Annotated in this window: 224 protein-coding genes, 2 tRNA genes and 2 riboswitches (2 of these 228 only partly in view); of the genes, 105 read left to right on the top strand and 121 right to left on the bottom strand. The window is 68.8% G+C overall.

Annotation, left to right across the window (positions count from 1 at the left end; genetic code table 11):
* Window positions 1–661: the 5' portion of an ABC transporter permease gene (locus tag EOJ32_RS04000; RefSeq protein ID WP_127897776.1), read on the bottom strand. It extends 365 nt beyond the left edge of the window; the window shows 661 of its 1,026 coding nt (coding positions 1–661); the start codon lies at window positions 659–661; the stop codon falls past the left edge of the window.
* A 117-nt stretch (window positions 662–778) separates the two neighbouring features.
* Between EOJ32_RS04000 and EOJ32_RS03995 the strand changes: the two genes are divergently transcribed.
* Window positions 779–1,681, top strand: coding sequence for a GntR family transcriptional regulator (locus EOJ32_RS03995; RefSeq protein WP_127897775.1), 903 nt, complete (start codon window positions 779–781; stop codon window positions 1,679–1,681).
* On the opposite strand, the gene EOJ32_RS03990 is transcribed toward EOJ32_RS03995, so the two are convergent.
* A complete protein-coding gene (locus EOJ32_RS03990) occupies window positions 1,678–2,604 on the bottom strand; it encodes an aldo/keto reductase (RefSeq protein ID WP_127897774.1) in 927 nt (308 codons plus the stop codon). The two genes, EOJ32_RS03995 and EOJ32_RS03990, sit on opposite strands and share 4 nt — an antisense overlap.
* Before the next feature lie 96 nt (window positions 2,605–2,700).
* On the opposite strand from EOJ32_RS03990, the gene EOJ32_RS03985 reads away from it, so the two are divergent.
* Together EOJ32_RS03985 and EOJ32_RS03980 are read left to right on the top strand one after the other, a co-directional pair.
* Window positions 2,701–3,543 carry an amidohydrolase gene (locus tag EOJ32_RS03985; protein ID WP_127897773.1) on the top strand — a complete coding sequence of 281 codons (843 nt, stop codon included), beginning with the start codon at window positions 2,701–2,703 and terminating at the stop codon, window positions 3,541–3,543.
* A complete protein-coding gene (locus EOJ32_RS03980) occupies window positions 3,540–3,869 on the top strand; it encodes an L-rhamnose mutarotase (protein ID WP_127897772.1) in 330 nt (109 codons plus the stop codon). Before EOJ32_RS03985 ends, EOJ32_RS03980 begins: the two co-directional genes overlap by 4 nt.
* Before the next feature lie 15 nt (window positions 3,870–3,884).
* On the opposite strand, the gene EOJ32_RS03975 is transcribed toward EOJ32_RS03980, so the two are convergent.
* Genes EOJ32_RS03975 through EOJ32_RS03965 form a run of 3 tightly spaced genes read right to left on the bottom strand, consistent with a single transcriptional unit; the run spans window position 3,885 to window position 7,040 of the window.
* Complete coding sequence (locus tag EOJ32_RS03975) at window positions 3,885–4,271, bottom strand: hypothetical protein (protein ID WP_127897771.1); 387 nt, start codon at window positions 4,269–4,271, stop codon at window positions 3,885–3,887.
* A 10-nt stretch (window positions 4,272–4,281) separates the two neighbouring features.
* Window positions 4,282–6,585 (bottom strand): molybdopterin cofactor-binding domain-containing protein, encoded by a 2,304-nt coding sequence (locus tag EOJ32_RS03970; RefSeq protein ID WP_127897770.1) that lies wholly within the window; start codon window positions 6,583–6,585, stop codon window positions 4,282–4,284.
* Window positions 6,582–7,040, bottom strand: a complete 459-nt coding sequence (locus EOJ32_RS03965) for a (2Fe-2S)-binding protein (RefSeq protein ID WP_045983882.1) — start codon at window positions 7,038–7,040, stop codon at window positions 6,582–6,584. The genes EOJ32_RS03970 and EOJ32_RS03965 overlap by 4 nt, the downstream gene beginning before the upstream one ends.
* Window positions 7,041–7,363: 323 nt before the next feature.
* On the opposite strand from EOJ32_RS03965, the gene EOJ32_RS03960 reads away from it, so the two are divergent.
* Genes EOJ32_RS03960 through EOJ32_RS03950 form a run of 3 tightly spaced genes read left to right on the top strand, consistent with a single transcriptional unit; the run spans window position 7,364 to window position 10,730 of the window.
* Window positions 7,364–8,881 carry an ATPase domain-containing protein gene (locus EOJ32_RS03960; protein ID WP_205963176.1) on the top strand — a complete coding sequence of 506 codons (1,518 nt, stop codon included), beginning with the start codon at window positions 7,364–7,366 and terminating at the stop codon, window positions 8,879–8,881.
* A complete protein-coding gene (locus EOJ32_RS03955) occupies window positions 8,878–10,323 on the top strand; it encodes a sensor histidine kinase (RefSeq protein WP_127897769.1) in 1,446 nt (481 codons plus the stop codon). The genes EOJ32_RS03960 and EOJ32_RS03955 overlap by 4 nt, the downstream gene beginning before the upstream one ends.
* Window positions 10,324–10,355: 32 nt before the next feature.
* Complete coding sequence (locus EOJ32_RS03950; protein WP_127897768.1) at window positions 10,356–10,730, top strand: response regulator; 375 nt, start codon at window positions 10,356–10,358, stop codon at window positions 10,728–10,730.
* An 11-nt stretch (window positions 10,731–10,741) separates the two neighbouring features.
* Here the strand turns inward: EOJ32_RS03950 and EOJ32_RS03945 are convergent, their stop codons facing one another.
* Window positions 10,742–10,957, bottom strand: coding sequence for a hypothetical protein (locus EOJ32_RS03945; RefSeq protein WP_127897767.1), 216 nt, complete (start codon window positions 10,955–10,957; stop codon window positions 10,742–10,744).
* Between the two features lie 173 nt (window positions 10,958–11,130).
* Window positions 11,131–11,352: a hypothetical protein gene (locus tag EOJ32_RS03940; protein WP_127897766.1), complete on the bottom strand. Its 222-nt coding sequence runs from the start codon at window positions 11,350–11,352 to the stop codon at window positions 11,131–11,133.
* Window positions 11,353–11,601: 249 nt separating this feature from the next.
* On the opposite strand from EOJ32_RS03940, the gene EOJ32_RS20035 reads away from it, so the two are divergent.
* Window positions 11,602–11,757, top strand: a complete 156-nt coding sequence (locus EOJ32_RS20035) for a hypothetical protein (protein WP_164871392.1) — start codon at window positions 11,602–11,604, stop codon at window positions 11,755–11,757.
* Between the two features lie 94 nt (window positions 11,758–11,851).
* Here the strand turns inward: EOJ32_RS20035 and EOJ32_RS03935 are convergent, their stop codons facing one another.
* Window positions 11,852–13,507, bottom strand: a complete 1,656-nt coding sequence (locus EOJ32_RS03935) for an electron transfer flavoprotein-ubiquinone oxidoreductase (protein ID WP_046000776.1) — start codon at window positions 13,505–13,507, stop codon at window positions 11,852–11,854.
* A gap of 245 nt (window positions 13,508–13,752) precedes the next feature.
* Between EOJ32_RS03935 and greA the strand changes: the two genes are divergently transcribed.
* On the top strand, window positions 13,753–14,223 hold the full coding sequence (gene greA / locus EOJ32_RS03930) for a transcription elongation factor GreA (RefSeq protein WP_046000775.1): 471 nt from the start codon (window positions 13,753–13,755) through the stop codon (window positions 14,221–14,223).
* Window positions 14,224–14,227: 4 nt separating this feature from the next.
* A complete protein-coding gene (locus EOJ32_RS03925) occupies window positions 14,228–15,157 on the top strand; it encodes a hypothetical protein (RefSeq protein ID WP_240542487.1) in 930 nt (309 codons plus the stop codon).
* On the opposite strand, the gene EOJ32_RS03920 is transcribed toward EOJ32_RS03925, so the two are convergent.
* Window positions 15,154–15,630: an N-acetyltransferase gene (locus EOJ32_RS03920; protein ID WP_052714859.1), complete on the bottom strand. Its 477-nt coding sequence runs from the start codon at window positions 15,628–15,630 to the stop codon at window positions 15,154–15,156. The genes EOJ32_RS03925 and EOJ32_RS03920 overlap by 4 nt on opposite strands.
* A gap of 70 nt (window positions 15,631–15,700) precedes the next feature.
* On the opposite strand from EOJ32_RS03920, the gene EOJ32_RS03915 reads away from it, so the two are divergent.
* Together EOJ32_RS03915 and EOJ32_RS03910 are read left to right on the top strand one after the other, a co-directional pair.
* The gene (locus EOJ32_RS03915; RefSeq protein WP_084693827.1) at window positions 15,701–16,498 is read left to right on the top strand and encodes an AzlC family ABC transporter permease; all 798 of its coding nucleotides are present in this window, start codon (window positions 15,701–15,703) and stop codon (window positions 16,496–16,498) included.
* Window positions 16,479–16,805, top strand: a complete 327-nt coding sequence (locus EOJ32_RS03910) for an AzlD domain-containing protein (RefSeq protein ID WP_045983097.1) — start codon at window positions 16,479–16,481, stop codon at window positions 16,803–16,805. Before EOJ32_RS03915 ends, EOJ32_RS03910 begins: the two co-directional genes overlap by 20 nt.
* Here the strand turns inward: EOJ32_RS03910 and EOJ32_RS03905 are convergent.
* From EOJ32_RS03905 to EOJ32_RS03890, 4 genes are read right to left on the bottom strand one after another with little or no spacing between them, the layout of a single operon-like run.
* Entirely contained in the window at window positions 16,793–17,416 is a 624-nt protein-coding gene (locus tag EOJ32_RS03905; protein ID WP_127897763.1) for a hypothetical protein, read from the bottom strand. The two genes, EOJ32_RS03910 and EOJ32_RS03905, sit on opposite strands and share 13 nt — an antisense overlap.
* Before the next feature lie 16 nt (window positions 17,417–17,432).
* Window positions 17,433–17,585 carry an aa3-type cytochrome c oxidase subunit IV gene (locus tag EOJ32_RS03900; protein ID WP_064503561.1) on the bottom strand — a complete coding sequence of 51 codons (153 nt, stop codon included), beginning with the start codon at window positions 17,583–17,585 and terminating at the stop codon, window positions 17,433–17,435.
* Window positions 17,586–17,638: 53 nt separating this feature from the next.
* A complete protein-coding gene (locus EOJ32_RS03895) occupies window positions 17,639–18,658 on the bottom strand; it encodes an MBL fold metallo-hydrolase (protein WP_164871391.1) in 1,020 nt (339 codons plus the stop codon).
* Window positions 18,655–20,352 (bottom strand): acyl-CoA dehydrogenase, encoded by a 1,698-nt coding sequence (locus EOJ32_RS03890; protein WP_127897762.1) that lies wholly within the window; start codon window positions 20,350–20,352, stop codon window positions 18,655–18,657. Before EOJ32_RS03890 ends, EOJ32_RS03895 begins: the two co-directional genes overlap by 4 nt.
* Window positions 20,353–20,463: 111 nt before the next feature.
* Here EOJ32_RS03890 and EOJ32_RS03885 point away from each other — a divergent pair, with 111 nt between their 5' ends.
* The gene (locus EOJ32_RS03885; RefSeq protein ID WP_127897761.1) at window positions 20,464–21,411 is read left to right on the top strand and encodes an L-threonylcarbamoyladenylate synthase; all 948 of its coding nucleotides are present in this window, start codon (window positions 20,464–20,466) and stop codon (window positions 21,409–21,411) included.
* A gap of 75 nt (window positions 21,412–21,486) precedes the next feature.
* On the opposite strand, the gene EOJ32_RS03880 is transcribed toward EOJ32_RS03885, so the two are convergent.
* Window positions 21,487–22,914, bottom strand: a complete 1,428-nt coding sequence (locus tag EOJ32_RS03880) for a Glu/Leu/Phe/Val dehydrogenase (protein ID WP_042252300.1) — start codon at window positions 22,912–22,914, stop codon at window positions 21,487–21,489.
* 231 nt (window positions 22,915–23,145) lie between these two features.
* On the opposite strand from EOJ32_RS03880, the gene EOJ32_RS03875 reads away from it, so the two are divergent.
* The 4 genes from EOJ32_RS03875 to EOJ32_RS03860 all read left to right on the top strand — a co-directional run bounded on the left by EOJ32_RS03875 (window position 23,146) and on the right by EOJ32_RS03860 (window position 25,098).
* Window positions 23,146–23,784, top strand: coding sequence for a TetR/AcrR family transcriptional regulator (locus EOJ32_RS03875; RefSeq protein WP_052714858.1), 639 nt, complete (start codon window positions 23,146–23,148; stop codon window positions 23,782–23,784).
* Window positions 23,785–23,922: 138 nt separating this feature from the next.
* The gene (locus EOJ32_RS20245; RefSeq protein ID WP_205963175.1) at window positions 23,923–24,438 is read left to right on the top strand and encodes a hypothetical protein; all 516 of its coding nucleotides are present in this window, start codon (window positions 23,923–23,925) and stop codon (window positions 24,436–24,438) included.
* A 5-nt stretch (window positions 24,439–24,443) separates the two neighbouring features.
* A complete protein-coding gene (locus EOJ32_RS03865; RefSeq protein ID WP_045983098.1) occupies window positions 24,444–24,725 on the top strand; it encodes an I78 family peptidase inhibitor in 282 nt (93 codons plus the stop codon).
* 46 nt (window positions 24,726–24,771) lie between these two features.
* Window positions 24,772–25,098, top strand: coding sequence for a DUF2794 domain-containing protein (locus tag EOJ32_RS03860; protein WP_045983091.1), 327 nt, complete (start codon window positions 24,772–24,774; stop codon window positions 25,096–25,098).
* Here the strand turns inward: EOJ32_RS03860 and hrpB are convergent.
* On the bottom strand, window positions 25,095–27,542 hold the full coding sequence (gene hrpB, locus EOJ32_RS03855; protein WP_127897760.1) for an ATP-dependent helicase HrpB: 2,448 nt from the start codon (window positions 27,540–27,542) through the stop codon (window positions 25,095–25,097). The genes EOJ32_RS03860 and hrpB overlap by 4 nt on opposite strands.
* A gap of 116 nt (window positions 27,543–27,658) precedes the next feature.
* On the opposite strand from hrpB, the gene EOJ32_RS03850 reads away from it, so the two are divergent.
* Together EOJ32_RS03850 and EOJ32_RS03845 are read left to right on the top strand one after the other, a co-directional pair.
* Entirely contained in the window at window positions 27,659–29,029 is a 1,371-nt protein-coding gene (locus tag EOJ32_RS03850) for a YcjX family protein (RefSeq protein WP_046000766.1), read from the top strand.
* The gene (locus EOJ32_RS03845; RefSeq protein WP_127897759.1) at window positions 29,026–30,090 is read left to right on the top strand and encodes a YcjF family protein; all 1,065 of its coding nucleotides are present in this window, start codon (window positions 29,026–29,028) and stop codon (window positions 30,088–30,090) included. Before EOJ32_RS03850 ends, EOJ32_RS03845 begins: the two co-directional genes overlap by 4 nt.
* On the opposite strand, the gene EOJ32_RS03840 is transcribed toward EOJ32_RS03845, so the two are convergent.
* Together EOJ32_RS03840 and EOJ32_RS03835 are read right to left on the bottom strand one after the other, a co-directional pair.
* Window positions 30,087–30,536, bottom strand: a complete 450-nt coding sequence (locus EOJ32_RS03840) for a GNAT family N-acetyltransferase (RefSeq protein ID WP_240542486.1) — start codon at window positions 30,534–30,536, stop codon at window positions 30,087–30,089. The genes EOJ32_RS03845 and EOJ32_RS03840 overlap by 4 nt on opposite strands.
* Window positions 30,533–31,975: an MORN repeat-containing protein gene (locus EOJ32_RS03835; RefSeq protein WP_127897757.1), complete on the bottom strand. Its 1,443-nt coding sequence runs from the start codon at window positions 31,973–31,975 to the stop codon at window positions 30,533–30,535. Before EOJ32_RS03835 ends, EOJ32_RS03840 begins: the two co-directional genes overlap by 4 nt.
* Before the next feature lie 124 nt (window positions 31,976–32,099).
* On the opposite strand from EOJ32_RS03835, the gene EOJ32_RS03830 reads away from it, so the two are divergent.
* Window positions 32,100–33,758 carry an NAD+ synthase gene (locus EOJ32_RS03830; RefSeq protein ID WP_127897756.1) on the top strand — a complete coding sequence of 553 codons (1,659 nt, stop codon included), beginning with the start codon at window positions 32,100–32,102 and terminating at the stop codon, window positions 33,756–33,758.
* Window positions 33,759–33,761: 3 nt separating this feature from the next.
* On the opposite strand, the gene EOJ32_RS03825 is transcribed toward EOJ32_RS03830, so the two are convergent.
* Window positions 33,762–34,451, bottom strand: a complete 690-nt coding sequence (locus tag EOJ32_RS03825) for a hypothetical protein (protein WP_127897755.1) — start codon at window positions 34,449–34,451, stop codon at window positions 33,762–33,764.
* 76 nt (window positions 34,452–34,527) lie between these two features.
* Window positions 34,528–36,183 (bottom strand): MFS transporter, encoded by a 1,656-nt coding sequence (locus tag EOJ32_RS03820; RefSeq protein WP_371705892.1) that lies wholly within the window; start codon window positions 36,181–36,183, stop codon window positions 34,528–34,530.
* A 354-nt stretch (window positions 36,184–36,537) separates the two neighbouring features.
* Here EOJ32_RS03820 and EOJ32_RS03815 point away from each other — a divergent pair, with 354 nt between their 5' ends.
* From EOJ32_RS03815 to EOJ32_RS03805, 3 genes are all read left to right on the top strand, one after another.
* On the top strand, window positions 36,538–37,497 hold the full coding sequence (locus EOJ32_RS03815; protein WP_127897754.1) for a L,D-transpeptidase: 960 nt from the start codon (window positions 36,538–36,540) through the stop codon (window positions 37,495–37,497).
* Window positions 37,498–37,626: 129 nt separating this feature from the next.
* Window positions 37,627–38,433 carry a hypothetical protein gene (locus tag EOJ32_RS03810; RefSeq protein WP_127897753.1) on the top strand — a complete coding sequence of 269 codons (807 nt, stop codon included), beginning with the start codon at window positions 37,627–37,629 and terminating at the stop codon, window positions 38,431–38,433.
* 46 nt (window positions 38,434–38,479) lie between these two features.
* Window positions 38,480–39,415, top strand: coding sequence for a lytic transglycosylase domain-containing protein (locus tag EOJ32_RS03805; protein WP_240542485.1), 936 nt, complete (start codon window positions 38,480–38,482; stop codon window positions 39,413–39,415).
* Here EOJ32_RS03805 and EOJ32_RS03800 read toward each other — a convergent pair whose 3' ends face one another.
* The gene (locus tag EOJ32_RS03800; protein WP_127899269.1) at window positions 39,416–41,614 is read right to left on the bottom strand and encodes a primosomal protein N'; all 2,199 of its coding nucleotides are present in this window, start codon (window positions 41,612–41,614) and stop codon (window positions 39,416–39,418) included.
* 119 nt (window positions 41,615–41,733) lie between these two features.
* On the opposite strand from EOJ32_RS03800, the gene fsa reads away from it, so the two are divergent.
* Genes fsa through EOJ32_RS03775 form a run of 5 tightly spaced genes read left to right on the top strand, consistent with a single transcriptional unit; the run spans window position 41,734 to window position 45,496 of the window.
* On the top strand, window positions 41,734–42,387 hold the full coding sequence (gene fsa, locus EOJ32_RS03795; protein ID WP_046000760.1) for a fructose-6-phosphate aldolase: 654 nt from the start codon (window positions 41,734–41,736) through the stop codon (window positions 42,385–42,387).
* A 24-nt stretch (window positions 42,388–42,411) separates the two neighbouring features.
* Window positions 42,412–43,092: a DUF484 family protein gene (locus EOJ32_RS03790; RefSeq protein WP_045980932.1), complete on the top strand. Its 681-nt coding sequence runs from the start codon at window positions 42,412–42,414 to the stop codon at window positions 43,090–43,092.
* Window positions 43,089–44,000 (top strand): tyrosine recombinase XerC, encoded by a 912-nt coding sequence (locus EOJ32_RS03785; RefSeq protein WP_127897752.1) that lies wholly within the window; start codon window positions 43,089–43,091, stop codon window positions 43,998–44,000. Before EOJ32_RS03790 ends, EOJ32_RS03785 begins: the two co-directional genes overlap by 4 nt.
* A 51-nt stretch (window positions 44,001–44,051) precedes the next feature.
* Window positions 44,052–44,627 carry a peptide-methionine (S)-S-oxide reductase MsrA gene (msrA, locus tag EOJ32_RS03780; protein ID WP_084697183.1) on the top strand — a complete coding sequence of 192 codons (576 nt, stop codon included), beginning with the start codon at window positions 44,052–44,054 and terminating at the stop codon, window positions 44,625–44,627.
* Window positions 44,627–45,496, top strand: a complete 870-nt coding sequence (locus tag EOJ32_RS03775) for a 50S ribosomal protein L11 methyltransferase (protein WP_127897751.1) — start codon at window positions 44,627–44,629, stop codon at window positions 45,494–45,496. The genes msrA (EOJ32_RS03780) and EOJ32_RS03775 overlap by 1 nt, the downstream gene beginning before the upstream one ends.
* Before the next feature lie 83 nt (window positions 45,497–45,579).
* Here the strand turns inward: EOJ32_RS03775 and EOJ32_RS03770 are convergent, their stop codons facing one another.
* Together EOJ32_RS03770 and EOJ32_RS03765 are read right to left on the bottom strand one after the other, a co-directional pair.
* A complete protein-coding gene (locus EOJ32_RS03770) occupies window positions 45,580–45,774 on the bottom strand; it encodes a DUF1127 domain-containing protein (RefSeq protein ID WP_042250734.1) in 195 nt (64 codons plus the stop codon).
* A gap of 191 nt (window positions 45,775–45,965) precedes the next feature.
* Entirely contained in the window at window positions 45,966–46,685 is a 720-nt protein-coding gene (locus EOJ32_RS03765; protein ID WP_127897750.1) for a 16S rRNA (uracil(1498)-N(3))-methyltransferase, read from the bottom strand.
* A 15-nt stretch (window positions 46,686–46,700) separates the two neighbouring features.
* Here EOJ32_RS03765 and ubiA point away from each other — a divergent pair, with 15 nt between their 5' ends.
* The 3 genes from ubiA (at window position 46,701) to EOJ32_RS03750 (ending at window position 50,189) form a co-directional block, all read left to right on the top strand.
* Window positions 46,701–47,639, top strand: coding sequence for a 4-hydroxybenzoate octaprenyltransferase (gene ubiA, locus EOJ32_RS03760; RefSeq protein WP_164871390.1), 939 nt, complete (start codon window positions 46,701–46,703; stop codon window positions 47,637–47,639).
* Between the two features lie 61 nt (window positions 47,640–47,700).
* Window positions 47,701–49,863: an OmpA family protein gene (locus EOJ32_RS03755; protein WP_127897748.1), complete on the top strand. Its 2,163-nt coding sequence runs from the start codon at window positions 47,701–47,703 to the stop codon at window positions 49,861–49,863.
* A complete protein-coding gene (locus EOJ32_RS03750; protein WP_045980936.1) occupies window positions 49,860–50,189 on the top strand; it encodes a hypothetical protein in 330 nt (109 codons plus the stop codon). Before EOJ32_RS03755 ends, EOJ32_RS03750 begins: the two co-directional genes overlap by 4 nt.
* Window positions 50,190–50,207: 18 nt before the next feature.
* Here EOJ32_RS03750 and EOJ32_RS03745 read toward each other — a convergent pair whose 3' ends face one another.
* The 3 genes from EOJ32_RS03745 to smpB all read right to left on the bottom strand — a co-directional run bounded on the left by EOJ32_RS03745 (window position 50,208) and on the right by smpB (window position 52,775).
* Window positions 50,208–51,389 (bottom strand): amino acid aminotransferase, encoded by a 1,182-nt coding sequence (locus EOJ32_RS03745; RefSeq protein ID WP_127897747.1) that lies wholly within the window; start codon window positions 51,387–51,389, stop codon window positions 50,208–50,210.
* Window positions 51,389–52,240, bottom strand: a complete 852-nt coding sequence (gene sseA, locus EOJ32_RS03740) for a 3-mercaptopyruvate sulfurtransferase (protein WP_127897746.1) — start codon at window positions 52,238–52,240, stop codon at window positions 51,389–51,391. Before sseA ends, EOJ32_RS03745 begins: the two co-directional genes overlap by 1 nt.
* Before the next feature lie 61 nt (window positions 52,241–52,301).
* Window positions 52,302–52,775: an SsrA-binding protein SmpB gene (gene smpB / locus EOJ32_RS03735; protein ID WP_045980939.1), complete on the bottom strand. Its 474-nt coding sequence runs from the start codon at window positions 52,773–52,775 to the stop codon at window positions 52,302–52,304.
* 89 nt (window positions 52,776–52,864) lie between these two features.
* Here smpB and EOJ32_RS03730 point away from each other — a divergent pair, with 89 nt between their 5' ends.
* The 5 genes from EOJ32_RS03730 (at window position 52,865) to EOJ32_RS03710 (ending at window position 57,985) form a co-directional block, all read left to right on the top strand.
* A complete protein-coding gene (locus EOJ32_RS03730) occupies window positions 52,865–53,302 on the top strand; it encodes an ion channel (RefSeq protein WP_046000753.1) in 438 nt (145 codons plus the stop codon).
* 3 nt (window positions 53,303–53,305) lie between these two features.
* Window positions 53,306–54,964, top strand: a complete 1,659-nt coding sequence (locus EOJ32_RS03725) for a thiamine pyrophosphate-binding protein (RefSeq protein WP_127897745.1) — start codon at window positions 53,306–53,308, stop codon at window positions 54,962–54,964.
* Window positions 54,961–55,950: a P1 family peptidase gene (locus tag EOJ32_RS03720; protein WP_127897744.1), complete on the top strand. Its 990-nt coding sequence runs from the start codon at window positions 54,961–54,963 to the stop codon at window positions 55,948–55,950. The genes EOJ32_RS03725 and EOJ32_RS03720 overlap by 4 nt, the downstream gene beginning before the upstream one ends.
* 211 nt (window positions 55,951–56,161) lie before the next feature.
* On the top strand, window positions 56,162–57,631 hold the full coding sequence (locus tag EOJ32_RS03715; protein WP_127897743.1) for an NAD-dependent succinate-semialdehyde dehydrogenase: 1,470 nt from the start codon (window positions 56,162–56,164) through the stop codon (window positions 57,629–57,631).
* A 99-nt stretch (window positions 57,632–57,730) separates the two neighbouring features.
* Window positions 57,731–57,985, top strand: coding sequence for a GlsB/YeaQ/YmgE family stress response membrane protein (locus EOJ32_RS03710; RefSeq protein ID WP_198143153.1), 255 nt, complete (start codon window positions 57,731–57,733; stop codon window positions 57,983–57,985).
* Window positions 57,986–58,133: 148 nt separating this feature from the next.
* Here EOJ32_RS03710 and EOJ32_RS03705 read toward each other — a convergent pair whose 3' ends face one another.
* Window positions 58,134–58,895 (bottom strand): DUF1013 domain-containing protein, encoded by a 762-nt coding sequence (locus tag EOJ32_RS03705; protein ID WP_045980944.1) that lies wholly within the window; start codon window positions 58,893–58,895, stop codon window positions 58,134–58,136.
* Between the two features lie 187 nt (window positions 58,896–59,082).
* Between EOJ32_RS03705 and EOJ32_RS03700 the strand changes: the two genes are divergently transcribed.
* The gene (locus tag EOJ32_RS03700; RefSeq protein WP_127897742.1) at window positions 59,083–59,718 is read left to right on the top strand and encodes a ribonuclease T2; all 636 of its coding nucleotides are present in this window, start codon (window positions 59,083–59,085) and stop codon (window positions 59,716–59,718) included.
* On the opposite strand, the gene EOJ32_RS03695 is transcribed toward EOJ32_RS03700, so the two are convergent.
* Window positions 59,715–60,701, bottom strand: coding sequence for an NAD(P)H-quinone oxidoreductase (locus EOJ32_RS03695; protein WP_045980946.1), 987 nt, complete (start codon window positions 60,699–60,701; stop codon window positions 59,715–59,717). The genes EOJ32_RS03700 and EOJ32_RS03695 overlap by 4 nt on opposite strands.
* Before the next feature lie 10 nt (window positions 60,702–60,711).
* Complete coding sequence (locus EOJ32_RS03690; protein WP_127897741.1) at window positions 60,712–61,365, bottom strand: COQ9 family protein; 654 nt, start codon at window positions 61,363–61,365, stop codon at window positions 60,712–60,714.
* 92 nt (window positions 61,366–61,457) lie between these two features.
* Here EOJ32_RS03690 and rpsU point away from each other — a divergent pair, with 92 nt between their 5' ends.
* Window positions 61,458–61,664 (top strand): 30S ribosomal protein S21, encoded by a 207-nt coding sequence (gene rpsU, locus EOJ32_RS03685; RefSeq protein ID WP_081994671.1) that lies wholly within the window; start codon window positions 61,458–61,460, stop codon window positions 61,662–61,664.
* An 86-nt stretch (window positions 61,665–61,750) separates the two neighbouring features.
* Here rpsU and EOJ32_RS20240 read toward each other — a convergent pair whose 3' ends face one another.
* Window positions 61,751–62,500 carry a hypothetical protein gene (locus EOJ32_RS20240; protein ID WP_205963174.1) on the bottom strand — a complete coding sequence of 250 codons (750 nt, stop codon included), beginning with the start codon at window positions 62,498–62,500 and terminating at the stop codon, window positions 61,751–61,753.
* A 69-nt stretch (window positions 62,501–62,569) separates the two neighbouring features.
* Window positions 62,570–63,031, bottom strand: coding sequence for an Lrp/AsnC family transcriptional regulator (locus tag EOJ32_RS03675; RefSeq protein WP_046000877.1), 462 nt, complete (start codon window positions 63,029–63,031; stop codon window positions 62,570–62,572).
* A gap of 134 nt (window positions 63,032–63,165) precedes the next feature.
* Between EOJ32_RS03675 and ald the strand changes: the two genes are divergently transcribed.
* Entirely contained in the window at window positions 63,166–64,284 is a 1,119-nt protein-coding gene (gene ald, locus EOJ32_RS03670; RefSeq protein ID WP_127897740.1) for an alanine dehydrogenase, read from the top strand.
* Between the two features lie 3 nt (window positions 64,285–64,287).
* On the opposite strand, the gene mscL is transcribed toward ald, so the two are convergent.
* The 3 genes from mscL to EOJ32_RS03655 form a co-directional block, all read right to left on the bottom strand.
* Entirely contained in the window at window positions 64,288–64,731 is a 444-nt protein-coding gene (gene mscL / locus EOJ32_RS03665; protein WP_045980951.1) for a large conductance mechanosensitive channel protein MscL, read from the bottom strand.
* 117 nt (window positions 64,732–64,848) lie between these two features.
* Window positions 64,849–65,472, bottom strand: a complete 624-nt coding sequence (locus tag EOJ32_RS03660; RefSeq protein ID WP_127897739.1) for a DsbA family protein — start codon at window positions 65,470–65,472, stop codon at window positions 64,849–64,851.
* Window positions 65,473–65,502: 30 nt separating this feature from the next.
* Window positions 65,503–66,027, bottom strand: coding sequence for a DUF721 domain-containing protein (locus tag EOJ32_RS03655; RefSeq protein WP_045980953.1), 525 nt, complete (start codon window positions 66,025–66,027; stop codon window positions 65,503–65,505).
* Window positions 66,028–66,112: 85 nt separating this feature from the next.
* Between EOJ32_RS03655 and EOJ32_RS03650 the strand changes: the two genes are divergently transcribed.
* The 3 genes from EOJ32_RS03650 (at window position 66,113) to EOJ32_RS03640 (ending at window position 68,861) form a co-directional block, all read left to right on the top strand.
* Entirely contained in the window at window positions 66,113–67,138 is a 1,026-nt protein-coding gene (locus EOJ32_RS03650) for an A/G-specific adenine glycosylase (RefSeq protein ID WP_240542484.1), read from the top strand.
* Window positions 67,139–67,147: 9 nt separating this feature from the next.
* Window positions 67,148–68,278 carry an alkane 1-monooxygenase gene (locus tag EOJ32_RS03645; RefSeq protein WP_127897738.1) on the top strand — a complete coding sequence of 377 codons (1,131 nt, stop codon included), beginning with the start codon at window positions 67,148–67,150 and terminating at the stop codon, window positions 68,276–68,278.
* Window positions 68,279–68,399: 121 nt separating this feature from the next.
* Entirely contained in the window at window positions 68,400–68,861 is a 462-nt protein-coding gene (locus EOJ32_RS03640) for a BLUF domain-containing protein (protein ID WP_127897737.1), read from the top strand.
* Window positions 68,862–68,952: 91 nt separating this feature from the next.
* On the opposite strand, the gene EOJ32_RS03635 is transcribed toward EOJ32_RS03640, so the two are convergent.
* The 5 genes from EOJ32_RS03635 to EOJ32_RS03615 all read right to left on the bottom strand — a co-directional run bounded on the left by EOJ32_RS03635 (window position 68,953) and on the right by EOJ32_RS03615 (window position 74,109).
* Entirely contained in the window at window positions 68,953–70,083 is a 1,131-nt protein-coding gene (locus tag EOJ32_RS03635) for a site-specific DNA-methyltransferase (RefSeq protein WP_127897736.1), read from the bottom strand.
* Between the two features lie 90 nt (window positions 70,084–70,173).
* Window positions 70,174–70,803 (bottom strand): ribonuclease HII, encoded by a 630-nt coding sequence (locus tag EOJ32_RS03630; RefSeq protein ID WP_127897735.1) that lies wholly within the window; start codon window positions 70,801–70,803, stop codon window positions 70,174–70,176.
* The gene (locus tag EOJ32_RS03625; RefSeq protein ID WP_127897734.1) at window positions 70,800–71,279 is read right to left on the bottom strand and encodes an ureidoglycolate lyase; all 480 of its coding nucleotides are present in this window, start codon (window positions 71,277–71,279) and stop codon (window positions 70,800–70,802) included. Before EOJ32_RS03625 ends, EOJ32_RS03630 begins: the two co-directional genes overlap by 4 nt.
* A 9-nt stretch (window positions 71,280–71,288) precedes the next feature.
* Window positions 71,289–72,911 (bottom strand): glycosyl transferase family 90, encoded by a 1,623-nt coding sequence (locus EOJ32_RS03620; RefSeq protein ID WP_127897733.1) that lies wholly within the window; start codon window positions 72,909–72,911, stop codon window positions 71,289–71,291.
* A 1-nt stretch (window position 72,912) separates the two neighbouring features.
* Window positions 72,913–74,109, bottom strand: coding sequence for an MFS transporter (locus EOJ32_RS03615; protein ID WP_127897732.1), 1,197 nt, complete (start codon window positions 74,107–74,109; stop codon window positions 72,913–72,915).
* Between the two features lie 196 nt (window positions 74,110–74,305).
* Between EOJ32_RS03615 and EOJ32_RS03610 the strand changes: the two genes are divergently transcribed.
* Window positions 74,306–75,061, top strand: coding sequence for a GntR family transcriptional regulator (locus EOJ32_RS03610; RefSeq protein ID WP_164871389.1), 756 nt, complete (start codon window positions 74,306–74,308; stop codon window positions 75,059–75,061).
* Here the strand turns inward: EOJ32_RS03610 and EOJ32_RS03605 are convergent.
* Genes EOJ32_RS03605 through EOJ32_RS03555 form a run of 11 tightly spaced genes read right to left on the bottom strand, consistent with a single transcriptional unit; the run spans window position 75,058 to window position 86,933 of the window.
* On the bottom strand, window positions 75,058–76,551 hold the full coding sequence (locus EOJ32_RS03605; RefSeq protein ID WP_127897730.1) for a class I adenylate-forming enzyme family protein: 1,494 nt from the start codon (window positions 76,549–76,551) through the stop codon (window positions 75,058–75,060). The two genes, EOJ32_RS03610 and EOJ32_RS03605, sit on opposite strands and share 4 nt — an antisense overlap.
* The gene (locus EOJ32_RS03600) at window positions 76,548–77,357 is read right to left on the bottom strand and encodes an oxepin-CoA hydrolase, alternative type (RefSeq protein WP_127897729.1); all 810 of its coding nucleotides are present in this window, start codon (window positions 77,355–77,357) and stop codon (window positions 76,548–76,550) included. Before EOJ32_RS03600 ends, EOJ32_RS03605 begins: the two co-directional genes overlap by 4 nt.
* Window positions 77,354–77,752: a PaaI family thioesterase gene (locus EOJ32_RS03595; RefSeq protein WP_127897728.1), complete on the bottom strand. Its 399-nt coding sequence runs from the start codon at window positions 77,750–77,752 to the stop codon at window positions 77,354–77,356. The genes EOJ32_RS03600 and EOJ32_RS03595 overlap by 4 nt, the downstream gene beginning before the upstream one ends.
* Window positions 77,749–78,747 carry an acyl-CoA dehydrogenase family protein gene (locus EOJ32_RS03590; RefSeq protein WP_127897727.1) on the bottom strand — a complete coding sequence of 333 codons (999 nt, stop codon included), beginning with the start codon at window positions 78,745–78,747 and terminating at the stop codon, window positions 77,749–77,751. Before EOJ32_RS03590 ends, EOJ32_RS03595 begins: the two co-directional genes overlap by 4 nt.
* A gap of 4 nt (window positions 78,748–78,751) precedes the next feature.
* Window positions 78,752–79,933 carry an acyl-CoA dehydrogenase family protein gene (locus tag EOJ32_RS03585; RefSeq protein WP_127897726.1) on the bottom strand — a complete coding sequence of 394 codons (1,182 nt, stop codon included), beginning with the start codon at window positions 79,931–79,933 and terminating at the stop codon, window positions 78,752–78,754.
* Window positions 79,933–81,108, bottom strand: a complete 1,176-nt coding sequence (locus EOJ32_RS03580; protein ID WP_127897725.1) for an acetyl-CoA C-acyltransferase — start codon at window positions 81,106–81,108, stop codon at window positions 79,933–79,935. The genes EOJ32_RS03585 and EOJ32_RS03580 overlap by 1 nt, the downstream gene beginning before the upstream one ends.
* Window positions 81,105–83,189 (bottom strand): 3-hydroxyacyl-CoA dehydrogenase NAD-binding domain-containing protein, encoded by a 2,085-nt coding sequence (locus EOJ32_RS03575; RefSeq protein WP_240542483.1) that lies wholly within the window; start codon window positions 83,187–83,189, stop codon window positions 81,105–81,107. Before EOJ32_RS03575 ends, EOJ32_RS03580 begins: the two co-directional genes overlap by 4 nt.
* A 13-nt stretch (window positions 83,190–83,202) precedes the next feature.
* The gene (locus EOJ32_RS03570; RefSeq protein ID WP_127897723.1) at window positions 83,203–84,036 is read right to left on the bottom strand and encodes an IclR family transcriptional regulator; all 834 of its coding nucleotides are present in this window, start codon (window positions 84,034–84,036) and stop codon (window positions 83,203–83,205) included.
* Entirely contained in the window at window positions 84,036–85,364 is a 1,329-nt protein-coding gene (locus EOJ32_RS03565) for a TRAP transporter large permease (RefSeq protein ID WP_045980969.1), read from the bottom strand. The genes EOJ32_RS03570 and EOJ32_RS03565 overlap by 1 nt, the downstream gene beginning before the upstream one ends.
* Window positions 85,364–85,870: a TRAP transporter small permease gene (locus EOJ32_RS03560; protein ID WP_045980970.1), complete on the bottom strand. Its 507-nt coding sequence runs from the start codon at window positions 85,868–85,870 to the stop codon at window positions 85,364–85,366. Before EOJ32_RS03560 ends, EOJ32_RS03565 begins: the two co-directional genes overlap by 1 nt.
* 4 nt (window positions 85,871–85,874) lie before the next feature.
* On the bottom strand, window positions 85,875–86,933 hold the full coding sequence (locus EOJ32_RS03555) for a C4-dicarboxylate TRAP transporter substrate-binding protein (protein WP_127897722.1): 1,059 nt from the start codon (window positions 86,931–86,933) through the stop codon (window positions 85,875–85,877).
* Between the two features lie 145 nt (window positions 86,934–87,078).
* Here EOJ32_RS03555 and EOJ32_RS03550 point away from each other — a divergent pair, with 145 nt between their 5' ends.
* Both EOJ32_RS03550 and EOJ32_RS03545 read left to right on the top strand, forming a co-directional pair.
* Window positions 87,079–88,422 carry a L,D-transpeptidase gene (locus tag EOJ32_RS03550; RefSeq protein WP_127897721.1) on the top strand — a complete coding sequence of 448 codons (1,344 nt, stop codon included), beginning with the start codon at window positions 87,079–87,081 and terminating at the stop codon, window positions 88,420–88,422.
* Entirely contained in the window at window positions 88,419–89,240 is an 822-nt protein-coding gene (locus tag EOJ32_RS03545) for an extensin family protein (protein ID WP_127897720.1), read from the top strand. The genes EOJ32_RS03550 and EOJ32_RS03545 overlap by 4 nt, the downstream gene beginning before the upstream one ends.
* Window positions 89,241–89,244: 4 nt before the next feature.
* On the opposite strand, the gene EOJ32_RS03540 is transcribed toward EOJ32_RS03545, so the two are convergent.
* On the bottom strand, window positions 89,245–89,976 hold the full coding sequence (locus EOJ32_RS03540; RefSeq protein WP_045980973.1) for a Crp/Fnr family transcriptional regulator: 732 nt from the start codon (window positions 89,974–89,976) through the stop codon (window positions 89,245–89,247).
* Between the two features lie 113 nt (window positions 89,977–90,089).
* A complete protein-coding gene (locus EOJ32_RS03535; RefSeq protein WP_046000726.1) occupies window positions 90,090–91,412 on the bottom strand; it encodes a FliI/YscN family ATPase in 1,323 nt (440 codons plus the stop codon).
* Window positions 91,413–91,511: 99 nt separating this feature from the next.
* Between EOJ32_RS03535 and EOJ32_RS03530 the strand changes: the two genes are divergently transcribed.
* From EOJ32_RS03530 to EOJ32_RS03485, 10 genes are all read left to right on the top strand, one after another.
* A complete protein-coding gene (locus tag EOJ32_RS03530) occupies window positions 91,512–91,901 on the top strand; it encodes a FlgB family protein (RefSeq protein WP_045980975.1) in 390 nt (129 codons plus the stop codon).
* Between the two features lie 12 nt (window positions 91,902–91,913).
* Complete coding sequence (gene flgC / locus EOJ32_RS03525) at window positions 91,914–92,306, top strand: flagellar basal body rod protein FlgC (RefSeq protein ID WP_045980976.1); 393 nt, start codon at window positions 91,914–91,916, stop codon at window positions 92,304–92,306.
* A gap of 12 nt (window positions 92,307–92,318) precedes the next feature.
* The gene (locus EOJ32_RS03520; protein ID WP_127897719.1) at window positions 92,319–92,603 is read left to right on the top strand and encodes a flagellar hook-basal body complex protein FliE; all 285 of its coding nucleotides are present in this window, start codon (window positions 92,319–92,321) and stop codon (window positions 92,601–92,603) included.
* Between the two features lie 15 nt (window positions 92,604–92,618).
* A complete protein-coding gene (locus EOJ32_RS03515) occupies window positions 92,619–92,885 on the top strand; it encodes a flagellar biosynthetic protein FliQ (protein WP_042250834.1) in 267 nt (88 codons plus the stop codon).
* A gap of 1 nt (window position 92,886) precedes the next feature.
* Window positions 92,887–93,603, top strand: coding sequence for a flagellar hook-basal body complex protein (locus EOJ32_RS03510; protein WP_045980978.1), 717 nt, complete (start codon window positions 92,887–92,889; stop codon window positions 93,601–93,603).
* A gap of 9 nt (window positions 93,604–93,612) precedes the next feature.
* Window positions 93,613–94,398: a flagellar basal-body rod protein FlgG gene (gene flgG / locus EOJ32_RS03505; protein ID WP_045980979.1), complete on the top strand. Its 786-nt coding sequence runs from the start codon at window positions 93,613–93,615 to the stop codon at window positions 94,396–94,398.
* Window positions 94,398–94,811 (top strand): flagellar basal body P-ring formation chaperone FlgA, encoded by a 414-nt coding sequence (flgA, locus tag EOJ32_RS03500; protein ID WP_045980980.1) that lies wholly within the window; start codon window positions 94,398–94,400, stop codon window positions 94,809–94,811. The genes flgG and flgA overlap by 1 nt, the downstream gene beginning before the upstream one ends.
* An 11-nt stretch (window positions 94,812–94,822) precedes the next feature.
* Window positions 94,823–95,548, top strand: coding sequence for a flagellar basal body L-ring protein FlgH (gene flgH / locus EOJ32_RS03495; RefSeq protein ID WP_045980981.1), 726 nt, complete (start codon window positions 94,823–94,825; stop codon window positions 95,546–95,548).
* A 10-nt stretch (window positions 95,549–95,558) separates the two neighbouring features.
* Window positions 95,559–96,125: a hypothetical protein gene (locus tag EOJ32_RS03490; RefSeq protein WP_127897718.1), complete on the top strand. Its 567-nt coding sequence runs from the start codon at window positions 95,559–95,561 to the stop codon at window positions 96,123–96,125.
* Window positions 96,126–96,209: 84 nt separating this feature from the next.
* On the top strand, window positions 96,210–97,136 hold the full coding sequence (locus tag EOJ32_RS03485; protein WP_127897717.1) for a glycosyltransferase: 927 nt from the start codon (window positions 96,210–96,212) through the stop codon (window positions 97,134–97,136).
* A gap of 3 nt (window positions 97,137–97,139) precedes the next feature.
* Here the strand turns inward: EOJ32_RS03485 and EOJ32_RS03480 are convergent, their stop codons facing one another.
* From EOJ32_RS03480 to EOJ32_RS03425, 12 genes are all read right to left on the bottom strand, one after another.
* Window positions 97,140–98,243: a flagellar basal body P-ring protein FlgI gene (locus EOJ32_RS03480; RefSeq protein WP_045980982.1), complete on the bottom strand. Its 1,104-nt coding sequence runs from the start codon at window positions 98,241–98,243 to the stop codon at window positions 97,140–97,142.
* Window positions 98,240–99,253, bottom strand: coding sequence for a hypothetical protein (locus EOJ32_RS03475; RefSeq protein WP_127897716.1), 1,014 nt, complete (start codon window positions 99,251–99,253; stop codon window positions 98,240–98,242). Before EOJ32_RS03475 ends, EOJ32_RS03480 begins: the two co-directional genes overlap by 4 nt.
* Before the next feature lie 2 nt (window positions 99,254–99,255).
* On the bottom strand, window positions 99,256–100,701 hold the full coding sequence (gene flgK / locus EOJ32_RS03470; protein ID WP_127897715.1) for a flagellar hook-associated protein FlgK: 1,446 nt from the start codon (window positions 100,699–100,701) through the stop codon (window positions 99,256–99,258).
* Window positions 100,702–100,737: 36 nt separating this feature from the next.
* The gene (locus EOJ32_RS03465) at window positions 100,738–102,036 is read right to left on the bottom strand and encodes a flagellar hook protein FlgE (protein ID WP_045980985.1); all 1,299 of its coding nucleotides are present in this window, start codon (window positions 102,034–102,036) and stop codon (window positions 100,738–100,740) included.
* Window positions 102,037–102,112: 76 nt separating this feature from the next.
* Window positions 102,113–102,889: a flagellar motor protein MotB gene (locus EOJ32_RS03460; protein WP_046000719.1), complete on the bottom strand. Its 777-nt coding sequence runs from the start codon at window positions 102,887–102,889 to the stop codon at window positions 102,113–102,115.
* Window positions 102,890–102,968: 79 nt separating this feature from the next.
* Window positions 102,969–104,183, bottom strand: coding sequence for a phenylacetate--CoA ligase family protein (locus tag EOJ32_RS03455; protein ID WP_127897714.1), 1,215 nt, complete (start codon window positions 104,181–104,183; stop codon window positions 102,969–102,971).
* A gap of 10 nt (window positions 104,184–104,193) precedes the next feature.
* Window positions 104,194–105,015, bottom strand: a complete 822-nt coding sequence (locus EOJ32_RS03450; RefSeq protein ID WP_045980988.1) for an ABC transporter ATP-binding protein — start codon at window positions 105,013–105,015, stop codon at window positions 104,194–104,196.
* 55 nt (window positions 105,016–105,070) lie between these two features.
* Window positions 105,071–106,351: an ABC transporter substrate-binding protein gene (locus tag EOJ32_RS03445; RefSeq protein ID WP_045980989.1), complete on the bottom strand. Its 1,281-nt coding sequence runs from the start codon at window positions 106,349–106,351 to the stop codon at window positions 105,071–105,073.
* A 47-nt stretch (window positions 106,352–106,398) separates the two neighbouring features.
* Window positions 106,399–107,475 (bottom strand): branched-chain amino acid ABC transporter permease, encoded by a 1,077-nt coding sequence (locus tag EOJ32_RS03440; RefSeq protein WP_045980990.1) that lies wholly within the window; start codon window positions 107,473–107,475, stop codon window positions 106,399–106,401.
* A 79-nt stretch (window positions 107,476–107,554) separates the two neighbouring features.
* Window positions 107,555–108,538, bottom strand: a complete 984-nt coding sequence (locus tag EOJ32_RS03435; protein WP_045980991.1) for a branched-chain amino acid ABC transporter permease — start codon at window positions 108,536–108,538, stop codon at window positions 107,555–107,557.
* Between the two features lie 33 nt (window positions 108,539–108,571).
* A complete protein-coding gene (locus EOJ32_RS03430) occupies window positions 108,572–109,393 on the bottom strand; it encodes an ABC transporter ATP-binding protein (RefSeq protein WP_127897713.1) in 822 nt (273 codons plus the stop codon).
* Entirely contained in the window at window positions 109,390–111,366 is a 1,977-nt protein-coding gene (locus EOJ32_RS03425) for an AMP-binding protein (RefSeq protein ID WP_127897712.1), read from the bottom strand. The genes EOJ32_RS03430 and EOJ32_RS03425 overlap by 4 nt, the downstream gene beginning before the upstream one ends.
* Before the next feature lie 171 nt (window positions 111,367–111,537).
* On the opposite strand from EOJ32_RS03425, the gene EOJ32_RS03420 reads away from it, so the two are divergent.
* Together EOJ32_RS03420 and EOJ32_RS03415 are read left to right on the top strand one after the other, a co-directional pair.
* Window positions 111,538–113,424, top strand: coding sequence for a PAS-domain containing protein (locus EOJ32_RS03420; protein ID WP_127897711.1), 1,887 nt, complete (start codon window positions 111,538–111,540; stop codon window positions 113,422–113,424).
* Window positions 113,421–114,122, top strand: a complete 702-nt coding sequence (locus EOJ32_RS03415) for a response regulator transcription factor (protein WP_045980995.1) — start codon at window positions 113,421–113,423, stop codon at window positions 114,120–114,122. The genes EOJ32_RS03420 and EOJ32_RS03415 overlap by 4 nt, the downstream gene beginning before the upstream one ends.
* 234 nt (window positions 114,123–114,356) lie before the next feature.
* Here the strand turns inward: EOJ32_RS03415 and EOJ32_RS03410 are convergent, their stop codons facing one another.
* Window positions 114,357–115,799, bottom strand: a complete 1,443-nt coding sequence (locus EOJ32_RS03410) for an aldehyde dehydrogenase family protein (RefSeq protein WP_127897710.1) — start codon at window positions 115,797–115,799, stop codon at window positions 114,357–114,359.
* Window positions 115,800–115,941: 142 nt separating this feature from the next.
* On the opposite strand from EOJ32_RS03410, the gene EOJ32_RS03405 reads away from it, so the two are divergent.
* Window positions 115,942–116,598 carry a peroxiredoxin gene (locus EOJ32_RS03405; RefSeq protein WP_127897709.1) on the top strand — a complete coding sequence of 219 codons (657 nt, stop codon included), beginning with the start codon at window positions 115,942–115,944 and terminating at the stop codon, window positions 116,596–116,598.
* Here EOJ32_RS03405 and EOJ32_RS03400 read toward each other — a convergent pair whose 3' ends face one another.
* The 9 genes from EOJ32_RS03400 to EOJ32_RS03360 form a co-directional block, all read right to left on the bottom strand.
* Entirely contained in the window at window positions 116,599–117,417 is an 819-nt protein-coding gene (locus EOJ32_RS03400) for a glycosyltransferase family 2 protein (RefSeq protein ID WP_127897708.1), read from the bottom strand.
* Complete coding sequence (locus tag EOJ32_RS03395; RefSeq protein WP_127897707.1) at window positions 117,414–118,193, bottom strand: hypothetical protein; 780 nt, start codon at window positions 118,191–118,193, stop codon at window positions 117,414–117,416. Before EOJ32_RS03395 ends, EOJ32_RS03400 begins: the two co-directional genes overlap by 4 nt.
* Entirely contained in the window at window positions 118,190–118,984 is a 795-nt protein-coding gene (locus EOJ32_RS03390) for a hypothetical protein (protein WP_127897706.1), read from the bottom strand. The genes EOJ32_RS03395 and EOJ32_RS03390 overlap by 4 nt, the downstream gene beginning before the upstream one ends.
* 69 nt (window positions 118,985–119,053) lie before the next feature.
* On the bottom strand, window positions 119,054–121,198 hold the full coding sequence (pnp, locus tag EOJ32_RS03385) for a polyribonucleotide nucleotidyltransferase (protein WP_045980999.1): 2,145 nt from the start codon (window positions 121,196–121,198) through the stop codon (window positions 119,054–119,056).
* Window positions 121,199–121,428: 230 nt separating this feature from the next.
* Window positions 121,429–121,959, bottom strand: a complete 531-nt coding sequence (locus tag EOJ32_RS03380) for a hypothetical protein (RefSeq protein WP_127897705.1) — start codon at window positions 121,957–121,959, stop codon at window positions 121,429–121,431.
* A 299-nt stretch (window positions 121,960–122,258) separates the two neighbouring features.
* Complete coding sequence (rpsO, locus tag EOJ32_RS03375; protein ID WP_045982834.1) at window positions 122,259–122,528, bottom strand: 30S ribosomal protein S15; 270 nt, start codon at window positions 122,526–122,528, stop codon at window positions 122,259–122,261.
* A gap of 134 nt (window positions 122,529–122,662) precedes the next feature.
* Window positions 122,663–123,616, bottom strand: coding sequence for a calcium-binding protein (locus EOJ32_RS20565; RefSeq protein ID WP_280115184.1), 954 nt, complete (start codon window positions 123,614–123,616; stop codon window positions 122,663–122,665).
* A gap of 197 nt (window positions 123,617–123,813) precedes the next feature.
* Window positions 123,814–123,939 carry a type B 50S ribosomal protein L36 gene (gene ykgO, locus EOJ32_RS03365; RefSeq protein WP_042245282.1) on the bottom strand — a complete coding sequence of 42 codons (126 nt, stop codon included), beginning with the start codon at window positions 123,937–123,939 and terminating at the stop codon, window positions 123,814–123,816.
* Between the two features lie 82 nt (window positions 123,940–124,021).
* A tRNA-Val gene (locus EOJ32_RS03360) sits at window positions 124,022–124,096 on the bottom strand.
* Between the two features lie 155 nt (window positions 124,097–124,251).
* On the opposite strand from EOJ32_RS03360, the gene EOJ32_RS03355 reads away from it, so the two are divergent.
* Window positions 124,252–125,115, top strand: coding sequence for an N-formylglutamate amidohydrolase (locus tag EOJ32_RS03355; RefSeq protein WP_232303332.1), 864 nt, complete (start codon window positions 124,252–124,254; stop codon window positions 125,113–125,115).
* Window positions 125,112–125,522, top strand: coding sequence for an NUDIX hydrolase (locus EOJ32_RS03350; RefSeq protein WP_127897704.1), 411 nt, complete (start codon window positions 125,112–125,114; stop codon window positions 125,520–125,522). Before EOJ32_RS03355 ends, EOJ32_RS03350 begins: the two co-directional genes overlap by 4 nt.
* Here the strand turns inward: EOJ32_RS03350 and EOJ32_RS03345 are convergent.
* On the bottom strand, window positions 125,503–126,207 hold the full coding sequence (locus EOJ32_RS03345; RefSeq protein ID WP_164871388.1) for a DUF998 domain-containing protein: 705 nt from the start codon (window positions 126,205–126,207) through the stop codon (window positions 125,503–125,505). The genes EOJ32_RS03350 and EOJ32_RS03345 overlap by 20 nt on opposite strands.
* Before the next feature lie 48 nt (window positions 126,208–126,255).
* The gene (gene pyrF / locus EOJ32_RS03340; protein ID WP_045982831.1) at window positions 126,256–126,936 is read right to left on the bottom strand and encodes an orotidine-5'-phosphate decarboxylase; all 681 of its coding nucleotides are present in this window, start codon (window positions 126,934–126,936) and stop codon (window positions 126,256–126,258) included.
* 147 nt (window positions 126,937–127,083) lie between these two features.
* Here pyrF and clpB point away from each other — a divergent pair, with 147 nt between their 5' ends.
* The gene (gene clpB / locus EOJ32_RS03335) at window positions 127,084–129,714 is read left to right on the top strand and encodes an ATP-dependent chaperone ClpB (RefSeq protein ID WP_127897702.1); all 2,631 of its coding nucleotides are present in this window, start codon (window positions 127,084–127,086) and stop codon (window positions 129,712–129,714) included.
* 38 nt (window positions 129,715–129,752) lie between these two features.
* Here the strand turns inward: clpB and EOJ32_RS03330 are convergent, their stop codons facing one another.
* Window positions 129,753–130,643, bottom strand: a complete 891-nt coding sequence (locus tag EOJ32_RS03330) for a 5'-methylthioadenosine/S-adenosylhomocysteine nucleosidase (RefSeq protein ID WP_127897701.1) — start codon at window positions 130,641–130,643, stop codon at window positions 129,753–129,755.
* A gap of 147 nt (window positions 130,644–130,790) precedes the next feature.
* Here EOJ32_RS03330 and EOJ32_RS03325 point away from each other — a divergent pair, with 147 nt between their 5' ends.
* From EOJ32_RS03325 to msrA (EOJ32_RS03315), 3 genes are all read left to right on the top strand, one after another.
* Complete coding sequence (locus EOJ32_RS03325) at window positions 130,791–131,759, top strand: nitronate monooxygenase family protein (RefSeq protein ID WP_127897700.1); 969 nt, start codon at window positions 130,791–130,793, stop codon at window positions 131,757–131,759.
* 65 nt (window positions 131,760–131,824) lie between these two features.
* A complete protein-coding gene (gene msrB, locus EOJ32_RS03320; RefSeq protein WP_045982827.1) occupies window positions 131,825–132,274 on the top strand; it encodes a peptide-methionine (R)-S-oxide reductase MsrB in 450 nt (149 codons plus the stop codon).
* Window positions 132,267–132,773, top strand: coding sequence for a peptide-methionine (S)-S-oxide reductase MsrA (gene msrA, locus EOJ32_RS03315; RefSeq protein WP_127897699.1), 507 nt, complete (start codon window positions 132,267–132,269; stop codon window positions 132,771–132,773). Before msrB ends, msrA (EOJ32_RS03315) begins: the two co-directional genes overlap by 8 nt.
* A 125-nt stretch (window positions 132,774–132,898) precedes the next feature.
* Here the strand turns inward: msrA (EOJ32_RS03315) and EOJ32_RS03310 are convergent, their stop codons facing one another.
* The 4 genes from EOJ32_RS03310 to kynU form a co-directional block, all read right to left on the bottom strand.
* The gene (locus EOJ32_RS03310; RefSeq protein ID WP_127897698.1) at window positions 132,899–135,952 is read right to left on the bottom strand and encodes an efflux RND transporter permease subunit; all 3,054 of its coding nucleotides are present in this window, start codon (window positions 135,950–135,952) and stop codon (window positions 132,899–132,901) included.
* Window positions 135,949–137,049 (bottom strand): efflux RND transporter periplasmic adaptor subunit, encoded by a 1,101-nt coding sequence (locus EOJ32_RS03305; protein WP_127897697.1) that lies wholly within the window; start codon window positions 137,047–137,049, stop codon window positions 135,949–135,951. The genes EOJ32_RS03310 and EOJ32_RS03305 overlap by 4 nt, the downstream gene beginning before the upstream one ends.
* Window positions 137,046–138,110, bottom strand: a complete 1,065-nt coding sequence (locus EOJ32_RS03300) for an efflux RND transporter periplasmic adaptor subunit (RefSeq protein ID WP_127897696.1) — start codon at window positions 138,108–138,110, stop codon at window positions 137,046–137,048. Before EOJ32_RS03300 ends, EOJ32_RS03305 begins: the two co-directional genes overlap by 4 nt.
* 70 nt (window positions 138,111–138,180) lie before the next feature.
* Complete coding sequence (gene kynU, locus EOJ32_RS03295) at window positions 138,181–139,368, bottom strand: kynureninase (RefSeq protein ID WP_127899266.1); 1,188 nt, start codon at window positions 139,366–139,368, stop codon at window positions 138,181–138,183.
* A gap of 61 nt (window positions 139,369–139,429) precedes the next feature.
* Between kynU and EOJ32_RS03290 the strand changes: the two genes are divergently transcribed.
* Window positions 139,430–140,224, top strand: a complete 795-nt coding sequence (locus tag EOJ32_RS03290) for an alpha/beta hydrolase (protein ID WP_127897695.1) — start codon at window positions 139,430–139,432, stop codon at window positions 140,222–140,224.
* On the opposite strand, the gene EOJ32_RS03285 is transcribed toward EOJ32_RS03290, so the two are convergent.
* Together EOJ32_RS03285 and EOJ32_RS03280 are read right to left on the bottom strand one after the other, a co-directional pair.
* A complete protein-coding gene (locus tag EOJ32_RS03285) occupies window positions 140,212–141,048 on the bottom strand; it encodes an aldo/keto reductase (RefSeq protein ID WP_127897694.1) in 837 nt (278 codons plus the stop codon). The two genes, EOJ32_RS03290 and EOJ32_RS03285, sit on opposite strands and share 13 nt — an antisense overlap.
* 52 nt (window positions 141,049–141,100) lie before the next feature.
* The gene (locus EOJ32_RS03280) at window positions 141,101–141,571 is read right to left on the bottom strand and encodes a YbaK/EbsC family protein (RefSeq protein ID WP_046000692.1); all 471 of its coding nucleotides are present in this window, start codon (window positions 141,569–141,571) and stop codon (window positions 141,101–141,103) included.
* 111 nt (window positions 141,572–141,682) lie between these two features.
* Between EOJ32_RS03280 and EOJ32_RS03275 the strand changes: the two genes are divergently transcribed.
* The 4 genes from EOJ32_RS03275 to bluB all read left to right on the top strand — a co-directional run bounded on the left by EOJ32_RS03275 (window position 141,683) and on the right by bluB (window position 144,823).
* Complete coding sequence (locus EOJ32_RS03275) at window positions 141,683–142,429, top strand: DUF421 domain-containing protein (RefSeq protein ID WP_240542482.1); 747 nt, start codon at window positions 141,683–141,685, stop codon at window positions 142,427–142,429.
* A gap of 3 nt (window positions 142,430–142,432) precedes the next feature.
* On the top strand, window positions 142,433–142,765 hold the full coding sequence (locus EOJ32_RS03270; protein WP_127897693.1) for a hypothetical protein: 333 nt from the start codon (window positions 142,433–142,435) through the stop codon (window positions 142,763–142,765).
* A 118-nt stretch (window positions 142,766–142,883) separates the two neighbouring features.
* Entirely contained in the window at window positions 142,884–144,152 is a 1,269-nt protein-coding gene (locus EOJ32_RS03265) for a lytic murein transglycosylase (RefSeq protein ID WP_127897692.1), read from the top strand.
* Window positions 144,149–144,823, top strand: a complete 675-nt coding sequence (bluB, locus tag EOJ32_RS03260) for a 5,6-dimethylbenzimidazole synthase (protein ID WP_127897691.1) — start codon at window positions 144,149–144,151, stop codon at window positions 144,821–144,823. The genes EOJ32_RS03265 and bluB overlap by 4 nt, the downstream gene beginning before the upstream one ends.
* Here bluB and EOJ32_RS03255 read toward each other — a convergent pair.
* The 6 genes from EOJ32_RS03255 to rsfS all read right to left on the bottom strand — a co-directional run bounded on the left by EOJ32_RS03255 (window position 144,820) and on the right by rsfS (window position 150,377).
* Window positions 144,820–145,317: an RNA pyrophosphohydrolase gene (locus EOJ32_RS03255; protein WP_127897690.1), complete on the bottom strand. Its 498-nt coding sequence runs from the start codon at window positions 145,315–145,317 to the stop codon at window positions 144,820–144,822. The two genes, bluB and EOJ32_RS03255, sit on opposite strands and share 4 nt — an antisense overlap.
* A gap of 4 nt (window positions 145,318–145,321) precedes the next feature.
* Window positions 145,322–146,743: a S41 family peptidase gene (locus EOJ32_RS03250; protein ID WP_127897689.1), complete on the bottom strand. Its 1,422-nt coding sequence runs from the start codon at window positions 146,741–146,743 to the stop codon at window positions 145,322–145,324.
* 16 nt (window positions 146,744–146,759) lie between these two features.
* Window positions 146,760–147,929 carry a murein hydrolase activator EnvC gene (locus EOJ32_RS03245; protein WP_045982813.1) on the bottom strand — a complete coding sequence of 390 codons (1,170 nt, stop codon included), beginning with the start codon at window positions 147,927–147,929 and terminating at the stop codon, window positions 146,760–146,762.
* On the bottom strand, window positions 147,926–149,440 hold the full coding sequence (gene gpmI, locus EOJ32_RS03240) for a 2,3-bisphosphoglycerate-independent phosphoglycerate mutase (RefSeq protein ID WP_127897688.1): 1,515 nt from the start codon (window positions 149,438–149,440) through the stop codon (window positions 147,926–147,928). The genes EOJ32_RS03245 and gpmI overlap by 4 nt, the downstream gene beginning before the upstream one ends.
* 94 nt (window positions 149,441–149,534) lie before the next feature.
* Complete coding sequence (gene rlmH / locus EOJ32_RS03235) at window positions 149,535–150,002, bottom strand: 23S rRNA (pseudouridine(1915)-N(3))-methyltransferase RlmH (RefSeq protein WP_045982811.1); 468 nt, start codon at window positions 150,000–150,002, stop codon at window positions 149,535–149,537.
* A 9-nt stretch (window positions 150,003–150,011) separates the two neighbouring features.
* Window positions 150,012–150,377: a ribosome silencing factor gene (gene rsfS, locus EOJ32_RS03230; protein ID WP_045982838.1), complete on the bottom strand. Its 366-nt coding sequence runs from the start codon at window positions 150,375–150,377 to the stop codon at window positions 150,012–150,014.
* A 357-nt stretch (window positions 150,378–150,734) separates the two neighbouring features.
* Here rsfS and leuC point away from each other — a divergent pair, with 357 nt between their 5' ends.
* From leuC to EOJ32_RS03215, 3 genes are read left to right on the top strand one after another with little or no spacing between them, the layout of a single operon-like run.
* On the top strand, window positions 150,735–152,153 hold the full coding sequence (leuC, locus tag EOJ32_RS03225; RefSeq protein ID WP_127897687.1) for a 3-isopropylmalate dehydratase large subunit: 1,419 nt from the start codon (window positions 150,735–150,737) through the stop codon (window positions 152,151–152,153).
* Between the two features lie 7 nt (window positions 152,154–152,160).
* A complete protein-coding gene (leuD, locus tag EOJ32_RS03220) occupies window positions 152,161–152,766 on the top strand; it encodes a 3-isopropylmalate dehydratase small subunit (protein WP_127897686.1) in 606 nt (201 codons plus the stop codon).
* The gene (locus tag EOJ32_RS03215; protein WP_127897685.1) at window positions 152,757–153,770 is read left to right on the top strand and encodes an endonuclease/exonuclease/phosphatase family protein; all 1,014 of its coding nucleotides are present in this window, start codon (window positions 152,757–152,759) and stop codon (window positions 153,768–153,770) included. The genes leuD and EOJ32_RS03215 overlap by 10 nt, the downstream gene beginning before the upstream one ends.
* On the opposite strand, the gene EOJ32_RS03210 is transcribed toward EOJ32_RS03215, so the two are convergent.
* The 13 genes from EOJ32_RS03210 to fliL form a co-directional block, all read right to left on the bottom strand.
* Window positions 153,756–154,985, bottom strand: a complete 1,230-nt coding sequence (locus EOJ32_RS03210) for an adenosylmethionine--8-amino-7-oxononanoate transaminase (protein ID WP_127897684.1) — start codon at window positions 154,983–154,985, stop codon at window positions 153,756–153,758. The genes EOJ32_RS03215 and EOJ32_RS03210 overlap by 15 nt on opposite strands.
* Entirely contained in the window at window positions 154,982–155,644 is a 663-nt protein-coding gene (bioD, locus tag EOJ32_RS03205; protein WP_127897683.1) for an ATP-dependent dethiobiotin synthetase BioD, read from the bottom strand. Before bioD ends, EOJ32_RS03210 begins: the two co-directional genes overlap by 4 nt.
* Window positions 155,629–156,762, bottom strand: coding sequence for an 8-amino-7-oxononanoate synthase (locus EOJ32_RS03200; RefSeq protein ID WP_205963173.1), 1,134 nt, complete (start codon window positions 156,760–156,762; stop codon window positions 155,629–155,631). The genes bioD and EOJ32_RS03200 overlap by 16 nt, the downstream gene beginning before the upstream one ends.
* 15 nt (window positions 156,763–156,777) lie before the next feature.
* Window positions 156,778–157,821 (bottom strand): biotin synthase BioB, encoded by a 1,044-nt coding sequence (gene bioB / locus EOJ32_RS03195; RefSeq protein WP_046000679.1) that lies wholly within the window; start codon window positions 157,819–157,821, stop codon window positions 156,778–156,780.
* 68 nt (window positions 157,822–157,889) lie between these two features.
* Window positions 157,890–158,261, bottom strand: coding sequence for a hypothetical protein (locus EOJ32_RS03190; RefSeq protein WP_127897682.1), 372 nt, complete (start codon window positions 158,259–158,261; stop codon window positions 157,890–157,892).
* Complete coding sequence (gene flhB / locus EOJ32_RS03185) at window positions 158,255–159,316, bottom strand: flagellar type III secretion system protein FlhB (RefSeq protein ID WP_127897681.1); 1,062 nt, start codon at window positions 159,314–159,316, stop codon at window positions 158,255–158,257. The genes EOJ32_RS03190 and flhB overlap by 7 nt, the downstream gene beginning before the upstream one ends.
* A 10-nt stretch (window positions 159,317–159,326) precedes the next feature.
* Window positions 159,327–160,085, bottom strand: a complete 759-nt coding sequence (locus EOJ32_RS03180) for a flagellar biosynthetic protein FliR (RefSeq protein ID WP_127897680.1) — start codon at window positions 160,083–160,085, stop codon at window positions 159,327–159,329.
* Window positions 160,082–162,181 carry a flagellar biosynthesis protein FlhA gene (locus EOJ32_RS03175; RefSeq protein WP_045982800.1) on the bottom strand — a complete coding sequence of 700 codons (2,100 nt, stop codon included), beginning with the start codon at window positions 162,179–162,181 and terminating at the stop codon, window positions 160,082–160,084. Before EOJ32_RS03175 ends, EOJ32_RS03180 begins: the two co-directional genes overlap by 4 nt.
* Entirely contained in the window at window positions 162,178–162,453 is a 276-nt protein-coding gene (locus tag EOJ32_RS03170; protein WP_127897679.1) for a hypothetical protein, read from the bottom strand. Before EOJ32_RS03170 ends, EOJ32_RS03175 begins: the two co-directional genes overlap by 4 nt.
* On the bottom strand, window positions 162,453–163,319 hold the full coding sequence (gene motA, locus EOJ32_RS03165; RefSeq protein WP_127897678.1) for a flagellar motor stator protein MotA: 867 nt from the start codon (window positions 163,317–163,319) through the stop codon (window positions 162,453–162,455). Before motA ends, EOJ32_RS03170 begins: the two co-directional genes overlap by 1 nt.
* A gap of 11 nt (window positions 163,320–163,330) precedes the next feature.
* Window positions 163,331–163,873 carry a MotE family protein gene (locus EOJ32_RS03160; RefSeq protein WP_127897677.1) on the bottom strand — a complete coding sequence of 181 codons (543 nt, stop codon included), beginning with the start codon at window positions 163,871–163,873 and terminating at the stop codon, window positions 163,331–163,333.
* Window positions 163,866–164,216, bottom strand: coding sequence for a hypothetical protein (locus EOJ32_RS03155; protein WP_046000675.1), 351 nt, complete (start codon window positions 164,214–164,216; stop codon window positions 163,866–163,868). Before EOJ32_RS03155 ends, EOJ32_RS03160 begins: the two co-directional genes overlap by 8 nt.
* Window positions 164,213–164,689, bottom strand: coding sequence for a flagellar basal body-associated protein FliL (fliL, locus tag EOJ32_RS03150; RefSeq protein WP_046000674.1), 477 nt, complete (start codon window positions 164,687–164,689; stop codon window positions 164,213–164,215). Before fliL ends, EOJ32_RS03155 begins: the two co-directional genes overlap by 4 nt.
* Window positions 164,690–164,806: 117 nt before the next feature.
* Between fliL and fliF the strand changes: the two genes are divergently transcribed.
* From fliF to fliP, 4 genes are read left to right on the top strand one after another with little or no spacing between them, the layout of a single operon-like run.
* On the top strand, window positions 164,807–166,384 hold the full coding sequence (gene fliF / locus EOJ32_RS03145; protein ID WP_127897676.1) for a flagellar basal-body MS-ring/collar protein FliF: 1,578 nt from the start codon (window positions 164,807–164,809) through the stop codon (window positions 166,382–166,384).
* The gene (locus EOJ32_RS03140; RefSeq protein ID WP_127897675.1) at window positions 166,381–166,953 is read left to right on the top strand and encodes a hypothetical protein; all 573 of its coding nucleotides are present in this window, start codon (window positions 166,381–166,383) and stop codon (window positions 166,951–166,953) included. The genes fliF and EOJ32_RS03140 overlap by 4 nt, the downstream gene beginning before the upstream one ends.
* Window positions 166,941–167,198: a FliM/FliN family flagellar motor C-terminal domain-containing protein gene (locus EOJ32_RS03135; protein ID WP_042245210.1), complete on the top strand. Its 258-nt coding sequence runs from the start codon at window positions 166,941–166,943 to the stop codon at window positions 167,196–167,198. The genes EOJ32_RS03140 and EOJ32_RS03135 overlap by 13 nt, the downstream gene beginning before the upstream one ends.
* Window positions 167,198–167,905 carry a flagellar type III secretion system pore protein FliP gene (fliP, locus tag EOJ32_RS03130; protein WP_045982836.1) on the top strand — a complete coding sequence of 236 codons (708 nt, stop codon included), beginning with the start codon at window positions 167,198–167,200 and terminating at the stop codon, window positions 167,903–167,905. Before EOJ32_RS03135 ends, fliP begins: the two co-directional genes overlap by 1 nt.
* Before the next feature lie 29 nt (window positions 167,906–167,934).
* Here fliP and dxs read toward each other — a convergent pair whose 3' ends face one another.
* From dxs to dapF, 6 genes are all read right to left on the bottom strand, one after another.
* Window positions 167,935–169,860: a 1-deoxy-D-xylulose-5-phosphate synthase gene (gene dxs / locus EOJ32_RS03125; protein ID WP_127897674.1), complete on the bottom strand. Its 1,926-nt coding sequence runs from the start codon at window positions 169,858–169,860 to the stop codon at window positions 167,935–167,937.
* A 26-nt stretch (window positions 169,861–169,886) separates the two neighbouring features.
* Window positions 169,887–170,750, bottom strand: coding sequence for a polyprenyl synthetase family protein (locus EOJ32_RS03120; RefSeq protein WP_127897673.1), 864 nt, complete (start codon window positions 170,748–170,750; stop codon window positions 169,887–169,889).
* Window positions 170,750–170,986, bottom strand: a complete 237-nt coding sequence (locus EOJ32_RS03115) for an exodeoxyribonuclease VII small subunit (protein WP_045982791.1) — start codon at window positions 170,984–170,986, stop codon at window positions 170,750–170,752. Before EOJ32_RS03115 ends, EOJ32_RS03120 begins: the two co-directional genes overlap by 1 nt.
* On the bottom strand, window positions 170,986–171,897 hold the full coding sequence (locus tag EOJ32_RS03110; protein ID WP_127897672.1) for a histone deacetylase family protein: 912 nt from the start codon (window positions 171,895–171,897) through the stop codon (window positions 170,986–170,988). The genes EOJ32_RS03115 and EOJ32_RS03110 overlap by 1 nt, the downstream gene beginning before the upstream one ends.
* A 122-nt stretch (window positions 171,898–172,019) precedes the next feature.
* On the bottom strand, window positions 172,020–173,273 hold the full coding sequence (mtaB, locus tag EOJ32_RS03105) for a tRNA (N(6)-L-threonylcarbamoyladenosine(37)-C(2))-methylthiotransferase MtaB (RefSeq protein ID WP_127899264.1): 1,254 nt from the start codon (window positions 173,271–173,273) through the stop codon (window positions 172,020–172,022).
* Window positions 173,270–174,097 carry a diaminopimelate epimerase gene (gene dapF / locus EOJ32_RS03100; protein WP_127897671.1) on the bottom strand — a complete coding sequence of 276 codons (828 nt, stop codon included), beginning with the start codon at window positions 174,095–174,097 and terminating at the stop codon, window positions 173,270–173,272. The genes mtaB and dapF overlap by 4 nt, the downstream gene beginning before the upstream one ends.
* A 95-nt stretch (window positions 174,098–174,192) precedes the next feature.
* Here dapF and EOJ32_RS03095 point away from each other — a divergent pair.
* From EOJ32_RS03095 to EOJ32_RS03065, 7 genes are all read left to right on the top strand, one after another.
* Window positions 174,193–174,268 (top strand) — tRNA-Lys (locus EOJ32_RS03095).
* 126 nt (window positions 174,269–174,394) lie between these two features.
* Window positions 174,395–175,621: a glutathionylspermidine synthase family protein gene (locus EOJ32_RS03090; RefSeq protein WP_127897670.1), complete on the top strand. Its 1,227-nt coding sequence runs from the start codon at window positions 174,395–174,397 to the stop codon at window positions 175,619–175,621.
* 19 nt (window positions 175,622–175,640) lie between these two features.
* Window positions 175,641–176,225, top strand: a complete 585-nt coding sequence (locus tag EOJ32_RS03085; protein WP_045981552.1) for a DUF1190 domain-containing protein — start codon at window positions 175,641–175,643, stop codon at window positions 176,223–176,225.
* A 185-nt stretch (window positions 176,226–176,410) separates the two neighbouring features.
* The gene (locus tag EOJ32_RS03080; protein ID WP_127897669.1) at window positions 176,411–177,316 is read left to right on the top strand and encodes an ABC transporter substrate-binding protein; all 906 of its coding nucleotides are present in this window, start codon (window positions 176,411–176,413) and stop codon (window positions 177,314–177,316) included.
* Window positions 177,316–178,455, top strand: a complete 1,140-nt coding sequence (locus tag EOJ32_RS03075; protein ID WP_127897668.1) for an ABC transporter permease — start codon at window positions 177,316–177,318, stop codon at window positions 178,453–178,455. Before EOJ32_RS03080 ends, EOJ32_RS03075 begins: the two co-directional genes overlap by 1 nt.
* Complete coding sequence (locus EOJ32_RS03070) at window positions 178,452–179,387, top strand: ABC transporter ATP-binding protein (protein ID WP_127897667.1); 936 nt, start codon at window positions 178,452–178,454, stop codon at window positions 179,385–179,387. The genes EOJ32_RS03075 and EOJ32_RS03070 overlap by 4 nt, the downstream gene beginning before the upstream one ends.
* Window positions 179,384–180,121, top strand: a complete 738-nt coding sequence (locus EOJ32_RS03065; RefSeq protein WP_127897666.1) for an ABC transporter permease — start codon at window positions 179,384–179,386, stop codon at window positions 180,119–180,121. Before EOJ32_RS03070 ends, EOJ32_RS03065 begins: the two co-directional genes overlap by 4 nt.
* On the opposite strand, the gene EOJ32_RS03060 is transcribed toward EOJ32_RS03065, so the two are convergent.
* Complete coding sequence (locus tag EOJ32_RS03060) at window positions 180,118–180,792, bottom strand: GntR family transcriptional regulator (protein WP_127897665.1); 675 nt, start codon at window positions 180,790–180,792, stop codon at window positions 180,118–180,120. The two genes, EOJ32_RS03065 and EOJ32_RS03060, sit on opposite strands and share 4 nt — an antisense overlap.
* A 130-nt stretch (window positions 180,793–180,922) precedes the next feature.
* Between EOJ32_RS03060 and EOJ32_RS03055 the strand changes: the two genes are divergently transcribed.
* Window positions 180,923–181,621, top strand: a complete 699-nt coding sequence (locus tag EOJ32_RS03055) for an aspartate/glutamate racemase family protein (protein WP_127897664.1) — start codon at window positions 180,923–180,925, stop codon at window positions 181,619–181,621.
* A gap of 33 nt (window positions 181,622–181,654) precedes the next feature.
* Window positions 181,655–183,010 (top strand): NCS1 family transporter, encoded by a 1,356-nt coding sequence (locus tag EOJ32_RS03050; protein ID WP_045981559.1) that lies wholly within the window; start codon window positions 181,655–181,657, stop codon window positions 183,008–183,010.
* A gap of 36 nt (window positions 183,011–183,046) precedes the next feature.
* Here EOJ32_RS03050 and EOJ32_RS03045 read toward each other — a convergent pair whose 3' ends face one another.
* From EOJ32_RS03045 to glgB, 6 genes are read right to left on the bottom strand one after another with little or no spacing between them, the layout of a single operon-like run.
* Window positions 183,047–185,482, bottom strand: coding sequence for a glycogen/starch/alpha-glucan phosphorylase (locus EOJ32_RS03045; RefSeq protein WP_127897663.1), 2,436 nt, complete (start codon window positions 185,480–185,482; stop codon window positions 183,047–183,049).
* The gene (locus tag EOJ32_RS03040) at window positions 185,460–187,334 is read right to left on the bottom strand and encodes an amylosucrase (RefSeq protein ID WP_127897662.1); all 1,875 of its coding nucleotides are present in this window, start codon (window positions 187,332–187,334) and stop codon (window positions 185,460–185,462) included. The genes EOJ32_RS03045 and EOJ32_RS03040 overlap by 23 nt, the downstream gene beginning before the upstream one ends.
* Complete coding sequence (glgX, locus tag EOJ32_RS03035; protein WP_127897661.1) at window positions 187,331–189,415, bottom strand: glycogen debranching protein GlgX; 2,085 nt, start codon at window positions 189,413–189,415, stop codon at window positions 187,331–187,333. Before glgX ends, EOJ32_RS03040 begins: the two co-directional genes overlap by 4 nt.
* Window positions 189,412–190,839: a glycogen synthase GlgA gene (gene glgA / locus EOJ32_RS03030; protein ID WP_127897660.1), complete on the bottom strand. Its 1,428-nt coding sequence runs from the start codon at window positions 190,837–190,839 to the stop codon at window positions 189,412–189,414. Before glgA ends, glgX begins: the two co-directional genes overlap by 4 nt.
* Window positions 190,836–192,095, bottom strand: coding sequence for a glucose-1-phosphate adenylyltransferase (gene glgC / locus EOJ32_RS03025; RefSeq protein WP_127897659.1), 1,260 nt, complete (start codon window positions 192,093–192,095; stop codon window positions 190,836–190,838). The genes glgA and glgC overlap by 4 nt, the downstream gene beginning before the upstream one ends.
* A gap of 22 nt (window positions 192,096–192,117) precedes the next feature.
* Window positions 192,118–194,301: a 1,4-alpha-glucan branching protein GlgB gene (gene glgB / locus EOJ32_RS03020; RefSeq protein ID WP_127897658.1), complete on the bottom strand. Its 2,184-nt coding sequence runs from the start codon at window positions 194,299–194,301 to the stop codon at window positions 192,118–192,120.
* 117 nt (window positions 194,302–194,418) lie between these two features.
* Between glgB and EOJ32_RS03015 the strand changes: the two genes are divergently transcribed.
* The gene (locus tag EOJ32_RS03015) at window positions 194,419–196,023 is read left to right on the top strand and encodes an alpha-glucosidase (protein ID WP_127899263.1); all 1,605 of its coding nucleotides are present in this window, start codon (window positions 194,419–194,421) and stop codon (window positions 196,021–196,023) included.
* Between the two features lie 19 nt (window positions 196,024–196,042).
* Here EOJ32_RS03015 and EOJ32_RS03010 read toward each other — a convergent pair whose 3' ends face one another.
* Window positions 196,043–196,231, bottom strand: coding sequence for a hypothetical protein (locus tag EOJ32_RS03010; protein WP_127897657.1), 189 nt, complete (start codon window positions 196,229–196,231; stop codon window positions 196,043–196,045).
* A complete protein-coding gene (locus EOJ32_RS03005; RefSeq protein ID WP_127897656.1) occupies window positions 196,228–197,202 on the bottom strand; it encodes a LysR family transcriptional regulator in 975 nt (324 codons plus the stop codon). The genes EOJ32_RS03010 and EOJ32_RS03005 overlap by 4 nt, the downstream gene beginning before the upstream one ends.
* Window positions 197,203–197,322: 120 nt before the next feature.
* Between EOJ32_RS03005 and EOJ32_RS03000 the strand changes: the two genes are divergently transcribed.
* From EOJ32_RS03000 to EOJ32_RS02990, 3 genes are read left to right on the top strand one after another with little or no spacing between them, the layout of a single operon-like run.
* Window positions 197,323–198,255, top strand: a complete 933-nt coding sequence (locus EOJ32_RS03000; protein ID WP_127897655.1) for a ring-cleaving dioxygenase — start codon at window positions 197,323–197,325, stop codon at window positions 198,253–198,255.
* A 17-nt stretch (window positions 198,256–198,272) separates the two neighbouring features.
* Window positions 198,273–198,827 carry an NADPH-dependent FMN reductase gene (locus EOJ32_RS02995; protein WP_127897654.1) on the top strand — a complete coding sequence of 185 codons (555 nt, stop codon included), beginning with the start codon at window positions 198,273–198,275 and terminating at the stop codon, window positions 198,825–198,827.
* The gene (locus EOJ32_RS02990; RefSeq protein WP_127897653.1) at window positions 198,824–199,579 is read left to right on the top strand and encodes a VOC family protein; all 756 of its coding nucleotides are present in this window, start codon (window positions 198,824–198,826) and stop codon (window positions 199,577–199,579) included. The genes EOJ32_RS02995 and EOJ32_RS02990 overlap by 4 nt, the downstream gene beginning before the upstream one ends.
* A 67-nt stretch (window positions 199,580–199,646) precedes the next feature.
* Here EOJ32_RS02990 and EOJ32_RS02985 read toward each other — a convergent pair whose 3' ends face one another.
* Window positions 199,647–201,143, bottom strand: coding sequence for a VOC family protein (locus EOJ32_RS02985; RefSeq protein WP_127897652.1), 1,497 nt, complete (start codon window positions 201,141–201,143; stop codon window positions 199,647–199,649).
* 153 nt (window positions 201,144–201,296) lie between these two features.
* Here EOJ32_RS02985 and EOJ32_RS02980 point away from each other — a divergent pair, with 153 nt between their 5' ends.
* From EOJ32_RS02980 to aroQ, 5 genes are read left to right on the top strand one after another with little or no spacing between them, the layout of a single operon-like run.
* On the top strand, window positions 201,297–202,229 hold the full coding sequence (locus tag EOJ32_RS02980) for a pirin family protein (RefSeq protein ID WP_127897651.1): 933 nt from the start codon (window positions 201,297–201,299) through the stop codon (window positions 202,227–202,229).
* Window positions 202,230–202,240: 11 nt separating this feature from the next.
* Window positions 202,241–202,783: a DUF924 family protein gene (locus EOJ32_RS02975; protein WP_127897650.1), complete on the top strand. Its 543-nt coding sequence runs from the start codon at window positions 202,241–202,243 to the stop codon at window positions 202,781–202,783.
* 8 nt (window positions 202,784–202,791) lie between these two features.
* Window positions 202,792–203,847: a histone deacetylase family protein gene (locus tag EOJ32_RS02970; protein WP_240542532.1), complete on the top strand. Its 1,056-nt coding sequence runs from the start codon at window positions 202,792–202,794 to the stop codon at window positions 203,845–203,847.
* Between the two features lie 34 nt (window positions 203,848–203,881).
* A complete protein-coding gene (locus EOJ32_RS02965) occupies window positions 203,882–205,348 on the top strand; it encodes an asparaginase domain-containing protein (RefSeq protein WP_127897649.1) in 1,467 nt (488 codons plus the stop codon).
* A 39-nt stretch (window positions 205,349–205,387) separates the two neighbouring features.
* The gene (gene aroQ / locus EOJ32_RS02960) at window positions 205,388–205,816 is read left to right on the top strand and encodes a type II 3-dehydroquinate dehydratase (RefSeq protein ID WP_042250123.1); all 429 of its coding nucleotides are present in this window, start codon (window positions 205,388–205,390) and stop codon (window positions 205,814–205,816) included.
* 246 nt (window positions 205,817–206,062) lie between these two features.
* Here aroQ and EOJ32_RS02955 read toward each other — a convergent pair whose 3' ends face one another.
* From EOJ32_RS02955 to cobO, 3 genes are all read right to left on the bottom strand, one after another.
* Window positions 206,063–207,421 carry a trehalose-6-phosphate synthase gene (locus EOJ32_RS02955; protein ID WP_045981574.1) on the bottom strand — a complete coding sequence of 453 codons (1,359 nt, stop codon included), beginning with the start codon at window positions 207,419–207,421 and terminating at the stop codon, window positions 206,063–206,065.
* A gap of 9 nt (window positions 207,422–207,430) precedes the next feature.
* Window positions 207,431–208,153, bottom strand: coding sequence for a trehalose-phosphatase (otsB, locus tag EOJ32_RS02950; RefSeq protein ID WP_164871387.1), 723 nt, complete (start codon window positions 208,151–208,153; stop codon window positions 207,431–207,433).
* A gap of 101 nt (window positions 208,154–208,254) precedes the next feature.
* Window positions 208,255–208,884 (bottom strand): cob(I)yrinic acid a,c-diamide adenosyltransferase, encoded by a 630-nt coding sequence (gene cobO, locus EOJ32_RS02945; protein ID WP_127897647.1) that lies wholly within the window; start codon window positions 208,882–208,884, stop codon window positions 208,255–208,257.
* Window positions 208,885–208,924: 40 nt separating this feature from the next.
* Window positions 208,925–209,151, top strand: a riboswitch (cobalamin riboswitch).
* A gap of 94 nt (window positions 209,152–209,245) precedes the next feature.
* Here cobO and EOJ32_RS02940 point away from each other — a divergent pair.
* Genes EOJ32_RS02940 through cobJ form a run of 7 tightly spaced genes read left to right on the top strand, consistent with a single transcriptional unit; the run spans window position 209,246 to window position 217,048 of the window.
* Window positions 209,246–209,656 carry a DUF1636 domain-containing protein gene (locus tag EOJ32_RS02940; RefSeq protein ID WP_127897646.1) on the top strand — a complete coding sequence of 137 codons (411 nt, stop codon included), beginning with the start codon at window positions 209,246–209,248 and terminating at the stop codon, window positions 209,654–209,656.
* A gap of 2 nt (window positions 209,657–209,658) precedes the next feature.
* Window positions 209,659–210,702 carry a cobalamin biosynthesis protein CobW gene (gene cobW, locus EOJ32_RS02935; RefSeq protein ID WP_127897645.1) on the top strand — a complete coding sequence of 348 codons (1,044 nt, stop codon included), beginning with the start codon at window positions 209,659–209,661 and terminating at the stop codon, window positions 210,700–210,702.
* The gene (gene cobN, locus EOJ32_RS02930) at window positions 210,702–213,872 is read left to right on the top strand and encodes a cobaltochelatase subunit CobN (RefSeq protein ID WP_127897644.1); all 3,171 of its coding nucleotides are present in this window, start codon (window positions 210,702–210,704) and stop codon (window positions 213,870–213,872) included. The genes cobW and cobN overlap by 1 nt, the downstream gene beginning before the upstream one ends.
* Window positions 213,869–214,957 carry a precorrin-3B synthase gene (gene cobG, locus EOJ32_RS02925; protein WP_127897643.1) on the top strand — a complete coding sequence of 363 codons (1,089 nt, stop codon included), beginning with the start codon at window positions 213,869–213,871 and terminating at the stop codon, window positions 214,955–214,957. The genes cobN and cobG overlap by 4 nt, the downstream gene beginning before the upstream one ends.
* Window positions 214,957–215,586, top strand: a complete 630-nt coding sequence (locus EOJ32_RS02920; protein WP_127897642.1) for a precorrin-8X methylmutase — start codon at window positions 214,957–214,959, stop codon at window positions 215,584–215,586. Before cobG ends, EOJ32_RS02920 begins: the two co-directional genes overlap by 1 nt.
* On the top strand, window positions 215,586–216,323 hold the full coding sequence (cobI, locus tag EOJ32_RS02915; protein ID WP_187427323.1) for a precorrin-2 C(20)-methyltransferase: 738 nt from the start codon (window positions 215,586–215,588) through the stop codon (window positions 216,321–216,323). Before EOJ32_RS02920 ends, cobI begins: the two co-directional genes overlap by 1 nt.
* Window positions 216,320–217,048 carry a precorrin-3B C(17)-methyltransferase gene (gene cobJ, locus EOJ32_RS02910; RefSeq protein ID WP_045983920.1) on the top strand — a complete coding sequence of 243 codons (729 nt, stop codon included), beginning with the start codon at window positions 216,320–216,322 and terminating at the stop codon, window positions 217,046–217,048. Before cobI ends, cobJ begins: the two co-directional genes overlap by 4 nt.
* On the opposite strand, the gene EOJ32_RS02905 is transcribed toward cobJ, so the two are convergent.
* Window positions 217,024–217,761 (bottom strand): cobalt-precorrin-6A reductase, encoded by a 738-nt coding sequence (locus tag EOJ32_RS02905; RefSeq protein WP_127897641.1) that lies wholly within the window; start codon window positions 217,759–217,761, stop codon window positions 217,024–217,026. The genes cobJ and EOJ32_RS02905 overlap by 25 nt on opposite strands.
* Between EOJ32_RS02905 and cbiE the strand changes: the two genes are divergently transcribed.
* The 5 genes from cbiE to EOJ32_RS02880 form a co-directional block, all read left to right on the top strand.
* Window positions 217,760–218,956, top strand: coding sequence for a precorrin-6y C5,15-methyltransferase (decarboxylating) subunit CbiE (cbiE, locus tag EOJ32_RS02900; protein ID WP_127897640.1), 1,197 nt, complete (start codon window positions 217,760–217,762; stop codon window positions 218,954–218,956). The two genes, EOJ32_RS02905 and cbiE, sit on opposite strands and share 2 nt — an antisense overlap.
* Window positions 218,938–219,273 (top strand): cobalamin biosynthesis protein, encoded by a 336-nt coding sequence (locus EOJ32_RS02895; protein WP_164871386.1) that lies wholly within the window; start codon window positions 218,938–218,940, stop codon window positions 219,271–219,273. Before cbiE ends, EOJ32_RS02895 begins: the two co-directional genes overlap by 19 nt.
* Window positions 219,270–220,037: a precorrin-4 C(11)-methyltransferase gene (cobM, locus tag EOJ32_RS02890; RefSeq protein WP_127897638.1), complete on the top strand. Its 768-nt coding sequence runs from the start codon at window positions 219,270–219,272 to the stop codon at window positions 220,035–220,037. The genes EOJ32_RS02895 and cobM overlap by 4 nt, the downstream gene beginning before the upstream one ends.
* Complete coding sequence (locus EOJ32_RS02885; RefSeq protein WP_127897637.1) at window positions 220,034–221,371, top strand: cobyrinate a,c-diamide synthase; 1,338 nt, start codon at window positions 220,034–220,036, stop codon at window positions 221,369–221,371. Before cobM ends, EOJ32_RS02885 begins: the two co-directional genes overlap by 4 nt.
* 20 nt (window positions 221,372–221,391) lie before the next feature.
* Window positions 221,392–221,608, top strand: a riboswitch (cobalamin riboswitch).
* Between the two features lie 30 nt (window positions 221,609–221,638).
* On the top strand, window positions 221,639–221,996 hold the 5' portion of the coding sequence (locus EOJ32_RS02880; protein WP_127897636.1) for an energy-coupling factor ABC transporter permease. Its footprint extends 308 nt past the window's final position; only the first 358 of its 666 coding nucleotides appear in the window; its start codon is at window positions 221,639–221,641; its stop codon lies beyond the right edge, outside the window.

Raw genomic sequence — 221,996 nt, 5'->3', positions numbered from 1 at the left:
CGGTGGCATAGATGTGGCGCCCGATCTGGCGGCGGCGCAGCAGATAGGTCGCGACCACCGCCACGACCAGCAGCAGGATGGCCGGATAGGGGATGCCCGGAAAGATCACGCGCGGAAAGCCGTTCGGCTGCATCTCGACCACGCGGAACAGCGCGCCGTTGCCAAGCCGCCCGAAGCCCGCGCCCAGCTGCGAAATCGGCGTGGCCCCGGTCAGCTGCAGCGCCACGCCGCGCGCGATCAGCATCATGCCAAGCGTCGCCACGAAGGGCGGGATCCGCAGCCGGGTGATGACAAGGCCGTTGAACGCCCCGCAGGCGGCGCCGGCCAGGACGCCTGCGCACATCGCGGGCACCACCGGCAGGCCGGCCTTGACCACCATCGCCGACACCACGCCCGACAGCGCCAGCACCGAGCCGACCGAAAGGTCGATCCCGCCGGTGATGATGACCATGGTCAGCCCGATCCCCAGCAGCCCGATGACCGATGTCTGCAACAGCACCGTCAGCCCGTTGTTGACCGACAGGAACGCCGGGCTGGCCATCGCAAAGCCGATGATCAGCAGGACCAGCGTCAGCAGGGCCGATGCACGGTGCAGCTGGTCGCGGGCGATCGTCAGCCGACGCGCCTTGCCGTCGGCCCAGGGCTTGCTTGCGTCCGTCATCGTTCCTCCCCGACCGATTTCGTCCTGATGTCGGCAAAGCATGTGCAGGCACCTTGCACCTGTCAATTGTTTTTAATAATTTAGGACAAGAACCGCCTGACCCGAGGAAACCCCACCATGGCCCGCAGCGACACCCGCTATCGCGAGGCGTACAATCGCCTTCTGGACCACTGCGCGACCCTGACCCCGGGGGCCGACCTGCCCGCCGAGGCCGCGCTGAGCGAGATCGCCGGGGTCAGCCGTACCGTCGTCCGCCGCTGCCTGGCGCGGCTGGCGGAGCTGGGGGTGATCGCGCTGGACGGGCGGGCCAAGCGGGTGCTGCGCATGCCGGACCAGGACGACCGGATCGCCGTGATCCGCGCCGCCGACGGTCTGCAGGCGCTGGAGCAGCGGTTCCTGGACTGGATCCTGCGCTTCGACGTGCCTGCCGAAACGCCGCTGTCGGTGGCCGAGCTGGCGCGGACCTTCGGCGTCACCCAGCATCAGCTGAACGAGTTCCTGGCCGGGCTCAGCCGGTTCAGTCTGGTCGCACGCAGGCCCAAGGGCGGCTGGATGCTGCGCGGCTTCACCAAGGAATTCGCGGTCGAGCTGTCGGACTTTCGACTGGTCCTGGAACTGGACGCGATCGCCAAGCTGGTCGAGGCGCCGGTCGATCACCCCGTCTGGCCACGGCTGGCCACGCTGCGCGTCCAGCACCTGGCCTTGGCGGACCAGATCGACACGCATTTCCACGAGTTCTCCAAGCTGGACGAGGCGTTCCACGAGGCCATCAACGCCGTCGTCCGCAACCGCTTCGTGGCCGAGTTCCAGAAGGTCATCTCGCTGATCTTCCACTATCACTACATGTGGGACAAGACGCAGGAAAAGCAGCGCAACGGCGCCGCGATCCAGGAACACCTGGCGATCATCGACGCGCTGGAGGCCCGCGACGCCGGCCGCGCGCTGGATGCCGCGCGCCAGCACCTGCGCACGTCGAAATCGACGCTGCTGTCATCCCTGCGCCATCACGACCTGGGTTAGCGCAGGACCTCCAGGTTGCGGCGCAAGGTCGCCGGATTGGCCGTGCCCAGCAGCACCGCCGCCGCCGCGGGATGGTCGCGCGCGAAATGCAACGCCGCGGTCGCAAGCGGCATCCCCTGCGCGGCGGCCTGATCCTGCAGGGCAGCCACACGGTCCAGCACCTGCTGCGGGGCGGGGCCGTAATCATAGGTCGCGCCAGCCACGGGCCCGGTCGCCAGGATGCCGGAGTTGAAGATCCCGCCCAGCACCAGACTGGTCCCGGCCACGCGACAGCGCGGCACCAAAGCGTCCTCGGCCGAACGGTCCAGCAGGGTCAGCCGCCCCGCCAGCAGGATCACGTCCAGGGGCCCGTGATCCATCACCCGCAGGCAGATCTCGGTTTCGTTGACGCCAAGACCGAATGCGCCGATGCGGCCGGCCTCCTTCAGCCGGACCAGTCGTTCATACCCGGACCCCAGGAACGCCTGCAGATGCCGGTCGTTGTCGGTGCCATGGGTATAGGTGCCCAGATCGTGGACATAGACGATGTCGACCCGCGCGACGCCAAGCCGGTCCAGGCTCTGCTCCAGGCTCTCCTCGATCCCGTCACCGGAATAGTCGTAATGCACGTCGTTCTGCGCGGGGCGGACATAGCTGTCGGCCTCGGGGATCGGCGCGGCGGCTGGGGTCAGGACGCGCCCGACCTTGGTCGACAGAACGGCCCCCGTCCTGCTCGTCAGGAACCGCCCCAACCGCTGTTCGGACAGGCCGCGCCCGTAATGGGGCGCCGTGTCGAAATAGCGGATCCCCGCATCCCATGCCGCCTGCAGAACCTGCTGCGCGTCCTCCTCCGCGACCTCGCGATACAGGTTGCCGATGCTGGCACAGCCGAACGCGATGGGGGTGATCTCCACCCCTGTCCGGCCGATCCTGATGGTCTTCATGCCGCCTCCTGTCCCCCCGGGTCGGGCGTTGACACGCCACGACCGCCTCCATACGGTTTATTATGATTAGAGACACAACCCGGCAAGGACATTCCCGTGATCATCGACGCCCATCAGCATTTCTGGCGGATCGCCCGGGGCGATTACGGCTGGATGACCGATCAGGTTGCACCCATCCGGCGGGACATCCTGCCTGCGGATCTGGAACCCTTGGCGCGGGCGTCCGGGGTCACCGGCACGGTGCTGGTCCAGGCCGCCCCCACGCTGGACGAGACGCTGTTCCTGCTGGGGCTGGCCGACCGGTCGCCGCTGATCCGCGGCGTCGTCGGGTGGATCGACCTGACCGTCGATGTGGCCGCCCAGCTGTCGCGAATCGCCCACCCTGCGCTGCGCGGCATCCGCCCGATGCTGCAGGATATCGACGACACCCGGTGGATCCTGCAGGACGGCGTGATCGACGCCCTGCGGCAGGTCGCGGGGGCCGGGCTGCGGCTGGATGCGCTGATCACGCCCCGCCACCTGCCCGTCATCGAGGAATTGGCCGGGCGGGTGCCGTCCCTGCCCATCGTGATTGATCACTGCGCCAAGCCCGTCTTTGACGGCACGGACGCCGGACCGGACTGGCGCCGGGGCATCGACGCCCTGGCCGCCCACCCGCAGGTGGTCTGCAAGCTGTCGGGGCTGGCCAACGAATTCGGGCCCGGCTGGTCCGCAGACACCCTGCGCCCGGTCTTCGACCATGTCCTGCAGGCCTTCCGCCCCGAACGGCTGATGTGGGGCAGCGACTGGCCGGTGCTGGAGCTTGCGGGCACCTATGCCGATTGGCTGCAGGTCGCGCAGACCCTGTGCGCGGCCCTGTCCGATACCGATCGAGCGCAGGTCTTTGGGCAGACGGCCATCCGCTTCTATGACCTTGACGCGAAGGAACAGCGCCCATGAAACGCATGGCCCATGTCATCGGGATCGATCCGGACCGGATCGACGAATACACCCGCCTGCATGCCGATGTCTGGCCCGCGGTGCTGGACCGGCTGTCGCGGTCGCATATCACCAACTATTCGATCTTCCTGCGCCGGCCAGAGAACCTGCTGTTCAGCTATTGGGAATATCGCGGCACCGATTTCGCGGCGGATGATGCGGCCATTGCCGCCGATCCGGTGACGCGCGACTGGTGGGCGCTGTGCGGCCCGATGCAGCGCCCGTTGGACACGCGGGCTCCTGGTGAATGGTGGGCGGGCCTGACCGAGGTGTTCCATTCGGACTAGGCCGCGCCTGCCGGGTCACCCGTCGATCAGACCGACAAGGATCTCCTTGATCTGCCGGGTGCAGGCCTCCTCGTCCCCATCCTGGGCCAGGGTGCGGGCTTCGCCCAGGCGGGCACGCGCCTCGATCAGCTCCTCGCCACCGTCCCCGGCCTCGTCGGCCTCCTCGACCGCCGCGGCGGCGTCGTCCTGATAGGGCACGGGTTCCTCTGCCGTCTCCTCGGTCACGGCCTGGGCCTCGCGGGCGCCCGCGACCCCCTGCCCGCCTGTCGAGGCCGAGATGGCCAGCCGCGACGCATCGTCCAGCGCCTCTTCGAGGAAGGTGATCCGGTCGGCGCAATCCGCCAGCGCCGGACCGGCCAAGACAGCAAGGCCGCCGGCCAGAAGCATCTGTTTCAGGGTCATGGACATGTCCTCAGCTGCGAAGTTGATCGGCCACCGGCAGGCGGCGGATGCGGGTGCCCGTCGCGGCAAAGATCGCGTTGACGATGGCCGGGGCGACGGGCGGCAGGCCCGGTTCCCCGACGCCCCCCAAAGGCTGGTCATAGCCACCCGAAGACACGAGATGCACGTTGATCTCCCGCGGCGCGGTCTCCATGCGGGGGATCAGGTAGGTATCAAAATTGTCCTGCTGCGCACGCCCGTCCTGGAAGGTGATCTCGGCCGTCAGGGCCTGCCCCGCGCCCATGATGACCGCCCCCTCCATCTGAGAGCGGATGCGGTCGGGATTGACATGCGCGCCGCAGTCGATGGCGATCTCGACGCGCGGAATGCGCACCGCGCCGTCCACGACCTCGACCTCGGCCGCCACGGCGACATGGCTGACAAAGCTGTAATGCGCGGCGATGCCCAGGCCGCTGCCGGCGGGCATCTGGCGACCCCATCCGATCGCCTCGGCCACGGTTTCGGTGACCGCCCGCAGCCGTCCGGTGTCGATGGGATAGCGCGCCGGGTCCTCGCCATAGTTCCAGACATCGCCGATCTCGCTTGGGTCGATGAGGCGGGCGGGGCCGATCGTCTCCAGCAGGTATTCCAGCGGATCGCGGCCTGCCGCGGTTGCCAGTTCTGCGATGAAGGACTGGATCGCGAAGGCGTGCGGGATGTTGGACACCGATCGGTACCAGCCGATGCGCACATGGGCCGGGGCCTGCGGGTTCTCGGCCCGGACGTTGGGGATGTCCAGGGGCATGTTGGTCAGCCCCATGCCCAACTCGAACGGCAGCTTCTCCTTGGGGTCGGGGGCAAAGATCGACCCGATCGTGGGGGCGGCGGTGCGGTGCAGCCAGGCCACGGCCTTGCCCTGTGCGTCCAGCCCCGCCTCCAGCCGCTCGACCGAGACGGTGTGGTAATAGCTGTGGTGCAGGTCGTCCTCGCGCGTCCAGGTCAGCTTGACCGGGGCGCCCATCTCGCGGCTGAGGATCGCGGCCTCCAGCACGAAGTCGGGCTTGGACTTGCGGCCGAAACCACCGCCCAGCAGGGTGACGTTGACGGTCACGTCCTCCTCGGGCAGTTCCATCCGCTGCGCCAGGCGCAGACGGGTGACCTGCGGCGCCTGCACGCAGGCCCAGACTTCGCAGGACCCGTCGCGCACATCGGCCACGGCGGCGGGCGGCTCCATCGGGGCCTGCGCCAGGTGGGGGATATAGTATTCGGCGACCACGCGGGTCTCTGCCTCGGCCAGGGCCGCGTCGACGTCGCCCCGGTTCAGGATCAGCTTGCCGTCGCCGGTCTGCACCGCCGCCTCAAGCTCTGCCCTGAAGTCATCCGAGGAATAGGCCGCATGCGGCCCGTCCTCCCATTCGATGACCAGCGCTTCGCGCCCCTTGATGGCGGCCCAGGTGTTGCGGGCAATGACCGCGACACCGCCAAGCGGCTGGAATTCCGCGGGGATGGCGGGCGGGTCCAGCCGCACGATGCGCTCGACCCCGGGCACCTGCAGGGCGGCGCTGTCGTCCAGGCTGGCCACACTGCCGCCAAAGACCGGCGGGCGGGCGATGACGGCATACAGCATCCCTTCGCGGCGCACGTCGATCCCATAGGTCGTGGTGCCGCGGGTGATGTCGTCATTGTCGACCAGCCCGATATCGGCCTTGCCGACGTAACGGAACGTCGCGGGGTCCTTCAGGCGCAGGCCGTCGCGGTCGGGAACCGGCAGGGCAGCGGCGGCGGCGGCCAGTTCGCCAAAGCCCATCGTGCGGTCCGATCCGGCATGACGTACGACATGCCCCTCGGCGCGCACTTCGGACAAGGGCACGTCCCACGCTTCTGCCGCCGCCTGCTCCAGCATGGTCCGCGCCGAGGCCCCGGCACGGCGCATCGGGCCGAAGAAATGCCGCAGGCTGCGCGAGCCGTCGGTGTCCTGGTTGCCATAGCGCGGCTCGTTGCCCGGGGCCTGGGTCACGCGGACCATGTCCCAGTCGGCCTCCAGCTCGTCCGCCACGACCATCGCGATCGAGGTGCGCACACCCTGCCCCATCTCGGAACGGTGGACAGTGACGGTGACGATACCGTCCTCGGCGATCGAGACGAAGACGTTCGGATCGTCACGCCAGCCGTTGGGCATCGCGTCGGCGCCGAACTGAACCGGCGCGTCCTGCGCGCGGCCCGGGCGGGGCAGTCCGATCGCAAGGACCAAGCTGCCGGCCCCCATGCCCAACAGCAGGGACCGGCGGCTGACATTGGCGATGCGGAGGGATTCGGGGACGCGGTTCGACATCATTCGGTCCTCGCTTCGGCGGCCTGCTTGATGGCGGCACGGATGCGCGGATAGGTACCGCAGCGGCACAGGTTCGCGCTCATCACCGTGTCGATGTCCTCGTCGGTTAGGTCGGGGGTGGAATCCACCAGCGCCGCGGCCTGCATGATCTGCCCCGCCTGGCAATAACCGCATTGCGACACGTTCAGGTCACGCCAGGCGACCTGCACGGGGTGGTCGCCGTTCTCGGCCAGACCTTCGATCGTGCGGACGTCCGACCCGTCCGCGATCGAGATGGGGGTGATGCAGGCAAAGGTCGGATAGCCGTCCAGATGGATCGTGCAGGCACCGCATTGGGCAATGCCGCAGCCGAACTTGGTGCCGGTCAGTCCCAATTCGTCGCGCAGGTACCACAGCAGCGGCATTTCGGGATCGCCATCGAAACTGTGTTCCGTCCCGTTCACGGTCAGGGTGATCATGATGGCTTCCTCGCTTTCGGATCAGGGCCGGTCGGCGTCGTGCGCGCATGTGACCGTCAAGGGCAACGCCCTTCGGTAAACTGGGTTCCCGAAAAATCGCGCGTCAGTTGCCGGCATGGTCCGGAAAGGCATTGAGCCCGGTCCAGGCACCGGTCCCGTGCCAGGACCATCCTTTATCAGGTGGAGCTGTCCGCGGCGACGGATTAGGCGTGACGATCAGACTGCGCCTTTGGCGCTTGACGACCGGCACCCGGTCGGGACAGGAATCCGCCTTGTGTCCGGGGCGCGCACGGGCCGATACCATCCAAGGCATGGGACAGCAGATGAGCCAGGAAACAGCAGGCGCGGACACCGACGCGCGCTTTCGCACCGGAACCCCCGGCCTGGATGCCGTGCTGCTGGGCGGGCTGACGCCATCGCGGCTTTATCTTGTCGAGGGCACGCCCGGATCGGGCAAGACCACGCTGGCGCTGAAATTCCTGATGGAGGGGCGCCAGGCGGGTGACCGCGGCCTCTACATCACCCTGTCCGAGACCGAGACCGAACTTCGGGCCGTCGCGCGGTCGCATGACCTGACGTTGGACGGCATCGACGTCTTCGAGATGATCGCCGAAGACGAGTTCGGCATCGACCACGAACAGTCGCTTCTGCATCCCAGCGAGGTGGAGCTGGGAGAGACGGTGCGCGGCATCTTCGATCTGGTGGACCGGACCGACCCGGTGCGCGTGGTGCTGGACAGCCTGTCGGAACTGCGCCTGCTGGCGCAGAACCCGCTGCGCTATCGCCGCCAGATCCTGGCGTTGAAGCATTTCTTCGCGCGCCGGAACTGCACCGTGCTGATGCTGGACGACCGCACGGCCGAACCCGGCGACCTGCAGCTGCACTCGATCGCGCATGGCGTCATCTCGCTGGAGCAGCTGGCCAACGATTTCGGCTCGGAGCGCCGCAGGCTGCGGGTCGTCAAGATGCGCGGCCTGAAATATCACGGCGGCTATCACGACTTTACCATCGAACGCGGCGGCATCCGCGTCTATCCGCGCCTGATCGCGGCCGATCACCACCGCCGCTTTTCGGCCGAACCGGTGACCACGGGGCTTGCCGGTCTGGATGCGCTGCTGGGCGACGGCCTGTTTCCCGGAACCAACACGCTGCTGGCGGGGCCTGCCGGGGTGGGCAAGACGACGACCGCCGTGCGCTGCATGATCTCGGCCCTGCAGCGTGGCCAGAAGGCGGCCTATTTTCTGTTCGACGAACGGCTGGCCACGCTGATGACCCGATCCAGGGTGCTGAACATGGACCTGCAGCCGTTCATCGACGCCGGCCTGCTGACGATCCGCCAGATCGACCCGGCCGAACTGTCCCCCGGAGAGTTCGCCAGCGCCGTCCGCAGCGCGGTCGAGAAGGACGATGTCGGACTGGTCGTGATCGACAGCCTGAACGCCTATCTGCACGCGATGCCAAGCGACAATTTCCTGGTGCTGCAGATGCACGAACTGCTCAGCTACCTGGCCCAGCAGGGCGTGGTCTCGCTGATGATCCTGGGTCAGCACGGGGTGACGGGCGACCTGCGGTCGGACCTGGACATCAGCTATCTGGCCGACACGATGATGATGCTGCGCTTTTTCGAGGCCGACGGAGAGGTGCGGAAGTCGATCGCGGTCATCAAGACGCGCACGTCGGACCACGAACGCACGATCCGCGAATTGCGGATCGACGGGGGCGGCATCGTCATCGGCGCACCGATCCGGGGCTTTTCGGGCATCCTGTCCGGGACCCCGGTGCTGGTGGGCACCGAGAACGACCTGATGGCGACCGATCCGCAGAGGGACCGGGCACGGTGACCGACCGGTCGGCCGCGCGCGACGACCTGGCCCTGGCGGTGGCGATCCTGGCGCCGCGGGGCCGCGACGCCGCCGTGGCCGCGGCGCTGCTGGACAAGGTCGGCATCGCGTCGGTCCAGGCGCGGGACCTGCCCGCGCTGGCGGGGCTGGTCGGTGTGACCATCGGCGTGGCCCTGGTCACCGAGGAGGCGCTGGTCGCCGCGGATGAGGGGCTGCTGCAGCAGGCCCTGGCCGATCAGCCGTCCTGGTCGGACGTTCCTTTCATCGTTCTGGCGAACGGGACGTCGCGGCATCGATCGGACCGGGCCAAGGCCCGCATCGACGCGCTGCAGAACGGGGTGGTGCTGTCGCGACCGCTGCACGCGGAGGAGCTGGTGCGCGCGGTCCGCTCTGCCCTCAAGGCCCGCGCGCGGCAGTACGAGGCGCGCGACCGCATGCACGAGCTGCAGACCCGCGAGGCGCAGCTGCACGACAGCGAGGCCAAGTTCCACGCCATCGCCGATTCCGTCGACCAGATGATCTGGTCGACCCGCCCGGACGGCTTTCACGACTATTACAACCACCGTTGGTACGAATTCACCGGCGTGCCCGAAGGCTCGACCGACGGCGAGGCCTGGGCCGGGATGTTCCATCCCGACGATCAGGACCGCACATGGGCGCGCTGGCGTCAAAGCCTGGAGACCGGCCAGCCCTACGAGATCGAGTATCGCCTGCGGCACCGGTCCGGCGAATACCGGTGGGTCTTGGGTCGCGCCAAGCCGGTCCGCGATGCGACGGGGCGGATCACCCGCTGGTACGGCAGCTGCACGGACATCAACCGCATCAAGGTGGTCGAGGAACAGCTTCAGCTGATGCTGGGAGAGATGAACCACCGGGTCAAGAACTCGATGGCGATGGTGCATTCCATCGTCTCGCAGACCCTGCGCCAGGCCGAGACGCTGGACCAGGCCCGCATGTCCATCCAGTCGCGCATCGGCATCATGGCGCGGGCCCATGACCGCCTGGTCAAGGCGACCTGGACAGAAACCGCCATCACCGAGGTGGTCGAGGCGGCCCTGGGCCCCCACCGCATGAGCGCGGACCGCTTCCGGGTCGCGGGGCCGAACCTGGCCTTGGGGTCCAAGCAGGCGCTGGCCCTGACCATGGCGCTACACGAACTGGCCACCAACGCGATGAAATACGGCGCCCTGTCCGTCGAGACGGGCCATGTCCAGGTCCGGTGGGACCGCGACGACCATGCGGAGCCTATCGGCTTTCGCCTGTCCTGGCAGGAACATGGCGGGCCGACCGTCACCCCGCCCCGCCGTCAGGGCTTTGGCAGCCGGATGATCGAACAGGCCCTTGCGGGATACTTCGACGGGATCGCGGAACTGGATTATGACCCCGGCGGTTTGCGTTTCGAACTGACATCACCGCTGACCGGCCTGACGCAGCAGGACTGAGCGTCCGCCACCCCATCCCCGGAAGAACCATCATGTCCCAGCCCCGCAACGCCGTCCTTGTCGTCGAGGACGAAATCCTGATCCGGATGGAAGCCGTCGACATGATGCACGACGCGGGCTTTCGGACCTACGAGGCCAAGTCTGCCGACGCCGCGCTGGCCACGCTGAACGGCACCTCCGACATCGCCATCCTGTTCACCGATGTCGAGATGCCCGGATCGATGAACGGCCTGAAGCTGGCCGCCCATGTCAGCGCCACTTGGCCCGACATCCGCATCATCGTCGCGTCGGGGATCCTGGGCGTCAGGGACGCCGACCTGCCGCCCGGTGCGCGGTTCTTTCCAAAGCCTTATCCCACGGACCAGATCATCGACGCCCTGCACCAGATGTCCGGCGATCCGGCCTGACGCCCTGCGTGTTAGCGGGACGGAGCGTTCGACAGCGCTGCCGCGCGGGCCGCGATGATCTGATCGCGCGTCTCGCGGACATGGACGATCTGCTGGGACCCCTGCCGATGCAGGCCAAGGATGGTCGCCCCCTCGGGTCCGTTCTCGATGGTGAACCGGGTGTCGGCCTCGAAACTGAGAACGACCGGGTGGTGCCCCGGCATTCCCGTCAGCGTCATACGGGGCATAACTTGCCACCTCCTGCGCGATGCTTTGATCCGTAGAGTTGGATACCGAATGCCACCTGCCATCAAGTGATTTCGAAGGCAAAGCGTACCCAGGTCAGACACCGTCCAGGCGCCGACGCCGCCTGCCCTGCATCGCAGACGGCCCTGCCTCGATTGATCGCGACCCCGCCGGCCTATGCGGTCGAGCGGCGATCCTGACGCGGCCCGGCCGGGGTCCGCGCCCTGTCGTCGCGTGCGTCGCGGTGGCCGGCGACCTTGGCGCTGCGCGTCGCACCGTCCAGCGCGCGGACCATGGCGACCTGCATGTCCAGCTTGTCGCGCAGGTCGCGATAGACCGCATTGTGGGAATAAGCCGTCAGCGCCGTGTCGATGATCTCCCAGTCCTTGTCGGACATGGACAGCCGAAACGTCGTTTCCGTCGGAACACCTTGCATACTCGATACCTCGAACAACTACACGATGTGTGTACCCCCGTTTGTCCATTTTGCGCACTTGGCTATTTGTACAGCCATCTGCCCGGACTGCGATCGCGGCGCCCGCGCCTACGACAATCTGCCGACCGGGTGAGTTTGGTCTGGCCAAATGACCGAACCGTATGGTTCAATACACGCTTTGCGTGCATTTCTGACGAAGAGGAGCATGTCATGACGATCATCGACCCCCAGATCTGCGCCATCCTGCAAAAGATGGTCCAGACCTGCGAGGATGCGCAGACCCGGTCCCGTGCCCGAAAGATCGCCTGTGACAGCGACCTGAGGGTTGCCCCTGATCCAAGGGCCGGAACCTGCCGCAGCGGCTAGATGGGCCAAGCCGCCCCGGCACGGGGCGCAAGGCTGCAAGCCACCGGCAGGTCGGGACAAGGAACCCGCCTCGACCTGCCTTATCGGACCACGGTCACATGTTGGGATAGTTCGGCCCGTCTCCGCCCTGCGGGGTCGTCCAGACGATGTTCTGGCTGGGATCCTTGATGTCGCAGGTCTTGCAGTGGACGCAGTTCTGGAAATTGATGACGAAGCGCGGGCCCGAAGCATCCTCGACCACCTCATAGACGCCTGCGGGGCAATAGCGCTGCGCGGGTTCGGCATATTCCGGAAGGTTCACCGCGATCGGTACTGACGGGTCGCGCAGCTTCAGGTGGCAGGGCTGGCTTTCCTCGTGGTTGGTAAAGGAAAACGCCACGTTGGTCAGCCGGTCGAAGGACAGCTTGCCGTCCGGGCGCGGATAGTCGATCGGCTTGTGATCGCGCGCCTTGCCGGTGGCGGCGGCGTCCGACTTGCCGTGGCTCCAGGTGCCCAGGGGGTTCCAGCCGGTCAGATTGGCGGTCCACATGTCCACCGCACCCAGCATCAGGCTGGCCGACAGGCCAAGGCGCGACCAGATCGGCTTGACGTTGCGCACGCGCTTCAGGTCGGCACCGATGGCACCGCCGCGCACCGCGCCGTCGTAATCGGTCAGCCGGTCGCCCTCGCGCCCCGCCTTGATCGCGGCGGCGGCGGCATCGGCGGCCTCGATCCCCGAGATCATCGCGTTGTGGTTGCCCTTGATGCGCGGCACGTTGACCATGCCCGCCGAACAGCCCAGCAGCACGCCGCCGTCGAAGGACAGCTGCGGCAGCGACTGCCAGCCGCCCTCGGTGATGGCACGGGCGCCATAGCTGATGCGCTTGGCCCCCTCCAAGAGGTCCGCGACCATCGGATGGTGCTTGAAGCGCTGGAACTCCATGTAGGGATACAGGTACGGATTGGCATAGTTCAGGTGGACCACGAAGCCGACCAGAACCTGGTTGTTCTCGAGGTGATAAATGAAGCTGCCGCCGCCGGCATTCTTGCCCAGGGGCCAGCCCATCGTGTGCACGACGCGACCCTTGTGGAACTTGTCAGGGGAGACCTCCCAGATCTCCTTCATGCCCAGGCCGAACTTCTGCGGATCGCCATGGGCCGACAGGTTCAGCCGCGCGTCGATCTGCTTGGCCAGGCTGCCGCGCACGCCTTCGGCGATGAAGACGTACTTGCCGTGCAGTTCCATCCCCGGCTCGTATCCGTCGCCGATGCTGCCATCGGGTTCGCGACCGAACTCTCCGGCGACGACACCCTTCACGCGATCCCCGTCCCAGACCACCTGGCTGGCGGCCATGCCGGGGAAGATCTCGACCCCCAGGGCCTCGGCCTGTTCGGCCAGCCAGCGGCAGACATTGCCCATGCTGACGATGTAGTTGCCGTGGTTCGACATCAGCGGCGGCATCGGCCAGTTCGGCACGCGGACCTGCCCCGCCTCGCCCAGGACATAGAAGTTGTCGTCGGTCACCTCGGTGGTGACCGGGGCGCCCTTGTCGCGCCAGTCGGGGATCAGCCGGTCCAGCCCGCAGGGGTCCAGAACGGCACCCGACAGGATGTGGGCGCCCACCTCCGAGCCCTTTTCCAGGACCACGACGGACAGTTCGGCGTCGATCTGCTTCAGCCGGATCGCGGCCGACAGGCCCGCCGGCCCCGCGCCCACGATCACGACGTCGTATTCCATCGATTCGCGAACGATCTCGGTCTGGTCTGTCATGTGCTGGGGCCCCCTCCGTGGCAATCTGGCTGCCAAACAGATAGCGACCCCGGCGGGCGGGGGCAATCGTGACGCGGCGGTTGGCCGCGTGCGATTGCGCGATTCGGGCCATGCAGGCTTGCATTGAGCGTCATTTTGGTGACCATGTCCCCGATCAGCTTCCGCGCCCCTGCCATTCCGCAATGGCAGGGGCGTTGGTTTGGCACCCGCAGGACAAACGCATCCCAACAAGGACCAGGGCAGCGATGGAAAAGATACCGATGACCCCCACCGGCGCGGCAGCGCTGGAACGCGAACTGGGGCAGCTGAAATCCAAGGAACGTCCCGCCATCATCCGCGCCATTGCCGAAGCGCGCGAACATGGCGACCTGTCGGAGAACGCCGAATACCACGCCGCCCGTGAAAAGCAGGGCTTCGTCGAGGGGCGCATCAAGGAGCTGGAGAGCCTGCTGTCGCGCGCCGAGGTCATCGACCCCGCGAAACTGTCGGGCAGCATCAAGTTCGGCGCCCGCGTCAAGCTGATCGACGAGGACACCGAGGAAGAGCGCAACTATCAGATCGTGGGCGAGGCCGAGGCCGACATCGAGCGCGGGCTGCTGAACATCCGCTCTCCGCTGGCGCGCGCGCTGATCGGCAAGGACGAGGGCGACAGCGTCGAGGTGACCACCCCCGGCGGCCAGCGCAGCTATGAAATCGTCGAGATCCGGTACGGATGACGCCATGTCCCTGATTGCACGCATCGCCAGCCTGGCCAACCGCGACCGCCTGACCACGGTCGGCTTTACCCTGACCGGCGTCTGGCTGTTCCTGGTCGCGCTGTTCTGGCTGCTTGGGCCCGCGGGCACCGATGGCGGCCCGTCGGGCGTGGCGCGCCTCGTCTCGATCATGGGGACGGTCCTGCCGCTGGCGCTGATCTGGCTGGGCGTGGCGCTGGCCCGCCAGCTGGCCATCCTGCGCGCCGAGGCCGAGGACCTGCGCGCCCGACTGACGCATCTGCGCGGCGAGGCAGCCCCGGTGGACGACCTGCCGCCGCCCGCCCCCCGCGCCGCAGCCGCCCCCGCCGCAGCCCCCGCCGAACCGCAGCCGGCCGCCGCGCCGCGCCCCGCCGCCCCGCTGCCCAAGCCCCGCCAGACCGCCGATCAGCGCCAGGCCGCCCTGCGGTTCGAGGCCCAGGGCGCCCCGGTGGACGCCACGACCCTGATCCGGGCGCTGAACTTTCCCGACGGCCCCGACGATGTCGACGCGATCGACGCCCTGCGTCACGCGCTGAAGGATCCCGCGCATTCCAAGGTGCTGCGCGCCGCGCAGGATGTCGTGACGCTGATGGCGGGCCAGGATGTCTACATGGACGACCTGCCGCCAGAGATGGCCCGCCCCGAGGTCTGGCGCCGCTATGCCGCCGGTGAACGCGGCAGCGCCGTCGCTGCCCTGGGCGGCATCCACCACCAGCCCGCGCTGGAGATCGCCGCCACCATGCTGCGCGAGGACGAGATCTTTCGCGACACCGCGCATCACTTCCTGCGCCATTTCGACGGGCTGACGGCCCGCCTGGTACCGGAACTGGACGACCTGCAGATCGCCGTGCTGGCCGACAGCCGGTCGTCGCGCGCCTTCATGCTGCTGGGCCGCGTGTCGGGCGTCTTCGGCTAGACGCTCAGGTGCAGCAGATGGACCTGCCCCCACCAGGGCAGGCCATACCGGCCCCGCCCCCGGTCCGAAAACCCCACCCTGTCGTAGAAGGCCAGCGCGCCCCGGTTGCGGGCGCGCACCTCGGCCCGCAGGCCGGGGCGGCCGTCGCGGGCGGCGACCAGCGCCCCCGCCTCGATCAACGCGCGCCCCGTGCCCTGCCGGGTGTCAGTGACGGCAAGCCCGTCGATGACCAGATCGCCCGTGGGCGGCGCCGCGCGGAACAGCCAGCCTGACAGCCCCGCGCCGCCCTGCGCGAACCCGCCGGCACCGTCGCGCAGACCCATCACCCCGCAGACCGCCCCGGATGCATCCACCGCCACCACGCCATGCCCGGCGCGGACCCGCGCAGGCCAGCGTCCGCGCCCGAAATGCGCGCGCCACAGCGCCGCCGCGGCGGGCAGCAGGCTGTCGGGGATCGGGTGCAGGATCTGCATCGGCTGGCCTTGTCTTGCCTTGCGTGTCGTGCAAGCAAGGTGCCGCGAAACGCAGGAAGACGAAAGCGCCATGTCCCCCGCTCCCGAACCCAGGCCCTCGGCCCGGCAAGCCGCCGCCGATCAGGCGGCAATCCGCGTATTGGCCCGGACGCCGGCCGCCGCGTTCCGCCACGGCATCGTCCAGTCGCTGCCCTTCCTGGTGGTGATCGTGCCCTTTGCGGTGCTGTTCGGCGTGGTCGCGACCGAGGCCGGGCTGAACCTGGCGCAGGTCATGGGGTTTTCGGTGCTGGTCCTGGCGGGCGCGTCGCAGTTCACGGCGGTGCAGCTGCTGACCGACAATGCGCCGGCGCTGATCGTGATCCTGTCCGGGCTGGCGGTGAACCTGCGCATGGCGATGTATTCGGCGTCCCTGCTGCCGTGGCTGCGGGACGCGACACCCGGCCACAAGGCCTGGGTCGCCTATGCGCTGATCGACCAAAGCTATGCGCTGTCGATCCAGCATTACGAACAGTATCCGCGCCTGACCATCGCGCAGCGGCTGGCCTATTTCGGCGGCACGGCGCTGGTTCTGTGCGTGCCGTGGATGATCGCCACCTGGGCGGGCGCCACCGTGGGCCAGGCCATCCCCGAGGGGATCGCGCTGGATTTCGCGATGCCCATCACCTTCCTGGCGATGATCGCGCCGATGCTGCGCACGCCTGCGCATCTGGCCGCCTGCTTTGTCGCGATCGTCGCGGCGCTGGCGCTGGCGGGGCTGCCGTCGGGGCTGGGCCTGCTGATCGCCGCGCCCCTGGGCATGGCCACCGGCGCCCTGGTCGAGATCCGCACCGAACGCAAGGAGGCGCGCGATGCAGGCGTCCGCGACTGAGATCTGGGTCATCATCGCGGTGCTGGGCGTCGGCACCTACCTGATCCGCTGGTCGTTCCTGGGCGCGCTGGGCGACCGCGACCTGCCGAACTGGATGCTGCGGATGCTGCGCTATACCCCGGTGGCGGTGCTGCCCGCGCTGGTCGCGCCGCTGGTCGTCTGGCCCGCCGCGACCGGCGGCAACGCCGATCCGGCCCGCATGGCCGCCGCCGCCGCGACCGTGGCGGTGGGCGTGCTGACCCGCAACGTGATGCTGGCCATCCTGGCCGGGGGCATCACGCTGGCGGGCCTGCTTTACCTTCTGTAACCGCCGATCGTCCCGTCCTTCTGGCGCAGCAGGACGTCGTGGTTGTTGGCCGGGTCGCCGTCATAGTGACGCTTGGACACCACGCCCGGCTGGCGCAGGAACCATTCACGCAGCTTCAGCGGAGAGAACCCCCGCGGCACCGTCTCGAACCCCGGCACGCCGGACAGGACGTTGCCCGATTCGATCGCGCAAAAGCCCTTGTTGGCAGAACCGTTGGCCTCGGCCCGGCGGATCGCCAGGTCGGCCACCTCGCGCGGAACCAGGATCGTGTCCTCGGCCACCCAATAGGTCTCGCGCGCGTGGTAATCGATGTAGAAGTTCTTGAAGTTGTCGGTGATGCCGTAAAGCACGTCGCGCCGTTCGGGAATGCGCGGATGGCTCCAGCTGCCGGCGGGATCATAGATCACGCGCTGGCTGCCGTTGAACATCAGCGCCGAATGGCCCCCCTCGCCGCGCGGGATGCCGATCACCGTGAACAGCGTGATCGAGGTCGGCGTGGCGGACACATAGCGCGCGTCGCGCACGGCTTCGTCACTGGCCCAGATGTTGTCGGCTCCGCAGGCGGTCAGCACGACCGGCAGCGTGGCCGCCAGGAAGACGCGTCGCTTCATGTCCCCGCCCGTCCGATCAGGCGTTCGTCAGGGCCATGAAGACCAGGACCGCCAGCGATCCGACGATGACCCAGGTGGATCCGCGGATGAAGCCCGCGAAGGTCTTCTTGTGGTCGGTCAGGTCCATCGTTCCCTGGGTCGCTTCGGGTTTGTTGTCGTAGTCGGCCATCACTGCCCCATCGGTTTGCGTTCATCCTGCGATAGCGGAAAGCGGCGCAGCTGTCACGCCCCCCACAGCACCGCACCCTGCGTTTCGCCCACAGGCCGGATGCGCCCGGCGCGGTGCAGGTGGTTCACATGGGCCACGGCCTCGACCATGGCTAGTCCGTACTCGGCCTCGCCGATGCGGCGGCGGAACAGGATGTCGAAACACCCGACCGCGGTACGCGGGCCGTCCGCCAGGGCCTGCGCCAGCCGGTCCAGCCCGGCGCGGTGGTTCTGGACCAGCTGTTCCAGCCGGAAGGGCAGCCCGGTGAAGGGCAGCTTGTGTCCCGGCAGCACCACGTGGTCGGCCCGCGCCAGCGCCGCCAGCCGGGCGCAGCTTTCCAGCCACTCGCCCACCGGGTCGGCCTCGGGCTCGGTCGGATAGACCCCCAGGTTCGGAGAGATCGACGGCAGCAGCTGGTCGCCACCGATGACCAGATCGCAGTCCTGCGACCACAGCGTCGCGTGGCAGGGCGCATGGCCATGCCCCATCGCCACCCGCCAGCGCCGGCCGCCGAAGGTCACCGTGTCGCCCTCGACCAGGCGGGTGAAGCCCAAAGGCAGCGGGTGGACCACGTCGGCAAAGTTGAAGGGCCGGTCGCTGGCGCGCCGGTCCAGCATCTCGGCCGCCATCCCGGCCCGCCGCCAAAACGCCAGCGCCTGCGGGCTGGCACGGTCCTGCACGTCCAGGACCAGCATCCGCGCCATCAGCCATGCGGTGCGGCTGATCCACAGGTCGGCGCCCCGTTCCATGAACCAGCCGGCCAGCCCGATATGGTCGGGATGGTGATGCGTGCCGATCACCCGCACGACCGGCCGCCCCTGCAGCGGTCCGTCCAGCAGCACCTGCCAGATCTCGCGCGTGCGCGCCGTGTCGAAGCCGGTATCGACCACCGTCCAGCCGTCGGGATCGTCGAAGGCATAGACGTTGACATGGTCCAGCTTCATCGGCAGCGGCAGGCGCATCCACAAGACGCCCGGGGCGACGGTGATGGCCTGCCCCTCGGCGGGCGGGCTGTCATGCGGCGTGCGGATCACGCCGCGAAGTCGCCCGCCAGCGCGGCATCGCTCAGCGCGGTCAGGTCGCCCTGGCCCGCCTGCGCCTCGGCCAGATCGCCGGTGAACCGCGGCAGGACGCGCGCCATGAAGACCCGCGCCAGCGCCAGATGCGCCGGTCCGCCCTTCAGCGCCGCGCGCAGGTGGTAATGCCCGCCCAGCACCCGCGCAAAGGCGGTCAGATAGGCGACCGCGCCCGCGAAACGGTCGGCCATGTCACGCTCCAGCAGGGCCTGGGTCGCCTCGCGCAGGGTCTCGGCGGCCTGCCACAGCTGGTGGGCCAGCTCGGGATGCGCGGACTGCGCGGCCTTGGCCCCGTCCAGCACCTCGTCCAGCAGGCGCATCGCGGCCTCTCCGCCGTCCGATAGCTTGCGTCCGACCAGATCCATCGCCTGGATGCCGTTCGTGCCCTCGTAGATCGAGGTGATGCGCACGTCGCGCAGATACTGCGCGGCGCCCGTCTCCTCGACATAGCCCATGCCGCCATGCACCTGCACGCCCATGTCGGCCACGCGGATGCCCACGTCGGTGCCATAGGCCTTGGCGATCGGCGTCAGGAAGGCCGCGCGGGCGGCCTGATCGGCATCCCCCGTGGCGCGATCCATGTCGATGGCGGTGGCGCAGGCTAGGCCGATGGCGCGGGCGGCAAAGACTTCGGCCTGCGCGGTGGCCAGCATGCGGCGCACATCGGGATGGCCGATGATCGGACCCATCTGGTTGCGGTCCACCGCATAGGCCACGGCCTTCTGCAGCGCGGCCTCGGCCACGCCCACGCCCTGCATGCCGACGCCAAGCCGGGCCACGTTCATCATCGTGAACATCGCCGCCATGCCCTTGTTCTCCTCGCCCACCAGCCAGCCGGTGGCGCCCTCATAGGACATCACGCAGGTCGGGCTGCCGTGGATGCCCAGCTTCTCCTCCAGGCTGACCACCTTGAGGCTGTTGGCGACGCCCGGGTCGCCCTGCTCGTCGGGGATCAGCTTGGGGACCATGAACAGGCTGATGCCGCGCGTCCCCTTGGGCGCGCCCGGCAGACGCGCCAGCACCAGGTGGCAGACGTTCGACGTGACGTCGCTGTCGCCCCAGGTGATGTAGATCTTCTGCCCGCTGATCCGATAGGTGCTGTCGCCCGCCGGTTCCGCCCGGGTGGTCAGGGCGCCCACGTCGCTGCCCGCGCCCGGTTCGGTCAGGTTCATCGTGCCCGACCATTCGCCGCTGATCAGCTTGGGCAGATAGCGCGCCTTCAGATCGTCGCTGGCGTGATGCTCCAGCGCCTCGATCTGGCCCTGGGTCAGCAGCGGGTTCAGCTGCAAGGACAGGCAGGCGCCCGACATCATCTCGGCCACGGCCATGTTCAGGGCCTGCGGCAGGCCCATGCCGCCGTACTCCGGATCGGCCGACACGCCGACCCAACCCCCCTCCGCAATCGCCCGGAACCCGTCGGCAAAGCCGGGCGAGGATCGCACCACGCCGTTCTCCAGCCGCGCGGGGGTCTGGTCGCTGCCCCGGTTCAGGGGCGCCAAAACGTTCTGGGCCAGCTTGCCGGCCTCGGACAGGATGGCGGTCGCGGTCTCGGCCGTGGCCTCGGCAAAGCGGTCGGTCCGGGCCAGGTCGGCGAAGGGGACGACATGGGTCAGGATGAAGTCGATCTGGGCTGTCGGGGCCTTGTAGGTCATCGGGTTCTCCTCCTGGCGCCTTGGCATCGGGCCGCGGCGCGTCTATCAACGGGCGCTGGCGGCATCTTGTGCCGCCGTCCTTTCAGGCTCAACCGAAACCCCGCGTCACGAATGCAGACCCTGCGACTGATCTCCGACTGTGCCGGCCTGGCCCAGGCCGCCCGCCTGCTGGCCCAAGGCCGCTGCGTGGCGATCCCGACCGAGACGGTCTACGGCCTGGCTGCCGACGCGCGCGACGGGGCGGCGGTGGCCGGCATCTACCAGGCCAAGGGGCGGCCCAGCTTCAACCCGCTGATCGTGCATGTGGCGGACCTGTCCGCGGCGCAGGCCATCGCCGACCTGCCGCCGCAGGCGCTGACCCTGGCGCGGGCCTTTTGGCCGGGCGCGCTGACGCTGGTGGTGCCGCTGCGCACCGATGCGGGCATCGCGGGGCTGGTCACGGCGGGGCTGGACACGATCGGCATCCGCGTTCCTGCCCATCCCGTGGCGCAGGCGCTGCTGCGCGCATCCGGCGCGCCGCTGGCCGCACCGTCGGCGAATGCCTCGGGGCGGATCAGCCCGACCACCGCGGATCATGTGCTGCACCCGGACGGGGGCCTCGACGGGCGCATCGCGGCGGTACTGGATGGCGGGGCCTGCCCCGTCGGCGTGGAATCGACGATCGTCGGCTGGCAGGACGGGCGCGCGACGCTGCTGCGTCCCGGCGGCATCCCTGCCGAGGCGATCGCCGCCGCCCTGGGCGAACCCCTGGCCGCGCATCAGGCCGATCCTTCGGCCCCGAACGCGCCCGGACAGCTGTCCAGCCATTACGCGCCGGAATCGTCCCTGCGCCTGAACGCCGACCCGGCACCCGGAGAGACGCATCTGGCCTTCGGCACGCCCGGCCCCTTCAGCCTGTCGGACACGGGCGACCTGACCCAGGCCGCCGCGCGCCTGTTCGACCTGCTGCGGCGCGCGGACGCCCTGGGCCGCCCGATCTCGGTCGCGCCCATCCCGGACCACGGGCTGGGCCTGGCGATCAACGACCGCCTGCGTCGCGCCGCCGCCCCACGACCCTGATTTCTCCGTTGCCGGAAATACCCCGGGGGGAGTCCGCAGGACGGGGGGCAGCGCCCCCCTTGCGCCCCCTGCCCCTCAAAGCCCCAGAGAGTTGTAGACGTTCGAGATCCGCCGGATCGCCACGACATAGGCCGCGGTGCGCATGTCCTCGACCTTGGGGTTGCTGATCCAGACCTCCTTCATCTTCTTGAAGCTCTCGCGCATCGTGTCGTCCAGGCCCGACCGCACCAGCTCCAGCTCGTCCGCGCCGGTCAGGAACGCCTCCTTGAAGCCCTTGGACAGGGTCCAGTTCAGGCCGGTATCGGCCGACAGCCGCTCCAGCTCCTCGACGATCATGCGGGCGCGGGCCTCCTCGTGCCGGCGCTCCAGCCGGCCCAGGCTGATCTGCGACAGGTTCTTGACCCATTCGAAATAGGACACGGTCACGCCGCCGGCGTTGGCATACATGTCGGGGATGATGACGATCCCCTTGCGACGCAGGATCGCGTCGGCATCGGCGGTCACGGGACCGTTCGCCGCCTCGATGATCAGCTTGCAGTTGATGCGCTCGGCGTTGTCGGCGTGGATCACGCTTTCCACCGCTGCCGGGATCAGGATGTCACACTCCTGCTCCAGCATGGCCAGACCGTTTTCGTGATAGTCGCCGCCGATGAAGCCCTTGACGCCACCGGTCGCGCGGATGTGGCCGCGCAGCGCGTCGATGTTGATGCCCTGCGGGTTGGTGATGGCGCCGTCGCGCTCGATCACGCCGGTGATCAGGCACTTGTCCTCGACCGACAGGAACTGGGCGGCGTGATAGCCCACGTTGCCCAGGCCCTGCACGATCACGCGCTTGCCCGCCAGCACGCCGGTCAGCCCGGCCTGCTTCATCACGTCGTCATGGCGGAAGAACTCGCGCAGCGCGTATTGCACGCCGCGGCCCGTCGCCTCGACGCGCCCGTCGATGCCGCCCGCGGTGCGCGGCTTGCCGGTGACGCAGGCCTTGGCGTTGATGTCATCGGGATGCAGCCGCTTGTAGGCGTCGGCCATCCACGCCATCTCGCGCTCTCCGGTGCCCATGTCAGGCGCGGGCACGTTCTGGGACGGAGAGATCAGGTTGCGGCGCGACAGCTCGTAGGTGAAGCGGCGGGTGATGCGCTCCAGCTCGTCCTCGTTCCAGGCGCGGGGGTCGATGCACAGACCGCCCTTGGACCCGCCGAAGGGCACCTCGACCAGCGCGCATTTGTAGGTCATCAGGGCGGCCAGCGCCTCGACCTCGTCCTGGTTCACGTCCAGCGAATAGCGGATGCCGCCCTTCACGGGCTCCATGTGTTCGGAATGGACCGACCGATAGCCGGTAAAGGTGTGGATCTGGCCGCGCAGCCGCACCCCGAACCGCACCGTATAGGTGGAATTGCAGACCCGGATCTTCTCCTCCAGCCCCGGCGCAAGGCTCATCAGGCCTGCGGCATGGGTGAACATGCGGTCCACTGAATCCCGGAACGAGGTCGTGTTGACGGACATTGCTGCTTCCTCCTGGTGACGGCGCAAGGTCGATATGGCCGCACGCTAGGCCAATCCGCCCGGTGCCGCCACAGCGGATCGTCGCCGACGGCGCCATGTTTGCGATAAAAACCAGCAGCTTTTGCACGACGCGCAGCCCTTGGCGGGGTTTTCCTTTTCACACCATTTATTATGCTGATAGGGAAACCGCCTCTCTATCCGCGGTGTTTGGATGGAAACCAAGGAAGAAGAATGAAGACCGATACCACCCATGCACCGGCCCCCGGCATCACGCGGGGCCGCAAGTTCGATCAGGTCCGTGACGGGGCTGCCGTCATCTTTCTGCGCGACGGTTATGCGGCCGCCAGCGTCGACGACATCGCCCGGTCCGCCCGGGTGTCCAAGGCGACGCTCTACAGCTATTTCCCCGACAAATCCCTGATGTTCCGCGAGGTGCTGCGCGCCACGATGGATAGCGCCTTCCGCCAGCAGCCCTTCGCGGCGGACCCTGCGTCCCAAGCCCGGACCGAGCTGCCGCGGGTATTGTCGGACCTGGCGACATGGGCGCTGTCGGAACCGCGGCTCAGCCTGCTGCGGGTGATGACCGCCGAATCGACGCGCTTTCCCGACGATGCGCGCGACTATGACGACGCCTTGGCCAACCGCGTCGCGGCCCCCCTGGCGCAGATCATCGACGGCTGGATCGCCGCGGGGCAGATCCGCGACCATGACAGCGGTCAATCCTCCCGCCAGCTGGTCGCGTTGATCACCGGGCAGGTCCAGCAGCCCGCCCTGCTGACCGGCACCACGCTGCCCGACGCGCAGGTCGCGCGGATCGCCCGCGACGCAGCGGCACTGTTCCTGTCGGCCTACGGCCTGCAGGCCGCCTGAGGGGGCGACGCGCCCAAGGGCTGTTGCATTCCTGCGATGATCGAAACGTGATCCATCACCCCGCTTCTCAAGGCCGGGGGTGCGGCCTATGCTGGCGGGAACAAGGTCCGGAAACAGGACCGGCAGGGGTGACAGGCGATGATCAGCAAGGACTGGACGATTCGGGCCGCGATGGCTGCCGGCATGGCGCTGGCCGTGCAGGGCTGCGCATCGTCGCCGAACCGCATGCCGCCCGCGGGCGGCTATGCGGGGCCTGCCTATGCGGCCCAGCCCGGTTATGCGCCCGCGCCCTATGCCGCCGCGCCCGCGCCCTATGCCGCCGCGCCCGCGCCCTATGCGGCACCCGCACCGGCCCCCTATCCGACGGCGCCCTATCCGGCCGCGGCCCCCTTCCCGGCGGCGCCCGTGGTGGCGGACCTGCCCGCTGCGACGACCGGCATCACCGGGGTGACCGAACGCAAGCCCGACCTGTGCAAGGCCAGCAGCTACGCCTCCAGCGTGGGCCAGCCCGGCAGCACGATCCCGACTCTCGGCCTGCCCGGCGCCTATCGCGTGGTCGAGTATCGCGGGATCGAACCCCAGGACTATGACCCCGACCGGCTCGTCTTCCGTCTGGATGCGACCGGCACCATCACCAAGATCGATTGCGGATGACCCCCATGCACAAGACCACGCTTGCCCTGATCCTTGCCGCGACGGCCCTTGCCGCCTGCGAACCCGCCTATGTCGAGCCGACCCCGCCCCCGGTCGTCGACGAATGCGGCGCCGCCGGCTATCAGGGCCTGATCGGCCAGCCCCGCACGGCCCTGTCGGCGATGAACTTCCCCTTGGGCACCCGCGTCATCGGCCCCGAGGACATGGTCACCGCCGATTTCCGCCCCGACCGGCTGAACATCGAATACGGCGTGAACGGGCGCATCACCAAGGTCAGCTGCTTCTGACCCGTTTGGCGTTGCGCCGGCCGCGACGGGCTGTCACCATTCCGACATGATGAACGCGATCCCGCCCGATGCCGACCGCGTGGTGTTCGACCGCAGGGAACTGAACCTGATCCTGTCGACCTACGGCCGCTTTGTGGCCGCGGGTGAATGGCGCGATTACGGCATGTCCTTTCTGCGCGACGCGGCGGTGTTCAGCGTCTTTCGCCGCGCCGCCGAACACCCCCTCTACCGGATCGAAAAACGTCCTCGGCTGCGTGCGGCCCAGGGCGCCTATGCCGTGATCGCGATGGACGGGCGCATCCTGAAACGCGGCCACGATCTGGCCCAGGTGCTGCGCGTGCTGGACGCCAAGCTGATCCGCCCCATCGACTAGGTGCCGCGCGGCTTGGCCCGCACCGTTGGATCGGCCGCGGTCGGGTCCTCGGGCCAGGGATGGCGCGGATAGCGGCCGCGCATGTCCTTTCTGACATCGGCATAGGAGCTGGCCCAGAACCCCGGCAGGTCCATCGTCACCTGCACCGGCTTGCCGCCCGGCGACAGCAGCGTGATCCGCAGCGGCCGCCCGCCCACCGCCGGATGGCGGGTGACGCCGAACAGCTCCTGCAGGCGCAGCTCGATCGACGGGTCCGCGCCCCCGTAATCGATCGGCACGCGGCGACCCAGGGGGGTGGTGAACTGCCCCGGCGCCTCCTGGTCCAGCCGCTGCTGGCCTGCCCATCCGATCCGCGCCTTCAGCGGCTCGACCAGGTCCAGCCCGCGCAGATCGGCCAGCGTCCGCACCCGGCCCAGCCAAGGCAGCAGCCAGTCGCCATCCGACAGCAGGTCGACATCCGCCACAGAGCCAAGGTCCGGCACCAGCGCGATCCGCGCCCGCAGACGCGCCGCGGCCGGGGTCCAGGGCAGCCCGTCCAGGCGCAATCCCTCCAACGCGGCCGCGGCCATCGCCTCGGCCGGGGCGTCGGGCCAGGGCCGGTCCGACAGCACCAGCGCGCCCAGCCGCTCCTGCAGGCGGGCGACGACGCGACCCTCGCGGCGCGACCATTCGCACAGGGCCTGCTGGCCGATCCGGTCGCCATGCAGCGCGCGCAGATCAGCCTCGTCCAGTCGCGCGGCCAGCCTGATGCGCGCCTCGCGCTGATCCCCGTCCAGATCCAGCGCCACGATCATCCGTTGCGCCGCCAGGCTGTCCTCCGATGCCAGCACCGCACCCTTGCCGCCCGACAGCACGAACCGCGCGTCGTCACCCTTGCGCCGCAGCCCGATCCGGTCGGGATAGGCCAGCGAGGCCATGCCGCCCGCCGACAGGGCCGCTAGGGGGGGTGTGGGGGGGACATCGTCCCCCCCGCCGTCGCGGGACGCAACCAGCCGCCGCAACCGCTTGGCCTCGGCCCTGATCCTCTCGATGCCCTGCCGGTTCACCTCGAATGCCGCACGCGCCCCCGGATCGCGGATCGCGCGCAGGCGATGCTCCAGATCGGCCCCCGCCCCGCGCGGCGGATCGCGGTCCGACAGCAGCGCCGCCAGATCGGCCGCAGCCGGCCCCGCCAGCGCCAGCATATGCGCCAGACGCGGATGCAGCGGCAACCGCGCCAGCACCCGGCCATGCGCCGTGATCCGCCCCTCCGCATCCAGCGCGCCCAGATCGGCCAGCAGCGCACGCGCCTCGGTCAGCGCGGCGTCCGGCGGCGGCGTCAGGAACGCCAGATCGGCGGCCCCCGCCCCCCAGACGGCCAGTTCCAGCGCCAGCCCGGTCAGGTCGGCCACGGCGATCTCGGGTGGCGCGAACCCCGGCAGCGCCCCCTCCTCGGCCCGCGCCCACATGCGATAGCAGATGCCCGGTGCCACCCGCCCCGCCCGGCCGCGCCGCTGCTCGGCCTCGGCGCGGCTGACCCGCTCGGTCACAAGCCGCGACATGCCGCTGCCCGGATCGAACCGGGCACGCCGCGCGCGCCCCGCATCCACGACCACCCGCACACCGGGGATCGTCAGCGACGTCTCGGCAATGGCCGTCGCCAGAACGATCCGCCGCACGGCTCCCGGCAGGGCCAGCGCCGCGCGCTGCGCCGCCGCCGGCAGCGCGCCATACAGAGGCAGCACCTCGCAGCCCGTCCCCGACAGGGCCGCCGTCACGCGGCGGATCTCTCCCTCTCCGGGCAGAAAGGCCAGGATCGTGCCGCCCGTCTCGCGCGTCTCGTCATGGGCCCTTGCGATCAGACGCGCGGCATCGTCCGCCAACCGCCCGCCCGCGGGCAGGGGCCGGTCCAGCCAGCGCGTCTCGACCGGAAAGGCCCGCCCCTCGGACGTCACCACAGGCGCGTCGTCCAGCATTGCCGCCACCGGCCCCGCGTCCAAGGTGGCGGACATCACCAGCACCGCCAGATCCTCGCGCAGGGCACCCCGCGCCTCCCAGACCAGGGCCAGCCCCAGATCGGCGTTCAGGCTGCGCTCGTGGAACTCGTCAAAGATCACGCAGCCCACGCCCTCCAGCGCGGGATCGGTCTGGATCATCCGCGTCAGGATGCCCTCGGTCACCACCTCGATGCGGCTGCCCTGAACCGATTCCCCGCGCATTCGGTATCCAACCCGCCCGCCCACGGCCTCGCCCAGGGAATGCGCCAGGCGCTCGGCCGCAGCGCGCGCGGCCAGGCGGCGCGGCTCCAGCATCAGGATGCGGCCCGCGACCTGATCCATCAGCGCCAGCGGCACCCGCGTCGTCTTGCCCGCGCCGGGCGGGGCCACCAGCACCGCGCGGCCATGGCTGCGGATCGCCGCGCACAGCGCAGGCAGGGCGTCGTCGATGGGCAGGGCATCCGTCATGCCCGCCTTCTAGCGCCGCCGGGGCACCGGGCACAATCGCGCCGCTACACATCGCGCCTCCGCGGACCTATCTTGCACCCGCGGCGTTGGGTGTCGCGAAACGAACAGGGGCAGACATGGGTATCCGCAGCGACGTGATGGAGGGGCTGGGCCTGTCCGATCCGGTGATCCGCATCGGCGTGACGGGCCTGTCGCGGGCCGGCAAGACGGTGTTCATCACCTCGCTGGTGGCGAACCTCCTGGAACGCGGGCGCATGTCGTCGCTGCGCGCCGCCGCCGACGGGCGGCTCAAGGCGGTGTGGTTGCAGCCCCAGCCCGACGACACCATCCCCCGCTTCGACTTCGAACGCCACCTGGCCGCGCTGACCGGCCCCGATCCGCACTGGCCCGACGGCACGCGTCACGTCAGCCAGCTGCGCCTGTCGCTGCGCCTGCAGGGCGGCGGCATGTTCGGGGGGCTGCGCGGCGCGCGCAACCTGCATGTGGACATCGTCGATTATCCCGGCGAATGGCTGCTGGACCTGCGCCTGATGGAACGCGACTTTGCGCAATGGTCGACCGAGGTGCTGGACCGCATCGCGGGCCGCCCCGGCGCCGACCGGTTCCTGACCGCGCTGCAGGCGCTGCCCCGCGATGACGGCTTCACCGAACCGCAGGCCCAGCAGCTGGCCGACATCTATACCGCGCATCTGAACGCGGCGCGCGACGCGGGCTGGTCGGACTGCACGCCCGGCCGGTTCCTGATCCCCGGAGAGCTGGCTGGATCGCCCGCCCTGACCTTTGCGCCCCTGCCGCCCGACCTGCAGGCCACGCGGCTTGGCCGAGAATTCCGCCGCCGGTTCGATGCCTACAAGTCGCGGGTGATCCGGCCCTTCTTTCGCGACCACTTTGCCCGCATCGACCGCCAGGTAGTGCTGGTCGACATCCTGGGCGCGATCCATCAGGGCCCCCAGGCGGTCGAGGACATGCGCCGCGCCATGGCCGACATCCTGTCGGCCTTCCGCCCCGGCCGCGCAGGCTGGCTGGGCCAGCTTCTGGGCACGCGGCGGGTTGAACGCATCCTGTTCGCCGCGACCAAGGCCGACCACCTGCACCACACCCAGCATAACCGCCTGACCGCGATCCTGTCCGCCATGCTGCGCGAGGCCCGCGACCGCGCCGATTTCCAGGGCGCCCGGACCGAGGCGATGGCCATCGCCGCCCTGCGCGCCACGACCGAGGACATGATCGCCCAGCCCGACGGCGACCTGCCCGCCGTGCGCGGACGCCTGCTGGACGGGCGGCAGGCCGCGTTCTTTCCGGGCGAACTGCCCACCGACCCCGCGGTGCTGCTGCATCCCGCGCGGCAGGGCGCGCAGGCGTGGCTGGATGCCGATTACGCGATCATGAACTTTGCCCCCGCCCCCCTGACCACGCGTCCGGGCGACGGCCCGCCCCACATCCGGCTGGACCGCGCCGCCGAATTCCTGATCGGAGACCGCCTGTGACCGACGCCCCCAAACGCCCGCGCGGTCCGGTCCTGATGCCCCTGGACGACGATACCGGCACCCGGCCGCGGCCGCCCCGCACGGAAACCCGCGCGGACGACGCCCCAAGCCCCGCCGATGCCCCTGTCATCGACATCAGCGACGCCCCGCTGCCCCAGCCGCGCACCATGCAGATGGTGGCCCGGCTGGTCGGGCGCCCACCATCGCGTCTGACGCGGTTGTTCATCAATGCCGGGGCGGCGCTGTTCACCTTCCTTCTGGGCGTGATGGCGCTGGATTTCATTGACGGGCTGATGACCCGCTATCCGCTGCTGGGCTGGATCGCCGTCACGCTGTTCGCGGTCTTCACCATCGCGGCCCTGGGGATGGCGCTGCGGGAATGGCGGGCATGGCGGCGGATGGCCAGGATCGACGCGCTGCAGCGGCAGGCCGGCGCCGCCTTGGCCGCCGAGAGCCTGGATCAGGCCAAGGCGGTTGCCGACGGCCTGGTCGCCCTCTATGCCAAGCGCCCCGAGATGGAGTGGCAGCGTCAGCGCCTGGCCGACCGCCGGGCCGAAACCTTTGACGCCCAGGCCCTGCTGACCCTGGCCGAGACAGAGCTGCTGGCCGGGCTGGACCAGCAGGCGCGCCGCGAGATCGAGGCCGCCGCCCGGACGGTCGCCGCGACGACCGCGCTGGTCCCGCTGGCCCTGGCCGACGTGGCGGCCGCCCTGGCCGCGAACCTGCGCATGATCCGCCGCATGGCCGAGATCTATGGCGGGCGCGCCGGTGCCGTCGGCGGCTGGCGCCTGGCGCGGACGGTGATGACGCATCTGATCGCCACGGGCGCGGTGGCGGCCGGGGACGACCTGATCCACACGATGGCGGGGGGCGGCATTTTGGCCAAGCTGTCGCGCCGTTTCGGCGAAGGTTTGGTGAACGGCGCACTGACCGCCCGCGTGGGCATCGCCGCGATGGAGGTCTGCCGCCCGCTGCCGTTCCTGTCGCAGCCCCGGCCCAAGGTCGGAAACCTGGTCAGCCGCGCGCTGACCGGCCTGTTTTCGAACGACGACGCCCGCTAGTCCAGCGCCAGCTTGTATCCGACATGCGACGGGACGAACCCCAGCCCGTCATAGAACCGGTGCGCATCCGTGCGCGACCGGTCCGTCGTCAGCTGCACCAGCGCGCAACCCCGCGCCCGGCATTCCGCGATGGCCCAGTCCATCATCGCCCGGCCCAGGCCCGCGCCGCGATGGCTGCGGGCGACGCGCACCGCCTCGATCTGGCCACGCAGCGCGCCGCCGCGGGCCAGCCCCGGGATGAAGGTCAGTTGCAGGGTGCCGACCACCCGGTCCCCGTCCTGCGCCACGGCCAGCATCTGCGCCGGATCGGCGTCGATGAGATCGAAGGCCGCACGATACCGCGCGGCATCCGCCAGGTCCTCTCGCCCGGCGCCCAACTGATCGTCGGCCAGCAGGGCAAGGATCGCGGGCAGGTCGGCCGCGGTGGCGCGGCGGAACGCGGTCACGGGGCCTCGGCCGGCAGGTCGGGCGCGTCTTCGGTGGGGGCCATTTCGGTCGATCCCTGGTCGGCCTCGATCAGGCGGTTGTCCTGCCATTCGCCCGACGCGATCTGGCCGGTGGCATAGCGCATGACGCCCTGCCCCTGGCGCTTGCCCGCGGCAAAGGTGCCCTCGTACCGGTCGCCGTTGCCATAGGTCGCGACGCCGGTGCCGTCGATCTCTCCCGCCTTCCAGCCGCCTTCGTAGATGAACCCGTCGGGCGTGGTCAGGCGGCCCTGGCCCTCGCGCAGCCCGTCCGCGAAGCTGCCGGTATAGACCGTGCCGTCGGGATAAGTGGCCTGCCCCTCGCCGTGGCGCTGGCCGTCCTTCCAGGCACCGGAATAGACATAGCCGTCGGGATAGGACATGCGCCCCTGCCCGTCGTTGCGCGCGTTGCGAAAGCCCCCCTCATAGACCATGCCGTTGGCATAGCTGGCCTTGCCCTCGCCCTCGATCACGCCCTCGGACCACTGGCCCTCGTAGGTCGAGCCGTCGGCATAGGTGATCTTGCCGGTGCCGTCGGGCCGGTCGGCGCGCATCTGGCCCAGATAGACGGACCCGTCGGGATAGGTGATCTGGCCACGGCCCTCCATGCGGCCTTCGGACCATTCGCCGACATAGACGTAACCGTCCGCGCCGGTGAACGTGCCTTGGCCGTGGCGGCGGTCATCGGCGAAATCGCCGTCATAGACGTCGCCGTTGGCATAGGTCGCGACACCCTTGCCCTGCCGACGCCCGCCCTGCATCTGGCCCTCGTACCGGTCGCCCGTCGGCTGGACCAGAACCCCCGACCCGGACATCTGACCCGCTGCCCAGACCCCTTCGTAGGTCAGCCCGTCCGACATCACCAGCTTGCCCTGTCCCGCGCGCTGGCCGGCCAGCATCGCGCCCTCATAGGTGGCGCCGTCGGGATAGGTGATCTTGCCCTGCCCCTCCTTGACGCCGGCGTTCCAGTCGCCCTCGTAGCGATAGCCGTTGGCCTGAGTCAGCACGCCCTGCCCCTGATGCAGGCCGCTGACGAACTGGCCCTCGTAGACGGACCCGTTGGCATAGCGGGCGACGCCCTGCCCGGTGATCTCTCCCTCGGCCCAGGCGCCTTCGTAGGTGCCGCCGTCGGCATAGGTGATCTTGCCCTGGCCATGCGGCTTGCCGCCCGCGAACTGGCCCTCATAGACGGACCCGTTGGGAAACGCGGCGCGGCCCTGGCCCATGATCTGGCCCTCGACCCAGTCCCCCTCGTAGCGATAGCCGTTGGGCAGGACATAGCTGCCCTGGCCGTGCTGCAGCCCGTTGCGGAAGGTGCCTTCGTAGACGCCGCCATCGTCGTACTGCTTGGTGATGACCTGAGCGGCCGCAGGGCCTGCCCAGATCGCCAATGCCAAGGCCGTTCCGATTGCCGCTTTCATCGCCTGTCGCCCCTTACGGTGTTTTGCCGCAGGTTTACCCCGGAAGGCACCCATGCGCAAAGGCCGACTTTTCCTTGGCCGGGCGATCCTCTATCCAAGGGGCCACACAACCGGGGTGCCCGTGATGACCGACCGTTTCCGCCTGACCATCGGGCAGCTGAACGCCACCGTGGGCGACCTGGACGGCAACGCCGCCCGCGCGCGCGATGCCTGGGAACAGGCGCGCGATGCAGGCGCCGACATGCTGGCCCTGCCAGAGATGTTCATCACCGGATACCAGACCCAGGACCTGGTGCTGAAACCCGCCTTCACCGCCCAGGCCGAGGATGCGATCATGGCCCTTGGCACGTCGCTGACGGGCGGCCCCGCCATCGGCATCGGCGGGCCGTGGCGCGACGGCGGCCGTCTTTACAACGCGTGGTGGGTGTTCCGGGACGGGGCGCTGGTGGCGCGCGTGCTGAAGCATCACCTGCCCTACAAGCAGCTGTTCGACGAATTGCGCCTGTTCGACAGCGGCCCGATCAGTGGCCCCTATCCGGTCGGCGCGGCCCGCATCGGCAGCCCGATCTGCGAGGACAGCTGGTACCCGGACGTGGCCGAGACGCTGGCCGAGACCGGGGCCGAGATCCTGGTCGTGCCGAACGGCAGCCCCTATCACCGCGACAAGCTGGACCTGCGCATGGGCCACATGGTCGGCCGCGTGGTCGAGACGGGCCTGCCCTTGGTCTATGTGAACATGGTCGGCGGCCAGGACGACCAGCTTTATGACGGGGCCAGCTTCGTGCTGAACCCCGGCGGCCACAAGGTCGTGCAGCTGCCCGCCTTCCAGGAGGCGGTGGTGCATGTCGACTTTACCCATGGCCCCGATGGCTGGCGGGCCGAACCGGGCCTGATGGCGCCCCAGCCCGACGCGTGGGAACAGGATTACCACGCGATGATGCTGGGCCTGCGCGACTATCTGCGCAAGTCGGGGTTCCGCCGCGTGCTGCTGGGCATGTCGGGGGGCATCGATTCTGCGCTGGTCGCCACCATCGCCTGCGACGCGATCGGGCCGGAAAACGTGCGCTGCGTGATGCTGCCGTCGGAATACACCTCCCAAGCCAGCCTGGAGGATGCGGCCGATTGCGCGACGCGGCTTGGCGCGCGGCTGGACACCGTGCGCATCGACGGGGCGCGCGACGCGGTGGGCGGCGCACTGGCGCATCTGATGGAGGGCACCCAGCCCGACATCACCGAGGAGAACATCCAGTCCCGCCTGCGCGGCGTGATGCTGATGGCGCTGTCCAACAAGTTCAACGAGATGCTGCTGACCACCGGCAACAAGTCCGAGGTCGCGGTGGGCTATGCCACCATCTATGGCGACATGGCGGGCGGCTATAACCCGATCAAGGACCTCTACAAGACGCGGGTGTTCGAGACCTGCCGCTGGCGGAATGCCAACCATCGCGACTGGATGATGGGCGCGCCCGGAGAGGTGATCCCCCAGCGGATCATCACCAAGCCGCCGTCGGCCGAACTGCGCCCCGACCAGCGCGACGACGACAGCCTGCCGCCCTATGAGGTTCTGGACGCGATCCTGGACGGGCTGGTGGAACAGGATCTGTCGCTGGCCGACCTGGTCGCGCGGGGGTTCGATGCGGACACGGTGCGGCAGGTGGAAAAGCTGCTCTATGTCAGCGAATGGAAGCGGTATCAGGCCGCACCGGGGCCACGCATCTCGACCCGCGCCTTCTGGCTGGACCGCCGCTATCCGCTGGTGAACCGCTGGCGCGACCGGCTGTAGGTTTCAGAACTCCAGCCAGGTGCCCACCCGGACGGCCTGTTCGGACGGGCCGGACAGGGGATTGACCATGCCCAGTTCCACCTTGACCGGGCCGGGCACGTCGAACACCAGCGACGACATCAGACGGGCGGAATATTCCTCGTCCTGGGGGTGCTCCAGCCACAGGCTGTTGATGACCATCAGCCCGTCACGCGGACGCAGGCCCAGGGTCACGTCGGTCTTGATCACCCGTTCGGCGGTCAGGAAGCTGGCGGCAAAGGACGGGCGCATGGGCGCGCGCGGGTCCGGCGCGCTGCCGGTCATCTTGGCCAGCACCTGCGCGGTGATCCAGCCCCGGTCGAAACCGCGCCCCCAGGACAGCGCGCCCTGGACCACCGGCATGGCAAGGTCGTCCCGCCGGATCACCCCCGCGCCCGATTGCATCGCAAAGCGGTTCGGCCCCTGACCGTCGTCCAGCGCGCGCTGCAGCCACAGGATGGCACTGGTCTCCGCCTGATCGGCGCGGCCCAGCTCCATCCCCAGCGTGGTGCGCGGCGTCAGCCCGTATTCGGCATAGGCCGAGGCATAGCTGCTGCCCGCGCGATTGCGTTCCCCCGACAGCGACAGGAAGGTCCGCCCGGCCTCGCGCGGCCAGGGCCCGGCCTGCACCGCGGCGGGCAGCATCAGCGCCAGGAACAGGACAAGTCTGATCATCGGCCGGCCCTTTCGTGCCACGGGTCGCCCCAGATCTGGCACAACCCGCGCGTGCGGGCGAGAGGGAAACGATCCGTCAGGGGATCTCGATCTTGCCCACCAGGGGTACGTCGTCTTGGGGGCCGACAGTGTGACGCTCGATCATGCGGTGGACCAGCGGATCGGTGTCGCCCTGGTGCAGCGCGCGCAGGGCCACCGCGACCTCGGCATCCGACTTGGTGCGGCGCAGGTTGTGGCGGACATATTCGTCCCAGGTCGCGATGTGATAGCTTTCGCTCCACTGGTCGGGATGCTCCAGGTCGCGCAGCAGCGACCAGTTGCGCGCCCCGTCCCGCCTGCGGATGTTGCGCCGCCGCTGCATCAGGCGCAGGAATTCCGGCACATCGGCCTGGTCGATGCGGTAATCGACCATCACCATGATCGGCCCCGACCGCCCCCGCAGGTCCAGCATCAGCGCGGGCTCGCGGAAGCGGTTCACCGGGTCCAGATCGACCGCCCCGAATTCGGGCGCCCGCAGCCAGAACCCGATCGCAGCCCCCAGCAGCAGCACGCCCCCGGCGGCCGTCAGCGCCGCATCCAGGCCCTGCGTGCCCGCCACCATGCCCCAGATCCAGGCGCCCGCCGCCATGCCGCCGAAGGTCGCCATCTGGTACAGCGCCAACGCGCGGGCCACGACCCAGCGCGGTGTGGACAGCTGCACCGTCACGTTGAACAGCGACAGCGCCAGCACCCAGGACGCCCCCGCAGGCAGCATCGCCGCCGCGTGCAGCCAGACCGACTGCGTCTGGCCCAGGACCAAGGCCGAGAGCGCAAAGCCCGCAAAGGCCATGCGCACGACGTTCTCGTTGTTCAGCCGGGCGCGGATGCGGGGGTTCAGCAGCGCGCCGCCGATCGCGCCGACGCCATAGCATCCCAGCAGGCCGCCAAACAGCAGCGACCCCCCCTCGGGGTGGCTCTTGGCGACCAGCGGCAGCAGCGCCAGCACGGCGATGGCGGCAAAGCCGAACAGCGCGCCGCGCGACATCACCCGCAGCAGGTTGGGCGACAGCGCGACATAGCGCAGGCCCGCCCCCATCGCGGCCATGAACGGTTCGGGCGTGGTGACGCGCGGCGCCAGCTTGGGCTTCCATTGCGACATCGCCCCCAGCAGCGGCAGATAGCTGATGGCGTTGACCGCAAAGGCAGCCGACGCGCCCAGCGTGGCCACGATCAGGCCGCCCGCCGCGGGCCCCACGCTGCGCATCAGGTTGAAGCCCACGGAATTCAGGCTGACCGCCGCGGGCAGGTCCTTCCGGTCGACCAGATCGCCCATGCTGGCCTGCCAGGGCGGGTTATAGACCGCCTGCCCCGCTCCCAGCATGAAGGTGAAGCCCAGCAGCAGCCACGGCGTCAGCCCCCCCGTCCAGGCCACCGCGGCCAGGGCCAGCGACACCACCGCCATGAAGATGAGCGCGCCCATCAGCAGCGTCTTGCGGTCAAAGATGTCGGCCAGCGCCCCCGCCCCGATCGCCAGCAGCATGATCGGCAGCGTGTTCGAGGCCTGCACCAGCGCGATCAGCGTGGCGCTGTCGGTCAACTGGGTCATCAGCCAGGCCGCGCCCACGGCCTGCACCAGGCCGCCGAAATTCGACACCAGCGTCGCGCTCCACAGCAGGCGAAAGTCGCGATAGCCCAGCGGCGCCAGCGCGCCGGTCCGGGCGGGGACAGTGGTGGGGTCTGTCGAAGGGGTCACGGATCGGCCTTTCCTGCGGCGGGCATCGCGGTCAGCCTAGGCGGGCACCCGCGAACCCGCAACGCCGGCGCCCGCCCGATCGACGCAAAGTTTTCGCCTGCACATGAAACCCGAAGACACGCCAAGTTGTTCATTAGGCGCATAAAGGTGATCCACCTGACGCCGTAGCGCCACAGAGATCGGGCGCAGACGCGGCACGGACCCCGTCGAGGGTGGCTCGGGGTTGACGCGGATCGGCGGGCGGCCTCATGGAAGAACATGCGAATCGCGCCCGCCCTGCGGCGCAACAGAACAGATGCTGCCTCGGAACCGCCTCTGCCGGCGCGACCGACGATGAACAAGGAACAAGCAACGATGCGCCTCGCTTCCCTTTTCGCGGCGCTGGCCCTGGGGCTGGCGGCCTGCGGTCCCTCGCAAGAGACCACGACCCCCACCGCCCAGCAGCCGGTCGAGATCCCCGAGATCTACAAGGCCCGCACCGACCGCGGCCCGGACGGAGAGCCGATTCCCATCGCGGCCGTCCGCGCTGCCTATCTGAACGACCGCAACACCCGCCAGCTGGTGTCCTATAACGGCACCGAGGCCCCCGGCACCATCGTCGTCGACCCCTATGCACGCGTCCTCTATCACGTGCAGCCCGGCGGCCAGGCGATGCGGTACGGCGTGGCGGTGGGGCGCGCGGGCCTGACCTTCGAAGGTCGCGCCACGATCGCGCGCAAGGCGGCCTGGCCCAGCTGGCGCCCGACCGACAACATGCTGCGGACCGAACCCCAACTTTACGGCCAGTTCGCGGGCGGCCTGCCCGGCGGCATGCAGAACCCCCTGGGGTCGCGCGCGCTGTACCTGTACCAGGGCAGTGTCGACACCTATTACCGCATTCACGGCACGCTGGACCCCTCGTCCATCGGCAAGGCCACGTCGGCGGGCTGCATCCGGATGTTCAACCAGGACGTCATCGACCTGTTCGAACAGATCCCCACGGGAACCGAGGTGATCGTCCGTTCGCAGGCCGAAAGCGTCGCGATGGAAGGCCCGATGCAGGAAACGCCCGAAGGCTATGTCGTGCCCGCCGCCGCGGTGCAGCCGACGGCCGACCCGGCTGCGACCGCGCAGGTCGCATCCGCGCCGACGCAGACCGCGGTGGTTGCATCCGCACCGGTCGAATCTGCCGTGCCGACGGGGTTCACCGATCCCTATGCCGCAATGACGGCGGTTCCGGCCGCGACCTCGGTCCAGCCGTCGCTGGTCAGCGATCCGTTCGCCACGGATGCGGGCTTTGTCTCTCCGGTCGAAAGCGCCGTGCCCTCCCGGTAACGGGGCGGCCACGCCTGCGAAAAGATCAGGGGGCTCCGGTTGCGACCGGGGCCCTTTCCAATTGCAAATGCGCCGATTCCTGCGCACAGTCCTGCCGAACACATCATCCGTCCGCCAAGGGTCCCGCGAATGCCGTATTATGCCAAGCGCGAACAGGAACTGCTCAACCCCGATCAACTGACGCTGGCCGAACAGAGCCGCCATCCCGCGCTTGGGGCGCTGGACGATGCGGCGTTGCTGACGCTGATCGACGCGCTGCGCGCCGCTCGCGCCGAGGCGACGACCGCAGAGGGCGACCCGGCCCCGGCCGAAATGCTGCGCGCGGCCCTGCGCCGGACCGACATGGAACGCCGCAAGCGCCGCCTTGCCGCGCCCGGCACCCCCTCCCCCGCGCCGACGGCGGCCAAGGCGGCTGCCAAACCTGCCGGTGCCAAGCCCGCGACCGCCAAGCGCAAGCAGGCGACCGTGCCGCGCACACCCGCCGACCGCAAGTCCGCCGAGACGCGCAAGACGGACCTGCGGACGGAACCGCACCGCATTCCCAAGCGCGGTGCAAAGGCCGCGCCCGCCCCGGCCGACGCCGTGGCAGAGCCCGCGACCACCGCGACCGCAGGCGACGACAAGGCGCAGAAATCCGCCAAGCAGGCGGCCCGCAAGGCCCAGAAGGATGCCGCCAAGGCCGTCGAGAAGGAAGAAGCCAAGGCCGCCCGCAAGGCGGAGCGCCAGGCCGCCAAGCAGGCCCAGAAGGCCGAGGCCAAAGCCGCCAAGGCCGCCAAGACCGCGCGCCGCGCCGCCCGCAAGGCCGAACGTCAGGCCGAGAGCCCCGAGGCCAAGGCCGCGCGCAAGAGCGCCAAGCCCGCCAAGGACAAGCCCGCAAAGGCCAAGTCGGCCGAGGCCAAGCCCGCCAAGAAATCCAAGTCGAAGAAGTCCAAGTGATCGTCCGCCCGCGCACCGGGCGCGGGCGGATGAACGGCCCGTCGCGATGATGACCCTTTCCAGACATCTTGGTGCCGCCGTCGTGGCGCTGTTCTGCGTGGCCGCGCCCCTGTCCGCGCGCCCCGCCATCGACGCCGCCCACGGCCTGCCCCCGCCCCGCACGTCCGAAGACCTGCGCTGCAGCGATGACGGGCGCGACTGCATCGCGCGCGACAGCTATGCCGCGGATGTCTGCAAGCTGATCGAACGCAATGCCGCCGATCACGGGCTGGACCCCGCCTTCCTGGCGCGCCTGCTGTGGAAGGAGAGCCGATTCGAACCTTCTGCCGTCAGCCCGGCGGGCGCGCTTGGCATCGCGCAGTTCATGCCGGGCACGGCCGATCTGTATTGGCTGGACGATCCGTTCAACCCGGCCCAGGCCATTTCCAAGGCCGCGTGGTATCTGGGCCAGTTGCGCGACCGGTTCGGCAATATCGGCCTGGCCGCCGTCGCCTATAACGGCGGAGAGAACCGCGCTGCGCGGTTCATCGCGCAGGCCACGACCCTGCCCTATGAGACGGTCGACTATGTCGAATCGATCACCGGGTTCAGCGCGCATCGCTGGCGCGACAACCCCCCGCCCCAGCAGGAGGTCAAGCTGGCCCTGGCCGACGACCAGGCCTTTCGCCCGGCCTGCGAGCGGATGGCCGGCGACCGGTCGCTGCGCGAGTTCAACACCCAGCCCCCGGCGATGCCTTGGGGCGTGGTCGTGGCCAGCCATCCCAGCCAGGCGGGCGCGGCCCAGCAGGTCGCGCGGCTGAACCGCACCCTGCGGCCGATCCTGACCGACGGGGCGCGGGTGGGCTATGTCCGCAAGCGGCTGAACAGCATGCCGCGCGCCGTCTTCACCGCGCAGGTCGGCTATTCGTCGCGCGACGAGGCCACGCGGTTCTGCAACCGGTTCAAGTCGCTTGGCGGGCGCTGCATCGTGCTGAAGAACTGATCACAGAAAGCTTTGCGGGTCGATGTCCACGGACAGGCGCATGTTCGTGGGCAGCTTGACCCCCGCCAGCCAATCGGCGATTGCCGCCTGCAGCGGCGCCTGACGCGGCGCGCGGATCAGCATGCGCATGCGGTGGCGTCCCCGCACCCGCGCGATGGGCGCAGGCGCCGGCCCCCACAGTTCGGCCCCGACCTCGGCCAGGGGGGTGGCCAGACCGGCCAGATGGCGCGCGAAATCGGCGACCGTGCCCAGGTCCGGATGGGACAGGATGATCCCCGCCAGTCTGCCGAAGGGCGGCATGCCCGCCGCCTGACGGCCCGCGGCCTCGGCATCCCAGAACGTCTCGTCCTGCCCCGACAGGATCGCCCGGATCACCGCGTGATCGGGCTGGTGCGTCTGCAGAAGCGCAACCCCCGGCGCCGCCCCCGACTGCCGCCCGGCCCGCCCGGCCACCTGGCGCATCAGCTGAAAGCTGCGCTCCGCCGCGCGCAGGTCGGCCCCCTGCAGGCCCAGATCGGCATCGACCACGCCCACCAGCGTCAGGCGCGGAAAGTTGTGTCCCTTGGCCACGATCTGCGTGCCGATGATGATGTCGGTGTCGCCTTCCGAGATCTGGGCGATCGCCTCCTTCAGCGCGCGGGCGGAATGGAACAGGTCCGAGGACAGCACGGTGGCCTTGGCGTCGGGGAACCGCACTGCCACCTCCTCGGCGATGCGCTCGACGCCGGGGCCGATGGGGGCCAGCTTGCCCTCGACCCCGCAGCTGGGACAGGCGGTGGGGATGGGCCGAGTCTCTCCGCATTGGTGGCAGACCAGGCGGTTCTGGAACCGGTGCTCGACCATCCGCGCATCGCATTGATGACAGCCGATCTGCTCCCCGCAGGCGCGGCAGACGGTGACCGGCGCAAACCCGCGCCGGTTCAGGAAGATCAGGGATTGCTCACCCTTGGCCAGCCGGTCGGTCACCGCCTGCGCCAGCGTCGGAGAGATCCAGCGCCCCTGCTCCATCGCCTCGGCGCGCAGGTCGATGGCGGCCATCTGCGGCAGCTCGGCCTCGCCATAGCGGGATCGCAGGTCCAGGCGTGCGTATTTCCCGGTCGCGGCGTTCACCCAGCTTTCCAAGGAGGGCGTGGCCGAGGCCAGCACCACCTGCGCGCGGTTGATGGAGGCGCGCAGCACCGCCATGTCGCGGGCGCTGTAATAGACGACGTCCTCCTGCTTGTAGCTGCCGTCATGCTCCTCATCGACGACGATCAGGCCCAGATCGGCAAAGGGCAGGAACAGCGCCGAACGCGCGCCGACGACCAGCCCGACCTGACCGCGCCCGGCCATGTGCCACAGCCGGCGGCGTTCGGTGCGGGTGATGCCGCTGTGCCATTCGCCGGGCCGCGCGCCGAACCGCGCCTCGACCCGGTCCAGGAATTCGGCCGACAACGCGATTTCCGGCAACAGGACCAGTGCTTGCCGCCCCTGCGCCAGGCATTCGGCCACGGCCTCCAGATAGACCTCGGTCTTGCCCGACCCGGTGACCCCGCGCAGCAGCGTGGTGCCGTAACCGCCCGCCCGGATCGCGCCGCGCAGCGTGTCGGACGCCGCCTGCTGATCGGGGGCCAGGGGCTTACCCGGCCGCGTAGGGTCCAGCGTGGGATAGGGCAGATCGCGCGGTGCCTCGATCTCGGCCAGGGCACCGCTGGCGACCAGGCCCTTGACCACCGACGTGCCGACGCCCGCCAGCTGTGCCAGTTCGGATGCCGCAAAGCTGGCCCCGCCGTGATCGGCCATGACCTGCAGCACGCGGGTCCGCGCCTCGGTCGCACGACCGGGCTGGCCCGATCCGGGCACGATGATGCGCCGCGCGGCCGGCGGCTGATCGATGTCGGGCGCGCGCGTGGCCATGCGCAGCATCAGCGGCAGCGGCGTCAGCGTGTATTCCGCCGCCCGCGTCAGGAAATCCAGGAACCGCGCGTCGAAGGGCTGTGCGTCCAGCACGCGGGCCACGGCGCGCAGCTTGGCCAGGTCGAAATCGCCCTTGCCCCGCCCCCAGACCAGCCCCAGCACCCGGCGCGGCCCCAGGGGCACCAACACCAACTGTCCCTGGCGCACGCCCTCGTCGGGCGCCAGATAGTCCAGCACGCCGACCGTCTCGGCGGTCAGCACCGCGATGCGGGCGCGGGGGGGGAAGAATTCTGGCGGGGTCATGATGGCGCGATAAAGACGGGGCCGCGCGCCGGTTGCAAGCCCCCGCATGGGTTGTGCCCCTTCCCGCCCGCCCCCATCTGCAGTATCACCCAGACAAACGCACCCTGAGGAGACGCGCCATGAAATTCTTTGTCGACACCGCCGATATCGCCGCGATCAAGGAGCTGAACGACCTGGGCATGGTCGATGGCGTCACCACCAACCCGTCGCTGATCCTGAAGTCGGGCCGCGCCATCGCCGAGGTCACGGCCGAGATCTGCGCCATGGTCGAGGGTCCCGTCAGCGCCGAGGTCGTGGCCGAGAAGGCCGACGACATGATCGCCGAAGGCCGCCACCTGGCCAAGATCGCGCCGAACGTCTGCATCAAGGTGCCGCTGACCTGGGACGGCCTGAAGGCCTGCCGCGTGCTGTCGGACGAGGGCCACAAGCTGAACGTCACGCTGTGCTTCAGCCCGGCCCAGGCGATCCTGGCCGCCAAGGCGGGTGCGACCTTCATCAGCCCGTTCATCGGGCGCCTGGACGACATCCATCTGGACGGCATGGACCTGATCGCCGACATCCGCGAGATCTATGACAACTACGGCTACGAGACCGAGATCCTGGCGGCATCGATCCGCACGGTGAACCACATCGTGGACGCGGCCAAGATCGGCGCCGACGTGATCACCGCGCCGCCCTCGGTCATCAAGTCGATGGCGAACCACATCCTGACCGACAAGGGTCTGGCGCAGTTCAACGCGGACTGGGCCCAGACCGGCCAGAAGATCCTCTGATCCGCGCCCCCCGGAGAGACCCGCATGACCGACGCGCTGGACCCTGAAACCCGCGACCGGCTGCTGGCCGATCCGGGCGCGATCCTGGCCGACCGGGACCTGATGCGGGCCCTGGTCGCCGCACGCGAGGCCGAGGTCGGCGACAATGTCATCGACATCCGCGGCCGCGCGATGCAGGCGCTGGAGACCCGGCTGGACCGGCTGGAATCCACGCATGAAAGCGTGATCGCCGCCGCCTATGACAACCAGTCCGGCATGGCGGTAATCCACCGTGCCGTCCTGGGCCTCTTGGAGACGGCCGACCTGGCCGACTTCATCGCCGCCCTGCAGACCGACATCGCCCCCCTGCTGCGCATCGAGACGCTGCGCCTGGTGGTCGAGGACGATCCCGCCCTGGACCTGCCGCGCGATGCGGTGGCGGTCCCCCACGGCACCATCGACCGCATCCTGACCGCCGGGCGGCGAGCGCCGCGTGGCGACGACATCGTGTTGCGCGCGGCCCTGGTGGTGACCCGCCCCCTGCATGGCCGCACCATCGCGTCCGAGGCGTTGCTGCCGCTGGACCTGGGTCCGGCGCGACCGCGCACGGTGCTGCTGATGGGCAGCAGCGATCCGACGCGGTTCATGCCCGCGCATGGCACGGACCTGTTGCGGTTCTTCGGCCAGGTGTTCCGCATGGCCCTGCTGGCCCGGTTGCCCGGATGATGGCCCCGGCCACGGCCGACGCCCTGCACCGCTGGCTGGAGACCGAGGCCGCGGCCCGCGACCGGTCCGACCATACGGTGACCGCCTATCGCGCCGATCTGGTCGCGTTCCTGCAGTTCATCGCGGCCCATTGGGGCGAACCCGTCCCCCCCGCGGCCCTCGCCCGCCTGCGCCAGGCCGACATGCGCGCATTCGCGGCGTCCGAACGCGGCCGGGGTCTGGGCGCGCGGTCGCTGGCGCGGCGCATGTCCGGGGTGCGGTCGTTCCTGCGCTGGATCTCGGACCGCGAGGGGCTGGACCTGTCCGCCGCCCTGTCGACCCGCAGCCCGAAATACAGCCGCAGCCTGCCGCGCCCGTTGACCCCCCTGCAGGCCCAGGACACGCTGGACCGCGTGGCCGATCACGCAACCCCCTGGGTGGGCGCGCGCGACCTGGCGGTGCTGACCCTGCTGTGGGGGTCGGGGCTGCGCATCTCCGAGGCGCTGGCGCTGGAGGGGGCGGACTGGCCCTTTCCGGAAGGGCTGATCATCCGCGGCAAGGGCGGGCGCGAACGGCAGGTGCCGGTCCTGCCGGTGGCCCGCGACGCGATCGCGGCCTATCTGCGCCTGTGCCCCTGGGGACACCGCACCGACGCGCCGCTGTTTCGCGGCATCCGCGGCGGCCGCCTGACCGCCAGCGCGGTCGAGGGCGCGATGCGCCAGGCCCGCGCGGCCATCGGCCTGCCGGCCAGCGCGACGCCCCATGCCCTGCGCCACAGCTTTGCCACGCATCTTCTGTCCGCGGGTGGCGATCTGCGCACCATCCAGGAACTTTTGGGCCATGCCAGCCTGTCGACCACCCAGGTCTATACCGGGGTGGACGACGCGCGGCTGATGGCCGTCTATCGCGCCGCGCACCCGCGCGGTTGAACCCCGGCGCGCCCGCAGGCGTTTGCCCCATCATCCACCAACGAGGCCCCGATGACCGATCACGCCATCTTTCACCGCCCCCTGGGGGCCACCCCGCCCGCCGGCTATGACCAGGCGATCTTCGGCATGGGCTGCTATTGGGGGGTGGAGCGGCTGTTCTGGAAGCAGAACGGCGTCTGGCTGACCGAGGTCGGCTTTGCCGGCGGCGACGTCCAGAACCCCACCTATGACCAGGTCAAGCGCGGCGACACCGGCCATGCCGAGGTCGTGCGCGTGATCTATGACAGCTCGCTGATCAGCTATGATCACCTGCTGCAGCTGTTCTGGGAAAACCACGACCCCACGCAGGGGGACCGGCAGGGCAACGACGTGGGCAACCAGTATCGCAGCCTGATCATGACCTTCACAGACCTGCAGGAATCGGCGGCCGAGGCGTCCAAGATCGACTATGACAATCGTCTGGCCGTGCAGGGCATGGACAAGATCACCACGCAGATCGTCCCCGCCGGCCCCTTCTGGCCCGCGCACGAGGCGCATCAGCAATATCTGGAAAAGAACCCCGACGGTTATTGCGGCCTGAAGGGCACCGGCGTACAGGCCAGCATCCCCAACCCGGATCCGATCTGATGGCCACCTATACCGCGCTGACCCACCTGCCCGGCCGCGAAGCCGCCGAAGACCTGGCGCTTGCCTGCGAGGACCTGACCCCCGAACCCGTCGGCACCGGCGTCTTCGAGATCGAGGACGGCAGCGAACGGTGGGAGGTGGGCGCCTATTTCACCGAAGCCCCTGACGAGATCGCGCTGGCGATCCTGGCGGCCGCCTATGGCGCGCAGCCCTTTGCGGTGTCCGAACTGCCCGATGTCGATTGGGTCGCCCATGTCAAACGCGAACTGACCCCCGTCCGCGCGGGCCGGTTCTTCGTGCATGGCAGCCACGATGTCGACCAGATCCCTGAAGGTGTCGAAGCGCTGTGGATCGAGGCCGCGATGGCCTTCGGCACCGGGCACCACAACACCACCAAGGGCTGCCTTGAGGCGCTTGACCGCCTGGCCACCGACGGGTTCAAGGCGACGCGCATTGCCGATATCGGCTGCGGCACGGCGGTCTTGGCGATGGCCGCGGCACGGCTGTGGCACGTCACGGTCTTGGCCAGCGACATCGACCCGGTTGCCGTCGACACCGCCGCCGCCAACGTGATCGCCAACGGCCTAGACGGTCGTGTGGAATGCGTCGAGGCGGCGGGGTTCGACCACCCGATGCTGGAACGTGCGGCGCCCTATGACCTGGTGCTGGCCAACATCCTCAAGCAGCCGCTCATCGATCTGGCGCCCGACATGGCGCGCCATGTCGCCAAGGACGGCCGCATCGTGATGTCGGGCATTTTGACCACCCAGGCGGATGAGGTCACCGCCGCGTATCAGGTCGTGGGCTTTGCCCCCGACCGGCGCGACGACATGGGCGACTGGACCACGCTGGTGATGATCCGGGGCTGACCCCACGCCACCATCCGGACATGAAAAAACCCCCGCGAGCATTCCGCTTTCGGGGGTTCGTTCGTCAATTGTGGCAGCAAGCCTTAGAAGCCGCGCGCAACCCGCTCGATGTCGCCGCGGCACAGACCGATATCGTCCAGCTCGCGGTCCGACAGGCGGCCCAGTTCGCGACGCGTCATGCGGGTTTCCCGCCAGGACGCGATCAGCGACGTGATTTGCGCCACGACGTTGCCCACGCCTCCGACAGCCACGCTGCGGTTCGTTTCGATCGTCGACATCAGTTCACCTGTTTTCACTTTGCCCGGTCAGCGGGCACATTTCGGATAGACAGGAGATAGTTTCGGCAGCCCACGAACGGTAGCCGCAAAACCGGCAACCCCGCTATGCGCTTTTCGCAACAGGTGGGCGTGTTTCTGTCGCAAAAAGGTCACGAAGGGACGCAAATCGAACCCTTTCGTCTGCCTGTTGGTTAACGCCAGTCGCCCAGGGCCGATTGCCACAGCGCCAGCGCGGCCACCGCCGCCGTGTCGGCGCGCAGGATTCGCGGCCCCAGGCTGACCGGCGTGACGAAGGGCAGGCGCGCCAGCCGCGCGCGTTCGGTGGCGGAAAACCCGCCCTCGGGGCCGATCAGGATGGCCCAAGGGCCCTGCGGCAGCCCGGCCAGCGTCGCGGCCGGCCCGGCGCGGGATTCGTCCGCCCACAGGATGCGCCGCGCCGGGTCCCACCCGTCCAGCACGCGCGACAGCGGGGCCAGGTCGGCCACCGGGGGCACGAAGGTGCCGCCGCATTGTTCCGCGGCCTCGATCGCGTGCGCCTGCAGGCGATCCTGGCGGATGCGGTCGGAATTGGTGTGGTCGGTCTGCACGGGCATGATGCGCGCCGCGCCCATCTCGGCCGCCTTCTCGACGATGAAGTCGGTGCGGGCCTTCTTGATGGGCGCGAAGATCAGCCACAGGTCCGGCGGGTCCTGTTGGATCGCGGTCTGCGCGACCACCGACAGGCTGCCGCCGCGCTTGCCGGCATCCAGCAGGGTCGCCTGCCATTCGCCGTCGCGCCCGTTGAAGACCGACACCGCGTCGCCCTGCCGCAGGCGCATGACGCCCGACAGGTAATGCGCCTGCGCGCCGTCCACGGGAACGGGTTGTCCTGCAACCAACGGGTGATCTATGAACAGTCTGATCTTAGCCATGATGGGCGCGACGCTATGCAAAGCCGGACAGAAAGGCCAGACGCCGTCTTTGACGCGCCCCCGGACAACTGGGTGGACCGCTTTGCGCCGGTGCGCACGCGGCCCTGGCTGCGGCTCAGCCGGGCGGACCGCCCCATCGGGACATGGCTGCTGCTGCTGCCCTGCTGGTGGGGGATCGGGCTTGCGATGATGGCGGACGGGCCGCGGCTTTTCGATCTGTGGATCGCGCTGGCCTGCGCCATCGGCGCCTTCGTCATGCGCGGCGCGGGCTGCACCTGGAACGACATCACCGACCGCGACATCGATGCGCAGGTGGCGCGGACCCGGTCGCGGCCCCTGCCCTCGGGGCAGGTCAGCCTGCGCGGCGCCTATCTGTGGCTGGGGGCGCAGGGGTTGGTCGGACTGGTGATCCTGCTGACGCTGGGACGGGCGGCGGTGTGGATGGGGGTCGCGTCGCTGGCGCTGGTGGCGATCTATCCCTTTGCCAAGCGTTTCACCTGGTGGCCGCAGCTGTTCCTGGGCTTTGCCTTCAACTGGGGCGTCATGCTGGCCTATGCCGCGCATATGGGCCGGGTCGATCCGGCGCCGGTGGTGGCCTGGCTGGGCGCGATCGCCTGGACGATCTTCTATGACACCATCTATGCCCATCAGGATGCCGATGACGACGCGCTGATCGGGGTGAAATCCACAGCCCGGCTGTTCGGTGACCGCAGCCCCGCGATTCTGGCAGGCTTTGCGCTGGTGACGGTGGCGGTTCTGGCCGTGGCCGTCGCACTGACGGGTCGCAATCTGTTGATGGGTTGGGCCGGAGTGCTGGCCTTGGGGCTGCACCTGACGTGGCAGCTGCGGAATTTCCAGCCGGATCAGGGCGCTGTCTGCCTGCGTCTGTTCCGGTCGAACCGCGATGCGGGGCTGATTCTTGCGCTGTTTCTTGCCATTGCGGGGCTGGCATGATTGCGCCACCGCCCCCCCGTCGCTAGACGTTGCACGCTTGCAACAGCACAAGGTTTTTCCGATGGCCCGACGCCGCCGCCTTTCGACATCCCTGGCCACCATCATCGTGTTGGCCGGCGCGGGCGGATTGTCCTGGATGGGGGCCGAGGCCGCAGCGACCTTCGTCGAAGATCGCGCCGCGCGCGACGTGACGCAGGCGCTGCAGGCCGCGGGCCATGACTGGGCGCAGGTGGCGACCGACGGGCTGCGCGTTCGCCTGACCGGCACCGCCCCGTCCGAGGTCGAGCGGTTCCGTGCGGTGACTCAGGCCGGCACCGCCGTCGACGCCACGCGCATCCTGGACGAGATGACCGTCGCCTCGGTCGAGGCGATGACCCCCCCCGATTTCAAGGTCGAGCTGCTGAAGGGCGAACAGGGGCTGTCGCTGATCGGGCTGGTTCCCGCCGCCACCGACCGCGACGCGATCCTGCGCGGACTGCGCCCGGCGGGCCAGCAGGTGACCGACCTGCTGGAAGCCGCAGACCACCCCGTCCCCGACGGCTGGACCGAGGCGCTGCGCTTCGGGCTGCAGGCCGCCCAGATGACCGCGCAGGCCAAGATCTCGATCGCGCCGGGACAGGTGCAGGTGGCGGCGTTGGCCGCCGACCGCGAGGATCAGGGTCGGCTGGAACAGGCGCTGCGCCGGGCCGCACCGCCGCAGGTCGCGCTGGACCTGCAGATCACCGCGCCGCGTCCGGTGATCGCGCCCTTCACGCTGCGGTTCGTGATGGATGATGGCGGCGGCCGCTTCGACGCCTGCGCGGCCAGCGACGATGCGGGCCGCGACCGGATCGTGCAGGCGGCACGCGATGCCGGCATGCAGCGGGTGCCGACCTGCACCCTGGGCCTGGGTGCCCCGTCCGACGACTGGGCCGAGGCCGCCGCCGCCGCCATCGCCGCCGTGGGGCAACTGGGCCAGGGCCAGGTGACGCTGTCGGATGCGGACGTGGCGCTGGTGGTGCCTGCATCGGTGACGCGCCAGCGGTTCGACCAGGTCGCCGGCCGCCTGGAACAGGCGCTGCCCCCAACCTATCGGCTGCAGGCCCAGCATGAAAAGGCGGCCGCCCAGGCCGCGCCCATCGAATTCCAGGCCACGTTGCCGCCCTCGGGCAGCCTGTCGATGCGCGGACGCATCGCGGATGCGCAGATGCAGCAGGCCGTGGACAGCTTTGCGCGGTCACGCTTTGACGTGGCGCAAAGCGGTCTGCGGACCGATCCGTCGGTTCCCGGCGGCTGGACCGTCCGCGTGATCGCGGGACTGGAGGCGATGGGCGCGCTGCACGCGGGCCAGGTCCGCGTGACCCCCGACATGATCGAGCTGACGGGCGTGTCGGGCGATCCGCGCGCCAGCGACCGGGCCGCGGCGCTGCTGTCGGAACGGCTTGGCCCGGGCGCGCGCTATCGCCTGGCGATCAGCTATGACCGCCGCATGGACGAGGCCCTGGGCCTGCCCGACGGAGAGGAATGCGTCGCGCGCCTGAACATCATCATGTCCGAGAGCGAGATCGGCTTTGAACCCAGCCGCTCGTCTATCGCCGGCGATCCGGTGCCGACGATGGAGCGGTTCGTCCGCGCCATGGCCGATTGCAGCGATTTTCAGATCGAGGCCGGCGGCCATACCGACTCTCAGGGTTCGGAGGCGTTCAACGCCGAACTGTCGCGGTCGCGCGCGCAGGCCGTCGTCTCGGCGATGGCCGATGCCGGGATCAGCGTGGCGAACATGTCGGCCCGCGGCTATGGCGAAAGCCGCCCCGTCGCCACCAACCAGACCGAGGAAGGCCGCGAGATCAACCGCCGGATCGAGTTCCGCCTGCTGTCGCCGCACCCTCTGGATGCCGACACCATCCCCGCCCCGGTCACCATCGCCGGCGTCACCGGCGCCGAGGTCGACCCGGACCCCGCCGAGGATCTGACCCAAGGCCCGCGCCTGCCGCCGATGCAGGGGCCGCAGCTGCCCGACCAGGCGGCGCAGATGCAGGGCCCGCAACTGCCCCACAGCCGTGCCGCGTCCGGGATGGTGCCGATGACCGTGGGCGTCGCGGAACAGTTCCAGACGCTGGACGAACGCGAGGAAAACCTTAGGGTGCCCGTGCTGACGCCCGATGACGACACCCCCCGCCCCGGCCCGCGTCCCGACAGCGTCGCAGAGCAGGCAGGCGCGCAAGACGAAGCGACAGACGAATGAACAGATCCGAATTCATAGCCGTGACCGCCCTGATTCTGTTCGGGGCCTTCGTGCTGGGCTGGATCGCCAGCTGGCTGGTCCATCGCGTCGCCCGCCCTGCCCGTGCCGACATGTCCGAGCTGGACCGCATGGCCCAGCAGCTGCACGAGGTCGAGGAGGAGCGCGACGAGGCCGTGGCCGCCCTGGCCGAACGCGAGGCGGCGCTGACCACCCGCCTGGCGGGCACGCAGGCCGAATTGCGCGATGCGATGGACGGCCTGCGCGACAGCCGCAACGAGGTCGAGGACCTGCGCGACTACATCGAGCAGGCACTGGCGCGTCGCTGACGCGCCAGTCCGCCTGGATCAGATGCCGGCGTCGATGATGGCGCGGGCCAGGACCGGCACCGTGTCGCGGTTCAGACCCGCGATGTTCAGGCGCGAATCGCCCACCATGTAGATGGCCGCATCGGTCTTCAGGCGCTGCACCTGTTCGGGCGTCGCGCCAAGGCGCGAGAACATGCCGCGGTGATGGCGGATGAAGTCGAACCGGTCGCTGCCCGACAGATCGCGCAGTTCGGCCGCCAGCTGGTCGCGCAGGCCCAGCATGGTGTTGCGGACCTCCTCCAGTTCCGCCGCCCAATCGGCGCGCAGCGCGTCGTCCATCAGGATGGTGCTGACGATGCGCGCGCCATGATCCGGCGGGAACGAGAAGTTCTGGCGGTTCAGGAAGGCCATTGACCCCTGCGCCAGATCGCGGCCCTTGGTGGTGTCGGCCAGCGCGATCAGGATGCCGGTGCGTTCCCGGTAGATGCCGAAGTTCTTGGAACACGACGCCGCGATCAGCACCTCTGGCAGGCTGCGGGCGACAAGGCGCGTGGCCTCGGCATCCGCGTCCAGCCCGTCACCAAAGCCCTGATAGGCCAGGTCGATCAGCGGGATCGCGCCCGATTTCTGCAGGATCGCCACGACCTCGGACCATTGCTCCAGGGTCAGGTTCGCCCCGGTCGGATTGTGGCAGCAGCCGTGCAGCAGGACGACGTCGCCCTTGCCCGCCTGCGCGATGTCGGCCTTCATGCCCTCGAAATCGACACCACGGGTTTCCGCGTCGAAATAGCGGTATTCGGTATAGGGCAGGCCCATGAACGCCATGATCGACAGGTGGTTCGGCCAGGTCGGGTTCGACACGAACACGCGCACACCCGGATTGGCCAGCCGCGCCAGTTCCAGCGCCTGACGGATGGCACCCGTGCCGCCCACGGAGGCGACCGAGGCCAGACGGTCGGCGGGCAGATCGCCCAGCACCATCGTGGCCAGCGCGTTGCGATAATCGGGTTCGCCCGCCAGTCCGGTATAGGCCTTGGTGGTCTGCGTCTCCCAGATGCGCTGTTCGGCCTCCTTCACGGCGCGCATGACCGGGGTGACGCCCTGCGGGTCCTTGTAGACGCCCACGCCCAGGTCGATCTTGCCCTGTCGGGTGTCGGCCTTGAACTCCTCGATCAGCATCAGGATCTTGTCGGGGCTTTGGGCTTTCAGGTCGGTCAGCATCAGGCGTCTCCGGTTGCGATGTTCAGGTCGGCGAAGCTGCCCCATTCGGTCCAGCTGCCGTCGTAAAGCGAATGGTCGCGATGGCCCGCCCGCTCCAGCGCGAAGGACAGCACCGCCGCCGTCACGCCGCTGCCGCAGGTGGTGATGACCGGCTTGGACAGGTCGATGCCCGCCTCGGCAAAGGCCGCGCGGATCGCGTCGGGCGCGATCATCGTGCCGTCGGCGTTGAACAGGCGACCGAAGGGCAGGTTGCGCGAGCCCGGGATATGGCCCGCGCGCAGGCCCGCGCGGGGTTCGGGCTGATCGCCGCGAAAGCGTTCGGGGCTGCGCGCATCGACGATCTGCGGGTCGCCCAGCTTGCTGGCCGCGGCCACCTGGGTCACGTCGCGCACCAGGCCCGCCTGGCGCTGGACGGTGATGTGGCGGTCGCGCATGACGGGGGGCATGTCCTCCAGCGGGCGGCCCTCGGCGCGCCATTTCGGCAGGCCGCCGTCCAGCACGGCCACGTCGGTCTTGCCCATCAGGCGGAAGGTCCACCAGACGCGAAAGGCGCTGCGCACGTCGGAATTGTCATAGATGACCACCTGATGCCCGTCGCCCACGCCCATCGCGCGCAGGCGGCTGATGAACATCTCGGGCGGGGGGGCCATGTGCGGCAGGGCGGAGCGCTTGTCGCTGATCGCGTCGATGTCGAAGAAGCGCGCGGCAGGGATGTGGCCCGCCTCGTATTCGGCCCGTGCGTCGCGGCCCGTGGCGGGCATGTGCCAGCTGGCGTCGATGATGCGCAGGTCGGGATCGGACAGATGCGCCGCCAGCCAGTCGGTCGAGACCAGTGTCTTCGGATCGTCCATCGCCGTCCCCCTTGGCTTGTGCCGCCCCGATCTACAGGCCGGGGGCCAGGGCTGCAATGGCCTATCCCTGCTTCAGCAGGCGCGCTTTTTGACGATTCCAGTCGCGGGCGGCGCTGGTTTCGCGCTTGTCGTGGTTCTTCTTGCCCTTGGCGACGGCGATCTTCAGCTTCACGATGCCGCGGTGGTTGAAATACATCACCAGCGGAACCAGCGTCATCCCCTCGCGCGCGGTGGCCTGCCACAGGCGGGCCAGCTCGCGCGATTTCACAAGCAGCTTGCGGCGGCGCCGCTCCTCGTGGCCGAAGACGCCGGCCCGCGACAGGGCCGCGATATAGCCGTTGATCAGCCACAGCTCTCCGCCCTCGACCGAGGCATAGCTTTCGGCGATGTTCGACTGGCCCACGCGCAGGGACTTGACCTCGGACCCGGTCAGCATGATCCCCACCTCGAGATCGCTCTCGATGGCATAGTCGTACCGGGCCCGCCGGTTCTCGGCGATCACCTTGTAGTTCTTGCTGTCGTCATCCTTGGCCATGGCAGGTCAGATAGGCGCGGCGGGTGCATCTGTAAAGGCATGCGTTGCGCGATGGCCGTGCCCTGCGCTAGGTCTGTCGCGGGGGGGACATGCTGGGTCAGATCGCGTTCGGATCGGTGCTGATGGTGATCAGCGTTCTGATGGCCGCCTTGGCCATCTGGGCGCTGGAGACGGCATTCTCCCGCAACGCCCGCTGGCTGGCCCGCGCGCCCCATCGGCCCAAGCTGGCTTTGGTGATCGTCGCGACCAGCCTGGCGGTGCTGGCGATGGTCACGGCGTCGGTCTGGCTGTGGGCGGTGGCGTTCCACCAGATGGGCGTCTTCGCCACCTTCGAGGAGGCGATGTACTTCACCTTGGTCACCTTCACGACACTTGGCTATGGCGATGTGCTGATGCCCCAGGACTGGCGCATCCTGGGCGGGCTGGCGGCGGCCAACGGGCTGTTGCACTTTGGCCTGATGACGGCATTCATGGTCGAGGCGTTGCGCCATGTCCGCGTGCGCCAGATCGAATTCACGGAAGGGTAGCCGATGCGGCATGGCGGTCAGATCTTGGTGCAGGCGCTGCGCGCCAACGGCGTCACGCGGGTGTTCTCGGTTCCGGGCGAAAGCTTCCTGGCGGCCCTGGACGGGCTGGTGGACAGCGGCATCCGCAACATCGTCTGCCGCCACGAAGGCGGCGCGGCCATGATGGCCGAGGCCACCGGCAAGCTGACCGGCAGGCCCGGCGTGGCCTTCGTCACCCGCGGACCGGGGGCCACGAACGCCAGCGCCGGCGTGCATGTCGCCCGCCAGGACAGCACCCCCATGATCCTGTTCGTGGGCCAGATCGCGCGCGGCGACCAGGACCGCGAGGCCTTTCAGGAGGTCGATTACCGCGCCATGTTCGCGCCCTTGGCGAAATGGGTGGCCCAGATCGACGCGACCGACCGCATCGCCGAATACGCGGCCCGCGCCTTTCACGTGGCGATGTCGGGCCGACCCGGTCCCGTGGTCCTGGCCCTGCCAGAGGACATGCTGTCCGCCCAGGCCGACATTCCCGACCTGGCCCCCGCCCCGGCCCCGCTGTCTTATGTCGCGCCGCAATCGGTAGAGGCCGTGGCCGACGCCCTGGCGACGGCACGGCGTCCGCTTGTCGTCGCTGGCGGCAGCCAGTGGTCGCAGGACGCGGCCGAGGACCTGGCCCGCTTTGCCGCGGCCTGGGATCTGCCTGTGGCCGTGCCCTTCCGCCGCCAGGACCGCATGGACAACCGTCTGCCCCATTACGTGGGCGACCTGGGCGTCGGCATGAACCCCGCGCTGGCCGCGGCGCTGCGCGAGGCGGACGTGATCCTGTCGCTTGGCTCGCGCCTGGGGGACACGCTGACCGGGGGCTACAGCGCGATGGACCCGGTGCGTCCCCATGCCCGCGTGATCATGGTCCATCCCGACCCCGACCAGTTGGGCACGCTGTGGCGGGCCGATCCGGGCCTGGTCGCCGATCCACGCCGCGTGGTGGCCGCGCTGGCCGACCTGCCCGCCCCCACGACGCGCTGGTCCGATTGGCGGGCCCGGCTGCGCGCGTCCTATGACGACTGGCAGACCCCGCGCCCCACGCCCGGCGCGCTGCGGCTGGAACAGGTGGTGGGCTGGCTGGCGCAGAACCTTCCGGCTAACGCGATCGTCACCAACGGCGCGGGGAACTATGCCAGCTTCCTGCACCGCTATTACCGCTGGCGCTGCCACGGCACGCAGCTGGCGCCCACGTCGGGGTCGATGGGATACGGCCTGCCCGCGGCCATCGCCGCCAGCCTGACCCATCCCGACCGGACCGTCGTCTGCCTGGCTGGGGACGGCTGCCTGCAGATGACCGTGAACGAGCTGTCGACCGCTGCCCAGTACGGCGCAACGCCCATCGTCATCGTGGCCAACAACGGCCGCTATGGCACGATCCGGATGCATCAGGAGCGCCACTATCCGGGACGCGTGTCGGGCACCGACCTGTTCAATCCCGACCTGCCCGACGTGGTCCGCGCCTATGGCGGCCATGGCGAGCTGGTCGAGCGGGACGAGGATTTCGCCCCCGCCTTTGAACGCGCCCGCCTGTCTGGCCGCCTGTCCGTGATCGAATTGCGGCTGGACCCCGAGGCGCTGACCCCCGGCGCGACCCTGACCCAGACGCGCGACGCGGCGCTCAGGGCGCGGGCATGATCCCCGGCCCGCGCAACCGGATCACCGACGTGGCCGGGCTGCGCGTGGGCCATGCCCAGGACGACGCCCTGCGGTCCGGTGTCACCGTGCTGACCGCAGATGCGCCATTTGCGGCCAGTGTCCACGTGATGGGCGGCGCGCCCGGGACGCGGGAAACCGACCTGCTGGCGCCCGACAAGCTGGTGAGCGGGGTCGATGCGCTGGTGCTGGCAGGCGGGTCGGCCTTCGGCCTTGCGGCCTGCGACGGGGTGATGGCGGCGCTGCACCGGGCGGGGCGCGGCTTTGCCGTGGGCCCCGCGCGGGTGCCGATCGTGCCGGGTGCGATCGTGTTCGACCTGCTGAACGGCGGCGACAAGGGGTGGGACGCCAACCCCTATCCCGCGCTTGGCGCCGCGGCCTGGACCGCGGCGGGGGCGGACTGCGCGATGGGGTCGGTGGGCGCGGGCACCGGTGCGCTGACCGGTACGCTGAAGGGCGGGGTCGGGTCGGCATCCGCGGTGCTGCAGGGTGGGGCCACCGTCGGCGCGCTGGTCGTGGTGAACGCGCTTGGGCAGGCGACCGTGGGCGACAGCCGCCACTTCTGGGCAGCCCCGTGGGAGCTGGAGGCCGAATTCGGTGGCCTGGGCCTGCCCGCGCGCTTTCCCGCCGCCCATGAACCCGCCCCGGCCAAGCGCCTTGGCGAGGCCACGACCATCGCCATCGTCGCGACCGATGCCGTGCTGGACAAGGCCGGGCTTCAGCGCATGGCGACCGCCGCGCATGACGGCCTGGCCCGCGCCCTGGTGCCCAGCCACACGCCGCTGGACGGCGATCTGGTCTTTGCAGTGTCCACGGGCGCACGACCCCTGGCGGACGCCGTCGGCGATGCGTTCGTCCTGGGCCATGCGGGGGCCTGCGTGCTGGCGCGTGCCGTGGCGCATGGCGTGCACAGCGCCAGGGCGCAGCCGGGTGACCTGCAACCCAGCTGGCAACAGCGGTTCGGATAGGAAAAGGGCGGCGCGACCAGCGCACCGCCCCCGAGAGATCGCCAAGAGGGACAGCTTAGCGATTGCAGGCCGAACGCCGAACCCCGCCCCCGGTTGCGACGCCCGCTTCACGTTTCCGTCATCGTCGGCACCGACCGGCCCCGCGGCGGCTTTGACTTTGCCGCGCCGGGCATGTTCACATGCCGCAACCGAAATGCACCCCGAGGACGCCATGACCAAGCCGACCGATCTGAAAAGCCTTCTTCGCGACCCCTCGCTGTTGGAAACCCGTGCGTTCGTGGGCGGCGAATGGGTCGACGCCGATGACGGCGCCACGTTCGAGGTCACCAACCCCGCCCGCGGCGACGTCATCGCCCATGTGGCCGATCTGGGCCGGGCCGAGACCGCCCGCGCCATCGACGCCGCCGCGGCGGCGATGAAGGACTGGGCCGCGCGCACGGCCAAGGACCGCGCCCAGGTCATGCGCAAGTGGTTCGACCTGATGATGGCCAACCAGGACGACCTGGGCACCATCCTGACCGCCGAACAGGGCAAGCCCCTGGCCGAGGCCAAGGGCGAGATCGCCTATGGCGCCAGCTTCATCGAATGGTTCGGAGAGGAGGCCAAGCGCGTCTATGGCGAGACCATCCCCGGCCACCAGGCCGACAAGCGCATCAGCGTCATCCGCCAGCCCATCGGGGTCGTCGGCTCGATCACGCCCTGGAACTTTCCGAACGCGATGATCGCGCGCAAGGCGGGGCCCGCGCTGGCCGTCGGCTGCGGCTTCGTCGCGCGGCCCGCAGCCGAGACGCCCCTGTCGGCGCTGGCCATGGCAGTGCTGGGCGAACGGGCGGGCCTGCCCAAGGGCATCCTGTCGGTCGTCCCTTCGTCGCGCGCCAGCGACATCGGCAGGGAGTTCTGCGAGAACCACCTGGTCCGTAAGCTGACATTCACCGGTTCGACCGAGGTGGGTCGCGTGCTGCTGCGCCAGGCCGCCGACCAGGTGATGAAATGCAGCATGGAGCTGGGCGGCAACGCGCCCTTCATCGTTTTCGACGATGCCGATCTGGACGCCGCGGTCGAGGGTGCCATGGCGTCCAAGTTCCGCAACAACGGCCAGACCTGCGTCTGTGCCAACCGCATCTATGTCCAGGCCGGGGTCTATGACGCCTTTGCCGACAAGCTGAAGGCCGCGGTCGAGAAGCTGCGCGTGGGCGATGGGCTGACTGAGGGGACCACCACCGGCCCGCTGATCAATCAGAAGGCCGTCGACAAGGTCGAGGAGCATATCCGTGACATCACCCAGGGCGGAGGCCAGGTCCTGACCGGCGGCAAGCGCAAGGACGGCCTGTTCTTCGAGCCGACCATCGTCACCGGTGTCACCCGCGACATGAAGGTCGCGACCGAGGAGACCTTCGGCCCGCTGGCGCCGCTGTTCCGCTTCGACACCGAGGATCAGGCGGTTGCCGCCGCCAACGATACCATCTTCGGTCTGGCCGCCTATTTCTATGCCCGCGACATCGGCCGCGTCACCCGCGTCCAGGAGTCGCTGGAATACGGTATTGTCGGCGTGAACACCGGCATCATCTCGACCGAGGTGGCACCCTTCGGTGGCGTCAAGCAGTCCGGCCTGGGCCGCGAGGGCAGCCATCACGGATTGGAGGACTATCTGGAGATGAAGTATATCTGCCTCTCGGTCTGACATTTTCGAAGACGTCTTGGAACCGGGGGCCGGAGGCCACGTTGCGCTCACAGAAGGCGCCGACCGTCAGGGTCGGCCGGGACAATCAAGGAGAATGGCATGGGCTGGCTTGCAGCTATCATCGTCGGGGGCATTGCCGGTTGGCTTGCTGAAAAGTTCATGAAGTCCAACATGGGCCTCCTGATGAACATCATCCTGGGCATCGTGGGCGCGGTGCTGTTCAACTTCATCTTCGGCTCGCTTCTGGGCCTCTATGCGGCCGGTGCAAGCTTCAGCTTCGCCTATCTGCTGGCAGGCTTCGTGGGTGCATGTATCCTGATCGCCATCGCACGTGCGGTGCGCGGCCGCGCCTGACACTCAGGCGTTTGCAGAAAGGGCCGTGTCGGGGAAACCCGGCGCGGCCTTTTTCATGCGATCGTTGTTGCGGGCGGGCAGCTGCGTGTCCATCCCAAGACAAAAGGCCGGGCGATTGCCCGGCCTTTTTCATCCTCTGCGGTACCAATCAGCGGCGCGACTTGCCGTGATCGTCCTCGTCGTCACCCTCGTCATCCGTGTCGGGCAGGTTGAAGAACGTGTCCTTGTCCAGCTCCCGCTCGGGCTTGTCCTCGTCGCGCGACAGGCTGAAGTTCTCCAGCCCGGCGATCGCGCTGGGCAGGCGCGGCTCCTCGGACATGGACAGCGATGTCTCGGTGCTGACCAGCTTGCGACGCTCGTCGTCGGTCATCACGCCACCTTCGGCGGCCTTCTTCTTGGCGGCCTTCTGGACAGCCGCGTCCAGTTCGGTCTGCCGGCACAGGCCCAGGGCGACCGGGTCGATCGGCTGGATGTTCTGGCTGTTCCAGTGCGTCCGCTCGCGGATCGACGCGATCGTGGGCTTGGTCGTGCCGACCAGCTTGGCGATCTGCGCATCGGCCAGTTCCGGGTGGAACTTGACCAGCCACAGGATCGCCGCGGGACGGTCCTGCCGCTTGGACAGCGGCGTATAGCGCGGCCCGCGGCGCTTTTCCTCGCCGTCGGCGGCGGGGTTGTGCTTCAGGCGCATGCGATAGATCGGGCTCGCCTCGGCGCGCTTGATCTCCTCGGGGTCCAGCTGGTTCGAGGCGACGGGGTCATAGCCCTTGACGCCCGCGGCCACGTCGCCATCGGCGATGCCCTGAACCTCAAGCTCGTGCAGACCGCAGAAATCGCCGATCTGCTTGAAGCTGAGCGTCGTGTTGTCGACCAGCCAGACGGCGGTGGCCTTGGCCATCAGCGGCTTGCTCATGTCAGTCTCCTTCGCGTGTCTCTTGGTCCCGAACATGGGGGCGAGGGCCGGAAAAACGGCTTCGGCTTGCGCCATTCCTCGTTTTCGGGGGGAATTGGCAGGTCATATACCGATTCCGGATGCCGGGGAAAAGAGGATTCGCACGTTTGCCGGTGCATGCCGGCGCGGGCGTCGCTATTGTCGCAGGATGCGCATCCTGTTCCTGACCCTCGCGGTCCTGCTGCCCCCCCTGCCCCTTGCCGCCCGCGACGTCGCGGGGCGGTTCGATTATTACGTGCTGGCGCTGTCCTGGCAGCCGACCTGGTGCAGCACGACGGGCGACGACCGCGACGCCCCCGAATGCCGCGACGGCACGGCACGCGATTTTTCGGTCCACGGACTGTGGCCGCAATACGAACGCGGCTGGCCGCAGGACTGCACGACGCCCGAACGCGACCCGTCGCGCCGCGAAAGCGCCGCGATGGCCGACGTGATGGGGTCCGGCGGGCTGGCGTGGTATCAGTGGAAAAAGCACGGCCGCTGCAGCGGGCTGTCTGCCGCGGGCTATTACGATGCGACCCGGCAGGCGGCAGAGGGCATCGTCATCCCGCCGGTGCTGGATGATCTGGCCCGCGACGTCGCGGCCCCGCCCGCGGTGATCGAGGAAGCCTTCCTGGAGGCCAATCCCGACCTGGATGCCGACGGCGTCACCATCGCCTGCCGCGACGGCGCCCTGACCGAGGTGCGGATCTGCCTGACCCGGGACCTGGAACCCCGGACCTGTGCGCCCGACGCGCGCCGCGACTGCGACGCGCCCCGCCTGCTGATCGAGGCCGTGCGCTAGCCCGCGACCTTCAGGACGATCTTGCCGATATGGTCGCTGCTTTCCATCCGGCGATGGGCATCGGCCGCGTCGGCCAGCGCGAACTCGCTGTCGATAGTGACGGCGACCGACCCGGCGGCGATCATCGGCCACAGCCGCTTGCGGATCTGGTCGGCGATCTCGGCCTTTGCGACGTCGGATTGCGGGCGCAGGGTGGACCCGGTGATGGTCAGGCGGTTCACCATGATCTGGGCAAAGTTCAGCTCGACCTTGGGGCCTTCCAGAAAGGCGATCATCACCAGCCGCCCGTCCTGTGCCAGCGTCTTGATGTTGCGGGGGATGTAGCTGCCCCCGACCATGTCCAGGATCAGGTCCGCACCACCCGCCTCGGCCAGCACCTTGGTGAAATCCTGGCTGCGATAATTGATGGCGGTGGCGCCAAGCGCGGTGATGGCCGCGCATTTGTCGTCGCTGCCTGCGGTGGCAAAGACGCGCGCGCCCAGGGCGTGGGCGATCTGGATGGCCATCATGCCGATGCCGGAGGTTCCGCCATGGACCAGAAAGCGGTCGCCCCCGGTCAGCCCACCGCGCTGGACGACATTCGACCAGACGGTGAAGGCGGTTTCGGGCAGGCATGCCCCGTCGCGCAACGACAGTCCCTTGGGAATGCGCAGCGCGTGATCGGCGTGGCACACCGCGTATTCCGCATATCCGCCGCCGGGCAGCAGCGCGCAGACCTGTTCGCCCTTGCGCCAGCGCGTGACACCCGCGCCAAGGCCCACGATCTCTCCCGAGGCCTCCAGCCCGGGCAGGTCGGACGCGCCCGGCGGCGGGGCATAGCTGCCCGATCGCTGCAGCACGTCGGGGCGGTTCACGCCGGCATAGGCGATCTTGATCAGGATCTGGTCATGGCAGGGCACCGGCACGGGCCGGGTCGTGGCGCGCAGCTGATCGGCGGCGCCGGGGCCTGCGATCTCGATGGCGGTCATCTGGTCGGGAAACATGCGGTCGTCCTTATCGGGTCTTGCCGGGCAGCGCCCGGTCGCGGGGCGCGCGGATCCAGCCCAGGGCGGCGTCGGCCAGCTTGGACGCGCCGGGCAGGCTGCGCAGGCGCGCCTTGACCGTCTCGACCGACATCACGCCGTCGATGCGGCGGTCGATGAAGGCGCGGGTGTCGGCGCGACCTTCGGACTCGTCGCCCAGCCAGAACAGCACCGTGGCCGAGATCACCGCCGTCAGCGTCGCGCGTTTCGAATACCAGTTCACGTCCTGCGACCGGTCGCCCAAGGCGGTCCAGATCACGTCCGAGGTCTCCCAGACCAGCCGCGCGGCAAGACCCGCGTTCTGCGGCAGGGCCAGCGTCGCGGCACCGGCGCGCACCAGTTCGGGGTCCGACAGTTCCAGCCGCCGCCACACGGCCTGGGCCACGCGGTCGCGGAACCGTCCCTCAAGCGGGGTGGCGGCCAGCGTCTCGCGCAGCGTCCGGTCGGCGCGGCGGTGATAGGCGGCGGCCAGCCCGGCACCGCCCTGCGGGAAATGCACCCGGATCAGGGCCGCATCCATGCCGATGTCGCGTGCGCCGGCGGCCAGCGCCCGTTCGTTCATCCCCTCGAAGGGGACATGGATCAGTGCGGCATCCAGCAGCGCGTCTCGGTCGGTGTTGGTCATGCATACCTCGTCTGGACATTTGCGCCCGCCCCTGTTAGGGGGACGCTTCCTGCAATCTATCAACTCTAACCTAGGAAGGTGGTGACAACCACATGCAGGTCAATGTTCGCGACAACAACGTCGAACAGGCGCTCCGTGCTCTGAAGAAGAAACTTCAGCGCGAAGGTGTCTTCCGCGAAATGAAGCTCAAGCAGCATTTCGAGAAGCCGTCGGTCAAGAAAGCCCGTGAAAAGGCCGAGGCCGTTCGCCGCGCCCGCAAGCTGGCCCGTAAAAAGGCACAGCGCGAAGGCGCGCTGTAAGACGACGCGATCTTGTGTCATTTGAAAACCCCCGCGGCGCCATGCCGCGGGGGTTTTCTTTCGTGCTGGGTCGATCCGGGATGCGATCAGCCGTTGCTGTCCGAGCCGCCATCCGAACCGCCGTCTGATCCACCATCGGAACCGCTGTCCGATCCGCCGTCGGAACCACCGTCCGAACCGCCATCCGAATCACCGCCGTCGGATCCACCGTCCGTGCCGCCATCAGACGTGCCGCCATCAGACGCGCCGCCGTCGGATGCGCCGCCGTCGGCGCCATTGTCCGAACCGCCATCCGCGGCACCGTCATCACCGGTCCCGCCACCCATGCCGTCATCACCGGTACCATCATCTGTGGCGCCATCTTCGGTCGATCCGTCATCGGTCGCGCCGCCGTCCACGGCGCCTGCCGTGCCGACGGGCGCCGCGCCGGAATCATCGCCTGCCGAGGATGTCTCGGGGTCGGCACGCGTCTCTACACCGTTCACCGAGACGAGCCGCCCGTTGGCGGTGCTGTAGACCAGTTCGGTCGGCACGCCGGCGCGCTGTGCGGTCACCGTCAGGATGGGTCCCTCGCGCTGGATGTAGATGTCGGAATAGCCCTGGTCGGACAGGGTGTCGGCGATGGCCTCATAATTCTCCAGGCTTTCCAGCCGCGGATAGTCGCTTTCCGAGACGAAGCCACCGGACGGCGATTCCTCTAGCGCGTCATCGGGGACGATGACGGTCGATTCGGGGGTCTCGATCACGGTGGTCTGTGCGATCGCGGTCGTGGCCATCAGGCTGGCTGCGGCGATCTGGCCGCCGACCAGCAGGGCCTTGAACGGAGTCTTCAGCATCGTGCGTCTCCTGTTGTCTGTCTGGCGGCATAACGCGCATCCGGGCCCGCAGGGTTCCCTGACCGCCGATCAGACGGGAATCGCAGTCGTCCGGAACACCGTGCGCAGGGCAAAGCTGGAATGCATCTGGGCAACTCCCGGCAGGCGCGACAGGTGCTGACGATGGATGCGGGCGAAGTCGTCCGTATCCTCGACCACGATCTTCAGCAGATAGTCGGCCGTGCCTGCCATCAGGTGGCATTCCAGCACGTCCGGGATGGTGCGCACGCCGCGTTCGAAGGCGTCCAGGACCTCGTCCGCCTGACCCGACAGGGTGATCTCGACGAAGACCGTCGTCTGGCGGCGCAGGGCGCGCGCATCCAGAAGCGCGACATAGCCCGAGATGACACCGGCCTCCTCCAGCCGCTGAACGCGCCTGTGGCAGGCCGACGGGGACAGATGCACCCGCAGCGCCAGCTCGGCATTGCTGATTCGTCCCTCGGTCTGAAGCAGGGACAGGATTCGTCGGTCTATTGCGTCAAGATCGGCCATGCCGGCAGAATCTTCCAAGACCAGTCCCGATGCCAGCGGTTTCTTCGCCGATCATCCGCCTGTCGGGGGAATGTTCGCAGCACCTTGCGGGCCGGACGGGGCATCATCGGACCACAGCTCTGGGAGGAGAGACCATGAAGATCGGATGCCCCACCGAAATCAAGCCGCAGGAATTCCGCGTCGGCCTGACCCCCGCCGCCGCCGCCGAGGCCGCGCTGCGCGGCCATGACGTGCTGGTCCAGTCCGGCGCGGGCCTGGGCGCGGGGTTCGCGGACCAGGACTACGTCGATGCCGGCGCCACGATCGCCCCCGACGCGGCAACGGTGTTCGCCGATGCCGAACTGATCATCAAGGTCAAGGAGCCGCAGGCCGCCGAACGCAAGATGCTGGCCCGTGGCCAGATCCTGTTCACCTATCTCCACCTGGCGCCCGATCCGGACCAGACCCGCGACCTGCTGGACAGCGGCGTGACCGCCATCGCCTACGAGACGGTGACCGACGCGCGCGGCGGCCTGCCCCTGCTGGCCCCGATGTCCGAGGTCGCCGGTCGCCTGGCCCCGCAGGTCGGCGCATGGGCGCTGCAAAAGGCCAATGGCGGCCGCGGCATGCTGATGGGCGGCGTGCCCGGCGTGCGGCCTGCGAATGTCGTGGTGATCGGCGGCGGCGTGGTGGGCACCGCGGCGGCGCGCGTGGCGGTCGGCATGGGGGCCAACGTGACGGTCATGGACCGGTCGGTGCCGCGCCTGTCCTATCTGGACGACATCTTCATGGGCCGCCTGACCACCCAGTTCGCCAGCGCCGCGGCCACGGCCGAGGCGATCCGCACGGCCGACATGGTGATCGGCGCGATCCTGATCCCCGGCGCCGCCGCGCCCAAGCTGATCAGCCGCGACCAGCTGTCGACCATGCCGCAGGGCGCGGTTCTGGTCGACGTGGCGATCGATCAGGGCGGTTGCTTCGAGACGTCGCGCGCCACCACGCACCAGGACCCCATCTATGACGTCGACGGAATCGTGCATTACTGCGTGGCGAACATGCCGGGCGCGGTGGCCCGCACCAGCACGCAGGCGCTTGGCAACGTGACCATGCCGCATCTGCTGGCCCTGGCCGACAAGGGCTGGCGCCGCGCGCTGACCGATGACGCGCATCTGCGCGCCGGGCTGTCGGTCCACGAGGGCCAGCTGACCTCGCCCCCGGTGGGCGAGGCCCTGGGCCTGGATGCCGTCACCCCGGCATCGGTGCTGGGGCTGTAGGCGTCAGGCGGGGCTGGCGCGGTCGGCCAGCAGGTCGCGGATCTGCGCCAGCAGCTCTTCCTGGGTGGGGCCGGCCGGGGGGGTCTCCTTGGCCTCCTCCTTGCGCATCGCGGCGCGCTGCAGGCGGTTCACGCCCTTGACCAGCAGGAACACCGCCCAGGCCACGATCAGGAAGTTCAACACCGCCATCGCGAAGGCGCCATAGGCAAAGATCGCCGCCCCGGAATCGCGGGCGGCGGCCAGACTGGCCCCGTCGGCCACGTTACCGGACAGAACGACGTACTTGTCGGTGAAATCGATCCCGCCGGTCATCAACCCCAGGATCGGGTTGATCAGGTCGACGACCAGCGAATTGACGATGCCCGTGAAGGCCGCGCCGATGATGATGCCCACGGCAAGGTCGATGACGTTGCCGCGGGCAATGAAAGTCTTGAATTCCTGAATCATGACACACTGTCCCCGTGCTGCGCGTCAATTCCGCGCCCGCCGATCCTGCGACCATTCCGGGCGAAAATCAATCGCGCGCGTGCAAGACCCCGTCACGGGGCCCTGTAGGGCGATGCGTCACTCGGCCGGGGCGGCCTCGGCCAGCTTGGTGTCGATGATTTCCTTCATGCTGTCCCAGGGCTGGTTCGACACCTTCTCTCCGCCGATGATGAAGGTCGGGGTGGCCTCGACCTCGTCGGCGGTGGCGTTCGTCTGGAACGTGGCGATCAGCTGTTCGACCTTGGCGGTGTCCTCCCAGCAGGCGGTCATCTGTTCCTCGGTCATCCCGGCCTTCAGGCCGATGCGGCGCAGGTTCGTCGCGATCTCGTCGCCCGAACCGCCGGCCAGCCACTGTTCCTGTTCGTCGAACAGCATCCCGGACACGGGGAAGAACTTGTCGTCGCCACCGCAGCGCGCCAGGATTCCGGCCCACAGGCCCGGCTGGTCGAAGTAGACGTCGCGCTGCACGAAGCGGACCTTGCCGGTGTCGATGTATTCCGCCTTGAGCTGCGGATAGACGTTGGCGTGGAAATTCGCGCAATGCCCGCAGGTGAAGCTGGCGTATTCGACGATCGTCAGGGGCGCGTCCTCGGCGCCCTGGGCGATGTCGGGCAGGGTTTCGGGGGTCGCGGCGGCGTCCTGCGCAAAGGCGGGGGCGGCCAGGGTCATCGCGACGGCGGTTGCGGCAAATCGCAGAAACATGGAAAGTCCTTTCAGGTCGTGCATGTCATGTCAGGTCCGGCGGCTGGCGACGTTCATCGCCAGTTGCGCCATGGCCTGGGCAAGGGTCGGATCGGAAAACTGCTGCCCCACCCCCCGGGCCTGCGCCACGATCGCGGGATCGGGCGCGCGGTCCGGGCGGGGCGCATGGGAAAAGGCCGCCTGCCCTTCGGCAAAGCCGGTTGCGGCGGTCTGCGTCAGGGTGATGCGGCTGACGGCGTTATAGCCGTAGCAGGCGTTGACGCGGTCGCGCAGCCGGGGCAGCTGCATCTCGACCATGGGCGCCATGGGGCCGGTGGTCAGCAGCGTCAGTGTGGCGCCAAAGCCCGTGCGGGCGTGGCTGATGCGGACCGGACGGGTGACGGGGGCCAGCTGCGGGCCCGCGATCTCGGCCCAGTTGGTCAGCAGGCGGGTGACCGCGAATCCGCGCCCCTCGGCCGCCTTCTGGACGCGGTCGGCCAGCAGGGTGGCTGCCGCCTGAAAGCCGCGGCTGCGACGACGGATCCGGGTCTTTGGGGCGTCGGACGGGTGGGCCATGGGCGCCTTTGCTGCTATCACCCGGCCATTCTTAGCCAGCCATCCCCCCGGATGAAAGCGCGCCCTTTTGCAAAGGCCCACATAATTGCGTGAAAGCAAGGTGATCGCCCCCGACCTGCTGGATTGGTACGACCGCCATGCCCGCAGCCTGCCCTGGCGGGTGCCCCCCGGCGGCGGCCCTGCCGACCCCTATCGCGTCTGGCTGTCCGAGGTGATGCTGCAGCAGACCACCGTCGCGGCGGTCAAGGCGTATTTCCTGCGGTTCACCGCGCTGTGGCCGACGGTCCAGGACCTTGCGGCGGCCGATGACGCGCAGGTGATGGCCGAATGGGCGGGGTTGGGATACTACGCCCGCGCCCGAAACCTGCTGGCCTGCGCCCGTGCGGTGGCGGCGCGGGGCGGCTTTCCCGACATGCGCGACGGGTTGTCCGCGCTGCCGGGGATCGGGGCCTATACATCGGCCGCGATCGCCTCGATCGCCTTCGACCGGGTGGAAACCGTGGTGGACGGCAATGTCGAACGCGTGGTGTCGCGGCTGTTCGCGGTCCAGACACCCCTGCCCCGCGCGAAACCGGAACTGGTGGCGCTGGCCGACGGGCTGACACCGCAGTCCCGCCCGGGCGATTACGCGCAGGCGATGATGGACCTGGGCGCGACCATCTGCACGCCCCGCAGCCCCGCCTGCGTCATCTGCCCCGTCCAGGCCCAGTGCGACGCCCGCGCCCAGGGGATCGCGGCCGAACTGCCCCGCAAGACCCCCAAGGCCGCCAAGCCCACGCGTCAGGGCGTGGTCTGGCTGGCGCGCCAGGGCGATGCGCTTGTGCTGGAACACCGCCCGCCCAAGGGGCTGCTGGGCGGCACGCTGGCCTTTCCGTCGGCGCAGTGGGACGGGCGCGACATGCCCCCGCCTGGCCCCGCCGACTGGCGCGACCTGGGCGCCGTGCGCCATGTCTTCACGCATTTCACGCTGGATCTGACCGTGCTGCTGGGCGATCTGACCGGCAATCCCACGCGCGGGGAACTGGTCCCCCTGCGGCAGATCGACCGCGACGCCCTGCCGGGGCTGATGCGCAAGGCCTGGGATATGGCGCAGCCGCATCTTCAGGGGTAGCATCGCGGCATGAGCCATGCCCCCCTGCCCGCCGCGGCGCCCTTCTGGCTGTCCGTCGCCCTGATCCCCCTGGTCGCGCTGGCGGCCTGGGGGGGCGGGATGTGGTGGCTGATCGTGCCGGTCTATGCCTGGTACCTGACCACGGTACTGGACCGCGTGCTGGGCCTGAACGAGGCCAATCCCGACCCGGACATCGCCACCGACCAGCTGTTCTGGCATCGCGCCGTGACGCTGATCTGGTTTCCGCTGCAGGCGGCCACGATTCTGGCCTGCCTGTGGGTGGCCGGGCGCACGGACCACCTGTCGGGGTGGGAATCGCTTGGGCTGTTCTTTGCCATCGGTGTCATGTCGGGCAGCGTCGGCATCGTCTATGCGCATGAACTGCTGCACCAGAAGACGCCGGCTGAACGCTGGCTGGGGGACCTGCTGCTGGCGTCGGTCCTTTATTCGCATTTCCGCACCGAGCACCTGCTGGTGCATCACAGCTGGGTGTCGACCCCGCGCGACGCCGTCTCGGCCCGCTACAACGAAGGCTTTCACCGCTTCTTCGCCCGCGTCCTGATCGACGGCCCCCGCAGCGCGTGGCGGGCCGAGACGCGGTTCCTGGCCCGCGCTGGCCGCAGCCCTTGGGACCGCCGCAACCCCTTCTGGCGTTACGGCGTGCTGCAGGGGGCGATGCTGGGGCTGGCCATGGCCGTGGGGGGCTGGACCGGGCTGGGGCTGTTCCTGTTCCAGGCGCTGATCGCCGTCTGGCAGCTGGAGCTGACGAATTACGTCGAACATTACGGGTTGTCGCGCAAGCATCTGGGGGACGGCCGCTATGAACCCGTCCGCCCGCGCCACAGCTGGAACGCCAGCCACACCGCGACCAACTGGCTGCTGATCAACCTGCAGCGCCATTCCGACCATCACACAAAGCCCGACCGCCGCTTTCCGCTGCTGCAGACCTATGGCGCGAACGAGGCGCCGCAGCTGCCGATGGGCTATCCGGCGATGACGCTGCTGGCGATGGTCCCGCCGCTGTGGCGGCGGCGCATGAACCCCCGCGTGCGCGCCTGGCGGCGCCAGTTCTATCCAGAGATCACCGACTGGACCGACTATAACCGCGGCACCCTGCCCCTGCCCCGCAACGCGCTGTAGCGCGCCTGCCGCAGGGGCCGGCAAATATCGCTAAAAGGCTGCGCAGCTTATCCCGGGCACAACCTTGCATTGTGTGCACAAAATGGAAAAATGTCCCAAGGCGTAATAGGGACCGACCGGAATGAACGACGATTCGATGCTGATGCACAGCGATGCGCAGCCCTATCACTTCGCCGCGGGCGACAGTCTGGGTTATCTTCTGTACCGCAGCGTGGCCCGTCCCGGCATGCAACGCGACGACCTGGAACGCATCCTGCATCATGCGCGCGACCGCAACCGGGCGGCGGGGCTGACCGGATGCCTGCACCATGAGGACGGGCTGTTCTTCCAATGGGTCGAGGGGCCGCGCATTCGCCTGTTCCGGCTGATCGACGTGCTGCGCGAGGATGACCGCCACCTGAACTTCACGGTGCTGGACCAGGGACCGCTGCAACAGCGCCTGTTCAGTGACTGGGAGATGCGGTTTTCCGACCGCGAGGCCGCATCGCTGCTGGAATGGCTGGCCGAACGGCGCGACCGTGCCGGGTCCGATCAGGACGACGCCGAAAGCATCGCGGCCTTCATGCGGTCGATGAAGGGCTGACGGACGAAAAACCCCCGCCATGCGGACATGGCGGGGCAAGGTGGTTCCGGCCGTGCGCGATGCGCACGGGGGAACTGGCGAAGGGTGAAACTCAGTTGGGCCGGGGGGCGTCGCCTTCCATCTCGGCGCGGATCTGCTGGCGCAGGATGTCCAGGGGGATCATCTTGCCCTCGCGCCGGAAATGCCAATAGGTCCAGCCGTTGCAGCTGGGCGCGCCTTCCAGCGCGGCGCCGACCTGATGGATCGACCCCTTGACGTCGTTCCCGATCAGCGACCCGTCGGCACGGACCTTGGCCTTGTGACGGTTGCCGATCGAGAACAACTCCTCTCCGGGGCGCAGCATGCCGCGTTCGATGACCTGCCCGAAGGGGATGCGCACCTCGGCGCGCTTGGCGCGGGTGGTGGCGATGGCGTCGGCGTCCAGCCGGCGGACGCGCGACAGGCGGCGGCCCGCGACCTCGCGATAGGTCTCCTCGCGCTCGATCCCGATATAGTCGCGGCCCAGCATCTTGGCGACCGCACCGGTGGTGCCGGTGCCGAAGAACGGGTCCAGCACCACGTCGCCGGGATTAGTCGTGCCCAGGATCACCCGGTGCAGCAGCGATTCCGGCTTTTGCGTCGGATGGGCCTTGTCGCCGGCCGCGTCCTTCAGCCGCTCGCCGCCGTTGCAGATCGGCAGCACCCAGTCGCTGCGCATCTGGACGCCCTCGTTCAGCGACTTCAGCGCCTCGTAGTTGAACGTGTATTTCGAGCTTTCCGACTTTGCCGCCCAGATCAGCGTCTCATGCGCGTTGGTCAGGCGCTTGCCGCGAAAGTTCGGCATCGGGTTCGACTTGCGCCAGATCACGTCGTTCATGATCCAGAACTGCTGGTTCTGCAGTTCGGCGCCGACGCGGAAGATGTTGTGATAGCTGCCGATCACCCAGATCGCGCCGTTCGGCTTCAGCAGGCGGCGGGCTGCGGCCAGCCAGTCGCGGGTGAAGGCGTCATAGGTGGCAAAGCTGGAAAACTGGTCCCAATGATCGTCCACCGCATCGACCAGGCTGTTGTCGGGGCGATGCAAGTCGCCCTTCAGCTGCAAATTATAGGGCGGATCGGCAAAGATCAGGTCCACGCTGCCCGCGGGCAGGCTGTTCATGATCTCGATGCAATCCCCGCCCAGAATCTGGTTCAGCGGTAATGGCCGCGCGGAATCCGCGCGCTGGTCCTTGGTTTTCGTCATGCTCTGCCTTCGGGAAATGCCGGCTTTTGCCGGTCTGGTATGTCCCCAAAGATGATTCAGATGCGAATCGCCGTCAATTTCTTTTTCAAATCAGTCACTTACCAAAGGGGCTTTACACAAGATGTTGTGGACTGGCCTGAACGACCGCCTATGATGTGGGGTTATCCCCAGATCTAGCAGGGCGCGCTTGTGGCCTGGCGTGGGGTATCCGGCATTCACGTCCCAGCCATATCCGGGGTGCTGTTGCGCCAAATCCACCATGATGCGGTCGCGCAACACCTTGGCCACGATCGAGGCCGCGGCGATCGACAGGCAACGCGCATCGCCCTTGACCATCGCCTGCGCGGGCAGGGTCAGATCGCGGGGCAGCATGTTGCCATCGATCAGAACGTGGCAGGGCGGCTGGCGCAGCCCGGCCAGGGCGCGGCACATCGCGACATGGCTGGCGCGCAGGATGTTCAGGGCGTCGATTTCGACCGGATCGACATGGGCCACGGACCAGTCGCAATGCTCCATGATCCAAGCGGCCAGCGCGTCGCGCCGCGCGGCGGTCAGCTTCTTGCTGTCGTTCAGGCCGTCAGGGATGTTCTGCGGGTCCAATACCACGGCCGCCGCGGTGACGGGGCCGGCCAGCGGCCCGCGCCCGGCCTCGTCCACGCCCGCCACGCGACGCGCGCCCCCGGCCATGGCCAGGGTCTCGACGTTGTAATCGGGGGTCATGCGGTGATCCGCACCGCGGGGATGGTCACTTCCTCTAGGTTCGTGCCGGTCCCCTCGCGGTCCACGACCAGGAAATCGGCCGGCTGGTCCAAGGGCGTCAGCACGCCGTGCCAGGTTCCCGCGTGCAGGTTCACGCCGGTATGCGCCGGGACCAGGAACGCCCGCAGGGCGCCGGGTCGGCCGTCGTCATCGGGCGCGACCACCGACAGCCACGGCCGGTCGCCAAGCGGCATGAACGCCTGCGACCCAAGCGGGTGACGTTCCAGCAGCGTGCAGTCATAGGGCAGGCTGACGGCCTGGCTACGAAAAAGGGAAATGATCGCCTCTCCGCCGCCGCGCTCGACGGTGGCCAGGGCATGGTGGCGTTCGCAGCGGCCCGCATTGATCATGCGGTCGGGCGTCGCGCGCGGGGTCAGCACCTCGCCGAAGGGGGCGAAGGCGGCGGCGGTCAGGGGTTCGATGCGGATCGTGCTCATGGCGGTGTTCTAGCGCGCCGCAGCCAGCCCGTCGAGGATCAGACGCATCAGGTCCGCCCGTGCGGCGGGGTCGCGCAGATGCGCGGCCTCGGCGCGCGCGGCACGCGACATGGCGCGGCAGGCGTCGGGATGGGCGCGGGCCCAGGCCAGCTTGTCCTCCAGGTCGGTCAGGTGGCGCGCGACGGGGATGAAATGCTCCCAAGGCCGGAAGCGCCCCGAATAGAACACCTGCCAGCCGTCATCCTCGGCCAGCAGCACGCCGTTCTGGTCCAGCCCCGAGATGAAGTTCGACCCGTGGTCATACCCCGACAGGCACAGCTGATAGCGATAGGCCCGAAAGTCGCGGCGCCCCATGCGCGGGCGGCAATAGGGCGCGATCAGCGGGTCGTCGGCGTGCTGGCGGAAACCGTGCGCCATGACGATGCCCACATCGAAATCGGGATGATCGTGGAACCGGCGGACAAAGGCCATTCGGTTCGTGCGGCACAGGCCCTGCCACGCGGCCTCGCGATCCGCGGGGGTGGCGGCCTGGGCCAGACGCTGCAGCCAGACATGGCTGGCGGGACCGGGCTTGACCCCATCGCGCATTTCCGACCCCGAGATCATGCCGCGCCACACCAGCCGGTCCTGCTTGTCCTCCCAGGGGATGTCGTCGTCGGGCGCGGCGGGATCGAACCCCGGCAGGCCGATCGCGTGCTGGTCCGGCAGGGGCCACAGGACCGCGTTCACCGCCCCCGCCCGGCGGTTGTGGCACAGGACCGGACGATCCAGGGGCGCGCCCTGGGGGCTGCCGAACCAGCGACTGTCCTCCATGTCGATCCAGACCGGATCGCGGCGGTCCAGCGCCAGGATGTCGTTGATCACCCCCTCGGCCCGGATCAGCTTGAAGGGACGCCCCTCGCGCACCAGGGCCAGGGGGCGGTGGCCGGGGGGCGTCAGAAGGGTGAACTGCCGCGGCGCACCCGCCGCGTCGGTCACCGCGCCGCTGCCCGACAGGGTGCCGTCCCAACGGCAGGCGAATCCCGACAGCCCCTGCGCGCCGCCTGCCCCATCGGGGTTCAGGCCCGCAAGACAGAAGCGCGCGACATCCTGCGCCCAGCCCGGCGGTGCCTTGGGCGTCGGCGGCGGGTCCACGACGGGGTCCGGGACGGGCCAGCGGTCGGGCCAGTGGTCGGGCAGCCCCCGGTCCAGCACCAGCATCGGCCGCAGCCGTGCAGCCAGGTCCGCGGGGGTGCTGTCGGTCAGGTCCATCGTGATCAGCCGCGTGTCGTCCGCGAACAGGGCGCGCGTCGCGTCCAGATGCGCCTGCATCCCTTCGGGCCAGCGATGGCGGGGCGGGATGGTCAGCAGGAACAGCGCGTCGGGCAGACGGTCGCGCAGAAAGGCGATGCAGCGCCAGGCCTGCAATGTCGGGCGCCAATGGGGCCTTTCGCGGTACAGCCCGGCGATCAGCCGCGCGTTGGGCCAGCCGCGCAGGGGCTGCGTCCCCTGCCCCATCGCATAGACGATGTCCGCAGCCAGGCGCCCGCCGTCATGGCAGACCGCGCGATGGCCGTTGGCCTGAAACATCCGCGCCAGCGCCGCATCGATGGGGCCGTCGGGGCCGACATGGATGACGACCGGGTGGCCCATCTCAGCCCAGGCTGCGGCGCGGCAGCAGGATCGTCAGCAGCCCCAGCACCGGCAGGACCGAACACAGCAGGAAGACCGACCGGATCCCCTGCGCATCCGCCAACACCCCAAGCGCCGCGGCCGAGATCCCGCCCATCCCGAACGAGAAGCCGAAGAACAGCCCCGCGATCATGCCGGTGCGGCCCGGCACCAGCTCTTGCGCAAAGACCACGATGGCCGGAAAGGCCGATGCCAGCACCAGCCCGATCAGCACCGCCAGCACGCCCGTCGGCACCAGCCCCACATGTGGCAGCGCCAGCGTCAGCGGCAGCGCGCCCAGGATCGACACCCAGATGACCGTCAGCGGCCCGACCCTGTCGCCGATCACCCCGCCCAGCATGACGCCCGCCGCCATGCCGGCCAGGAACAGGAACAGCATGATCTGCGCGCCCTGGGTCGACAGGCCGAACTTGTCGATCGTGAAGAAGGTGAAATAGCTGCTCATCGAGGCGCTGTAGATGTTCTTGGTGAAGACCAGCACCGCCAGCACCGCGATGGCGCGGATCACCGTCGCGCGCGGCAGGCGCAGGGTACGGTCGGGGGTGGCGGTGCTGGCGCGGCGCCGATCCTCGGCCCAGCTGCCGACCTGCCACAGGATCGCGGCACCCAGGGCGGCCGCGACCGCGAACCAGGCCACGGCCGGACGGCCCAGCGGCACCACGATGAACGCGGCCAGCAGCGGCCCCAGCGCCTGCCCGCCATTGCCGCCCAGCTGGAACAGCGACTGCGCGGTGCCGAACCGCCCCCCCGACGCGATCCGCGCCACGCGCGAGCTTTCGGGATGGAACACGGCCGATCCGATGCCGATCAGCATCGCCCCCGACAAAAGCCAGGCATAACCCTCGGCCATGCCCAGCATCAGCACGCCGCACAGCGTCGAGGCCATGCCGAAGGGCAGCGACCGCGGCTGCGGGTGGCGGTCGGTGGCCATCCCGATCAGCGGCTGCAGCAGCGACGCGGTGACCTGGAAGGCCAAAGTCATCACGCCGATCTGGGCATAGGACAGGTCGAATTCGACCTGCAGCAGCGGATAGATGGCCGCCAGCATCGACTGCATCACGTCGTTGATCATGTGGCAAAGGCTGATCGCCATCAGCACGCCCCAGGATGTCAGCGTCGCGGGTCCGGGTGTCACCGAGGGATGGGTGGTCGAGCGCATCGAAAATCCGCCATCATGCTTGCACGATCTGCATTTATCAGACATCCTGCGAAATGAAAGCGTCGCGCGCCCGTCCGCCCGGGGTTTTTCCCCGGCCCGCGGCCAGCCGGGATGTCGCATGGCGAATTGGACAGCTTCCATTCTTGTGCGTATCATTTATCAAATCGGGACAGGTATATGTCACGAGTTCTTCAAAATGGCCAAGTTGTCCCAAGGTTCGTCCGTTACGATCCGCTCTTCCGGCGTCGACGCCGAACGGCGGCGACTCAACACATGGCAGGCGATCCGCGCGGATGTGCTGGGCCGGATCAGATCAGGCGAATGGCCGCCGGGCAGCCTGATCCCCACCGAACAGATGCTGTCGATCGAGATGGGCTGCGCGCGCGCCACGGTGAACCGTGCCCTGCGTGAGCTGGCCGCCAGCGGCATCATCCAGCGCCGCCGCAAGGTGGGTACCCGCGTGACCGCCACCACGTCCCGCCGCACGACCCTGTCGCTGCCGGTCCTGCGCGACGAGATCGAATCGCTTGGCGCGCGCTATGCCTATCAGATGACCGAATGCCTGCCCTGCAATCCCAGCCCCGCTGCGATGCAGGCGCTGCAGGTCGATGCCGACGACATGATGCTGCTGGTCAAGTCGCGCTATCTGGCCGACGACCGCCCGCATTGCTGCGAGGCGATCTGGCTGAACCCCCGCGCGCTGGCCCTGCCTGATTTCCATCTGTTCGCGCATGAGCCGCCGCAGGAATGGCTGGCCCGCAGCCTGCCCGTCACGCAAAGTCGCTTTTCGATCCTGGCCGAAGGGGCCAGCGGATCCTGTGCGGTGAACCTGACCATCGATCCGGGCACGCCGGTGATGACGATCGAGCGGGTCAACACGCTGGATTCGCTGCCTGTGTCGTTTGCCCGCCAGTTCTATCCGCCGATGCACCGCCTGGTGCTGGACGACTAAAGACCCAACAGGTCCGCGAAATGCGCGACAAGGCGGTGCTTGAGCACCTTGCCCGTCGCCGCCGCGGGCAGCGCGCCCGTCACGATGATCCGCGTGGGCCGCTTGTAGGCCGACAGCCGCGCCGCCGCATGGGCCGCCAGCGCATCGGCCGTCACCGCATCCGGCGAAATCAGCTGACAGAAGGCCAGGATATCCTCGTCGCCCCCCTCGCGCGCGCGGCCGATCACGGCGGTCTGCAGGACGGCCGGATGATCGTTCAGCGCGGCCTCGACCTCGGGGGGATAGACGTTGAAGCCGCCGCGGATGATCAGCTCCTTGCAACGGCCCACGATGTGCAGCCGCCCCTGCGCGTCGATCCGGCCCAGATCGCCGGTGCGCATCCAGCCGTCCCGCAATACCTGCGCCGTCCCCTCCGCATTGCGAAAATAGCCGCGCATGATGTGCGGACCGCGCGTCAGCACCTCTCCCGTGCCGGGTTCGCGGCCGATCGTCTCGTCCAGCGCGATCTGGACCCCCGGCAGCGGGTGGCCCGCCGACGGGTCCGGGTCGCCGATGGCGCTGTTCGTGACGGTCACCCCCGCCGTGGTCTCGGTCATGCCGTAACCGTTCTGCAGCGCGATGCCATAGAACGCCTCGGCCCGCCGCTTCCAGTCGGGGTCCAGGGGCGCCGCGCCGCTGCTGACATAGCGCAGCGGGCGGGCCAGACGCTCCAGCCCCTGGGCGCGCGCCTCGGCCATGATGGCCGCGTGCATCTGCGGAACGGCGGGCAGGACGGTCACGTCCGATTGCAGCGCGGCCAGCGTCTGCGCGGCGGAAAAGCGCGGCTCCAGCCGGATATGCGCGCCCGTGGCCAGCCCCGCGGCCAGCATCGAGGTCAGCCCGAAGACATGCGTCAGCGGCAGAACGCCCCAGATGACGTCATCCGCCTGCATCCCCCGCAACCGGGCCGAGCTTTCCCCGCCAAAGATCAGGTTCCCGTGGGTCAGCATCACCCCCTTGGGCGTGCCCGTCGTGCCGGTGGTGTAGAGGATCACCGCCGTCATCGCGTTTTGCGGCTCGACCTGCTCCGGCACGGCGTCGAACGGCCCCGCGACATGCAGTGCCGCCCCGGCCAGCGTGACGGCGCGTGCATCGCCAGCATGGACACGCGCGGGTTCGCTGACATCGGACAGGAACAGGGTCAGGCGCGGTTCGGTATGGGCCGCGATCTTGGCCAGCTCCGGCTCGGTCATGCGCGCGTTCACGGGCACCAGCACCGCGTCCATGCGGCTGGCGGCCAGCAGCAGGACCGGCACCGGGGCCGCATTCTCGGCCACCACCAGCAGCCGGTCGCCGGGGCGCAGGCCCATCGCCGCCAGATCCGCCTGCGTCCGCCGGACCAGATCGTCCAGCGCGGCATAGGTCAGGGTGCGTCCTGTCCCGTCGGTCAGGGCCGGACGGTCGGGATGGGCCGCGCGGGCGGCGTCGAACAGCTGGTGGATACGGGTCATGAATCCTCGCGAAGGCGGCGGAAATCGGGGGGGCGCTTGGCCAGGAAGGCGGTGATGCCCTCGGCCGCCTCGCGCGAGGCCAAGGCCGTGGCCATCGCATCGCGTTCGGCGGTCAGCTGCGCCTCCAGCAGGGTGGCGCGGGCGCCGGTCAGCAGATGCTTGATCGCGGCCTGCGCCTCGGCGGGCCCTGCGGCCAGGCGGTCGGCCAGGGCCATGGCGGCCATGATGGCCTCTCCGGGCTCGGTCAGTTCCTGGATGACGCCCAGGGCGTGCAGGCGTTCGGCGCCCACGGGCTGACCGGTCAGAGCCATGGCCGCGGCCATCTGCGGCGGCAGGCAGGCGGTCAGCGCCGCGGTCAGCCCGCCATCGGGCACCAGCCCGGCATTCACATAGGCCGCCGTATAGCGCGCATCGCGGGCTGACACGATCATGTCGCAGGCCAAAGCCAGTGACAGGCCCGCGCCGGCGGCGCCCCCCTCGACCACGGCGATGACCGGGCGGGGGCAGGCCACGACCGCGCGCATCAGGTCATTCAGCGCGTCGATGCGGGCGCGGCGCTGATCCTCGGACATCTCCTGCGCCTTGATCAGCATGGTCAGATCGCCGCCCGCGCAGAAGAAATCGCCTTCGCCCATGATCAGCACGGCGCCGATGCGGGGGTTGTCGGTCGCCAGCTCCAGCGCGCGGTGCAGGCCCTTGTAGAAATCGCGCGTCAGTGCGTTGCGGCGGGCGGCGTTGCGGTTCTCGACCACCAGGCGGTCGCCCAGGTCGCTGATTTCGCAATGCGGATTGGTGAGGTCGGTCATGGGGCGGCCCTTGTCCTGCGGAAGACGCCGGTCGCGGTGGCGATCAGCGTGCCGTCCTCATGCCGCAAGGCGCCCTCGATGAACAGGGTGGCGCGCCCGCCGCCCGTCACGCGGCCCGTGGCGGTCACGCGCCCCGGATGGCCCGGGGCCAGATAATTCACCGTCAGCGACAGCGTGGTGAAGGGATGGCGGCCCGTGGCATCGACCGTCAGGCTGCCCGTGGCCCCCATCGCGCTGTCCAGAAGGGTCGCGGCCAGCCCGCCATGCAGGATGCCCTGACGGTTCAGATGGCGGTCGTCCAGATCCAGCCAGCAGACCGCCCCCGCCCGGCAGCCCACGTCCAGGACATAGCCGATCAGGGACTGGGTGCCGGTTTCGCCGTGGATCAGGGTCATGCGAAGGCGGGCTCGCCGCGCGCGAAGCGCTCCAGGTGGAAATCCGCGTCGCCCATGGCTGTGTCGGCGGCCAGCAGGCGGCGGATCATGCCGCCAAGCGCGTATTCCTCGGTCATGCCAATGCCGCCATGCAGCTGCACCGATTCTTCGGCCACCAGCCGCGCGACCCGGCCCAGGGTGACCTTGCAGGCCTGCAGGTGCCGGGCGCGCAGCGGCGCCTCGGCATCCAGATGGCCCGCGAAATTGGTGACGGCGGACCGCGCCTGTTCGACCTCGACGGACAGGTCGGCGGCGCGATGCGCTAAGGCCTGGAACGCGATCAGCGGCTGGCCGAACTGCTTGCGGGTGCGCAGATAGTCCAGCGTCAGATCGACCGCCGCGCTCAGCGTGCCCAAGGCATAGGCCGCATGGGCCAGGACGCCGCGCGCCAGCACCACGTCGAAATCGGCCAAGGCCCCAAGCCGCGTGGCGGGGGTGGCGTCAAAGATCAGGTCGGCGCCGCGCTGATCGTCCATCAGCGGATAGGGGCGGACGGTCAGACCCGTCGCGTCGGGCGCGACCAGCCACAGCGCATCGGCGGTGGTGACGATGATCGCGGCGGCCCCTTCGGCCCCCGCCACCATGGTCTTGCGCCCGGTCAGGCGGTCGCCATCGACGCTGATCGCCACGCCCCGGTCGTAACGCGTGCCGGGTTCGGCATCGGCGAAGGCGATGGTCGCATCATCGTCAGCAGGCTGGCCCGCCTGCGCCAGGGCCGCCGCCCCGATCATCGTGCCGATCAGCGGCAGGGACGCGCCCGCCCGGCCCAGGGCCTCGAAGATCAGCGCCACGGCGGCGCCCGATCCGTCGAAACCGCCCTCGGCCTCGGTCAGCAGGGCCTGGGGGACGCCGGCCTCCTGCAGGGCGGGCATCAGCGCCTCGCCGGAATGGCGGGCCAGGATGCCGCGCAGGCTGTCCTGCAGCATGCGGTGGTCGTCGGAAAGCTGAAAGTCCATGGGCTTATCCTTTCGCCAGCGCGCCGGAGATGATGCTGCGCTGGACCTCGTTCGAGCCGCCATAGATCGACAGCTTGCGGTTGTTCAGCCAGGTGGCGCTGGCGGCCAGGGCCTCGTCGGCACCCTCGGGGCCTTCGTTGCCCTCCAGCGTCAGGGCCATCGCCTGCCCGCCATAGGCGCGCCGAGTCAGCGCATCCAGCCGCTGGCGGATCTGGGTGCCCTTGATCTTGAGCATGCTGCTCTCGATGCCGGGCGCCTGGCCCTGGGCCGCCGCCGACAGCATGCGCAGGTTGGTGGTGGACATGGCCATCAACTCGATCTCGACCCCCGCCATCTCGGCGGCGAACAGCGGATCGTCGGACAGGGGCTGGCCGCGATGGCGCTGCGCCTTGGCGACGCGTTTCAGGTTGTCCAGCGCGGCGGTGGCGAATCCCACGCCCGCGATGTTCGTGCGTTCATGCGTCAGCAGGTACTTGGCATAGGTCCAGCCCTGGTTCTCCTCGCCGACCAGATTGGCGGCGGGGACGCGGACATTGTCGAACCAGACCTCGTTCACCTCGGCCGTGCCGTCCAGCAGGACGATGGGGCGCACGGTGACGCCCGGCGTCTCCATGTCAATGAGCAGGAAGCTGATGCCCTCCTGCTTCTTGCCCGTCGCATTGGTGCGCACCAAGCAGAAGATCATGTTGGCGTGCTGGCCAAGCGTGGTCCAGGTCTTCTGCCCGTTGACGACATAATAGTCGCCGTCGCGCACGGCCTCGCAGCGCAGGCTGGCCAAGTCCGATCCGGCGCCGGGCTCGGAATAGCCTTGGCACCACCAGTCGTCGCCGTTCAGGATGCGGGGCAGCCAATAGTCCTGCTGTTCCTTGGACCCGAATTTCTGCAGTACCGGCCCCAGCATGGCGATGCCGAAGGGCACGATGCGCGGCGCATGCGCGCGGGCCGATTCCTCCTCGAAGATGTGGCGCTGGATCGCGGTCCAGCCCGCGCCGCCGAACTCCTTGGGCCAGTTCCCGGCCAGCCAGCCGCGTGATTGCAGCTTGGCATGCCAGCCCTCCATCTCGGCCTTGGTCAGGTCGTGATGGAGCCGCACCTTGCGGGCCAGCGCGGGGTCCAGCTCGGCCTTCAGAAAGGCGCGGATGTCGTCGCGGAAGGCGGTTTCCTCGGGGGTAAAGCTCATGTCCATCAAAAGATCTCCAGAAGTCCGGCGGCGCCCTGGCCACCGCCCACGCACATGGTCACGACGCCCCATTTGGCGCCCCGACGGCGGCCTTCGCGCAGCAGATGGCCCGCGGTGCGCGCGCCGGTCATGCCGAAGGGATGGCCGATGGAAATGGCCCCGCCGTTCACGTTGTATTTCGCCGGGTCGATGCCGAGCGTGTCGCGGCTGTACAGGCACTGGCTGGCGAAGGCCTCGTTCAGCTCCCACAGGTCGATGTCGTTCACCGTCAGCCCGTGGCGCTCCAGCAGGCGCGGCACGGCAAAGACCGGGCCGATGCCCATCTCGTCGGGCGCGCAGCCCGCGACGGCAAAGCCGCGGAAGGCGCCAAGCGGTTCCAGGTTCAGCGATGCGGCCAGGTCGGCCTCCATCACCAGCAACGCCGCGGCCCCGTCGGACAGCTGGGACGCGTTGCCTGCGGTCACGAACTGACCCGCGCCGCGCACCGGCTCCAGCTTGGCCAGCGCCTCCAGCGTGGTGCCGGGACGGTTGCCTTCATCGGCGGCGATGGTGACCTCGCGGTCGGCGGTCTCGCCGGTGGCCTTGTCGGTGACGGACATGGTGACCGTCATCGGGATGATCTCGTCGTCGAAAATCCCGGCGGCCTGAGCCGCGGCGGTGCGGGCCTGAGATTCGACGGCATAGGCATCCTGCGCCTCGCGGCTGACGCCATAGCGGGCCGCCACGATGTCGGCGGTCTCGATCATGGTCATGTAGAGGTCGGGGCGGTTCGCCTCGATCCATCCTTCCCGCGAATGGCGCACGGGCGGCTGGACCATCGAGATGCTCTCGACCCCGCCGACCAGCACGGCGCGCGCGCCCTCATGGGCGACCATCTGCGCGCCCTGCGCCAGCGCCTGCAGGCCCGAGGCGCAGAAGCGGTTGACCGTGGCGCCCGCGATGCTGTCTGGCAGGCCCGCGCGGATCACCGCCTGACGGGCGATGTTGCCGCCCGTCGCGGCCTCGGGATAGCCGCAACCCCAGATGCTGTCTTCGATCAGCGCGGGGTCGATGCCCGCACGCTCGACCACGGCGCGGGCGGTGGCGCCGGCCAGCACGGCCCCGTGGGTCTGATTGAAGGCGCCGCGTTTCGCGCGCCCGATGGCGGTGCGGGCGGTCGAGACGATCACGGGCTGTTTCATGCGGAGATTCCTTGGTTCAGGTCGGCAAAGCCGCGGCCGTCGGCCACCAGTTCGGCCAGAAGCGGCGCGGGCTGCCAGAAATGGTCGTCATCTTCGGCAAAGCGGCGGATGTCGGACAAGATGCGGTCCAGACCGTGGGCGTCGGCCCAGTGCATCGGACCGCCCCGCCAGCGCGGAAAGCCGTATCCGTTCAGCATGACCACATCGACGTCCAGCGGCTGCAGCGCGGTGCCGTCGGCGACCGTGCGGGCAGCCTCGTTCACCATCGCGGCCATGGTGCGGGCGACGATTTCGGCGTCGTCGAAATCGCGGGGCGTGATGCCCAGATCGGACCGCACCGCGTCCAGGATCGCGGGCAGGTCCGGGTTCGGCTGCGGCTTGCCGTCGGCATAGACGTAATAGCCGCGCCCCGTCTTGCGGCCCAGATCGCCCTGTTCGTACAGGCGGTCGGCAAAGACCGGAACACGGTCGCGCGGATGGCGGTCGGCCGCCTTGCGCTGGCGGGTCATCGCGCCGATGTCCAGGCCCGCCAGATCGCTGACCGCATAGGGGCCCATGGCGAACCCGAAATCGGTCAGCGCGCGGTCGACCTGCTGGGGCGACGCACCGTCCAGCACCATCGCATCGACCGCCGCGCGGTAATGCGACAGGATGCGGTTGCCGATGAAACCGTCGCAGACGCCCGCGCGCACCGCGATCTTGCCAAGGCGCTTGGCCAGGGCAAAGCCCGTGGCCACGACCTCGGGGGCAGTGCGGTCCGCGACCACGACCTCCAGCAGGCGCATGACATGGGCCGGAGAGAAGAAATGCAGGCCGATCACGTCGCGCGGGCGGCGCGTCGCGTCGGCGATGCGGTCCACGTCCAGATAGGAGGTGTTGGTCGCCAGCACAGCATCGGGCTTTGCCACGCGGTCGATGGCGGCAAAGACCTGTTCCTTGACCTCCATCGATTCGAACACCGCCTCGACGATCAGGTCGGCCTGACCCAGGGCCGCGTAATCCGTGTCGGTGCGGAATGCCCCGGACAGGATCGCATCCCGGCGCGCGGCGGCCAGCTTGCCGCGGCTGACGGCCCCCGCCAGCAGGTCGCCGACCGTCGCCTGCGCGCGGGCGGTCGCCTGGTCGTCGCGTTCGATCAGGGTCACGTCCAGCCCGGCCAGCAGGCAGGACACCGCGATGCCCGCGCCCATCGTGCCGCCGCCGATCACGCCGATCCGGTCCAGGGGGCGCGGTGCCACGCCCTTGATCTGCGGCAGATGGGCCACGGCGCGTTCGGAAAAGAAGGCATGGATCAGTGCGGCGCGCTGCGGGCTGTCCATCAGCGCCATAAAGCCCGCGCGCTCAATCGCCATGCCCTGGTCAAAGGGCTGCGCCAGGCCGTCGGTCACCACGTCCACCGCCGTCGCCTGCGCGATCTGGCCGGGCAGCTTGCGCGCCAGGGTGGCCTTCAGCGCCTGCGCGGCATCCGGGTCCGGGGCGGGGGCGGGCAGATCGCGCGTCCGGCGCGGCGGCTGGCCCGCCAGCGTTTCGGCCAGCGCGATCGCATCCGCGGTCAGATCGCCCTGCGACAGCGCGTCGATCAGTCCCAGGTCCAGCGCCTGCGCGGCGGGAACCTGGCGGGCGCTGGTGATGATGTCCAGGGCGGCGGCGGTGCCGATCAGGCGCGGCAGGCGTTGCGTGCCGCCCGCACCGGGCAGCAGCCCCAAGGTCACCTCGGGCAGGCCCATGCGGGTGCCGGGGGCCGCGATCCGCGCATGGCACCCAAGGGCCAGTTCCAGCCCGCCGCCCAGGGCGGTGCCATGCAGCGCCGCGACGACGGGCTTGTCCTGGGACTCGATGGCGGCGATCACGTCGGGCAGGATCGGGGCCTGCGAAGGCTTGCCGAATTCCGAGATGTCGGCACCTGCGACCCAGGTGCGGCCGGCGCACAGGATCACGGCAGCGTCTGCGCCTGTGTCCGCGGCAAAGTCGCGCGCCGCGTCCATCAGGCCCTGCCGCACGGCATGGCCCGTGGCGTTGACCGGCGGATTGTCGATGGTAATCAGGCCGATGCGGCCTTGGCGGGCATAGGATACGGACATCTGGGAAAACCTCTCAGTCATTCGGGCTGCCGGGCCAGGCGGGCACGCCGTCGGCACCGACCAGCCGTTGCAGGCGGGCGACCGTTTCGCGCAGCACGGGGCCGACATGGGTATGGATGCGGTCATCGGGCAGCACGTCGTCCAGCGCCCCGCAGGAGAACATCACCGGGCCGGCCAGCCGCGCCGACCGGAACGGCACCGACACCGCCGAGATGTTGGACGAATAGCGCAGCCCCTGGCGCACCACGGTATAGCCCTTGGCGATCAGTTGGCCGCGCGCCTCCAGCCGCAGATCCTCCAGCGTGCCGCCGTCCAGCGGCGGTTCGGGATGATCGGCCAGCAGGCCCGCGAATTCCTCGCGCGTGGTGGCGCCCAGTAGGGCCAGGCCCGACGACGATCCGGCGATGGGCAGGCGGTGGCCCACCTCCAGCCAGATCGACGCCGCGCGCTGCGGCCGCCAGGTGCGCATCAGGGCGACCTTGTCGCGGTCGCGCACCGCGAACAGGACCAGCGTGCCGGTCTGGTCGGCCAGGGCCTGCATCATGCCCTGCGCCGAATCCAGGAAGGCCAGCGATGCCGCCGCCACATGCCCCATCGCCAGCAGCGTCGGGCCGGGACGATAGCGGTCGTTGCGCTGCGGCTGCGTCAGGTAGCCCAGGCAGCCAAGCGTGTAGGTCAGCCGCGACACGGTAGATTTCGGCAGGCCGGTGCGTTCCGCGATCTGCGCGTTGCTCAGCCCGTCGTCATCGGTCCGGAACGCCCGCAGCACCGACAGCCCGCGCGCCAGCGCGGTGGCAAAGTTGCGGTCGTCCTCATAATCGGGGCGCGTGTCCGGGGCCGGGGTCATCACATGGACCCCGGAATCAGCAGCGACAGGATGGGGAACAGGATCAGCAGCAGCAGGACCAGCATGTCCACGGCCAGGAACCGCGTGACGCCGGCAAAGATCTTGTCGATCCCCACCGACTTGGTGACGTTGCTGACGACGAAGACGTTCAGGCCCACGGGCGGCGTGATCAGCCCGATCTCCAGCAGCTTGACGACGATGACGCCGAACCAGATCAGGTTCAGGCCGTAACCCTCGATCAGCGGCACCATGAAGGGCAGCGTCAGGACCATGATCCCGATCGGGTCCAGGAACATGCCCAGCACCAGATAGATCACCACGACGACCAGCATCAGCATGGCCAGCGACAGTTCGGCGTCCGACACCATGCCCACGACCGCCCCCGCCATGCCCGTCAGCGCGACGAAGCTGACGAAGATCTTGGCGGCGCCCGCGATCAGGAAGATCGCCGCGGTCTGCACCAGGCTTTCGCGGACGGCGCGCCACATGACGCCCATCGTCAGGCGGCGTTGGGCAAAGCCGATGATCGTGGTCAGCACGACGCTGACGGCCGCGGCCTCGGTCGCGGTGAACATGCCGCCATAGATGCCGCCGACGATGACCACGAACAGCAGCAGCGCGGGCCAGGCCGCGATGGCCGCATCGGTCCGGCTGGCATCGCCGCGTTCGCCGCGGGGGGCCGCGTCCGGGTCACGGTTCACCCACCAGGCGATGACCAGCAGCATGCCCGCCAGCGACAGGATGCCCGGCAGGATGCCCGCCAGAAACAGTTGCGCGATCGATGTCTCGGTGAAGATGCCATACAGGATGAACAGCACGGATGGCGGGATCAGCGATCCCAGGGTGCCGCCCACCGCCACCGATGCGGTGGCCAGCTTGGGGTCATAGCCCATGCGCAGCATCTCGGGGACGCAGATGCGTCCCATCGTCGAGGCGCAGGCGATCGACGACCCCGAGATGGCCGAGAACCCGCCGCATCCCAGCACCGATGCCATCGCCACGCCGCCTCGCACCGGCCGCAGCCAGACCGCCGCCGCGTCATAGATGCGCGTGGTGATGCCGGCATAGAACGCGATGTTGCCCAGGGCCACGAACAGCGGCACCATCGACAGATCATAGGAATGGACCAGGTCGAAGAAATTCGAGAAGACCACCGAGCTGGTGGGGTTCAGCGCCCGTTCCGGCATCCACGCGCCGGTGCGCGTGGCATAGACCAGGAACGTGCCGACGCTGGCCACGCCCGCCAGGGCGAACGCGATGGGCACGCGCATCGCCAGCAGCACCAGAACCGCCGCCATCGCGACAAGGCCGATCGTCATCGGGTCCATCAGTTCACCTCGTTTCCGTCGGCATCCAGGATCACGTCGCCGTGGCGCAGCTGCCGCAGGTCCCCCACCAACAGCATCGCCAGACGCACCCACATTAGCAGCAGCCCGGCCATGAACAGCGCCACGCCCGGCCAACGCGGCAGGTTCAGGTCGCCATAGTAGAACTCGCCCGAGGCGAAGGCCTGACCGGCCACCCGCCAGGACGCATAGATCAGCGGCATCAGCGCCAGAAGGCCCACGACATGGCCCAGCACGATGAGGGTCGCGCGCAGGCGGGGCGGCATGCGGTCCGACAGGAAGGTGACGGCGACGTGGCTGCGCGCCGCCGTCGCCGCCGCCATGGGCAGCAGGATGGCCGCGACCATCAGTTCGCGGACCAGGATGATCGCATCGGGCACGCTGGTTCCCCAGAACGCGCGCATCGCCACGTTAGCAAAGATCACCAGCCCCAGCGCGATCAGCGCCAAGACGGCCAGGTCCAGAAGTGTCCGTTCGATCACGCGCATGGGATCAGCCGCGCTCCCAGGGATAACCCTGCGTTTCCAGCTCCTGCGTGTATTGCGCGATCAGGCCGCGGTATTCGTCCAGCAGCGCCTGTCCGTCCAGGCCCGCGGCATCCGCCCGTGCGACCCATTCGTCCAGGTAGGGCTGGCCCGCCTCGGTCAGCCGCGCGCGATCCTCGTCCGAGAAGCTGACGATCTCCTTGCCGGCATCCTCCAGGATCTTGATCGATTCGGCGTTCGCCTGTTCGATGATGCGGCCGAATTCGTCGGCCAGCCCCTCGCCTGCGGTCATGATGACCTGCTGCTGCTCGGGGGACAGCGAATCGAACATCGACTTGTTCATGACGATGCCAAGCGCGCCGACCTGGCCCCAGTCGATGAAGGTGTAGCTGTCGAAGACCTCGTCGAACTTCAGCGCCGCGACCAGGTAGGAATAGGTCTGGGTGCAGTCCAGCAGGCCGTTCTCCATGCCCTGATAGGCCTCGTAGACGCTCATGTCGACCAGGGTCGCGCCCAGGTCGCGGAAGGTCTGGCCATAGGCGCCGACGCCACGCACCTTCTTGCCCGCCAGCTGGTCGACCGAGGTCACCGCCGGCCCCTTGCAGCCCATCTGCACCGCAGAGGTCGTGTAGGTGCCCACATAGACCAGGTTCTGCGCGGCCAGGTTGGCCTTAATCTGCTCGTTGTTGCGCATCAGCGCGTCGGTGGCCTTCATGCCCACCCACGGATCGGGGTTGTCCAGCGGCAGGTCGGCGATGCCGTAGGCCACCATGTCCTGGGGGAAGTAGACGCCGATGACGCTGCCCAGGTCGGCCACGCCGTCGCGCAGGGACTGGACGGCGGCCTTTTCCGAAAAGAGCGCCCCGCCCCAGGTGATGTCCAGCATCAGGTCGCCGCCCGATTGTTCGGCCACCTGATCGGCGAACCACTGCGTCGCCTCGGCGCGCGCGCCGCGGTTGGGACCGGGCTCGCCATAGATCAGCGTGGTCTGCGACATGGCGGGGGCGGCAAGGGCTGCGGTCAGGCCGACAGCCATTAGCGCCGTGCGATACGACGGTGTGGTCATGATAAAACTCCTCCCAGTTCCACTTAGCAGGCTGCCATTCCGCACTGCGGAACGCAACCTTGAATTGACCTGATTGTGACCACTGCGCTATCTGGCGGTTTTCCGCCTGATGCCGGATGTTGCGCCTTCACCATCGGAGCTTCCCATGACGCCCCACCCCGTCCGACCGCTGCTGCTGGCCCTTGGCCTGTCCCTGGGCTGGGCCTGGCCCGCCGCGGCCCAGACCCCGGACCTGCCCTTCACCGCCACCGAGATCGAGGCCGCGCAGTATGACGGCAGCGATCTGCCCCGGGGCCGGTCGGCCCTGACCGCCAAGGTGCAGCTGCTGCTGGACCGGTCCGGGACCTCTCCGGGCGTCATCGACGGGTTCAAGGGCGGGATGAGCCAGAGCGCGATCAAGGCGTTCGAACGCCGCACGGGCCTGCCCCAGGACGGCGTGATGGACCCCCATGTCTGGAATCTGCTGCAGTCCTTCGCGACGCGCCCCGTCACCCAGACCTATGTCGTCACCGCCGAGGACGCCGCTGGGCTGGCCGCGTCGATCCCCACGGATTACGCGGAAAAGGCGCTGATGCCCGCCATGGCCCATACCAGCGTCGCCGAGCGCCTGGGCGAGCGGTTCCACATGGACGAGAAGTTCATCGAGTTCCTGAACCCCGGCGTGGCCCTGGTACCCGGCGCGACCATCCAGGTGATGGCGCCGAATCCCCGCCTGCGCGGCCAGGTCACGCGGATCATCATCGACAAGGACAACCGCCGCGTCGCCGGATACAACGCCCGCGGCCAGATGGTCGTAGATTACCCAGCGACCATCGGCAGCAGCGCCACCCCCTCGCCGCAGGGGGCGCACAACGTGCGGACCGTGGCGATCAACCCGAACTATACCTACAATCCCAACGTCAATTTCCGCCAGGAAGGCAACGACAGTCCGCTGGTCATCCCGCCGGGGCCGAACGGGCCGGTGGGCACCGTCTGGATCGGGCTGACCAAGCCCACCTACGGCATCCACGGCACGCCCACCCCGTCGCAGCTGTTCGCGAACCAGTCGATGGGCTGCGTGCGCCTGACCAACTGGGATGCCGAGGAGCTGGCCGGCATGGTCACCATCGGCGGCACCGAGGTCCAGTTCCTGGATGCCGGGGTCACCATCGCCGACGTGACCGGCAGCGGCACCGCGGTCAGCCCGCCCGTGGCCGACATCGCGCTGCCCGAGGGCACGACCGACCAGATCACGACGCCAGACCCCGCGCTGCCGCTGTCGCTGCCCGATCCTCAGGCGCCTGCCACCGTCGCCCCGACGACCCCGGCTGCCGCTGCCCCGAGCCCCACTGCCCCGACGCCGATGGCCCCTGCGGCCACGGATCCGGCGGCCATCCCCGCCGCGCCGGATGCCGCAGCGCCCGTGACCCCTGATCCGCTCAGCGATGCGCTCAGCGGCGCGCTGCCCCAAGGGTTCGTCGTCCCGCCTCTGGAAGAGGCGCAGCCATGATCCGCGTGGCGGGGACGATCATCGCGTTGACGCTGGCGGTGGTCCCCGCCTTGGCGCAGGAGCGCCCCCCTGAGGCAGAGCCTGACACCGCCCAGACCGCCGACCGCCCGCCCGAAAAGCCCGAAGCTGCGGAACCGGCGCGAGCGCCGGACCCGGTCCCTGATGCGATCAGCGAATCGGTACCGGACGAACCTGCGGCGCAGCCCTTCGGCCCGCCGCCCCCGCCGGTCTGGTTCACCTTGGCCGAGACGGACGCGGAATACGACGCCTGCCGAGTGGCGCTGTCGGTGATGGGCGCGCAATTCCGCCCCCAGCCCCCCGTGACCGACCCGGACAACCGCGACTGCGGCATCGCCCGTCCGCTGCAGGTCAGCCGCATCCTGCCCGACGTCGCCCTGTCAGGCGAGCCGGTGATGCGCTGTGCGGCCGCGCTGTCGCTGGCGTTGTGGACGCGGGATTTCCTGCAGCCTGCCGCGGGGCTTCTGCCCGAAACGCCGCGCCTGACCGCGCTGGAGACCGGACCGGCCTATTCCTGCCGCGACCGCGTGGGCACCGGAGAGGCGGATCCGAAACCGTCGGAACACGGCTATGGCAATGCGATCGACGTGATGGGCTTTCTCTTCGACGGTGGCGATCCCGTGCTGGTGCAGCCGCGCCAAGGCGACGGCGATGCCGCCGAAAGCTTTCAGAAGGCAGCGCAGGGGACCGGATGCCTGCTGTTCACCACCGTTCTGGGACCGGGATCGAACGCCGCGCATGACGACCACCTGCATCTGGACATTGCAGCCCGGAACGGCGGCTGGCGGCTGTGCGAATGATACCTCAGCGGCTCTGACGCTCCATGTCTAGATAGGTCGGGTCGAACCGGGCCAGCATCGCCAGGCCCTTCCAGTCCAGGATCGACACATCCGCCCCGGACCAGCGCAGCAGACCACGATCGCGCAGATCGCGCACGGCCCGGTTCACGTGGATGGGTGAATATCCCAGGATATCCGCCAGTTCCCGTTGCAGCAAAGGCAGAGAGAACTGATGGTCGGCCGCGGCGCCGACGGCGTTCAGGCGGGTATAGACCTCGCACAGCAGGTGGGCCAGATGCGCGCTCGAGCGCAGCGAGGCCGCCGCGACCAGCCATTGCCGGTGCACCGCCGCGTCGATCAGCGTCGCCATCCACAACAGGCGCGTCAGGTGCGGAAAGTTCTCGGTGATCTCGACCAGTTCGTCGTGATCGACGAACTCGACCTCGGCGGGACCGACAGCGACGACGGAATGTTCCAGCCCGGCCAGAACGAACCCGTGCAGATCGACGAAATCGCCCGGCACGTGCAGGGCGGTGATAACCCGTTCGTCGGGTCGGCCGACCAGGCGGTGCGAACGCGCCGACATGCCGCGCAGCATCATGCAGCTGCGTTTCGCCACCCGGTCGACGGGGACGATCACCTCTCCGGAGGCGAAGCTGACATGTTGGGTACGCAAGGCGCGAAGACGGGCCAGATCGCGTTCGGGCAAGCTGTCACGTCGTTGAAGGAAACGGATAAAATACTCGGTAATCGCCATTCCGCCCCTCCTTCTAAGGCAGCCGGACAGTTGCAAATCGGGATTCTGGACGCAATGGTCCCCCCTTGCGTTCTAACATTGATTAAGCCAACGCAACGCGGCGCCGCTTGGTTTCACGCGCGCGCGCGCATGGGCAGGCGCAGCGCGGCCTCCAACGCGGCAAAGCTGTCCGCGATGCCGGGGCAACGGCGCGTCACGAATTCGTCCAGCTGGGGGTACAATCGCACCGCCTCGTCCAGCTTGGCGTCCGAACCGGGCGCATAGAGGCCCGCGCGGATCATCAGTTCCGATTCGGCATAGGCGCCCAGCGCCGCGCGGGCCCGCCCGATGGCCGCGTTCTCGACCGCGCTGGCGGCATCGGGCAGCGACCGTGACACCGACCGCACCACGTCGACCGCCGGAAAGCGGCCCCGTTCCGCGATGGTGCGGTCCAGCACGACATGGCCGTCCAGCGTCCCGCGCAGGATGTCGGCCACCGGCTCCTCCATGTCCGATCCCGCGACCAGCACGCTGAAGATGCCGGTGATGTCGCCCGACCCTTCCGGGCCGGGGCCTGCGCGTTCCGCCAGCGCCATGATCAGGTTCGACACCGACGGGGGAAAGCCGCGATAGCTTGGGGGCTCGCCCGCGGCCAAGGCGATCTCGCGGTGCGCCTCGGCAAAGCGGGTGATCGAATCGGCCAGGAACAGGACGTGGCGGCCCTGGTCGCGAAAATGCTCGGCCACGGCCATCGCGGCCCAGGCACAGCGCCGCCGGATCAGCGGCGACTGATCCGAGGTCGCCGCGACGATCACCGCACGGGCCATGCCCTCCGGACCCATCGTCTTTTCGACGAATTCGCGCAGCTCGCGACCGCGTTCGCCGATCATGGCGATCACCACGACATCGGCCTGTACCCCGCGCGCCATCTGCGACAGCAGCGTGGACTTTCCCACCCCCGATCCCGCGAACAGGCCGATCCGCTGTCCCGCGACGATGGGCAGCAGCGTGTCGAAGACAGCCATTCCGGTGGCCAGCCGCGCCCCAAGGCGCTTGCGCGTGGCGGCAGGCGGCGCTTCGGTCCGAAAACTGCGGCGCGTCAGGCCCTGGGTCAGCGGGCGGCCGTCCAGGGGCTGTCCCAACGGGTCGATGATCCGGCCGATCCAGGCATCGCAGGGGGCGATTCGCGGCGCGAAGTCCAGCTGCACCTGGGCGCCGACCGACAGCCCCTCGATCGGGCCCTCGGGCAGGATCTGGGCGGCGCGGGGCGACAGGCCCACGATCTCTCCGCCCAGATCGCCCGATTGCAGGGCGATTCGCACCCGGTCGCCGACCGATGCGCGCCCGTTCAGCCCTTCGGCGGCGATCAGGCCCGCGCGGATCGACTGCACGCGACCGTAATGCGTGGCCAGGCGCAGCTGCGACAGCCGGCGCGCGATCGATTCAAGCTTGTCCATCCGATCTCCTTTCGCCGCGTGTCGAAAATCCGGCGGCTGAAACGGTTTCTAAACCAATTGGGGTTAAGACCGGGTTTATCGAGATTGAGGAGAAGCCTCATGTTTGAGAAGATCGAAATGCTGCGGATGGCCCGCGCGATGGGCCAGCACACGCAGGCCCGCCACATCGAGGTGGCGCGCAACATCGCCAATGCGGACACGCCCGGTTTCCGTGCCCACGACCTGCAGCCCTTTGCCGAGACCTATCGGCAGGCCGAGGAGGGCGGCACGCTGCGCGTGTCGAACGCCCGCCACCTGGATGCGCCGCAATGGTCGCCCGGCGGGGCGCGGGTGATCGAGGTCGCGGGTCCCGTCTCTCCGAACGGCAACTCCGTGTCGCTGGAGGAGGAGATGGTCCGCGCCGCCGAGGTCAAGAGCAGCCATGACCGTTCGCTGACCATCTATCGCTCGGGGCTGGACCTGCTGCGGTCCAGTCTGGGACGCAGGTAAGGAACCACCACCATGACCGATCAGATTTCACCGCTGCGCATGGCAGCGTCGGGGATGCGTGCGCAGACCGAACGCCTGCGCCACACGTCCGAGAACATCGCGAACGCCGACACGCCCGGCTATCGCCGCAAGCTGGTGGCCTTCGAGGAGGCCGTCCGTTTCGGCCGCACGACGGGCGAGGTCCAAGCCGGCCGCATGCAGCTGGACCAGTCGGCGCTGCCGCGCATCCATGACCCCGCGCATCCGATGGCCGACCAGGACGGCTATTACGACGGATCCAACGTCGATCTGGTGATCGAGCTGGCCGACGCCCGCGAGGCGGGCCGCAGCTACGAGGCCAACCTGCGCATGTTCGAACAGACCCGTCAGATGAACGGATCGCTTCTTGATCTTCTTCGCCGCTAGAAAGGCCGACCCATGATTTCCGGATTGAACGCCGCCAACGCCTATTCCGCCGCCCGCACGGCCGTCGCCCCCCAGCAGGGATCGGAGGCCCTGGCCCGCGTGGGGCAGGCCGCCGAGGATTTCGCCGCCCAGATGGCCCAGGTCGACCAGGTCGCCACCGGCGCCATGACCGGCCAGACCAGCACCCAGCAGCTGGTCCAGACCATCGCGGAGGCCGAGCTGACCATGAACACCGTCGTGGCGATCCGCGACAAGGTCGTCGAGGCGTACCAGGAAATCCTGCGGATGCCGGTATAGGGAAGGAACGTCGTGATGGGAGAGACGGTCCTTTTCGACATGCTGCGCCAGGCGCTGCTGATCTCGGTCCGGATCTCGGCCCCGCTGCTGGGGGTCGCGCTGATCGCGGGGGTGGTGATCGGCCTGTTCCAGGCGCTGACCTCGGTCCAGGAGATGACGCTGACCTTCGTGCCCAAGGTGGGGCTGATGCTGGTCGTCTTCTGGGTCTCGATGAGCTTCATGACCACCGCCCTGGCGGATTTCTACCTGGGCGAAATCATCCCCATGATCGCGGGCAGCTGAGATGGACAACGCAATCTATGCCAGCCTGTCGCGGCAATCCGGCCTGATGGCCGAAATGCGCGTCGTGGCCAACAACATCGCCAACGCCAACACCACCGGTTACCGGCGCGAGGGGGTGATCTTTGCCGAACACCTGTCCGCGCTGGACCGGCAGGGCGACACGCTGTCGATGGCCCACGCCCGCGGCCGCCTGCTGGACCTGCAGCAGGGCGGGCTGACGCAGACCAACAACAGCATGGACCTGGCCATCGAGGGCGAGGGGTTCTTTCTGGTCGAGGCGCCCGACGGGCTGCGCCTGACCCGCGCGGGCGCCTTCATCCCCTCGGCGGAGGGGGAACTGATGACCGCCGACGGCCACCGTCTGCTGGACGAGGGTCAGGCGCCGATCATCCTGCCAGCCGGCGCCAATGCGGTGGCCATCGGTGCCGACGGCACGCTGTCGTCGAACGGCCTGCCCTTTGGCCGCATCGGCCTGTTCACCCCGCCCGAAGGCACCGACCTGACCCGCCAGAGCGGCACCGGCTTCGCCGTCGAGGGCGAGCCGCAGCTAGTCGAGGAGGGACGCATCCGCCAGGGCTTCCTGGAGGACAGCAACGTCGACCCGATCTTCGAGATCACCCGCATGATCGAGGTCCAGCGCGCCTACGAGCTGGGCCAGACCTTCCTGGATCGCGAGGATCAGCGGATCCGCGGCGCGATCACCGCCATGACCCGATAAGGAGCCACCATGAGAGCCCTGCAGATCGCCGCCTCCGGCATGAGCGCGCAGCAGACCCGCGTCGAGGTCATCTCGAACAACCTCGCGAACATGTCCACGACCGGCTACAACGCCCGCCGTGCCGAGTTCGCGGACCTGCACTACCAGCAGGCCGCCCGTCCGGGCAGCGTCACGGCCGCCGACGGCACTGTGATCCCCGCCGGAGTCCAGCTGGGCCTTGGCGTGCGCCCCACAGCGGTCAGCGTGAACCTGCAGCAGGGCGCGCTGACGCAGACGGGCGGCGACCTGGATCTGGCCATCGAGGGCGATGGTTATCTTGAGGTGACGCTGCCGTCCGGGGTCTCGGGGTATACTCGCGACGGCGGGCTGAAGCGCTCGCCCGAGGGGCAGATCGTGACCTCGGACGGCTATCCGGTCGTCCCCGACATCACCATCCCCGAGGATGCCCGCGCCATCACCATCAATGCCGGCGGAGAGGTCTATGCCTACTTCGCCGACCGGGTCGATGCCGAGCTGCTGGGCCAGCTGACCCTGGCCGGTTTCGCAAACGAGAAGGGCCTCGAGGCGATCGGGTCCAACCTGTTCATCGAGACCGCAGCCTCGGGCGGCCCGCAGGTCGTGAATCCCGGCCAGGACGGCCTGGGCACCCTGCGCCAGGGCTATCTGGAGGAAAGCTCTGTCGATGCGGTGCGCGAGATCACCGACCTGATCAAGGCGCAGCGCGGCTACGAGCTGAACGCCAAGGTCATCACCGCTGCCGACCAGATGCTCGGCGCCACGACGCAGGTGCGGTGATGCGGGCGCTGATCGTGATGCTGGCGCTGCTGCCGGGGGCGGCCTTCGCAGGCGCCCTGGGCGCGGCGCACACCCTGCCGGTCGGGCACGTGATCGCGGCGGGCGACCTGACGGTGATCGACAGCGACCGGCCCGGCCTGACAGACCCGTCCGCCGCGATCGGGATGCAGACCCGCATCACCATCTACGAAGGCCGGCCGCTGCACGCCAACATGCTGCAGGCGCCCCGCGTGATCGGCCGCAACCAGATCGTGCGCCTGCGCTTTCAGCGGGGCGCCCTGCAGATCGACACCGAGGGGCGCGCCATGTCGGACGGCGCCGCCGGAGAACTGATCCGCGTCATGAACATGGGCTCGCGCAGCACGGTCACCGCCCAGGTGATGCCGGACGGCACGCTGGCCGTCACCAATTGAGAGGAACGACGATGAAACCCGCCTATCTGCTGTGCCTGGCCCTTGCCGCCGCGGGCTGTTCGCGCGCCGCCAATATCGGCCAGCCGCCCGAACTGACCTCGCCCCGCGAGACCGAGGAATTCCTGGCGATGACCAATCCGCCCCTGAACCTGCCGCTGGATTCGGGCCGCCCCGAGGCCGCGGCCTCGCTGTGGGCCGGCACCCAGTCGTCGTTGATCAGCGACCGTCGCGCGGCCATCCGCGGCGACATCCTGACCGTCGTGATCGAGATCGACGACGAGGCCACGATCAGCAACAGCAGCGGTCGCAACCGCGCCAGCAGCGAGAGCCTGTCGATCCCGCAGATGGTCGGCATCCCGCAGCGCCTTGGCGAGAAGCTGCCCGAAGGTGCCAGCTTCGACAACCTAGCCGACGCGTCGTCGTCGTCATCCTATCGCGGCAACGGCAACATCTCGCGACGCGATCAGCTGACGTTGCGGGTGGCGGCGACGGTCGTGGACACGCTGCCCAACGGCACGCTGCAGATCCAGGGCACGCAAGAGGTGCGCGTGAACTTCGAATTGCGCGAGCTGACCGTCAGCGGTTTCGTACGCCCCGCCGACATCGATCGCAGCAACGAGATCGCCTATGACCGCATCGCCGGTGCGCGCATCAGCTATGGCGGCCGCGGCCAGATCACCGATGTGCAGCAGCCCCGCTATGGCCAGCAGATCGCCGACATCGTCCTGCCCTATTGAAGGTGTTCCCGTGATCAAGAAAATCATTCCCATCGCCCTGCCCGTGCTAGCCCTGGTCGGCGGCGCATTCGGCGGCGACATGCTGCGCGCCCCCGCATCACCGGCCGATCCCGCAACCGAGGCCGCAGCCGCGGACGATCACGGCGCAGCCCCCGCCGATGACGGCCACGGCGGTGGCGAGGATCATGGCGGCGACGATCACGGGGGCGGAGACCACGGGGGCGGCGATCATGGTGGCGGGGGTGACCCCACCGAGGCCGCCTATTTCCAGTTCCCGACACAGTTCTTCGTGCCCTTGATGCGTCAGGGCGACCTGCGCGACGTGATGATTCTGACGGTGACCCTGCAGACCGACGGGGCCAACCTCCAGGCGCTGTCGAAGAAGGAGCACATCCTGCGCGACGCCCTGCTGCGCCAGCTGATGATCCACGCCAATACCGGCGGTTTCGACGGCAACTTCACCGCGGATCGCAACCTTGTCACCCTGCGCGAGGGTCTGCTGCAGGCCGCCAAGACCGCGACGGATGCCCCCGTCACCGCCATCCTGATCGAGGATATCGCCCGCCAGCCGGGCTGACCGCTTGCCCTTGCCGCGCCTTCGGGCCAGAACCGCAGACACCCGGAGCGACCGCTTCGGGTGTCTGCTTTTCCGGAGGGGCCGTTGCACGCGCATCACGTGGTGATCCTGATGGCGACCTGGCAGGGCGCGCCGCATCTGGGCACGCAGTTGGACAGCATCGCGGCACAGACGCACGCGGATTGGTCGCTGATCGTGTCCGATGATGGGTCGACCGATGAAACCCGGCAGATCGTCGAACGGTTCGCGGCGGATCGGCCCGCAGGACAGGTGCGCCTGGTCGACGGACCGCGCGCGGGCGCCACGCGGAACTTCCTGTCGCTGCTGGATCACGTGCCCCCCGATGCATCGGCCGCGTTCTGCGATCAGGACGACCAGTGGCTGCCGCACAAGCTGGCCCGCGCGGTGTCCGCCCTGCAGGGGTTGGCCGGACCCGCCCATTACGCCGCCCGGACCATCATCACCGATGCGGACCTGCGCCCCCTGGCACCATCGCGCCGGTTCCTGCGTCCCTTGGGCTTTCGCAACGCGCTGGTCCAGGCCTGCATGGCGGGCAACACCTCGGTGTTAAACCGGCATGCCGTGGCGCTGCTGCAGCACGCCGCGCCGCATGCAATGCGGGCGGGGGTGATCTCTCATGACTGGTGGGCCTATCAGGTCAGCGCGGGCCACGGCGCGACGCTGATCCACGACCCGGAACCCGGGTTGCTGTACCGCCAGCATGCCCGATCCGAAGTCGGGCGCAACGATACCTTGCCTGCGCTGGCTGCGCGGCTGCGCAAGCTGATGGCCGGGCAGTTCGGCGGCTGGCTGCGGGCCAACCGCGCCAGCCTATTGCCCCTGGATCTTCCGTCCGACAGCCGCGCGACGCTGGCGCATCTGGGCCGGATGCTGGACAGCACCGGGCCGCAGGCCGTGATGGCCATGCGGCGTGGCGGATTTTATCGGCAGACGCGGCCCGGGACGGCGGCCCTTGCGCTGTCGGCGCTGACCGGCGCCCTGCGCGCCTGATCGCTATTCGACGATCAGGTCCGCGTGCAGGGCACCTGCCGAATGGATCGACTTCAGGATGTCGATCATGTCGCGAGGCCGCACACCCAAGGCATTCAGACCGTCGACAAGATCCGACAGGTTGGTCTCTCCGGCCACCTCCACAAAGCCGATGCCGGGTTCCTGGTTCACGTCGACGGCGGTGCGGGGCACGGTCACTGTCTCTCCAGCGGCAAAGGGGTTGGGCTGGGATACCAGCGGTGCCTCGGCCACGCGCAGGGTCAGGTTGCCCTGCGACACCGCCACCCGGGAAATGCGCACGCGTTCGCCCACCACGATCGTCCCGGACTTGTGGTCGATCACGACCTTGGCCCGGTCTTCGGGTTCGATCAGCAGGTTCTCGATCCGGCCGACGACGCGAGCGGGGTTCACGTCGCCCAGGCCGCGGAAGTTCACGACGACCGTGCCGCTGTCCAGCGTGACTGCCAGCTGGCGGTTGAAGTCGCGGTTGATCGCGTCCTCGACCCGCGTGGCGGTGGTGAAGTCGGCATTGCGCAGCGCGATGCGGATGTCGTCGATGCCGGCGAAATCGAACTCTACCTCGCGCTCGACCCGGGCGCCCACCGGGATGCTTCCGGTGGTGGGCACACCTTCGACCACGCGGGCCGCGTCGCCCTGCGCCGCGACCCCGCCCGCGATGATCGATCCCTGGGCCACGGCATAGATGTTGCCATCCGCGGCCTTCAGCGGGGTCATCACCAGCGTACCGCCCAGCAGGCTTTTCGCGTCGCCGATCGCAGAGACGCTCACGTCGATCCTGCTGCCCGACCGCGCAAAGGGCGGCAGGGTGGCCGTCACGATCACCGCCGCCACGTTCTTGGACCTCAGGGCGTCATCGGTGACGTTCACCCCAAGCCGTTCCAGCAGGCCGGCCAGCATCTCTTCGGTGAAGGGGGCATTGCGCATGCCGTCGCCCGACCCGTCCAAGCCGACGACAAGCCCATAGCCGACCAGGTCGTTGCCCCGTACGCCGTCGAAATCGGCCAGATCCTTGATGCGCACGGGCACAGCCAGGGCCGAGGTCGCCACGGCCATCCACAGGATCAGTGCTTGCAGAACTGTCTTCATCGCAGGAAATCCACCAGGTTGAGGTTCGCCAGCCGCGCCTGGACCGCATAGAGAGATTCCAGCTGGCTTTGCACTTCGGTCAGGGCTGCTGCCGTCTCGAACGGGTCGGCGCTGCGGATGTCGCCGCGGGCCCGTTCCAGCGTGTTCAGGGTCGAGGTCCCGGTGACCTGCGCGCGCTCGACGGTCTGCTGGGCAAGGCCCACACGCCCCATCTCTCCCAGAACGGCGCTGTCCGCGGCGACCATCAGGGTGCCGCCCGTGGACAACAGCTCCCTCCGCTCGGCCACGTTGCCCGCCAGGATACCGCGGTCCAGGATGGCTGCGGTCGCCAGGCCCTTCAGCAGGTCGCGCACCGGGCCGGACGCACCGGTCGTCTGCATCTCGACCGAGACTCCCTCTCCGACGGTGATCCGCTGCGGCTGGCCAAGGGTCCCGTGATAGGCCGTGTCCAGAAACCCGCCGCCCCCGGCCGGAGCGTCGAACCAGTCGGACACCGCTTGGGCGACGTCTGCGGCCGTGGTCAGCGGCGCGACGATGGCCTGCAGGCTGTCCAGGATGCTGGTCGCGTCCGACAGGGGGGCCACGTCTGATGCCTCTCCGGACAAAAGGTACCGGTTGCTGTTCGTGCCGTTCAGCCTCTGGATCACCGAATCGAACGCATTGGCCACTTCTGTCGACCGTGTCCCCAGCAGGGCCTGGTCGTTGAACGGGTCGGTGGCCAGGGCCAGGCCCAGCTCCGTCGTGCTGAGCCGGACGGCGTCGAACATGTCCTGCACCGCCTGCAGCCGGATGCCCGCATCCTGACCGTTCTGGCGCAACTGCCCGGCCAGCTGGATGCGGCCTTCGATCTCGTTCAGGGCGCGGGTGTTGCCGCCAACGCGCTGGCCCACATCCGCGACCTGCCCGGACGCGACCTCCTGGGTCAGGGTGGACAGGGTCGTCTTGATCCGGTTCGAGGCGACCTGCAGCGCATAGGCGCGGGCTTGGTCACCGATACTGTTCAGGGTCACGGCTACATCCTCAGGATCTGGTTGATCATCTCGTCCACGGCGACCAGCACGCGGGCATTGGCGGCATAGGACTGTTCGTATTGCAGCAGGCGTTGCATCTCGGCGTCGCTGTCCACGCCCTCGGCCATCAGGCTGGAGGCGATGGTCGACTGGCGGCTGCTGCGGATGGTCAGGTCGGCCTCGGCCTCGACGCGCCGCGTCGACACCCGCGACTCGACCGATCCGAACCGGACGGTCAGCGTGCCGTTCCCCTCGAAGCCGCTGCCCGCCTGCGCCGGGCGCGGCGCGTCCAGTGCCTGGACCAGCGCCGAAAGAATCGCGGATTGGCCCGTCGGTTCGCCGTTCGCCGCCTGCAGGCCCGACCTCAGGCGCCACAGCTGGCCCCCCTGTCCCGGATCGACCGTCGCATTCAGCGCGATCCGACCGGACAGGGCAACGACCGTCGCCGCGGTCGCGCGCGCACCGCCGTCGGTGAACAGCCCGGCATCGGCAGCCCCGAGGGACGGATCAACGGCGGGATCGACCAAACGCTGGTGCAGGTCAAAGGCCAAGTCGTCCAGTTCCGACTGCATCTGCGGGGCCAGCTGATCGCGAATCTGGAAGTTGGCGGCCAAGGACCCGCCGCCGAACAGGCGCATCTGCGCTGCGGTAACCGGCGTCCCGTTCAGGGTCAGCAGTTCCAGGGGTGCGCCAACGACCTGGCCCGCGGTCACCTGATCCGCGCCTGAGAATCCCAGCCGGGCCGGCACGCTGCCATCCAGCAGCACCGCCCCCTCGGCGCTGAACAGGGCGACCTTGCCCGAGTCGCGCGCGACCTCCTGGATGGGAATGATGCTTGCGATGCGGTCGATCACCTGCTGGCGTTCGTCCATCAACGGGGTGGCATCCTTGCCGTCGGAATCCAGGATGGAGATGCGCGCATTCAGATAGGCCACCCGCTCCAGCGAGGCGTTCACCGTCGCCACGTCGGACGCGATGCCCTGCTGCGCGGCGCTGCGCGCGCCCTGAACCGCGGTCGACGCCGCGTTCAGCCGGTCCGCCAGCGCCGAGGCCGTGCTGACGACCTGCGACAGGCGGATCTCGTCATCGGGCCGCGTCGCCGCACTGCTGAGCGCGGCCTGGAAATCGGTCAGCGCACCCGACAGGGAATGCGCCTCTCCGGGAAGACCGATGACCTTTTCCATCGACCGGTGAAACGACGCGCGTGCGGCGCCGTCACCGACGGACGAGGCCGCCAGGCGCGATTCGGAGAGCAGGCTGGAATTGACGATCCTAGTGATGCCGTCGATGCGCACGCCCCCGCCGTGCAGTTGGGCGGACACCACCATGTCGCGCCGGGCATAACCGGGCGTCATGACGTTGGCGATGTTCGACGCCACCGTTTCGGTGCCGCGCGCGGTGGCAGTCAGCCCCGACATCGCGTTCGATATCGCCTTGGCAATGCTCATGTCCGGCCTCCTTCACCCGATCCCCTGCGGGGCGGATCAGCGCTTGATGTTCGTGGTTTCCTGCAGCATCTCGTCGACCGTCTGGATGATCTTGGCGTTCGACGAATAGGCGCGTTGCGTGGTGATCAGATGTGTCAGTTCCTGCGCGATGTCTGTGGTCGACGCCTCGCGGGCATAGCCGGCGATGGCGCCCGTCGGCCCGTCGCCCGCATCCCACAGGAAGAAACCGCCAGAATCGGGCGATGTCTTGAAGGCCTGCCCCTCGACCGCCACCAGGCCGTTGGGATTCGGGACGTCGATGACGGGGATCTTGTACAGCGCCTTGACGAAACCGGTGTCGTAGGTCGCCTTGACATAGCCCTGCGGGTCAACCTCGACCGCGACCAGCTGCCCCACCGGAGAGCCGTTCTTGACCACGTTCGACGGAGAGAAGCTGGCCGCCAGCTGCTTCAGGCCCGAGGCCCCGCCCGGCACGCCGATGGAAAGCTCTATGTTGCCGCCCCCGACGGTCAGCGGGATCGCACCGGTTGCCGGATCATAGCCGCCGCCGACGACGTTCAGCAGCGCGCCGCCCGCCCCCTGGCTGTCGTCGAACGTCACCTGGAAGGTTGAGATCGGGTTGGCTGCGGGATCACTGGCACTGTCGCTGATGCTGACCGTCCAGGTGTTCGACATGCCGGTTGGATCGCTGGTGTCGGGCGTGAAGGTGATGTCCAGCGATTCCGAGGTTCCCAGGTTGCCGAAATACTCGACGCGCAGCGGCAGCGGGTCGCCCGAGCCGGTGGGCAGGGTCTCTGTTGCGGGTAGGTTGGCGCCAAGCGACACCTGCGTCGTCGGATCCCCGACAGGGCGGTTCGATTCGATGCGGATCGGCTGCAGTGCGGCCGACGTGTCGCGCGCGACAAGCGGCATGCTACCGTCCGCGGCCGTGGGCCAGCCCATCAGCACCAGCCCGCTTTCGGTGCGCAGCAAGCCGCCCGCATCGGGACGGAACGCACCGGTCCGCGTCATCATCAGCGACGGCGTCCCCCCACCGGTTGCATCGTTCAGGGTCGTCACGGGCAGCATGCCCCGCCCGGTCATCGCAAGATCCAGCGCATTCGAGGTGGTCACGATCGCACCGTCCTGCGACACCGATCGCGTCGTGGACGCGCGAACGCCACCTGCGGTGTAAAGGCCCGCCCCCTGCCCCACGACCAGCGCATTGAAGTCGGTCTCGACGCGCTTGTACCCGAAGGTCGATGCGTTCGCGATATTGTCCGAGATGGTTCCCAGCCGCGACGAGTTCGCGGCAAGGCCGGACACGCCGGCATTCATCGCAGAGGAGATGGACATGGACAGACACCCTTCTGATTTCGGTCTTGTCCGTCACACTGCCCGTGAACGCTTAAGATAAGGCTAACCGCGACGGCTACCTGAGTAAAATCAGCTCTATCCGGTTGTTCAGCGGGTCCATCGGGTTGCCCTGCCGGTTCTTGCGGTCCGCATAGCCGCTGACCCGCTGCACGCGCTTGCCGTCGAAACCCTGCTGTTCCAGCAGGTTGCGCACCGTATGCGCCCGGGCATCCGACAGCGGCCAGACCGGCGACGCGACCAGGGTTTCGGGATAGGCGCGCACATGGCCCGAGATCGCCACATCGTTCCTGACATGCCGGATGACCCGCGCGATGATTCCCATCAGTTCGGACAGGGCGGGCTGGGGCTGGGCGGTGTCCTCGACGAACAGGGGGGCGTCGGTCAGATCGCCCAGCTCGATCACCAACCCTTCGTCGGTCATGCGGGTCACGACATGCTGCAGCAGGTTGGTCAGCTGGGACGATTCGGCGCCCGTGCCGGTCAGGCTGTCCTGGACGGCGCGGGCGACCTCCTCGAAGTCGCCTGCACTGTCGCTGTCGGGCAGCGGCGCCTCGACCGCGTGACGGACGCCGTCCTCGGTCCCGTCGCCGCCGCCGCTGGTGGTGGCGTTCGGCGTCTGGATCACCGTCGGTGCGAAGTAGTCGGCCAGACCGGTCTTCTGCTCCTCGGTGGTGGCGTTTAGCAGCCACATCAGCAGGAAGAACGCCATCATCGCGGTCACGAAATCCGCATAGGCGACCTTCCACGCGCCGCCGTGGTGGCCGCCGTCGGACGACGCCTCGACGCGCTTGATGATGATGGACGGCCCGTTCAGCCCCTTGCCCGCAGCCATGATGTCTATCCTTCGTTCCGGTCAGGCATCCTTGTCGCCGGGTCAAAGGTTTCGATCAAGTTAACGGATCAAATGCGTCCTATTCATAGCTGCGGCGATCCTCGATGACCTTGCCATCATTGGGCAGGCTGCCCGGTGCCACCAGTTCGATGTCGCCGCGCAGCTTCAGCGTGTCCATGACGGATGCGGCATAGTCGCCCCCCTGACCCGCAGTTTCCAGCTGGACGGTCATCACGTCCATCTCTCCGCGACGATCGGCGATCACGCGGGCGCGGGACACGTCCGCATGGCGCGCGACCAGGGCTGCCACCTGTTCGGGGCGCACGAACATGCCCTTGATCTTTGTCGTCTGATCGGCGCGCCCCATCCACCCCTTGATGCGCATGTTGGTGCGACCACAAGGACTGGTACCTGCAAGGACCGCAGACAGGTCACCCGTCGCGAAACGAACCAGCGGATAATCCGGGTTCAGCGTGGTCACCAGCACTTCGCCGACCTCGCCGTCGGGAACCGGATCGCCGGTGCCGGGGCGCACGATCTCGACGATCACACCCTCGTCCACGATCATTCCCTCCATCGCCTCGCTCTCATAGGCGATGTTACCCAGATCGGCGGTGGCATAGCATTGCCGCGTGACGATCCCCCGGTCGGCATACATCTGGCGCAGCGACGGGAACAGCGCGCCGCCGCCCACCACGGCCTTGGTGAAGGACAGCACCTCGCCCATCTCGTCGGCACGGTCCAGGATCACCTTGAGGAAATCGGGCGTGCCGGCATAGCAGGTCGTGCCGATGTCGACGGCCGCGCGCACCTGCAGTTCTGTCTGCCCGGTGCCGGCGGGCAGGACCGCCGCATCGACGGCCCGCGCGCCTGATTCGAACATCATCCCGGCAGGCGTCAGGTGATAGCCGAAGCAGTTCTGGACGATGTCGCCCTGCCCCACGCCCGCGGCATGCAGGAAGCGGCCAAGCCGCCACCAGTCGCCGTCGCGCCGACCGGGTTCATAGATCGGGCCGGGGCTTTGAAAGATGTGGTCGAACTGCGCGGCGGGGCGGGTGGTATAGCCGCCGAAGGGGGGCTGCTTGCGCTGCGCCTCGGACAGCTCGGCCTTGCGGATCACCGGCAGGCGGGCCAGCGCGGCGTGGTCGGTCACCACCTCCGGCTCCACGTCGCGCAGAAGGCGCGCCATCGCGGGGGCCAGCTTGGCGCGGCTCAGCGCCAGCGGCAGGGCCTGGGCCAGCGCCTCGGCGCGCTGACCCTCGTCGCGCGTTTCCAGATCGTCGTAATATCCCATGATGACCCCCTCAGGCCAGCCAGCGCTTGCGCCGGCGATAGCTGCGCACCTCGCGGAAGGACTTGCGCCCCTCGTCCGACATGCCCAGGTAGAATTCCTTGACGTCCGGGTTCTCGCGCAGCTGCGCGGCCGGACCCTCCATCACGACGCGCCCGTTTTCCAGGATGTAGCCCTGATGGGCATAGCGCAGCGCGACGTTGGTGTTCTGCTCGGCCAGAAGAAAGGTGACCCCCTCGCCCTCGTTCACGGCCTTGACGATCTGGAAGATCTGCTCGACCAGCTGCGGGGCCAGGCCCATCGACGGCTCGTCCAAGAGGATCATCTGCGGGCGCGACATCAGCGCGCGACCCATCGCGGTCATCTGCTGTTCGCCGCCCGAGGTGTATCCCGCCTGGCTCTTGCGCCGCTCGCGCAGGCGCGGGAAATAGTCATAGACCATCTCCAGGTCGCGCTTGATGGCGGCCGATCCGTCGCGGCGGGTATAGGCGCCGGTCAGCAGGTTCTCCTCCACCGTCAGGTGCTCGAAGCAGTGGCGGCCCTCCATCACCTGGATGACGCCGCGCCGCACCAGGGCGGCCGGGTCCAGCGCGGTGATGTCGTCGCCCTGATAGGTGATCGACCCCTTGGTCACCTCGCCCCGCTCGCTGGCCAGCAGGTTCGAGATCGCCTTGAGCGTCGTGGTCTTGCCCGCCCCGTTGCCGCCCAGCAGTGCGGTGATGCCGCCCTTGGGCACCGTCAGGCTGACGCCCTTCAGGACCAGGATGACGTGGTTGTAGATCACCTCGATGTTGTTGACGTCCAGCAGCGTCTCTTGGGTGCGGGTATCGAACATGGGCTGTCCCCTTGGATGCGGGACCGGCGGCGGGGTGACCGCCGCCGGTCGTGGATCAGTTGCAGCGCGCGGTCAGGCCCGCCTCGGCGGCATAGGCGGCGCTGTCTTCCTTGATCAGCGGGTCCAGGATCTCGGCATCCGGCTCGATGAAGTCGGTGATCAGCGACCACGTCCCCTCGGCGGCGTTCCACTGCTGCACGCGGGCCAGGCCGTCGCCGCCGTGGTTCTGACAGGACAGCGCGATGGGCGCGCCGAAATCGGGCAGGCCCAGCTCAGCCATGCGCTCGGCGGTGATGTCCAGCGCCTCGAAGCCGTCGCGCATCTGCGCGGGCGTGATCTCGGGGGTGCCGGCCAGCTCCTGCGCCTTGGCGATGGCCTCGGCGATCACCAGCGCCGCATAGGCGCCGCGCGAATAGAGAACGCTGCCCGCCTGATCGCCCGCACCGGCCGCCAGACCCTTGTCATAGACATGCGTCTGCAGGTCCTCGTACAGCGGATAGTCGCGGCCCACGCCGTGGAAGGTCAGCGCTTTGTAGCCCTCGGCCCCGGCCCCCGCCGCGCGCACGTCGTTCTCGGAGCCCGACCACCAGATGCCGATGAACTTGTCCATCGGGAAGCGGATGTTCACGGCCTCCTGGATGGCGACCTGGTTCATCACGCCCCAGGCATACATGATCACGTAATCGGGCCGGTCGCGGCGAATCTGCAGCCATTGCGACTTCTGCTCTTGGCCGGGTGCGTCCACGGGCAGCAGGCTCAGTTCGAACCCGTGCTTTTCGGACAGCTCCTCCAGCGTACGGATCGGCTCCTTGCCATAGGCCGAGTTGTGATAGACCAGCGCGATCTTCTTGCCGGACAGGTCGCCCCCCTCCTGGTCCAGGATATGCTTGACCGCGACCGAGGCGCCGTCCCAATAGTTCGCCGGCGCGTTGAACACCCATTCGAAGACAGAGCCGTCCTTGGCCGAGGTGCGGCCATAGCCCGGCGTGTAGAGCGGGATGCCGTCCTGGGTGATCCGCGGGATCAGCTGATAGGTGATGCCCGTCGACAGCGGATTCAGGACCAGCGGGTTCTGGGTGCGCAGCGATTCATAGCACTCGACCCCCTTCTCGGTGTTGTAGGCGGTCTCGCATTCCGGGACCTGGATGCGCTGGCCGCCGATGCCGCCGTCGCGTTCGTTGAGCAGCGTGAAGTAATCGGCAAAGCCGTCGGCATAGGGGATACCGTTCGCGGCATAGGGGCCGGTCCGATAGGACATGTTCGGCACGATCAGGTCCGCCAGTGCGGGGCTTGCGACCATCATCGTGGTGGCCAGGGCGGCAAGGGTCAGTTTCATTGCGGGTCTCCTCCCAGAGATGCGATGCCGGTTGCCCGGTCTTGACGTTAATGCGGGAACGGCCACAGGCGCAGCTTGTCCTTGGCCAGGCGCCACAGGCGCGCCAGGCCGTGCGGCTCGACGATGAGGAAGGTCACGATCAGCGCGCCCACGATCATCAGCTCGATATGGGCGGCCAGGTCGGTGGGCCAGCCCATGTTGCCGACCAGGAAGTTCTTGAGCAGCACCGGCAGCAGCACCAGGAAGGCCGCGCCGGCAAAGCTGCCGAAGATGCTGCCCAGGCCGCCGATGATGATCATGAACAGCACAAGGAAGCTCTTGTTGATGCCGAAGGCCTCGCCGACCTCGGCAGCCCCCAGATAGACCGCGAACAGAAGCGCGCCGGCGATGCCGATGAAGAAGCTGCTGACGGCAAAGGCCGACAGTTTCGCGCGCAGGGGGTTCACGCCGATGATCTCGGCCGCGATGTCCATGTCGCGGATGGCCATCCACTTGCGCCCCAGGCTGCCGCGCGTCAGGTTGCGCGCGACCCAGGCCAGCACGAAGGCGAAGACCAGGCAGATCAGGTATTTCGCGGGCGCGGTCGCGGCCGGGCCGGTCACCGCCTGGTCGAACACCGTGCGCGTCGGCGCGGTGATCTGGCCCGAGGCCGAATAGTTGTAGAACCACGGGACCTTGTTGAACAGCCAGACCAGGAAGAACTGCGCGGCCAGCGTGGCGACGGCCAGATAGAAGCCCTTGATCCGAAGGCTGGGCAGGCCGAACAGGACGCCCACCCCGGCGGTGATGCCGCCCGCCAGCAGGATGTGGATGACGATGCTGACATCCGGGAATGCCGTCATCAGCTTGTAGACCGCATAGGCCCCCACCGCCATGAAACCGCCGGTTCCCAGGCTGACCTGGCCGGCATAGCCGGTCAGCACGTTCAGCCCCAGGGCGGCGATGGCATAGATCAGGAAGGGCACCAGGACCGCATTGGCCCAATAGTCGTTGATGACGAAAGGAATGATCCCGAAGGCCACGGCCAGGATCGCGTAATAGCCCCAGCGGTCCAGACGGATCGGAAAGGTCTGGCTGTCGTCGCGGTAGCTGGTCTTGAAGTCGCCGGCCTCACGATAGATCATCGGGTGTTCCTTTCAGCACGGTCGGCGGGGGCCAGCCCCCGCACCCCCGGGGTATTTCTGCAATGAAGAAGCGCCATGGTCACACCCGTTCGATGATGCGTTCGCCGAACAGCCCCTGGGGCCGGAACACCAGGAAGATCAGCGCCAGGACATAGGCGAACCAGTTCTCTGTCGCGCCGCCGACCATCGGGCCGATGGTGAATTCGAACAGTTTCTCGCCCACGCCGATGATCAGCCCGCCCACGATGGCGCCGGGGATCGAAGTGAAGCCCCCCAGCATCAGCACCGGCAACGCCTTGAGCGCGATCAGCGACAGGCTGAACTGCACCCCCGATTTCGTGCCCCACATGATGCCCGCGACCAGCGCCACGAAACCTGCGATCGACCAGACCATCACCCAGATGAAGCGCAGCGAGATGCCCACGGACATCGCCGCCTGGTGGTCGTCGGCCACGGCGCGCATGGCGCGGCCCTGCTTGGTGTATTGCGCGAAGGCCACCAGTGCGGCCACCAGGATCGCCGCGATCAGCGTGGCCCACAGGTCCAGCCGGTCGATGAAGAAGCCATAGCCGAACCATTGCGCGGTGACGGCCTCGATCCCGTCCGAGATGCCCTGTGGCAGTCCAACGTCCAGCGTCTTGATGTCGGCGCCCCACATCACGTCGCCCAGGCCCTCCAGGAAATAGGCAAGGCCGATGGTCGCCATGAAGAGGATGATCGGTTCCTGTCCCACCAGGTGCTGCAGAACCAGCTTCTCGATCAGGAAGGCCAGGCCGACCATCACCAGTGCGGTCAGGGCCACGGCCAGGACCGCGGGGACCGTCCAGCCGAAATGGTGCAGCGAGGTGCCGAAGGCCGCGTTGATCAGATGCGCGAAGGGCACCTGGCCGTTCTGGATGCCCACCAGCGTCAGTGCCGCGAACAGCGCCAGCACCCCCTGGGCATAGTTGAAGACGCCGGACGCCTTGAAGATGAGCACGAAGCCCAGCGCCACAAGCGCGTACATGACTCCGGTCATCAGGCCGTTCAGCACGACCTCGGCGGCGAAGATCAGCTGGTCCATGGGGCGCGTCCTTTCACTTCTGCACGGATCGGATCAGTCATGGGCCACCCCCAGATAGGCGTCGATCACCGCCTGGTTGCTGCGCACCTCGGCGGGGGTGCCGTCGCCGATCTTCTTGCCGTAATCCATCACCACCACCCGGTCGGACAGGTCCATGACCACGCCCATGTCGTGCTCGATCAGGCAGATCGTGGTGCCGAACTCGTCGTTCACCGACAGGATGAAGCGGGACATGTCCTCCTTCTCCTCGACGTTCATGCCGGCCATCGGCTCGTCCAGCAGCAGCAGGTTCGGTTCCGCCGCCAGCGCGCGGGCCAGCTCGACCCGCTTCTTCAGGCCGTAGGGCAGACGGCCGACGGGCGTCTTGCGGATGTTCTGGATCTCCAGGAAGTCGATGATGCGTTCGACCACGGCGCGGTTCTCGTTCTCCTCACGCTCGGCCGCGCCCCACCACAGGGCCTGGGACAGGAAGCCCGTCTTCATCTTGTTCAGGCGCCCGGTCATGATGTTGTCCAGAACCGACATGCCGTCGAACAGCGCGATGTTCTGGAAGGTGCGGGCGATGCCCAGGCGCGCGACCTGATAGGGCTTCATCGCCGGGCGCGGCTGGCCCTTGAAGATGACCTGCCCCTCCTGCGGGTTGTAGAACCCCGAGATGATGTTCAGCATCGACGACTTGCCCGCGCCGTTCGGGCCGATGATCGCGCGGATCTCTCCCTGCCGGATGTCGAAGCTGATGTCCTTGATGGCGACAACGCCGCCGAACCGCAGGGTAATGTTCTTCAGCTCCATCACCACGGGGCCGATCTGGCGGCCGTCGGCGGTCACATAGCCGTCCTGGGTCATCGCGTTCATTGGGCTGCTACCTTCTGACGGGCCGCGTCGCCGAAGACGCGGGCATCCTCGATGCGCAGGGTCGCGCTGATCGCACCCTTGCGGCCGTCCTCGTAGGTGACCTCGGTCCGGGTATGGACGCTGGACGATCCGTCATAGAGCGCGGTGACCAGGTCGTGGAACTTCTCGGTGATGACGGCGCGGCGGACCTTGCGGGTGCGGGTCATCTCTCCGTCGTCGGGGTCCAGCTCCTTGTGCAGCACCAGGAAGCGGTGGACCTGGCAGCCCGACAGCATCGGGTCCTGCGCCACGGATTCGTTCACCGCCTCGACATGGCCGCGGATGGTCTCATAGACCTGCGGGTGGCCGGCCAGTTCCTGATAGCTGCCATAGGCGATGTTGTTGCGTTCGGCCCAGTTGCCGACCGCGGTCAGGTCGATGTTGATCATCGCGGTACAGAAGTCGCGGCCGTTGCCGATGACCACGGCCTCCAGGATGTTGGGATAGAACTTCAGCTTGTTCTCGACATATTTGGGGGCGAACATCGCGCCGCTGGCCATGCGGCCCACGTCCTTGGCGCGGTCGATGATGCGCAGATGGCCGCTGCCCTCCTCGAAGAAGCCCGCGTCGCCCGTGGCGACCCAGCCCTCGGCATCCTTGGTCGATGCGGTGCTGTCGGCGTTCTTGTAATATTCGACGAAGGTGCCGGGGCTGCGGTAATAGACCTCGCCGTTCTCTCCGATGCGGACCTCGACCCCGGGGCTGGGAACGCCCACCGTGTCAGAGCGCACCTGCCCGTCGGGCTGCTGGGTGATGAAGACGCTTGCCTCGGTCTGGCCGTAAAGCTGCTTCAGGTTGATGCCCAGGCTGCGGTAGAAATCGAAGATCTCGGGGCCGATCGCCTCTCCGGCGGTATAGCCCACGCGCACGCGGCTCAGGCCCAGGGTGTTCTTCAGCGGGCCGAAGACGAAGATCTTGCCCAGCGCATAGGCCAGCTTGTCGCCCAAGCCGACCGTCTTGCCGTCCAGGAGCGCCGGGCCCGCGCGATGCGCCACCGCCATGCCGCGCTTGAACAGCCAGCGTTTCAGGCGGCTGGCATCTTCCATGCGGATCATCACGGATGTCAGCTGCCCTTCGAAGACGCGGGGCGGGGCAAAGAAGTAGGTCGGGCCGATCTCGCGCATGTCGGTCATCATCGTGTGCGCCCCCTCGGGGCAGTTCACGGTGAAGCCCGACCACATCGCCTGGCCCATCGAAAAGATGAAGTCGCCCACCCAGGCCATCGGCAGATAGGCCACGATCTCCTCGACCTCGGTCAGATGGTCGAAATTGGCGGTGTTGCGAGCGGTCTCGATGATGTTTCGGTTGGACAGGACCACGCCCTTGGGCTTGCCCGTCGTGCCGCTGGTGTACAGCATCACGCAGGTGCTGTCGTAATCCAGCCCGGCGATGATCGCGTCTAGCCGCTGCCCCAGGGTCGCGGCCCCCGCCCGGCCCTGCGCCTGCACGTCGGCCAGCGACGCCATGTTGGCATGGTCGTACTTCCTCAGGCCCCGCCCGTCGGTATAGATGATGCGGGCCCGCGCGCCGGTGGTCTGCTCGACCTCCAGCACCTTGTCGACCTGCTCCTGATCGCCGCACAGCACGAAGCGCGCGCCGCAATGATCCAGGACATAGGCCATCTCCTCGGCCACGGCGTCCTGGTACAGGGGCACCGGGATCGCGCCGCACATCTGCGCCGCGATCATGCCCCAGTAATGCGCCGGACGGTTGCGCCCGATGATCGCCATGTGATCGCCCGGCGCCAGCCCCTGCGCCATCAGCCCCATCGCCAGGGCGCGGATCTCGTCCGCGGCCTGGGTCCAGGTCCAGCTTTGCCAGATCCCGTATTCCTTCTCGCGATAGGCGGGGCGGTCGCCAAAGCGGGCGACGTTGCGCGCCAGCAGCGCGGGCACGGATTGCAGATCGCCCGGGGGCGTGTGCTGAACGGTCATGTATCCTCCCTCAAGGCGCGGACGCCCTGTCGCGCGGCACCTCCCCGTGCCCCGCGACACACATACCATTGGCGCCAAACCTTGCGCCAGTTTTACGCGATTCCTACGAAATGTTACGACGCTTTCGCACGCTGCACACCGGTGCTAGGCCAACGGGCGGAGGAGACCGCCATGCACCACCCCGACCCCGTCACGCGGGCCGAGATTCGCGCCGACCTGACCCGGTCGGGGCTGAACCTGATCGGCCAGGCGCTGTCCATCTTCGACGCGGACCTGCGCCTGGCGGTGGCCAACCGGCAGTACCAGACGATGTTCGACCTGCCCGACGACCTGACCCTGCCGGGCAGCCATTTCGAGGACACGATCCGCTTTCTGGCCCGGCGCGGCGAATACGGCCCGACCGAGGACCCCGAACAGGCCGTCGCCCTGCGCGTGGCCCAGGCCCGCACGTTCCAGCCCCACTACTTCGAACGCGAACGCGCCGACGGCCGGTGGGTCGCGGTCGAGGGCGCACCGCTGTCGCAAGGGGGCTGGGTCACCGTCTATACCGACATCACCGACATCAAGCGTCAGGAAGCGCTACTTCGGGCGCGGTCGGACGCGCTGTCCGAACAGGTGCTGCTGAATGCCGAACGGCTGGCGGCGGCGAACCGCAAGCTGGCCGCGACGAACGCCGCCCTGTCCGAAGCGCAGCGTATCCTGACCCGGACCGAGGCCCGTACCCGCCAGGTGACCGAGATGGTCCCGGCCCATATCGCGCATATGGACGCGCAGTTCCGCTATACCTTCTCCAACCGGCGGCTGCCGGTGATCTTTCCGGGGGCCGAGGGCGACATCGTCGGGCTGACGCTGGAACAGGCCCTGGGGGCGGCCACCGCGCGAACCCTGCACCCGTTCATGGAGCGCGCGCTGGCGGGCGATCCGCAGGTGTTCGAGATCACCCACCCCACCTCGGGCCGGCGCATCCGCATCGCGCTGACGCCCGACCGCGATGGTCAGGGGGTCTATATCCTATCCACCGATGTCAGCGCCGAGGTCCAATCGCGAGAGGCGCTGGCCCATGCCGCGCGGCGCAACCTGGCCGCCCAGCTGACCAGCGGCATGGCGCATGATTTCGGCAACCTGCTGACGATCATCCTGGGCCTGCAGGCCCGACTGGCCGCCCGCGACCTGCCACCGGACGCGGCCGAGGATGTCCAAGCGACGCTGGCGGCCGCCCGGCGCGGGGCCTCGCTTCTGGACCGGCTGGCGCAGATCACCGGCGCGCGCGAACCCGCGCTGGAGCCGACGGACCTGCCGACATTGCTGTCCGATCTGGCGGTGCTGGCCCGCCCGTCGCTGTCCGAAGGGACGCGGCTGGACCTGGCCCTGGCCCTGCCGCTCGGACAGCTACTCTTGGACCCCGGCGCGCTACAGGATTCGGCGCTGAACCTGATCCTGAACGCCAATGCGGCGATCACCCCACCCGGCGTCATCACGCTGAAGGCGCGGCGCAGCGGCGACTGGCTGGAACTGACGGTGGGCGATACCGGACCCGGCTTCACCCCCGAAGCCCTATCCCGCGCGACTGAACCCTTCTTCACCACCAAGAAGGGCCAGGGCTCGGGTCTGGGTCTGTCGATGGTCTATGACCAGACCAAGATGGTCGGGGGCACCATGCGCCTGTCGAACGGGCCACGGGGCGCGCAGGTGATGCTGCGCCTGCCTTGGCGGCCCGTGGCGCGGCGGATGGTGCTGCTGGTCGAGGATGACGACCAGATCCGCGCTCAGGTCCGCGACGAGCTGACCGGGCTGGGCCATGCGGTGATCGAGGCCGCGTCCCTGTCGGAGGCCCGCGCCCTGACGGACCTGCCGGGGTTGGAGGTGATCCTGTCGGACATCCAGCTGGGCGACGGGCTGGGACTGGATCTGGCGGGGACGGTACCCCTGGTGATGATGACCTCGCTGCCACCGGGCGATCCGCTGCGCGCCCGCGCGCCGGGGCCGGTGCTGACCAAGCCCGTGACGGCCCCGCGCCTGGCCGCCGCACTGGCAGCCCCCGTAAAGGAGATGCCATGACCGACGCCCCCCTGATCGCGATCCTGGACGACGAGCCGCAGATCCGCCGCATCCTGTCCGCCGCGCTGGAACAGGCAGGCTTTCGCACGCAAAGCTTCGGCCGCGCCACCGAGTTCGAGGCCGCGCTGCGCCGCATTACACCGGATGCCTGCCTGATCGATTTGGGCCTGCCGGACCGGGACGGGTTGGCGCTGGTCCATCGGCTGGCATCCGATTCGGGGGCGGTGATCATCATCGTGTCGGGACGGGCGCAGGTCCAGGACCGGGTGACGGGGTTGGAGCTGGGGGCCGACGACTACATCACCAAGCCCTTCGAGCCGGCCGAGGTCGTGGCCCGCATCCGCGCCCGCCTGCGACGGCCGTCCCAAAACGCGACCCAGCGCCCCCAGACGCTGCGCTTTGCGGGCTGGACGGCGGATTTCGACCGTTACCTGCTGACCGCGCCCGACGGCATCGAGACACCGCTGAGCCACGCCGAGGCAGAGGTGCTGCGCCTGTTCACCGACAATCCCCGCCGCCTGATCACCCGCGCACAGATGCTGGAAACCCTGGGCGGCACGGCCGGCGACAGCTTTGATCGGGCGATGGACGTGCGCATCTCGCGCCTGCGGACCAAGCTGGGCGAGGATCCCAAGAACCCGCGGCTGATCAAGACGATCTATGGCGCGGGCTACATTTTCCTAGCAGAGATCGGCTGAGTTCCGCACCGGATCGCAGTTTGCCCTGCCGGGCGGTAGCGGCGCAAGCCGGCCCCCATCGAGGGGGCCGGCTTGCGCGCGGGAGCTATGCTCCCGCAGGCCCTACACCGTCGACGTCGTCGCAATCCTGCACCGCTGTCGCATCTTGACCCGGCCCTTGGGGTATTCCCGCAGGGGGGTCCGGGGGGACGGGAAGTCCCCCCGGCACGTCGCGGGACGCAGACGGCCCGACGGTCAGGCGTCGCGGTCCCATCCGCTGATGGCCTTGCTGTCCATGAACTCCTCCAGCCCCATCACGCCGCCTTCGCGCGCCCGGCCGGATTTCTTGACCCCGCCGAAGGCCGATCCGGCCCCGCGCGATTCGCCGTTCATCTCGACCATGCCCGCCCGCAGCTGCCGCGCCACGCGGTTGCGGCGTGCGCCGTCCTGGCTCTGGACATAGTTCGTCAGCCCGTAGGGCGTCTCATTGGCGATGGCCACGGCCTCCTCCTCGCTGTCGAAGGGGATGATTGACAGAACCGGGCCAAAGATCTCCTGCTGCGCGACTGTCATGTCGTTCGACACATCCGCAAAGACCGTCGGCCGCACGAAATAGCCGCGGTTCACCCCCTCCGGCAGGCCCGGCCCGCCGGCGACCAGCCGCGCGCCCTCGTCGATGCCGGCCTGGATCAGGCCTTGGATCTTATCCCATTGCTGGCGGCTGACCACCGGGCCGATATGCTTGCCCGGCTGATGGGCCGTCGCCACGGCGGTCTCCTCGGCCACCTTGGCCGCGACCTCGACCGCGCGATCATAGACCGAGCGTTCGACCAGCATCCGCGTCGGGGCGTTGCAGGACTGCCCGCTGTTGTAGAAGCAGTGCCGCGCCCCCCGCACCACGGCCTTGTCGTCGGCATCAGCAAAGACGATGTTGGCGCCCTTGCCACCCAGCTCCAGAACGACCTTCTTCAGGCTGTCGGCCGCGGCCTTGCTGATCGCTATCCCGGCGCGCGTAGAACCGGTGAAGCTGATCATCTCGACATCCGGATGCACCGACAGCTGGCTGCCGACCCCCGCCCCGTCGCCGTTCACCAGGTTGAAGACGCCCGCTGGCACGCCCGCCTCATCCAGCACCTCGGCAAAGACCATCGACGACAAAGGCGCGATCTCGGAGGGCTTCAGCACGCAGGTATCCCCCGCCAGCAGCGCCGGGATCACCTTCAGCGTCACCTGGTTCATCGGCCAGTTCCAGGGCGTGATCAGGCCCACCACGCCCACCGGCTCCCACGCGACCATGCTGGTCGGCGCATGCGCCCCCAAGGGCCGCACGAACTGGAACTCCCTGAAGGCGGTGATGAAATTGCGGGTGTGCCAGGCCCCGGACTCGGCCTGGTCGGCCAAGGACATGTCCTCGGGCGCGCCCATCTCCAGGCTGATCGCGCGGGCGATGTCGGGCATGCGCCGCTCATAGATCGCCAGGATGCGCTCGACCACGGCCAAGCGTTCGGCGGGCGGCGTCGCGGCCCAGGCCGGAAAGGCACGCTTGGCCGCGGCCACCGCGGCATCGGTATCCGCCTGATCGCCGATCGAGATGAACGCGACCGCATCCTCGGTCGACGGGTCGATCACCTCCAGGTCGCGTGCCTGCACGGGGTCCACCCAGGCTCCGTCGATATAGAATTTCCGCTGGTCCAGCATCTGGTCCTCCTGACTGGCGTTCGGGCAAAGCCTGTCACCCCGCAGGCCGCGCCGCAACCCCGGCCGCATGGCGCCCCCACTGGCATTCCGCGCCGCGGCGCTTATCTATGGGGCGACGCAACCAACCGGAAAAGGAGCGCCCATGTCCCTGCGCATCAATGACACGGCCCCCGACTTCACCGCCAATTCGACCGAAGGGCAGATCCGCTTCCACGACTGGATCGGCGACAGCTATGCCATCGTCTTCAGCCATCCGCGCGACTTCACCCCGGTCTGCACCACAGAATTCGGCGCCGTGGCGCAATTGGCTCCCGAATTCGAAAAGCGCAACACCAAGGTGCTGGGCGTGTCCGTGGACAGCGTGGACGACCATGAGAAATGGAAGGCCGATATCGGCAAGGTCGCCGGCGTTCCTGCGAACTTCGCCATCATCGACGACAGCGACCTGGGCGTCGCCAAGGCCTATGACATGCTGCCGGCCGAATACTACCTGCCGACCGAAGGCCGCACGCCCGCCCATTCCGCGACCGTGCGCACCGTCTTCATCATCGGGCCGGACAAGAAGGTCCGCCTGACCATGACCTATCCCATGTCCGTGGGGCGCAATTTTGCCGAGATCCTGCGCGCGCTGGACGCGGTGCAGAAGACCGACGGCGTGCCGATCGCCACGCCCGCCAACTGGGTGCCCGGTCAGGACGTGATCGTGGCCCTGTCCCTGGACGATGCCTCGGCCGAGGCGAAATACGGCCCCCTGGACATCAAGCTGCCCTATCTGCGCTATGCCAAGGACCCGGCCTGATCACGGCCAACCGTAATGATCCAGCAGGGCGGCGATGGCACGGTCATTGCCGCCCTGCCCTGCGGCGGGGCGGTTCACGGCGCGCAGGCTGACGGCCTGACTGCCCTGCCATTCCAGAGTGCGCGCGCGCCCGCCGGTCTTGGCGGGCCGCGACCCGGCCAGCCGGTGCATCCAGTACAGCCAGATGTCATCCGCCCCCGGCGCCAGCCGCATGAACAGGTCGTCCCGCGTCACGTCCGCATGGAAGACGCCGGGCGCATAGATCACCCCCGACACGCCGGTCGGAAAGACCAGCGGCCCGACCTCGGGCGCGTCGATATTGTGGGTCCAGCCCTCATATCCCGCGGGTCCCGCCCCCGCCATCACCACGCGATGCGCGCGCAGGCAGGCGACGCCCGACCCCGCCACGGCCACCAGCCGCTCCAGCCAGTCGGCGGGATAATAGAGGTCGTCATCCGCCGTCGCGATATAGGCCTCGGGATGCGCCATCAGCGTCGGCACGATCTTCTTGTAGGATCGCCAGTCGGGACAGATGCGGATCTCCAGCCCCGCCATCGCCGCGACCTCCGGCGGCAGGCGGTGCTGATCGCCCTCGGCCAACCACAGGATCACGCGGTCGGGCTGCACCGTCTGCCGCGTCAGCGCGCGCAGCGTCGGCGCCAGCGTGGCAAAGCGCGCCGCGTGGCTGGTCAGCGACACGATCAGCGGGCCGGGCAACCCGTGCGGACGGCCCGGACGGTCGGGGCGCGCGGCGATCTCGGCCAGGGCGCGGGCCTGGCGGCGGCGCTGCTTGAACCGGCGGAAGGCCTCGGAGATCACGGGTTTTCCCACGCGCGGCGCAGCCAGCCGATATCGCCGATGCGGCGGTACCATTTGTGCCCGCGTCCGGCAAAGACGTCCTCCATCTTGGGCGCGCCCGCGAATAGCACGATCCTCGCCCCCTCGGGCAGGGAGGGGGCGCGCAGATAGCTGGCCAGGTTACGCGGCACGCAGTCGTTCTTGAAGCTGACGCACCAGCCCTTGGGCCAGTAATGCAGGTTCCCGTGGGCGGCCAGCTGCGCCGACTGGAACTGCTGGCTGATCTCATAGTCCCGGGTGGCCGCCGCCGGATCGGCCAGATAGGCGTCCAGGACATAGGCATGTTCGCCGATCCGGTACCGGAACACGCTGGAATTGCCGACGCTGTGAAGGAAGCGGTCACGATCCGGGTTGACCTTGCGCAGGGGCTTTGCCCGGAACAGGTCATCGTCGCGGATGATGAAGAAATCGCCCGGCAGATCAAAGAACGGCCCCAGATCGTCCACCACCACCAGGTCGATGTCCAGAAACAGCGCCGTCCCCGACAGCCCCCCCAGATCGCGCCGGAACAGCGCCAGCTTGCGCCAGCGCGTGTCGGAATGCCCCTGGGGCAGACCCAGTTCGGGCAACGGCATCGCCTCGACCTGCGGATCAAGGCCTGCTGCGTCGTCGGTGAAGCAGATGAACCGATGCGGGCGGTCCAGATGCCGCCGCACCTGCGCCGCCAGACGGTTCACGTCGGCACTGCTGTACAGCGTGCCCCATTTCATCGTCAGGATCAGCAGGGGTTCGGTCATTGGCCTAAGTCGGCAAACGTGTCGAGAATTTCAGCATATAAACTTCCCCGGGGAACTTGACCATTATACCTCTCCGCCAAAGTTTTACGAATTCTGCTACCCCACAAATGAAGACAAATGGTTTCACTCGGAAAATCGTTCAGCTGCCACCGGCCGGGCTCAAGAAACTGATCGTGGTCGTGAACTCCGATAGGATAGAACACGTTTTTTGGAAGTGCGTTATGCAACTCGGAATTTTGCGCAAGGAACATTGTCAAAGCCTTCGGTCCAGTACTACCCCATGCCCAGCTTTCTATAGGATAACCACGACCTAATGTTCGCACCCAATATTTAATACGCCTCGCGCCTTGAATGTGAGGCGGCACTCCGCGACTTTCGGATGTGAAACTTAGCAGTTGCTTTAATGTAGGAGAGCTATGCGGCAATCTTAGGACAGCGTTGTTTACTGAAGATGAGGTTTCGAACCCCATCAGGTAGTCAGCGTGCGGCACCGGTCGGACGGCAACGATATCCAGGTCGACCCAAGCAGCGTCTGTCATATTTAGCATTGCGTAGCGAAATAGATTTGCATGCAGAGCTGGGCTTGGTTTTCGCTTATCACGATAGAGCAAAATGCGATCTGCAGGCATTATCTCAGATGCGTCCCGCAACCGAATACCATGGGGCGCATTTTTAATCGGAGTATAGCTATAGAGCGTTACGTCATGTCCGAGCCGCATCATGGAATTCAGACTGGCGCGTTCCATCGCCCCCAAATTTCCACCAATCCACAACGTGCTTAGATCTTGCAAGATGGAATTTCCTTTAGAGGCGCAAAAAGCGGCCGGCCTTTTCTGGCCGGCCGCCTGCCTTAATACAATTCAGCCTTCGGCCGACTGCTCCTGCTTTTCCTCGATCTCGGCCCCGGTCTCCTGATCGACCATCTTCATGCCAAGGCGGACCTTGCCACGGTCGTCAAAGCCCAGCAGCTTGACGCGGACCTCCTGGCCCTCTTTCAGGATCTCATTGGGGTGACCCAGACGGCGGTTGGCGATCTGGCTGACATGCACCAGCCCGTCCCGCTTGCCGAAGAAGTTCACGAAGGCGCCGAAGTCGACCAGCTTGACGACCTTGCCGGTATAGACCTTGCCCTCTTCCGGCTCGGCCACGATCGAATAGATCATGTCATAGGCCTTCTTGATCGAATCGGCGTTGGCCGACGCGATCTTGATGATGCCGTCGTCGTTGATGTCGACCTTGGCACCCGAAACCTCGACGATCTCGCGGATGACCTTGCCGCCCGAACCGATCACTTCGCGGATCTTGTCGGTCGGAATCTGCATCGTCTCGATGCGCGGCGCATGGGCGCTGAACTCGGTCCGGCCTGCGGTCAGGGCGTTGGCCATTTCCGACAGGATGTGCAGACGACCGTCCTTGGCCTGGGCCAGGGCCTGCTCCATGATCTCGGGCGTGATGCCCGCGACCTTGATGTCCATCTGCAGCGACGTGATCCCGTTCTCGGTCCCCGCCACCTTGAAGTCCATGTCGCCCAGGTGGTCTTCGTCACCCAGGATGTCGGTCAGCACGGCAAAGCGGCCGTCCTCTTCCAGGATCAGGCCCATCGCCACGCCCGCGACCGGCGCCTTGAGCGGCACGCCCGCATCCATCATCGACAGCGAACCGCCGCAGACCGACGCCATCGACGACGATCCGTTCGATTCTGTGATCTCGGACACGACGCGGATGGTGTAGGGGAAGTCCGTCGCCGCGGGCAGAACCGCCTGCAGCGCACGCCATGCCAGCTTGCCGTGGCCGATTTCGCGACGGCCGGGGCTGCCCACGCGACCAACCTCGCCGACCGAATAGGGCGGGAAGTTGTAGTGCAGCAGGAAGTTCGAGCGCGAGTTTCCGTGCAGCGCGTCGATGATCTGTTCGTCATCGCCGGTGCCCAGGGTCGTCACGACCAGCGCCTGCGTCTCGCCCCGCGTGAACAGCGACGATCCGTGGGTGCGCGGCAGGATGCCGACCTGGCTGACGATCGGACGAACGGTCTTGGTGTCCCGGCCGTCGATGCGGGCGCCGCCGCTGATGATGTCGCCGCGCAGGATGCCCGATTCCAGCTTCTTCAGCGCCGAACCCAGGTTGGCATCGGCCAGCTCTTCCTCGGTCAGGGCGTCCTTGACCTTGGTCTTGGCGGCGGCGATGGCGTCCTGACGCTCGGACTTGTCGCGGATCGCGTAAGCCGCGCGCATGTCCGCCTCGCCCAGCGACTTCACGCGGTTGTAGAGCGCGCTGTAGTCGGGCGACTGGAAGTCGAACGGCTCCTTGGCGGCATCCTCGGCCAGGTCGATGATCAGGTCGATCACCGGCTTGATCGCGTCATGGCCGAACTTGACCGCGCCCAGCATCTCCTGCTCGGTCAGCTCATAGGCCTCGGATTCAACCATCATCACGGCGTCGGCGGTGCCGGCGATGACCAGGTCCAGGCGCTGTTCGGGGTTGTTGCGCAGGCCGTCCATGTCCTGAACCTCGGGGTTCAGCACGTATTCGCCGTTCGAGAAGCCGACGCGGGCGCCTGCGATCGGGCCCATGAAGGGCACGCCCGAGATGGTCAGTGCGGCGCTGGCCGCGATCATCGCGACGATGTCGGGATCGTTGACCAGGTCGTGGCTCAGCACGGTGCACATCACCAGCACTTCATGCTTGAAGCCGGGGGCGAACAGCGGGCGGATCGGACGGTCGATCAGGCGCGCGGTCAGCGTCTCCTTTTCGGACGGACGCGCCTCGCGCTTGAAGAAGCCGCCCGGGACCTTGCCGGCGGCATAGTATTTTTCCTGGTAATGCACCGTCAGCGGAAAGAAGTCCTGTCCGGGCTTCGGCGCCTTTGCGAAGGTGACGTTGGCCATGACGCTGGTCTCGCCCAAAGTGGCGATGACGCTGCCGTCGGCCTGACGGGCAACCTTGCCCGTTTCCAGCGTCAGGGTTTCCTGGCCCCACTGGATCGATTTCTTCACTTCATCAAACATCTGATTTCCTCAAAGGGTGCTCCGGCCCTCCGGCCACCCATGTCATGTATCGCGGCCCCATTGCCGCCGCCCCTATCCTTTGCATGTGCCCCGGGGCAGGACCTCACGTCACAGATGACAGGGGCCATACAGGAAAACGCCGGATTTGGGAAGGGCGGCGACGGATGCGCCAAAGGCGGCCGGACCACGGTGCGGCCGCCCGTTTCCGGCCCGCCGACCGGGCGGTCGCGTCAGGCGGCGACCGGCACGCGGCGATCGGCCACCGGGGCGGCGGCGGCCGAAACCGGGGCCGCCGCCTCTGGCGCGCGGAACAGGTCGCGCAGTTCGGCATAACCCGTTCTGGCGAGGTTCAGCAGGCGGTCGCGCTGCAGCTGGCTTTCGGCAAAGCTGCGCGCCTGCGCCTCCTCACCCAGACGCGGCTCCTCGGATTTGACGGCATCGGGTACGGCATCCGCGACAGGGGCGGCCTCGCCCAGCGGCGCGGGGCGCGGGGCGGCGGGGGCTGCCGCGGGCGTCGCATCGGCGGCAGGCTCCGTCCGGGCCACCTGGCTGCCTTCGGCGGCGCGTGCCATCGCGTCGGGATCATAGCCGGCCTCGGCGTCCGGCGCCGGTTCCGGTTGCACCGCCACGGGCTGCTCCTCGGCCGGGACGGGCTGGGTTTGCTGCGCCGGGGCAGTTTCCTGCGGTTGCTGCGGCGGGGGGCTGCTGGGTGCCGGGGCGGTGTTCGTACGCCAGCCACTGGTCAGGCCACTGATCAACATGTCAACTCTCCTACGATGATGGCGGGCTGTTAACGTTTCAGTCACCACGCGATCCAGAAGAGGGTCCTGAAAGTTTTAGCGATTGCCCGGACGCGGCAAAGCCCCGCGATTGCCGGGCATGCAGGCTGTTTTCGACAGCATATTGATTTGACTTTGATTCTTTCCGGGTGGCTGCGTAGGCGGCACCACCGGGCCGTTCGGGGATCGCCAAGCGACCTGCCCTTAAGGACAGCCGCCGCCCGCAATGCAAAACGCCCGCGACAGGGTCGCGGGCGCCAAGGAAATGCGTGGTGCCGGTCTTAGCGACGCAGGCCCAGCTTGCCGATTAGGGCGGTGTAACGCGCCTCCTCCTTCTTCTTCAGATAGTCCAGCAGCTTGCGGCGCTGTGCGACCATCATCAGCAGACCACGACGCGAGTGGTTGTCTTTCTTATGCGACTTGAAGTGCTCGGTCAGGGTGGCGATGCGCGAGGACAGGATCGCGATCTGCACTTCCGGCGAACCGGTGTCGCCTTCCTTGGTGCCGAACTCTGCGATGACGCGGGCTTTTTCTTCGACGGTGATCGACATCGGGATCTCCTTTCGGATGAAGGGTGAGGGCACAGGCCGGGATGTCGTCCAGCAAGGTCCATGAAACACCGCACGGACCGAATGTCCGGCGGATGCGCGCGTTTAGCCCATCAGGGGCGAAAAGGAAAGTCCGTTCAGCCGCCGATGGCCACGATGCGAATGTCGCCCAGGCGCAGGGCCTCGGGGTTCAGCAGGCGCCCCACGGCCTGGCCGTTCACCTCCAGCAGCGTGCTGCCATCCGCGTCCTCGCGCAGCGACAGCTGCACGTCGCGCGCGACCTGCGCATCCAGATGCAGAACCAACTGGTCGTGATCGCCGTGGAAATCGGCCAGCGTCGGAAAGCCCTCCTGGACCTGGCGCAGCAAGAAGGTGTCGTCGCCCGCGTTGCCCGACGCAAAGTCATGCGCGCCGGGCATCAGCGTGTCGTTGCCGTCCCCGCCGTTCATCCAGACGGTTTCAGGGCCGTCATGGCCGATCAGCACGTCGTCGCCCGCGCCTCCGTCCAGATCATCCGTGCCGCCGGTCGAGACCAGCAGGTCGTTACCCTCATGCCCGGCCAGGACGTCGTCGCCCTCGCCTCCGAACAGCGAATCATCGCCCTCGCCGCCCATCAGGGTGTCGTCGCCATCCTCTCCGAACAGCATGTCATTGCCGCCCTGACCGGCCAGCAGGTCGTCGCCCTCGCCACCATAGATCAGGTCGTCGCCGCCAGGCCCATAGACCGCGTCGCCTTGGACCCAGTCATCGCCGGCCCCCGCCTCGATCGTGTCGGCGCCCAGGCCGCCCCGCAGGTCGTCCGCGCCGCCCTGCCCGCGAATCAGATCGTCGCCGGGCGTCCCCATCAGGAAATCAAGCCCCTCCGATCCGTCGATCACCGATTCGTCCGGCGCGGCCGGCACCTCGGGCTCCGGTTCGGGCTCGGGCTGCGGCTGGGGTTCGGGCATGGTGGGGGGCAGGCTCTCGCCCTCTTCCTCATCGGGGACAGGGGTGTCGTCGTCGTCATGCTCGGCATGCCGACTGGTCAGCGCGCTGACATCGACCATCATCCCGGCCATCAGCACGCCCAGAATCCCGCCCAGAATGATCATCGACCCAGACCCCGTTCGCGACCGGCCCCATGCCGATGCCCCGATACTAACGCGCCATGGCCCGGCATCGTACGGAAAAGTTGATAAAACCTTAATGCGGGTTGGCGGCCCGGCATGAAAAAACCCGCCCTGTGAGGGGCGGGTGGTACTGTCGTTTCCGCGTGACCTGCCGGATGATCCGGCCAGGACCCGACCGATCAGCCTTGGCGGGCCTTGAAGCGGCGGTTGGTCTTGTTGATCACGTAGATGCGGCCCTTGCGGCGCACGACCTGGCAGTCGCGGTGCCGGCTCTTGAGCGAGCGGAGCGAGTTGCGAACCTTCATCGGTTTTCTCCATCGTCGCGGCGCGTCGCAGCCGCATTGGAAAACGAAATGCCCCCGGTTTTGGCCGGGGGCGGCGAAATAATGGTGGGCGGTACTGGGATCGAACCAGTGGCCACTACGATGTCAACGTAGTGCTCTACCGCTGAGCTAACCGCCCGTTCCTTGGTGATTCCATCATGTTTCCTTGCGAAAACCCGGTGCAATCCCCTCGGTCCGCAGGTCTTTAACCGAGGTGTCTGGGGTATTCAAGGCCTATCGGTGGGCAATTTTTCAGGTTTATATGCAATGACGCGCCGGATGCCGAGGTCTGCCTTGTCCCAGCCTGATCTGCCCTATGTCGTGACCCGCCCCCGCCACTGGCTTTCGGGGGTGATCTTCGCGTCCCCGCATTCGGGCCATGACTATCCCGACTGGTTCCTGCAAGGCACCCGCCTGCCCATCCAGACCCTGCGATCGTCCGAGGACGCCTTCATCGATCGCCTGATCGCGCCCGCCACGGCCTTCGGCGCGGTCACGCTGGCCGCGCGCATCCCGCGCTGCATCGTGGACCTCAACCGCGGCGCGGACGAGATCGACCCCCTGGTCGTGCGCGGCGTGCCGCGCCACCCGCTGAACCAGCGCACCCTGGCCGGGCTGGGGGTGATTCCCCGCGTGGTCAGCCAGGGCCGGGTGATTCACGACCGCCAGATCGACCGGGCCGAGGCCGACCGCCGGATCGACGCCTGCTGGCGCCCCTATCACGCGGCGCTGGCCGGGCTGATCGCGCAGGCCCGCGCCCGATTCGGGCAGGCGATCCTGATCGACATGCACTCCATGCCCCATGATGCGCTGTCGCATCTGCAGGGGACGCGGCCCGACATGGTGCTGGGCAACCGTCACGGCCTGTCGGCGGCGGCGCGCATCTCGGACGCGGTCAGCGCCGCGGTCGAGGCCGAGGGTTGGACCCTGCGCCGCAATGCCCCCTTCTCGGGGGCCTACATCTGCTCGGCCTATGGCCGCCCCGCCCAGAACGTCCATGTCGTGCAGCTGGAGATCGACCGCTCGCTCTACATGGACGAGGCGACGATCACCCCCCGCCCCGATTTCGACGACTTCGCGGCGCGAATCGCCCGGGTGATCGGCCGCCTGTCCGGCCTGGGCCAGGATCAGTCGGGCGGGCGCGTCGCCGCGGAATGACCGCTGCGGCCTTCAACGGTGCCAAGCTGCTGCTGACCCATGGCGACCGGCTGCTGACGTGCCTGCGCGACGATCGCCCCGACATTCCCTTTCCGGCGCATTGGGACCTGCCCGGCGGCGGCCGCGAAGGACAGGAGGCGCCCGTCCAATGCGCCCTGCGCGAGCTGGACGAGGAGTTCGGGCTGCACCTGTCCCCGCAGGCGCTGACCGGTCGGGCGTTTCCGTCGCATTCCGCACCCGGACTGATGTCCTGGCTGTTCGCGGGGCAGATCAGCGCGGCCCAGATCGCCGCGATCCGGTTCGGGAACGAAGGTCAGGGGTGGTGCATGATGCCGGTGGCTGACTATCTGACCCATCCGCGCGCGATCCCGCATTTCTGCCGCTGGATCACCGCGATGCGGCAATGACGGCGCGGGTCAGCGGGCGCAGGCTGTCGCCCTTGACCGCCCAACTGGTCGCAAAGGCGAAGGTGGCCGCCGTCTCCAGCCAGAAGACAGGACGCAGGCGCGCTAGCGTATCGTCCAGGCCCGTCGCGAACAGCAGCCCGATCAGGCCGATGCTGACGATGATCGTCCAGCCGCAGATGCGATAGATGCGGTTCGACGCGGCCTTTTCCGGCCCGTCCACGGTGCCTTTGACGAACAGCACCAGGCAGAACACCGCCAGCGCGGCAAAGAACAGCCCCGCCGCGACGACATGGATCAGCGCCGACAGGCCCGGACCCGCGATGCATTCCAGCGCGGTGCAGGGCCCGTCCGGCCCGTCGGTGGGCACCAGGGCCACCAGTGCGATGGAGACCGCCGCCAGCCGCGCCATGACCTTGTCGGTGATCCATTCGCCCGCATCGGGGCGGAACCCCTCATAGCTCCACAGGAACACGGCCTGCGCGATCAGCGTGCCGACGAAGACCTCGCGCATCGGAGAGTAATAGTAGGCCGAGATGCTGGTCCGCAGTGGCTCGGGCCACAGCATTGCATAGGCGATCAGCGCCAGCGGCAGGAAGAACCCCAGGGCGCCGATGGCGCGGCGCACCGCCAGGAAGGACAGGACCAGCTCGTTGCGGATCTTCTGCACGCTGCCGTCATCGTCCATCGCCACCCCCGCGTTTCGCGCCATGCTGGGACGCGGGGGCGCCGGGCGTCAAGCCAGTTCGGCCAGGATCGCCTGCGCCGCCGCGCGCGGATCGGCGGCCTGCCAGACCGGGCGGCCCACCACGATGTGGTCGACGCCTGCCGCGATGGCCGATGCGGGCGTCTCGACCCGCTTCTGGTCGCCCAGGGCGCTGCCCGCGGGGCGCACGCCCGGCGTCACGATCAGGCGCGACCCCGGCAGGGCGCGGATGTCGGCGGCCTCGCGCGGGGAGCAGATGATGCCGTCGGCCCCCGCCTCGAAGGCGCGGGCGGCGCGTTCCACGGTGATGTCGTGCAGATCACCTGCCTGCATCAGCCCCGCGTCCAGGTCGGCCCGGTCCAGCGAGGTCAGGATGGTCACGCCCAGGATCTTCAGGTTCGACCCTGCAGCCCCCTGCTTGGCCGCCGCCACCACATGCGGGTCGCCATGCACGGTCAGGAAGTCCAGGTCAAACTGCGCCAGGCCGCGCACCGCGGCCTCGACGGTCGCGCCGATGTCGAACAGCTTCATGTCCAGGAAGATGCGCTTGCCGTGCTCCTGCTTCAGCTCGTTGGCCAGGGCCAGGCCGCCGCCGGTCAGCATGCCCAGCCCGATCTTGTAGAAGCCCACGGCGTCGCCCAGGCGTCCCGCCAGGTCCAGCCCCGCCACGGCATTCGGCACGTCCAGCGCCACGATCAGCCGGTCATCCATCACGCATCCCCTTCTTTGTTCCGCGGGCCTTATGACATGCTTGAAACCACCCCGCGACCCCCCCAAATCTGATCCATCAGACCCGGACCGGGGCGTGCCGCAACAGGGCGCCACCAGCACGGGGGCTTTGCAAAAGGAGTACTGCCGATGAACATGGAAAAGTTCACGGAACGGTCGCGCGGCTTCCTGCAATCCGCCCAGACCATCGCGATCCGCGAGAATCAGCAGCGCGTGATGCCCGAGCATCTGCTGAAGGCGCTGATGGATGACGACCAGGGACTGGCCTCGAACCTGATCACCCGTGCGGGCGGCGACGCCAAGCGCGTGCGCGAGGCGGTGGATGCCGCCGTGGCGAAACAGCCCAAGGTCAGCGGGTCGGGCAGCGGTCAGGTCTATGTCGACCCCACGCTGGTCCGCGTGCTGGACGAGGCGGAGTCCGTGGCCAAGAAGGCCGGCGACAGCTTCGTGCCCGCCGAACGGGTGCTGATGGCGCTGGCCATGGTCAACACGAACGCCCGCGATGCGCTGGCTGGGGGTTCGGTCAACGCGCAGGCGCTGAACGCCGCGATCAACGACATCCGCAAGGGGCGCACCGCCGACACGGCATCCGCCGAGGACAGCTATGAGGCGTTGGAGAAATATGCCCGCGACCTGACGGCGGCGGCGCGCGACGGCAAGATCGACCCGATCATCGGCCGTGACGAGGAGATCCGCCGCGCCATGCAAGTCCTGTCGCGGCGCACCAAGAACAACCCCGTCCTGATCGGCGAACCCGGCGTCGGCAAGACCGCCATTGCCGAGGGCCTCGCGTTGCGCATCATCGACGGCGACGTGCCGGAATCCCTGCGCAACAAGCGGCTGATGGCGCTGGACATGGGCGCGCTGATTGCGGGCGCCAAATATCGCGGCGATTTCGAGGAGCGGCTGAAGTCGATCCTGAAGGAGATCGAGACCGCCGCAGGCGAGATCATCCTGTTCATCGACGAGCTGCACACGCTGGTCGGCGCGGGCAAGGGCGACGGCGCGATGGATGCCGCCAACCTGATCAAGCCGGCCCTGGCGCGGGGCGAGCTGCATTGCGTCGGCGCCACCACGCTTGACGAATACCGCAAGTATATCGAGAAGGACGCGGCCCTGGCCCGGCGCTTCCAGCCCGTGCTGGTCGAGGAGCCGACGGTCGAGGACACGATCAGCATCCTGCGCGGCATCAAGGAGAAGTATGAGCTGCACCACGGCGTGCGGATCAGCGACGCGGCTTTGGTCGCGGCGGCGACGCTGTCGCATCGCTACATCACCGACCGCTTCCTGCCCGACAAGGCCATCGACCTGATGGACGAGGCGGCCTCGCGCCTGCGCATGGAGGTCGACAGCAAGCCCGAGGAGCTGGACCAGTTGGATCGCCAGATCCTGCAGCTGCAGATCGAGGCCGAGGCGCTGAAGAAGGAGGACGACGCGGCATCGAAGGACCGGCTGGAACGGCTGGAGAAGGACCTGTCCGGCCTGCAGGAGCGCAGCGCCGAGATGACCGCCCGCTGGCAGGCGGAACGCGACAAGCTGCAGGGGTCTCGCGACCTCAAGGAGCAGCTGGACCGCGCCCGCGCCGACCTGGATCAGGCCAAGCGCGAGGGGAACCTGGCCCGCGCCGGAGAGCTGTCCTATGGCATCATCCCTGGGCTGGAGAAGCAGTTGGCCGAGGCCGAGCAGGGCGACGGTCTGATGGTTGAGGAGGCCGTCCGCCCCGAACAGATCGCCGAGGTCGTCGAACGCTGGACCGGCATCCCCACCGCCAAGATGCTGGAGGGCGAGCGCGACAAGCTGTTGAAGATGGAAGAGCAGATCGGCAAGCGCGTGATCGGCCAGCAGGAGGCCGTGACCGCGGTCAGCAATGCCGTCCGCCGCGCCCGCGCGGGCCTGAACGACGAGAACCGGCCGCTTGGCAGCTTCCTGTTCCTGGGGCCCACGGGCGTCGGCAAGACGGAACTGACCAAGGCGCTGGCCGAATACATGTTCGACGATGACAGCGCGATGGTCCGCATCGACATGTCCGAGTTCATGGAAAAGCATTCCGTGGCCCGGCTGATCGGCGCGCCTCCGGGCTATGTGGGTTACGACGAGGGCGGCGTGCTGACCGAGGCAGTGCGGCGCAGGCCCTATCAGGTGATCCTGTTCGACGAGGTCGAGAAGGCGCATCCGGATGTCTTCAACGTGCTGCTGCAGGTGCTGGACGACGGGGTGCTGACCGACGGCCAGGGCCGGACGGTGGACTTCAAGCAGACGCTGATCATCCTGACCTCGAACCTGGGCTCTCAGGCGCTGTCGCATCTGCCCGAGGAGGCGGATGCCTCGGACGCCCGCCATCAGGTGATGGAGGCGGTGCGCGGACATTTCCGCCCCGAATTCCTGAACCGCCTGGACGAGATCATCATCTTTCGCAGGCTCTCGCGGTCGAACATGGACGGGATCGTCACGGTGCAGATGGCGCGGCTGGAAAAGCGCCTGGCGGGTCGCAAGATCACGCTGGACATGGACGACGCCGCGCGGATGTGGCTGGCCGATCAGGGCTACGACCCGGTCTTCGGGGCGCGCCCGCTGAAGCGCGTGATCCAGCGCGCCCTGCAGGACCCGCTTGCGGAACTGCTGCTGTCCGGAGAGGTCATGGACGGGGCGACCATCCATGTCAGCGCCGGGCCGGACGGCCTGCTGGTCGGCAACCGCGTGGGCCAGGCGGGACCGCGGCTTGGCGCGATCGGCGAAGGCCCGCGCCCGCCGATCCACTAAGGAAGACGGCCCCCGGAGCGATCCGGGGGCCGTTTCCGTCAGGGCATCTCGGCCAGGAAGGCCTTGACCAGCGCCGCCGAATTGTCGGAGGCCAGCGACATGAAGACGCCCATCTCGTTCTCGCCCTCGCCGCCGCCGGCCAGGTCCGACAGCGAGCGGAAGGCGATGAACGGCACCTGGTTCGCCCAGGCCACCTGCGCCACGGCGGCCGATTCCATGTCGACCACCTGGGCCTCGAAGGTCGTGGACAGCCAGTCGCGCACCCCCGCATTGTCCATGAAGGACGACCCTGACACGCCGTTCCCGCCCACGCGGATCTGCGGCGCGGTGGTCAGGCAGTCGTTCTGGGCATTGCAGTCGGCCAGATCGGTCGCCTCGGCGACGCGGGCGGCGACCTCCAGCAGGGCCGGGTCGGCGGGAAACCAGAACCGCGTCTCGGGCTCGCCCCGGTCCGAGGCCACGGTCGTCTCGCGCGTATAGATCATGTCATAGTTCGGAAAGGGCGATTCCAGGAAGCTCGGCAGGGCGAAGCCGTCCTCGGTCCGGCGCGCCATGACCGTCTCCAGCCACTGGCCCCACTGGTCCGCCACGACCACGTCGCCGATGTTCAGCGCCGGATCGACCCCGCCCGCGATGCCGGAAAACACGATCGCCTCGATGTCGAACCGCTCCAGCGCCATCTGGGTGGTCATGGCCGCGTTGACCATCGACACGCCCGACAGGAACAGCACGACCTCCTGCCCCGACAGGGTGCCGGTGATGAACTCGGTGCCGTTGATGGTCTGGGTCTCGGCCCCCTCCAGATCGGCCTGCAGGCTGATCCATTCCGGCTCGAAGGCCGACATGACGGCGGTGCGGGGCGTGTCGTCCGGGGTCTGCGCGGCCAGGGGCGCGGCAGACAGCATCAGGGCAAGGGCGGGACGGATCATGGGGCGGGCCTTTCACGATGTGCAATTCCGCCCCCGGCTTACGCTGCGGCACCCGTGATGGCCAGTGCCGCCGCCCTGTCGCCGCGTCACGGCTTGCCCGTTGCCCAAGGCGCGGGCATCGTGACGCAAATCCAAGGGAGATCATCCATGCTGCCACCGATCCTGCAGGGCCTGCGCATTCCGGTCATAGCCTCGCCCATGTTCATCGTCTCGGGGCCCGACCTGGTCATCGCGCAGTGCAAGGCGGGCATCGTCGGCAGCTTTCCGGCGCTGAACGCCCGCGAAAAGGACGGCGAGCCGTCCATGCTGGACGCCTGGCTGACCCGGATCGAAGAGGAACTGGACCGTCACAACCAAGCGAACCCCGACCACCCCGCCGCGCCCTTCGCGGTCAACCAGATCGTGCATCGCAGCAATGCGCGGCTGGAGCGTGACATCGAGATCTGTCACCGCCACAAGGTGCCGATCTGGATCACCTCGCTTGGCGCGCGGGTCGAGGTGAACCAGGCCGCCCATGACTGCGGCGGGATCGCGCTGCATGACGTGATCAACAACATGTTCGCCAAGAAGGCCGTGGAAAAGGGCGCCGACGGGCTGATTGCGGTGGCGGCGGGCGCGGGTGGGCATGCCGGGCCGCAATCGCCCTTCGCGCTGATCCAGGAAATCCGCGACTGGTTCGACGGGCCGCTGCTGCTGTCGGGCTCGATCGCAACCGGGCGCGCGGTGCTGGCGGCGCAGGTGATGGGGGCTGATCTGGCCTATATCGGCAGCCCGTTCATCGCGACCGAGGAGGCGAACGCCCAGCCCGACTACAAGCAGATGATCGTGGACAGCACGGCGGCCGACATCGTGACCTCGTCGCTGTTCACGGGCGTGTCGGGCAACTATCTGGCGCCGTCGATCCGCAAGGCGGGGCTGGACCCGGACAATCTGGCGGGGGCGGATGCCAGCGCGATGAATTTCAGCGACGGATCGTCGAAGCCCAAGGCCTGGTCCACCATCTGGGGCGCGGGCCAGGGGATCGGCGCGGTGCGGGCGGTGGAACCGGCGGGCGCGCGCATCGACCGGCTGGCTGCGGAATATCAAGCCGCGAAAGAGGCCGTTTCGCGCCTGTGACCTTTGCGGATGGGCGGGATGCTTCCCATATAGGGGATCGAACCGTCCCATCCGTGGAGGACCAGATGGCCTATGAGAAAACCCCCGACGCGATCGCCCGGCTGACCCCGGAGCAGTATCGCGTCACCCAGGAGAACGGCACCGAGCGGGCCTTCACCGGCGAATACGACCACCATTTCGATGCGGGCATCTATGTCGATGTCGTCTCGGGAGAGCCGCTGTTCGTCAGCAGCACGAAATACAATTCCGGTTGCGGCTGGCCCGCCTTCACCAAGCCCATCGACGGCAACGTGACCGAGCATCGCGACACCACCCACGGCATGGTCCGGGTCGAGGTGCGGTCCAAGCACGGCGACAGCCATCTGGGCCACGTCTTCCCAGACGGTCCGCGCGATCAGGGCGGGCTGCGCTATTGCATCAATTCGGCGTCGCTGCGCTTTGTCCCCAAGGACCGGATGGAGGCCGAGGGTTACGGCGACTATCTGGCCCAGGTCGAGGAGGCGCATCATGGTTGAACGTGCGGTTCTGGCCGGTGGCTGCTTCTGGGGCATGCAGGACCTGATCCGGCGCATGCCGGGCGTGATCGCGACGCGCGTCGGTTATTCCGGCGGCGACGTGCCTAACGCGACCTATCGCAACCACGGCACCCATGCCGAGGCGATCGAGATCATGTTCGACCCCGACCTGATCAGTTATCGCCGGCTGCTGGAGTTCTTCTTCCAGATCCACGACCCGTCCACGCCGAACCGGCAGGGCAACGACATCGGGCCGGGCTATCGTTCCGCGATCTATTACGCGGACGAGGCACAGAAGCAGGTGGCGCTGGACACGATCGTGGATGTTGACGCATCCGGCATCTGGCCGGGACGCGTCGTGACCGAGGTCGAACCGGTGGGCGATTTCTGGGAGGCCGAGCCCGAGCACCAGGATTACCTGGAGCGGTTCCCCAACGGCTATACCTGCCATTTCCCGCGCCCTGATTGGGTCCTGCCCAAACGCGACGCGGCCGAGTGAGGCACGGGCGCCCCGGAACGCGGTTCCGGGGCGTTCTCTTGCGTCCCGCGACGGCCGGGGGGCTGCCGCCCCCCGGACCCCCCGCCCAAACGGTTCAGGCCCTGATCGGCTTGGGGACGGACGTTTTAGGAGCGGGGCGGCCTGACCCGGAACACCGCGCAGTAGAGCGCGGGCACGAAGACCAGCGTGACCAGCGTGCCGGCGATGATGCCGCCCATCATCGCATAGGCCATCGGCCCCCAGAACACCTGCCGCGAGATCGGGATCAGCGCCAGCGACGCCGCAGCCGCGGTCAGCAGAATGGGGCGCGCGCGACTGTCAGAGGCCTCGAACACAGCGTCCCACTGGCTGCGGCCCTTGTGCAGCAACTCCTGGATCTCATGGACCAGGATGACCGAGTTGCGGATCAGGATGCCGATCAGCGCCAGGATCCCCAGGATCGCCACGAAACCCATCGGCACGCCAAAGGGCACCAGTACCGCCACCACGCCGATCAGGCCAAGGGGGGCTGCGGCGATCACCACCAGCGACATCCGAAAGCTTTGCATCTGCGCCATGACCAGGACGGCCATGATCAGCAGCATCACCGGCACCACCGCGGCGATCGGCGCCTGGCTGTCGGCCGAGGTCTCGACGCTGCCGCCGACCTCGATGCGGACATCGGGGGGCAGGGTTTCCTGGTATTCGGCCACTTGCGCAGCCAGCGCCGTGACCAGGGTCGCGGGCTGGTCGGCGGTGCCGATGGCGGCCTTGACCGTGACGGTGGGCAGGCCGTTTCTCTGCATGATCAGCGGCTGTTCGGATCCGTATTCCAGCGTCACCAGCGCGGCCAGCGGCACGACCCGCCCGTCCGCCAGGTTCAGCTGCATGTTGCGGATCGAGGCCAGCGACTGGCGATCGTCGGCCACGCCGCGCGCGACCACGTCGATCAGGAAGATGTCGTCGCGCAGCTGCGTCACGCTGGTGCCGCTGAACAGGGCCGACAGGGCCTGGGCGATGTCTTGGCTGGTCACGCTGAGCCGGCGGGCCTGGTCCTGGTCCACGACCAGGCGGACCATGCGCGCGGGCTCGTTCCAGTCCAGCGCGATGTCGCGCAGGCGCGGCTCGGAGGCGATCAGCGTGGCAAGGCCCTGGGCAGCGTCGCGGGCAGCGTCGGTGTCGGGGCTGGTCACGCGGTACTGGACAGGCTTGCCCACGGGCGGGCCGATTTCCAGGTTCTTGACATAGATGTCGACGCCCGGAAATTCGGCGGCCGCCAGCGCGCTCAGCCGCGCCTTGACGCGGTCGCGCGCAGCCAGGTCGGGGGTCTGGATCACGATCTGGCCCATATGCGGCCCTGCCGTGGGCACGTCCATCGACAGCACGAAGCGCGGCGCCCCCTGCCCCACATAGGAGGTCCAGAACAGCACGTCGTCATCATCCGCTAGACTCGCCTCCAGCCGGTCCATGTCGGCGCGGGTCCGCGCGATCGAGGCGTTCTGGCGTTCCGTGATGTCGACCAGCACCTCGGTCCGGTCAGAGGTGGGGAAGAACTGCTGTTCCACGAAGCGCATCCCCCAGACCGATGTCGCAAAGATCGCCAGCGTCACCGCGATGGTCAGCCACTTGAACCGCATCGCCGCCCGCAGCAGGCCGTGGAAGGCGCGCCGCAACCGGCCCGGCCCCTTGTGGCCATGCCCCATGTCGGCCCGCAGGAAGGTGACCCCCAGCAGCGGCGCGAACAGCACCGCCACGATCCAGGACACGATCAGCGACACCGCGATCACCACGAACAGCGAGAAAGTGAACTCTCCCGCGGCAGAGCTGTTCAGACCGATGGGGATGAAGCCCGCGACCGTCACCAGCGTGCCGGTCAGCATCGGAAAGGCGATCGAGGTCCAGGCATAGCTGGCCGCATCGGTCAGCGATTCCCCGATCTCCAGCCTTGAGATCATCGTCTCGATGGCGATCATCGCATCGTCGACCAGCAGGCCAAGGGCGATGATCAGCGCGCCCAGAGAGATCCGCTGCAGCGTGATGCCGTAAAGGTCCAGGATCACGAAGGTGATCGCCAGGCACAGCGGGATGGTCAGCGTCACCACCAGCCCCGCGCGCAGGCCCAGGCTGATGAAGCTGACGACCAGGACGATGGCCACGGCCTCGGCCAGGGCCTTGACGAAATGGCCCACGGCGTCTTCGACCACATGCGGCTGGTCGGCGAACTTCGCCATCTCGATGCCGATGGGCAGGTCGGCGGCGATGCGGTCCATCAGCGCCTCCAGTTCGGCGCCGAATTCCAGGATGTTGCCGCCTTGGCGCATGCCGATCTGCAGCCCGATCGCAGGCTGGCCGTTGTGGCGGAACAGCGATGTCGGCGGGTCCTGATAGCCGCGTGTGACGGTAGCCACGTCGCCCAGATTGAAGAACCGCTCTCCGACGCGCAGGTTCACGGCCTCGATCGATTCCGCCCCGTCGAACTGGCCGCCGACGCGCACCAGGATGCGTTCGGGCCCGGCCTGGATCACGCCGGACGGCGCGATGGCATTCTGTTGGGCCAGGGTCTGGATCACCTGCGCCTGGTTCAGGCCCAGGGCCGCCAGCCGCGCGGCGGAGAACTCCAGGAACACCTGTTCATCCTGCACGCCCAGCAGCTCGGTCTTGCCGGCGGCGTCCAGGGCTGCGACCTGACGACGGATCGCCTCGACCCGGTCGCGCAGCTCGCGCGGCGTGAATCCGTCGGCGGTGAAGGCATAGATGTTGCCGAACACGTCGCCGAAATTGTCGTTGAACTGAAAGCCCGCGAATTCCTGGGGAAATTCGGGCCGGATGTCGCCCATCATCTGGCGGACCCGCTTCCACACCTCGGGGACGGCGGGGCCGCGGATGGTGGGGTCCAGCTCGACATAGACGACCGCCTGGCCGGGCGTCGTGACCGACCGGGTAAAGTCCAGCTCGTCCAGCTCCTCCAGCTTGGTCTCGATGCGGGTGGTGACCTGCTTCAGCGTCTCGTCGATGGTGGCGCCGGGAAGGGCCGCGCCGATGATCATCGTCTTGATCGTGAAGTCCGGGTCCTCCTCGCGGCCCAGGTTCAGATAGCTGATGGTGCCCGCGATCATCGACACGATCAGCAGGAACCACACGAAACTGCGATGCTTCAGTGCCCAGTCGGACAGGTTGAAGCGGGTCTTGGGGGTGCTCACGGCTCCAGCCTCCGGCCGACGGGCTGGCCGGGGGCCAGGGATTTCACGCCGCGGATCACGACCTCGTCGCCCGCGTCAAGGCCGTGGGTGATGGAGACGCGCCCGCGAAAGGGGGCCGCCGCCTGCACGGGGGCCTGTTCGACCCGCGCCCCCGCATCGTCCCGGATCACCCGCCAGACGAAGGGCATGCCCTCGGTCGCGACCAGCGCCTCGGCCGGCAGCGACAAAGACGGCGCGTCGACCGTGCCGAACCGCGCCCGCACCAGCGCGCCAAGGCGGAACGGCGCGCCCGGCGGCAGCGTCAGGTACAGCCGCCGCGTCCGAGTGGCGCTGTCGGCGATGGGGTCGACCCGGTCCAGCGTGGCGGCGATCTCGACCTGGGGGTCGCTGCGATGCCAGACGGTAAAATCGGCGCCCGGTGCCAGCCCGACCAGCGCCTGTTCGGGCAGGTCGATCACCACCTCGGGGGTGTCCTGGGCCGACAGCTGGATCACAGGCGCGCCCGCATCCACGACCGCGCCCGGCGCCTCATAGACGGCGCTGACCACACCGGCGAAAGGCGCGGTCATCTTGGCGAACCCTTCGGCATCCTCGGCCTGCAGCAGCTGCGAGCGGGCCTGCTCGACCGCGGCGGCGGCGGCGCTGGCCTCCTGCTGGGCCTGTTCCAGCTGGGCGTTCGACGCGACGTTACGCGCCGCCAGCGCCTGCGTGCGTTCCAGCGTCGCGCGCGCGGTGCGGTCCTGCACGTCCGCGGCATCGACGGCGGCGCGCGCGGCGCGGGTTGTCGCGGCCAGATCGTCCGTGGACAGCTGCGCCAGCAGATCGCCGGCCGCCACCTGATCGCCCAGATCGACGGGCCGCGCGATCATCCGACCCAGGGTCTGAAAGCCCAGCTGGACCTGGGTGCGCGCCTCGACCACGCCGGGGATCCAGCGCGCGTCTAGGCCGCGATCGTCCACGATCACGCTGACCACCGGGCGCGGCGGGGCCGCGGGCTTTTCGGCCTGACCGCCAAGGCCCAGCCAGTCGGGCAGCGACAGTGCCGCGGCCGGCCCGCAGGCCAGCGCAAGCACGCCGGCCAGGATCAGCGCCCTCATTGCACGCCCTCCGCGACCGGCTGGACCCGGCGGCCGGGATACAGCAGCTGCGCCCCGTCGCCCACGACCCGCTGTCCGTCGGACAGGCCCTCGGACACGAAGATCGTGCTGTCCGCAAAATGGTTGATGACCACCTTGGTCAGCGCCACGCGCCCGTCATCGTCGACCACCCAGACGGCCGGATCGTCGCCCGACCGCATCAGGGCGGTCCAAGGCACGACCACGCCCTTTTCCATCGCCATGCTCAGATGCCCGCGCACCGAGGCGCCCAGAAGGACGATCCCGGCATTGGGCGTCAGCAGCCGCGCGCGCACGGTCACCGTGCCGGTCTGCGGATCGACCAGGGGCGCGATCTCGGTCACGGTGCCGACCATGTTGGGACGGTCGACGTCCAGCGTCTCCATCCGTACGTCACGGCCCAGGATGTCGTGCAGCAGCGGGTCGTCGGGCGCGTGAAAGACGGCCTCCAGCCCCGACAGCGCGGCCAGCGTCAGCACCGGCTGCGCGGCGGCGACCACCTGGCCGGGGGCCACCGACTTGTCGGTCACCACGGCATCCTCGGGCGCCCGCAGCACGGCATCGTCGACGGCGCGCCGCGCCTGTTCGACCGCGGTTTCCGCGCGCTCCAGCGCCCCCTGGGTCTGGGACAGCGCCTGTTCGGCCTGATCGGCCGCCGCCCGCGTGCCGACCCCGCGCGCCAGCAGCGCATCGGCGCGGTCGCGGGCCTGACGGGCCTGGTCGCTGCCCGCGCGCGCGGCGGCCAAGCCCGCCAGCGCGACGTTCAGCGCCTGATCCTGCTGGACGGCGTTCAGCCGGGCCAAGGGCTGGCCCGCGACGACGCGGTCGCCCTCGGCCACCAGCACCTCGGTCACGCGGCCGCCCTGACGAAAGCCCAGCTCCAGCGTGTCGACGGCCTCGATCTCTCCGGACAGCTGCATGTCCAGGTCCAGAGGCTGGGTGCGGGCGGTCACGATGCGCACACGGATATCGTCGGGGGCGGCCTGGGCCGCCGCAAGCGCGGGAATCATCATGGCAAGGGCAAGGGGCAGCAGCTTGAACATCGGAACCGATCCACGACATCTGTGGCTCAATCTGTCGACGGTTTTGGCCGCCTTGGAAAGCCCCCTTACCCTAGGTCACCGCGGCCTTGCGACGGAATTCCGCACTGTCCCAGCTGCCGTCGCGCAGGATTCGCGCCAAGGTCGCGACCGCCTGCGACACGTCGTCCAGATCGTTGTAAAGCGGCGCGAACCCAAAGCGCAGCACGTCGGGCGCGCGAAAGTCGCCGACCACCCCCGCCGCGATCAGTGCCTGCATCACCGCATAGCCCTGCGGATGGCGGAACCCGACCTGAGAGCCGCGCCGCGCCGGGTCGCGCGGGCTGTTCAGGACCAGGTCGGGGCATTGCGCCTCGACCCCCGCAATGAACGCCTCGGTCAGTTCGATCGATCGCGCCCGCAGCGCGGCCATGTCGACCGTGTCCCAGATGTCCAGCGACGCCTCCAACGCGCTTAGCGCGATGACGGGGGGCGTGCCCACGCGCATCCGCTCGATCCCCGGCGCGGGGCGGTATTCCTGGTCGAAGGCAAAGGGCGCGGCATGGCCCATCCAGCCCTGCAGGATCGGCTCGGCCTGTTCGGCGTGGCGCGGATGGGTCCAGATGAAGGCCGGCGCCCCCGGACCGCCGTTCAGGTATTTATAGGTGCAGCCCACCGCGAAATCGGCATCCGACCCCAGCAGGTCCACGTCCACCGCCCCCGCCGAATGGGCCAGATCCCAGATGGCCAGCGCGCCGGCGTCATGCGCGCGGGCAGTCAGGGCGGGCATGTCGTGACGGCGGCCGGTGCGATAATCGACCTCGGTCAGCATCAGCACGGCCAGGTCGGGACCGATGGCCGCCTCGACCTCTTCTGGGGCGACGACGCGCAGGGTCGCGCCCAGGGCGCGGGCGATCCCCTCGGCCACGTACAGGTCCGACGGAAAGTTGCCGCTGTCCGACAGGATCACCCGCCGGTCGGGCCGCAGGGCCAGCGCCGCGCTCAGCGCCTGAAACACCTTGATGGACAGCGTATCGCCCATGACCACCTGGCCATCCCCCGCGCCGATCAGCCGCGCGATGCGGTCGCCGACCTTGCGCGGCTGGACATACCAGCCCGCCTTGTTCCAGCCGGTGATCAGCATCTGGGACCATTCGTCGGCCATCATGGTCGCGACCCGGTCGGCGGCGGCGCGGGGCATCGGCCCGAGCGAATTGCCGTCCAGATAGGTCATGCCGTCCGGCAGGTGGAACGCGGCGCGGGTCTTGGTGAAATCGGTCATCATGGGCTCCCTCTTGACGCAACGATAGCGCCGCGATTGGCTGCCCGAAAGAGGGGGAATCATGCTGTATCAGATCACCGACTGGGACGACGCCTATGCCAATGGCGCGCATATCCCGCATGCCGACACCTATGTCCCCCGCTGGACCGAGGCGGCGGCGGCCTTCCGCGCCGCCCATCCGCCGCAGGATCTGGGCCGGGGGCATCTGTTCCTGCCGGAGGGAGACCCGCGCGGGCTGATGGTGTTCATCCATGGCGGCTACTGGATGCGGTTCGACCCGACGCTGTGGGCGCATCTGGCGGGCGGTGCACTGGCGGCGGGATGGGCCTGCGCCATGCCGGGCTATCCCTTGGCGCCGGACGCGCGCATCGCCAACATGACCCGCATCGTCGCGGAGCAGATCGCAGAGGCGGCGGGTCGCATCGCAGGGCCCATCGCGCTGACCGGTCATTCGGCGGGCGGGCATCTGGCGGCGCGGATGATCTGTCCGGGGGTGCTGTCCGAGACGGTTGCCGCGCGGGTCACCGCCTGCGTGCCCATCTCTCCGCTGACCGACCTGCGCCCGCTGATGCGCACGGCGATGAACGACACCCTGCGCCTGGACGCGGCCGAGGCCGCATCCGAAAGCCCCGCCCTGCTGGAACCCCGCACGGGCATCCCGGTCACGACTTGGGTTGGGGGGGCCGAAAGGCCTGAATTCATCCGCCACGCCCGGCTGCTGGCGGATGCCTGGGCGGGGCTGGGCGCGGCGACCGAATGCGTCATCGACCCCGGCCGCCACCATTTCGACGTGATCGAGGGACTGGCGGACCCCGCCAGCCCCCTGATGCGTCGCCTGCTGGGTTACAGCGGCTGACGATAGTCGAACGTGTCCGGGTCCGGCCCGGTGCGATGGCCGCGGTCCAGCGCGTCGATGGCCGACATCTCCTCGGGCGTCAGGGTAAAGTCCAGCACGTCGAAATTCTCGGCCAGCCGTTCGGGCTTTTCCGATTTCGGAATGACCGACAGCCCGTGCTGGATGTGCCAGCGCAGGATCACCTGCGCCACCGTCCGCCTCGTGCGCGCCGCCGCATCGCGGATCGCGGGGGCGTCGAAGCTGTCGCCGCGGCCCAGGGGGGTCCAGCTTTGCGTGACGATGCCAAGCTGCTTGTTCACCGCCCGCATGCGCTCCTGCACCAGCGACGGGTGCAGTTCGATCTGGTTCAGCGCGGGTGCGACGCCCGTCTCGTCGATCAGGCGACGCAGATGCGGCTCGTGGAAATTCGCGACGCCGATGGACCGTACGCGCCCTTCGTCGCGCAGACGGATCAGCGCCTTCCAGCTGTCGACATAGGCGTCCATCGCCGGCAACGGCCAGTGGATCAGGTACAGGTCCAGATAATCCAGTCCCGACCGCTCCATCGTCGCGTCAAAGGCCCGCAGCGCGGCGTCATGCCCCTGCGCGTCGTTCCACAGCTTGGACGTGACGAAGATCTGGTCGCGGGCCACGTCGCTGTCGCGGATGCCCCGGCCCATCCCGGCCTCGTTCTTGTAGGCGGCGGCACCGTCGACCAGCCGGTATCCGACGCGTAGCGCCTCGGACACGACCTCGGGGGTCTTCGCATCCTCGATCTGCCAGATGCCGGTGCCCAGCTGGGGCATGGTCCGGCCGTCGTTCAGGGTCATCATGGGTTGGGTCATCGGGGCTTCCTTTCAGATGTCGCGTCCCAACGCCCCGGACCCGCCGCGGGGTTCATGCGACAAAATCACCGGTCCGTGCGGCGGTCACGGCCTGCAGCCGGTCGGGCGCGATGGCAAAGACATGGCGCGGCGTGCCCGCCGCCGCCCAGACCTGCACGAAATCGGCCAGGCGCGGGTCCAGGAAGGCCCTGACCGGCGACAGATGCCCCACCGGCGCGACGCCGCCGATGGCGAACCCCGTGCGCGCCCGCACCAGCGCCGCATCGGCCCGGCCCAACGGCTCTCCGGCCAGCGTCGCGGCCTTGTCGGGGTCGACCCTGTTGCCGCCCGCGGTCAGGAACAGCAGCACCGCTCCGCTGTCCTGGCCGTGAAAGATGATCGACTTGGCGATCTGGTCCAGCGCACAGCCGACCGCGTCCGCGGCCTCGGCGGCGGTGCGGGTGCTGCCCGGCATCTCGCGGATGTCGACCGCGACGCCGGCCGCGTCCAGGGCCGCGCGGACCCGTTCCAGACTGTCGCTCATCCCCGGCCCTCCCTTGCCGTGCGCAGCCTAGCGGGCGTGCTGCCCGCGTGGAACCCCCCGCCCCTGCGGCGGTTGTGCGGGATGCGGCCCCTTCGCCGCGAAAGGCAGCCCATGGACCAGCCGGTCATCCCCTTCGATCTGGCCCGGATGTTTCTGGGCGAGCATCCGCCGCTCTTCTATGCCGAGATCCTGGTCCGCACCCTGCTCGTCTATGTCTATGCGCTGCTGATGATCCGCTGGATCGGCGGGCGCGGCGTGGCGCAGCTGTCGATGGTCGAGTTCCTGCTGGTCATCGCCCTGGGGTCCGCCGTGGGCGACGCGATGTTCTATCCCGACGTGCCGCTGCTGGCGGCGATGGCGGTCATCACCGTGGTCGTCGGGCTAAACAAGGTGCTGGACCGGCTGATCGTGCGGTTCGACCGGGCCAAGCGCATCATCGACGGCCGCCCCGTGGCGCTGGTCCTGGACGGGCGCATCCTGCCCGAGGCGGCATCGCAGCGCGACCTGGGCCTGGCCGAGATCAAGGCGATGCTGCGCCTGGCCGGCGTCGGCAACCTTGGAGAGCTGCGCGCCGCCTATCTGGAGGCGGGCGGCGGGCTGTCCGTCTTTCGCCGGTCGCAGGTGCAGCCCGGCCTGTCGCTGCTGCCGCCCGAACATCTGGTGAACGGCCCGCCCCCGCCCGCAAAGGCGCTTGCGATGGACGGGCAGACATGTTGTGCCATGTGCGGCGCGTCCGCGGGCGCGCAGATCATCGCCACCCGTGCGCCCTGCCCCGAATGCGGCAACCGCATGTGGCAGGCCCCCGAATGGCCCGAAGGGGCCGAAAGCGCCCAGGGCGGCGCCAAACCGATGGAGTAAGCCATGAAGGTCTTCACGCTGGTCGTCGAGCTGGGCAGGCGGCAGGGCGACGGTCTGCCCAAGGGCGCCACCGGGGCGGGGCTGGTCTGCTATGCCCCGGCCAATGACGAACCCGAGGCCGTGCGAGAGACCGTGGCGATCCTGAAGCAGGCCGACATGGCCCCCCTGGACGTCACCGGCTATGGCACGCTGGACGAGCGTCTGGCCGACGGCCACGAGATCGACGAGGCGGAACGCGCGCTGATGGATCGGGCGCTGGCCGAAAACTCGGTCATCATCGCGCAGATGACGCCCTGGTTCGGGACCGCGCCGGACCCGGAATCACTGCTGCACTAAGCGCGCCCGCGCCCTACCCAAGCGGGAGTGGTTCGTCTAGACTGCACGCAGAAGACCAAATCCGGGCCATCAAGATCCGGGCCAAGAAACCTCGGCAGTCCAAAACAGGCGATCCATAATGAGCTTTTCCCGCATTCTTCTGTCCACCACCCTGATCGGCGCGCTGGCCGCCTGTGCATCGCCGATGTCGCGCATGCCCGCCGCGGGCGGCCCCCGCGCGCCCGCCGATGTGACCGTGACCCCGATCCCCCCCGCCAATCCCGGCGACGAGGCCGGCCTGCAGCGGTTCGTCCAGCAGTTCCGCGCCCGCGCCCTGTCGTCGGGCGTGTCGGGCCCGACCTATGACCGCGCCATGGCGCTGGCCCGCTACAACCCCGAGGTGATCCGCCTGGACCGCCGCCAAGCCGAATTCTCGCGCCCCGTCTGGCTGTACCTGGACAGCGCCGTGTCGGACGTGCGCATCACCACCGGCCGCCAGAAGCTGGCGCAGCTGTCGCCCGTCCTGGCCCGGATCGAGGCGCAGTACGGCGTCCCGCGCGAGATCGTGCTGGCGGTCTGGGGGATGGAATCGAACTTCGGCGCCAACCGCGGCCGGATGCAGATCATCCCGTCGCTGGCAACGCTGGCCTATGACGGCCGCCGCGGAGAGATGTTCCAGAACCAGCTGATCGCCGCCCTGCAGATCCTTCAGGCGGGCGACACCGATCCCCAGCACATGCTGGGCAGCTGGGCGGGCGCGATGGGGCATACCCAGTTCATGCCGACCTCCTATCTGGAATACGCGGTCGACTTCACAGGCGACGGCCGCCGCGACATCTGGTCCGAGGACCCGACCGATTCGCTGGCCTCGACCGCGGCCTACTTGGCGCGCAGCGGCTGGCAGCGCGGTGCGACCTGGGGCGCCGAGGTCCGCCTGCCCGCGAACTTCAACATGGGCCTGATCGGCAAGGGCACCCGGCGATCGGCCGGCGACTGGTCGGCACAGGGCGTGCGCACAATGTCGGGCGGCGGGCTGCCGGCGGGCAACGGCTCGATCATCATGCCGGCGGGGGCGCGGGGGCCCGCGTTCTTCATCACCGACAACTTCCGGTCGATCCTGCGCTACAACAACTCGGACAACTACGCCCTGGGCGTGTCCTACCTGGCGGAACGCATCGCGGGCCGTCCGGGCATCCAGGGCGCCTGGCCGCGCCAGGACCGCACCCTGTCCACCGCCGAACGCCAGGAGATCCAGCAGCGCCTGGCACAGCGCGGCTTCTATCAGGGAGAGATCGACGGCCTGTTCGGATCGGCGACGATGGAATCGGTCTCGGCCTTCCAGCGTTCGATCGGCGTGACGCCGGACGGCTATCCGACCTCGATCCTGCTGGACCAGCTGCGCCGGTGAGTGCCGACGACGGCCTCGCCCCGGCGGGGCCGTTTTCGAACGCGGAGCGCGCGGCGGTCTATCGCGCGATCCGCGAACGCCGCGACGTGCGGGGCCAGTTCCGCCCCGACCCGGTCGATCCCGACACGCTGCGCCGCCTGCTGCAGGCGGCGCATGAAGCGCCGTCCGTCGGGCTGTCGCAGCCCTGGAACTTCATCCTGATCCGCGACGCGGCGCTGCGCGGACGCATCCATGACGCCTTCGCATCGGCCAATGCCGAGGCCGCCGACCGCTTTCCCGACCGCAAGGCGCTCTATTCGTCGCTGAAGCTGGAGGGGATCCTGCAGGCGCCGGTCAACCTGTGCATCACCTGCGACCGGACGCGGGGCGGCGCGCATGTGCTGGGCCGCACCCATGACCCGGCGACCGATCTGTACTCCACCGCCTGCGCGGTGCAGAACCTGTGGCTGGCCGCGCGGGCCGAAGGCATCGGGGCGGGCTGGGTCAGCATCTTCCGGCCCGACGACCTTCGCGGTCTGCTGCACCTGCCCGACCATGTCGTGCCGGTGGCCTATCTGTGCATCGGCCATGTCACCGAACTATACCGCCAGCCCGAACTGCAAAGCCGGGGCTGGGCGGCGCGCCTGCCGCTGGACGACCTGATCCTGGAGGATCGCTGGCCCGCGCCCTAGGCCAGATGGACCCGGAACGCGCCCAGCACCTCGGAATAGACCGCGCGCTTGAAGGGCACGATGCTGTCCAGCACGTCCTCGGCCCGCATCCACCGCCACTGGTCGAACTCGGGATGGGCGGTATCGATGCGGATGTCGGTGTCCTGGCCCAGGAACCGCAGCGCCAGCCATTTTTGGCACTGCCCACCATAACGGCCCTTCCAGATCCGGCCGACCATCTCGGGCGGCAGGTCGTAGAAGACCCAGTCTGGCGTCTCGTCCAGCACCTCGACCAGCGACGGGTCGATGCCCGTCTCCTCGGTCAGCTCGCGCAGCGCGGCCTCGCGCGGGGTCTCCCCCTCGTCGATGCCGCCCTGGGGCATCTGCCACGCAGGCGGCTGGTCGGGGCTGCGGTCGATCCGGCGCCCGGCAAAGATCAGGCCCCGGTCGTCGATCAGCACCACGCCGGCGCAGGGCCGGTACGGCAGGCCGCCCGGCCCCATGCGTCCGTCCATCGGTTCAGCCCTGGTCCGGGGCGGCCTCGGCCCCCTCGCCCGCGCCTTCGCCCGTGACCGCGGGCGTCTCCGCGGCAGGCACCTGGTCGGCGCGGAAGTTCACCGCGGCCAGACCCTTCAGCACGTCGACCGCATAGGCCAGCTGATAGTCCTCCTCGCGCAACGCGGCGGTGGCCTCGACCTCGGCGGCCTCCTCCTCCATCTGCTTGCGCATCTCGTCGCTGACATCGTTGCCCAGGGCACCGCGCAGGTCGGCCTCGGACCGGCTGAAGTCGCTGTTGCTGCGGGCTTCCTCCTCCTCGACCTCGGGGGCCGGAGCGGGCTGGGCGACCAGGATGTCGGGCTGCACGCCCAGGGCCTGGATCGACCGGCCCGACGGGGTGAAGTACCGCGCCGTGGTCAGGCGGATGGCGCTGTCGGCGGTCACCGGCATGACCGTCTGGACCGAACCCTTGCCAAACGACTTCTCGCCCACGACGATGGCGCGGCGGTGGTCCTGCAAGGCGCCCGCGACGATTTCCGACGCGCTGGCCGAACCGCCGTTGATCAGCACGACCATCGGCTTGCCCTCGGCCAGATCGCCTGCCTCGGCGTTCCAGCGTTCGCTTTCGTCCGGGTTGCGGCCGCGGGTGCTGACGATCTCTCCGGCGTCCAGAAAGGCGTCGCTGACGCTGATCGCCTGGTTCAGCAGGCCGCCGGGGTTGTTGCGCAGGTCCAGCACGAAACCGGTGACCCGGTCGATGCCGCCGGCTTCCTCGACGGCCTTCTTCAGTTCCGCCTGCAGCGTGTCATAGGTCTCGTCGTTGAAGGTGGACACCCGCAGCACGACCGCATGGCCCTCCACGCGGCTGCGCACCACGGTCAGCTTGATCGTGTCACGCGACATGGTCAGGTCGAACGGCTCGCTCTCGCCCTCGCGCAGGACGGTGATGGTGATCTCGGACCCGATCGGGCCGCGCATCATCTCGACCGCGTCGTCCAAAGGCAGGCCCAGCAGCGATTCGCCGTTCACATGGGTGATGAAGTCGCCCGGCTGGATGCCCGCATTCGCGGCGGGCGTGTCGTCGATGGGGGCCACGACCTTGACCAGACCCTCCTCCTGGCTGACCTCGATCCCCAGGCCGCCAAAGCTGCCGCGGGTCTGGGTCTGCATGTCGGAATAATCGTCGGCCGACAGGAAGCTGGAATGCGGGTCAAGCGAGGTCAGCATGCCGTTGATGGCCGCCTCGATCAGCTCCTTGTCCTCGGGTGCCTCGACATAGTCGGTGCGGATGCGCTCGAAGATGTTCCCGAACAGCTCTAGCTGCTGATAGACCGAGGCATTCCCCTCGGCCGTCTCCTGCGCCAGCAGCGGACCGGCGATCTGGGTGGTGGCCAGGGCTCCGGCCAGAACGCCCCCCAGGCCTGCGATCAGATAATGTCTCATGGCGGTCTTTCCTGCCTCAGTCCTGTTGCGGGTCGACGACGGGATTCAGCACGAACCAGTCGGCGGGGTCCAGCGTTTCATTGCCCTGGCGTAGTTCCAGATACAGCGTCTCGCTGCGTCCGGCCTCGGCGCCCTGGGCGGCATCGGCGACGAATTGCGATCCGAATTCCTGGGCGGGGGCTTCCGCGCCCCCCATCAAGCCCACCGGATCGCCCGCCTTCAAGACGTCGCCCACTTCTCCAAAGACCTGGGACAGGCCTGCGAAGATCATTAGATAGCCGCGCGCGGGCTCGACGATCATCACATTGCCGTAATCCAGGAACGGCCCGCGATAGCGGATCGTCGCAGGCCAGGGCGTCTGCACCAGCGCCGCGGGGGCGGTGGCGATCACCCAGCCCGGTCGGCTGACCCCCGCCGCGTCCGGCTCCCGATAAGGGCGCAGCACGGTCCCCACCACCGGCAGGGCCAGGCTGCCGCGCGCGCCCTCGAAATCGTCCATGGGCGCGCCCACGTCCTTTTCCATCCGCGCGATGCCGGTCGCGAAATCGTCCAGGCTCTGCGCGGCCGCGCGCAGGGCCTGCAGCTCCTCGGGGTCCTCGGCATATCGCGCGGGCATCGAGCTGCGGTCGGTCACGGCGCTGGCCAGCAGGCGGCGGGCCTCCTGGACGCTGTCCAGGCCGCTGCCCAGCATGCCGGCGGCGTTCGACTGCAGCTGGCGGACGGTGGCGATCTCGTCCAGATCGGCCTGCAGGGCCTCGGCCTCGGCCCGCAGGCCGGGGGTGACGCCCGACAGGATCATCCCCGACCGCGCATTGGCCAGCGCCCCCGCCGGATGCAGCAGCATCGTCGATTCGGGGCTTTGCTGCAGCGCGGTCATCGCGCCCAGGACGCGCGCCAGCTGGTCGCGCTGCGCCTCGAACCGGTCGCGCAGCTCGGCCTCGCGGCCGCTGGCCTGGCGCAGGCCGCCGCGCAGGGCGGCCAGGCCCAGTTCGTATCCGCGAATGACCTCGGTCAGGGCCACCACCTGGTCGTCGGCGCTGACCGCCTCGGCCAGCTGGCCGATGGCCGCGCGCAGGAGCGCCGCGGCGGCCTCGGCATCCGCGACCGCCTGGTTGGCGGGGGTGGTCTGCGCAAGGGCCGGACCGGCAAGGGCGGCGCAGAGCGCCAGGGCAAGGCGGGTTCTCATGGGACGATCAGGCTTTCCCCGGTCATGTCGGAGGGCTGATCCAGCCCCATCAGCGCCAGGACCGTCGGCGCCAGATCGGCCAGGCGCCCGTCGCGCAGACCCGTGACGCCCGGCGCGCCATAGACGATGACCGGGACCGGGTTCAGCGTGTGCGCGGTATGCGGCCCGCCCGTCACCGGGTCGATCATCTGTTCGCAATTGCCGTGATCGGCGCAGATCACCGCCGCCCCCCCGACCGCGTCCAGCGCGGCCAGCATCCGGCCCAGGCCGCGATCCACCGCCTCGCAGGCGCGGGCGGCCGCGTCCAGATCGCCGGTATGGCCGACCATATCGGGGTTGGCATAGTTCACCACGATCAGATCGTAGCCCTGACCGATCACTTGGACCAGCCTGTCGGTGACCTCGACGGACGCCATCTCGGGCGCCAGGTCATAGGTCGCGACCTTGGGGCTTTGCGGCATGTGGCGATCCTCGCCCGGTTCGGGCGTTTCCTTGCCGCCGTTCAGGAAGAAGGTCACGTGGGGGTATTTCTCGGTCTCGGCCAGGCGGAACTGGCGCAGGCCCTTGGCCGCGACCCAGGCCCCAAGGGTGTTCTGCACCTGCCGCTTGGGAAAGGCCGCATGCATGAAGCTGTCATGGCGGGTCGAATAATCGACCATGCCCAGCATCGCGGCCCAGGCCGGGCGCGTGGCGGCGTCAAAGCCGTCGAAGACGGGATCACCCAGGGCAGACAGGATTTCACGCGCGCGGTCGGCGCGGAAGTTCAGGCAGAAGACCCCGTCCCCATCCCGCGCACCTGCATAGCCACCGATGACGAAGGGCGGCACGAACTCGTCCATCTCGCCGCGCGCATGGGCCGTGGCGATGGCGGACGCGGCGTCCGGCGCGGCCTCTCCCTGTCCGGCGACGATGGCGTCGAACGCGCGCTGCACCCGGTCCCAGCGGCTGTCGCGATCCAGTGCGTAATAGCGACCGATCACCGTGCCGATCCGCGCCCCTGCAGGCAGCCCGTCCTGCAGCGTGGCCAGGAAGCCCGGTGCCGAATCGGGGGCCACGTCGCGGCCGTCGGTGATCGCGTGGATCACCACCGGCACGCCTGCCTGGGCCACCGCGCGGGCCGCGGCCAGCACATGGACGATATGACCGTGAACACCGCCATCCGAGACGACACCCAGCAGATGCGCGGTCCCGCCGGTGGCCTTCAGCCGGTCGATGAACGCCAGCAGCGGCGCGTTGCGGCCAAAGCTGCCATCCTCGATCGCCAGATCGATCGCGCCCAGGTCCATCGCGACCACGCGTCCGGCGCCGATATTCGTGTGACCCACCTCGGAATTGCCCATCTGGCCGCGCGGCAGGCCCACGTCGGGACCGTGCGTCACCAGCGTCGCATGGGGACAGTCGCGCATCAGACGGTCGAAATTCGGGGTCGCCGCCCGGTCCGGGGCGCTTTGTTCGGGTCGGGTGGACTGGCCCCAGCCGTCCAGAATGCACAGGATCACGGGTTTGGTCATCGGAGCCTCGCGGTTTTGCCCTTACTTACGCCTCGCGGGCGGCGGCGGCAACCAAGCCCGCCCTTGCCCGGTGCCCCCCTATGCCCGGTGCCCCCTACGCCCGGTGATAGGGCGACCCGGCGAGGATCGTGGCGGCGCGGTACAGCTGTTCGGCCAGCATCACGCGGACCAGCAGATGCGGCCAGACCATCCGGCCCAGGCTGATCTGCCAGTCGGCCCGCGCCCGCAACGACGGATCCAGCCCGTCCGCGCCGCCGATCACGAAGCACACGTCGCGCGCCTGGTCGCGCCAGTCCGCCAGCCGCGCGGCGAATTCGGGAGAGGTCGGCTGATCGCCGCGTTCGTCCATCATCACCACCGCCGCGCCGGGCGGGATGGCGCGGGACAGCAGCTCCGCCTCGGCGGCCATGGTGCCGGCGCGGCGATCCTCGACCTCGACGACGGACACGGCCGGCAGCCCCAGGCTGCGGCCGGTCTTGGCAAATCGCTGCAGGTAGTCGGCGACCAGCGCCGCCTCGGGGCCGGTCTTCAGCCGCCCCACGGCGGCGATGTCGATCCGCATCGCGGCGGATCAGTCCTGCGGCTGATAGCTGGACGGTTGGGCGGGTTCGCGCACGCGGGCCAGCGCATCGGCGGGCAGCCACATCTTTTCCAGCTGATAGAAGTCGCGGACCTCGGGGCGGAACACGTGGACGATCACGTCGTCCGTGTCGATCAGCACCCAGTCGCCGGCATCCTTGCCCTCGATCCGCGGGCTGCGGCCGGTGACCTGCTTCACGCGCTCGGCCAGCTTCTCCGCGATGGCGCCCACCTGACGCGAGCTGCGCCCCGAGGCGATGACCATGTGGTCGGCAATGGCCGTGCGACCGCGCAGGTCGATGCTGACGACCTCCTCGGCCTTGTCGTCATCAAGGGAATTCAGCACCAAGGCCAGCATGTCGTCACTGGTATGCTGGCTGGTCTGCTGGGTCGAGGTCGGCCGACCGGCCGACGGGGCGTCTTGTGACAGGGTGTAGTCCTCCGGTCCGCGCGCCGATAGCCCCCGGCGCAGGGGTTCACCCAACATAGCATCTTTTCGGCCCGTCTCAATCTCTCGCGGCATTTTCCTTGACATGCGCGCGCTTGCCAGCAGGCGGATGCTGGCCTAATCTGGCCCGATGATGCGTTATTTCGACATTCATGACCGCGCGCGCCTGCCGGGCCGCTTCTACGGCGAGATGCTGGGCGTGACCGCTCAGGGCTGACGGCTGCCCGCCCGTCACCCTTCCTGCATCACAGCCGAAAGACCTCAGCCATGACCCCTGCACGCACGCTTTACGACAAGATCTGGGACGCCCATGTGGTGGACCGCCAGGAAGACGGCACCTGCCTTCTGTATATCGACCGCCACCTGGTCCACGAGGTGACCAGCCCGCAGGCCTTCGAGGGGCTGCGCATGACCGGCCGCCCGGTCCGCGCGCCCGAACGCACCATCGCCGTGCCCGACCACAACGTGCCCACCACGCTGGACCGTCAGACCGGCATCGACGACGAGGAAAGCCGCATCCAGGTCGATGCGCTGGACCGCAACGCCCGCGAATTCGGGGTGGTCTATTACCCGGTGAACGACATCCGCCAGGGCATCGTGCACATCGTCGGCCCCGAACAGGGCTGGACCCTGCCCGGCATGACCGTCGTCTGCGGCGACAGCCATACCGCGACCCACGGCGCCTTCGGCGCGCTGGCCCACGGCATCGGCACGTCCGAGGTCGAGCATGTGCTGGCCACCCAGACCCTGATTCAGGGCAAGTCCAAGAACATGAAGGTCGAGATCACCGGACGCCTGGCCCCCGGCGTGACCGCCAAGGACATCGTCCTGCGCATCATCGCCGAGACCGGCACCGCAGGCGGCACAGGCCATGTCATCGAATATTGCGGAGAGGCGATCCGCAACCTGTCGATGGAAGGCCGCATGACCATCTGCAACATGGCGATCGAGGGCGGCGCCCGCGCCGGCCTGATCGCCCCGGACGAGGTCACGTTCAATTACGTCAAGGGCCGTCCCCATGCGCCCAAGGGCGCCCAGTGGGAGGCCGCCGTCGCCTGGTGGAAGACGCTGTTCTCGGACGACGGCGCGCATTTCGACAAGGTCCTGACCATCCGCGCCGAGGACATCGCGCCGACCGTCACCTGGGGCACCAGCCCCGAAGACGCGCTGCCGATCACGGCATCCGTGCCCGACCCGGAAAGCTTTGCGGGCGGCAAGGTCGATGCCGCGCGCCGGTCGCTGGACTACATGGGCCTGACCGCCGGCACGCCGCTGACCGACATCGCCATCGACGCGGTCTTCATCGGATCCTGCACCAACGGCCGGATCGAGGACCTGCGCGCGGCCGCCGACGTGCTGCGCGGGCGCAAGCTGGCGCCGGGCGTGCGCGGCATGGTCGTTCCGGGGTCGGGCCTGGTCCGCGCCATGGCCGAGGAGGAAGGGCTGGACCGCATCTTCATCGACGCGGGCTTTGAATGGCGGCTGGCCGGCTGCTCGATGTGCCTGGGCATGAACCCCGACCAGCTGAAGCCCGGCGAACGCTGCGCCGCGACCAGCAACCGCAACTTCGAGGGGCGCCAGGGCTACAAGGGCCGCACCCATCTGATGAGCCCCGCGATGGCGGCCGCCGCCGGCGTCACCGGACGCCTGACCGACATCCGCGAATTCGCACACGAACCGGCCTGAGGACATCATGGACAAGTTCACCACCCTGACCGGCATCGCGGCCCCCATGCCGCTGGTCAACATCGACACCGACATGATCATCCCCAAGCAGTTCCTGAAGACCATCAAGCGGTCCGGCCTGGGCGTGAACCTGTTCGACGAGATGCGCTATGACCGCGACGGGAACGAGATCCCAGATTTCGTCCTGAACCGGCCCGCCTATCGCGACGCCCAGATCCTGATCGCGGGCGACAATTTCGGCTGCGGCTCCTCGCGCGAACATGCCCCCTGGGCGCTGCTGGATTTCGGCATCCGCTGCGTCGTCTCGACCAGCTTTGCCGACATCTTCTTCAACAACTGCTTCAAGAACGGCATCCTGCCGGTGGTCCTGCCCCAGGATGCGGTCGACGCGCTGATGCGCGATGCCGAAAAGGGCGCGAATGCCCGCATCACCGTCGATCTGGACGCGCAGACCGTGACCGGCGCGGACGGCACCGAATACAGCTTCGACATCGACCCGTTCCGCAAGCATTGCCTGATGAACGGCCTGGACGACATCGGCCTGACGATGGAAAAGGCCCCCGCCATCGACACGTTCGAGACGCAGATGGCCCAGGCCCGCCCTTGGGTCTAAGGGCCCTTGCCCTGGCCATACTGCTGGCGGGCCCGGCGGCGGCCGATCCGCTGCGCATCGCCACCTGGGACCCCGGCCTGTCGCGCGACGGGCCGGGTCTTTTGTTGCGCGACATCATGGCCCGCGATCCGCAGGTTGTGGCCGCGGCACAGGTGATCGCCCATGCCGCGCCCGATGCGATCCTGCTGACCGGGCTGGACTGGGACCTGGACAACCGCGCACTGACCGCTTTCGCGGGCCTGCTGGCCGAACAGGGTCATGCGATGCCGCATCATCATGCGACGCAATCCAACCGCGGCATGGCCACGGGCGTGGACTTGGACGGCGACGGGCGCGCGGGCCAGCCCCGCGATGCGCAGGGCTATGGCGCCTTCACTGGACAGGCGGGGCTGGCGGTGCTGTCGCGCCTGCCCATCGCGGGCGTCGCCGATCACAGCGCGACGCTGTGGCGCGACCTGCCGGGCAACCGGATGCCCGAAAGCCCCCATGCCGACATCCAGCGCCTGTCCAGCACGGCGCACTGGGACGTGGCGCTGGACACGCCTGCGGGGCCGCTGCACCTGCTGGCACTGGCCGCAACGCCCCCCGCCTTCGAGGATCGCAATCCCGCCCGCAACCATGACGAGGTCACCTTCTGGCTGACCCACCTTCCCGATGCGCCCTTTGCGATCCTGGGCAACCTGAACGTCGATCCGCAGGACGGCGACGGCGATCCGGCCACGCTGGCGGCGCTGGCTTCCGTTACCCAGGACCCCCGGCCCCGCGGCGCATGGCAACCTCCCCAGACCGGCCCGAATGCCGGCCAGCGGGGCGACCCGGCGCTGGATACGGCGGAATACGACCGCGCGCCGGGCAACCTGCGACTGGACTACGTCCTGCCAGCGCAGCGGCTGTCGGTGCTGGCGTCGGGTGTCGTCTGGCCCGCGCCCGACGATCCGCTGGCAGAGGCCGTGGCGCTGGCCTCGCATCGCAGGCTGGTCTGGGTCGACCTAGACCTGGAATGAGGTGACGGCCTCCCATGCCGCATCCAGGTCGCCCCCCGTCACGCAATAGGGCGGCAGCACATAGACCGTGTTCCCCAAGGGACGCAGCAGCACGCCGCGATCCATGCAATGCGCCCGCATCCGCGGCCCGACCTCGGACAGATAGCCGCCCTGTGGCACGACCGGGTCGGCGGCGGCGATGGTGCCGCATTGGCGGATGTTGGTGAACCGCCCGTCCAGCCGCGCCAGCCGTTCGGCCTGCATGGCGGACAGCGCGTCCAGCCGCGCCTGCATCGGGCTGGCCTGCCACAGCCGCACCTGCGCCAGCGCCGCCGCGCAGGCGATCGGGTTCGCGGTATAGCTGCTGGAGTGATAGAAGGTCCGCCGCCGGTCGGTCGAGCGATGCGCGTCGAAGATCCGCCCGCTGGCCAGTGTCGCCGCCAGCGGCACCACGCCCCCGGTCAACCCCTTGGACGTGCACAGGATATCGGGCGCAATGCCCGCATGATCGCACGCCCACAACCGCCCGGTGCGGCCCCATCCGGTCATCACCTCGTCGGCGATCATCAGCACGTCGTGGCGGTCGCAGATCGCCCGCAGCCCGGCCAGAACCGCGGGGGCGTACATCCGCATCCCCCCCGCGCCCAGCACCAGCGGCTCCAGAATGATCGCCGCCATCCGCCGGCTGGCCGCCAGCGCCTCGAACGCCGCCAGCGTCGCGGCCCCGTCGCCCTCGGGAAAGGGCAACCGGTCCACCCCGAACATCAGCGGGTCATAGGCGGCGTTGAAGACCCCCCGCTCTCCGACGCTCATCGTGCCGATGGTGTCGCCGTGATAGCTGTCCTCGATCACCGCGATGCGGTGGCGGCCGTCGCCGTCGTGGCGCCAATAGCCCAGGGCCATCTTCAACGCGACCTCGACCGCGGTCGATCCGCTGTCGCTGTAGAACACGTGGTCCAGCCCCGCGGGCGTCATTGTCACCAGCGCCTCGGCCAGCTCCTCCGCCGGGTCATGGGTCAGCCCGGCAAAGATCACCTGGTCCAGCCGTCCGGCGGTCTCGCGGATGGCCTCCACGATCTGGGGCTGATTGTGGCCATGCGTGACCACCCACCAACTGCTGATCCCGTCCAGCAGCGGGCCGCGATCGGTCAGGATATGCGCGCCCTGGGTGCCGACCGCCCGGGGCGGGGCCGGTTCGGTGCCATGCTGGAAGAACGGATGCCAGACGGCGCTCATGCGAAATCCCCTGCGCTAAACGCGGCCCGCATCGCGGCGGTCAGGCTGTCCCTGTCCAGCTGGTCCAGCAAAGGCAGGCGTCCCAGCACCCTGACCCGACCCAGATCGCCGATGGTCGCCATGTTGTCGTCATTCGCAGGCCCGACGAAGGCCACGCCATGCACCGGCACGCCCCGCGCGCGCAGGCTCTCCAGCGCGGTCAGGCTGTGGCTGATCGTGCCCAGCCCCGTGGCACAGACGACGATCACCGGAACCTGCCAGCGCGCGAACAGGTCCGCGAACAGCACCTGCCGCGTGACGGGCACCAGCGCGCCGCCCGCCCCCTCGATCACCAGCCGCGCGGCATCGGGCGGCGTCCAGCCCGCCGGGTCCAGCGTGACGCCCGCCAGCTCCGCCGCCCGGTGCGGTGACAGGGGCTGGGGCAGCAGCACGGCCTCGGGGTGGGTCCGGGCGCCGGATAGCCGCTCGACCTCGGCGCGGTCGGTGCCGGGTTGGGCGGCATTCCCGCGGGCGGCGGAAATGGCGTCGTTTTCGACGTTCCCGGCCAGCCCCGACTGGAGCGGCTTCCAGTACTCTGCCCCGATCAGCCCGCACAGCCCGGCCGCGAAGACCGTCTTGCCGACATCGGTGCCGGTGCTTGTGATCACAAATCGGGCCACAGGTCCTCCAGCGTCTCGGCCAGCCGCAGCACATCCGCGCGCGTGGCGTTCAGCGTCAGCGACACCCGCAGCCGCGATGTGCCCTCGGGCACCGTCGGAGGGCGGATGCCGCGCACGTCGAACCCGTGCGCCTGCACCTGTGCGGCCAGCGCCATGGTTTCGGCATTGGGTCCGACGATCAGCGGCACGATCTGGCTGCCGCTCAGCGGAACCTGCGGCAGGCGGCGCGCCATCTGGTCGTGGAACGCCACGACATGGCCCGCCAAGGTCGCCTGGCGCCACGGTTCGTCCTGCAGCATCGCCAGCGCCTCCAGCCCCGCGGCCGCCATCAGCGGCGACGGCGCGGTGGCAAAGATGAAGGGCCGGCAGCGGTTCACCAGGAAATCGATCAGCACCCGCGCCCCGCAGATCAGCGCACCGGACCCGCCCAGGGCCTTGCCAAGCGTATGCAGCGTCACGACGTTGTCGCGCCCTTCCAGGTGATGGGCCAGTCCCCGCCCCCGGGGACCGAAGACACCCGTCGCATGCGCCTCGTCGATCAGCAGAAAGCCGTGCGCGTCCGCCAGCCGCATCAGGTCGTCCAGCGGCGCCCGGTCCCCGTCCATGCTGTAAAGGCTCTCGACCGCGATCCAGACCGCCCCCGTGTTGCCCGCGCGGCGCCATGCGGTGATCACATCCTCGGCGTGGCTGACATCGCCGTGGCGAAAGCTGGCGACCTCGGCGCGCCCGGCCCGCGCCCCCTCATGCGTGCTGGCATGGGCCAGCGCATCCATCAGCACCAGGTCCCCCCGCTGCGGCAGGGTGGTGATGACCGCAAAGTTCGCGACATAGCCCCCACCAAAGCCCAAGGCCGCCTCGGCGCCGAAGAACCGTGCGGCGGCATCCTCGAACCCGGCCTGCCGGTCGGTGTTGCCCCGCAGCAGGCGCGACCCCGCCGCGCCCACCGGAACGCCCGCATCCAGCGCCCGCACGACCGCGGCACGCATCCGGTCGCTTTGCGCAAGGCCCAGATAGTCGTTCGACGAAAAGTCGATCCCCCGGCGCTCAGCTAGGCTGCGCAGCCGCGCATCGCCCGCCAGACCCTGCAGGTCGCGTCGATAAATTGCCAGCCGGTCCAAGCCGCGGCCCCGGCCCTAGCGCAGGATCGGAATGGCGGGGTCGGCGGCCAGCAATTCGGCCCGGCGCGCTGCGTCGGGATGATGTTCGTGCGCCTGCATGGGCTGAAGGCCCAGCTTGGCGAACAGGCGCATGTCGCTTTCCTCCTCGGGGTTGTCCTTGGTCAGCAGCGTGTCGCCCACGAAGATCGAATTGGCCCCGGCAAAGAAGCACATCGCCTGCATCTCGTCCGACATGGCGGTGCGGCCGGCGGACAGGCGGACATGGCTGCGCGGCATCATGATGCGCGCGGTGGCGATCATGCGCACGAAATCGATGGGGTCCACCGGGGCGGCGTCGGCCAGCGGGGTGCCCTCGACCGGGATCAGCATGTTGATCGGCACGCTTTCCGGCGCGACCGGCAGGTTGGCAAGCGTCACCAGCATGTCGACGCGGTCCTGCGGCCCCTCGCCCAGCCCCAGGATGCCGCCCGAGCAGACCTTGATCCCGGCCTGCCGGACGGTATCCAGCGTATCCAGCCGGTCGGCAAAGCTGCGGGTCGTGATGACGTTGCCGTAATGCGCCTCGGACGTGTCGATGTTGTGGTTGTAGTAGTCCAGCCCGGCATCGGCCAGCTGGCGCGACTGGTCCGCATCCAGCATGCCCAAGGTCATGCAGGTCTCCATCCCCAAGGCCTTGACGCCCTCGACCATGGCGATGATCTGCGGCATGTCGCGTGCCTTGGGGCTGCGCCAGGCGGCGCCCATGCAATAGCGCGTGGCACCGGCGTCGCGTGCGCGGCGCGCCTCGGCCAGCACGCGCTCGACCTCCATCAGCTTGGATGCCGACAGGCCCGACGCATGGCGGGCCGACTGGCTGCAATAGCTGCAATCCTCTGGGCAGCCGCCGGTCTTGATCGACAGAAGGCGGCTCAGCTGCACGCGGTTCGGGTCGAAATGCTGGCGGTGCACGGTCTGCGCCTGAAACAGCAGATCCATCAGCGGCAGGTCAAAGACGGCGCGCGCGCCCTCGGCGGTCCAGATCTTGCGGTGGCTGTCGGTGTTCGGATCGCTGTGCAGCATGGCTCTTCCCCGTGGCTTGGCACCGTGCCTAGCATTCCGGTCGCAGCCTGTCCAATGCCGCCGACGGCTCAGTATTTCTCCTTGCGGCGGCGTTCCGCCTCGTCCTGTCCCAGGCTCAGCAGCGCCTCGGCCCGGCCGAATTCGCGCGCCGCCTGCTGGCGGGCGATCTGGAACCGGGGCAGCATCCGCTGCAGCTCCTGGTCGGCATGGCGCAGCTCTCGTGCGGCACGCCCGGCCTGGGCGTTGGCGATGCGCGCCTCGGGCAGGGTCAGGGGCGCGGTGCTGTCATAGCTTTGCGCCAGCGTGGCCTGCAGCGAATCGATGCGCTGACGGGCAACCGTCATGTGCGCATTGAACGCCGCAAAGGTCTTGAGCTGACGCTCGGCCTTCAGCCGCGCGATGCGTTCCAGCTGCTGCAGCTGCTTGATCTTGTCTACCATCCGGAACGGGCCTTCTGTCGCATCTTCTCGGCAAAGCGGATCGCGGCGGCGACGGCGGCGAAATGGGCGCGGTCGATCTCCTCGCCCACCTTGACCTGGGCGTGGATGGCGCGGGCGCAGGGCGGGTCGGACCAGATGGGCACGCCGGCCTCGGTCGCCTTGGCGCGAATGCGGGCGGCGACCTCGTCGGTGCCCTTGGCCACGCAGACCGGGGCACGGCCGGACCCCCGCGACCATTTCAGGGCGACGGCATAATGGGTCGGGTTGACGATGATGACGTCGGCGGTGGGCACGTCGGCCAGCATCTGCTTCATCGCGATGTCGACCGCGCGCTGGCGGCGGGCGCCCTTCATGTGCGGGTCGCCTTCGGAATCCTTGAACTCGTCCTGCATTTCCTGGCGGCTCATGCGGTTCTTGCGGCGGTGGTCGAACCACTTCCACAGCATGTCCGGCACGGTGAAGACGATCGAGACGACCAGCCCCAGCATCAGCACCTGCCCAAGGATCGAGCCCAGTGCCGCAACCCATTGCCCGTCCGCCATCGCCGCGGCGGCGATCCGGTCCAGCAGCGATGCGAACAGGAACCACCCCCCCGCACAGACCAGCCCGGCCTTGGCCAGGGAAAAGGCAAAGTTCACCAGGCCGTCCTTTCCGAACTTCTGCGCGGCGTTCTTGACCGGGTTGATGCGCTTGATGTCGAAGGCCAGCTTCTGGGGCGAAAAGATCAGCGCCCGCGTGGCGATCAGGCCCAGAAGGATCGCGCCCATCACCAGCGCGGCCAAGCCGATCGTGGCGGTCACGGCATAGGCGGCCAGGCCGCGCGCGATCGGTGCCGGCCCGCTGTCCGACCAGCCCTCGGCGCCAAGCGCCCGCGTGGCCATGGCCATCCATTGGCGCACCGCAAAGCCCGCCATGACTGAAAAGGCCAGGAATGCTCCCAGATACATCATCGTGACGTTCAATTCCGTCGATCGCGGAATGTCGCCCTTTTCGCGCGCACGCTGCAGCTTCTGGTCGGTGGCCTCGAACTGCTTGTCGTCGGTATCCTCGCTCATCCGCGGTCCCTCATGGCAGTGCCGGCAGCATGAAGCCCATGACCGCGTTGGCCCAGATGCCGACCAGCAGCGGCGCCAGGATCACCAACCCCATCAGCGCCAGCAGGATGGAGGCGGGCGCGCCGATGAACACGACCGGCAGGGCGGGCATCACCCGGTTGATGACCCCCGACAGCGCTTGGTACAGAAACCCGCCCAAGGTAAAGGGCGCGGCCAGCATCATCGCCAGCCAGAAGCTGTCGGTCACCATGCGGACGACGGCCATCACCAGCCCCTCGACCTGGGGCAGGTCCGCGGGCGGCCAGAGACGCAGGCTGTCGGCGATCAGTTCGACGATCATGACCGGCAGGCCCATGGCCATCAGGACCGCCATGCCGGCCAGGTGCAGCATGTTGCCGATGGGATGGGGCGACATCTCGTTCTGGATGCCCATGATCTGGGACAGTGACGCGGTCGCGGCAATGGCCGTGGTGGCGATGTCGATGGCGATGGTCAGCAGCCGCAGCATGATGCCCGTGGCAAAGCCCAGAACCATCTCGACCCCGACCTGCGCGATCATGCCCAGGGGCTGCGCGGGCATCTGCGGGCCGGGCGCTACGCCCGCCAGCAGCGGCGCCAGCGCCAGCGCGATCGCCACCTTGACGCGGGCCGAGATCACGCGTTCGCCCAGGCCCGGCAGGGCCACCACGCAGGCCTGCACGCGGACATAGACCAGCACCAGCGCCCAGTCCAACCCCGGAACGATGGCCTGCAGCTGGTCCCACATCATGCGGCCTCGACGGTGCCCAGCAGGCGCAGTTCGGCGGCGGGATCGATCTCCTCCAGACCCAGGACCGGGACCGCCATGCCGTTGGCCCCCAGCACCGCGCGGACCATGCGGCGCCGGTGGTCGGGCGCAACCAGCACGGTGCGGGCGACGGGTTCAGCCAGGGACAACGCGCGGCGGGTGGCCTCGACCAGCTTCTTGGACATGGCGGGGGTCATCGCCCCGCCCCCCGCACGTCCGGTTTCGGCATCGGCGCGCACGAACTCCGCCTCCCAGGCGGGATGCAGCTGCAGGGCTGCGACGCGACCGGCCTCGTCCGAATATTGCTGGGTGATCTGGCCGCGCAGGCGCTTGCGCACCAGCTCATAGATCGTCTCGGCCGATTCCACGTTGCGGAACTCGCAGATGGCATCCACGATCAGCGGCAGGTTGCGGATCGAGATCCGCTCCTCCAGCAGGGCGCGCAGGATCGCCAGCAGCGTCTCGGGCGTCACCTTGTCCGGCATCATCGCGTCGAAATACTTGCGATAGCGTTCGGCGCGGCCCGTGTCGGACAGGGTCTTCAGTTCCTCGATCTGGCGCTGCATCGCGCCAAGGGTCAGCAGTGCGGGCAGGTTGGCCTTGACCACCTCCATCAGATGCGTGGACAGCACTTCCATCGGGGTCACGACGGTGGCGCCCATGGTCGCCGCGTCCTCTTGGTCGGTCGGATGGATCCAGCGGGCCGGGCTGGAATAGACCGGCTCGCGGACCGCCACGCCGCGCAGATCGGCCAGCACGGCATCCGGGCCAAGCGCCAGGATCTCGGCCGGGCGCAGGGTGCCGCGACCGCGGATGACGCCGTGGATGCGGATCTGATAATCGCCGGGCGGCAGATCGTCGGTGTCGGTGATGCGCACATCCGGCAGGATCAGGCCGAAGCTGCGGGCGATGTGGATGCGCAGGTTGCTGATGCGGCTGCCCAGGCCCCGCGCCTGGTCCAGCGCGGTCACGATCAGGTCCGACCCGATCTCGACGCTGATGTCGTCGGTGTCCAGGACGTCCCCGATGCGGGCGGCAGGCTTGATCGCGCTGTCGCCCAGGGGCAGGTCGGGCAGCGCCTCGTCCGCGATGCGGCGTTTCTGCGCGATGCGCCAGGCCATGAAGCCCATCCCCGCCGCGATCCCCAGAAACAGCGGCTTCGGCATACCCGGCACGAGGGAGATCACTGCCATCGCCGCCGCGACCATCGCCGCCGGCTGCCAGCTGCGCACGAACTCGGTCGACATCAGGCCCGCGGTGGTTTCCGTGGCCCCGCCCCGCGACAGCAGCAGCGCCGCCGCCATCGAGGTGATCAGCGCCGGGATCTGGCTGACCAGCCCGTCCCCGACCGTCAGGTGGGAATAGGTCGCCGCCGCCTCTCCCAGGGGCATTCCGTGGATCGTGATGCCCACGACCAGACCGATGCACAGGTTGATCAGCGTGATGACGATCCCCGCCACCGCGTCGCCCTTGACGAACTTCGACGCGCCGTCCAGCGACCCGAAAAAGCTGATCTCGCGTTGTTCCTGGATGCGGCGGCGCTTGGCCTCCTGGTGGTCGATGGCACCGGCGTTCAGATCGCCGTCGATGGCCAGCTGCTTGCCGGGCAGCGAATCCAGCGCAAAGCGGGCGGCGACCTCGGCCATGCGGCCCGAGCCCTTGGTGATGACCATGAAGTTTACCACCGAGATCACCGCAAAGATCGTGATCCCGACCAGGATCGAGCCCCCCGCCACGAACTCGGCAAAGCCGTTGATGACCGAACCCGCCGCCTCCTTGCCGTTCTGCCCTTCGGTCAGGATCAGCCGGGTCGACGATACGTTCAGCGACAGCCGGATCACCAGGCTGACCAGCAGCAGGACCGGGAACGCCTGAAAGTCGGTGGGCTTCTCGACCAGCGAGGCCATGACCAGCACCATCACGGCGGTGGCGATAGAGATGGCGATGCCGAAATCCAGCACGCCGGCCGGCAGCGGGATCACCATCGAGATGACGACCAGCACAAGGCCGCCCGTGACAAGCAGGGGCGCGTCCAGGATCTTGGTGGACTTGCCTGAGAGGGCGGCAATGGGGGTCATTCGCGGGGCTCCGTTCTGGTGGCCGCGGGGCGCAGGAGGTCGTCAAGCGACCAGGGACGTTCCGTTAACAATCCGATGCGGCGCAGGTAGGCGATCGCCTGCAGCCGGTCGGCACTGTCCATCTGCAGCAGCGTCACGCGATAATCGCGCGGCAGCCCCTGTCCGGTCAGCAGCCATTCGTCGGCGGTGCGGCGAAAGCCGTCCAGCCCGGCGGCGGCGACCGGGCCAGCGGCCATACAGGCGATCAGAAGCGGCAGGCCGATCCGGGTCATCACGCCGCCTTCTTCAGCTCTCTCAGGGCGCCTTCCAGCGTGTCGAAGCTGGGTCGCACATGTTCGGGCACGGTCTGGCGGCCGACCTCGACGCACAGGGTGGTGGCGTGCTGATGCAGGCCCGCGACCAGGACCGACTTGACGACCTCGTAAAAGCCCAAGTCCTGCTTGACGACGGCGCCAAGCCGGTTGGCCAGCGGCGCCACGAAGCCATAGGACAAAAACACCCCCAGAAAGGTACCCACCAGCGCCCCGCCAATCATCTTGCCCAGCACCGCAGGCGGCTGATCGATCGAGGACATGGTCTTGATCACGCCTAGAACCGCCGCGACGATCCCCAGGGCGGGCAGCGCGTCAGCCATGTTCTGCAAGGCGTGGGGGACGTGCATCTCCTCCTCCTTCAGAACCGCGATGCGGCGGGACAGCATGTCCTCGACCTGGTAGGGATCATCATAGTTCAGGCTGGCCGAACGCAACGTATCGGCAATCAGCGAGACGACATGATGATCCGCCGCCAACTTGGGATAGGCGGTGAAGATCGGTGATTCGCCCGGATTCTCGATGTGCTGTTCCAGCGCGACGGGGTTTTCCTTGGCGATCTTGAGCAGCTGGAACATCAGGCACAGCACGTCCTGATGATCCTGGGCGTTCCATTTCGGGCCCTTGAAGGCGCGGATCAGCCCGCCCAGTGTGGCCTTCAGCGTATGGCTGTCGTTGCCCAGCAGATAGGCGCCAACGGCGGCGCCCATGATCATCATCATCTCGAAGGGCAGCGAATGCAGGATCACGCCCATCTTGCCGCCGGCCAGCAGGTAGCCACCGAACACCATGACGATCGTAAGGAATATTCCGACGAAACCGAACATTGCGGGGTTCCTTATGGGTTGCGGACGCTGCGCGCGCCCATCTGGGCGGTCAGCAGGGCGGCCTGGCGCGGCTCGACCGCGGCGATGATGCGGGCACCGGCCTCGGGCTGGACGCGCATCAGGATCTCGGCCGCGAAATCGGCGGGCAGGTTGGTCAGGATGGCGGCGGCCTCGGCAGGTTTCATCTGGTCATAAAGCGCGATCAGCCGGTCGATGTCGGTGCGCACGGCCTGGGTCGCGCCGTCCTGGCGGGCCGTGATGCTGCCCTTCTGGGCGCGCAGCTCGGCCAGCCGTTCGCGCAGGGTGCTTTCCGCCTGCGCCAACTCGGCCTTCCGCGCGTCGATGGATTCCATGTAGCGTTCGATGCGCAGCGCCCGGTCGCGCAGCTCCTCGGCCAGGGCCACGGCCTCGGGGACATCGCCGCAGCCGTCCAGCAGGTCGGTGGGCGCGGCCACGGCGGCAAACACCCGCGACAGATCCTGGCCCTGCCAGATCATCGCGCCGGCCGGCAGGGCGAACAGCAATGTCAGCGCGGGCAGAAGATGCCTAGCCATGGGACACCTCGCGCTTGCGCAGGCGGCGACCCGAAGGCATCGGCTGCGGCGCCTCGGAGGCGGCGGCGCCGATGCGCTGCCGCAGGTCCCAAATGGCGCGTTCGCGGCGCGCGGTCTCGATCTCCTCGGCCAGGCGCTCGCTGGCGGCGGTGGCCTCATCGCGGGCCGACCGGATGGCGCGTTCCAGGCGGTCGACCTCGGCGGCCATGACGGCGATCGCGCCCCCCAGACCGCTTTCCAGATTGTTCATCCGCCGCAGCCGCCGCGCCAGGGTGGCGCAGAAGACGCCAAGCCCCAGACAGGCCGCCAGCAGCAGGATCTGCATCAGTTGTTCCAGGGTCATTTGAATCGAAACTCCGTGATCAGAAGGTCCTTGACCGGCTCCTCGCCCAGGACGAAGCGGGTGCGGGTGACCAGTTCGGCGCGGATCACCTCGAGGACGCCGCGCTTGTCATAGGCCGCCGGATCGACGCCCGAGAGGAAGGTCGTGAACGCGTCCGACACGCGCGGCATCAGGTGGGTCACCTCGGCCTTGTGGGTGGTGTCGGTCTCGATCGTCGCGGACAGGACCAGGCTGCGGGCGCGGCCACCCGGGATGACGATCTCGATGGTGGGGATGTCGATGAACTCGACGCTCATGTGCTCGGTCGACTGGACCGGCTCCTCGGGGCCCGACAGCATGCCGGAGGGCGACCAGAAGCCCAGATAGCTGGATGCGAATCCCGCCCCGCCCAGGACCAGCGTCGCCACCAGCGGGATCAGCAACCCCTTCTTTCCGCGCGGCTTTTCGGGTGCCGCCGCAACAATGTCGGTCATCGTGATTCTCCGTCCTGACCAGACCGAAATATCAGGTTGCGACTAACCAATTCTTAACGTGGCCCATGTCATTTCAGGTTCAGACGACCATGACGCGATGATTCGAAAGGAACGGTTTTGCAAAAACTGCAGGACTACTGGAACGAGCGAAGCTCTCGACAGCGGATGATCCTGGGGGCGGCCTTTCTGGGGACGTTCCTGGTGATCGCAGGGTTTGGCTGGATGGCCAGCCGCCCCAGCATGGCCCTGATCTATGGCGGGCTGGACAGCGCCCAGGCCGGCGAGGTCATCGCCGGCATCGAACGTGCCGGCGTTCCCTACGAGGTGCGGGGCGACTCGATCTATGTCGCGGCCGATCAGCGCGACCGCCTGCGCATGGATCTGGCCGCCGAAGGCCTGCCCGCCGCCGGCAGCACCGGCTACGAGCTGCTGGACGGCATGTCGGGCTTTGGCACCACGTCGCAGATGTTCGACGCCGCCTATTGGCGCGCGAAGGAGGGAGAGCTGGCGCGCACCATCCTGGCCCTGCCCAACGTCCAGACCGCCCGCGTCCACCTGGCGATCGAGACGGGACGCGGATACCGCCGCGACCAGAACGGCAGCGCCTCGGTCACCCTGACGACCAATGGCGGCACGATCACGCGCGAACAGGCCGCGGCGCTGAAATACCTGGTGTCGTCGGGCGTGCCGGGCATGCAGCCCGACCGTGTGACCGTCATCGATTCGCAGCGTGGGATCATCGCCGCGACCGAGGACCAGACAGGAGCCGACCGCGCGGCCGAGATGAAGCGCAACGTCGAACGCATCCTGGAGCCGCATGTCGGTATCGGAAACGCCATCGTCGAACTGAACCTGGACCTGCTGACCGAAACCGAACTGCTGACCGAACAGCGTTATGACCCCGAGGCGCGCGCCCTGATCTCCACCGTGACCGAGGAGACGACGGACGAGAGCAACTCGACCGGAAAGGGCGCAGTCACCGCGGCCTCGAACCTGCCCGACGCCACGGAACAGCCGGGCGACACCAGCCAGAGCAGCCGCGCCGAGAACCGCACCCAGTCCAATTTCGAGGTCAGCCGCACCACGCGCGAGGTTCAGCGCCAGCCCGGATCGACCCGCCGCCTGACCGTCGCCGTCCTGGTGAACGGCGTCCCGCAGGCCGGTGCCGACGGAGAGACCACCCTGACCCCCCGGTCCGAGGCCGAGCTGCAGACGCTGCGCGAGCTGGTCGCCTCTGCCGTGGGCTATGACGAGGCGCGGGGTGACCAGATCACCGTCAAGTCGCTGCCCTTCGCCACGCTGGGCGAGAATGGCACCCTGGCCACGCCGGGCTTCCTTGATCGGCTGGCGCTGAACGATCTGGCGCGCATTGCGCTGATCGGCGTCTTTGCGCTTGCGGTGATCGTCATGGTCCTGCGCCCGATGATGCGCAATCGCGCGCCCGCCCCTGCGCCGATGCTGGACAACAGCCTGCCGCCGATGCCCCCGATGATGGGTGGGCTGACGGGCATGATCGACGACGAGCCCTCTCCGGACAACCCGCGGATCGTGCCGATCGAGTTTCCGGGGCTGGACCAGCTGGCCCTGCCCCCTGCCGACCCGGTCGCCCGCCTGAAGGCGATGATGAAGGACCGCCATGACGAGAGCGTCAAGATCCTGTCGGAATGGATCGACAACAAGGAGAAGGTGAATTGAGCCTGGCCCTCTTCAAGCTTGAGTCCTTCTCGAACGCGGTCGCGGCGCGTGTCGAGGTGACCTACACGCAGGCCGACCTGCATCAGGCCTTCGCCGACGGCGTGGCGCAGGCCAGCGCGCAGGCCCAGGACGACCAGCTGCGCGCCCTGAGCGCCAGCCTGGAACAGGTCGCCGCCGGTCTGGCCGCGGACGAGACCCGCCGCCGCCAGATGCGCCAGGAGGCGGTCGATGCGCTGGCGCCGATCCTGCATCAGGTCCTGGACCTGATGGCCCCGCCCCTGTCGTCGCGCCGGCTGGAGGGGGCCCTGCAGGCAGAGCTGACCCATCTGGCGCAGCGCGCGACCCCCGTGGGCCTGCGCATCGCCTGCAACGACCGGCTGGCCGACATGGTCCGCCGCTGCTTGGCCCAGGCCGGCCTTGAGGGCATCGAGATCGCCCCGGTCCCGCAGGACCTGATCACCGTGTCGCTGCAGGGCGGCCACATCGATTTTACCCCCGACAGCATCGCGGGCGACATCCGCGCCCTGATCGCGGAAATCACCCAGGAGGACAGCACATGGACGCACTGAAGCATCTGATCGACACCGACACCATCCAGGTCGAGGTGACCATCCGCCTTGGCCGCACGCGTCAGACCGTCTCGCAGCTGTCCTCGCTACGCGCCGACGACATCCTGGTCCTGGACCAGGCGATCGAGGACGGGGTCGAGATCTGCGTGGGCGACAAGGTCATCGCGCGGGGCGAGCTGACCGGCGACGGATCGGCCGAAGACCGGCTGTGCGTGCGCGTCCTGGGCGCGACGGGGGCGGCGTGATCCGCGCCGCGGCCCTTGTCGCGGTCGCGGCCCTGCTGCCCTCGCCCCTGTGGGCGCAGGACCTGGGCGGCGCCTTGGGCGCCGGGCTGGGCGACAATGCGGTGATGCTGGTCGTGGTGCTGACGGCGCTGTCGCTGGCACCGGGCATCGCGATCATGGTGACCGCGTTCCCGTTCATCGTGACGGTCCTGTCGATTTTGCGCCAGTCGATCGGCCTGCAGCAATCGCCGCCGAACATGCTGATCGTCAGCCTGGCGATCTTTCTGACCTGGTTCATCATGGACCCGGTCCTGCGCGAGGCCTGGACCGTCGCGGGGCTGCCCCTGCAACAGGGTCAGATCGGCATTGCCGAGGCCTTCCAGCGCGGCATCGTGCCGTTCGAGGGGTTCATGGCGGCCCGCACCGACCCCGACACCTTGGCCAACCTGGCCGAGATCGCGCCCGGCACCGGCCCCGCAGACCGCCTGTCGGTGCTGATCCCGTCCTTCATGCTGTCCGAGATCCAGCGCGCCTTCGAGATCGGGTTCCTGATCGCCCTGCCCTTCCTGATCATCGATTTGGTCGTGGCGGCCGTGCTGATGTCGATGGGCATGATGATGCTGCCCCCGGTGGTGGTGTCGCTGCCCTTCAAGCTGGCGTTCTTCGTGGTCGTGGACGGATGGGGAATGATCGCGGGCGCGCTGGTGCGCAGCTATGCGCCCGGCTGACCCCCCCTCAGGGGATCAGCCGACACCAATCAGGCGCGGTCGGTGCGCCGCGCCGCCAGCGACTGAACGCCCATCACGGAGAGAACCTTGTCCTCGATATGCTGGGCGTTCAGGCAGCTGCTGTCATACATCGCCCGCGGCGCGTCGTGGTCGACGAACGCATCCGGCAGGACCATCGACCGGAAGCGCAGCCCCTTGTCAAAGGCGCCCTCCTCGGCCAGCAGATGGGCGACATGGCTGCCGAAACCGCCGACGGCGCCCTCCTCGATGGTGATCAGCGCCTCGTGGTCGCGGGCCAGGCCCAGGATCAGGTCACGATCCAGCGGCTTGGCAAAGCGCGCGTCGGCGACCGTGGGCGTGATGCCCCGCGCCATCAGTGCCTCGCGCGCGGTCATCACCTCGGACAGGCGCGTGCCGAAGGACAGGATGGCGACGCCCTTGCCCTCCGCGATCATGCGGCCCTTGCCGATGGGCAGGACCTGCCCGCGCTCGGGCATCTCGACCCCGGTGCCCTCTCCGCGCGGAAAGCGGAAGGCGATGGGGCCGCTGTCATGTGCGGCGGCCGTGGCGACCATGTGGACCAGTTCGGCCTCGTCCGCGGCGGCCATGACGACAAATCCGGGCAGATTGGCCAGGAAGGCGGTGTCATAGGCGCCGGAATGGGTCGGACCATCCTGCCCCACCAGCCCGGCACGGTCGACGGCGAACCGGACGGGCAGGTTCTGGACCGCGACGTCATGCACGATCTGGTCATAGCCGCGCTGCAGGAAGGTCGAATAGATCGCGACGAAGGGCTTCATGCCTCCCGCGGCCAGACCGGCGGCAAAGGTCACGGCATGCTGTTCGGCGATGCCCACGTCGAAGCAGCGGCGCGGAAAGCGCTGCGCGAACTGCTTGAGGCCGGTCCCGTCCGGCATCGCGGCGGTCACCCCCAGGATGCGATCGTCGCGGCCCGCCTGATCGATCAGCGCCTGCGCGAAGACCGCGGTATAGCTGGGCGCGTTCGATTTCGCCTTGGCCTGCACGCCGGTGATCACGTCGAACTTGGCGGTGGCATGGCCCTTGTCCGCGGCCGCCTCGGCCGGGGCATAACCCTTGCCCTTCTTGGTCACGACGTGGATCAGGACCGGACCGTCAGCCCGTGCCCGCACGGTGCGCAGCAGGGGCAGCAGCTGTTCCATGTCGTGACCGTCGACCGGCCCGATATAGGAAAAGCCCAGCTCCTCGAACAGGGTGCCGCCCACGGCCATGCCCTTCAGCATCTCCTTGGCGCGGCGCGCGCCCTCCTGCAGGGCGTCCGGCAGCATGCCAACGGCGCCCTTGGCCACCGCCTTCAGCTCCTGGAACGGCCCGCCTGCATAAAGGCGCGTCAGATAGGAGGACATGGCGCCGACTGGGGGCGCAATGGACATCTCGTTGTCATTCAGGACCACGAACAGGCGCTTGCCCTCATGGCCCGCATTGTTCAGCGCCTCGTAAGCCATGCCTGCGCTCATGGCGCCGTCGCCGATGACCGCGATCGCATCGCCCGGGTCGCCGCCCAGTTCCCGCGCCATCGCGAAACCCAAGGCCGCGCTGATCGAGGTCGACGAATGCCCCGCCCCGAACGGGTCATAGGGGCTTTCCGCGCGCTTGGTGAAGCCCGCAAGGCCCCCGCCCATGCGCAGCGTGCGGATGCGGTCGCGCCGCCCGGTCAGGATCTTGTGCGGATAGCACTGGTGCCCCACGTCCCAGATCAGCTTGTCGCGCGGCGTGTCAAAGACCGCGTGCAGGGCCACGGTCAGCTCGACCACGCCCAGGCCTGCGCCCAGATGGCCGCCGGTCACGCTGACGGCGCTGATAGTCTCGGCCCGCAGCTCGTCGGCAAGCTGACGCAGTTGCGCGTCGGTCAGGGTCTTCAGATCCGACGGCAGGCTAACGCGGTCCAGAATCGGCGTCTTGGGTCGATCGGTCATGGCTGGCCCTCCTCCGGGGCGGGCGTTCAAGTGTCGCGCTCGATAACGAAACGCGCGAGATCGTGCAAGTTCCCGGCGGCATCACCATAGTGCGACAGCGCATCGGTTCCCATGGCGACACGACGCCGCGCCTCGGCCTGCGCGCCGTCCAGGCCCAGCAGCGACACGAAGGTCGCCTTGCCGGCCCCGGCATCCTTGCCGACGCGCTTGCCGGTCACGGCCTCGTCGCCGGTCACGTCCAGGATGTCGTCGGCGATCTGGAAGGCCAGGCCCAGGGCCAACGCATAGCGGTCCAGCGCCGCGGGATCGTCGCCCGCGATCAGCGGCCCTGCGGTCGCGGCAAAGCGGATCAGCGCGCCGGTCTTGCCACCCTGCAGTTCGGTGATTGCGTCCAGGTCCAGCGGCGTGCCCGCGGTTTCGGCGGCGATGTCCAACGCCTGCCCCCAGACCATGCCCGCCGCCCCCGACGCCTGCGCCAGCGCGGACACCAGCCGCACCTGCGCGTCGGGCGCGCCGATGCGCGGATCGGTCAACAGCTGAAACGCCAGCGTCTGCAGCGCGTCGCCCGCCAGGATCGCGGTCGCCTCGGTCCACTTGACATGCACGGTCGGCTGACCGCGCCGCAGGTCGTCGTCGTCCATCGCCGGCAGGTCGTCATGGACCAGGCTATAGGCATGCAGCGCCTCGACCGCCGCCGCGACCGGCAGGGCGGCATCGTCGGACACCCCGTGCAGGCGCGCCGATTCCATCACCAGAAAGGCGCGCAGGCGCTTGCCGCCGTTGACCGCATAGGCCATCGCATCGCGCAGATCGCCGGGCGGCAGCGCCGTGATGGCGCGATCCAGCTCGGCCTGAACCTCGGTGCGGACACGCGCAAGGCGGTCCTGCATCACAGGCCCTCGACGGGGGTGGTACCGGCAGGCTGGCCGTTGGCGGCCAGGGTGATCTTCTCGACCCGCTCCTCGGCCTCGCGCAGGCGGGCCTCGCAATGCGCGCGCAGGGCGGCGCCGCGTTCGTACAGCGCGATCGATTCCTCCAGCGTCGCCTCTCCGGTCTCCAGCTTGCCGACCGTGGCCTCCAGCTCGCGCATGGCCTCCTCGAACGAGAGGGTGGTAATATCGCTCATCAGTCGGCCTCCATCAGCACATCGACATGGGCCCGCACGCTGCGACCCAAGGCCCGAAGGTCATAACCACCTTCCAGGCAGGATACCACCGGGGCCTTGCCCGCCGCGTCCAGGATCGCGCGTGTCAGGGCGGCATAGTCGTCGTCGTCCCATTCCAGCTGCGCCAGCGGATCGTCGCGATGGGCATCAAAGCCGGCGGAAATCAGCACCAGCTGCGGCGAAAACTCCCGCATCCGGTCCAGCGCGCCCCGCCATTCCGACAAAGCCAGCGCCCCGTCCGATCCGGGCGGCAGCGGCAGGTTCACCACCTGCCCATGCGCGCCACGCTCGGACGCGGCCCCGGTGCCCGGCCACAGGGGAAACTGCTGGCTGCTGACGAACAGCACCCGCGCCTCGTCCCACAGCAGGGCCTGCGTGCCGTTGCCGTGATGCACGTCGAAATCCAGGACCGCCACCCGCTGCAGCCCGTGATGATCCAGCGCGCGTTTCGCCGCGATCGCCACCGTGCCGAACAGGCAGAACCCCATCGAGACCTCGGCCTCGGCATGGTGCCCAGGCGGGCGCAGGGCGACGAAGGCCCGCCGCGCCTCTCCGGCAAGAACAGCGTCCACCGCCGCGCAGGCCCCGCCCACGGCACGCAGCGCGGGCTCCAGGCTGCCGGGCGACAGATGCGTGTCCGCGTCGATCTGGCGGGTCCCCGCTTGCGGCACCACATCGCGCAGGCCCTGCAGATAGCGGACGGGATGACAGCGCAGCACCTCGGCATCCTCGGCCAAGCGCGCCTCGCGCCGGTCCAGCGCCAGCCCCTCCAGCGCGGCCATCACGGCATCATGTCGGGCCACCTGCTCGGGGTGGCCATCGGGCGTCACGTGGCGGCGGGCGCTGTCATGGGAATACAGGATCACGGTCATTCATCTCCTCCGAAGGGGCAGGCTAGAAGCCCCCGCGCATCCCGGCAACCCGCCATTTCTCCGTTGCGAAAATACCCCGGGGAAGCCCGCAGGGCGGGGGCAGCGCCCCCATGCACCGCCTGTCAGACCGTCAGCCGTTGCCCGTCATGCCCCGCGACGGTCAGGGTCATCAGCGCCCCTTCGGGCTGGTCGCTGTCAAAGGCAACCTCGGTGAATTGTTCGGTCCGGCCAAGGCGCGGCCCCTCGGTCAGCACCCGGTGCGCAACCCCGACCTGCGCCTCCAGATGCGTGCGCAATGCTGCATCGCCCGCCGCGCGCAGCCGCGCGGCCCGGTCCCGGATCGCGGGACCGGGCACGGCGGGCATGCGCGCCGCGGGCGTGCCCTTGCGCGCCGAATAGGGGAAGACATGCAGGAAGGTCAGACCGCAATCCTGAACGAGCTTCAGCGAATTGTCGAACATCGCCTCGGTCTCGGTCGGAAAGCCGGCGATGATGTCGGCGCCGAAGACCATGTCGGGACGCAGCCGCCGCGCCTCCTCGCAGAAGGCGATGGCATCGTCGCGCAGGTGGCGGCGCTTCATCCGCTTCAGGATCATGTCGTCGCCGGCCTGCAGCGACAGGTGCAGATGCGGCATCAGGCGCGGTTCGGTCGCGATGGCCAGCATCAGGTTCTCGTCCGCCTCGATCGAATCGATCGAGCTGATCCGCAGGCGCGGCAGGTCCGGCACCAGCCGCAGGATGCGCATGACCAGATCGCCAAGCCGCGGCGTGCCCGGCAGGTCCGCGCCCCAGCTGGTCAGGTCCACCCCGGTCAGCACAACTTCGTTAAAGCTGCGCCCGACCAGACGCTTGATCTGCTCGACCACCACACCTGCGGGCACCGACCGCGAATTGCCGCGCCCGAAGGGGATGATGCAGAAGGTGCAGCGGTGATCGCAGCCGTTCTGGACCTGCACATAGGCCCGGTGCCGCCCGAACCCGTCGATTAGGTGGCCCGCGGTTTCCCGCACCGACATGATGTCGTCCACGACCACCTTCTCGGTCGCGCCGATCAGGTCGGGGGCGCGCAGGGACGCCCACGTGGCGGGCTGCATCTTCTCATGGTTGCCGATGACCTTGGTGACCTCGGGCATGGCGGCAAAGGTCTCGGGCTCGGTCTGGGCGGCGCAGCCGGTGACGATGACCGGCACGCCGGGATTCTCGCGCGACAGGCGGCGGATCTCCTGGCGGGCCTTGCGGACGGCCTCGGCGGTCACGGCGCAGGTGTTGACGACGACCGCGCCCGACAGGCCCGCGGCCTCGGCCATCTCGCGCATGGCCTCGGTCTCATAGGCGTTCAGGCGGCAGCCCAGGGTGGAAAAGACCGGCGCGCTCATGCCAGCCACGCAGGCGTCAGGTGCCCCTCGAAGACGATGGCGGTCTGCCCCTCCATCCAGACGCCGTCCTCGCGCCAGTCGATCAAAAGCTGCCCGCCGGGCACATGCACCCTCACGCGCCGCTCGGTCAGCCCGCGCCGCGCCGCCGCCACAACCGCCGCGCAGGAGCACGAGCCCGAGGCCAGCGTCGGCCCCGTCCCGCGTTCCCAGATGCGCAGCCGGATCGCGTCGCGCGACAGGACCTGCACGACCTCCACATTGGTGCGTTCGGGATAAAGCGGGTGATGCTCATGGTCAGGGCCGAAACGGCCCAGATCGACCGCGTCGGCGTCCTCGACGAAGAAGGTCACATGCGGATTGCCCATGCCGGTCGCCACCGGATCACCCGCGATCGGCAGGTGGTCGATATCCGCGTCCCGCGCCAAGGGGATCGCGCGCCAGTCCAGGACCGGCGGCCCCATGTTCACCCGCGTCAGCCCGCCGCCCGCGTCCTCGGCCAGCAGCATGCCGTGATCGGTCCGCAGGCGCAGCGACGCCGCCCCGGTCTGATCCATCAGCCAGCGCGCGATGCAGCGCGTCGCATTGCCGCAGGCGGACGACAGCGACCCGTCCGCGTTCCAGAACACCAGACGCGCATCCGCGTCACCGCAATCCTCGACCCCGGCCAGCTGGTCGAAGCCCACGCCGCGATGGCGGTCCGCGATGCGCGCGACAAGGCCCGCGTCCGGCCGGGCCAACCCGCCGCGCAGATCCAGTACCACAAAGTCGTTGCCCAGCCCGTGCATCTTGAGGAAGGGCAGCCCGGTCGAATGAGAATGCGTCATGGCCGCGATATAGGCCGCACGGACGGATTCCGCCAGATGGGTTGATTTTTCTGCTTGACGCCACCGGCCACCCCCCCTAGGAACCGCCTCGTGATGGGCCCATAGCTCAGTTGGTAGAGCAACTGACTTTTAATCAGTGGGTCACAGGTTCGAATCCTGTTGGGCTCACCACTGTATCCTCCGATCTGCAGATCACCGGCCGCCCGCGGCGATCGCCGTGGCGGATGCCGGGGATTTCACCCGCGCGCGACATCCGGGGCACTGGTCCTCGCGGCGCGCAGCGACTACATCTTGGGCATGCGCAAGATCACCCTTCCCGAACGCCCCGACCTGGCTGCCAAGGCCGCCGATGTCGGCTTCACCTTCGCCCATATGCATGGCGAGCCCTATTGGGACGAAACCACCGCCTATCAGTTCACGCTGGCCCAGATCGAAGACGACTTGGAAGGCCCCGCGACCGAACTGCACGCGATGGTGCGTCAGGCGGTCGACCGCATCGTGGCCGACCCCGCGCTGATGACGCGTCTGGGCATCCCGCAGGCGCATCACGCGCTGATCGCCGACAGCTGGGCGCGGTCCGAGCCCGCGATCTATGGGCGGATGGATCTGGTCTATGACGGCACCGGTCCGGCCAAGCTGCTGGAATACAACGCCGACACGCCGACCTCGCTGTATGAATCGGCGGCATTCCAGTGGCAGTGGCTGGAGGATCAGTTGGCGGCGGGACACCTGCCCACGGGGGCCGACCAGTTCAACGGCATCCACGAGGCGCTGGTCGAGCGGTTCCGCGAGCTGTTCGCGCCGAACACCGACATCCACTTCACCGCCGTCGCGAACAATGCCGAGGATTACGCCACGGTCGAATCGATGGCCTGGGCCGCGCGCGAGGCCGGGATGGGGGCGCATTACACCGACCTGGACAAGCTGGCCGTCAGCAAGAAGGGCCAGTTCCTGGACGCCGAGGATCGGGTGATCGGCACGCTCTTCAAGCTGTATCCGTGGGAGGACCTGCTGGCCGACGACTATGCCCGCCATATCGCGGGGTCGGGCTGCATGTTCCTTGAGCCCGCGTGGAAGGCCGTCGTGTCGAACAAGGGCCTGCTGCCCGTCCTGTGGGAGATGTTTGAGGGTCACCCGAACCTGCTGCCCGCCTTCTTCGCCGACGACGTGGCACCCGCCCTGGTCGAGAACGGCCAGCCCGACCCGTCCGTGGCCCAGGCCTTCGGGCGCGTGGCCGACCAGTTCCGCGCCGCCCATGTGGTCAAGCCGATCTTCTCGCGCGAAGGCGCGGGCGTCGTCATCGTCGAGAACGGCGCCGTTACCGAGGCGTCGGACAATCATGATTACGACGGGCATGCGCGGATCGTGCAGGCCTATCACCCCTTGCCCGAATTCGAGGGTTTCCGCCCGGTCATCGGTGCCTGGATCGTGGGCGATGCCTGCGCCGGCATCGGCATCCGAGAGGATCGCGCCCGCATCACCCAGGACCTGTCGCGCTTCAAGCCGCATTTCATCGCGGGCTGACCCGCCAAGGAGGATTTCCATGAGGACACGTTCACGGACCGTCGCCCTGACCATTCTGGGGGCGGCCGCCTTCACCGTCGCGGGCTGCCGGGACGAACAGGTCGAGGCGCAGGCCTTTCCGGACCTTGCCAGCTGCCAGGCGGCGGCGGTGAACGGCGGCCTGGTGACTGCCGATCAGTGCAGCCAGGCCTTTGCCGAGGCCGAGGCCCTGCATGTCGAGGCCGCGCCCCGCTATGACAGCCTGGCCGTCTGCGAGGAGCAGCACGGTGCCGGCAATTGCGGGTCCGAGGATCAACAGGTGTCGCAGGGCGGGTCGGGTAGCATCTTCATGCCGCTGCTGGCGGGCTATCTGATCGGCAGCATGCTGGGCCGCGCGGGCGGCGGGATGGCGGCCTCGCAGCCGATGTACCGCAATGCGCAGGGCGGCTTCACCAACGCCGCCGGCACCACCAATTTCGGCAGCAATGCCGGGCGTGCGTCGATGTCGTCGCAGAACTTCACACGGCCCGCGACGACCGCGGGACAGGCGCCGATGACGCGGGCCACGGCCGCGTCGCGCGGCGGGTTCGGCGGGTCCAGCGCGGGGCGCAGCATCGGCGGCTGAGGCCGGGCCGGCGCGTCCGTGACCGACGGACGACCGGCATCCGGTGCGGCACGGGTCAGCCCAGGTCCGCCGGATCGCCATGGGCGGGACGACAGGATCCTACCCAACCATGCCGGAACCAAATCGCCGCGCGGGCATTTGCATTGTCGAGCCCAACAATGCCGTCCGCGCGACAGGAGATCCGCATGAAAGCCCTTACCCCCCTTGCCGCGCTGCTGATCGGCCTCGGTGGCGCCGCCGGTGCCCAGGACATCACCGTGTCCTCCAAAATCGACACCGAGGGTGGCCTTCTGGGCAACATGATCCTGCTGGCGCTGCAGGACGCGGGCCTGCCGGTGCAGGACCGCCTGCAGCTGGGAGGCACGCCGATCATGCGCGACGCGATCACCTCGGGGCAGATCGACATCTATCCGGAATACACCGCCAACGGCGCGTTCTTCTTCAACGAGGCCGACAGCGATGTCTGGAAGGATGCCGAAGCCGGCTACAAGCGCGTGGCCGAGCTGGATCTGGAACAGAACGATATCGTCTGGCTGCAACCCTCGCCCGCGAACAACACCTGGGCCATCGCGCTGCGCCAGGACGTCGCGACCGAAAACGACCTACAGACCATGACCCAGATGGGCGAATGGATCGCGGGGGGCGGCGACGTCAAGCTGGCGGCATCGACCGAATTTGTGACTTCGGCCGCGGCGCTTCCGGCGTTCCAGGAAACCTATGGCTTCACCATGAGCCCCGACCAGCTGGTGCAGCTGTCGGGCGGTGACACGGCCGCGACCATCGCGGCGGCGGCGCAGCAGACCTCGGGCGTGAACGCGGCGATGGTCTATGGCACCGATGGCGGCATCGCGCCCGCCGGTTTGGTCGTGATGGAGGACGACAAGGGCGTGCAGCCCGTCTATCAGCCCGCTCCAATCATCCGCGCCGAGGTTCTTGAGGCGCATCCGGAGATCCCCGACATCCTGGCACCGATCTTCTCGTCGCTTGACCTTGAGACCCTGCAGGAACTGAACGGCCGCATTCAGATCGGCGGCGAACCCGCCGCCACCGTCGCCCGCGACCACCTGACCCATGCGGGCTTTCTGGACTGATGCGCGCGCGGCTTGACCGGCCCGGCCTGCTGTTCGCGGTGATCGGGCTGGCCGGGCTGGCCCTGCCGCTGGTGCAGTTCAAGCCGAACCGCATCGTGCTGGGCGAGGGGCTGTCCCTGACCGCCTCTCTGCCCCAGGGACTGATCCTGACCGTGGCCTTGGCCGCGGTGCTGGTCGCGGGCTGCCTGCGCTGGCCGCCCGCGCTGCGCCTTGCCGCGGGAGCGGCGGCGCTGCTGGCGGTGCTGCTAGCCTTAGGTACGGCGGCGACGCATCTGACCCCGCCCGACAACACCCTGGCCCGCGTCGCGCCATCGGTCGGGTTCTGGCTGATGGCACTGGCGTTCGCCCTGATGCTGGCCGATGCGCTGGCGCGGATGAACCCGGCGCTGTGGCTACGCTGGCTGATTTTGGCCGGGGCGGTCGTCGCCATCGGCGCGATCCTGGGGTCGGGCGCGCTGGACGGAGTGTCCGTCATGCGCGAATACGCCGCCCGACAGGACATCTTCCTGCGCGAGGCGCGGGCGCATCTGACGCTGGCCTTTGGGTCACTGGCGCTGGCGCTGCTGATCGGGCTGCCGCTTGGGGTGGCGCTCTATCAAGCGCGGCGGCTAAGGGGGCCGGTTCTGTCGGTGCTGAATATCCTGCAGACGATCCCGTCGCTGGCGTTGTTCGGGGTGATGATCCCCGTCTTTGGATGGATCGCGGCCAATGTGCCCGGCGCCGCGCAGGCGGGGGTGGCGGGCATCGGCCTGTTCCCGGCGCTGGTCGCGCTGTTTCTCTATTCGCTGCTGCCGGTCGTGTCGAACACGCTGACCGGGCTGACCGGCGTGAACCCCGCCACGCGCGAGGCCGCGATCGGCCTGGGCCTGACGCGGGCGCAGCTGCTGGTGCAGGTGCTGATCCCGCTGGCTTTGCCGGTGCTGCTGGCGGCGGTGCGCATCGTGCTGGTCCAGAATATCGGGCTGGCGGTCATCGCCGGGCTGATCGGCGGCGGCGGCTTCGGTACCTTCGTCTTTCAGGGCCTGAACCAGACCGCGATGGATCTGGTCCTGCTGGGCGCCCTGCCCACCATCGCGCTGGCGCTGACCGCCGGCATCGCTCTTGATCTGCTGGTGCGTTCCAGCCGGAGGTCCGCATGATCGACATCCAGAACCTGACCCGAATCTATGACGGCCGCGCCGCGGTCGACGATGTCAGCCTGACGGTCGAACCCGGCCAGATCGCGGCGTTGGTCGGCACCTCGGGGTCGGGCAAGACGACGCTGTTGCGCATGATCAACCGCCTTGTCGAACCCAGCAGCGGTCGCGTGCTGATCGACGGGCAGGACACGCGCGAGGTCGCGCCCCATCTGCTGCGGCGCCGCATCGGCTATGCGATCCAGGGCCATGGGCTGTTCCCGCATCGCACCGTGGGCCAGAACATCGCCACCGTCCCGCGCCTGCTGGGCTGGGACCAAGCCGCGATCCGCGACCGGGTGGACGAGTTGCTGACGCTGTTCCAGATGGCGCCCGACCAGTTCCGCGACCGCATGCCCCATGAGCTGTCCGGCGGCCAGCAGCAGCGCGTGGGCGTGGCCCGTGCGCTGGCGGCGAAGCCCGACCTGCTGCTGATGGACGAGCCCTTTGGCGCGTTGGACCCGGTGATCCGCGCCAAGGCGCAGGCCGACCTGCGCGATATCCAGCGCCGGCTTGGCACCACGCTGATCCTGGTCACCCACGACATGGAGGAGGCGGTGACCTTGGGCGACCGCATCGCCGTCATGGACAAGGGCCGACTGGTCCAATACGCCCCCCCGTCCGAGATCCTGACCGCCCCCGCCACGCCCTTCGTCCGTGATCTGATCGGGCTGGATCAGCGACCCTTCCACCTGCTGTCCCTGACCCCGGCCCATGCCCTGGCGCGCGAGGGCCAAGCCGACGGCCCCGCCCTGCCGCGCGAGGCGACCCTGCGCGACGCGCTGGCCGAATGCCTGTGGAGCGGGCGCGACGCCCTGCCGGTCGAAGGCGGCGGCGTCATCACCTTGGCTGCCCTGCGCGCCCAGGCCGCCCCGCAGGCGCGGGCGGCGGAATGATCGGACGCATCCTGCTGGTCATGGCCGCGGTTCTGCTGCTGGCCTTCCTGATCGCGCCGGGCTGGTTCGCGCCGGTCTTTCAACCCTTCACCCGCAACAACGCGCCCGCGATCTATACCCAGACCCCGCTCTGGTCGCTGACCCTGTCGCATCTGGCGCTGGTCGGGCTGGCGGTCATCGCCTCGACCGTGGTGGCGCTGGTGCTGGCGGTGCTGGTGACGCGGCCCGCGGGGCGCGAGTTCCTGCCCTTGGCGCGCACGATCACCAGCGTGGGCCAGACCTTTCCGCCCGTGGCTGTGCTGGCACTGGCCGTGCCGATCATGGGGTTCGGCGCCGGGCCGACCCTGGTGGCGCTGTTCCTCTACGGCCTTCTGCCGGTGTTCGAGAACACGCTGGCAGGCCTGACCACCCAGCCCGCCAACGTGGCCGAGGCTGCGCGCGGCATGGGCCTGACCCATCGCCAGCGGCTGTGGCAGGTCGACCTGCCGTTGGCCCTGCCGGTGGTCCTGGGGGGAATGCGGCTGACGGCTGTGATCTCGCTTGGCACGGCCACGATCGGCTCGACCGTCGCGGCCCGCACCCTGGGCGAGGTGATCATCGCGGGGCTGCTGTCGTCGAACACGGCCTTCGTCCTGCAAGGCGGGCTTGTCGTCGGCATCATCGCAGTGCTGATCCACGAAGGCTTTCAGGCGCTGGAACGGATCGCCGCCCGCCGCACCGGCCTGGACCGCTAGCGTCCCCGCAACGCCGCGGACAGCGCGCCCGTCACAGGCAACGCGTCGTCGAACCGGATCCCCGCCTCGATATGGCGCAGGTGCGTATCCAGCAAGGACAGGGCCCGCCCCTCGTCCCGCGCGGCGATGGCCGCGACGATGTTCGCATGCTCATCCTCGGCGCACAGCGTGGCGTGGCCCTGGGCGTACAGGCCGATGATCAGCGACGACCGCATCGTCAGCTCGTCCAGATAGCGGGTCAGCACCGGGTTGCGCCCGATCCGCGCCAACAGGATGTGAAACCCGCGCGACAGGCGGATGGCGGCGGGGCGGTTGTCCTGCCCGCGGGCCGCATCCTCGGCCGCCAGATGCGCCTGCAGGTCGGCCAGGTCCTGCGCGTCGGCCAGCCGGACGGCATTGCGGCAGATCGTCGTCTCGATCGCACGGCGCGCCTGAAAGACGTCGCGCGCATCCTGTGGGGTGGGCGTCGCGACATAGGCGCCGCGATTGGGCAGGTGATCCACGACCTGCCAGCCGGTCAGCATCGACAGCGCACGCCGCACATGGGCGCGGTTGCAGGCAAAGATATCCGACAGCGCCTGTTCGCCCAGCTTGGTCCCCGCGCGCAGCCGCTGATCGGCGATGGCGTCCAGGATGCTGTCCACGATCATTGTTTCCAAGGGCTTGTCCATGGTTTCCAATTTGCACCTTCCTTGGGCCTTCGCAACATTGTTCCGCCCGGAAAGACGGCAGAAAAATATGATTATAGATTGTTAACAATTCGTGGTAACAATAGGGCGACTCAGGAACACGGAGACGCCAATGAAGCTGGTCGTGATCAACCCCAACTCCACTGCATCGATGACCGACAAGATCCTGGCATCGGCCCGCGCGGTGGCCGCCCCCGGCACTAATGTCGAGGGCCGTACCGCCCATGGCGCCCCCGCCAGCATCGAGGGCCATTTCGACGAGGTGATGTCCGCCGCCCACCTGCTGCGCGAGGTGCAGCAGGCCCAGGCCGAGGGCGCCGACGCCATCGTGGTCGCCTGTTTCGACGATCCCGCCATCGGTGCCTGCCGCGAGGTCGCGACCGGCCCCGTGCTGGGCATCTGCGAGGCGGGCATCAAGGCCGCCAGCATGATCGCCACGTCGTTCTCCATCGTCACCACCCTGCCCCGCTCCGTCCCGGTGATCGAGGAATTGGTGCGCAAGTACGGCCTTGACCACCAGTGCCGTCGCGTCCGGTCGGCGGAAATTCCGGTGCTGGCCCTGGAAGAGCCCGGATCGAATGCACGGCAGCTGGTTCGTGCCGAAATCCTGCGCGCCATCGAGGAGGACCGCTGCGAAGCCGTCGTTCTGGGATGCGCCGGCATGTCCGACCTGACCGAATGGCTGAGCCACGAGACGGGGATTCCCGTCATCGACGGCGTGACCGTCGCCACCAAGTTCGCCGAGGCGCTGGTCGGCGCCGGGCTGCTGACCTCCAAGATCGGGGCCTATGCGCACCCGATCCAAAAATAAGAAACCCGCCATCTCCATACAGGGAGTATCCCCATGACCCATACCGGAACGATCGCCGATCACGCCCCACATGCCCTGGACGACAAAAGACCGGGCGAGGAGAGCCTTGCCCCGCAGACCACCCGCATCATGGACCCCTGGTCCTACCTGTTCGCTTGGCTGGGCGGCTGCGTCAGCATCGGCACCTTCACCGTCGGATCGGGGCTGGTGGGCACGCTGAACCTGATCCAGACCGTCGTGGCCATCGCCATCGGCTGCACGGTCATCGGCCTTGCGCTGATGATCAACGGGCGCGCGGGCCACAAGTACGGCATCCCCTTCATGGTGCAGGCCCGGTCGTCCTTCGGCTTTGCCGGGACGCGGCTGCCCGCGCTGGTGCGATCGGTCCCGGCGATCGTCTGGTACGGCTTTCAAAGCTGGATCGGCGCCGGCGCCCTGAACTTGGTGTCCGAGACAATGTTCGGCTACTCCAACATCTGGGTGTTTTTCATAGGCTTCCAGTTCCTGCAGATCGCCCTGTCTGTGCTGGGTTTCCACGGCATCAAGTGGCTGGAGAACATCGGCGCCGTATTCATCATCGGCGCGCTGATCTACATGTTCTTCAGCGTGATCGGGCAGTATGGCGACCAGATCAGCACCAACCTGATCCAGGCCGAAGGCACCTGGGGCGCGCCGTTCTGGGGGGCCACGATGCTGTTCCTGGGCGTCTATTCCACGATGATGCTGAACGTGTCGGACTATTCGCGCGAATTGCAGCACCGCGTGGGATCGGTGCGGCAGGTGGTGATCTATGCCAACTCGATCCTGCCCGCGACGCTGTTCATGGGGATGATCGGCCTGATGGTGTCCTCGGCCACCGGAGAGGTCGACCCGATCAAGGTCTTCTCCAGCGCGGTGGACAACCCGATCCTGCTGGTGGTGACGCTCCTGTTCATCGCCTTCGCGCAGGTGACGACCAACATCCTGAACAACGTGGTGCCGCCCGCCTATGCGATGATGGACGTGTTCAAGCTGTCGTTCAAATCGGCCGCCGTCATCGTGGGCCTTCTGGCCTTCGCGACCTTCCCCTGGCTGCTGGTGCGCGACGAATCCGCGGCGGGGCTTGGGCTGTTCATCCAGACCTACAGCGCCTTCCTGGGGCCGATCTTCGCGATCCTGGTGGTCGACTATTACGTGATCCGCCGCCAGACCCTGAACCTTGACCACCATTACGATGCCGACGGCCCCTATCGCGGCTGGAACCCGGCGGCGGTCATCGCGACCGTGGTGGGCGTGATCGTCGCGCTGATCTTTTCGGGCATCAGCTGGTATGCCAGCCTGATCCCGGCGGGGGTCACCTATTGGCTGCTGATGCAGTACCTGCCATCGGCACAGCGCTTCCGCGCCTGACAGGAAAAAGGCCCCCGGTGACGGGGGCCTTTCGCATCATGCGGGCACGACCGGCACCGCGTGCCAGATGTCGCGCATGTATCCCCGGATCGTCCGGTCGGACGAGAAGAACCCCGACCGCGCGATGTTCAGGGCCGCCATCCGGTCCCAGGCCGCATGATCGGCATAGGCCCGGTCCACCGCCCGCTGCGTCGCGAAATAGCTGTCGAAATCGGACGCGACCAGGAACGGGTCGTCGTTCCAGGTCCGGTCCAGCAGCGTGTAATAGCTGTCGGCCCGGCCGAACTGACCTTCGGCGATCAGCTGCAGGGCGATCTTCATGTCCTCGGACGCCTCGATCGCGGCGCGGGCATGGCCGGGGCGGGCCTTCTCGGCCGCGGCCTCCTCGGCGGTCAGGCCGAACAGGAAGAAGTTCTCGGGGCCCACATGCTCGCGGATCTCGACGTTGGCGCCGTCCAGCGTGCCGATGGTCAGCGCGCCGTTCATGGTGAACTTCATGTTGCCGGTGCCCGACGCCTCCTTGCCCGCGGTGCTGATCTGTTCGGACAGATCGGCGGCGGGGATCAGGTCCTCGGCCATCGAGACGTTGTAATTCGGCGGATAGGCGATCTGCAGATATTTTGCCGTGACCGGGTCGTTGTTGATCTTGGCGGCCACGTCGTTGATCAGGTGGATCACCGACTTCGCCAGCCAGTATCCCGGCGCCGCCTTTCCGCCGAAGATCTTGACGCGGGGCGTCCAGTCGCCGTTCGGGCTGTCATGGATGCGCTTCCACAGGGCGATCGCCTCCAGCACGTTCAGCAGCTGGCGCTTGTATTCGTGGATGCGCTTGATCTGGACGTCGAAGATCGCGTCCGGGTCGGCCTTGACGCCCAGCCCCGCCAGCAACCCGTCGGACAGGGCGACCTTGTTGGCGCGCTTTGCGCCCCGCAGATGTTGCAGGAAGGTCGCGTCGCCGGCATGGGTTTCAAGTCCCGCCAGCTGGTCCAGGTCCTTGGTCCAGCCGGTGCCGATGGTGTCGTCCAGAAGCCGCGTCAGCGCCGGGTTCGACATGCGCAGCCAGCGGCGCGGGGTCACGCCGTTGGTCTGGTTCACGATCCGATCTGGGTGCAGCTTGTGCAGGTCGGCAAAGACCGTGTCCTTGACCAGATCGGTGTGCAGCGCGGACACGCCGTTCACGCGGCCCGCCATGATGAAGGCCAGTTCTCCCATGTGGACCTGGTCGCCATGCACGATGCCGATATGGGCGGGGCGGTTGGTGGTCTTGCGGTGATCCTCGTCGATCATCTGGATGATCTGCATGTGCCGGGGCAGCACGCGGCCCATCAGCCAGGTGGACCACCGCTCCAACGCCTCGGGCAGCAAGGTGTGGTTGGTATAGTTCAGCGTCCGCCGCGCCAGGTCCTGCGCGCGGTCGAAGGCCAGGCCATGCACGTCCATCAGCAGGCGGATCAGTTCGGGCCCGGCGATGGCGGGGTGGGTGTCGTTCAGCTGGATCGCGACCTTGTCTGGCAGGATCTCCAGGTCGCCATGTTCGGCCAGGAACCGTGCCAGGATGTCCTGCAACGCGGCCGAGGTCAGGAAATATTCCTGCTTCAGCCGCAATTCCTTGCCCGATTCCGTGGTGTCATCGGGGTAAAGAACGCGCGACAGCGTGCGGGCAAGCGCCTCGGGTTCGGCCGCAGCCGTGTGATCGCCCGCGTTGAAGCGCTTGAGGTCCAGCAGCGTCGTCGGATGCGCCCCCCACAGCCGCAGCGTGTTGGCCCAGTCCCCGCCCCAGCCGATGACCGGCGTGTCATAGGCACGCGCCACGACGCTTTCGCCCGGATGCCAGACGGCATGGCCGTCGACCGTGTCGACATGACCCTTGAACCCGATCTCGTAGCTGTAGTTGATGCGCACGAATTCCCACGGATGCGGCTGGTTCAGCCAATCCTCGGGGGTCTCGACCTGCTGGCCGCCCTCGAAGCGCTGGCGGAACAGGCCGTGCTCATAGCGGATGCCATAGCCGAAGGCCGGGCAGGACAGCGACGACAGCGATTCCAAGAAACACGCCGCCAAACGCCCCAACCCGCCGTTGCCCAAGGCCGCGTCGGGTTCGTCGTCCAGGATCACCTGCTCGTCCAGACCCAGCAGGGTCAGCGCCTCGCCCATGGCGGGCTCCAGGTTCAGGTTGATGATCGCATCGCCCAGGATGCGGCCGATCAGGAATTCCATCGACAGGTAATAGACCCGCTTGGCGCCCTGGTCGCGGGCGGCACGGATGGCGCCGACCCAGGGGCCGACCATCAGGTCGCGCACCGTATAGCTGACGGCAAGGCGCCAATCGAAAACGGTTGCGAATTCCGGGCCGCGGCCCTGGGTGTGGGTCAGGTGATGCAGGATCTGATCGCGCAGATCCTGTGCCGACAGGGATTGGGTCACATTCCGCCTCTTGCGCAGGGAAAAATCAGGACAACCAGACGCGGCCATAGGGTGGCAATGCCAGCATGTCGTCATGCAGCGTCACCGTCGCGTCCGACAGAATGTCGCGCATGTCCGTCACGCCTTGAAAGCGCAACCAGTCGCCGCTGACCTGTTGCCAGCTTTCCGTGAAGTTGAAAAGACACAGAATGCCGCCCTGGGGCGCGCGGCGTGCGAATGCCAGCAGCGCGGCGTTGCCGCAGTCCAGAATTTCGGTCGGATGCCCGCCATGCAGGCGGTCGCAGGACCGGCGCGCGGCCAGGATGGCGCGGGTGCCGTGCAGGACGCGGCCCTCGGGCGTGGCGGGGTCGGCGCTTGCGCGGGCGGCGCGGTCCCAGTCCATGGCGGGGCGGTTGATCCAGCGGCTGTCATGCGCATGCTCGGGTACGTCCAGATAGCCGTGGTCGTTCACCATCGCCAGTTCGTCCCCCATGTAGATCAGGGGGATGCCGCCGAAGGACGCGATCAGCGCATGGCCCAGCAGGATGCGGTCCACGGCCCGGTCGACCGCCAGCGGATCGCCCGCGGCCAGCCCGGCCTCCAGCCCAGCCAGTGCGGCAAAGCTGCCGGCAATGCGCTTGTCGCCGGTCTCGGGGTTCTCCTGGAACAGCACGCCGCGGGCGAAGCTGCCCGGATAGCTGCCGTCATAGAAATCTGACAGGAAGGCGCGATGCGCCGCCCCCGACAGGCCCAAGGCGCCCGCATCCTCATCCGTGATCGCCCATCCGATGTCGTCGTGACAGCGGATGTACGTTGCATAGGTCGCGTTCGTCAGCACGCGCGGGAAATGCGTGCGCAGCACATGTGTCATCAGCCGCGTGTCGCGCGTGGCCAAGGCTGACCAGTACTGGACCATCAGGCTGTTGTGATAGCAGAGGTTCCCCTCGCGCCCGTCATGTTCGCCGCGCCCGAAATAGGTCAGCATCTCGGCCGGGCCGACGATGGCCTCCTCCAGGTGGATCACCGCGCTGGCCGCGATCCGGGTGCATGCGCGCAAGGCGCGCAGGATCAGGTGGACTTCGGGCTGGGACTGGCAGGTGGTGCCCATGCGCTTCCACATGAAGGCCACCGCGTCCAGGCGCAGAACATCGACGCCCTTGTTGGCCAGGTTCAGCATGATCCGCACAATCTCCAGGAACACCCGCGGGTTGGCCCAGTTCAGGTCCCATTGATGGGCGTTGAACGTGGTCCAGACCCATTTGCCGAATTCGGGGTGATGGGTGAAGCTGCCCGGCGCGGTCTCGGGAAAGATCTCGATCAGCGACGCCTCATAGGCGCGGGGCAGCGTGTCGTCGTCGAACATCAGGTACATGTCCTGGTACTCCGGATCACCCGCCGCCGCGCGCCGCGCCCATTCGTGCTCCTGCGCGGTGTGGTTCAGCACCAGATCCACACACAGCGACATGCCCCGTTCGCGCAGGCTGCCCGCCAGCCGCGTCAGGTCGGCCATGCGCCCGAAGGCCGGGTTGATCTGGCGATAGTCCATCACCGAATAGCCGCCATCGCTGTCGCCCGGCCGCGGCATCAGGCAGGGCATCAGGTGGACATAGCTGATGCCCAGATCGCGCAGGTAATCCAGCCGGCCATGCACCCCGGACAGCGTCCCCGCAAAGCGGTCGATGTAGAAGACATAGCCCGCCATGCCAGACCGCTGGAACCAGTCGGGCTCCAGGTCGCGCATCAGGTCCAGGCGCTTCAGGTCGGCGGGGCGCGCGGCCCAGCCCTCGCGCAGCGCGGCCTCCAGCTCGGCGCAGAAGGCGTCGTAATCGGGGCGATCGCCGTACAGGCGTTCCAGCATGGGCCACAGGTCGGGCGCGCTGCGCGCGAGGCGCATGTCGAAGATCGAGGGGGCTTGGGTCATGATACGCTCGGGGTGGTCAGCACGAAGGCCGCGACGCTGTCGGCGGCGATGGGTTCAAGGTCCTGGGCAGGCAGGTCCGGGTCGTCGTCCCGCGCGCTGTCCAGGCGGCGGCGCCAGCGGCCATCGGGCGCGTCGGGCAGGCGGACCTGCGCCTCGGGGCCGTTGTTGAAGACCAGGAAGACCGCTCCCGGCAGGGCCGCATAGGCGGGCGTGCCGGATGCCATGCGCATCTCGGCCGCCAGCAGGCGGCAGTCGGGGTCGTTCCAGTCGTCGGGCGTCATCGGCGCGCCGTCGGCCCGGCGCCAGAACAGGTCAGGCAGCCCGTCCTGTTCGCGCGGCTGGCTGTGCAGGAAACGCTTCTGCCGCAGGATCGGATGCGCGCGCCGGAACGCGATGACGCGGCGCACGAAGTCCAGGAAGGCCGGGTCCGCGCCGTCCCAGTCGACCCAGCCCGTCGGGTTATCCTGGGCATAGGCGTTGTTGTTGCCGCCCTGGCTGTTTCCCAGCTCGTCGCCGGCCAGCAGCATGGGCGTGCCTTGGGACAGCATCAGCGTGGCGATCAGGTTGCGGCGGCGGCGGTCGCGCGCGGCGGTGATCGCGGGATCGTCGGTCGGGCCCTCGGCGCCCATGTTGTCGGACAGGTTGTGGTTGTGGCCGTCGCGGTTCTCCTCGCCGTTGGCCTCGTTGTGCTTGTCGTTGAAGCTGACCGTGTCCATCAGCGTGAAGCCGTCATGGGCGGCCACGAAATTCACCGAACTGGTCGCGGGGCGACCGTCATGGTCGAACCGCGCGGCCGATCCCGCCACCCGCTTGGCAAGCTTGCCGATCAGGCCCTGATCGCCCCGCCAGAACCCGCGGATCTGGTCGCGATAGCGGTCGTTCCATTCGGCAAAAGGCGCGGGATAGGCGCCCAGCTGATAGCCCCCTGACCCGATGTCCCAGGGTTCCGCGATCAGCTTGATGCGGTTCAGGACCGGGTCCTGGCGGATGGCACGAAACAGCGGCGCGTCGCGGTCGAACACGCCGCGCGTGCGCCCCAGCACGGATGCCAGGTCGAAGCGGAACCCGTCCACATGCATCACCTCGACCCAGTAGCGCAGCGAATCCATGACCAGCCGCAGCGTGAAGGGGCTGTCCAGGTTCAGCACGTTGCCGGTGCCCGCATCGTTGACATAGAACCGCCGATCCTCGGCCAGGCGGTAATAGGACGCGTTGTCCAGCCCGCGGAACGACAGGGTCGGGCCCAGTTCGTTGCCTTCGGCGGTGTGGTTGTAGACGACGTCCAGGATCACCTCGATCCCGACCTTGTGGAACCGTGCGACCATCTGCTGGAATTCGGCGATGTCGCCCGTCTGCATGTAGCGCGGTTCCGGCGCGAAGAACCCATAGGACATGTAGCCCCAGAAATTCGTCAGCTTCCTGTCGGTCAGAAAGCGGTCGTCGGCAAAGGCATGGACGGGCAGCAGCTCGATCGCGGTGACGCCAAGCCGCGTCAGGTGATCCAGGACGGGTTCGGACGCCATCGCCAGATAGCTGCCGCGATGCCCGATATCGGTGCGCCCTGCGGTCAGTCCCTTGACATGCGCCTCATAGATCACCGTCTCCGACAGGGGCCGGTGCAGGGCACGGTCGTCGCCCCAGGCGAAGCTGGGGTCCACGACCACCGACTTCGGCATGTGCTGCGCGCTGTCGCGGCGGTCGAAGGACAGGTCGGCATCGTGGTGCCCGACCCGGTATCCCATCAGCGCGTCATGTGCGGCGGGCCGTCCCGTCAGCCGCTTGGCATAGGGGTCGATCAACAGCTTGCGCGCGTTGAAGCGATGCCCTTCGTGGGGGCGATAGGGGCCGTGCATCCGAAAGCCGTATTTCTGGCCGGGGCGCAACCCCTCGACATGGCCGTGCCAGACATGGCCCTCGCGTTCGGGCAGATCGACCCGCGTCTCTCGGTTGCGTTCGTCGAACAGGCACAGCACGGCGCGTTCGGCATGCTGAGAGAACACCGCAAAGTTCACCCCCGCGCCGTCGAAGGTCGCACCCAGGGGCGTGGGGCGCCCTGCGGTCATCGCGATGGTCTGGGTCATGACGGATGGGTCAGCCTTGCATAGAGATCGGCATAGGCACGGGCCGACTGCCCCCACCCGACGGGATGGGCCATGGCGTTGGCCTGCATCCGGGACCAGGTGTCCCGGTCCGCGTAAAGGGTCGCCAGCCGCATCAGCGCCCCGCGCAGCGCCACCGCCGTGACGGGCGCGAACTGGATGCCCGTGGCGACGCCGCGCGCCAGCCCCGCGGGGGAGGCGTTGATGACCGTGTCGGCCAGCCCGCCGGTCAGCGCGACGACCGGGATGGTGCCATAGCGCAGTCCGTACATCTGCGTCAGCCCGCAGGGTTCGAACCGCGACGGCACCAGGATCGCGTCCCCCCCGGCGATCAGCCGATGAGAGAACGCCTCGTCATAACCGATGCGCACGGCCACGTTGGGGTTCGCCGCCGCCTGCCGGAACGCCTGTTCCAAGCCCGGATCGCCCGACCCCAGGACCGCCAGCTGACCGCCCGCCGCCATCAGCGCGGGCAGCGTCTCCAGCACCAGGTCCAAACCCTTCTGATGGGTCATCCGCGACACGATCACGCAAAGCGGCCCCTCCGCCTGCGGCAGGCCCAGCTCCGCCTGCAACGCGGCCTTGGCGGCGGCCTTGCCCGCCGGGTCGGCGAAAGGAACGATAGCCGGGTCGGTCGCGGGGTCCCAGGCCTGTTCGTCGATGCCGTTCAGGATGCCGGTCAGGGCGGCCTGCCGGTGGCGCATGACCCCGTCCAGCCCCATGCCGAATTCGGGCGTCATCAATTCGTCAGCATAGCTGGGCGACACGGTGGTCAGCGCGTCCGCGCCCATCAGCCCGGCCTTCAGCGCCGAGATGCCGCCCCAGAACTCGTATCCCTCGCTGTAGAACCGCGCGGGGTCCAGGCGCAGCGAATGCAGCCGCCCCGGATCGGTCGACCCGGTGAAGGCGATGTTGTGGATGGTCAGCACCGTCCGCACATCGGCCCCGCCCATGCGCGGCAGGTATTCGGTCATGAAGCCCGCCTGCCAGTCGTGACCGTGCAGCACCTGGGGGCGCCATCCGGTCGCGCCATGGGCCGCGACATGCGCGCCCACCCAGGACAGCGCGGCAAAGCGTTCCGGGTTGTCCGGCCAGTCGCGCCCGTCGGGGCCCAGATAGGGGTTGCCGGGGCGGCCATACAGATGGGGTGCGTCGATCACCAGCAGGTCCAGCCCCGCGCCCCGCCCCTGCAGCAGGACCGCGGGCCCGCCGAACAGGTCGTCGAAGGCATGAACGGCCTCGGCTTCCTGCAGTGCGGCCATCACCGCCGGATAGCCGGGGACCAGGCTGCGCATGTGGACGCCCACGCCCGCCAGGGCGGCGGGCAACGCGCCCGTGACGTCGGCAAGCCCCCCGGTCTTGACCAGGGGGGCGATCTCGGAGGCGACCGACAGCACCCGTATCACAGGGATGCCGCCCGCCGGTCCAGCATGTCCTGGGTGATCAGGGTCACGCCGCCCTCGCTGACGCGGAACCAGCGGGCATCGGCATCGGGGTCCTCTCCGACGATCAGGCCCTCGGGGATGACCACGCGGCTGTCGATCACGACGTTGCGCAGCCGGGCATGGCGGTTCACTGTCACGTAGGGCAGCACCACAGCGTGATCCAGGACCGCATAGCTGTTCGTGTGCACCTCGGTGAACAGCAGCGAATTGCGCACCTCGGTCCCCGAGATGATGCAGCCCCCGGACACCATCGACGACACGGCAAGGCCGCGGCGGTCGGTCTCGTCATGGATGAACTTGGCGGGCGGCACGCTTTCGGAATAGGTCCAGATCGGCCAGTCGCGGTCCCACAGGTTCAGGTCCGGGGTAAAGTCGGTCAGCGCGATGTTGGCCTGCCAGAAGGCGTCGACCGTGCCCACGTCCTTCCAATAGGCCGGCGCATGCGCCTCGCGCACGCAGGACGTGTCGAACCGATGCGCCATCGCCTTGCCGTTCTTGACGATATCGGGGATCAAGTCGGTGCCGAAATCGTGGCTGGAATTGGGGTCCTGCGCATCGCGCAGCAGCAGGTCGCGCAGGAAGGCCCAGTTGAAGACATAGATGCCCATCGAGGCCAGCGCCTTGTCCGGCTCGCCCGGCATGGCGGGCGGATCGGCGGGCTTCTCCAGGAAGGACACGATCCGACCCGTGGCGTCCACGTCCATCACGCCAAAGGCCGTGGCCTCCATCCGGGGCACGGTCAGGCAGCCCACGGTGACGTCCGCGCCGCTTTCGACATGCTCGCGCAGCATGATCTCGTAGTCCATCTTGTAGATGTGGTCGCCCGCCAGGATGACGATGTAATCGACGTCGTAATCGTCCACGATGTCGATGTTCTGGGTGACCGCATCGGCCGTGCCGCGGTACCAATGGTCCTCGGACGTGCGCTGGCTGGCGGGCAGGATGTCCAGGAACTCGTTGCGTTCGGCCCGGAAGAAGTTCCAGCCGCGCTGGCAATGCCGGATCAGGCTGTGGGCCTTGTACTGCGTGGCGATGGCGATCTTGCGGATGCCGGAGTTCATCGCGTTCGACAGGGCAAAGTCGATGATGCGGGTCTTGCCGCCGAAATAGACGGCGGGCTTGACGCGCCGGTCGGTCAACTCTCTCAGGCGGCTGCCGCGGCCCCCCGCCAGCACGAAGGCCATCGCGCGGCGCGTCAGCCGTTGCGTTTCGACCATGGTTCTCTCCTCCCTCATGAAATCAGCCCTCGGCCACGAAGATCACGACCGACAGCGGCGGCAGCGTGACCGCCATGGACGCGGGCTGGCCATCCTGAGCCGCACCATCGGCCAGGACCCCGCCCAGATTGCCCATGCCGCTGCCGCCATAGATCGCGGCATCGGTGTTCAGCGCCTCGCGCCAGCGCCCCGCCTGCGGCACGCCGATGCGGAAATCGGGGCGCGGCACGGGGGTGAAGTTGCAGACCACCACCACCGGCGGATCGCCCGCATCCCCGCGCCTGATCCAGGCATAGGTCGATTGCGCGGGATCGGTCGCGATCCACTGGAACCCCTCGGGCTCGGCATCCTTGACATGCAGCGCGGGCGTGCCGCGATAAAGCCCGTTCAGGTCGCGCACCAGCGCCTGCACGCCCTGATGCATCGGCTGGCTGGCGGCGTGCCAGTTCAGCTCGCCGTTGTGGTTCCATTCCTCGGGTTGGCCGAACTCGCAGCCCATGAACAGCAGCTTTTTCCCCGGATGCCCCCACATGAAGCCGTAATAGGCGCGCAGGTTGGCGAATTGCTGCCATTCGTCGCCGGGCATCTTGTGCAGCAGGCTGCCCTTGCCGTGAACGACCTCGTCATGGCTGATCGGCAGGATGAAGTTCTCGCTGAAGGCGTACATCAGCCCAAAGCTCATCAGGTCGTGGTGATAGCGGCGGTGGACCGGATCGCGGCTCATGTAGCGCAGGGTGTCGTTCATCCAGCCCATGTTCCACTTGAAGCCAAAGCCCAGCCCCCCCGCATCGACCGGGGCCGACACCTTGGGGAATGACGTGCTCTCCTCGGCCACGGTCATGATGCCGGGCTGTTCGCCGTAAGCCTCGATGTTCATGTTCTGAAGGAACGCGATCGCCTCATAGTTCTCGCGCCCGCCATCCTTGTTCGGAACCCATTCGCCGGCCTTGCGGGAATAGTCGCGGTACAGCATCGACGCCACCGCATCCACGCGCAGCCCGTCGATATGGTATTCGTCCAGCCAATAGACGGCGTTCGCGGTCAGGAAATTCTGCACCTCGATCCGGCCATAGTTATAGATCAGGGTGTTCCAGTCCTGATGAAACCCCTCGCGCGGGTCGGCATGTTCGTAAAGCTCCGTCCCGTCGAAGCGGGCCAGGCCATGCGCGTCGGTCGGGAAATGCCCCGGCACCCAGTCCAGCAGCACCCCCAGCCCCGCCTGGTGCGCCGCATCGACCAGGTCGCGGAACTCATGCGGCGGACCGAAGCGGATCGTCGGCGCATAAAGGCCCACCGGCTGATAGCCCCATGACCCGTCAAACGGAAATTCGCTGACCGGCATCAGCTCCAGATGGGTGAAGCCCATGTCCTTGGCATAGGCGACCAGATCCCGCGCCATCTCCTGATAGGAGAGCGGCCGCCCGCCATCGTCGTACTTGCGCCGCCAGCTGCCCGGATGGACCTCATAGATGCTGATGGGGGCGCGGCGATCCTGCGCCCGCGCGCGCCGCGCCATCCATTCGGCGTCCTTCCAGCCATAGCCGGTGATGTCGCGCACCACACTGGCCTTCTCGGGCGGATGCTGGCTGCCGAAACCCACCGGGTCGGCCTTCAGCATGACCCCGCCATGGGCGTCCAGAACCTCGTACTTGTAGAGGGTGCCCTCACCCAGGCCGGGCAGGAAGATCTCCCAGAACCCCTGGCCCACGCGGCGCATCGGATGACGCCGGCCGTCCCACCCGTTGAACTGGCCCACGACCGACACCCGCCGCGCATTGGGCGCCCAGACCGCAAAGCGGGTCCCTGCGACGCCCTGATGGGTGGTCACATGCGCGCCCAGCACCTGCCACAGCCGCTTGTGCGTGCCTTCGGCCAGCAGGTGCAGGTCCATCTCGCCCAGCACGGGCGCGAACCGATAGGGGTCGTCAAAGGTCCATTCGACGCCGCCGCCCGACCGGGCCTTCAGCCGATAGGGACCGGCCGGGATCGGGCCGGCGAACAGATCGCCCGCCACGCGCGGCAGATCCGTCTCTCCATCGGGCCCCACGGCCGACAGTGCGGCCAGGTCGGGGTGATAGACGGTCAGCCACTGACCGTCGCCGAACGGGCGCGGTCCCAGAATTGAAAACGGTTGCGAACATCGCCCCTGGGCCAGCAGGGCCTGATCTTCGGGGCTAACATGCGGAGGATTCTTGCTTTTGTCCATGCGGCCCACCTTAGCCCGATCACAGATTCGGGCAATCGTCTGGTTAACGCTAACACCTCCTTTTTGATCCCGCTATAGTCATCCGCGACGACAGGATTTTCCGGAAAGGTATCGATGATGGCGGAATGGTGGCGCGACGCGGTGATCTATCAGATCTATCCCCGCAGTTTTCAGGACAGTGACGGCGACGGCATCGGCGACCTGCCGGGCATCACGCGCCGGCTGGACCATGTGGCGGGCCTTGGTGTGGATGCGATCTGGCTGTCGCCCTTCTTCACCTCGCCGCAGAAGGACATGGGCTATGACGTGTCCGACTATACCGGCGTCGACCCGCTGTTCGGCAGCATGGCCGATTTCGACGCGATGGTCGCCCGTGCGCACGCCCTGGGCCTGAAGGTCATCATCGACCAGGTCATCAGCCATTCCAGCGACAAGCATCCCTGGTTCGAGGAGAGCCGCCGCGACCGCACCAACCCCAAGGCCGACTGGTATGTCTGGGCCGACCCCAAGCCCGACGGCACCCCGCCCACGAACTGGCCCTCCGTCTTCGGCGGCCCGGCCTGGGAATGGGAGCCGCGCCGGCGCCAGTACTACCTGCACAACTTCCTGATCGAGCAGCCCGACCTGAACATGTGGAACCCCGCGGTCCAGGACGCCCTGCTGGACACGATGCGATTCTGGCTGGATCGCGGCGTCGACGGGTTCCGGCTGGACACGGTCAACTACTACTTCCACGACGCCAAGCTGCGCGACAACCCGCCCAATCCCGACCACAAGGGCCCCGAGACCTACGGCTTTCAGCGCCACGTCCATTCCAAGAACCAGCCCGAGAACATCGCCTTCCTGGAACGCATGCGCGCGCTGACCGATGAATACGACGCCCGCATGATGGTCGGAGAGGTCGGCGACGGCGGCCAGACCGCCATCGACATCATGGGCGATTACACCCAGGGCGATGACCGCCTGCACATGTGCTACAGCTTCGAGATGCTCAGCCCCGACTTCACCGCGCGCCATTTCCGGCACACGATCGAGGGCGTGCACGATCATGCCCCCGACAGCCATTCCTGCTGGTCCTTCTCGAACCACGACGTGATCCGGCACGTGTCCCGTTGGGCCGACCATGCGCAATCCCCCGAGGCGCTGGCACGGCAGGCGGCGGCGATGCTGCTGTCCTTCCCCGGCACGATCTGCCTCTATCAGGGAGAGGAGCTGGGCCAGACCGAGACGACCCTGGTCTATGAGGAACTGACCGACCCCCCCGCCCTGCGCTTCTGGCCCGAGGTCAAGGGCCGCGACGGCTGCCGCACGCCGATGGTCTGGGATCAGGGCGAACCGCATGCGGGGTTCTCGGACGCGGCGCCTTGGCTGCCGGTCAAGGACGACCAGGCGGTCCGCGCCGTAGCGCATCAGCAGAACAGCAACGACAGCGTGCTGGCCGCCTATCGCGGCACGATCGCCTTCCGCAAGGCGTCCGATGCGCTGCGCTTCGGCGAGACCGCCTTCCTGGACATGCCCGAACCGATCCTGGCCTTCCGCCGCGACCATGACGGGCGGGCGCTGACGGCGGTGTTCAACCTGTCGCGCACGCCCCTGTCGGTGGCGATCGCGGGCGATACCGGCCTCAGCGGCCCGGTCAACGCCACGCTGGAGGGCGGCACGCTGCACCTGCCGGCGAACGGCTTCGCCTGGCTGACGGGTGCGCCGGCGCTGACCGCCTAAGATACGGGTGGCTGGGGCCTCAGGGCTCCGGCCGCCGCCACACGAACAGGGCCAGCCCCAGATAGATCCCCGCGGCCCCGAACAGCATGGCCCAGGCAGGACTGCCCGACCACAGCTCCAGCCCCGCCCAGATCAGCGGCAGGATCACGCAGATCACCCGCACCCACAGCGGACGAAAGAACGGCGCATCGGGATCGACCAGCTTCATGGCACACCTTCCAGGGGCTTGGGGGGGCGGGGGGTCCGGGGGGCTGGCCCCCCGGCCGTCGCGGGACGCACCAGGCCGCGCTGCCATGGCGGGTCCTCGGCAAAGGCCGCCGCGATGTGATCGACGAAAGCGCGCGTCTTGCGGGGCAGCGGCCGGATCGGCGGCCAGACCACGCTGATCGGCAGCGGATCCTGCGCCAGGTCCGGCAGCACCTGCACCAGCCGCCCGTCGCGCAGCGCGTCATGGACGATGAACAGCGGCAGCAGCGCCAGGCCCAACCCGCCGATGGCCAGATCGCGCATCGCCTCGCCGTTGTTGGCCGACACCCGGCTCTGCCGGGGCGGCGCGACCTGGGCGCCAAAGGGCCAGATCTCGGCCAGCCGCGCGTTCAGGTATCCGATGACCTCGTGCCCCGCCAGATCGCCGGGCGCCCCGACCGCGCCGTGCTGCGCCAGGTAATCGGGACTGGCCACCAGGGCGCGCGGATCCTCGCACAGGCGGCGCGCCATCAGGCTGCTGTCCTTCAGATGCCCGATGCGCAGCCCCAGATCGAACCCCGCCCGCCCCAGGTCCATATGCCGGTCATCGTAATCCAGCACGATCTCCAGCCCCGGATGGGCGCGCGCGAAACCCGCGATCACCGGGCCCAGGTGGCGGATGCCGAAACTCATCGGCGCCGCGATGGCCAGCCGCCCGCGCAGCGCGGCCTCGGGCGCGGCGGCGCTTTCGGTGGCGGCGACCAGTTCGGCCAGCGCCGGGCGCAACCGTTCGGCCAGGGACAGCGCGCTGTCGGTGGGCGCGATGCGCCCGGCATGCCGGGTGAACAGCGCGACGCCCAACGCGGCCTCGAAATCGGTGATCCGCTTGCTGACCACGGATTTCGACAGGTCCGACCGCGCCGCGGCACCCGAGATGCTGCCCGCATCCAGCACCGACAGAAAGGTCCGGATATCCGTGATCGTCCAGGTCATGGCGCACCCTAGCACGCCGCCGGTCGTTCGCAAGAACCGAACGCGGCGTTGCCGCGCGCATGGGTGCCGCGAACGCCCCGCCTGCGCCATATTCCCTTCAAGCAAGGAAAGGAGCCTGCCATGCAGCTGACCGGAATCCATCACCTGACGGCGATCACCGCCAATGCGCGGGGCAACAACCAGTTCTATACCCAGACCCTTGGCCTGCGCCGGGTCAAGAAGACCGTGAACCAGGACGACACCTCGGCCTATCATCTGTTCTTCGCTGACGGGGCGGGCAGCCCCGGCACCGACATCACCTTCTTCGACTGGCCCGCCGCGCCCGAACGCCGCGGCACGAACGCGATCACCCGGACGGGGCTGCGCGTGGGCGCGGACAGCCTGGATTACTGGGCCGACCGCCTGTCGGGCCTGGCCGGCAAGATCACCACGCTGGACGGCCGCCCGACCCTGGATGTCGAGGATCCCGAGGGTCAGCGCCTGCGCCTGATCGCCGCCCCCACCCCGGCGGGCCAGCCCTGGGATCGCAGCGACGTGCCCGCCGAACACCAGATTCACGGGCTGGGGCCGATCACCATCTCGGTTCCCGAACTGGCCCCGACCCAGACCGTGCTGACCCAGGTCATGAACATGCGCCTAGTGCGCGATTATGCCAGCCCCGATGGCCAGGGCCAGGTCCATGTCTTCGAGATGGGCGAGGGTGGTGCCGCGGCCGAACTGCATGTCGCGGTCCAGCCCGGCCTGCCGCAGGCGCGCCAGGGCGCGGGCGGGGTGCATCACGTGGCCTTCCGCGTGCCCGATACCGCCGCCCTGACCGCCTGGACCGACCGCGTGGCCCGGTTCCGCGTACCCAGCAGCGGCGAGGTCGAGCGGTTCTATTTCCGGTCGTTGTATTTCCGCGAACCCGGCGGCAATCTGTTCGAACTGGCGACCGACGGGCCGGGCTTCGACGTGGACGAACCCTTCGAGACGATGGGCGAGGGCCTGTCCCTGCCCCCCTTCCTGGAGGGCAAGCGCCAGCAGATCGAGGCCGGGCTGAAACCCCTGGCCTGAACGCAAGGAGAGACGCGATGACCACGATCCTGGGACTTTCCGGCAGCCTGCGTCGGGCATCGCTGAATTCCGGCCTGCTTCGGGCGGCGGCGGATGCCGCCCCCGAGGGTGTGACGATCACCATCGGCGACATCGCGCAGGTGCCGCTCTATGATGGCGACCTGGAGGCCGCGTCGGGCATTCCCGCCGCGGTCACGACCCTGACTGACCAGCTGGCGGCCGCGGACGCGCTGCTGCTGGTCAGCCCGGAATACAACAACGGCGTGCCGGGCGTGTTGAAGAACGTCATCGACTGGATGTCGCGCGGCCAGGGCATGGCCATCTTCAAGGGCAAGCCCGTGGCCGTCATCGGCGCCTCTCCGGGCAATTTCGGAACCGCGCATGCGCAGTCGCATTGGCTGCCGGTGCTGCGGATGCTGGCCACCCGCCCGTGGTGGGAGGGACGGCTGATGGTGTCGCGCGCGGGCGATCTGTTCGACGACCAAGGCAACCTGACGGACGACAAGACCCGCGAAAGGCTGGCCGAATTCGTGGCGGGCTTTGCCGGCTCGATCGGCGGCGGCCGGTCATGACCGGCATCGCCCATGTCGCGCTGACCGTGCGCGACCTGCCCGGCATGGCGCGGTTCTATCAGACCGTGCTTGGGCTGGAGCCGATGGGCGCGGACGGGGCACAGCGCGATCTGGGCGCGGGCGGGCAGGTGCTGATCCGCCTGTCGGGCGATCCCGCCGCCATCCCGCGCGATCCGCGTGACGCAGGCCTGTTCCACACCGCCTTCCTGCTGCCCGACCGCGCGGCCCTGGGCCGTTGGCTGCGCCACGCCGCCGATACGGGCGTGCGGCTGACCGGCGCATCGGATCACGATGTCAGCGAGGCGCTGTATCTGGACGACCCAGAAGGCAACGGCATCGAGATCTATCGCGACCGGCCTGCCTCGGACTGGACCCGAGACGGCGACCGCGTGCGGATGGTCACCGAACGGCTGGACCTGAACGATCTTGCGGCCGCCGCGGACGGGCCCTGGCAGGGCGCGCCCGCCGGGACCCAAATCGGCCATGTCCACCTGCAGGTCGGGGCGATGGACGCGGCCGATGACTTCATGCAGGGCACGCTTGGCCTGACGCGCACCCATGATGCGCCGGGCGGGGGGTGGTACGGCTGGAACGGCTATCACCACCATCTGGCCGCGAATGTCTGGAACAGCCGGGGCGCCGGTCCCCGCCCCGACGGCCGGACAGGGCTGGATCACGTCGCCTTGACCGGATTTCCGGAAAAATCCGCCGCCGTGGCGGACCCGTTCGGGAACCGGTTCGAATTTGTCTGAGTTATAGCGCCGTACACAGTCTGACCAGTGCGCCCCGCCTCCGGCCAAGACCGGAGGCGGGGCTTTTTCATGCCCCGGGGCCGGCCATCCAGGCGCTGGCCGCGGCCAGGTCCTCGGGGGCGATCTCGTGTCCCGCCGCGATCGTGCGGGCGTCCAGATCGGCCCCGCTTGTGGCCAGCCAGTCGTTCAGCGCCGGGGCGTAATGCCCATAGGGGTCGCGCGCCCCCTGCAGCGTCAGAACCCGGACCCCCGACAGGTCGGCCCGTGGCACCGGGTCCAGCACCAGCATCGGCCGGATCAGGATCGCCCGCGCGATCAGCCCCGGATGCAGCGCCATCACCGCCCCCGCAAAGTTTGCGCCGTTCGAATAGCCCAGCACCGTCAGCCGCGCGGGGTCGAGGCCATAGGCCGCCATCGCACCCTCCCAGAAGCCGGCAAAGGCCGCGGCTTCGGACCGGATGTCGTCCTGGTCAAAGCTGGCCATGGACAGGCGCCGGAAGAACCGGGCGACGCCCTCCTCGGTCGACCGGCCGCGCAGGCCCAGCAGGGTGGCGCGCGGCGCGATGCGATGCGCCAGCGGCATCAGGTCGGATTCCGATCCGCCGGTGCCGTGCAGCAGCAGGATCACCGACCCGTCTGCATCGTCGGGGGTGTGGATGCGGTGGATGAAGGGCAGATCGCGCATGGGGGTCCTTTCCTCGCCCGGGCGGGCGAATTGCGGCAGGCGCAGCCGCAGGTCGGTGTCGTCGGTCATGTGCGGCGGGACCTTCAGGGTCCGGCCAAGGTCGTCCTCGTCCACGGCCATGCCGGGACCGTCGGTCGCCAGTTCGATCAGGATGCCCGCAGGATCGCGGACATAGAGAGAGGTGAAGTACAGCCGATCATGGACCGTCACATCGGTCAGCGCGGCCCGGTGCGCGTCGATCGCCGCGACATCGGGCACGCGCAGGGCGACATGGTCGATCACCCCGGTTCCCGGAATGCCCGGCACGAACCCTGCCGTGTCGCGGATGTCGATGGCGTCGCGGTTTGATGCCAGGCGCGTCACGCCGCCTTCGATGCCTTGGGGGGCATAGCCGAAGCGTGCCAGGAACGCCGCCGTGGCCGGGGCGTCCTGCGACCACAGGGTCACGCCCTGCAGGCGGGCGGGGGCCGCGGGCCAGCCGGTATCGGGGATGTCCCCGCCCACCAGCTTGACGATGATCCCGTCCGGGTCGCGCAGGCGCAGGACCGGCGCACCGAATTCGCGGACCGGCCCCTCGACGCGCAAGCCGCGCTGCATGGCGCGGGTCAGCCAGTCGCCGATCCGCGCGCGGGGGATGGCCAAGGCGATCTCGGCCACCTGTCCGTGTCCCACGCGACCGGGCGCGCCGTCCTGCCAGACCAGGAAGCTGACCAGCGACCCGGGCGCGCCCGTGGCATCGCCATAGAACAGGTGCAGCTGTTCGGCATCCTCGAACCCCGCGGTCTGCTTGACCAGCGACAGGCCCAGTAAGCCCATCCAGAAATTGACATTGGCCTGCACGTCGCGCGTGATGGCCGTCACGTGATGAAGTCCCGTCATGGCGACCTCCTTTCGGGATCCAACATGCCCGTGACGGTCGTTCGGCGCCACGGGGGTCGTGCGCAACCCGGCGTTCGCACAGGCCGAACGCCTGCACGCTTGCCCGACGGCCCGCAAACCCCCACCCTTGGAAACAGCACAGGAGAGAACGCCATGAGCTGGAACCCCGCCCTGACCCCCGGATGCCCCGACGCCGTCGGCGCCGATGCCATCGAGACGCTGATCATCCCCCGCGCCCGCGACCTGGGCGGGTTCGAGGTGCGCCGCGCCCTGCCCGCCCCCAAACGCCAGATGGTCGGGCCGTTCATCTTCTTCGACCAGATGGGCCCGGCGGAATTCCTGACCGACCAGGGCATCGACGTGCGTCCGCACCCCCATATCGGGCTGGGCACGGTCACCTATCTGTATCGGGGCAGCTTTCAGCATCGGGACAGCACCGGCGCCGACCAGATCATCACGCCGGGCGCGCTGAACTGGATGGTGGCGGGGCGCGGCGTGACCCATTCCGAACGCAGCCCCGACGCCGTGCGCGCCGGGCCCAGCAGCCTGCTGGGCATCCAGACCTGGATCGCCCTGCCGGAGACGCATGAGGACATCGCCCCCAGCTTCGAACATCACGCGGCGGGCGCGCTGCCCGAGATCCGCGACCAGGGGATCGAGGCGCGACTGATCCTGGGCCGCGCCTATGGCGAGACAGCGCCCGCGACGATGCATTCTGACACGTTCTATCTGGACGTGACGCTTGCCGCCCGCGCCCGCTTTCCCCTGCCCGTCGATCACGAGGATCGGGGAATCTACATCACCGAGGGCAGCGTCAGCATTGCCGGGCAGGAGTTCCAGGCCGGCCAGATGATGGTGTTCCGCCCCGGCGACGCGATCACGGTGGCGGCGGGCGACCGGGGCGCACGGCTGATGGCGCTTGGCGGTGCCACGCTGAACGGGCCGCGCCACATCTGGTGGAACTTCGTCGCGTCGTCGCGCGAACGGATCGAGGCCGCGAAACAGGAATGGCGCGAGGCGCGTTGGGGGCAAGGACGGTTCGACCTGCCGCCGGGCGACCGCGACGAACATATCCCCTTGCCATGACGGAGAAACACATGCCCAAGACCCCCCACGAGGTGCTGGAGTTCTGGTTTTCGGACCAGATGCGCCCCTATTGGTTCGCCAAGTCGGACGACATCGACCGCGACATCGCCGCCCGTTTCAGCGACACCTACGAGGCCGCGCATGCCGGGCGGCTGGACGACTGGATGGACGCGCCCGACAGCGCACTGGCGCTGGTGATCGTGCTGGACCAGTTCCCGCGCAACATCTATCGCGGCGGGCCGCGCAGCTTCGAATCGAACGACCTGGCGCTGCGCCACGCGCGGACCGCGCTGGACATGGGCCATGACGTGGGCCAGGCCCCCGACCGGCGGCAGTTCTTCTATCTGCCGTTCATGCACAGCGAGGATCTGGCCGACCAGACCCGGTCGGTGGCGCTGTACGAAGACCTGGGCAACGACCATTCGCTGCATTTCGCGCGCGAGCATCGCGACATCGTCGAACGGTTCGGCCGCTTTCCGCATCGCAACGCGATCCTGGGCCGCGACAGCACCCCCGAGGAGGCGGAGTTCCTGAAGACGCATAGCGGCTTCTGATCTTGCCGATGCGGCGCGGGCGTCCTAGCCTGCGCCGCATGGACAGCCTGCCCTGCTTTTACGCACCCGACACCGCCGCCCACGATCCCCGGTTCTGGATGCTGCGCGGGGTGCCGATGGTGAACAAGGAAACCGCCGAACGCGCCGAACGCCTATTGGCGGGCATCGCCGCCGCGGGGTTGACCGCGACCGATCCGCCGGTGGCAGACCGCGCCCCGATGCACGCGGTTCACACCGCGCGCTATCTGCACTTTCTGGAAACCGCATGGGACGAATGGCAGACGGCCCCCGGCGCGGGGGCCGAGGTCGTGGCCAACCTGCATCCGCAGAAGGCCGACCAGACCTATCCGTCGGGGATCACCGGGCGGGCGGGCTGGCACATGGCTGATACCGGCTGTCCGCTTGGTCAGCACACCTATGCGGCGGCGCTGCGCGGGGTGGACACCGCACTGGCGGCCAGCCGCGCGGTGCTGGACGGGGCGGGCGCGGCCTATGCGCTGTGCCGTCCGCCGGGGCACCATGCCGATGCAGACACCGCGGCGGGGCACTGTTTTTTGAACAATTCCGCCATCGCCGCGCAGGCCCTGCGCGCGGTGCATGACCGCGTCGCCATCCTGGACATCGATGTCCATCACGGCAACGGCACGCAGCAGATCTTTTTTGACCGTGCCGACGTGCTGACCGTGTCCGTTCATGGCAATCCAGACGCGTTCTATCCCTTTTATCTGGGCCATGCGCATGAGGTGGGGCCGGCCGGCACAAACCTGAACCTGCCGCTGCCCCTGGGATCGGACGATGCCGTCTGGCTGGACGCCATCGACCGCGCGCTGGACCGCATCGCGGGTTTTGCGCCGGGCGCGCTTGTCCTGGCCCTGGGGCTGGACGCGCACGAGAACGACCCGTTTCGCGGGCTGCGCGTCACCACCCCGGGTTTCGCCCGCGCCGCCGCCCGCATCCGCGCCGCGGGCCTGCCCACCGTCATCGTCCAGGAGGGCGGCTATCTGTCCGAGGATCTGACGCACAACCTTGCCAGCTTTCTGCGGGGCTGGATCGGCACCGCCTGAGCGTTCTATAGCGGTCCGGGAACGGGGGACCCTCATGCGCATCTGCATCATCAACACGGGCGGCACGATCAGCAGCACGGGCCAGCCGCTGGCCCCGATGGCGGCGGACCGCTTTGCCCGCGCCGCGCAGGATCTGCTGGGGCCGGCGCTGGCGGCGGCCCTGCCGGGGGACGCGCTGCATTTCGACACGGGACTGCGGTTTTCGAATGACGGGCCCGGAACGCTGGACAGCACCGACCTGCGCCCCTCCGACTGGTGCCGGATCGCGCGGCGGGTGCTGGACCTCTACGCCGACCACGACGCCTTCGTGATCCTGCACGGCACCGACACGATGGATTACACCGGCGCGGCGCTGCCTCTGCTGCTGAACGTGTTCGACGATCTGGGGCTGGCCCGCGCCGCGCTGTCCAAACCGGTGATCCTGACGGGCGCACAGCTGCCGCTGTTCACCGACACCCCCGCCGGTCTGGTCCTGAACGCGGGCAGTGATGCGCTGGCCAACCTGACCGGCGCACTGTCCTGCGCCCGCCTGCGCCTGCCCGAGGTCGCGATCTTCTTCGACGGACGCCTGCTGCGCGGGTGCCGCGCACTGAAGGTGTCGACGACACGCTTCGCGGCTTTCGACAGCCCGCATCTGGCGCCCCTGGCGGAACGCGGCATCGGCATCCGCCGGGGCACGGTCGCGCCCCTGCCCGGCCCCGCCGCGCCCGACCTTGCGCTGGACTCGCCCGCGGCCCATGCGCGGGCGATGGCCCAGCTGGACGCGGTGCAGGCCTGCATCGACGATCAGCGCGTGGTGCAGATCACGGCCGTGCCCGCCGATCACCGCGCCGCCGCCCCGATGCTGGCGCAGCAGGTGCGCGCGGCGCTGGATCAGGGCGCGACCGGCCTGCTGCTGGAGGGGTTCGGCCCCGGCAATGTCCCCGCAGGAGATGGCGCGATGGCGCAGGTGCTGGCGGATGCGGACGTGCCCGTGCTGATCGCCAGCCGCGTGATCGGCGGGCAGGTAGGCGCGTTCGATTATGCCGCCGGGGCCTGGATCGCGGCGACAGGCGCCGTCGCGGGGGGCGACATGACGCCCGTCGCGGCGCTGGCCAAGATGGTTGTCCTGACCGCGGCCGCGCCCCATCACGGGTGGGACCGCGCCACGCTGGCCGCCCTGCTGGCGCGCGGGCCGACCGGGGACTGTGCGCCCACCGACCGGATGGACGGCCCGCTGTGGCCCGGACAGGTGCTGACCTGCGGCCCCGTGCGGCTGGAGAACGACCCCGATGCCGGGCCGCGGCTGATGCGGGGCGGCGCGGTCCTGTGGCAAGCGCCGGGGCCCGGCGTGCTGCGGATGCAGGGCGACCGGCTGGCGCTTATCGGTCACGACGGGGCGGTGCTGTGGTCCGGCCCCCCCGCCCCCGGCGCGGTGGCGATCCTGTCGGACGATTCTCCGGCGCTGCGCATGATCGACCCCGCCCATCGCGCCGCCCCCGTCACCGCGCTTGCGGGCTGACACCCGCCCGCGCTAGCAAGCCCCAGCAAGGAGACCCCGATGCCGCTGATCCATGTCCTGAACGGTCCGAACCTGAACCTGCTGGGCCAGCGCCAGCCCGAGGTCTATGGCCACGAGACGCTGGCTGATCTCGAGGCGCTGTGCCGCAAGGCCGCCGCCCCGCATGACATCCGCTTCCTGCAGTCGAACTGGGAAGGTCAGATCGTCGACTGGATCCACGAAGCCCGGCTGGAAGCCGCGGCCATCGTCATCAACCCGGCGGCACTGACCCATACCTCGGTCGCGGTGCTGGATGCGCTGAACGCCTTCGACGGCCCGGTGATCGAGGTCCATATCAGCCAGGTCCACAAGCGCGAGGCATTCCGCCACCATTCGTTCGTGTCAAAGCGCGCCGACGGGGTGATCGCGGGGCTGGGGCTGAACGGCTATGCCGCAGCCCTGCGCCACGTGGCGGGCCTGATCGGCTGAGACGAAAAGACCGCCGGACCTGGCCGCAGGGAGGAGGGGGGCGGCAGGACCGGCGGCTTTCCGAAGTGTCCGTGGCCGGACCGGGAGGAGGACGCCACAAAGCATCTGCTTCATAGGTCCACCATGCGCCGGACCCGCGCCCCTGTCAGCGCAGGCCGCGCCGCTTGGTCAACCGGGACGTGCGCTGCCACGGGACCGGGCGCAATTTGAGGGTATTGCCCGATCCTTGGGCACACCCCGCGCGAATCACCGCGCCGTCAGCGCCTCCAGATAGGTGCGCGACCACCAGGCGACATCATGGTCCACCACGCCTTCCAGCAAGGCGGCATGGCGGTCGCGGCGTTCGGCTTGCGACATCCGCATCGCCTGGGCCATCGCGACGGCCAGATCGTGCGGGTCGTGGGGGTTGATGATCAGCGCCTCGGCCATGGTCTCTGCGGCCCCGGCAAAGCGCGACAGGATCAGCACGCCCGGATCGTCGGGGTTCTGGGCGGCGACGTATTCCTTGGCGACCAGGTTCATCCCGTCGGCCAGCGGCGTGACCAACCCGATGCGCGCCTGCCGGTACAGCCCCGCCAGAACGGGACGCGGGAACGGCCGGTGAATGAACCGGATCGGCGTCCAGTTCAACGTCGCGAACTGGCCGTTGATGCGTCCGGCCAAGTGTTCGGTCTCCTCACGGATGTCCTGATAGGCCTCAACCTCGCCGCGCGTCGGGGGCGCGATCTGCAGGAACGAGATCTTCTCGTGCAGGTCGGGGATCTTTTCCAGCAGCAGCTGATAGGCCCGGAACCGCTGCGGGATGCCCTTGGAATAATCCAGCCGGTCGACGCCGATCATCATCTTGGCCCCGGTCAGCAGGCGCATGCGGTCGCTGTCGGGGGCGTCTGCCGCCTCGGTGATGAAGGCCGCGGCGTCGATGCCGATCGGAAAGACCTGCGTGCGGACCATGCGTCCCGACAGCCGGAAGCGGTCCGGCGCGACCTGATCGCCGTCCGCCAGCTGGCGCGCGCTTTCGGCAAAGGCGCCAAGGTCGCGTTCGGCCTGGAACCCCAGCAGATCGTAATGGGACAGCCAATCGAACAGCTGCGCGGGGTTGGGCAGGGCCGCGCAATCGGCCGGACCCGGAAACGGAATGTGCAGGAAATGGCCGATCGGGTTTTCCACCCCCAGGGCGCGCAGTTCGGCGGCCAGCGGGAACAGGTGATAATCCTGCACCCAGATCCGGTCATCGGGGCGCAGGACCGGCAGCAGCATCCGCGCGATGCGCTGGTTCACCCGTGCATATCCATCCAGGTATTCGGGCCTGATGCGCATCAGGTTGGGGCGCCCATGACACAGCGGCCACAGGATGGAGTTGGAATAGCCCAGATAGTATTCGTCATGCTCTTGCGGGGTCAGGTCAAAGGACAGCCGCTGGAACGCCGCGCCCGGATGGTCCTGCAGGTCGGGCGCGGGATCGTCCGTCACCTCGCCCGAGAAACCTACCCATACCCCGCCGGAACTGCGCAGCGCATCCTCCAGCGCCACCACCAGCCCGCCCGAGGGATCGTCCCCCAGCGGCAGGCGGTTCGAGACGACGATCAGGCGCGGTTCGGTGGACATGGGCATTCCTCAGTTCAGCGATGCGTCAAGCCAAGCGGCCAGCGCGGCAGGGTCGGACAATCGGTGATGCGCGGCGGTGGGACCGTCGCCGATCTTGATGGCAAAGCCGCCGCGGGCCTGCGCCTCGGCCATGGCGGGTTCGTCGGTGGTATCGTCGCCCGCAAAGACCGGCACGCGCCCCGCAAAGGGCTCAAGCGTCATCAGATGCGCCAGCGCGCTGTCCTTGCCGACGCCACCGGGGCGCAGTTCGACCGCCATCTTGGCGGGCTGCAGCACCAGGTGCGGGTTCCGGTCGGCCAGATCCTGCATCACCTCCTCGACAAAGGCGCGCAGATCGGGGGCGTCCCGATAATGCAGTGCGACGCCGTGGGGCTTTTCCTCGACCAACAGGGCGGGATGGGGCGCGGCGGCGGCATGGGCCGCGGCATGAAGGGGGCCCGCGTCGAAATCGACCCGGTGCAGGGTCTGGATGCGGCCGGGGCGCAGCGACATCTCGGCGCCGTGGCTGCCCGCGACGATGCCCTCGAACCCGTCCATATGTCCGCGCAGGTCGGCCACGTCGCGCCCCGAGATCAGCGCCACCGCGCCCCCCTGCCGCCGGTACAGCGCCGCCAGCCGGTCGCGCAGCGCCTGCGTGACAACGACCGCATCGGGCCGGGGGGCGATGTCGACCAGGCAGCCGTCGAAATCCAGGAACAGGGCGGCATCGGGGGCAAGCGGGGGTGGGGTCACGTCAGGCGGGCTCCGGCGATTGGGATATACCAAAGGGAACCCGTGACTCCCCCCGAGGGTTCACCGCGGCGTGAGGTTTTTTGACCGCCGACCCGCGCGCGTCAGTATTCGACCCCGGCCTGCGCCTTGATCCCAGACCGGAACGGATGCTTGATCTGGGTCATCTCGGTCACCAGATCAGCGGCCTCGATCAGCGCGTCGGGGGCGCCGCGCCCGGTCAGCACCACATGGGTCATGGCGGGCTTTTCCGCCTGCAGAAAGGCCACCACATCGGCCGCGTCCAGATAACCATAGCGCAGCGCGATGTTGATCTCGTCCAACAGGACCATGCGGATGGCCGGGTCACGGATCAGGTCCTGCGCACGCGCCCATCCGGCCTGCGCCATGGCGATGTCGCGGGACTTGTCCTGCGTCTCCCAGGTAAAGCCCTCGCCCATGGCGTGGAACTGGCAGATGTCGGTGAAATGCGTGGTCAGCAGCGTGCGTTCGCCCGTGTCCCACGCGCCCTTGATGAACTGCACAACGGCGCAGGGCATCCCGTGCGCGATGGAGCGCATGATCATGCCGAACCCCGACGACGACTTGCCCTTGCCCGGCCCGGTATGGACGATGATCAGGCCCTTTTTGCCGGTCTTGGTCTCCATCATGCGGTCGCGGGCGGCCTTTTTCCTGGCCATCTTGGCGGCGTGGCGGTCCTGATCCTCGGCGGAAATCGGGTCGGTCTGCGTCATCGGGTCGCTCCTTGCGGTTGACAAACGGCGGGTGCGGGGGTTTGGGTGAGGGCGTGTTGGTTCCTGTCTATGACAGGCGAAGAGGGAATGCGACAAGGCCCCGGGTCACCAGACCCGCGACCCCAAGCGCAGCCGCCCCCGCGACCGTGACCGGAGAGGTCGCCCGATCCACTGGCCCCGATTGGGGCTGGGAAGGTGGGACGACCGTCGGGGCATCCGCCCCTGAATCCGCAAGCCGGGAGACCTGCCAGCACCTGACGATGACGGGCGAACGGGGTGTTTCGCGACCGGCAGGTGATGGCCGGATGCCCCGTGCCGCCTCCTCTCGGACGCCCCTTGCCGCAACAAGGAAGGGGCCGCGATGCGCGCCGTTCTGCATGTCTGCACCACCTGTCGCGGCACCGTGCCCGACCCGGTTCCCGATGCCGCAGGGACCGATGCCGCAAGGACGGATGCCCTTGGCCCGGACGCGCCGCGCCTTGGCGCCCGGCTGCACGACCTTCTGTCCCGCACCGCCCCAGACGGTGTCGAGATCCGCCCCGTCGAATGCCTTTCCGCCTGTTCGCAGGGCTGTTCCGTCGCGCTGTCCGCGCCGGGCAAGTGGTCCTATGTCTATGGCCGCCTGACGCTGGACGACGCCGCCGACATCCTGTCGGGCGCGCGCGCCTATGCCGGGACCGCCGACGGCATCGTGCCGTGGCGCGAACGCCCCGCCGTCTTCCGCAAGCAGAGCATTGCCCGCATCCCCCCGCATGTCGTGTCGCAGGAGTGACCATGATCGACCTTATCAAGACCCCCGTCACCGTGATCACCGGCTTTCTGGGGTCGGGCAAGACGACTCTGGTGCGCCATCTGATGGCCAACCCCCAGGGGCTGCGCCTTGCGGTGATCGTGAACGAATTCGGCACGATGGGTGTCGATGGAGAGATCCTGAAGGGTTGCGCCGATGCCGCCTGCCCGGCCGAGAACATCGTCGAGCTGTCGAACGGCTGCATCTGCTGCACAGTCGCCGACGACTTCATCCCCACGCTGGAGGCGCTGATGGCGCTTCCCGCCCGCCCGGACCACATCCTGATCGAGACGTCCGGGCTGGCGCTGCCCAAGCCCCTGCTGAAGGCCTTCGACTGGCCCGCCATCCGCTCGCGCATCACCGTGGACGGGGTGATCGCCTTGGCCGATGCCGAGGCCGTGGCGGCCGGTCGCTTCGCCCCCGACGTGGCGGCGGTGGACGCGCAGCGCGCCGCCGACCCTGGCCTGGACCACGAGACGCCCCTGTCCGAGGTCTTTGAGGATCAGATCGCCTGCGCCGATGTCATCCTGCTGACCAAGGCCGATCTGGCCGGGCCGGAGGGCGTCGCAGCGGCACGGTCGGCGATCGAGGCCGAGCTGCCCCGCCCCCTGCCCATCCTGACCGTGACCGAGGGCGCGGTCGATCCGCGCCTGGTCCTGGGCCTGGGCAAGGCGGCCGAGGACGACCTGGACGCCCGCCCCAGCCATCACGACGGCGCCGACGACCACGAGCATGAGGATTTCGACACCGTCGTCATCGACCTGCCCGAAATCACCGACCCGGCCGATCTGGCCGCCCGCATCGCCCGTCTGGCCGCCGAGCAGAACGTGCTGCGCGTCAAGGGCCATGTCGCCGTCGCGGGCAAGCCCATGCGCCTTCTGGTGCAGGCCGTGGGCGCCCGGGTGCGCCATCAGTACGACCGCCCCTGGGGCCAGACCCCGCGCCGCTCGCGCCTTGTGGTGATCGCGGAGCACGACGACGTGAACCCCGACGCGATCCGCGCCGTGCTGGAGGGTGTCCCCGCCTGATGCATGTCATCTTCCGCGAACAGGTCGGGCTTGAACAGTCCGACGCCCCCTATGATCCCGGTCAGACCCCCGGCGATCTGGTGGTCCTGTCCTTTTCGGACAGCGACCTGGGGGCCTTTGCGGAAGGCTGGCGGCGCGCGGCGGGGGGGCTGCCGCCCACGCGGCTGTGCAACCTGGTGGCGCTGCGGCACCCGGTCTCGGTCGACACCTATGTCGAGAACACGCTTTCGGGCGCGCGCGGCATCCTGATCCGGCTGATCGGAGGCGAGGCCTATTGGCCCTATGGGCTGGCCTCGGTCCAGGACCTGGCGCGCCGGCGGGGCATCGCGCTCGCCGTGCTGCCCGCCGACGGGCGCGACGATCCGCGGCTTGAGGAGATGTCGACCGTTCCCCCCTCGGTCCTGCGCGTGCTGCGGCGGCATTGCGACCAGGGCGGCGCGGTCGCGGCGCAGGCGGCGCTGGCGCAGATGGCCATCGCATCGGGCCTGCAGGCCGCGCCCGTGCCGGGGGTCAAGACCCTGCCCGCGATGGGCTTTTACGACCCCGACCGGGGGGTGGTCGCCGACCCGGGCCCGGTCGCGGCGCTGGTCACCTTCTATCGCAGCTGGCTGGCGGCGGCGGATGTGGCGCCCATCGATGCGCTGATCCGGGCGCTGCGGGCGCGGGGCATCGCGGCGATGGGCTTCTTTGCCCCGTCGCTCAAGGCGCCGGGCCTGGGCGACTGGCTGGCCGATGCCCTGCCGGGCGGGCCTGCGCTGGTCGTGAACGCGACCGGGTTTTCCGGGGGGAACGCGGGTCCGTTCGACGGCTGGTCCTGCCCGGTGTTCCAGGTGGCCCTGTCCACCAACCGCCGCCGCGATTGGCTGGCGGCCGAACGCGGTCTGTCGCCGTCGGACCTGGCGATGAATGTCGTCCTGCCCGAGGTCGACGGACGCATCTTCGCGGGCCTCATCAGCTTCAAGGCGGTCAGCCCGCGCGACCCGGACCTGCAGTATTCGCGCTTCGTGCACCGGCCCGATGCGCCGATGCTGGCCCGGGCCGTCGACCGCATCGCCGCCTGGCACGCGCTGGCGCAGGGCGTGGGCCGGGTGGCAATGGTGCTCTCCACCTATCCGGGCCGTGACTGGCAACAGGCCCATGCGGTGGGGCTGGACGCGCCGGCATCCGCGCAGGCGGTGGGGGCGATGCTGGGCACGGACCTGCCCGCGCTGCCGGACGGCACCCTGGCTTGGCCGCTGGACGATTACCGCGCGGCGCTGGCCCACCTGCCGCAGGCGCTGCAGGAGGACCTGCACGCGGCCTGGGGGCCACCCGAGACCGATCCCGATTGCCGGGACGGGGCGTTCCACCTGCGCGCCAGCCTGCATGGCCCGGTGATCCTGGCGTTGCAGCCCGAACGCAGCCACCGCGCCGGGCGCGAGGACAGCTATCACGACCTGACCCGCGCGCCGCGCCATGCCTACGTGGCCTTCTATCTGTGGCTGGCGCAGCAGGGCGCGCGGGCGCTGATCCATATGGGCGCGCATGGCACGCTGGAATGGCTGCCGGGCAAGGCGGTGGCGCTGTCGGGCGATTGCTGGCCTGCGGCGCTGCTGGGGGCGATGCCGGTGATCTATCCCTTCATCGTCAACGATCCGGGCGAAGCCGCGCAGGCGAAACGCCGGATCGGGGCCGTGACCCTGGGCCATATGCCGCCGCCCATGCGGGAGGCCGCCCTGCCCCCCGGCATGGCCGGGCTGGAGCGCAGCTTGGACGAATATTCCACCGCCGACGGGCTGGACCCCGCGCGCCGCGACCGCCTGATCGCCGCGATCCGGGACGAGGCGCGCGCCCTGGGGGTCGAGGCCGATCTGGGCATCCCCTGTGAGGCCAGCGCCGCCGAGGCGATCACCCGCATCGACCGCTTCGTCTGCGACATCAAGGAAAGCCAGTACGGAGAGGGGCTGCATGTCTGGGGCAGCGGCGCCTGCGGTCAGGCCGAACGCGACGGGCTGATGGCCGCGCTGGCCGGGCGATTCGTTGCGCCGGGGCCGTCGGGATCGCCCAATCGGGGGCGGTCGGACGTGATGCCCACGGGGCGCAACCTCTACAGCGTGGATCCGCGCGCCGTGCCCACCCCCTCGGCCCATGCGCAGGGGGTGAAGCTGGCAGAGGAGCTGCTGCGCCGCCACCTGCAGGATCACGGCGACTGGCCGCGCGGGCTGGTCGTGGATCTCTGGGGCAGCGCGACCATGCGCACCGCGGGCGAGGAATTCGCCATGGCCCTGCATCTGGCCGGGCTGAAGCCGGTCTGGGATGCCGGATCGGGCCGCGTCTCGGGGGTCGAGGTCCTGCCGCTGGCCCTGCTGGGCCGCCCCCGCATCGACGTGACGCTGCGCGTGTCGGGCCTGTTCCGTGACGTGTTCCCGGTGCTGGCGCAGCTGTTCCAGACCGGGGCCGCGACGCTGGCTGCGCGGGACGAAGCGGCGGATCAGAACCCCTATGCCGGGGGCGCACGGGTCTTCGGCCCGCAGCCCGGGCAATACGGGCTGGGCATGGGCACCGCGCCCACGGAATTCACCGATGCCGCGCGTCAGGCCGCGGGCGAGGCCTGGATCGCGGCCTCCAGCTGGGCCATCGGGGCGGATGGCGCCAGCCATGAGGCCCGCGACGCGCTGGAGGCGCGGCTGGCCGCGACCGACAGCTTTGTCCACGCGCAGGACCTGCCCGAGACGGATCTGCTGCTGGCCGCCGACTATGCCGCGCATGAAGGGGGCTTTGCCGCCGCCATGGCGCGGATCGGCGGCCGGGCCAGCCTGTACCATCTGGACGCCACGCAACCCGACCGCCCCCGCGCCCGGACCCTGACCGAGGAGATTGCCCGCACCACCCGCTCGCGTGCCGCCGATCCGGCCTGGGCCGATGCGATGACCACACATGGATACCGGGGCGCGGCCGAGATCGCGGCGACGCTGGACCACATGGCGGCCTTTGCCCATCTGGCGGGCGCGGTGCCCGCGCATCTGTTCGACCTTTATCATCAGGCGACCTTGGGCCGCCCCGAGATCGTCGCCTTCATGCAGGACGCGAACCCCGCCGCCCTGGCCGCGATGCGCGACCTGTTCCAGCGGCTGCACGATGCCGGTCTGTGGGTCACGCGGCGCAACTCCATCGCGGCGGGGCTGTCATGATCCGCGGCTGGTGCCCCGGCGCGCTGCAGCCGATGGAGTCCGGCGACGGGTGGGTGGTACGCATCCGCCCCCCCGGCGGGCGTCTGGACGCAGCCCAGGCCCAAGCCATCGCCGATGCCGCCCAGACCCATGGCAACGGCGTGATCGAGCTGACGGGCCGCGCCAACCTGCAGCTGCGCGGCGTGACGCCCGCGACCCATGCGCCCCTGATCGCGGCGCTGCGCCCGCATGGGCTGATCGACCCCGACATCGCTACGGAGACGCGCCGCAACATCCTGGTCACGCCCTTCGCGGATGCCGCCACCGATATGCTGGCCGCCGATCTGGCGGCGGCGCTGGCGGCCAGCGGCCTGGCCCTGCCCGCCAAGTTCGGTTTTGCGGTCGATACCGGTCCCGCGCCGGTGCTGACCCAAGACCCCGCCGATATCCGCATCGAGGCAGGCCCGATGCTCCGCGCCGATGGCATGGACCGCGCCGCACCCTATCACGGGCCGCAGGACGCGCTGGCGCTGGCCCGCTGGTTCCTGGACCGGGGCGGCGCGCCCGACGGGCGGGGCCGCATGGCCGCATTGACCGCGCGGGTGCAGCCCCCCGGCGCCACCCTGCCCGCCCCCCGGCCCGCCGCGCCGCCGCAACCGGGGCCGCATCCGCAAGGCCTGCTGGTCGCGCTGGAATTCGGCCAGATCACCCCCGACACGCTGCGTCGCCTTGGGCGCCTGGCACCGCTGCGCCTGACGCCGTGGCGGATGCTGCTGGTCGAGGGGGTCCGCCACCTGCCCGCGCTGGAGGGGCTGATCCTGGACCCCCGCGATCCGCGCAATCGTCTGCGCGCCTGTCCCGGCGCGCCCGCCTGCCCGCAGGGGCGTGCCGCGACGCGCCCCCTGGCGCGGGCGCTGGCGCCGCTGATCCCGCCGGATGCCGTGCTGCATGTCAGCGGCTGCGCCAAGGGCTGCGGCTGGCCGCGTGCCGCCGACCTTACGCTGACCGCGACGCCCGAGGGGTTCGACCTGATCCGCCATGGCCGCGCCCATGACCCCGCCGCCCTGCGCGGCCTGCACCCCGATCAACTGCCGAAGGTTCTGTGATGCCCCATGACTACGAAAGGGACGGCGCCGCGATCTATCGCCAGTCCTTCGCCACCATCCGGGCCGAGGCCGATCTGGCGCGTTTCGACGCGGACGAGGAACCCGTCGTCGTCCGCATGATCCATGCCGCGGGCCTGGTGGGGCTGGAACGCGACGTGACCTTCACCCCCGGCATGGCCACCGCCGCCCGCGCGGCGCTGGCCGCCGGCGCGCCGATTCTCTGCGACGCGCATATGGTCAGCGAGGGCGTGACCCGCGCCCGCCTGCCTGCGGACAACGCGGTGATCTGCACCCTGCGCGACCCGCGTGTGCCGGACATGGCGCGCGACATGGGCAACACCCGCAGCGCCGCCGCGCTGGAGCTGTGGCGGCCGCATCTGGCGCGCGCGGTCGTGGCCATCGGCAATGCGCCCACCGCGCTGTTTCACCTGCTGAACATGCTGGAGGACCCCGCCTGCCCCCGCCCCGCCGCAATCATCGGCTGCCCCGTGGGCTTTGTCGGCGCGGCGGAGTCGAAGGACGCGCTGATGGCCGCGCCGCCCGCGCCGTCGGTCGTCGTCCGCGGCAGGCTGGGCGGGTCGGCCATCACCGTCGCCGCGATCAACGCGCTGGCCAGCCGGAGGGAATGATGGGACGCATCATCTGCGCAGGTCTGGGGCCGGGCGATCCAGACCTGATCTCGGTCCGGGCCGACCGGGCGGTGCGCGCCGCGCGCCACGTCGCCTATTTCCGCAAACCCGGCCGCCCCGGTCAGGCGCGGCGCATCGTCCAGGGGATGCTGACCGCCGATGCGGTCGAATATCCGATGGAATACCCAGTCACGACGGAAATTCCCTTCGATCATCCCGACTACAACGACGCGCTGGCGGGGTTCTATGACTTCTGGGCCGCGCGTCTGGCGCAGCTGGCCCAGACCGACGACGTGGTGGTCCTGTGCGAGGGCGATCCGTTCCTCTATGGCAGCTTCATGCATCTGCAGATCCGTCTGCAGGGGCTGGCCGAGGTCGAGGTGATCCCCGGCATTCCCGGCATGGTCGGCTGCTGGAACGCGGTGGGCCAGCCGATGACATGGGGCGACGACGTGCTGACCGTGCTGATGGGCACCCTGCCCGAGGCGGACCTGATCCGCCACATGCAGGGCAGCGACGCGCTGGTGGTGATGAAGACCGGCCGCAACCTGCCCAAGCTGCGCCGCGCGCTGGCGGCATCCGGGCGGCTGGCGGATGCCTGGCTGATCGAACGCGGCACCATGCCCGGCCAGCGCATCCAGCCGCTGCGCGAGGTGGCCGATGACGACTGCCCCTATTTCGCGATCCTGCTGGTTCATGGCCACGGGCGGCGCCCCATGGCGCGGGTGGCGGAATGAGCGGCTGGATCACCGTCGCGGGGCTGGGACCGGGGTCGGACGCCATGGTGACCCCCGAGGTCGCCGCCGCGCTGGATCAGGCGACGGACGTGATCGGCTACATCCCCTATGTCGCGCGGGTGGCGGCGCGGCCCGGCCTGACCCTGCATGCATCCGACAACCGAGCGGAGCTGGAACGCGCCCGCCATGCCCTGTCGCTGGCGGCGCAGGGCGGGCGGGTGGTCATCGTCTCCTCGGGTGATCCGGGCGTCTTCGCCATGGCCTCCGCCCTGTTCGAGGCGTTGGAGGCCGACGGTGGCGATCCCGAGATCCGCATCCTGCCCGGCATCACCGCGATGCTGGCAGCGGCGGCGCGGGCGGGCGCGCCCTTGGGCCATGATTTCTGCGCCATCAACCTGTCGGACAACCTCAAGCCCATGGCGCTGATCGAACACCGCCTGCGCCACGCGGCGCGGGGCGATTTCGCGATGGCCTTCTACAACCCGCGCTCGGCCAGCCGGCCCGCAGGCTTTGCGCGCGTGCTGGAGGTGCTGCGCGAGGAATGCGAACCCGGACGCCTGATGATCTTTGCCCGCGCCGTCACCACGCCGGAGGAGGCGCTGCGCGTGGTGACCCTGGAGGAGGCCACGCCCGAGATGGCCGACATGCGCACCGTCGTGCTGGTCGGCAACCGCGCCACGCGGCGGGTGGGGCGGTGGGTCTATAGCCCGCGGGGGGCCGCCTGATGCAGCCAGTCCAGCGCCTGCTCCGGCGTGGCGACCTGCGGCCGGTCCGGTGCTGTGGGCCGGTCGATCAGCACGACCCGAACGCCCAGATCGCGCGCCGCGTCCAGCTTCGCGCGGGCCCCGGCCCCGCCGCTGTTCTTGGCGACCAGATGGGTGATGCCATGCGCCGCCATCAGCGCCCGGTCGCCCGCCACGGTGAAGGGGCCGCGGGCCAGAACGACCTGCGCGCCGGGCAAGGGGAGCGCATCCGGCGCATCGACCAGCCGCAACAGCCAGCGATGCGGCAGGAGGGCGAAGGGCGCCAGGGTCTGCTTGCCGATGGCCAGGAACACCCCGGTCGGCGCGCAAGGCAGCGCCGCGACCGCGCCCGCAATGTCCGGGACGCGGCTCCAGCCCGGATCGACCGGCCAGGCGGGGCGGCGCAGCATCAGCATCGGCACGCCGCCCGCGCGGCAGGCCAAATCCGTGTTGCGGCTGATCTGCGCGGCAAAGGGATGGGTCGCATCAATGACCGCGCCGATGTCCTGGTCCCGCAGGTAACGCGCCATCCCCTCGGCCCCGCCGAAGCCGCCGATCCGCGTGGGCAGGGGCTGGGCTGCGGGCGCCTCGGTCCGTCCGGCATAGGAGAAGACCGCCGCGACACCGGCGCGGGCAAGCAGGGCGGCCAGGCGGCTGGCCTCGGTCGTGCCGCCCAGCAGCAGGATGCGTCGCATGTCTGACCCTTGGCTGACGATCATCGGGATCACCGAAGATGGACCGGACGGCCTGCCCGGCGCAAGCCTGCGCGCGCTGGCGGCCGCCGAGATCGTCTTCGGCGGCCCGCGCCACCTGGCCCTGGCGGGGGTGGGCGCGCGGGGGCGGGCCTGGCCGGTGCCCTTCGACCTGGCGCCGCTGCTGGCGCTGCGGGGGCGGCGCGTGGCGGCGCTGGTCTCGGGCGATCCGTTCTGGTGCGGCGCGGGGGGCGGCATCGCCGCCGTGCTGGAGCGCCACGAATGGCGCACCCTGCCCGCGCCGGGGGTGCTGTCGCTGGCCGCCGCACGCCTTGGCTGGCGGCTGGAGGAGGTGGTGACCCTGGGCCTGCATGCTGCGCCCTTCGCACAGCTGCGCCCGCATCTGGCGCGCGGCTGCCGGATCATCGCGACTCTGCGCGATGGCGACGCGCCTGCCGCGCTGGCCCGATGGCTGGTCGAACAGGGCGCGGGGGCTGCGCGGCTGACGGTGCTGGAGCGACTTGGCGGGCCGTCCGAACGGGTGCGCAGCACGCGCGCCGATGGGGTCGCGCTGACCTGCGCCGCACCAGTGGCGGTGGCCATCGACGGGGCGGATCTGCCGCGCGGCTTCGGCCTGCCCGCGGTGCCGGGCCGGGCGGATGCGCTGTTCACCCATGACGGGCAGATCACCAAATCACCCATCCGCGCGCTGACCCTCGCGGCCCTTGCCCCGCGCGCGGGAGAGGTGCTGTGGGATATCGGCGGCGGCTCGGGCTCGGTCGCGGTGGAATGGGCTCTGGCGGGGGGCCGCGCCGTGACGGTCGAGCCGCGCGCGGACCGCATCGCCACCATCCGCGCCAATATCGACGCCTTCGGCCTGGGCGGGCGGGTCACGGTGATCGAAGGCTCGGCCCCCGAGGCGCTGCCGCCCGACACGCCCGATGCGGTCTTTGTCGGCGGCGGCGCGTCGCAGGCGCTGCTGGAGGCGCTGTGGGCCCACCTGCCCCCCGGCGCGCGGCTGGTCGCCAATGCCGTGACGCTGGAGACGGAATCGCTGCTGACCCGCTGGCACGCAGATCACGGCGGCCGCCTGCTGCGCATCGACATCGCCGAGGCCGCCCCCCTGGGGGGGATGCGCGGCTGGACCCCCGCCCGCCCGATCGTGCAATGGAGCGTTACATGCGGATCGCCGGAATAGGCTGCCGCCCCGGCACCCCCCTGCCCGCCCTGCTGGCCGCGCTGGAGGCCGCGGGCGGTGCGGACGCGTTGGCCACCATTCCCGAACGCGCGCCCGAACTGCGTCCGCTGGCCCATGCGCGCGACCTGCCACTGCATCTGGTCGCCGTGGCGGGCATCGCCACGCCCACGCAATCCGTCCGCATCCTGGCCGCCTTCGACACCGGATCGGTGGCCGAGGCCGCCGCCATCGCCGCCAGTCTGGATGGGGGCGGCCGCCTGACCCATCCGCGTCGGACCTTCGGTCCCGTCACCATCGCCATCGCAGAGGTTCCATGACCGTCCATTTCATCGGCGCAGGCCCCGGCGCGCCCGACCTGATCACCCTGCGCGGCCGCGACCTGATCGCGGCCTGCCCGGTCTGCCTCTATGCCGGGTCCCTGGTGCCTGCCGCGCTCTTGGCCCATTGCCCGCCCGGCGCGCGGATCGTGAACACCGCGCCCCTGTCGCTGGACCGGATCATGGAGGAGATCGCCACCGCCCATGCGGCGGGCCAGGACGTGGCGCGGCTGCATTCGGGCGACCTGTCGGTCTGGTCGGCGATGGGCGAACAGATCCGCCGCCTGCGGGCGCTGGACATCCCCTTCGACGTGACGCCGGGCGTGCCCAGCTTTGCCGCCGCCGCCGCCGCGCTGCAGACCGAACTGACCCTGCCGGGCCTTGCGCAATCCGTGGTGCTGACCCGCACGCCGGGGCGCGCCTCGACCATGCCCGAGGGCGAGACGCTGGCGGCCTTTGCCGCGACCGGGGCGACGCTGGCGATCCACCTGTCGATCCACGCGCTGGAGCAGGTCGTGGCCGATCTGACCCCGCATTACGGGCCTGACTGCCCGGTGGCGGTGGTCTGGCGGGCCAGCTGGCCGGACCAGCGGGTGATCCGCGCGACCTTGGCCACCGTGGACGCGCAAGGCATCGACCGCACCGCGCTGATCCTGGTCGGGCCTGCGCTGGCAGGCGAGGGGTTCGAGGACAGTCGCCTCTACGCCGCCGATTACGACCGCCGCTATCGCCCCGTGGGTGACGCGCCGAGGTTCCCGGAATGACGCGCCCCCCGACGCCGGGCCTGATGATCTCGGCCCCCGCATCGGGGACGGGCAAGACGATGCTGATGCTCGGCCTGCTGACCGCTTTGCGCCGGCAGGGGCTCACCGTGCAGCCCTTCAAGTCGGGGCCGGATTACATCGATCCGGGGTTCCACCTGGCGGCCTCGGGGCGGGCCAGCTTCAACCTGGATGCCTGGGCGATGGAGCCGGGGCGGCTGATCGCCCATGCGACCGGCCAGCCCCCCGCCGACCTGGTCCTGGCCGAGGGGTCGATGGGCCTGTTCGACGGGGTCGCTACCAAGGGGGAGACCGGCATCGGCTCCAGCGCCGAAATCGCCCAGATGATGGGCTGGCCCGTGGTGCTGATCCTGGACGTGGGCGGACAGGCACAATCGGCGGCGGCCACGGCGCGGGGCTTTGCCACGCTGCGCCCCGATCTGCCCTTCGCGGGGGTGGTGCTGAACCGCGTGGCCTCGTCGCGCCATGACCGGCTGATCCGCGAGGGGATGGATCAGGCGGGCATCCGGGTGCTGGGCAGCCTGCCGCGGCAGGGCAACATCACCCTGCCCGAACGCCATCTGGGCCTGATCCAGGCCGAGGAGACCGCGGGCCTGCAGGCCATCCTGGACCATGCGGGCGATTTCATCGCGGCGCATTGCGACCTGGAGGCGATCATCGCAGCCGCCGGCCATCGCGCCCTGCCCGAGGCGCCCGCGCCGCGCCCGCTGACGCCCCCCGGCGGGCGGATCGCGCTGGCCCGCGACGCGGCCTTCAGCTTCGTCTATCCGCATGTGCTGGAGGCCTGGCGGCGGGCGGGGGCCACGATCCTGCCGTTCTCGCCGCTGGCGGATGAGGGGCCGGATGACAGCGCCGATTGCTGCTGGCTGCCGGGGGGATACCCGGAGCTGCACGCGCCCCGGCTGGCCGCCTGCGACGGGTTCCGCGCGGCCATGCACCGCTTTGCGGGCACGCGGCCGGTGCATGGAGAATGCGGCGGTTACATGGCGCTTGGGGCAGGCCTGGTGGATGCCGATGGAAAACGACACCAGATGTTGGGGCTGCTGGGGTTGGAGACCAGCTATGCCAAACGCCGGATGCATCTGGGGTACCGCCGCGCCGATCCGCTGACCGCCCTGCCGGGACTGGGTCGCACGGCGCTGCGGGGGCATGAATTCCACTATGCCTCGATCCTGTCCCAGCCCGATGCGCCCTTGGCGCGCGTGACCGACGCGACCGGCGCCGCGGTGGAGGAAACCGGCAGTCACCGGACGATGTCCGGGGGCGGGCATGTGTCCGGCACGTTCTTTCACCTGATCGCCCCGGCGGCGACTTGACGCAGGCCCTGCGATCCCGTCTATCTGACCGTCTGAATGGTGCCCGTCAGGCGTGAAACGCCGGGCTTCATCGGGAACGGGGAAGGGTGGACCCAATCGCGGCACCCGAAGCCCCGGCCGCCCCCGCGACTGTATGCGGAGAGCGCGCGTCACCCATGCCACTGGAGCGATCCGGGAAGGCCGACGCCGCGCCCGGACCCGCAAGCCAGGAAACCGGCCATGTCAGGCAACCCCATGCCGTCGGGTGGACGGCCACAGGAGGATGACATGCATATCGAAGAGGGCGTCGTCACCGGCGCCAAGCTGATACTGGGCTATGCCACGGCCGCCACGGCCGGGCTTTACGCGCTGAGGCTGGCGGCCCAGGCCCTGCGCGCGCAGGGCGGGGCGTCGCTGGCGGCGCGAGGGGCGCTGGCGACGGCCGCGACCTTCGTGTTCTTCCAGGTCTTGCCCACCGCGCCCGTGGGCGTGTCCGAGGTGCACCTGATCCTGGGATCGACGCTGTTCCTGATCCTGGGCGCGGCGCCGGCGGCGATCGGGCTGGCCCTGGGCCTGCTGATCCAGGGACTGTTCTTCGCGCCGTTCGATCTGCCGCAATACGGAATGAACGTGACCACGCTGCTGG

It is taken from the genome of Paracoccus sp. Arc7-R13 (assembly GCF_004010775.1).
GTDB classification, from domain to species: Bacteria; Pseudomonadota; Alphaproteobacteria; order Rhodobacterales; family Rhodobacteraceae; genus Paracoccus; species Paracoccus marcusii.
Note: the sequence above shows the minus strand (reverse complement) of the source record. Positions and strands in the feature narration are given on the sequence as shown.

Coding starts and splice junctions, on each gene's coding strand:
- EOJ32_RS03815 (WP_127897754.1), top strand. CDS start 36,538: ATGCGCCTCGCTTCCCTTTTCGCGGCGCTGGCCCTGGGGCTGGCGGCC.
- EOJ32_RS03595 (WP_127897728.1), bottom strand. CDS start 77,752: ATGACCCTGATCCACGGCGAAACCGGCACCCAGTCCCTGATCGGCTAT.
- EOJ32_RS03300 (WP_127897696.1), bottom strand. CDS start 138,110: ATGTTCAAGCTGCTGCCCCTTGCCCTTGCCATGATGATTCCCGCGCTT.
- EOJ32_RS03900 (WP_064503561.1), bottom strand. CDS start 17,585: ATGGCCGACTACGACAACAAACCCGAAGCGACCCAGGGAACGATGGAC.
- ykgO (WP_042245282.1), bottom strand. CDS start 123,939: ATGAAGGTTCGCAACTCGCTCCGCTCGCTCAAGAGCCGGCACCGCGAC.
- mscL (WP_045980951.1), bottom strand. CDS start 64,731: ATGATTCAGGAATTCAAGACTTTCATTGCCCGCGGCAACGTCATCGAC.
- EOJ32_RS03915 (WP_084693827.1), top strand. CDS start 15,701: ATGTCCCCCGCTCCCGAACCCAGGCCCTCGGCCCGGCAAGCCGCCGCC.
- EOJ32_RS03790 (WP_045980932.1), top strand. CDS start 42,412: ATGACCGACGCGCTGGACCCTGAAACCCGCGACCGGCTGCTGGCCGAT.
- cobM (WP_127897638.1), top strand. CDS start 219,270: ATGACCGTCCATTTCATCGGCGCAGGCCCCGGCGCGCCCGACCTGATC.
- EOJ32_RS03960 (WP_205963176.1), top strand. CDS start 7,364: ATGAGCCAGGAAACAGCAGGCGCGGACACCGACGCGCGCTTTCGCACC.
- EOJ32_RS03435 (WP_045980991.1), bottom strand. CDS start 108,538: ATGGACCAGCTGATCTTCGCCGCCGAGGTCGTGCTGAACGGCCTGATG.
- EOJ32_RS03080 (WP_127897669.1), top strand. CDS start 176,411: ATGAAAGCCCTTACCCCCCTTGCCGCGCTGCTGATCGGCCTCGGTGGC.
- cbiE (WP_127897640.1), top strand. CDS start 217,760: ATGTCTGACCCTTGGCTGACGATCATCGGGATCACCGAAGATGGACCG.
- EOJ32_RS03180 (WP_127897680.1), bottom strand. CDS start 160,085: ATGATGTGGGACCAGCTGCAGGCCATCGTTCCGGGGTTGGACTGGGCG.
- EOJ32_RS03690 (WP_127897741.1), bottom strand. CDS start 61,365: ATGACCAACACCGACCGAGACGCGCTGCTGGATGCCGCACTGATCCAT.
- glgX (WP_127897661.1), bottom strand. CDS start 189,415: ATGACCCAGACCATCGCGATGACCGCAGGGCGCCCCACGCCCCTGGGT.
- EOJ32_RS03705 (WP_045980944.1), bottom strand. CDS start 58,895: ATGAGCAAGCCGCTGATGGCCAAGGCCACCGCCGTCTGGCTGGTCGAC.
- EOJ32_RS03350 (WP_127897704.1), top strand. CDS start 125,112: ATGACCGCTGCGGCCTTCAACGGTGCCAAGCTGCTGCTGACCCATGGC.
- EOJ32_RS03535 (WP_046000726.1), bottom strand. CDS start 91,412: ATGGACAAGCTTGAATCGATCGCGCGCCGGCTGTCGCAGCTGCGCCTG.
- EOJ32_RS20240 (WP_205963174.1), bottom strand. CDS start 62,500: ATGCTGAAGACTCCGTTCAAGGCCCTGCTGGTCGGCGGCCAGATCGCC.
- EOJ32_RS03040 (WP_127897662.1), bottom strand. CDS start 187,334: ATGACCCAAGCCCCCTCGATCTTCGACATGCGCCTCGCGCGCAGCGCG.
- flgC (WP_045980976.1), top strand. CDS start 91,914: ATGACCGATCAGATTTCACCGCTGCGCATGGCAGCGTCGGGGATGCGT.
- EOJ32_RS03695 (WP_045980946.1), bottom strand. CDS start 60,701: ATGTTTCCCGACCAGATGACCGCCATCGAGATCGCAGGCCCCGGCGCC.
- EOJ32_RS03510 (WP_045980978.1), top strand. CDS start 92,887: ATGGACAACGCAATCTATGCCAGCCTGTCGCGGCAATCCGGCCTGATG.
- EOJ32_RS03585 (WP_127897726.1), bottom strand. CDS start 79,933: ATGGACATGAGCTTTACCCCCGAGGAAACCGCCTTCCGCGACGACATC.
- EOJ32_RS03015 (WP_127899263.1), top strand. CDS start 194,419: ATGGCGGAATGGTGGCGCGACGCGGTGATCTATCAGATCTATCCCCGC.
- EOJ32_RS03755 (WP_127897748.1), top strand. CDS start 47,701: ATGGCCCGACGCCGCCGCCTTTCGACATCCCTGGCCACCATCATCGTG.
- cobW (WP_127897645.1), top strand. CDS start 209,659: ATGATCGACCTTATCAAGACCCCCGTCACCGTGATCACCGGCTTTCTG.
- msrB (WP_045982827.1), top strand. CDS start 131,825: ATGGCCTATGAGAAAACCCCCGACGCGATCGCCCGGCTGACCCCGGAG.
- EOJ32_RS03610 (WP_164871389.1), top strand. CDS start 74,306: ATGGCCAAGTTGTCCCAAGGTTCGTCCGTTACGATCCGCTCTTCCGGC.
- EOJ32_RS02985 (WP_127897652.1), bottom strand. CDS start 201,143: ATGACGGGACTTCATCACGTGACGGCCATCACGCGCGACGTGCAGGCC.
- cobI (WP_187427323.1), top strand. CDS start 215,586: ATGGGACGCATCATCTGCGCAGGTCTGGGGCCGGGCGATCCAGACCTG.
- EOJ32_RS03135 (WP_042245210.1), top strand. CDS start 166,941: ATGGACGCACTGAAGCATCTGATCGACACCGACACCATCCAGGTCGAG.
- EOJ32_RS03645 (WP_127897738.1), top strand. CDS start 67,148: ATGAGCCATGCCCCCCTGCCCGCCGCGGCGCCCTTCTGGCTGTCCGTC.
- EOJ32_RS03395 (WP_127897707.1), bottom strand. CDS start 118,193: ATGACCGAACCCCTGCTGATCCTGACGATGAAATGGGGCACGCTGTAC.
- EOJ32_RS03405 (WP_127897709.1), top strand. CDS start 115,942: ATGTCCCTGCGCATCAATGACACGGCCCCCGACTTCACCGCCAATTCG.
- hrpB (WP_127897760.1), bottom strand. CDS start 27,542: ATGACGGATGCCCTGCCCATCGACGACGCCCTGCCTGCGCTGTGCGCG.
- EOJ32_RS03380 (WP_127897705.1), bottom strand. CDS start 121,959: ATGTTGATCAGTGGCCTGACCAGTGGCTGGCGTACGAACACCGCCCCG.
- EOJ32_RS03635 (WP_127897736.1), bottom strand. CDS start 70,083: ATGACGAAAACCAAGGACCAGCGCGCGGATTCCGCGCGGCCATTACCG.
- dxs (WP_127897674.1), bottom strand. CDS start 169,860: ATGACCGATCGACCCAAGACGCCGATTCTGGACCGCGTTAGCCTGCCG.
- EOJ32_RS03085 (WP_045981552.1), top strand. CDS start 175,641: ATGAGGACACGTTCACGGACCGTCGCCCTGACCATTCTGGGGGCGGCC.
- EOJ32_RS03115 (WP_045982791.1), bottom strand. CDS start 170,986: ATGAGCGATATTACCACCCTCTCGTTCGAGGAGGCCATGCGCGAGCTG.
- EOJ32_RS03550 (WP_127897721.1), top strand. CDS start 87,079: ATGACGCCCCACCCCGTCCGACCGCTGCTGCTGGCCCTTGGCCTGTCC.
- EOJ32_RS02980 (WP_127897651.1), top strand. CDS start 201,297: ATGAGCTGGAACCCCGCCCTGACCCCCGGATGCCCCGACGCCGTCGGC.
- EOJ32_RS03910 (WP_045983097.1), top strand. CDS start 16,479: ATGCAGGCGTCCGCGACTGAGATCTGGGTCATCATCGCGGTGCTGGGC.
- EOJ32_RS03590 (WP_127897727.1), bottom strand. CDS start 78,747: ATGGACTTTCAGCTTTCCGACGACCACCGCATGCTGCAGGACAGCCTG.
- EOJ32_RS03630 (WP_127897735.1), bottom strand. CDS start 70,803: ATGACCCCCGATTACAACGTCGAGACCCTGGCCATGGCCGGGGGCGCG.
- EOJ32_RS03850 (WP_046000766.1), top strand. CDS start 27,659: ATGGGTATCCGCAGCGACGTGATGGAGGGGCTGGGCCTGTCCGATCCG.
- EOJ32_RS02905 (WP_127897641.1), bottom strand. CDS start 217,761: ATGCGACGCATCCTGCTGCTGGGCGGCACGACCGAGGCCAGCCGCCTG.
- EOJ32_RS03800 (WP_127899269.1), bottom strand. CDS start 41,614: ATGACCCCGCCAGAATTCTTCCCCCCCCGCGCCCGCATCGCGGTGCTG.
- EOJ32_RS03710 (WP_198143153.1), top strand. CDS start 57,731: ATGGGCTGGCTTGCAGCTATCATCGTCGGGGGCATTGCCGGTTGGCTT.
- flgA (WP_045980980.1), top strand. CDS start 94,398: ATGCGGGCGCTGATCGTGATGCTGGCGCTGCTGCCGGGGGCGGCCTTC.
- EOJ32_RS03290 (WP_127897695.1), top strand. CDS start 139,430: ATGCTGTATCAGATCACCGACTGGGACGACGCCTATGCCAATGGCGCG.
- EOJ32_RS03520 (WP_127897719.1), top strand. CDS start 92,319: ATGATTTCCGGATTGAACGCCGCCAACGCCTATTCCGCCGCCCGCACG.
- EOJ32_RS03055 (WP_127897664.1), top strand. CDS start 180,923: ATGAAGCTGGTCGTGATCAACCCCAACTCCACTGCATCGATGACCGAC.
- sseA (WP_127897746.1), bottom strand. CDS start 52,240: ATGGACGATCCGAAGACACTGGTCTCGACCGACTGGCTGGCGGCGCAT.
- cobJ (WP_045983920.1), top strand. CDS start 216,320: ATGAGCGGCTGGATCACCGTCGCGGGGCTGGGACCGGGGTCGGACGCC.
- EOJ32_RS03810 (WP_127897753.1), top strand. CDS start 37,627: ATGCCGTATTATGCCAAGCGCGAACAGGAACTGCTCAACCCCGATCAA.
- EOJ32_RS03265 (WP_127897692.1), top strand. CDS start 142,884: ATGAGCTTTTCCCGCATTCTTCTGTCCACCACCCTGATCGGCGCGCTG.
- flgH (WP_045980981.1), top strand. CDS start 94,823: ATGAAACCCGCCTATCTGCTGTGCCTGGCCCTTGCCGCCGCGGGCTGT.
- EOJ32_RS03545 (WP_127897720.1), top strand. CDS start 88,419: ATGATCCGCGTGGCGGGGACGATCATCGCGTTGACGCTGGCGGTGGTC.
- EOJ32_RS03880 (WP_042252300.1), bottom strand. CDS start 22,914: ATGTCCGTCAACACGACCTCGTTCCGGGATTCAGTGGACCGCATGTTC.
- EOJ32_RS03285 (WP_127897694.1), bottom strand. CDS start 141,048: ATGACCCAACCCATGATGACCCTGAACGACGGCCGGACCATGCCCCAG.
- EOJ32_RS03210 (WP_127897684.1), bottom strand. CDS start 154,985: ATGAGCGCCGTCTGGCATCCGTTCTTCCAGCATGGCACCGAACCGGCC.
- flhB (WP_127897681.1), bottom strand. CDS start 159,316: ATGAGCGAGGATACCGACGACAAGCAGTTCGAGGCCACCGACCAGAAG.
- EOJ32_RS20035 (WP_164871392.1), top strand. CDS start 11,602: ATGACGATCATCGACCCCCAGATCTGCGCCATCCTGCAAAAGATGGTC.
- EOJ32_RS03730 (WP_046000753.1), top strand. CDS start 52,865: ATGCTGGGTCAGATCGCGTTCGGATCGGTGCTGATGGTGATCAGCGTT.
- EOJ32_RS03720 (WP_127897744.1), top strand. CDS start 54,961: ATGATCCCCGGCCCGCGCAACCGGATCACCGACGTGGCCGGGCTGCGC.
- EOJ32_RS03750 (WP_045980936.1), top strand. CDS start 49,860: ATGAACAGATCCGAATTCATAGCCGTGACCGCCCTGATTCTGTTCGGG.
- EOJ32_RS03075 (WP_127897668.1), top strand. CDS start 177,316: ATGCGCGCGCGGCTTGACCGGCCCGGCCTGCTGTTCGCGGTGATCGGG.
- EOJ32_RS03415 (WP_045980995.1), top strand. CDS start 113,421: ATGACCGACGCCCCCCTGATCGCGATCCTGGACGACGAGCCGCAGATC.
- EOJ32_RS03615 (WP_127897732.1), bottom strand. CDS start 74,109: ATGCGCTCGACCACCCATCCCTCGGTGACACCCGGACCCGCGACGCTG.
- EOJ32_RS03970 (WP_127897770.1), bottom strand. CDS start 6,585: ATGATGTCGAACCGCGTCCCCGAATCCCTCCGCATCGCCAATGTCAGC.
- dapF (WP_127897671.1), bottom strand. CDS start 174,097: ATGACGCATTCTCATTCGACCGGGCTGCCCTTCCTCAAGATGCACGGG.
- gpmI (WP_127897688.1), bottom strand. CDS start 149,440: ATGACCAAACCCGTGATCCTGTGCATTCTGGACGGCTGGGGCCAGTCC.
- flgK (WP_127897715.1), bottom strand. CDS start 100,701: ATGAGCATTGCCAAGGCGATATCGAACGCGATGTCGGGGCTGACTGCC.
- EOJ32_RS03835 (WP_127897757.1), bottom strand. CDS start 31,975: ATGAAAGCGGCAATCGGAACGGCCTTGGCATTGGCGATCTGGGCAGGC.
- EOJ32_RS03110 (WP_127897672.1), bottom strand. CDS start 171,897: ATGACCGTGATCCTGTATTCCCATGACAGCGCCCGCCGCCACGTGACG.
- EOJ32_RS03580 (WP_127897725.1), bottom strand. CDS start 81,108: ATGAAACAGCCCGTGATCGTCTCGACCGCCCGCACCGCCATCGGGCGC.
- EOJ32_RS03120 (WP_127897673.1), bottom strand. CDS start 170,750: ATGCAGGACCGCCTTGCGCGTGTCCGCACCGAGGTTCAGGCCGAGCTG.
- pyrF (WP_045982831.1), bottom strand. CDS start 126,936: ATGGATGACCGGCTGATCGTGGCGCTGGACGTGCCGAATGCCGTGGCG.
- EOJ32_RS03965 (WP_045983882.1), bottom strand. CDS start 7,040: ATGATCACCCTGACCGTGAACGGGACGGAACACAGTTTCGATGGCGAT.
- motA (WP_127897678.1), bottom strand. CDS start 163,319: ATGTTCGGTTTCGTCGGAATATTCCTTACGATCGTCATGGTGTTCGGT.
- EOJ32_RS03725 (WP_127897745.1), top strand. CDS start 53,306: ATGCGGCATGGCGGTCAGATCTTGGTGCAGGCGCTGCGCGCCAACGGC.
- rpsO (WP_045982834.1), bottom strand. CDS start 122,528: ATGTCGATCACCGTCGAAGAAAAAGCCCGCGTCATCGCAGAGTTCGGC.
- EOJ32_RS02975 (WP_127897650.1), top strand. CDS start 202,241: ATGCCCAAGACCCCCCACGAGGTGCTGGAGTTCTGGTTTTCGGACCAG.
- EOJ32_RS03455 (WP_127897714.1), bottom strand. CDS start 104,183: ATGGGATATTACGACGATCTGGAAACGCGCGACGAGGGTCAGCGCGCC.
- greA (WP_046000775.1), top strand. CDS start 13,753: ATGGAAAAGATACCGATGACCCCCACCGGCGCGGCAGCGCTGGAACGC.
- cobG (WP_127897643.1), top strand. CDS start 213,869: ATGATCCGCGGCTGGTGCCCCGGCGCGCTGCAGCCGATGGAGTCCGGC.
- EOJ32_RS03410 (WP_127897710.1), bottom strand. CDS start 115,799: ATGCTGGACCAGCGGAAATTCTATATCGACGGAGCCTGGGTGGACCCC.
- EOJ32_RS03830 (WP_127897756.1), top strand. CDS start 32,100: ATGACCGACCGTTTCCGCCTGACCATCGGGCAGCTGAACGCCACCGTG.
- EOJ32_RS03555 (WP_127897722.1), bottom strand. CDS start 86,933: ATGACCACACCGTCGTATCGCACGGCGCTAATGGCTGTCGGCCTGACC.
- EOJ32_RS03465 (WP_045980985.1), bottom strand. CDS start 102,036: ATGTCCATCTCCTCTGCGATGAATGCCGGCGTGTCCGGCCTTGCCGCG.
- msrA (WP_084697183.1), top strand. CDS start 44,052: ATGACCGATCACGCCATCTTTCACCGCCCCCTGGGGGCCACCCCGCCC.
- cobO (WP_127897647.1), bottom strand. CDS start 208,884: ATGACGCAGACCGACCCGATTTCCGCCGAGGATCAGGACCGCCACGCC.
- EOJ32_RS02955 (WP_045981574.1), bottom strand. CDS start 207,421: ATGTCCACCGAACCGCGCCTGATCGTCGTCTCGAACCGCCTGCCGCTG.
- EOJ32_RS03660 (WP_127897739.1), bottom strand. CDS start 65,472: ATGTTTCTGCGATTTGCCGCAACCGCCGTCGCGATGACCCTGGCCGCC.
- EOJ32_RS03715 (WP_127897743.1), top strand. CDS start 56,162: ATGACCAAGCCGACCGATCTGAAAAGCCTTCTTCGCGACCCCTCGCTG.
- clpB (WP_127897702.1), top strand. CDS start 127,084: ATGAACATGGAAAAGTTCACGGAACGGTCGCGCGGCTTCCTGCAATCC.
- EOJ32_RS03770 (WP_042250734.1), bottom strand. CDS start 45,774: ATGTCGACGATCGAAACGAACCGCAGCGTGGCTGTCGGAGGCGTGGGC.
- EOJ32_RS03540 (WP_045980973.1), bottom strand. CDS start 89,976: ATGGCGATTACCGAGTATTTTATCCGTTTCCTTCAACGACGTGACAGC.
- glgC (WP_127897659.1), bottom strand. CDS start 192,095: ATGGTCGAAACGCAACGGCTGACGCGCCGCGCGATGGCCTTCGTGCTG.
- EOJ32_RS03565 (WP_045980969.1), bottom strand. CDS start 85,364: ATGGACCCGATGACGATCGGCCTTGTCGCGATGGCGGCGGTTCTGGTG.
- EOJ32_RS03575 (WP_240542483.1), bottom strand. CDS start 83,189: ATGTCCGTATCCTATGCCCGCCAAGGCCGCATCGGCCTGATTACCATC.
- EOJ32_RS03480 (WP_045980982.1), bottom strand. CDS start 98,243: ATGAAGACAGTTCTGCAAGCACTGATCCTGTGGATGGCCGTGGCGACC.
- EOJ32_RS03980 (WP_127897772.1), top strand. CDS start 3,540: ATGAAACGCATGGCCCATGTCATCGGGATCGATCCGGACCGGATCGAC.
- EOJ32_RS02940 (WP_127897646.1), top strand. CDS start 209,246: ATGCGCGCCGTTCTGCATGTCTGCACCACCTGTCGCGGCACCGTGCCC.
- EOJ32_RS02885 (WP_127897637.1), top strand. CDS start 220,034: ATGACGCGCCCCCCGACGCCGGGCCTGATGATCTCGGCCCCCGCATCG.
- EOJ32_RS03345 (WP_164871388.1), bottom strand. CDS start 126,207: ATGGACGATGACGGCAGCGTGCAGAAGATCCGCAACGAGCTGGTCCTG.
- EOJ32_RS20245 (WP_205963175.1), top strand. CDS start 23,923: ATGATCAGCAAGGACTGGACGATTCGGGCCGCGATGGCTGCCGGCATG.
- EOJ32_RS03995 (WP_127897775.1), top strand. CDS start 779: ATGGCCCGCAGCGACACCCGCTATCGCGAGGCGTACAATCGCCTTCTG.
- rlmH (WP_045982811.1), bottom strand. CDS start 150,002: ATGCGGATCGACATCGCCGCCGTGGGGCGGCTGAAGACCGGCCCCGAG.
- EOJ32_RS03430 (WP_127897713.1), bottom strand. CDS start 109,393: ATGAACGCGATGACCCAGGACGGCTATGTGACCGCCGACGGCCGCCAG.
- EOJ32_RS02995 (WP_127897654.1), top strand. CDS start 198,273: ATGACCACGATCCTGGGACTTTCCGGCAGCCTGCGTCGGGCATCGCTG.
- EOJ32_RS03765 (WP_127897750.1), bottom strand. CDS start 46,685: ATGGCTAAGATCAGACTGTTCATAGATCACCCGTTGGTTGCAGGACAA.
- EOJ32_RS03090 (WP_127897670.1), top strand. CDS start 174,395: ATGCGCAAGATCACCCTTCCCGAACGCCCCGACCTGGCTGCCAAGGCC.
- bioB (WP_046000679.1), bottom strand. CDS start 157,821: ATGCTGCACAGCGATCCGAACACCGACAGCCACCGCAAGATCTGGACC.
- EOJ32_RS03920 (WP_052714859.1), bottom strand. CDS start 15,630: ATGCAGATCCTGCACCCGATCCCCGACAGCCTGCTGCCCGCCGCGGCG.
- EOJ32_RS02990 (WP_127897653.1), top strand. CDS start 198,824: ATGACCGGCATCGCCCATGTCGCGCTGACCGTGCGCGACCTGCCCGGC.
- EOJ32_RS03005 (WP_127897656.1), bottom strand. CDS start 197,202: ATGACCTGGACGATCACGGATATCCGGACCTTTCTGTCGGTGCTGGAT.
- EOJ32_RS03945 (WP_127897767.1), bottom strand. CDS start 10,957: ATGCCCCGTATGACGCTGACGGGAATGCCGGGGCACCACCCGGTCGTT.
- EOJ32_RS03440 (WP_045980990.1), bottom strand. CDS start 107,475: ATGATCTATCGTGAGGCCGGCGACTTCAAGACCAGCTACCGCGACGAC.
- mtaB (WP_127899264.1), bottom strand. CDS start 173,273: ATGAGCGCGCCGGTCTTTTCCACCCTGGGCTGCCGCCTGAACGCCTAT.
- EOJ32_RS03935 (WP_046000776.1), bottom strand. CDS start 13,507: ATGACAGACCAGACCGAGATCGTTCGCGAATCGATGGAATACGACGTC.
- EOJ32_RS02895 (WP_164871386.1), top strand. CDS start 218,938: ATGCGGATCGCCGGAATAGGCTGCCGCCCCGGCACCCCCCTGCCCGCC.
- flgG (WP_045980979.1), top strand. CDS start 93,613: ATGAGAGCCCTGCAGATCGCCGCCTCCGGCATGAGCGCGCAGCAGACC.
- EOJ32_RS03570 (WP_127897723.1), bottom strand. CDS start 84,036: ATGACCCCGGCCCCGGACACGCGCCCCGATTATGAGGACGACCGCAAC.
- ald (WP_127897740.1), top strand. CDS start 63,166: ATGAAGATCGGATGCCCCACCGAAATCAAGCCGCAGGAATTCCGCGTC.
- EOJ32_RS03305 (WP_127897697.1), bottom strand. CDS start 137,049: ATGAGGGCGCTGATCCTGGCCGGCGTGCTTGCGCTGGCCTGCGGGCCG.
- EOJ32_RS03060 (WP_127897665.1), bottom strand. CDS start 180,792: ATGGACAAGCCCTTGGAAACAATGATCGTGGACAGCATCCTGGACGCC.
- EOJ32_RS03745 (WP_127897747.1), bottom strand. CDS start 51,389: ATGCTGACCGACCTGAAAGCCCAAAGCCCCGACAAGATCCTGATGCTG.
- EOJ32_RS03170 (WP_127897679.1), bottom strand. CDS start 162,453: ATGACCCGGATCGGCCTGCCGCTTCTGATCGCCTGTATGGCCGCTGGC.
- smpB (WP_045980939.1), bottom strand. CDS start 52,775: ATGGCCAAGGATGACGACAGCAAGAACTACAAGGTGATCGCCGAGAAC.
- EOJ32_RS03330 (WP_127897701.1), bottom strand. CDS start 130,643: ATGATCCGTCCCGCCCTTGCCCTGATGCTGTCTGCCGCGCCCCTGGCC.
- EOJ32_RS03620 (WP_127897733.1), bottom strand. CDS start 72,911: ATGGGCCACCCGGTCGTCATCCATGTCGGCCCCGACGGCCCCATCGAT.
- EOJ32_RS03825 (WP_127897755.1), bottom strand. CDS start 34,451: ATGATCAGACTTGTCCTGTTCCTGGCGCTGATGCTGCCCGCCGCGGTG.
- EOJ32_RS03975 (WP_127897771.1), bottom strand. CDS start 4,271: ATGACCCTGAAACAGATGCTTCTGGCCGGCGGCCTTGCTGTCTTGGCC.
- EOJ32_RS03625 (WP_127897734.1), bottom strand. CDS start 71,279: ATGAGCACGATCCGCATCGAACCCCTGACCGCCGCCGCCTTCGCCCCC.
- EOJ32_RS03600 (WP_127897729.1), bottom strand. CDS start 77,357: ATGACCGACCTCACCAATCCGCATTGCGAAATCAGCGACCTGGGCGAC.
- EOJ32_RS03515 (WP_042250834.1), top strand. CDS start 92,619: ATGGGAGAGACGGTCCTTTTCGACATGCTGCGCCAGGCGCTGCTGATC.
- EOJ32_RS03000 (WP_127897655.1), top strand. CDS start 197,323: ATGCAGCTGACCGGAATCCATCACCTGACGGCGATCACCGCCAATGCG.
- rsfS (WP_045982838.1), bottom strand. CDS start 150,377: ATGCTGGCCTTGGTGCTGAATTCCCTTGATGACGACAAGGCCGAGGAG.
- EOJ32_RS03425 (WP_127897712.1), bottom strand. CDS start 111,366: ATGACCGTTCAGCACACGCCCCCGGGCGATCTGCAATCCGTGCCCGCG.
- EOJ32_RS03875 (WP_052714858.1), top strand. CDS start 23,146: ATGAAGACCGATACCACCCATGCACCGGCCCCCGGCATCACGCGGGGC.
- EOJ32_RS02920 (WP_127897642.1), top strand. CDS start 214,957: ATGCCCCATGACTACGAAAGGGACGGCGCCGCGATCTATCGCCAGTCC.
- EOJ32_RS03925 (WP_240542487.1), top strand. CDS start 14,228: ATGTCCCTGATTGCACGCATCGCCAGCCTGGCCAACCGCGACCGCCTG.
- EOJ32_RS03460 (WP_046000719.1), bottom strand. CDS start 102,889: ATGGCTGCGGGCAAGGGGCTGAACGGGCCGTCCATCATCATCAAGCGC.
- kynU (WP_127899266.1), bottom strand. CDS start 139,368: ATGACCGATTTCACCAAGACCCGCGCCGCGTTCCACCTGCCGGACGGC.
- leuC (WP_127897687.1), top strand. CDS start 150,735: ATGACCCCTGCACGCACGCTTTACGACAAGATCTGGGACGCCCATGTG.
- EOJ32_RS03250 (WP_127897689.1), bottom strand. CDS start 146,743: ATGAGACATTATCTGATCGCAGGCCTGGGGGGCGTTCTGGCCGGAGCC.
- EOJ32_RS03530 (WP_045980975.1), top strand. CDS start 91,512: ATGTTTGAGAAGATCGAAATGCTGCGGATGGCCCGCGCGATGGGCCAG.
- leuD (WP_127897686.1), top strand. CDS start 152,161: ATGGACAAGTTCACCACCCTGACCGGCATCGCGGCCCCCATGCCGCTG.
- glgB (WP_127897658.1), bottom strand. CDS start 194,301: ATGGACAAAAGCAAGAATCCTCCGCATGTTAGCCCCGAAGATCAGGCC.
- EOJ32_RS03160 (WP_127897677.1), bottom strand. CDS start 163,873: ATGGCTAGGCATCTTCTGCCCGCGCTGACATTGCTGTTCGCCCTGCCG.
- EOJ32_RS03190 (WP_127897682.1), bottom strand. CDS start 158,261: ATGGTAGACAAGATCAAGCAGCTGCAGCAGCTGGAACGCATCGCGCGG.
- EOJ32_RS03010 (WP_127897657.1), bottom strand. CDS start 196,231: ATGAAGCTGGTCGATCCCGATGCGCCGTTCTTTCGTCCGCTGTGGGTG.
- EOJ32_RS03050 (WP_045981559.1), top strand. CDS start 181,655: ATGACCCATACCGGAACGATCGCCGATCACGCCCCACATGCCCTGGAC.
- EOJ32_RS03905 (WP_127897763.1), bottom strand. CDS start 17,416: ATGAAGCGACGCGTCTTCCTGGCGGCCACGCTGCCGGTCGTGCTGACC.
- EOJ32_RS03700 (WP_127897742.1), top strand. CDS start 59,083: ATGCGCATCCTGTTCCTGACCCTCGCGGTCCTGCTGCCCCCCCTGCCC.
- EOJ32_RS03805 (WP_240542485.1), top strand. CDS start 38,480: ATGATGACCCTTTCCAGACATCTTGGTGCCGCCGTCGTGGCGCTGTTC.
- EOJ32_RS03070 (WP_127897667.1), top strand. CDS start 178,452: ATGATCGACATCCAGAACCTGACCCGAATCTATGACGGCCGCGCCGCG.
- ubiA (WP_164871390.1), top strand. CDS start 46,701: ATGCAAAGCCGGACAGAAAGGCCAGACGCCGTCTTTGACGCGCCCCCG.
- EOJ32_RS03990 (WP_127897774.1), bottom strand. CDS start 2,604: ATGAAGACCATCAGGATCGGCCGGACAGGGGTGGAGATCACCCCCATC.
- fliL (WP_046000674.1), bottom strand. CDS start 164,689: ATGACCGACATTGTTGCGGCGGCACCCGAAAAGCCGCGCGGAAAGAAG.
- EOJ32_RS03675 (WP_046000877.1), bottom strand. CDS start 63,031: ATGGCCGATCTTGACGCAATAGACCGACGAATCCTGTCCCTGCTTCAG.
- EOJ32_RS02965 (WP_127897649.1), top strand. CDS start 203,882: ATGCGCATCTGCATCATCAACACGGGCGGCACGATCAGCAGCACGGGC.
- EOJ32_RS20565 (WP_280115184.1), bottom strand. CDS start 123,616: ATGATCATTCTGGGCGGGATTCTGGGCGTGCTGATGGCCGGGATGATG.
- EOJ32_RS03270 (WP_127897693.1), top strand. CDS start 142,433: ATGAAGGTCTTCACGCTGGTCGTCGAGCTGGGCAGGCGGCAGGGCGAC.
- aroQ (WP_042250123.1), top strand. CDS start 205,388: ATGCCGCTGATCCATGTCCTGAACGGTCCGAACCTGAACCTGCTGGGC.
- EOJ32_RS03255 (WP_127897690.1), bottom strand. CDS start 145,317: ATGGACGGACGCATGGGGCCGGGCGGCCTGCCGTACCGGCCCTGCGCC.
- EOJ32_RS03640 (WP_127897737.1), top strand. CDS start 68,400: ATGAACGACGATTCGATGCTGATGCACAGCGATGCGCAGCCCTATCAC.
- EOJ32_RS03280 (WP_046000692.1), bottom strand. CDS start 141,571: ATGAGCGACAGTCTGGAACGGGTCCGCGCGGCCCTGGACGCGGCCGGC.
- cobN (WP_127897644.1), top strand. CDS start 210,702: ATGCATGTCATCTTCCGCGAACAGGTCGGGCTTGAACAGTCCGACGCC.
- msrA (WP_127897699.1), top strand. CDS start 132,267: ATGGTTGAACGTGCGGTTCTGGCCGGTGGCTGCTTCTGGGGCATGCAG.
- EOJ32_RS03155 (WP_046000675.1), bottom strand. CDS start 164,216: ATGACCCTGGAACAACTGATGCAGATCCTGCTGCTGGCGGCCTGTCTG.
- EOJ32_RS03275 (WP_240542482.1), top strand. CDS start 141,683: ATGGACCAGCCGGTCATCCCCTTCGATCTGGCCCGGATGTTTCTGGGC.
- EOJ32_RS03560 (WP_045980970.1), bottom strand. CDS start 85,870: ATGCGCGTGATCGAACGGACACTTCTGGACCTGGCCGTCTTGGCGCTG.
- rpsU (WP_081994671.1), top strand. CDS start 61,458: ATGCAGGTCAATGTTCGCGACAACAACGTCGAACAGGCGCTCCGTGCT.
- pnp (WP_045980999.1), bottom strand. CDS start 121,198: ATGTTTGATGAAGTGAAGAAATCGATCCAGTGGGGCCAGGAAACCCTG.
- EOJ32_RS02970 (WP_240542532.1), top strand. CDS start 202,792: ATGCGGCGCGGGCGTCCTAGCCTGCGCCGCATGGACAGCCTGCCCTGC.
- fsa (WP_046000760.1), top strand. CDS start 41,734: ATGAAATTCTTTGTCGACACCGCCGATATCGCCGCGATCAAGGAGCTG.
- EOJ32_RS03045 (WP_127897663.1), bottom strand. CDS start 185,482: ATGGCCGCGTCTGGTTGTCCTGATTTTTCCCTGCGCAAGAGGCGGAAT.
- EOJ32_RS03245 (WP_045982813.1), bottom strand. CDS start 147,929: ATGAGAACCCGCCTTGCCCTGGCGCTCTGCGCCGCCCTTGCCGGTCCG.
- EOJ32_RS03065 (WP_127897666.1), top strand. CDS start 179,384: ATGATCGGACGCATCCTGCTGGTCATGGCCGCGGTTCTGCTGCTGGCC.
- EOJ32_RS03775 (WP_127897751.1), top strand. CDS start 44,627: ATGGCCACCTATACCGCGCTGACCCACCTGCCCGGCCGCGAAGCCGCC.
- EOJ32_RS03445 (WP_045980989.1), bottom strand. CDS start 106,351: ATGAAACTGACCCTTGCCGCCCTGGCCACCACGATGATGGTCGCAAGC.
- EOJ32_RS03175 (WP_045982800.1), bottom strand. CDS start 162,181: ATGACCCCCATTGCCGCCCTCTCAGGCAAGTCCACCAAGATCCTGGAC.
- EOJ32_RS03655 (WP_045980953.1), bottom strand. CDS start 66,027: ATGGCCCACCCGTCCGACGCCCCAAAGACCCGGATCCGTCGTCGCAGC.
- EOJ32_RS03325 (WP_127897700.1), top strand. CDS start 130,791: ATGCTGCCACCGATCCTGCAGGGCCTGCGCATTCCGGTCATAGCCTCG.
- EOJ32_RS03450 (WP_045980988.1), bottom strand. CDS start 105,015: ATGTTCGATACCCGCACCCAAGAGACGCTGCTGGACGTCAACAACATC.
- EOJ32_RS03940 (WP_127897766.1), bottom strand. CDS start 11,352: ATGTCCGACAAGGACTGGGAGATCATCGACACGGCGCTGACGGCTTAT.
- EOJ32_RS03785 (WP_127897752.1), top strand. CDS start 43,089: ATGATGGCCCCGGCCACGGCCGACGCCCTGCACCGCTGGCTGGAGACC.
- EOJ32_RS03860 (WP_045983091.1), top strand. CDS start 24,772: ATGATGAACGCGATCCCGCCCGATGCCGACCGCGTGGTGTTCGACCGC.
- EOJ32_RS03890 (WP_127897762.1), bottom strand. CDS start 20,352: ATGACCTACAAGGCCCCGACAGCCCAGATCGACTTCATCCTGACCCAT.
- EOJ32_RS03950 (WP_127897768.1), top strand. CDS start 10,356: ATGTCCCAGCCCCGCAACGCCGTCCTTGTCGTCGAGGACGAAATCCTG.
- EOJ32_RS03865 (WP_045983098.1), top strand. CDS start 24,444: ATGCACAAGACCACGCTTGCCCTGATCCTTGCCGCGACGGCCCTTGCC.
- EOJ32_RS03605 (WP_127897730.1), bottom strand. CDS start 76,551: ATGACCCGTATCCACCAGCTGTTCGACGCCGCCCGCGCGGCCCATCCC.
- EOJ32_RS03420 (WP_127897711.1), top strand. CDS start 111,538: ATGCACCACCCCGACCCCGTCACGCGGGCCGAGATTCGCGCCGACCTG.
- EOJ32_RS03885 (WP_127897761.1), top strand. CDS start 20,464: ATGCAGACCCTGCGACTGATCTCCGACTGTGCCGGCCTGGCCCAGGCC.